This window comes from Streptomyces sp. NPDC025784, assembly GCF_055558435.1.
Map to the genome: position 1 here is coordinate 1 of NZ_JBVHMN010000008.1, position 229,029 is coordinate 229,029.

Genomic DNA, 229,029 nt, shown 5'->3' on the forward strand with positions numbered 1-229,029 from the left:
ATCTGGCGTTGATTTTTGGCACGCTGTTGAGTTCTCAAGGAACGGACGCTTCCTTTGTACTCACCCGAGAGACTCTCTCAGGCTTTCCTCCGGGCGCTTCCCTTCGGTCTTGCGTTTCAAACTCTATCAGTGTTTTTCCGTCTCCCTGACCACCGTCCCGCAGACATGCGGAAGGGACCCCGAGATAGGATCTGACAAGTTGGGTGCTGCCAGGCAAGGACGCTTGGTGGCGTCGCTCGGCCCCGGGCAGGTCTACGACTCTACATGCGGGCCTCGAGCGGGCGCAAATCGTTTCCGCTGTGTCCTTCGGTCTCCAAGCGGGATCACTCGCGCGGAACCGCCACTTCATCTGACATACCCTGCTCAACAGTGCGCCGTCCGGGACAGGCAGTGACGGCCCATATGAATCTCCACCCCTGGGAGGCTTCCCATGACCACCGTGACGTCCCCTATCGCAGGACGCGCCATCGCGCTCTCCGCGGTACCGGACCCCGTCTTCTCCGGGGCCATGGTCGGCCCTGGCATGGCGATCGAACCCGTCCGTGAACCCGCCGAGGCTGTCGCGCCCGTCGACGGAGTCATTGTCTCGCTTCACCCCCATGCTTTTGTCGTGGTCGACAGTGAGGGCCACGGCGTCCTCACTCACCTGGGTATCGACACGGTCCAGCTCAATGGCGAGGGCTTCGAGCTCCTCGTGAACAAGGGGGACACCGTGACGCGCGGCCAGGGCGTCGTGCGCTGGAACCCGGCCGCCGTCGAAGCGGCCGGCAAGTCCTCGGTGTGCCCGGTGGTGGCTCTCGAAGCCACGGCGGACTCCCTCTCCGACGTCCGCGAAGACGGCGACGTGAAGCCCGGCGACGCGCTCTTCAGCTGGCAGTGACTTCACCGCCGTTCAGCACGGCGGCTTGGACAACCACCGCGGCGGCGGAGCCCGCCGCACTATCGGAGACGGGTGAGATGGAGACAACGCTGCGAGGCGTCGGCGTGAGCCACGGTGTGGCGATCGGCGAGGTTCGGCACATGGGGACGGCGGTTCTCGAACCGCCTGCCAAGCAGATCCCGCCGGAGGACGCGGAGCGCGAACAGGGGCGTGCCCGCAAGGCCGTGGAGGCGGTGGCAGCCGATCTGATTGCGCGCGGCAATCTGGCGGGGGGCGAAGCCCAGGCGGTGCTCGAGGCGCAGGCCATGATGGCCCAGGACCCCGAGTTGATGGCGGACGTGGAGCGGCGGATCGCGGTCGGCAGCACGGCCGAGCGCGCGGTGTACGACGCGTTCGCCGCGTACCGGGCGCTGCTCGCCGGTGCCGGTGAGTACCTCGCCGGGCGCGTGGCCGACCTCGATGACGTGCGGAACCGTATCGTCGCCCGGCTCCTCGGCGTGCCGATGCCCGGTGTGCCGGACAGCGACGAGCCGTACGTTCTTATTGCGCGTGACCTCGCGCCCGCGGACACCGCGCTGCTCGACCCGACTCTGGTGCTCGGTTTCGTCACCGAGGAGGGTGGGCCCACCAGTCACAGCGCGATTCTGGCCCGTGCGCTCGGCGTCCCCGCCGTGGTCGCGCTGCCGGGTGCGGGCGAGCTCGCCGAGGGCACCGTGATCGCCGTGGACGGCAGCACCGGTGAGATCTTCGTGGAGCCGAGTGCCGAGAAGAAGGCACAGATGGAGGCCGCGGCGGCGGAGCGCAAGGCGGCGCTCTCCGCTGCGACGGGTCCGGGTGCCACGTCCGACGGTCACAAGGTGCCGCTGCTGGCGAACGTCGGTGGCCCGGCGGACGTGCCGGCGGCGGTCGAGGCCGGTGCCGAGGGCGTGGGTCTGTTCCGTACCGAGTTCCTCTTCCTCGACGACAGCAAGAAGGCGCCGTCCGAGGAGAAGCAGGTCGAGGCGTACCGCCAGGTGCTGGAGGCGTTTCCCGAGGGCCGTGTCGTGGTGCGGGTGCTGGACGCCGGTGCCGACAAACCGCTCGACTTCCTCACCCCGGCCGACGAGCCGAACCCGGCGCTGGGCGTGCGGGGTCTGCGGACGCTGCTCGACCACCCGGAGGTGCTGCGCACGCAGCTCAGTGCTCTCGCGAAGGCTGCCGAGGGGCTGCCGGTCTACCTCGAAGTGATGGCTCCGATGGTGGCGGACCGCATCGACGCCAAGGCGTTCGCGGACGCGTGCCGTGCGGCCGGCCTGCAGGCGAAGTTCGGTGCGATGGTGGAGATTCCGTCGGCCGCTCTGCGGGCGCGGTCGATTCTGCAGGAGGTCGAGTTCCTGTCGCTGGGGACCAATGACCTCGCGCAGTACACCTTCGCCGCCGACCGGCAGGTGGGTGCGGTGTCCCGTCTGCAGGACCCGTGGCAGCCGGCGCTGCTCGACCTGGTCGCGCTGTCGGCCGAGTCGGCGAAAGCCGAGGGCAAGAGCTGTGGTGTCTGTGGCGAGGCCGCCTCCGACCCGCTGCTCGCGTGTGTGCTGACCGGTCTCGGGGTCACCTCCCTGTCGATGGGTGCGGCGTCGCTTCCTTATGTACGGGCGACGCTGGCCAAGTACACGCTGGCCCAGTGCGAGCGTGCCGCCGCTGCCGCTCGTGCCGCGGACACGGCGGAAGAGGCGCGGGCTGCGGCGCAGGCGGTGCTGTCCGGCGAGTAGCCGGTCCGTGTCGTCGATGATCGTCGTCCTCGGGGCGCTCCACCTGCGGGTGGGGCGCCCCTTGGTGTTCAGTGCGTGTGGCCGGTGTCTTCTCCTGCGTCTCCGAGGTCGGGGGGTACGCAGTAGTCGACGCCGGACTCCGGGGAGACGAGGTCTCCGGTATCGGAGTCGGTGCAGTAGGCGTCGAAGACTTCGGCGGCGGTGAGGGGCTCCAGCCGTTCGCCGCGCAGGCGCCATCCGTAGACCCGGTCGGTGGTGCCCGCCGCGGTGGTGCGCATGACGAGTCCGCCGGAGCTGCGGGTGGCGATGCCGAGGGCGAGGACGGTGGTGAATTCGAGGGCTTCCGACTCGTCGACGCGGTTCGCGGTGTCGGGTTCGTCGACGGCCCGGAGCGCTGCCACGAGTGTTTCGGGGGTGGCCGAGACACTGCAGACGAGGTGGAGGTGGCCGGGGCTCGCTGTTTCGATGATGCGGGTGAGGAGTCGCGCGGCTCGGGCGAAGGCGGCGCGGCCGATGTCGACGCCGCAGGAGGCGCAGGCGCCGATGCGGGCCAGCAGTGTGGTCGCGTACTCCCAGGTGGCCTTGCGGACGGCCTCGTCGACGAGGGTCGGGACGAGTTCGTCGAGGGGCTGGCCTTCGTAGGGGACTGTGGCTCCGGTGGCGGCGAGTTCCGCGGTGAAGCGGGTGCGGCTGGCCGGGGTGTCGGGTTCGAGGCCGCTGGTCGCGCAGTACTCGGCGTACTCCTCGGGGTCGAAGAGGGCCACTGTGGTGTGGCTGCCCTGTGCGGAGAGGGTCCTGAGCAGGGACTCGATCTGCTGGAGATAGGTCGCGTGGTCGTCGAAGGCGAAGGTGCGGTACCGCCGCATCGCGGTGAAGTCCTCGTCGTCGGTCAGCAGGCCGATGGTGCCGGCGATTTCGCGGCGCAGGACGCGTCGCATGTGCTGGGCCTGGGTGTTGGTCATGTTTCCCCCTGTGCACAGTCGATCAATGCTCACTCACAGTAACCGGAGCCACTGACAATGCCGGTCGGGGAAGGCGTTCGCGCACGGTGCGGTGCTGGAACAGGCAGGTCACGGCGATGGTCGCGCCGAACGCCGTCCAGCCGAGGGGGCCGGCGGCGATGGCCGCGGTGACGGCGAGTGGTCCGACGCTGCGCTGCGCGGACTGCGCCAGCCCGTGCACGCCGAGGTAGGCGCCCTGGGCGGTGTCGGGGGCGAGGGCGACGGAGAGTTCCCAGGAGACTGTCGCGTGGAGCATCTCGGCCACGGTGAAGGCGATCGCGGCGCCGGTGAGGAACGAGGTCGTGGTGACGGCTCCTCCGGAGGCCGAGAGGGCCATGGCCGTGCCGCCGAGGGCGAAGACGGCGGACAGGGGGATCAGCAGGGCGCGTGCCGCGGCCGTGGTGGCGCCGAGGCGGGCCAGGGGGACCTGGAAGGCCACCACCATCACGTTGTTGAGGACCATGAGCAGGGGTGCGAGGCCGTGGGGTGCGTGGTCGGAGTGGGCGATCCACAGTGGCAGTCCGACCTTGAAGACCGCGTCGTCGAGGCAGAGAACGGTGTCGCTGGCGACGTAGGTGAGGTAGGCGCGGTCCCGCCAGGGGCTTCGCGGTCGTTCGGTGGGGGCCGGGTCCTTCGACGTGGTGACGGTGCGGGTGGCCGAAGGAGGTTCGCCGCAGCGTGTGGTGACGAGGGCGACGGCTGCGAACGAGAGGGCGTCGCCGAGGAGGAGCCATCGGTAGGCGGCGGTGGTGCCGACGGCGAGGGCTCCGGCGGCGGCGAGGCCGCCGAGGGCCCATCCGGCGTTGGCGACGGTGCGGTTGACGGCCTGATAGCGGACTCGGTCCGGTCCGGCGACGCGGGTGGCGTACAGCTTGGTGAGGACGTTGGCGGCGCGGTCGCCGAGGCTGCCGGTGGCCGAGAAGGCCATCAGCAGGAGGTAGTTGTCGGTGGTGAGCAGGGCGACGGAGGCGAGGGCCCGCAGGATCTGGAGGGCGGTCAGTACGCGGGTGAGTGGCAGTCGGTCGGCGATGCGACCGCCGAGGGGGCGCCGGCGATGCCGACCGCTCCGGAGACGGCGACGAGGGTGCCGACCTGGGCTACGGACAGGTCGCTGACGTAGGTGAAGTACAGGACGGAGACGGAGGCCCACAGACCGCTGCCGATCCGGTCGACCAGTGCGATCCAGAGCATTCTGCGGCCGTCGTGGCCTCCTGGGACGCGTGTCCACCATGCCGCGGTGCGGGGCATCGCACTCACTGCTCCCCCTTGCCAGAAATTATGTATTGATACATACTTAGCAACGTGGCAACACAATATGGGATCAGTGGCACGACGGCCAAGGCAATTGCGTCGTCCGTCGAACGAGGCGTGGCCGAGGGCGCGTTGGAGCCGGGGAGCGCGCTGCCTCCGGTGCGTCGCCTCGCCGACGACCTCGGCGTGAGTCCGGGCACGGTGGCGACGGCCTACAAGGAGCTGCGCAGCCGCGGCATCGTGACGACTCGCGGGCGGGGTGGCACCGTGGTCGCCGCTGCCCCCGCGGTCGCCTCGCGAAGGCCGCCCAAGGTGCCGGACGGCCTTCGCGACCTGGCCGGCGGGCATCCGGACCCCGAGCTCCTCCCCCATCTCGTGCCGCCGTCGCGGCTCTCCCCGGGCGCCCGTTCACACCGGGCCACCCCCCGGCTGGCGCGCCTGGAGGACGCGGTGCGGGAGTGGCTGGAGCCCGACGGAGTGCCCGCGGACCAGGTGACGTTCGCGCACGGCGCGCTCGACCTCATCGGGCGACTGCTGTCGGTGGAGCTGCGGCCGGGCGACGGCGTGGCCATGGAGGACCCGGGCTATCACCATCTGCTGGACCTGGTGACCGCGTTGGGGCTGCGCACGGTGCCGGTCGCGGTGGACGACCAGGGCATGCGACCCGAGGCGCTGCGCACCGCCCTGCGGGCCGGTGTCCGTGCGGTGGTGTACAGCCCGCGGGCGCAGAACCCGTACGGCGGATGCTTGTCGGCTCAGCGCCGGGACGCGCTGGTCGACGTCGTGCGGGAGCAGCCCGACCTGCTGATCGTGGAGAACGACCACGCCTCCGCCGTCGCGGACGCGCCTTTGCGCTCACTGACGTCGGGCGGCCTGACGCGGTGGGTTCATGTGCGGACCGTCAGCAAGTTCCTGGGGACCGATCTGCGGTGGGCGGCGGCGGCCTGCGATCCGACGACGCTCGCCCGGCACGACGGCCGGATGCTCCTGACCTCGGGGTGGGTCAGTCACCTGTTGCAGGAGACGGTGTACGGGCTGATGACGGACGACGGCACGCGCGCGTTGGTCACGCGCGCGCAGGAGGCGTACGGGCTCAGGCGAAGGGCGCTGGCGCGGGAGCTCGCCGAGCGCGGCGTGCAGGGCCACGGCGTCAGCGGAATGAACCTCTGGGTGCCGGTGCGGGACGAGTCGGCCGTCGTGAACGGTCTGCGGTCGCACGGCTGGTGGGTCGCGGCGGGTGCCCGCTTCCGGCTCGCCTCCGCGCCCGGCGTCCGGATCTCGGTCGCGGAGCTCGAGCCCACCGACGCGGCACGGCTGGCCTCGGACTTCGCCACCGTGCTGGGCGAGTCCGAGGCCACCTACGGGGGCTGATCAGGCGCGCTTGCGGGCCAGGTCCTCGTAGAAGCGCAGCAGTTCGACGTTGTCCACGGAGCCGACGTTGACCGCCTTCTCCAAAGTGGCGCCCTGGAGGAGGCGCTTGACGGGGACCTCGATGCGCTTGCCCGTGAGGGTGTGCGGCACTCCGGGGACCTCGATGACCTCGTCCGGGACGTGGCGCGGGGACAGCTGCTCGCGGATCGTCTGCTTGATGCGGCCCAGGAGGGCTTCGTCGAGCACGGCGCCGGGGGCGAGGTGGACGAAGAGGGGCATCCAGTAGCCGCCGTCGGGCTGCTCGATCCCGATGACGAGCGACTCCTTGATCTCGGGGAGGCGCTCGACGGCTTCGTAGATGTCGGCCGAGCCCATGCGCACGCCCTGCCGGTTGAGCGTGGAGTCGGAGCGGCCGTGGATGACGACGGAGCCGCGCGAGGTGACGGTGATCCAGTCACCGTGCCGCCACACTCCGGGGTACGTGTCGAAGTAGCTGTCGTGGTAGCGGCTGCCGTCGGGGTCGTTCCAGAAGCGGATGGGCATGGACGGCATCGGGTCGGTGACGACCAGCTCACCGACCTCGTCGACGAGGGGCTTGCCGCTGGGGTCCCAGGACTGGAGGTCGGTGCCGAGGCCCGGGGCCTGGAGCTCGCCGATGTGCACCGGCAGCGTGGGGACCGCTCCCGCGAAGCAGGAGCACACGTCGGTGCCACCGCTGACGGACGCGATCCACAGGTCCGCCCCGGCCTCGGCGAACTCGTCGTGGAGCCAGCGGAACCCGTCGGGCGGCAGGGGTGATCCGGTGGTGGCGACGCACTGCACGCGCGTGAGGTCGAAGTCCCGGGCGGGGTGGACGCCCGCCTTGCGGCAGGCCATGACGTAGGCCGCCGAGGTGCCGAAGAGGGTCGCCCCCGTACGTTCGGCGATGCGCCACTGGGCACCGGTGTCCGGGTATCCCGGGCTGCCGTCGTACAGGACGATGGTGGTGCCGGTGAGCAGGCCGGAGACGAGGAAGTTCCACATCATCCAGCCCGTGGACGTGTACCAGAAGAAGCGGTCCTCGGGGCCCAGGTCGCAGTGCAGACCGAGCTGCTTGAGGTGCTCGACCAGGATGCCTCCCTGCGACTGCACGATGGCCTTGGGCAGACCGGTCGTCCCGGAGGAGTAGAGCACCCACAGGGGGTGGTCGAAGGGCACCTGCTCGAAGACGGGGTCCACGTCGGCGGAGGTCAGCGCGGACCACTCCAGGGCGCCCTCGGGTGCCTGGGTGCCGAGCAGCGGGATGTGCACGACGGCACGCAGCGTGGGCAGCTCGCGGCGCAGTTCGGCGACGGTGTCACGGCGGTCGTGCTCCTTGCCGCCGTACCGGTAGCCGTCGACCGTGAACAGCACCACGGGTTCGACCTGCTGGAAACGGTCGAGGACGCTGCGGGCCCCGAAGTCGGGGGCGCAGGACGTCCAGACGCCGCCCACGGCGGCCGTGGCGAGCAGGGCGACGACAGCCTGCGGGATGTTCGGGAGGTAGCCGCTGACGCGGTCTCCGGGGCGTACGCCGAGGGCGCGCAGCTCCGCTGCCAGGGAACCGACCTGCCGGCGCAGCTCCGACCAGCTCACGGGGGTCGGTTCGTGCGTCTCGTCGACATGCAGGAGGGCCGGTTCGTCCGGACGGGTCTCCGCCGCGCGCAGCGCGTGCTCGGCGTAGTTGAGGGTCGCCCCCGGGAACCACTCGGCGCCGGGCATCGAGCGGTCGCCCAGCACGCGCGTGTAGGGGGTGGAGAACCGTACGTCGAACCATTCGGTGACGGATTTCCAGAAGGTGTCGAGCTCGTCCACCGACCAGCGGTGCAACGCCGCGTAACCGCCGTCGGCGGGCGCTCCGTGCTGCTCGGCCGCCCAGGCCTGGAACCTCGTGATCTGGGCTCGCGCGATGCCTTCCTCTGTGGGCTGCCAGAGCGGCGTGGCGTTCGCGGTGGACATGGGGCGGCTCCCGGTCTGTGCGCGTCGTGTGCGTCTGTCGCGCACGAGCGGGGGTGTGCGCGTCACGCGGCTGACACGGACGATGCCATGTGATCGACTTCAGCACCAGGGTGCGCCACACATAGTCAGCAACGTGAAGATGTGGCGTCGCCATGGGTGAACGGCAGTTGAACGAGTCACCCGTACGGCGCTGTCAATGGCAGGGTGAGCAGCATGGACGGTCGTGACCTGGTGCGTTCGGTGAAAGCGGTCGGTTCGGGGGGTACTGCCCAAGGGTGGCGCACGGTCCGGGCCGCATGGCGCAGGAGGCGTGCCGACGCCGCCGGGTTGCCGCAGCGGGGCGCCGAACGGGCGCGGGTGCCGGGCCCGGTACAAGGTGTGGAACCGGAGCCCGGCGGTGGTGTCGTCCGATTCACCAGGTCCGAACTGCGGATCACGGTCACGGCCGGCGGAGCGGTCTTCTGGGGCTGGGACGGGGCCGGTCCGGAGCCGTCCTACGCGCTCGCGGGCAGTTCCCCCGAACCCGACCCCCGCGCGATCCTGGAGCCGGACAAGGAGGGCGGCTGGCGGGTCGTCTCCGAGCGGGTGACCGTCGCGGTCTCGCTGCACGGCGCCGTCGAGGTCCGCACTCCCGGAGGCGTGGTCCTGCGCCGCGATCTGCCGCCCCGCTGGTGGGAGCCCATCGAGGGTGGCGCGGCCCGCTGGATGCAGCGCTCCGAAGTGGCGGCCGACGCTCGCTTCTTCGGTCTCGGCGGTCGGGCGGCGGGGCCCCGGCTCCGCGACGGCACGTACCGGTTGTGGAACACGGACCCGGGTCGGCCCTTCGGACCCGAGGACGACCCCCTGTACATCACCATGCCGGTGCAGATGGTGGTCGCCGACGCGGCCACCCACCTCGTGTTCCACGACACGACGTGGGACGGCACGGTGACGTTGCGCGAGGGCGAGGAGGGCGCCGGCTCCGGGCACGACCGGGCCGGGATGTGCGAGCTGCGCATGGACGGCGGCCCGCTGCGCTGCTGGGTCATGGTGGGCACCCCCGCGCGCGTGCTGCACGCCTGGGCCTCGCTCACCGGGGCCCCCGCGCTGCCCCCGGCGTGGGCACTCGGGCACCATCACGCGCGGTGGGGTTTCGGCGGCGAGCAAGAGGTACGACGGATCGTCGCCGGGTACGTGGAGCGCGGTCTTCCGCTCGACGCGGTCCACCTGGACATCGACCACTACGACGCGCACCAGGTGTTCACGGTCGACACTCAGCACTTCCCGAAGCTCCCGCTGCTCGCCGAGGAACTGCGCCGCGACGGCGTCCACCTGGTGTCGATCATCGATCCCGCGGTCAAGGCCGAGCCGGGCAACGCGGTGTACGACAGCGGGCTGGAGGCGGACGCCTTCGTCCGGGACGCGTCGGGGCAGCCGGTGCGCGGCGTCGCGTGGCCCGGGGAGTCGGTCCATCCCGACTTCACGCACGCGCGCGTGCGTGAGTGGTGGGGCGGACTCTACGAGGAGCGGCTCGCACTGGGGTTCGCCGGGTTCTGGCACGACATGAACGAACCGACGTCGTTCACGGCCTTCGGGGAGTCCACGCTGCCCCGTTCGGCGCGGCACTCCCTGGAGGGACGCGGCGGAGATCATCGCGAGGCGCACAACGTGTACGCGCTCGGCATGGCGAAGGCCGCCTACGAGGGACTGCGGGAGCTCGTGCCCCAGGAACGGCCGTTCCTCTTCTCCCGGTCCGGCTGGGCGGGGATGCAGCGCTACGGCGGGACCTGGTCGGGGGACGTGGCCACCGGCTGGCCGGGACTGCGGGCGTCGCTCTCCCTGGTGATGGGGCTCGGTCTGTGCGGGGTGCCCTACTCGGGACCCGACGTGGGCGGCTTCGACGGGAGCCCGTCGCCCGAGCTGTACCTGCGGTGGTTCCAGCTCGCCGCCTACCTGCCGCTCTTCCGCACCCATGCGAGCCTGCGCGCGGGCCGCAGGGAGCCCTGGGAGTTCGGTCCCGAAGTCCTGGAGCACGCGCGCGTGGCACTCGTCGAGCGGCGTCGCCTCGCGCCGTACTTCATGACGCTGGCGCACCTGGCGCGGCGCACGGGTGCGCCGTACGTGAGGCCCCTTTGGTGGGGCGCGCCCATGGACCGGGCGCTGCGCGACTGCGAGGACGCCTTCCTGCTGGGCGACTGCCTCCTGGTGGCGCCCGTGCTGCATCACGGTGCGGACCGGCGTGCGGTGCAGTTGCCCCGGGGTCGGTGGTACGACACGGTCACCGAGGAGGCGTACGAGGGTCCGGCCCAGGTGCTGGTCGACGCCCCGTTGTCACGTGTCCCGGTGCTGGCGCGGGCGGGCTCCGTCATCCCCGTGCGCGGTGCCGACGGCGGTCTGGAGCTGGAGGCGTGGGCTCCCGCGCGGGGCCGCACCGGCGGCGGGCTCGTCGTGGCGGACGCGGGCGACGGGTGGGACGAGCCGGAGATCGAACGCTACGTGACGCGATGGGAGGGGCGACGGGTGGTGGTGCTGCGGGACGGCGAGGACGGCCGGACCGAGCCGACCTGTCCGGTCCGGGTACGGGGGCTCGGTGTGTGACGGGTCCTGAGCGCGGCGCCGGCGGGCGCCCCCGCGCGACGTGCGGCACACGCACGTGGGGCGACGTGACCGCGCCCGCGTCCATCGCGATGTACCCGCGCGCGTGCGGCGGCCTGCCCTCGCCCGTCGGGCGACCTGTCCTCGCGCGCGACGCGCTCGTCGGGTGCAGTGGGCGGTCTCAGATGTACCGGCCTTCGAACCACGCCCGAGCCGCCAAGGTGTGCAGCGGGAAGGCGAGTTCGACCGGTCTGCGCAGGAGGTGCCAGCCCTCCGTCTCGTCCGTGGCGGCCGACGGGGGCAGCTCGGACGCCGGACGCTCCGGAAGGAGCCCGAAGAGCAGCAGATGGCCGGCCGGAGAGCTCATCGCGTCGGCGAGCCGGACGTCCCGGCTCGCCACGTCGATGCCCGTCTCCTCCTTGAGCTCGCGCGCGACCGCGTGCCGCCAGTCCTCCCGGTGGTCGATGAAGCCCCCGGGCAGGGCGATGCCTCCGCGCGCGGGGGCGATGGTCCGGGTGATGACGACCAGGGCCGTACCCCTGTCGTCGTAGACGGGCTGAAGGGCCACCGCGACGGGGAGCGGATTGCGGTACGCCACGGTCCCGCAGGCGGCGCAGGTGCGGGGCCAGCCGGAGATGCCCTCTTCGTAGGGGGCGCCACAGCTCGAACAGTGGGAGTCCGGCGCGAAGTCGGCGGGCGGATGCGGGGTTGCGGACACGCCGCGGACTGTATCCGATCATCGGAGGAACGTCTTCACCTGTGGCCGCCCGGGACTGCGAGCGCCTCCGACGGGGCGCCGGCGGTGGGGACGGCCGGGACCACCCCCGTGGGCCCCGGTCGTCCCCACGGTTACAGCGACGCCGTGGACGCCCGTGTGGTTCACCGTGACGGCCTGCCCAATTCTCGTTGCCCGTGGCACACTTCTGACGTTCCGTCAGATACGGCACCGGGGAGGGATCTTGTCGCGTACACGCACGCCTGTGGTGACCGGGTGGTTCGCAGGAGAGGGAGACGACTTCCGCCTCCTCGGCACACGCTGCTCCGCGTGCACCTCGGTCTTCTTCCCCCGCGAGGACACGTTCTGCCGCAATCCCGGCTGCCCGGGCGGCGAGCTCGTCGAGGTGCCGCTGTCCCCGCACGGCCGCGTCTGGTCGTACACGGACAGCCGGTACCGGCCTCCGTCACCCTATGTGACGGATCCGGAACTCTCGTGGGAGCCCTGCACGTTGATCGCTGTGGAGCTGGAATCCGAGCGCATCGTCGTACTCGGCCAGGCGGCTCCCGGGATCACCGTCGCCGATCTGACGGTGGGCATGGAGGTGGCGGTCGTCCCGGGTGTGCTCAATGAGGACACGGAGACGACCTGGACGACCTGGCACTGGCGGCCGACAGGGGTGGCCGCATGAGCGGTACACGGTTCAGGGGGGTGGCGGTATGACCGGCGAGGTGGCGGTGCTCGGCGTGGGCATGCACCCGTGGGGCAAGTGGGGCCGCGGATTCGTCGAGTACGGAGTGACGGCCGCGCGGACCGCGCTGGCCGACGCCGGGATCGACTGGCGCGACGTCGGCTCGATCGTCGGTGCCGACACCGTCCGCGGCGGCTATCCGGGGTATGTGGCGGGAGCGACGTTCGCCAAGGCACTGGGCTGGCAGGGAGCACGGGTCGCGAGCGTGTACGCGGCGTGCGCGTCGGGGGCACAGGCCCTGAACACGGCGCGGGCGCAGATCCTCGCCGGCCTCGCGGACGTCGTCCTCGTGGTCGGCGCCGACGCGGCCCCCAAGGGGTTCTTCCGGCCGGCCGGCGGGGATCGGCCCGATGATCCGGACTGGCTGCGGTTCCGCGTGCTGGGGGCGACGAATCCGACGTACTTCGGGCTGTACGCACGACGGCGCATGGCACTGCACGGAGACACACTGGAGGACTTCGCGCAGGTCAAGGTGAAGAACGCGGCGCTGGGGGCGCTCAACCCGCACGCGCGGTACCGCAAGAAGGTCACCGCGGAGGAGGTCGCGGGGTCCGCGGTCGTCGCCGATCCACTGCGGCTCCTCGACATCTGCGCGACCTCGGACGGCGGCGCGGCCGTGGTGCTCTCCAGCATGGAGTTCGCACGCAGGCACGGAGCGGCCGGTCCCGTGCGGATCCGCGCGGTGTCCACGGTGACCCCGAGCTATCCCAACACCGTGCTCGACCTTCCGGACATCGCCACGGACTCCGCGGCCGCCGTGCAGCCGGCCGACGGCACCTTCCGTGCGTCGATCGCGCGCGCGGCGTACGAGGAGGCGGGCATCGGGCCCGAGGACCTCTCGCTCGCCGAGGTGTACGACCTGTCCACAGCCCTGGAGTTGCAGTGGTACGAGGACCTCGGGCTGTGCGGCGAGGGCGAGGCGGCGAAGCTGCTGCGCGAGGGTGCCACCTCGCTCGGCGGGCGCATACCGGTGAACGTCAGCGGCGGCCTCGCCTCCTTCGGGGAGGCCGTTCCGGCGCAGGCGATCGCCCAGGTGTGCGAGCTGACCTGGCAGCTGCGCGGCAGCGCGGGCGACCGTCAGGTGGCCGGGGCCCGCGTGGGGATCACCGCGAACCAGGGACTGTTCGGACACGGCTCCTCGGTCGTCGCGGTGCGCTGAACCGTCAGACCCTGGGCGGCGGTTCCGCGGACCCGGCCCCGCCGTGCGCGCACCGCTGGGCTGCGCACGGTGGCCCGGTCGGCGGCAGCGGCCGTCCGGCGGAACCGGCCCGGCCGTCCGCACCCTGTGTGACGACCTCGGAATCCTGCGTGAACAGCTCATGAATCGCCCCCGGGCGCGGAACGGGCGGCGCCATCATGCTGCCGTGCCCTCCTGGACGGATACGGTCCGCTTCGCCTTCCAACCGGTCGTCAATCTGACGACCGGAGGGGTCTCAGCGCTGGAGATACTCGCCCGCCCCGAGGCAGGCGACATCCTGGCACAGGCCCGCCGCGACCCCGAACTGGACGGCCGGCTCGCCGCGTTGGCCGTCCGGGCCGCCGCGCGCAAGGAGACGCTGCTGCCGCTGCACGTCAATGTGTTCGCCGGAACCCTCGCCGACCTCGGCGCTCTGGCGGCGCTGCGCGAGGCGGTGCGCGAGGCCGGACGGCTTCCCTGGGAGGTGACCGTCGACATCGGCCCGCCGTACACGCACGTGCCGCAGCACGCCCTGCTGGAGGCGGTGACCGCGGTGCGTGCCGAGGGCTTCCGGATCTGCGCGGACGGGGTCGGCGACGGCGACGTACCGCTGCGGCTGCTCACGGACCTCGCTCCCGAGCTGATGAAGCTCGACGTGTCCCTGCTGACGCGGCCCGCGGCGGTACGGGCGATGCGGACGCTGTGCGAGCAGTTGGGCGCGCTGCTGTCCGTCGAGGGGGTGGAGACGGAGTCGCAGTGCGCGGCGGCGGTGTCGGCGGGCGCGCAGCTGGCGCAGGGCGACCTGTTCGCGCCGCCCGCACGGCTGCCCGCGGCGGACGTATACGTTCCGGCCCTCTCCCCCGCGCACTCCGCCGCGCCACGGTCGGGGCCCTCCGTACGGCAGTTCGTGCGACCCGCCGCGCTGCTGCCCGCGATGGCCTCGGCGGGACAGGTACGGGCGCTGCTCACCGGCTCGCCCGACGTGTCCGGTGTGCTGCTCGTGAACTCCTCCGGAGTCCCCGTACGGTCCGTGCACCGCTCACGGTTCCTGCTGTCGCTGTCCGCCCGCTACGGTCACGCGCTGTACGCGGACCGCCCGGCCGCCAAGCTCGGCGACCCGCCACGCACCGTCGGCGTCGACGCCACGGCCTGGGAGGTCCTGGACGTGGTGGCGGACGGGGACCGGGACCGTACGTCCGACGACGTCGCCGTCGTCGACCGGTACGGGCGGTGCGTGGGCGTGGTGCGCCTCGCCGACCTCGTGCGCGCCCTGGCGGAGAACCGTGTCGAGGAGGCCGCGGCGCTCAACCCGCTGACCCGGCTGCCTGGTTCGGACGCGATCACCGGCGAGGTGGACCGGCGGATCGCGGACGGCCGCCTGTTCGCGCTCAGCTGGCTGGACGTCGACCACTTCAAACAGGTCAACGACGGGGCGGGGTTCGCCGCGGGGGACGAACTGATCCGCTCGGTGGGGCGCGCCCTGCAGCACGCCGCGTCCGGGGCCACCCGCGTGGGGCACATCGGCGGGGACGACTTCCTGGTCCTCGCCGATCCGGACACCCTGGACCCCCTGGCCACGTCACTCCTCGACGCGTCCTGGTCCGCGGGCGGCCGGGCGATCACCCTCTCGCTGGCCACGGTGCTGTGCGCGCCCGGCAGCGTCACCGACCACCGGCAGGCCGCCGCCTGTCTCGCGCCGCTCAAGAAGGCCGCGAAGGCGCTGAACGGGGCCAGCTGGGTGCTCGGGCGAGCGGGGTTGCCCGGCCACGAGGTGCGGCGCGGCCAGGGAAGGGCGCCGGTGCGGCCGTCCGGACAGGCCGTGGCGGGCTGAGCGGCGGTGGCGGGCCGGGCCACCCGCCTTCGCGGTGCCGAGCCGGACGGCCGCCCCCTATGGACGGGCCACCACGGCAGTGTCGAGCCGGACGGCCCAGGCGCGCGGACAGGCCGCCGTCACTGTGCCGAGCCGGACGGCCGCCCTCCATCGACGGGCCACCACGGCAGTGTCGAGCCGCACGACTGCCCCCGTACGAACCGGCCACCGTCGCGGTGCCGAGCCGCACGGCTGCCCCGTACGAACCGGCCACCGTCGACGAACCGGACGCGTCCGGTGCCCTCCCGTCACGCCCCCTTTGCGGCCTTCGAACCGTTGCAGTCCGCTACCTTGACGCCCCCTGGGCACCGGTGAACACTTCCGGGTGTCAGTCGGCATCGCCGCATTCGGGCGTCTTCAGGCACCGCACCGCTCGGGTTTCGACCTGCACCCAGGCCGTCCCCCCCCACGGGCGATTCCGCTGCGACGGCACGCTCGTCACGGACGCCGGGCGGGGCGCGGGACATCCCTGCCTTCGGCTGAAGTGGCCATGGGAAACGCACCCTGCACGGTGGCCCGGGGCCAATCCCCCGGGCGAGGGCCTAGGAGCCGCCATGAGCAACGGAGACATCTTTGTCGGCGAGTTGATCGGCACCGCGATCCTGATCCTTTTCGGCGCCGGAGTGTGCGCCGCCGTCACCCTCAACAAGTCCAAGGCACAAGGCGCCGGCTGGGTGGTCATCGCGTTCGGATGGGGCTTCGGTGTCCTGGCCGGCGCGTACACCTCGGCACCGCTTTCCGGAGGCCAGATCAATCCGGCGGTCACGATCGGCTTCGCGATCGAAGGCTCCACGAAGTGGGAGGACGTGCCCTTCTACATCCTGGGCCAGTTCGCCGGAGCCATGATCGGGGCCACGCTCTGCTGGCTGCTCTACCTCGGGCAGTTCAACCTCAACTCCGAAGAGGACAAGGCCATCGAGACGCTGGGGATCTTCTCGACACGGCCCGAGATCAACAACCCCGTGCAGAACCTGATCACAGAGATCATCGCCACCATCGCGCTGATGCTGCCCATCCTCGGGCTGGTCGGCGGGAGCAAGCACGTCGCGGGCATCGGCGACGCGGGCCTGCCCGTCCTGCTCATCTCCCTCCTCGTCGTGGGCATCGGCCTCTCGCTGGGCGGCCCCACCGGGTACGCCATCAACCCGGCCCGCGACCTGGGACCGCGCCTCACCCACGCGCTGCTGCCGATCCCCAACAAGGGCACCTCGGAGTGGAGTTACTCCTGGATCCCGGTGGTCGGCCCGATCGTGGGCGCCGCCATCGGGGCCGCGATCTACAACGCAGCCTTCTGACGAAGGGGACGTCATGACGGACCATGCCGAGAAGTACGTCGCCGCAATCGACCAAGGCACCACCTCGAGCCGTTGCATCATCTTCAATCAGGCCGGCGCGATCGTCGCCGTCGACCAGCGCGAACACCGCCAGATCTTCCCCAAGCCGGGCTGGGTGGAGCACGACGCCACGGAGATCTGGTCCAAGGTGCAGGCCGTGGTCGCCGGCGCGCTCGCCAAGGCCGGACTGCGGGCCGACCAGCTGAGCGCGCTCGGCATCACCAACCAGCGCGAGACGACGGTCCTGTGGGACCGGGCCACGGGCAAACCCGTCCACAACGCCATCGTCTGGCAGGACACCCGTACGTCCGCGCTCTGCAACGAACTGGGCGGCACGGACGGACAGGACCGCTTCCGCGAGCAGACCGGTCTCCCCCTGGCCAGCTACTTCTCGGGCCCCAAGGCGGCCTGGCTGCTGGACAACGTGCCGGGACTGCGGGCCCGGGCCGAACGCGGTGAGATCGCCTTCGGCACGATCGACTCCTGGCTGATCTGGAATCTGACCGGCGGCACGGACGGCGGACAGCACGTCACCGACGTGACCAACGCCGGGCGCACCATGCTCATGAACCTGGACACGCTCCAGTGGGACTCGTCCATCCTGTCCGCGATGAACGTCCCCGAGGCGGTGCTCCCGGAGATCAGGTCCTCGTCCGAGGTGTACGGCAGCGCCGTGGGCCAGCTCTCCGGCGTGCCGGTCGCCTCCGCACTGGGCGACCAGCAGGCCGCGATCTTCGGGCAGGCCTGCTACGACGTCGGCACGGCGAAGAACACGTACGGAACCGGCAGCTTCCTGCTGCTGAACACCGGCAACCGGCCGGTCCCGTCGAAGAACGGGCTGCTGACGACGATGGGATACAAGATCGGCACGGAGGCGCCGGTCTACTGCCTCGAGGGGTCCATCGCGATCACGGGCGCACTGGTGCAGTGGTTCCGCGATCAGCTCGGCATCATCCGCAACGCCGACGAGATCGAGACACTGGCCGCGAGTGTCGAGGACAACGGCGGCGCGTACATCGTGCCCGCCTTCTCCGGTCTGTTCGCACCCTACTGGCGCGCCGACGCACGTGGCGTCGTCACCGGGCTCACGCGGTACGTCACCAAGGCGCACCTCGCCCGCGCGGTGCTGGAGGCGACCAGTTGGCAGACCCGCGAGGTCGTGGACGCCATGTACCAGGACTCCGGGGTGCAGATCACCACCCTCAAGGTCGACGGCGGCATGACCAAGAACCAGCTGCTGATGCAGCATCAGGCGGATGTGCTGGGCGTGCCGGTGATCCGCCCGAAGGTCTCCGAGACGACCTGCCTGGGCGCGGCCTACGCGGCCGGGCTCGCCACAGGGGTGTGGAACGACCTGGACGAGCTGAAGTCGCACTGGCAGAAGGACGTCGAGTGGACTCCGTCCATGGAGGCCTCGGTACGCGACCGCGAGTATCACAACTGGCGCAAGGCGGTGGAGAAGAGCTTCGGCTGGCACGAGGACGACGTCAGCTGAACAAGATCCACGCGCGCTGGCCTCTCGGACGCTCCACGCGCGCGTGCTCGACTGCGGCCCGTACCCCGGTCGGCGAGGGTACGGGCCGTACCTGCGCGCGGATCGTGGTGGCGAGAGCCGGGGCCGGTCCGGGTGCCGTCAGGTCGCGACGGTCTCGCGGCGGTCTGCGGCGTGGGCCATCGCGTGCTGGACGACCGAGATGAGGACTTCCTTGACGGATTCGCGATCGCGCGCGTCGCACAGGACGACCGGCACTCCGGGGTCGAGGTCGAGTGCCTGGCGGACGTCGTCGGTGGGATACCGTGCGGAGTCGTCGAAGCAGTTGACACCGACGACGAAGGGTATGGAACGCCGCTCGAAGTAGTCGACGGCGGCGAAGCAGTCCTCCAGCCGGCGGGTGTCCGCGAGGACGACGGCGCCGAGCGCGCCGGTGGCGAGTTCGTCCCACAGGAACCAGAAGCGGTCCTGGCCGGGTGTCCCGAAGAGGTACAGCACCAGGTCCTCGCGGAGCGTGATGCGGCCGAAGTCCATCGCCACGGTGGTGGTGTGCTTGCCTTCCACGCCACTGGTGTCGTCGACCGGCCGGCCCGCCTCCGTGAGGAGTTCCTCGGTGCGCAGCGGCTTGATCTCACTGACCGCGCCGACCAGAGTCGTCTTGCCCACGCCGAAGCCGCCCGCCACCAGGATCTTGAGCGTGACGGGCTCGACCGGAGGCTTGCCGCGCTCAGAACGCCCGAAGATCATCGATCTTTTCTCCTGCTTCATCATGGTCGCGCGGTGGAGGACCGTAGCCTCCGCCGCCGGGGGTTTCGATGACGAGTACGTCGCCGGGGCCGACGTCCGCCGAATCACTTCCGCCAAGTTCGGTGACCGTGCCGTCGGCACGTTCGACCCGGTTGGCACCGAGGGATCCCGGTTCGCCGCCCGCCATGCCGTAGGGGGCGACCCTGCGGTGCTGGGAGAGCGTCGAGACCGTCATGGGCTCCAGGAAGCGGAGGCGGCGCACACCGCCGTCCCCGCCCCGCCAGCGCCCCGCGCCACCGCTGCCGCGCCGGACCGCGAACTCGTCGAGCCGGACCGGAAGTCGCCACTCCAGGACCTCGGGGTCCGTCAGCCGCGAGTTGGTCATGTGGGTCTGCACGACGGGGGCGCCGGGGAAACCGTCGCCCGCGCCCGACCCGGAGGCCACGGTCTCGTAGTACTGGTGGCGCTCGTTGCCGAACGTCACGTTGTTCATGGTTCCGGAGCCCTCGGCCTGCACCCCCAGAGCAGCGTAGAGCGCGCCGGTGATCGCCTGGGACGTCTCCACGTTGCCCGCGACGACGGCGGCCGGGGGCTCGGGGGCGAGCATGGAGCCGCGCGGCACGACGATGTCCAGGGGCCGCAGGCAGCCGTCGTTGAGCGGGATGTCGTCGGCCACCAGAGTGCGGAAGACGTACAGGACGGCGGCGTTGACCACCGAGAAGGGCGCGTTGAAGTTCGTGGTGAGCTGTGCCGAGGTACCGGTGAAGTCCACCGTGGCGGTGCGTTGTTCCCGCCGCACGGACACGCGGACACGGATGACGGCACCGGAGTCGGTCTCGTAGCTGAACTCGCCGTCCTCCAGAGCGTCGATGACGCGGCGCACCGCCTCCTCGGCGTTGTCCTGGACGTGCTTCATGTAGGCCTGCACGACGTCGAGCCCGAAATTCGTGATCATACGGCCGACTTCGTCGACGCCCTTCTGGTTGGCGGCGATCTGGGCGCGCAGGTCGGCGAGGTTGGTCTGCGGGTTGCGTGAGGGGTAGCGCGCACCGGTGAGCAGGTCCAGGGTCTCGGCCTCGCGGAAGCGGCCGTCCTCGGCGAGCAGCCAGTTGTCGAAGAGGATGCCCTCCTCCTCGATGGTGCGACTGCCGGCCGGCATGGAGCCGGGCGCGATGCCGCCGATCTCGGCGTGGTGGCCGCGGGAGGCGACGTAGAAGAGGATCCGCTCACCCTCCGTGTCGAAGACCGGGGTGATCACGGTGACGTCGGGAAGGTGGGTGCCGCCGTGGTACGGGTCGTTGACCGCGTACGTGTCGCCCGGCCGCATGCTGTCGCCGCGCCGCCGGATGACCTCCTTCACGCTGGTGCCCATGGATCCCAGGTGGACGGGGATGTGCGGGGCGTTGGCGACGAGGCTGCCGTCGGGGTCGAAGAGGGCGCAGGAGAAGTCCAGGCGCTCCTTGATGTTGACGGACTGGGCGGTGGACTCCAGGCGGGCGCCCATCTGTTCGGCGATGGACATGAAGAGGTTGTTGAAGACCTCGAGGAGGACGGGGTCCGCTTCCGTGCCGAGATCGGAACTCTGCGTGACCGCCACCCGTTCCATGACCAGATGCCCGTCGTCCGTCGCCGCGGCCCGCCAGCCGTCGTCGACGACGGTCGTCGCGCCGGCCTCCGTGATGATCGCGGGTCCGGTCACGGCCTCGCCGGGCGGCAGTTCCTCACGGCGGTGCAGAGGCACGTCGTGCCAGGCCCCGCCCGTGTGCAGGCTGACCGACGCGGGCGCGGGAGCGGGGCTGTGCGGTGCGGAGCGGCCGGCGAAGGGGGCGAGCGCGGAGAGATCGGGGGGTTCGGTGAGACCGGTGGCTTCCACGGAGAGGGCTTCGACGACGACCGGGCGGTCGAGGGTGAAGGAGTAGGTGGCGCGATGACGTTCCTCGAAGGCTTCGATCATGGTGTCGGGCTCGGTGAGCTCGACGGTGAGGACCGTGTCGGTGCCGTCGTAGCGGAGTTGCGCGCGGCGTGTGACCCGGATGCGGTCCTCGGGCACGTCCTCGGCGAGCAGTTCCGAGCGGGCGGCGCTCTCCAGGTCGTCGGCGGTCTTCAGGACGCCCGGCATCGAGGAGGCTTCCACAGGTGCCTCCACGGACTGTTCGCGCATGGCCGTGGTGTCGGCGAGTCCGATGCCCAGGGCGGACAGGACGCCGGCCATGGGCGGGACGAGGACGGTGCGGATGCCCAGCGAATCGGCGACCATGCACGCGTGCTGGCCGCCCGCGCCGCCGAAGGTGGTGAGCGCGTAGCGGGTGACGTCGTGGCCCTTCTGGACCGAGATCCGCTTGACCGCGTTGGCGATGTTGGCCACGGCGATCTGGAGGTAGCCCTCGGCGACCTGCTCGGGGGTACGGTCGTCGCCGGTCCTGTCGCGGATCTCGCGGGAGAGCGCGGCGAACCGCTCGCGGACCAGCGCGTCGTCCAGGGGCTGGTCGCCGTCCGGTCCGAACACCGTGGGGAAGTACGCGGGCTGGATCCGCCCGAGCGCGACGTTGGCGTCCGTGACGGTGAGCGGGCCGCCGGCCCGGTAGCAGGCGGGGCCCGGGTCGGCGCCCGCCGAGTCGGGGCCCACCCGGTAGCGGGAGCCGTCGAAGTGGAGGACCGAGCCGCCGCCGGCGGCGACGGTGTGGATGTCGAGCATGGGCGCGCGCAGCCGGACCCCGGCGATCTGGGTGGTGAAGACGCGCTCGTACTCCCCCGCGAAGTGCGAGACGTCCGTGGAGGTGCCGCCCATGTCGAAGCCGATCACGCGGTCGAAGCCGGCGAGCTGCGACATCCGGGCCATGCCGACGATGCCGCCCGCGGGCCCGGACAGGATGGCGTCCTTGCCGCGGAACTGCCCGGCTTCGGCGAGCCCTCCGTTGGACTGCATGAACATCAGCCGGACGCCCTGGAGCTCGTCGGCGACATGCTGGACGTAGCGCCGCAGGACCGGCGAGAGGTAGGCGTCGACGACCGCCGTGTCCCCGCGCGGGACGATCTTCATCAGGGGGCTGACCTCGCTGGAGAGCGAGATCTGGGGGAAACCGGTGCGGGCCGCCAGCTCACCGACCGCCTGTTCGTGGGCGGGGTGGAGGTGGCTGTGCATGCAGACGACGGCGACGGCCCGGATGCCGGAGTCGTAGGCCTCCTGGAGGGGGCCGGCGAGCGCGTCCAGGTCGGGGGCGCGCAGGACCGTGCCGTCCGCGGCGATCCGCTCGTCGATCTCGACGACCTTCTCGTAGAGCAGCTCGGGCAGCTCGATGGCGCGGGCGAAGATGCGGGGGCGGTTCTGGTAGGCGATCCGCAGGGCGTCGCGGAAACCGCGTGTGATCACCAGGAGGGTGCGTTCGCCCTTGCGTTCCAGAAGGGCGTTGGTGGCGACGGTGGTGCCCATGCGGACGGCGTCGATGTGCGGGCCCGTGGCACCTCGGCCTTCGCGGTTGCCGTGGCGGTCGTGGTCACGGTCGCCGTCGCCGTCACCGTCGCTGTCGCTGTCGAGGAGTTCACGGACGCCGGCGACGGCCGCGTCCGCGTATCTCGCCGAGTTCTCGGAGAGCAGTTTGTGCGTGAGCAGGCGGCCGTCCGGGCGTCGCGCGACGATGTCGGTGAAGGTGCCGCCCCGGTCGACCCAGAATTGCCAGCCTGTCACGTCTGTTCCCCGCTTCCGCGCTGCTCAGAGCGCCCGGAGGCCGTTGATCACGTCGCGCAGAATACTCTCGTCCGGCAGCTCGGCGGGCGGTACGGGACGTGTCACGTGGACCATTTCCTCGTCCACGAGGTCCCCGATGAGGACCCGTACCACTCCGATCGGCAGGTCGAGTTCGGCGGCCAGCTCGGCGACCGACTGCGGCGCGTCGCGGCAGAGTTCGACGATGTCCACGTGCTCCGGGGACAGCGTGTGGTCCGCTTCGGGGTCGTCGGCGTGAGGTTCCGTGACGACCACCGCGATCAGATCGAGGCGGTGCTGGGCCGGACTGGTGGTGCGGCCACGCGTCATGGCGTACGGGCGGACCACCGGTCCGGCTTCGTCGTCGAACCAGTGGCGTGTTCCCTGACCGTCTCCGCTCATGTCATCCCACTACCCGCCCGCGGGCAGATCGGTGCGCGGAGTGGCGGCCAGATGTACGCCCACCCGCTTCACGAGGAGCGTCATCTCGTACGCGACCTGCCCGACGTCCGAGTCGGCGTCGGCGAGCACGGCCAGGCAGCTGCCGTCACCGGCCGCCGTGACGAACAGGAAGGCCTCGTCGAGCTCGACGACGGTCTGACGGACGCTGCCCGCCTCGAAGTGGCGGCCGACGCCCTTGGCGAGGCTGTGGAAGCCGGAGGCGACCGCGGCCAGGTGCTCGCTGTCCTCCCGGGTGAGGTCCTTGGAGGCCCCGGTGGGCAGGCCGTCGCCGGAGAGCACGATCGCCTTGCGGATGCTGGCGACGCGGTCCACCAGCTCGTCGAGCAGCCAGTTCAGCTCGCCGGATGCCGTGCTGGTCTCGGTGGGCCCTGCGGCCTTCGGTGCGGTCATCGACCGTCCCCCTTTGTCGTTCCTCTTGCTGAGCCGTCCTGGGCGTCGTCGCCCACGGCGTTCTCCTCGCGGCCGCGCTGCCAGCCCCGCTGGAGCGAGGCCATCCGGTTGCGTACCTCGTCGGCGTCGCGCTCGGCGACGTCCGGACCCGTGCCGGTGCCGGTCCGGTCGCGCTCGGCGCGCCGGTCGGGTCCTGCTTTCAACTGCGGGGCCAGATTGGCCTGGCGGACGCGGCGGGGCAGGCGCGCCGCGCCCGCTTCCGCCTCGCCGGTGGTGGCCTCGGGGCGCGCGGCGGTCGCGGAGCCTGACGGTGTCCCGCCGGTGTCCGCCGGCGTGGTGCCGCGTCGGGTGCGTCTCGGGAGGGCCGGGGCCTCCCCGGAGCCGGGAGTGCCGGGAAGGCCCGGTGTCCCCCGCAGGCTCGCGGACTCCCGGAGGCCTGACGTGTCACGCAGCCCGGGGGCCTCGCGAAGGCCGGGACCCTCCGACCGCTCGCCGCCACGCCGCATCGAGGCCTCGGAACGCGCGCCGCGCCGCGTGGGCAGCGGCTTCGCGCCGTCCGGTTCCCTCGTGCGCCGTTGCGACGGTTCCCGGTTCCCGGCCGACTCCCGGCTCGACACGGGCTCCGTGTACGGCACCGGCGCGAAGCTGTCGTCGGGCTCGTCCGTCTCGTCGCGCCGGGACCTCGTCCGGGTCACCGGACGGCCGTGCGAGCTGACGAGCTTGGGAGCTCCGCGCCGCGGCAGCGGGACGGCGGGGGCACCCGGACGGTCCTCGCCGACGAGCGCGGGCTCGTCCTCACCGTCGCGCTCCTGCTCTTCCTCGCCGACCGGTACGCCCGCGATGGAGCGACGTGGCCGGAACAGACCGCCCCGCTCGCTGTCCTCGTCGTCGAGGGCGCCGGGGAAGCCGGTGAGGGTGTCCAGATCGACGGGTGCGTCCAGCTCGACCGGGCCGTCCAGGATCGAGGCGGGCAGGCCGGGCAGACGCACGGGCGCCTCGGAGAGCGCCGCCTTGCGGCCCTCCGCCACCGCGGCCTCCTTCGAGGGGAGCGCGCGGTCGAGCCGGAATCCGATGCCGTTGGTGTCCGGGACGTCGTCGGTGAGGAGCATGTCGGGAATGAACACGACAGCGGTGGTTCCGCCGTACGGGGACGGCTGAAGGGAGACGCGCACGTTCTGGCGCTGGGCCAGTCGGCTGACGACGAAGAGACCGAGCCGGTCGGTGTCCGAGAGCTCGAACTCGGGCGTCTCGGCAAGCCTCAGGTTGGCGTCGAGGAGAGCCTCGGCGGCCATGCCGAGGCCACGGTCGTGGATCTCGAGGGTGAAGCCGTTGGCGACGCGTTCGCCGACGACGTGGACGGCCGTGTGCGGAGGCGAGAACACCGTGGCGTTCTCCAGGAGTTCGGCCACGAGATGGGTGACGTCGGCGACCGCGGGACCGGTGACGGCGACGCGCGGCAGGCGGCGCACCTCGATGCGCTCGTAGTCCTCGACCTCGGCGACGGCGGCACGGACGATGTCCATGAGCTGTACGGGTTTGCGCCACTGCCGGGAGGGTGCGGCGCCGGAGAGGATGACCAGGCCCTCCGCGTGCCGGCGCATACGCGTGGTCAGGTGGTCGAGGCGGAACAGGTCGGCCAGTTCGTCGGTGTCCTCGGTCCGGCGCTCCATGGTGTCGAGGAGCGTGAGCTGCTTGTGGAGCAGCACCTGGCTGCGGCGCGCGAGGTTGACGAACACCTCGGAGACGCCGTCGCGCAGTTCGGACTGCTTGACGGCGGCCTCGACGGCGGCGCGCTGGAGGGTGTTGAGGGCCTGACCGACTTCGCCCATCTCGTTCTTGTCGTATTCCAGCCGTGGCACTTCGGTCTCGACGTCGACCTCTTCGCCGGCGGAGAGTCGGCGCATGACGCTGGGCAGGCGGACGCCGGAGGCTTCGTGCGCCTCGAGCCGCAGTCGGCGCAGATCGCGGATGAGGCTCCGGCCGATGCGCACGGACATGACGAGCGACACCAGCACCGCGATGAGTCCGACGACACCGGCGACGATCGCCTTGACGATCACGCCCATCGCCACGGGCCCGACCCGGTCCTGGTAGCGGTCGCCCGCCTGGTCGTCCATTTCGCCGAGATCGTCGAGGACGTGTCGGGCCGCCCCGTCCCAGCTCTTCGCCGTGACGCCGCGCGGCGAACCGTCGGTGGCGGTGACGACCGACTGTTCGGCCACCCGCAGGGGCGCCGTGTCGGCGTTCTTCCAGTAGCGCTGGAAGCGTTCACGCTCCGAGGACGGCAGCAGCGGCAGGCTGGTGTCGTACAGCAGAGTGCGCTGGGCCACGAGGTCGGAGATGTCGCGGGCCTCGTCGCGGGTCAGCCGGCCCACGACCAGGGCGGAACCGAGCAGGGCGTCCTCGCGGGACAGCAGCTCACGGGCGCGGTCCACATTGACGAGGGCGCGGCCCTGCTTGTCCATCTCCACGTTGTCGAGCACGTGCAGGTTGGCCAGCAGGACGTAACAGGGGTCGACGAGACGGTTGTAGAGGTCGAGGGCCTGGGACCGGTTGACGGTGCCCTCCTCGACACTGCGGCGCAGCGAATCGATACCACCGACGGCGTCGAGGAGCGAGGTGAGTCGCTCGCTGGTGCCCCCGCCCATCTCGTCGCGCAGGTCCCCGTCCTTGGAGTTCTTTCGGACCTTCGCCACGACCCTGTCGGTGGCGGTCCTGCTGCGCTTGAGGGCGGCGAGCGCGTCCGAGGCGCGGGGATCGGCCAAGTAGACGAGTGTCTGTCTGCGTTCCTGCTGGAGGACGCGGACGGCGTCCTCCGTGGGGAAGCCGATCTTCTCCACGACATCGGCCACGTTGAACAGCTGTTTGGCGGCGCGGCCGGTGAGTACGGTCGCAAAGCCCCAGATCGCTGTCAGGGAAACCAGCGGCACGAGGAGCAGCGCCACGATCTTCCGGCGGATGGACTTCCCGCGAAAGCGCATGGCCTCCCCCAGCTCGACCCCCTCCCGGGGGTACACATGTGCGTCAACAAACGGCGTGAGCCTACTACCGACGCACAGGTAACTCGAAGACCCGTCCGGGTGCAGCCCGCGCGGGTCGGGAACGAGACATGGGCAGTTGTCCGTTCATTGGGGGAGATCGCCTCCCCCAATCCGGCACTTGGGGCCGGATCCCATCGGAGCGGTGAAGTTGGTCAGTTGGCCGGAAATCTTCGCTCCTTGGGAATCTTCGGGACACGTCGTTCGTCTGTCTGTACGGGAAATGGGGGCGGAATCGGTCACAGGGGCCGCATGCCGCGCTCAGGGGGCGTAAAAGAGCGCAAGCCGGGCAGCCAACTGGGGAGCGGGTGTCGCGTGACACCTGTGCGAGGAGCCTGCTGGGCGGTGGGGAGTGACGAGTTGATGGGCACGGCGGAGCGGAGCGGGGCGCTCGGGGAAGGTGTTGCGGCGCCCGAGACGGCGCAACTGGCCGTCCAGGCACCGGATCACGACATTCCGACGGACGAGTACGAGGTGTACGGGCGCGAAGCCCCCCCGTACTACCGCCCGTTGTGGATCGAGGAGCCCGCGCGCAGGCGGCGGTTGCCCGACCCGGTGCGCACGGCGGCGGTGCGGGCCGTCCTGATCATCGCCGTGACCCTGATACAGGCGGTCGTGGCCTTCTTGTGCACCCTCGCGGGGTCCTGGTTGGCGTTCCCCATGGTCCTCAGCAGCATCGCCGGCACCGTCGTGGCCACGTGGGCGGCGCTCGACGTCTGGGTGACCCGCCAGGTGTGGAACCAGCGCAACGGAGTGGTGTCGGTGCCGAGCAGCACCGCGCGGGCCCTGCGCCGGGAGCGACGCAAGGCCAGGCGGCAGGCTCGGGCGACGGAGCGGTCGCAGGAGCGCATACGCCGGCGCGGGGGTGCCGGGCAGCTCTCGCACTCCTAGCGAGACAGTGTGCGCAACCGCCGTCGGCGGGTGTACCTGTGACCGAGCGGTCCTCGTCACAGGCACACCCGGGACAGGACGGTCCGTCGCAGGCACACCCGGGACGGAGCCGTCCGCGACGGGCGCAGCCGGCATGGAGCTGCCCGTCGCCGGCGCCTCGACGGCGCCGCTTCAGAGGCGGGCCGTCGGCGCGACCGGCATTTCACTTCGGGCCAGTTCGCGGCGGACCCGTGTGAACGGACGGGGGCGGTCCACGGAGAGCACGGCCGTCGTCCGGCCGTCCCGTTCGTAGAGGGCGAGGAGTCCGCCCTCGGCGGGCCCTCCCTCCTCGATCCCGCCCTCGATGATCCGGACGGTGTCCGACTCGTGCCGGCGCCCTGCGAACTGGATCCGCGCCCCGTACTGGTCGGACCAGAAGTAGGGCAGGGGCCGACCGGTGGCGACGGTGCGTCCGGCCAGCAGGTTGCGTACGGCGACCCGGGGTTGCTCGGTGGCGGAGGTCCAGTGCTCGGCGCGGGTGCCACCGACACGGGCGACGTCACCGACGGCGACCACCTGCGGCAGCGCGGTCGCACAGCCGTCGTCGCACAGCACTCCGTCGTGCAGGGCGAGGGTCGAGCCGGCGAGCCAGCCGATGTTCGGTGTGGCCCCGATGCCCACGATCACGACGTCGGCGTCCAGCACCCTGCCGTCGGACAGCCGGACACCGGTGACAGCGGGCGGAGACGTACCTCCTCGTCCGCTCCCGCGCAGGCCGGCGACACCGGTGCCGGTGACCAGGGCGACGCCGCCGCGGCGGTGCAGTGCGGCACACACGGCGGCCATGCGGGGGCCGAGTTGGGGGACGAGGGGCAGTGCCGCCGCCTCGACGACGGTGACGTCGTGGCCGAGAGCGGCGCACGAGGAGGCCGTCTCGGCGCCGATGAAGCCGCCGCCGATGACGACGATCCGGCGCGGACCCCGGGTGAGTTCCGCACGCAGGGCGCGGGCGTCGTCGAGGGTGCGCAGCGTGTGCACCCCGGCGAGATCGTCGCCCGCCAGACGGCGGGCGCAGGCACCGGTGGCGATGACCACGCCGTCCGTGGAGATGGTGCGGCCGTCGTCGAGGAGGACGGTGCGCCCCCGGGCGTCGAGGCCGCGGGCGCATACGCCCAGGTGCCACTCGGCGTCGAGTTCCGTGCTCTCCTCGCCGTCGATGAGGGCGAGTTGGGCTTCGTTGGCGCGGCCGGCGAGGAAGTCCTTGGACAGGGGCGGACGGTCGTAGGGGCGGTGCCGCTCGTCGCCGATGAGCACGAGCCGTCCGTCGAAGCCCTGGGCTCGCAGCTCGCGGGCCGCGTACAGGCCGGCGAGGGAGGCGCCGACCACGGTCACGGTCCTCATGCGACCCGCGCCGCGTCGCGTACGGTCACGGCGTTCATGCGGCGGTGCCCTCCTCGGCGGCAAGGTGGACGTGGATCATTCCGTCGTCGACGGTGACGCGGTGGGTACGGACCGGGCGTCGCGCGGGAAGGCAGGTCGGCAGGCCGGTGCGGAGATCGAATGAGGCCGCGTGCAGCGGGCACTCGACGAGGCAGCCTTCGAGCCAGCCCTCGGAGAGCGACGCGTCCTGATGCGTGCAGGTGTCGTCGATGGCGTACAGCTCGCCCTCCGCGTGGAACACGGCGACGGGCGGCGTGGTGTCGACTCGTACGGATTCGCCCTCGGGGAGGTCTTCAAGGCGACAGACGGGAATCATGGGCCCCCCTCTCGGTCCGGACGGATTCGTCCGGGACCTCTCAGGTCCAGGTCGTCGGGAACCTTCCGGGTTCCGGACGCTTCGGTAACATGATGTTTCGTATGGCGCACGAGGGAGCGCTATGCGCAACAGAATCCGCGCGGGGGTCCCGTCACGTCAAGGGCTTCCCGCAGATGCGGCCCAAACAGGGCCGTCAGGTGGTGAGAGTTGAGCTATGACCCGCACTCAGAAGCAGGCTGAGCACGCCGAGGAGACGTCCGACAAGCCCGGCGGCAGGGGCGCGGGCAGCGCCGTTCAGTCGGTGGACCGTGCCGTGAGCGTCCTGGAGATCCTCGCCCGGCTCGGCGAGGCAGGAGTCACCGAGATCGCCGAAGAGCTGGACGTGCACAAGTCCACCGCGTTCCGGCTGCTGGGGGTGCTGGAGAACCGCGGCCTGGTGGCCCAGGCCAAGGACCGGGGGAAGTACTACCTGGGCGCCGCCGTGCTGCGCCTCGCCGGGGCGGCGGCCGTGCGTCTCGACATCTCCCAGGAGGGCGTCCCGGTCTGCCGCGAACTCGCCGACGAGCTGGGCGAGACGGTCAACATAGCGGTGCTGGACGACGACGCCGCCGTCAACATCATGCAGGCCCGCGGCACCGCCTCGGTCACGGCGCAGAACTGGCTCGGCAGGCGCACCCCGCTGCACGCCACCTCCAGCGGCAAGGTACTGGCCGCGCACATGCCGCCCACCCTGCGCGAGGGTCTGCTGGCGCGCCCGTTGCCCCGCTTCACCGAGCGCACGATCACGGGCCCCTCGTCGCTGCGCGCCGAGCTGGAGGCCGTGGTGGAGCAGGGCTACGGGATCACCATCGAGGAGCTCGAACTGGGACTCGCCGCGGTGGCGGCGCCCGTTCGGTCGCACGACGGCAAGGTGATCGCCGCGATCAGCGTGTCGGGTCCGGTGTACCGGCTGAACGCCGACCGGCTGCCGGAGCTGACCAAGCGGACGGTGGCCGCCGGCGCGGAGCTGTCGCGCCGCATGGGCTACGGCTTCTGAGCCCGAAGCCGGGCCGGCCGGCCCGGCTTCCGACCCGACGGCCGGGCCGACACCCGGCACCCCGATCCGCCCCCCTGAGCCGACCCGCCTGGACCGGCCGACCCGGATTCCGGCGACGACGGGGCCGGCCCCCTGCCCCTGGACCAATCCCTCCTCGGCCAGGCCCAACCGCCCCGCCCCACCCCTCTCCCACGGCAACTCCCGCGCCGTCCGCACCCCTGAGCCGCCCCACCACCCCTGACGCGGGGCCGGGACTCCCCCGGCCGCCCGTCCCGTGTATCCGCCAGGTTTCGGGCGCCCCGTTCCTTTTGCCAAGGGTTAACTCCCACCCCTTGACGGCCCCCTGAGGGCCTTCTCAGTATGTTCCTCATCGCGCAACCCATCGTGCATTGCGCAACAGCAGAGGAGCTTGTCGTGCCCCACGAGGTCCGTGCCGTAGTCGCTGTCGAGAAGGGCGCACCCGTCGAGGTGCAGACGATCGTCGTTCCCGATCCGGGACCGGGCGAGGTGCTCGTCGCGGTGCAGGCCTGCGGGGTCTGCCACACGGATCTGCACTATCGGGACGGCGCGATCAACGACGACTTCCCGTTCCTGTTGGGCCATGAGGCGGCCGGCACGATCGAGGCGGTCGGCGAAGGCGTCACCGACCTGGTCCCCGGCGACTACGTGGTCCTCGCCTGGCGCGCCCCCTGCGGCACCTGTCGCTCGTGCCGCCGCGGACGCCCCTGGTACTGCTTCGACTCCCGCAATGCCACCCAGCCGATGACGCTGCTCGACGGCACCCCGCTCAGCAACGCCCTCGGCATCGGAGCCTTCGCGGAGAAGACCCTGGTCGCCGCCGGGCAGGCGGTGAAGATCGACCCGGCCGCCCGGCCGGAGGCAGCGGGTCTGATCGGCTGCGGAGTGATGGCCGGATACGGCGCCGCGGTGAACACCGGGAACGTGGGGCGCGGGGACACGGTCGCCGTGATCGGCTGCGGCGGTGTCGGCAACGCGGCCATCGCGGGCGCCTGCCTCAACGGCGCCATGAAGGTCATCGCGATCGACATCGACGACAAGAAGCTCGACCAGGCGGAGAAGTTCGGCGCCACGCACACCGTCAACTCCCGCGGCACCGACCCCGTCGAGGCCGTGCGCGCGCTCACCGACGGCTTCGGGGTGGACATCGCCATCGACGCGGTGGGCCGTCCGGAGACGTACAAGCAGGCCTTCTACATGCGCGACCACGCCGGTGTGCTCGTCCAGGTCGGTGTCCCGGACCCGGAGATGAGGATCGACCTCCCGCTGATCGACCTGTTCTCGCGCGGCGGCGCCCTCAAGTCGTCCTGGTACGGCGACTGCCTGCCGAGCCGCGACTTCCCCTTCCTCATCGACCAGTACCTGTACGGCCTGCTCGACCTCAACGCCTTCGTCAGCGAGACCATCTCCCTCGACCAGGTCGAAGAGGCGTTCGGCAAGATGCACCGCGGTGAGGTGCTGCGGTCCGTGGTGGTCCTGTGAGTCACCAAGTCACCGTCCGGCGCGTCGTCACGTCCGGCACCTTCAGCCTCGACGGCGAGACCTTCGACGTCGACAACAACGTGTGGCTGATCGGCGACGACAAGGAAGTGCTGATCGTGGACGCGGCGCACGACGCGCGGGCGATCCACGCGGCCGTGGACGGCCGCAAGGTCACCGCCATCGTGTGCACGCACGCCCACGACGACCACATCGGCGCGGCGGCCGAGCTCTCCGTACTGACCGGCGCACCGGTCCTTCTCCATCCCGACGACAACGAGCTGTGGTCGTTCACGCATCCCGGCCGCAAGCCGGACGGCGAGCTGAGCGACGGCCGGGTCCTCACGGTCGCCGGAACCGAGCTCCAGGTGATCCACAACCCCGGCCACACCTGGGGCAGTTGCTCGCTGTACGCTCCGTTCCTCGAGACGGTCTTCACCGGGGACACCCTGTTCCGGGGCGGGCCCGGTGCCACCGGCCGCTCCTGTTCCGACCGGCCCACCATCGAGGCCTCCGTCCGCAACCGCCTGCTCACCCTGCCCGGCAGCACGGTCGTGCGCACCGGGCACGGCGAGGACACCACCGTCGAGGCCGAACGGCCCCACGTCCCCACCCCCTGAGCACGTCCGCTCCCGCACCCCGGCAAGGAGGGGCATGTCCAGCACGCCCGCAACCCGCCCGCGCGGTCCTCGGGTCGTCGTCATCGGCGCCGGCATCGTCGGCTGCTCGCTCGCCGACGAACTGACCGCACGCGGGTGGACCGACGTCACCGTTCTCGAACAGGGACCGCTGCCCGCGCCCGGCGGCTCCACCTCCCACGCACCGGGGCTGGTGTTCCGGACCAGCCCGTCCAAGACGCTCACGGAGTTCGCGCGGTACACCGTGGAGAAGTTCGGCTCCCTGCGGGTGGACGGCGTCTCCTGCTTCGACCAGGTCGGCGGTCTGGAGCTCGCGACCACGCCCGGGCGCCTGGCCGACCTGCACCGCAGGGCGGGATACGCCGCGTCCTGGGGAGTGCACGGCGAGATCGTCAGCGCCGCCCGCTGCAAGGAACTCTGGCCGCTGCTCGACGAGTCGGCCGTGCTCGGCGGCTTCCACACCCCGGACGACGGGCTGGCCCGCGCCCTGCTCGCGGCCCGCGCCCAGACGGAGCGCGCCGAGAGCAGGGGCGCCCGTTTCCTCGACCGCCACACGGTCACCGGCATCGAGCGGGAGGACGGCCGCGTCACTGCCGTCGTCACCGACCGCGGTTCCTTCCCCGCCGATCACGTCGTCTCCGCCGCCGGATTCTGGGGCCCGGTCATCGGGCGCATGGCCGGGGTCGACGTGCCCCTGCAACCGCTCGCGCACCAGTACGCGAAGACACGGCCGTTGCCCGAACTGGCCGGCGCCGTCGCCGAGGCGTCCCGGCCCATCCTCCGCTTCCAGGACCGCGACCTGTACTTCCGTGAGCACCACGACCGCATCGGCATCGGCAGCTACGCCCACCGGCCGCTGCCCGTCGACCCGTTCGCCGTCCTCGCCTACGACGAGGCGCGCGCGAAGGACATGCCGATGCCGTCGTCGTACCCGTTCACGGCCGAGGACTGGGCGCCGAGCTGGGACGACTGCCGCCGACTGCTGCCCGCCCTGCGCGGGTCGGAGGTCGAGGAGGGCTTCAACGGCGTGTTCTCCTTCACGCCGGACGGCATGCCCGTCCTCGGCGAGTCCCGTGAGCTGCGCGGTTTCTGGCTGGCCGAGGCCGTCTGGGTCACGCACTCCGCGGGTGTGGCGAAGGCGGTCGCCGAATGGATGGTCGACGGGCGCGCGTCCATCGACCTGCACGAGTGCGACCTCACGCGTTTCGAGGACGCGCAGCGTTCACCGTCGTACGTGCGTGAACGCGGTTCACAGCAGTTCGTCGAGGTGTACGACGTCCTGCACCCCCTCCAGCCGATGGAGCAGCCGCGTCCCTTGCGCGTCAGCCCCTTCCATGCCCGGCAGCAGGAGCTCGGCGCGTATTTCCTGGAGGGCGGCGGCTGGGAGCGCCCGCACTGGTATGAGGCGAACGCCCCGCTCGCGGACGGCCTGCGCCTGCCGGAGCGTGACGCGTGGTCGGCCCGCTACTGGTCCCCGATCGCGGCGGCCGAGGCGCAGGCGACCCGTGAGAAGGTCGCCCTGTACGACATGACGCCGCTGCGCAGGCTGGAGGTCACCGGCCCCGGCGCCCTCGGCTTCCTCCAGCGCATGACGACCAACAACCTGCGCAAGAAGCCCGGAGCGGTCACCTACACGCTGCTGCTCGACGAGACCGGCGGCGTGCGCTCCGACCTGACCGTCGCACGGCTCGCCCCCGACCGGTTCCAGGTGGGCGCCAACTCCCCCGCCGACCTGGACTGGCTGATCCGCCACGCACCCGACGACGTGCACCTCCGCGACATCACCTCCGGCACCTGCTGCATCGGCGTGTGGGGGCCGCTCGCCCGCGAGCTCGTCCAGCCGCTGACCCACGACGACTTCTCGCACGAGGGCTTCGGCTACTTCCGGGCCAAGCAGACCCACCTGGGCCATGTCCCGGTCACCGCCATGCGGTTGAGCTACGTCGGCGAGCTGGGCTGGGAGCTGTACACCACCGCCGACCTGGGATTGCGGCTCTGGGACACGCTGTGGGAGGCGGGGCAGCCGCACGGCGTGATCGCCGCGGGACGCTCGGCCTTCAACTCCTTGCGCCTGGAGAAGGGTTACCGCGCCTGGGGCGTCGACATGACGGACGAGCACAACCCGTACGAGGCGGGTGTGGGGTTCGCGGTCCGCATGGACAAGGACGGCTTCGTCGGCCAGGAGGAGCTGCAGGGCCTCGCCGGGACGGAACCCGCGCGCAGGCTCACCCCGCTGCTCCTCGACGATCCCTCCTCCGTCGTCCTCGGCAAGGAACCTGTCCACGTCGGCGGCACCCCCGCCGGCTACGTCACCAGCGCCTCCTACGGCTACACGCTCGGCCGCTGCGTCGCGTACGCCTGGCTGCCCTCCCTGGCGACGGGTACCGGCGTGCACATCGAGTACTTCGGCGAGAAGGTTCCCGCGACCGTCGCCGAAGAGCCCCTCTTCGACCCGAAGATGACCCGCATCCGCTGCTGACATGCCCTCAGGAGGCCTTCGTGTCCCCCACCTACGACGTGATCGTGATCGGTCTCGGCGGCATGGGCAGCGCCGCCGCCCACCACCTGTCCGCACGCGGTGCGCGTGTGCTCGGTCTGGAGAAGTTCGGCCCCGTGCACAACCGCGGCTCCAGCCACGGCGGTTCGCGCATCACCCGGCAGTCCTACTTCGAGGACCCGGCGTACGTGCCGCTGCTGCTGCGCGCGTACGAACTGTACGAGGACCTGGAGCGGGAGACGGGACGCGACATCGCCACCCTCTGCGGCGGCGTCATGGTCGGCCCCCCGGACTCGCGGACGGTCTCCGGCTCGCTGTTCTCGGCCCGGCAGTGGGACGTGCCGCACGAGATGCTGGACGCCGCCGAGATCCGCCGCCGTTTCCCGACGCTCGCCCCGCGCGACGACGAGGTCGCGCTCTACGAGGCGCGCGCCGGCCTGCTGCGCCCCGAGAACACCGTCGCCGCCCACCTCCAGCTCGCCACCCGGCAGGGCGCCGACCTGCACTTCGAAGAGCCGATGACGCGCTGGGAGCCGTACCGCGACGGTGTGCGCGTCCACACGGCCGAGAACACCTACACCGCGGGCCAGTTGGTGATCTGTCCCGGGGCATGGGCACCGCAGCTGCTCACCGACCTCGGTGCGCCGTTCCGGATCGAGCGGCAGGTCATGTACTGGTTCCAACCGCGCGGCGGAACCGGGCCGTTCGTCCCCGACGCCCATCCGATCTACATCTGGGAGGACGCGGCCGGCGTCCAGGTCTACGGCTTCCCCGCCATCGACGGCCCGGAGCTGGGCGCCAAGGTCGCCTTCTTCCGCAAGGGTGTCGAGTGCACCCCGGAGTCCATCGACCGGACCGTGCACGACGACGAGGTGCGGGCCATGGCCGGCCACATGTCCCGCTGCATCCCCGACCTGCCCGGCAGCTTCCTCAAGGCCGCTACCTGCATGTACTCCAACACTCCCGACGAACATTTCGTCATCGCCCGGCATCCCGCGCACCCGGAGTCCGTCACCGTGGCCTGCGGATTCTCCGGACACGGCTTCAAGTTCGTGCCGGTCGTCGGCGAGATCCTCGCCGACCTCGCGCTGAAGGGCACCACCGAGCACCCCATCGGCCTGTTCGACCCCAGCCGCCTCGCCGCCGCGCCCGCCTGAGGAGTCCGCACGTGTCGACGATCCCCGTCTCCCCGTCCCCCCTCTCGCCCAGCCTGATCGCCACCCTCCCCGGGCGCTACTACACCGATCCGGAGATCTTCCGGCAGGAACAGGAGCGACTCTTCGAGTCGATGTGGTTCTGCGCCGTCCGCTCCGCCGACCTGGCGAAGCCCGGCGCGTTCCGCACCGTGCAGGTCGGCCGCGAGAGCGTCCTCGTCACCCGTTCCCGCACGGGCGAGCTGCGCGCCTTCCTCAACATCTGCCGCCATCGCGGGGCCCGGTTGTGCACCGATGAGTCCGGGGAGGTCCGCCGGAGTCTCCAATGCCCTTACCACGCCTGGACGTACGACCTCGACGGCAGGCTCGTCGCCGCGCCGAACCTGACGAGAATGCCGGACGTCGACCGCGCCGAGTACGGCCTGGTCACGGTCGCCCTGCGCGAGTGGCTGGGGTACGCCTGGGTGTGCCTGGCCGACGAACCGCCCTCCTTCGAGGAGACCGTGACGGGCGCGGCCGTGGAACGGCTCGGCGACGCGGCGGCCATCGAGCACTACGGCACCGAGAACCTGGCGCTCGGCCGGCGCATCACGTACGACGTGAAGGCGAACTGGAAGCTGATCGTCGAGAACTTCATGGAGTGCTACCACTGCGCGACGATCCACCCCGAGCTCACCGACGTGCTGCCGGAGTTCGCCGACGGGTACGCGGCCCAGTACTACGTCGGCCACGGCGCCGAGTTCGGCGAGGGGATCAAGGGGTTCACGGTCGACGGCAGCGAGGGCTTCGCCCGGCTCCCCGAGGTCTCCGACGACCAGGACCGCCGCTACTACGCGATCACCGTGAAGCCGACGGTCTTCATCAACCTCGTCCCGGACCACGTCATCCTGCACCGCATGTTCCCGCTCGCCGAGGACCGTACGGTCGTCGAGTGCGACTGGCTGTACGCGCCGGAGGTCGTCGCGTCCGGCGCGGACGTGTCCAAGTCGGTGGAACTCTTCCACCGCGTGAACGAGCAGGACTTCGCGGCCTGCGAGCGGACCCAGCCGGCGATGGCCTCGCGGGCCTACCGCAGGGGCGGTGTGCTGGTCCCCACCGAGCACCACATCGGCATCTTCCACGAGTGGCTGACGACGCAGCTGGGAGGCCCGCATGCCTGACCTGTTCATCGACGGTTCCTGGCGGGGCGCGCTGGACGGGCGCACCCGGGAGATCCGCTGTCCCGCCGACGGCGCCCCGGTCGGCGTCGTCGACGAGGCGGGCGGCAAGGACACGGCCGACGCGATCGCCGCCGCGCGCCGCGCCTTCGACGACGGACCGTGGCCCGCGACAGCGCCCGCGGACCGCGGCGATCTGCTGCTGCGCGTCGCCGGCCTGCTCGTACGCGACAAGGACGCGCTCGCCCGCGCCGAGTCCCTCGACACCGGCAAGCGGCTCGTCGAGAGCGAGTACGACATCGACGACGTCGCGAACTGTTTCCGCTACTTCGGCCGGCTGGCCGCCGCCGAGGCCGGCCGGGTCGTCGACACGGGCTCGGCGGCCGTCGACAGCCGTGTCGTGTACGAGCCCGTCGGGGTCTGCGCGCTGATCACACCGTGGAACTATCCGCTGCTGCAGACCGCGTGGAAGGTCGCGCCGGCCCTGGCGGCGGGCAACACCTTCGTCCTCAAGCCGAGCGAGCTCACCCCGCACACGGCGATCCGTCTGATGCGCCTCCTGGACGAGGCGGGGCTCCCGCCGGGCGTCGCCAACCTGGTGCTGGGCGCGGGTCCTGAGGCGGGCGCACCCCTCGCCGACCATCCGGACGTGGACCTCGTCTCGTTCACCGGCGGCCTCGGGACCGGCCGTCGGCTGATGGCCGCGGCGGCCGGGACGGTCAAGAAGGTCGCCCTGGAACTCGGCGGCAAGAACCCCAACATCGTGTTCGCGGACGCCGACTTCGAGACGGCGGTCGACATGGCCCTGACGGCCGTCTTCCTGCATTCCGGGCAGGTCTGCTCGGCGGGAGCACGGCTCCTGGTCGAGGACGGGCTGCACGACCGGTTCGTCGACGAGGTGGTGCGGCGCGCCGGGCGGATCCGGCTCGGCGGGCCGTTCGACGAGCGGGCGCAGACCGGTCCGCTGATCTCCGAGGCACACCGCTCCAAGGTCGAGGCGTACGTCGCCGGGGGCCTCGCGGAGGGCGCGGTGCTGCGCTGCGGCGGAGCCCGTCCCGAAGGGCTCGACGAGGGGTTCTACTACCTGCCGACGGTCCTGGACGAGTGCACCGGCGGTATGTCGGTGGTCCAGGACGAGTCGTTCGGGCCCGTGCTCACCGTGGAGCGCTTCGGCAGCGAGGCCGAGGCGGTGCGGCTCGCGAACGACACGGTGTACGGTCTCGCGGGCGCGGTCTTCACGACCGACGAGGCCAAGGCCCGGCGGGTCGCGGCCCGGCTGCGCCTCGGCACGGTGTGGATCAACGACTATCACCCGTACGTCCCGCAGGCCGAGTGGGGCGGTTTCAAGCAGTCCGGCTCCGGACGCGAGCTCGGGCCGTCCGGCCTCGCCGAGTACCGCGAGGCCAAGCACATCTGGCGGAACACCGACCCGTCCCCGCAGGGGTGGTTCGCCTGAGGTCGCGCTGACGCCACCATGCGCACCACACACGCACGACACCGCGTACGACCATGCGCACCACAGCACGCAGCGCACCACACCGCACCGCGCACCACGCCGCACACCGCACCGCGCACCATCCCGCACCGCGCGCAGTCCCCGCACCGGTCCCGGCACCCGCAGGAGCCGCTCCCTCATCCCTCCCCCAGGCCCACCTGGAGTCCGCTCATGACGACAATCGAGCAACCGACAGGCCCACACGGTCACGACGACGCCGAACTCGCCGAGTTCGGCTACAAGCCCGAACTCAAACGCACCCTGGGCAACTTCCACACGTTCGCCGCCGGCATCAGCTACATCTCCATCCTCACCGGCACCTTCCAGCTGTTCTACTTCGGCTACGGCAGCGGCGGCGCCGCCTACTGGTGGTCCTGGCCGATGGTCTTCGTCGGCCAGTTCATGGTCGCGCTCTGTTTCGCGGAACTGGCGGCCCGCTATCCCGTCGCGGGCTCGGTCTACAACTGGTCGAAGAAAATAGGCAATCCGCACCTCGGCTGGCTCGCCGGCTGGATGATGCTGATCGCCTCCATCGTGTCGATCTCGGCCGTGGCGCTCGCCTATCAGCTCACGCTGCCCCAGATCTCCGACGTCTTCCAGTTCGTCGGGGACGGCACCGGCACGTACGACGTAGCCACCAACGCGGTCGTCCTGGCGACCGTGCTCATCCTGTTCACGACCCTGGTGAACGCCTTCGGTGTGAAGCTGATGGCCACCATCAACAGCGCCGGCGTCTTCATCGAGCTGATCGCCACCGTCGTCCTCATCGTGCTGTTCGCCGTCCACATCACGCGAGGACCGCAGGTCGTCACGGAGACCGCCGGCACGGGGGCCGGTCATTCCACGGGCTACCTGGGCGCGTTCCTCGTGGCCTCGCTGGCGTCCGCGTACGTGATGTACGGCTTCGACACGGCCGCCTCGCTCGGTGAGGAGTCCCTGGACCCGTCCCGCAACGCCCCGCGCGCCATCATCCGCGCCATCGTCGCCTCGTTCATCCTCGGCGGACTCGTGCTGCTGCTGGCGCTGATGAGCGTCTCCAGCCTCAAGGGCGACAAGCTGTCCACGGACGGCCTCCAGTACATCGTGCTCGACGTGCTCGGTCCGACAGCGGGCAAGGCGATGCTCTGGTGCGTGCTGATCGCGGTCACCGTCTGCGCGCTCGCCGTGCACACCGCGGCCATCCGGCTGGCCTTCGCGATGGCCCGGGACAACAACCTGCCCGCGTCCGCCCTGATGGCGCGGGTCAGTCCGCGGTTCAAGACCCCGGTGCTGCCCGCGGTGATCATCGGTGTCCTGGCGGTGGCGATCCTCGTCGTCAACATCCGCCAGCCGCAGATCTTCACCGTCGTCACCAGCATCGGCATCATCATGATCTACCTCGCCTATCTGGGCGTCACCGCGCCGATGCTGGTGGCCAGGCTGCGCGGCACCTGGCAGCCGGCCGGCGAGGGCCGGTTCAGCCTCGGCCGCTGGGGCCTGCTCGTCAACGTCGTCGCCGTGGTGTGGGGCGCCGCCATGACGCTCAACCTGATCTGGCCCCGCGCCTCGGTGTACAACGCCGCCGCACCCTTCCACTGGTACCTGCGCTGGGGCGCGGTGCTGTTCGTCGCCGTCATCGCGGGCGGCGGCTTCGCCTACTACTGGTTCGTCCAGCGGCACCGGACCGGTGTGCTCGCCGAGCACCGGTTGGAGTCACCGGCCGCCACGTCTCCCCTCGCCGCTCCCACGGCCGACTGAAGGAGGTCACCCGCTCATGAGCATCGACGAGTTCGACTACGTGGTGGTCGGCGGCGGCACCGCCGGGAACGTGGTCGCCGCCCGGCTCTCCGAGGACCCGTCCGTCACCGTGTGCGTCCTGGAGGCCGGTCCCAGCGACGTCGGCGACGACAGCGTCCTCAAACTGGAGCGCTGGATGGGCCTGTTGGAGTCCGGCTACGACTGGGACTATCCCGTCGAGCCGCAGGCGAGCGGCAACAGCTTCATGCGGCACGCCCGGGCGAAAGTGCTCGGCGGCTGTTCCTCCCACAATTCGTGCATCGCCTTCTGGGCCCCCGCGGAGGACCTCGACGACTGGGCGGCCGCCGGGTGTACGGGCTGGAGCGCCGCCGAACTCTTCCCGCTCTACCGGCGGCTGGAGTCGAACGACGCACCCGGTGACCACCACGGCCGCAACGGTCCGGTCAAGCTGCGCACGCTGAAGGGCGAAGACCCCTGTGGCGCGGCGCTGTTGGAGGCCTGCGCGCAGGCGGGCATCCCGACCACCGCTTTCAACACCGGAACGACCGTGATCCGCGGCGCCAACTGGTTCCAGATCAACTCCGACGAGAACAACATCCGCCAGTCCTCGTCGGTCGCCTACCTCCACCCGGTGATGGGCAAGCGCCCGAACCTGGAGGTACGCACCGGGGTGCGGGCCAAGAAGCTCGTGCTCGACGGCCGACGCTGCGTGGGCGCGGAGTATCTGGACCCGGACCTGGTCCACACGCGGACGGTGCGCGCCCGCCGCGAGGTGATCGTGTCCTGCGGGTCGATCGACACTCCCAAGCTGCTGATGCTGTCCGGCATCGGGCCGGCCTGGCATCTGCGCGAGGTGGGCGTGGAGGTGGTGGTGGACGCCGCCGGCGTGGGCGAGAACCTCCAGGACCACCCCGAGGGCGTCATCATGTGGGAGGCCCGGCGGCCGATGACCACCACGTCCAGCCAGTGGTGGGAGGCGGGCATCTTCTACGACACCGAACCGGGTCTGGACCGACCGGACCTGATGTTCCACTACGGCTCGGTGCCGTTCGACATGAACACGGCCCGGCACGGCTTTCCCACCTCGGAGAACGCCTTCTGCCTGACGCCCAACGTCACGCGCGCGAAGTCCCGCGGCACGGTGCGGCTGCGCACCCGTGACTACCGGGACAAGCCGATGGTCGATCCGCGCTACTTCACGCACGAGCACGACGTGCGGGTGATGACGTACGGCCTGAGGCTGGCCCGCCGGATCGCCGGGCAGCCCGCGCTGAGCGGCTGGACGGGCGCGGAGCTGGCGCCCGGTCCCGACGTGGGCACGGACGACGAACTGCTCGACTACATCCACAAGACCCACAACACCGTCTACCACCCGTCGTGCACGGTGAAGATGGGTGCGGACGACGACGCCTCGGCGCCGCTCGACGCGCGGCTGCGGGTCAAGGGGATCGCGGGTCTGCGGGTGGCGGACGGCTCCGTGATGCCGGACCTCATCTCCGTCAATCCGTGCATCACGACGATGATGATCGGCGAGAAGTGCGCCGACCTGCTGAAGGAAGACGCCTGACGGCACCTCCGCGAGCGGGGGTTCCTGTCGGAGGCATCGGGGAGTGGGGGGGCGGCCCCCCCCGCGGCCCCCCCCCCCCCGCGCGGGGGGGGGGGGGGGGGGGGGGGGGGGGCCGCCCCCCCCCCCCCCCCCCCCCCCCCCCCCCGCCACGGCTCAGGGCTGCGGAGTGCTCGGTGCGGGACGCTTGTACATCCGCGTCGCCGTGATCTCGCTGTGCACGGCCTCCCCCGCCTGTGCCTGCTGCGGCAGTCCCGGCCGCAGGTGCTCCTCCACGCTGATGTACTTCAGACCGGCACGCAGGTCGGCGTCGTTGCGCAGCCGGATCACCAGCGGGAACTCGGCGAGGGCCGTCGTGTCGAACAGGCCCGTGGTGTACAGGAGCTGGACGCCGAGCGCGTCCGAGACGGCCCGCTGGAGCTCCAGCAGGTACGTCGCGTTGGCGCGGCCGATGGGGTTGTCGAGGAAGAGCGTGCCGGCGTGGCGGTGCTTGTCGCGGCCCCGGTCGTTGCTGCGCAACGCGGCCATCGTGCAGTACAGGGCGATCGCCGCGGTGAGCAGCTGTCCGCCGGAGAAGACGTCGCCCATCTGCCCGACCGGGACGCGCTCGGCGCGCAGCACCGCGTCCGGCTTGAGGATCTCGACGGCGATGCCCTTCGGCTGGAGTGCCGCGCTGACGCCGCGCAGCAGCAGCGACATGCCGTCGCGGCGCATGTCCGAGTTCTTCCTGACCGCCGCGCGGGTCGCCTCGTCGACGACCTCGCCGAGCCGCTCGGTGAGCGTGGCCTGGTCGGGCTCCTCGAAGCGGATCCGCAGGAACTCCTGTCCGGACCACTCGCCGAGCCCTTCGGGGAGGCGGGACAGCCGCTGCGCGGACCGCAGGGTGGCGAGCGACGACTCCACGAGCCCGCGGAGCCGGTCCACGATCGAGTCGCGATTGCGCTCCAGCTGCGCCAGCTCGTCGGTCAGCACCCGCAGCCGGGGCGCGAACGCGTCCGCCCACTTCTGCGCGTGCTCCGGCAGCGCGGCGGCGGGAAGCTCGCGGATCTGCTGCCGCGCGGGCGTGCGCACCTGCTCGTACCGCGTGGAGTTGGCATGCCGTACGAGGACGTCACCGGCCTCGCGGACGGCGGACTCGGCGGCGGAGAGGTCGGCGGCGCAGCCACGCAGCGAGCGGCGGGTCTCGGCGGCGGAGTGGCGTGCCTCTTCGAGCGTGCCGGGGTAGGGCTCGGTCTCCTCCTGCTCCTCGTCGCCGTGCTCGCGCAGGAGGTCCCTGAGCAGGGCGGAGGTCTCGTCGAAGCCGCCGGCCGCGTCCTCGGCGGCGCGGTGGGCGGCGAGCAGTTCGGCATGGGCCTCGCGGGCCTGGTCCAACGCCTCGACACGGGAGGTCAGTTCGCCCGTGGCGGTGCGCAGCAGGCTCTGCGCGTGCTCGGCGTCGCGGGGCAGCAGTTCCTCGGGCAGCCGGGTGTGGGCCTCGCCGTCCTCGGGCGCGTGCCGCTCTGCCTCGCCGCGCAGTCGTCCGAGCTGCTCGCTCGCGGTCGACATGCGGGTCTCCAGGAGCTGCACGAGTTCCTCGGCACGGGCGGCGGCGGCCTGCCGGGAGGGCCCGTCGGAGCCGTCGGGCGATTCGAGGAGCTGTGCCGCGCGCGTGCGTACCTTGTTGCTGAGCCGGTCCAGTTCCGCGAGCGCGGCACTCTCGTCGCTCTCGGCGCGGGCCTGCTCGGCGCGGAGGTCGGCGCCGACGCCGACCTTCTCGTACAGCTGGGAGGCTGCGCGGTAGGCCTCGCGCAGCGCGGGCAGCGGGGACTGCGACGCCGCCGTCTCGTCCTCCGGCACGTCATCGGGGGCGCCGGCGATCTCCGCGCGCTCGGCGCGCAGCGCGCGGGCCGTGCGCCGGGCGTCGTCGGCCGCGCGCTGGGCGGCACGGCGGTCCTCGTCGGCGGCGCGGGCGCGCTCCAGGCAGACCTGGGCGCGAGCTTCCGACTCCGCGGCCTCGTCGGCGAGTTCACGGACCTTGACCTGCCAGCCGGCGCGCTCACGCAGCCGGAACGCCAGCCCGGCGAGCGCGTCGGCGGCACGCCGGGCACGCTGCGCGGCCTCCTGGCGTTCGTCGCGCACGTGGGCCGCTTCGGCCGCGGCCTCGTCTGCCTCCGCCCGGACGGTTCGCGCCTCGGCCAGCTCCGCCTCGGCCTCGTCGGCGAACGCGCGTGCTTCCCCCGCGGCCGTCGCGAGCTCGGTGAGCCGCCCGGCCGGGCACCCGGTGCGCCAGGACGCGAGGCGTGCCGCCAGCTCTCGGTCCTTGGCGAGCCGCCCGGCCAGGACGCGGATCTCCTCGTCCCGCTGGGTGGCGCGGCTGCGCAGCGTCTGCCGCTCCTCGTCGGCGGCGTGCTCGTCGTGCATGGCCGGGTTCGGCGGTACGAGGAAGACTCCGCCGTCTCCCCCGTCGGGGGCCGGGGTGGGGGCGAGCAGCGCGGCGGCGGTGCCGACGGCCACGGCCGAACGGGGCAGCAGCGCGGCGTCGCCGAGCACTTCGCGGGCGCGCGCGTGCGTGTCCGGGTCGGTGATGATCACGCCGTCGACCAGCTCCGGGCGGGCGGCGAGCACGCGCGCGTGGTCGGCGGGGTCGACGGCCTGGGCGAGATAGCGCCAGCCGGGCAGGGCGGGGATGCCGTGTTCGCCGAGGTACTCCACGGTGGCGAGCACGTCGGGGCCCGGCGGCAGCAGGCCGCCGTCACCGAGGGCGCCGAGGATGCGCGCGTCGTCCGCGGCGGCGGTCCGCAGCTCGAACAACTGGCGCTCGGCGGTGGCGACCCCGTCGTCGAGGAGCTCGCGGAGCTCGTCGGCGTAGTGGTCCAACTCGTGCGGGGCCAGGGGGCTTTCGGTCGTTCCCCAGTTCTCGTCCGCGCCGCTCTGCCTCGCCCCGGCACCGTCTTCCTTGCCGTGGCTGACACCGCCGCGGGCGCCTTCGGCCGGGCCGTCGCCGGTGCGGGGCACGGGCACGGTGCCGCGGACCGTGCGGGCGGCGCCCGGCAGACCGAGCAGCTCGGCCAGCCGCTCCTCCTGGGCCAGTGTCTCCGCCGTACGGCGCTCCGCCTCGTGGGACCGCTCGGCCGCCGTGGCGGCGTCCGCCGCGCGTGCGGCCGTCAGTTCCGCGCGGGACTCGGCGGAGGCCGCCTCGCGGGCGTGCTCGAAGGCGCGGCGCGCGGCCTCGCGTGCGGTGTCCCAGGAAGCGACGGCCGTCTTCTCGGCGTCGCTGGCGGCGAGCGCGGCGCGGGCCGGGTCGGCGTCCGGGGCGCTGTCGTCGAGCCAGCCGGCGCGCACCGCCTCGGCGGTCTCCTGCTCGACCTCGGCGAGGCGCTGGCGCAGATGCCCGACCTCGCTGCGGGCGCGCTGTGCCGCGGTCGCGGCGGCGGTCGAGTCCGCGTAGGCCGTCTCGCCGACCTCCTGAAGACCGGCCGAACGCTCCTCCTCCTCGTTGGCGAGGGTCTCGGCGCTCTCGGCGGCGCGGTGCAGGGCGCGGACCAGGTCGACGGCGGCCTTGGCGCGCGCGGCGAGCGCGGGCGCGGCGTCGCGTTCGGCCTCCCGGATCGCGGCGGCCACGCGCGCGGAGCGGTCGGCGGCCGCCCGGTGCCGCAGCACGGCCTCGGCGGCCTGCCACGCGGAGTGCAGGGTGCGCGCGTCGGCGAGCTCGCGCTTCTGTGCCGTCGCGGACTTCTCGGCTCCGGCCAGCGCCAACGAGGCGTGCCGGTAAGCGAGTTCGGCGGCGATCAGGGCGCTGCGCTCGCGGGCGCCCTCGGCGTGGGTGACGGCGTACGCGGCGGCGGTCACGCGCTGGGCGAGCTCCCCGGCCCGCACGCGCTCCTGCACGGCACGCGCGGACAGCCGGCGTGCCAGTGTCCGGGTGCGCCGCTCCGCGCCCGCGTGGATGTCACGCGCGCGTGCGCGCGCTTCGCTCGCCTCGACGATCCGCCCGAGGAGCTCGACGGAGCCGGCCGTGAAGTCGCGCTCGGCGATGAGTTCGGCGCGGCGCCCCAGCTTGTTGCCGAAGCCGCCCACCAGGTCGGCGAGTCCGTCGGTGTCCCGGGTGTCGGTGACCGCGCGGAGCAGCAGGTCGGTGAAGTCGGAGTCCTTCTTGACCGCGAAGAGGCCGGCGGCCTCACCCTCGTCGGCGTTCATCTCCCGCTGGTAGCGGAAGAGTTCGGGGTCCAGGCCCAGGTCGCCGAGGTGTTCGTTCCACCGGTCGTGGATGTCCTCCCAGTGCACTTCGAGGTGCGGGTAGGCCTTGCCGGCCTCGGTGATCGCGTCCCGGAAGCCCTTCATGGTGCGGCGTCGTCCTTGCGCCCCGGACGCGCCCTCCGCGGGCGGGCGCACGGCGGTGGATTCGGCGACGGGCAGATTGTCCAGGCTCAGTCCGGGGCCGGGCCGGAAGGAGTACCAGGCCTCGGCGAACTTCCGCGGGTCGTTGGAGACCTGCCGTCCGCGCCATTCGCTGGCCTTGCCGACCACGACGCACTCGCCGGTCAGCGTGTGCTGCCACTCCAGCGCGACGTGCCCGCAGTCGTCGGCGAGCAGGAACTTGCGCAGGACGCCGGAGCTGGCGCCGCCGAGGGTGTTGCGGTGGCCGGGGAGCATCACGGAGAAGATCAGCTTGAGCAGCACCGACTTGCCGCCGCCGTTCTCCAGGAAGAGCACGCCCGCGGGAGCGGGCCGGCGCGGCGGCCCGACCGGCTCCTCCTCGAAGAACTCCGCCTGGATGGGCGCGGGGTCGGGCACGGGCTCGCCGACGCCCCGCAGGTCCAGCACGGTGTCGGCGTAGCGCGCACCGGCAGGCCCGATGGAGTAGAGGCGGACCCGGGACAGCTCGTACATGGCGGCGGACTCTCGTAGTCGTGAGGGGGGTGAGTCGGTCAGGAGTGGAAGGGCAGTCCGGCGTCGGCGGCCAGCTCGAGGTCGTCGGTGTCCTCGGCGGGCATCAGGGTCGCGGTGCCGTCGGTCACCGGGACGACGCCCAGTTCCAGGAGCTCGGCCATGGCCGCGCTCCCCGCCATGTCGCGGACCTGGAGCTGATAGCGGGCCGTCGTGCGGTAGGTGCCTCCTGCGTCGTCCCCGGTGCGCTGGAGGAATCCCGAGTCGGTGAGGAAGGCGGCCGCCTTGCCGACGATGCCGGTGGTCGAGCCGGCCAGTCGTCTCGCGTCCTTGGTGGCGCCGGTGGAGCTGCGGCGCGCCCAGATCCGCCAGGCCGCCTCCAGACCCGGGGCGTCCGTCGCCGGGTCGGTGTTCTCGCCCTGGTCGCCCGCCCGCTCCTCCAGGCGCCGGCAGGCCTGTCGGACGAACGCGTCGACGCCGTTGACCGAGACGCGTCCGATGTATCCGTCGTCCGCGAGGTCCTCGGGGCGGGGGAAGGCGAGGGCGGCGATCGCGAGGTGGGCGAGCCCGTGCAGGAAGCGGTCGCCGGAGTCGGCCGACGCGCGGCGGGCGTAGTCGCCCATCCGGACGGCGAACACGGAGTCCTCGGCGGCGGTCACCGCCATCCCCGCGCGCGGGGAAACCTCCAGCACCACCAGCCCGAGTCCGGCGGCCACGGCGTCGGCGAGCCGTGCGAACGGCGGGTCCTCGCGGTAGCGGCGCAGCAGCTCGGTGTACTCCTGGTCGCGGGCGGGCTGGAGCTTGGGCTGGAGCCCGAAGGCGACGAGCCGCGCCGCGTCGGCGGCGTCGGCCGGGGTGACGGGGGCGTGCGCCGGAGCGGCGGTGGCCTCCGCTTCACTCCACTCGACGTGCTCGGTCACGGCTGGGGCTCCTTGGTCGGCTGGTGCTTCATCACGTACGTCAATGTCAGGGGGCTGTCGCCCGGTGTCTCGTGCGGCTTGCGCCGGGCCGCGTGTCCGATCCGGTCCTGGTCGCTCGCACGGCTCCCCACCGGCGTCACGCGGGCTCCGGCGCGGGGCCCGGCGCCACGTCCGGGCGGGGTCAGTCGGGCGTCGGTCCGGTCCCGCGTCCGGCTGCGGTCCGGCATCTCATGCGGCTTCCGCGCGGTCCGCCGCCATCCCCGCCGCGTCCAGCAGGGCGGTGCCGACGATGAGGTCGGCGCCACCGAACTCCGGGTCGTCCAGCTCCGTGCCGTCGTCCACCGCGAAGAGCAGCTTCTCCTCGCCCTGCCGATAGGCGGTGCCGACCGGCGGGCTGGCCGCGTGGACGGCCAGCAGCGCGACCAGGTAGGGCAGTTCGGGGTCGCGGCGGCGGGCTTCGGCGAGGAGTCCGGACAGGCGGCGCGGCGCGTCCGCGGGCAGGTCGAGCAGCTCCTTCGCACAGGCGAGCTGCTCCTCACTGAACCGGCTGTCGTCCGGGGTGGCGATCAGATCGGGCTCGGGCATCTCGGCGCCGAGGTGTTCCCGCTCCAGGGGCGGGGTCAGGAGCAGGTCGACGAGATCCCCGACGCGTACGGCGACGGGGGTGCGCAGTCCCGTCCCGCGGGCGAAGAAGGCGTCGGTGACGCGCAGTGCCTGCTCCACCGGCAGGGGCAGTACGGGGGCGACGAGATGTCCGTACAGGTCGATGCCGGACGTCGTCATGGGGGTCGCGAAGGCCTGCCGGTCCTGCTCCGCGCGGAACAGGGGGCCCGCCTCCAGCAGCCGGGACTGGAGCTGGGTGTGCCTGCGGATGCAGTCCTTGACGATGTCGACGAGTTCGGCGGCCCGCCGCTTCTGCTCCGGATCCTCGGACTCGTCCCGGGCCTTGCGGATGTTGGTGAGGATCGCGTTCTCGTGGCGGTACCGGTCGGCCACGTGGTCCAGCGCCTCGGCGATCATGTCCGGGACGGCCTGGAGCCAGTCGACGGCCCGCACATTGCGGCGGGTCGCGTCCAGCGCCCGGCGGAGCGTCTCGGAGTACTGCACGGTGCGGTAGCGGGCCTGCTCTGCGGCGAGCTGGGCGTCCGCGAGCCGGCCCCTGCTGATCAGCACCTCCAGCTTGACCTCGGCGGCGATCTGCGCGCTGGTGACGTCGGTGTCGAGGGCGCCGACGAGGACGTTGACCGCTTCGTCGGTCGTACGGAGGTAGACGCTGCCGCCGTACCCGGGCACCTCCTCGATCAGCTTGAAGTCGTAGTCGCGGCGGACGTAGGAGCCGTCGGGCGCGAAGGTGCCGTACACCGCGCGGAAGCCGCGGTCGACACTGCCGACGTTGATCAGGTTCTCCAGGACCCAGCGGGCCACGCGCTCGTGCTCGGCGACGGGCCGCCGCGGGGCCTGGGCGGCGATGCGCGGGATGAGCCTGGCCACTATCTGGTCGTGGTCGGCACCCGTGTCGAAGTCCATGTTGAGTGTGACGAGGTCGATCGCGGCGAGGGCGATCTCCGCCATTCCGTAGACCGTGTACTCACCCGCGAGATTCGCCTTGCGTGCGTCGAGGTCGTGCAGCGGCGCGGTGCAGGCGAGCGCGCGCAGGCGCCGCGCCAGGCCCTCGTCGGCGGCCGGGCCCGGCGCCGGGCGCGGCCCCGCGCTGAGCTGGGGCGGAACGCTGTCCGTCGATGCAGGCGAAGTCACGGTGCACAGACTAGGTCCTCGGTCCGACAACGGTCGAAACGACGCAGATGCGACCGGCGGTCACGACGGGCACGGTGGTGGCCCCCGGCCCGGTCAGGCGGTGCCCTGCGCCGCGTCCGCCACCCGCCGCCCGTACACCTCGACGAGGCCTCTGAGCGAGTCGTCGAGGTAGACCGAGAGCAGTTGCTCGGCGCCGTCCCGGTCGCCGTCCTGGAGGGTGCGGAGGATGTCACGGTTGCGGACGAGGTAGGGCTCGTGCAGCCGCCGGGGGTCGTCCACCACATGGAAGGCGAGGCGGAGTTCGGCGAAGACGCTGCGCATCAGCTCGTCGGTGCGGTCGCTCCCGGCGAGCGCCACGAGCTCCCGGTGGAAGTGGATGTTGGCGGTGGAGACGCCTTTCCAGTCGCCCTCGCGTGCCGCCCGCTGCCCGTCGGCGACGGCGTGGGCGAGGCCGTCCACGGCGTACGGCGGCTCGCCGAGACCGCGGACCACGGCGCACTCGACGAGGGAGCGGGTGCGGTAGATGTCCTCGACGTCGTCGACGGTCAGCACCCGCACGAAGACGCCGCGGTTGAGCTCGTGGACGAGCAGCCGCTCGTGCGTGAGCAGCCGGAAGGCCTCCCGCAGGGTGTTGCGGGAGACACCGAGCGCCCCGCCGATGCTGTCCTCGGACAGCCGTGTGCCGGGCGGGAAGAACCCGTCGGCGATACGGCTCCTGAGGATGTCCGAGACTCGCTCGGCGGTGCTGGTGCGGCCCAGCAGGGCGCGATCGTCGGCCAGTCCCGTCAGCTCTGCCATGCCCGGAATTCAATCGCAGATACAAGAACGAAACAACATGGGTATTGAGGGATCGTTCAACGATCCTCTACCTTGACGGTCAGGCGTCATCCGCTCGGTCGCACCGCACCACCGGAACAGTTGCGGGCAAATCGCCCATAAAACCGCATAGATGTTGCTCGCACGGCTGCCGGCGCACTGGCAGCGCAGCCACGAACCGCACATGCACGCACCTGCTCGCACCACCGCACACGCCAAGCCGCAGGACTCGCACCCGCACCGCCCGCACGACCGCGCACGGCAAGCCGCAGGACTCGCACCCGCACCGCTCCGGCGTCCGCCGCCGCGCGCCGCACCGCTCAGCCCAAAGCACCCTCCGTCCCCTCACTGTGAGGTGCCCATGAGCACAACCCCTCCGTCCCAGGCCCTGACCCCCGACGCCCGGCCGGGCGCACCCGAACCCGCCGATCAGGACGGCGCGTTCGGCTGGCTGCGGGCGCTCGGCCCGCGGGGCCGCCGCGCCTTCGGCGGCGCCTTCGGGGGCTACGCCCTCGACTCGTACGACTACTTCACACTGCCGCTCAGCATGGTCGCGCTCGCCGCGTACTTCGGCCTGGACAGCGGCCAGACCGGCCTGTTCACCACGGTCACGCTGGTCGTCTCGGCGATCGGCGGCGCGGTCGCCGGCGTCGTCGCGGACCGCATCGGACGCGTGAAGGCGCTGCTGCTCACCGTGGCCACCTACGCGGTGTTCACCGTGGCCTGCGGCTTCGCGCCCAACTACGAGACGCTGCTGGTGTTCCGGGCCCTTCAGGGCCTCGGCTTCGGCGGCGAGTGGGCGGTCGGCGCGATCCTGGTCGCCGAGTACGCGAGCCCGCGCCACCGCGGCCGTACGCTCGGCGCGGTCCAGAGCTCCTGGGCCGTCGGCTGGGGGCTCGCGGTCGTCGTCTACACGCTGGTCTTCCAGTACGTCGACGACGACCTCGCCTGGCGCGTGATGTTCTGGACCGGCGCACTGCCCGCACTGCTCGTCGTCTGGGTCCGCCGCAAGGTGCAGGACGCCCCCGAGGCGGCCGCCCAGCGCGAGAAGAGCGCCCGGAAGGGCTCGTTCACCGCCATCTTCAAGCCCGCCGGCGCCGACGGTCCCGGCCTGCTGCGCACCACGTTCTTCGCTGTCCTGCTCTCCACCGGAGTCCAGGGCGGCTACTACACGCTGGCCACCTGGGTGCCCACCTACCTGAAGACGGAACGCGGTCTGTCCGTCGTGGGCACCGGCAGCTACCTCACGTTCCTGATCTCCGGGGCCTTCATCGGCTACCTCACCGGCGGTCACCTCACCGACAAGCTCGGCCGCAAGCGCAACATCCTGCTCTTCGCGATCCTGTCGGCGGCCTGCATCCTCGCGTACGCGAACATCCCCAGCGGCGCCGACGACCTGCTCCTCGTGCTCGGTTTCCCGCTGGGCTTCTGCATGTCGGCCATCTTCAGCGGCTTCGGCTCGTTCCTGAGCGAGCTGTACCCGGCGGCGGTGCGCGGCACGGGGCAGGGCTTCACGTACAACACCGGGCGTGCCGTGGGCGCGGTCTTCCCCACCACCGTCGGTTTCCTGGCCGACAGTTGGGGCGTGGGCGGCGCGCTGGTGTTCGGCGCGATCGGCTACGCCCTCGCCGCGGTGGCCCTCGTCGGGCTCCCCGAGACGCGCGGGAAGGAGCTCCGGTGAAGGACACCCTCCAGGTGCACCCGTCGGGTCTCCCCGGCCGGCAACTCCGCGCAACGGGCGCGCCCGACCACGACGGCCACGCGCACGCGTGGACGCCCGGGCAGGCGCGGGCCCGCTTCCGTTCGGGCCTGTCCGCGCCCACCGCGGGGGTCGCCGCGGGCCACACGCAGGCGAACCTCGTCTCGGTCCCCGCCGACTGGGCGTACGAGATGCTGCTGTTCTGCCAGCGCAACCCCAAGCCCTGCCCGGTGCTGGACGTCACCGAGGCCGGCGCCTGGACCACCCCGCTCGCCGAGGGTGCCGACCTGCGCACCGACCTTCCGCGCTACCGGGTGTGGGAGCACGGCGAGTTGGTCGACGAGCCGACGGACGTGCTGGACCGCTGGCGTGGCGATCTGGTGTCCTTCCTCATCGGATGCAGCTTCACCTTCGAGTGGGCGCTGAGCGAGGCGGGGGTACCGATGCGCCACATCGAACAGGGCCGCAACGTCTCGATGTACGTGACGGCACGTCAGTGCCGGCCCGCGGGGCGGCTGCACGGCCCGATGGTGGTGTCGATGCGCCCGGTCCCTCCCGAGCACCTGGCAGCGGCGATCAGGGAGAGCAGTCTGCTGCCCGCCGTGCACGGCGGGCCGGTGCACTGCGGTGAACCGTCGGGGCTGGGCGTCGAGGACCTCGCACGCCCCGACTTCGGCGATCCCGTCGACTTCGCGCCGGACGACATCCCGGTGTTCTGGGCCTGCGGTGTGACGCCGCAGGCTGCCGTGATGGCCTCCCGACCCCCTTTCGCGATCACCCACGCACCCGGCCGGATGTTCGTCACGGACACCCGTGACGAGCAGTACCGCGTGGCGTGACGCGACCCACGACGACCGCAGAGGAGGGACCGCTCCCCATGACCCCGATCGATCTCAACGCCGACCTCGGCGAGGGCTTCGGCCGCTGGCGGCTGACCGACGACGAACAGCTGCTGTCCGTCGTCACCAGCGCCAACGTGGCCTGCGGCTTCCACGCCGGGGACGCCGCCACCATGCGGCGGGTGTGCGCGCTGGCGGCCGAGCGCGGCGTGCGGATCGGTGCCCAGGTCTCCTACCGGGACCTGGCGGGGTTCGGACGGCGCGCGATGGACGTGCCGTCGGACGAACTGGCCGCCGAAGTGGCGTACCAGATCGGCGCCTTGGAGGTCTTCGCGCGCGCGGCCGGGGCGCGTGTCGCGTATGTGAAGCCGCACGGCGCGCTCTACAACCGTGTGGTGCACGACGAGGAGCAGGCGGCGGCGGTCGTCGAGGGCGTCCGGCTCGCGGACGCCGCCCTGCCCGTCCTCGGCCTGCCGTCGTCCCGCTTCCTGAAACTCGCCGAACAGGCCGGACTGCCCACCGCCACCGAGGCGTTCGCGGACCGCGCGTACACCGAGGAGGGCACGCTGGTGCCGCGGGGCCAGGACGGCGCGGTCATCACGGACGCCGAGGCCGTGGTCGAGCGCTCGGTGGGGCTGGCCCGCCTCGGTGAGGTGAACGCCCTGTCCGGGACCCGCATCCCGGTCCGGGCACGCTCCCTGTGCCTGCACGGGGACACCCCGGGCGCGGTCGGCCTGGCCCGCCGCGTGCGCGAACGCCTGGAGTCCTCCGGCGTCCGCGTGGAGGCGTTCGCATGACGGCCGCACCCCTCGGGGAAAGCTCCGCCCCGTCCGCCGGGACCGGGATCGCGGCCCGGCCCCCGGGGGACGGCGTGCGGGCGCTGCCCGTCGGGGAGAGCGCCCTGCTCGTCGAGGTCTCCTCCGGCGACGCCGCCCAGGCTCTGCACGCGGAGCTGCTGCGCCGTCGCGCCGAGGGGTCCCTGTCCGTGCGGGAGATCGTGCCGGCGGCCCGCACCGTCCTCCTGGACGGTGTGGACGACCCCGTGGGACTGGCCGCACGGCTGCCCTCGTGGCACGTCCCGCCGCTGCCCGCGCGCGCGGACGGCGCCGTCGAGATCCCGGTGCGCTACGACGGCCCCGACCTGGCGGACGTCGCGACTCTGTGGGGTGTCGACGTGCGGGAGGTGCCCGCGATCCACGCGGCGGCCGAGTTCCGGGTCGCCTTCTGCGGGTTCGCCCCCGGCTTCGGCTATCTCACGGGGCTGCCGTCCCGGTACGACGTGCCCCGCCGGACGACCCCGCGCACGGCGGTCCCGGCGGGTTCCGTGGCGCTCGCCGGCCCGTACACGGGCGTGTACCCGCGTTCCTCGCCCGGCGGCTGGCAGCTGATCGGCACGACGGACGCGGTGTTGTGGGACCACGCGCGCGTGCCCGCGGCGCTGTTGACACCGGGTGCCCGCGTCCGCTTCGTCCCGGCGGAGCTCCCATGACGGACCGTGCCCTGTCGGTCGTCCGATCCGGAGCCCTCACCACCGTCCAGGACGAGGGCCGCCCCGGTCACGCGCATCTCGGCGTGCCGCGTTCCGGCGCGCTCGACCCACCCGCGGCGGCACTGGCCAACCGGCTCGTCGGCAATCCGGCGCAGGCGGCCGTCCTGGAGACGACGCTCGACGGCTGCGCCCTGCGGCCGCGTTCGGCGGTCGTCGTGGCGGTGACGGGAGCGCCGTGCCCGGTGACCGTGGACGGCCGTCCCGCCGCCTGGGGTGCGCCCGTGCAGGTGCCCGCCGGGGCACTCCTGGACGTCGGCTCCGCCCGCGCGGGGCTGCGCAGTTACGTGGCCGTCTCGGGAGGCGTGGCCGTGGAGCCGGTCCTCGGGAGCCGTTCCACCGACCTCCTCTCGGGCCTCGGCCCGGCGCCCCTCACGGACGGCACGGTGCTGCCCGTGGGCCGGCCCGGCGTGCTCCACGCGCGCGTGGACGCCGTCCCGCACGTCGCGCCGCCCTCCGAACTGGTGCTGCGCGTGACGCCCGGTCCGCGCGACGACTGGTTCACGGCGTCGGCGCTGCGCACCCTCACCACACGCCCGTACCGGGTGTCCTCCGCGAGCAACCGCATCGGCCTGCGGACGGACGGGCCCTCGCTGGACAGGGCCGTGTCCGGCGAACTCCCGAGCGAGGGCCTGGTCCTGGGCGCCGTCCAGGTACCGCCGGACGGCAGACCGGTGGTGTTCCTCGCCGACCATCCGACCACCGGCGGGTACCCGGTGATCGCGGTCGTCCGCGGCGCCGACCTGCCGGCAGCCGCTCAGGCGGTGCCGGGCACGCCGGTCCGCTTCACGCCCGTACGCCGCCGCTGAGCACGCGGCCGACGAGCGCGGGCACGCCGCCGAGGCGCGGCCGCACGCCGCCACCGAGCACCCTTACGCCGCTGCCGCGCGGTCGCGCACCGACGCCCGGCATCCCTACGCCGCTGCCGCGCGGTCGCGCACCGACGCCCGGCAGCCATGCTCCACCCCGGGAAGGTCGCGTCCCGCTCCTCATGCCAGGTCCGGCTGTTCGGCCGCCGAGAGGGCGGCTAGCGCGGACGCCACGGCGTGCGAGGCGCTCAGGTCGAGCCGGGCGCTGGTGCCCCGGGCCCGGTGCCGTACCTCGGCGGCGGCGAGGGTGAGGAGCTGCGGCAGCAGGTCCGTGCACCGGCGGGCCACCCACCCCGTGCCCGCGGTGGCCAGCCACCACAGGCCGGCCGACCGGGTGGGCGGCGGGAACTCGGGCTCGGCGCCGGGCGCCGTCCCCTCGGCGATGCCCTCGCGCGTGAGCAACGCATGGAAACGGAGGGCGAATTGCCGGTGCCCGCGCTCCCCCGGGTGCAGCCGGTCCGCGCTCCACATCGCGCGGTCCCGCAGCCACGCGCCCTCCGCGGCATGCAGGTGCACCGCCCCGTACCGCTCGGACAGCGCGTGCACGACGGTGTTGACGGCCCGCTGCCGCCGGGCCAGGGGGCGCGCCAGGGCGCCCGGCAGCCCGAGCATGGCGCCGGGGTCCGGCAGGCACGCGGTGAGCAGGACGGCGTCCTGGCCCCGGAAGGCCGCGTACACCTTGTCGAGCCGGGCGGCCACGGCATGGATGTCGAAGGTGCACCGCAGGGTGTCGTTGACGCCGATCACGACGGACACCACGTCCGGCCGCAGGGCCAGCGCCGCCGGTGTCTGCCGCTCCAGTACGTCCCGGGTCTGCGCCCCGCTCACGGCGAGGTTGGTGAAGTCGACGGACCGGGCGAGACCGCCGGCGAGCAGCGCGGCCCACCCCCGACGGCGCTCGCCCACGGGGTCGCCCACGCCTTCTGTGAGCGAGTCGCCGAGGGCCACGAACCGAAGCGGTCTCATCCCACGCCCTCCTGGAGACGCGGCCGCACCTGGAGCTCTGCGTCGTGCGCGGCTAGGAAGCCCGCCACGGCGTCGCCCCAGCCGAAGCACTCCGCACGCGCGCGTGCCGCTTCCCTGCGCTCGCGTTCGGGCCGGCCGAGCAGCAGCCGTACCGCGTCCGCGAAGGACTCCCCGCTGTCCGCCGCCGTGGCGCCGGCCGCGCCGACGATCTCCGGGAGGGCGGACACCGCGCTGGCCACCACGGGGGTCCCGCAGGCCATGGCCTCCAGCGCGGCGAGCCCGAACGTCTCGGCAGGACCGGGCGCCAGGCACACGTCGGCGGTGGCCTGGAGGGCGCCCAGAGCGGCACGGTCGGCGACGTGCCCGAGGAACGTGACGGGCAGGTTTCGCTCCCGTGCGCGCTGTTCGAGCCGGGTCCTGAGCGGCCCGTCTCCGGCGACGACGAGAACGGCCCGCTGTCCTCGTCGCAGCAGCGCCTCCAGCGCGTCGAGCGCCGTGCCCGGCCGCTTCTCGACCGACAGCCGCGAGCACATCACGAGCAACACCTCGCCCTCGCGCGCGTGGCGGGCCCGCAGCGCCTCGTCCCGCAGCGCGGGATGCCGTCCCACCAGGTCGACGCCCAGGGGGGCGCGTACGACGTTGCGGGCGCCGATCCGGACGAACTCGCGCTCGGCGAACTCGGTGGTGCACACCACGCGCGCGTAGGTGTGCGCGGTGCGGACGTTGAGGGCGTCGGCGGTCCGCCGGGCCAGGCCCTCCGGCAGCCCCCACGTCCGCAGCACCCCGTCGGCGGTCTCGTGGGAGACCATCACGGCGGGCACCCTGGCCCGCCGTGCCCACACCCCGGTCCAGCGCAGGGTGGTCCGGTCGGAGACCTCCAGACGGTCGGGCGCGAGGGACTCCAGGAGCCCGGCCACCCGCCGCTTGTCGGTGAGCACCCGATAGCCGCCCGTCCCGGGCAGCAGCGGTCCGGGCAGCGTGATCACCCGGCCCTGCTCGGTCTCCTCGTCGCTCGCGCGCTCGCCGGGGACGACCAGGACCGGTTCGTGCCCGGCCGCCCGGTAGCCGGCGCCCAGCTCGCGCAGCGCGGTGCGCAGGCCGCCGGAGGCGGGGGCGACGAAGTTGGCGAGCCGTACGATGCGCAGCTTCATGCCGCCACCGGCTTCCGTGCGAAGAGCACGTCCGTGTAGTGCCCGATGAGCTGGTCGCCCACGGCGGCCCAGGTGCGCCCCTCGACCATGTCCCGCGCCGCGCTGCCGTAGGCCCTGCGCAGACCGGCGTCGGCGGCCAGGGCGGCCACCGCGTCCCGTACGGCGCCGGCGTCGCGCGGCGGCACCAGCAGTCCCGTGCGGCCGTGGGCGACCAGGTCGAGCGGTCCGCCCGCGGCGGGGGCGACGACGGGCACGCCGCTGGCCATGGCCTCCTGCACGGTCTGGCAGAAGGTCTCGAAGGGGCCGGTGTGCACGAAGACGTCCAGGGAGGCGAAGATGCGGGCGAGTTCGTCGCCGGTGCGACGGCCGAGGAAGACGGCGCCGGGGAGCGCGCCCCTCAACGTCGTCTCGCTCGGGCCGTCGCCGACCACGACCACGCGCACGCCGTCGAGGCCGCAGGCGCCGGCCAGCAGTTCGACGTGCTTCTCGGGGGCGAGCCGGCCGACGTAGCCCACGATCAGTTCGCCGTCGGGCGCCAGTTGGCGGCGCAGCCTTTCGTCCCGGTGTCCGGGACGGAAGCGGACCGTGTCGACGCCGCGCGGCCACAGGCGCACCCGGGGCACGCCGTGCGCCTCCAGGTCGGCCAGGGCGGCGCTGGACGGGGCGAGGGTCCGGTCGGCGGCGGCGTGCACGGAGCGTATGCGCCGCCAGGCGGTGGCTTCGCCGGCGCCCATGTAGGTGCGGGCGTAGCCGGCGAGGTCGGTCTGGTAGACGGCGACGGCGGGGACGCCGAGCCGGGCGGCGGCGGCCATGCCGCGCACGCCGAGGACGAAGGGGCTGGCCAGGTGGACGATGTCGGCGCGGTGTTCGGTGATGGCGGCGGCGACGCGTCGGCTGGGGAGGGCGACGCGGACCTGGGGATAGCCCGGCAGCGGGAGGGAGGGGACACGGACGACGGGGCAGGGCGCCAAGGCGTCGGCCCCCGTCCCGGCGACGGGTTCTCCGCCCCGTCCGTGGGCGTCCCGCCACCCGTGCGGGGCGGAGAACGGGGAATCGGTCGGGGACGGGACGGACTTGGCGGGCGCCGCGGACTTGGCGGACGCGGCGGATTTGAGGGACGCCGAGGACTTGGGGGACGCCGGAGCGACGACGAGGGGAGCGTGACCGCGATCGACGAGGTGCCGGGCGGTCTGGAGCGCGCAGTGGGCCACGCCGTTCACATCGGGGGGAAAGGATTCGGTCACGATGACGACACGCATACCGGTGTTGTCGCCGTGCCGGACGTGGACGCGTCAAAGTGGATCTTTCCGCGCGGGGAACGTCCCATGAGCGTTGCGCTGCGCCCCTGTCCAGGTCAGCCCGCGTCCACGCCCCCCTGACTCACGGGTCACCGAACGTTCATACGGCGGGCATGTCGGGTCCGATCCGGCTGCGGACCGCTGTCTGGACATCGGCCTCCTCGGCCGGATCCGCTGCCAGCCGGCGCAATTGGTCCACCACGCGCGCGTCACCGGTCTCGGCGTGCCGCGCGGCGACCTCGCGGGTGGTCTCCTCGCAGTCCCACAGGCATTCGACGGCGAAGCCGGCGGGGAACGAGGGGTCGGTGGCGGCCAGGGCGCGTGCGGCGCGCCCGCGCAGATGGGACGACGCCGTCTCCCGGTAGATGTGCCGCAGCACGGGGGCGGCACAGACGATACCGAGCCGTCCGGCGCCGTCGACGAGGGTCCACAGGGTGGGCGCGTCGGGGCCTTCGCCGCGTACCGCCTCGCGCACTGCGTCGAGGACCAGTTCGCTGTCCTGGGCCCCGCCCCGGCAGGCGAGCATCCGCCCGGCGGCGGCCCCCAGGACGTCGGGCCGGTGCGCCCAGCCGCGCGCCCGGTCGACGGCGGCGACGCTGCGCATCCGCTCGAAGGCGTCGACGGCGGCGTCCACGACGGCCGTCGAACCGGTGGCGACGGCCGCCTCGATCAGGTCGAGGGCTTCGGGGTCGTTGCCGTCGGCGAGATAGCGCAGGGCGGTGCAGCGCGCGCCCTCCCCGCCGTCGCGTGCGGCCGCGACGATCTCCGCCCGGTCCTCAGGACCCGCGACGGCCATGAGGCAGCGGGCGGCGGGGACGTGCAGTGCCGCGCCGCGGTCGATGCCCTGCTGCGCCCAGTCGAAGACCGCCTGCACGCTCCAGCCGGGCCGGGGCCCGCTGGGTCGCATCTGGCGCTGCCAGCGATCGAAGGAGCCGGCCTCCTGGGCGCCGCGCACGCGCGTGCCGACGGATGCGCGGGGATCGTCGGCCCACAGCCGCCAGGGCCGGGGTTCGAAGGCGTCGCGCACTGCGGTGGCGAGGGCGGCCTCGCCCTCCGGATCGGCCGGGAACCGGGCGAGCACGGGCTCGGCCAGGGCTCGCAGTCCCGCGTCGTCGTCACGCAGCGCCAGCTCGTCGAGGGCCCAGGCCCAGTTGGTGCCCACGGCGGCGTACCTGCGCAGCAGTTCGAGCGCGTCGCGCCTGCCGTACGAAGCGAGGTGGCCGAGCACCGCCAGGGCGAGGCCGGTGCGTGACTCGCACTCGTCGAGGGTGTCCTCGACGTCGAAGAGGTGGCGCTCGATCTCGTCGAGCTCGCCGCTCAGGTCGAGGTAGAGGCGGGCGTAGTAGAGGGAGCGGTTCTCCACCTGCCAGTCGTGGCGGGGGTCCCGCAGCACACAGTGGTTCAGAGCCGCGAGCGCTTCGGCTCGCGGGGCGGTGAGCGCGTGCAGCGTGCCGTCGCCGCGGCCCCTCTGGAGCAGGCCGAGCAGCGTGGCGCTGGGCGCTATGACCGGATCGAACATGGGAAACAGCCTCACATCAAGCGTCGACGCAACCGGGAACCTGGATTACCTGGCCGCGTGACAACACGTCGGAGCGCCCGCCGTTTCTTGCTTGCTGTAGACCATCTTCCTCTGCCTCTCGTCGGTGGCCCATGCGGGCCGGATCACGGCCCGCGCGGTGCGGCAACACCTGCCCAGCCATCGCGTCCGTGAATCACGACGTCATGATGACTCGGCAGTTCTTCCTGCCGCGACCGTATTTCCGGCGGCCCCGTACCGCCTCCCCCGTTTTTTGCGTTTCGCCTGGTCAGGACATACGCGTCAGTGCGCGCCGAACAATTCGAGCAGTTCGGTCTTGGCGAACATGCGCGCGGTGTCGACGGCCGAGGGCGTCCCGGCGGCGGGATCGGCACCTGCGTCCAGGAGCACCCGGATCACGGCCTCCTCGCCCTTGAAGACGGCACCGGCGAGCGGTGTCTGGCCTCGGTCGTTCACGCGGTCGGCCTCGGCGCCGCGCTCCAGCAGGGCGCGGACGGCCTCGGCGTGGCCGTGGTAGGCGGCGAGCATCACGAGCGAGTCACCGCGGTCGTTGGTCAGGTTGGCCGGAACACCCGCGTCGACGTAGGCCACGAGCGTCTCGGTCTCGCCGCGGCGGGCCAGATCGAAGATCTTGGTCGCCAGCTCCACGACCTCGGGGTCGGGGGCTTCACTCATCGGCCGGACCGCCTCTCACAACGACTACAACGGGGACTGCGGGAGCTTACGACAGCGAGCGGAGCTGTCACTCCCGGACCTGCACGGGGCCGGGGATGCGCCCGTACGGGTGAATCGCCAGCGTACTGGCTCCGGCGGCACATGACCGGCCTCGCCGACGGCAAAGATCACAGCGGATCCACGGGCCGACGGCGGACGCATCAGGCCCGCCCGGGCGCCTCAGGACAGCTCTGCCACCTGGATGAAATCGCCAGAAAATCACCCAGTTGCACCTTTTATCGTATGGATACATCCTGTGATCCTGGAAGTACTCATGGTGACTGTCCCCACGAACCAGGAGAGCTCAAATGATCCTGTCCATCTCAGGTGTGGTCCTGCTCGGCGTCATCGTCTTTCTCTTCTTCCGCAAGGACGGCCTCAAGGCATCGCACTGCCTGGTGTCGACCCTGTTCGGCTTCTACCTGGCGAGCACGGCGATCGCACCGAGCATCAAGGCCGGCGGCGAGAGCCTGGCGAGCCTCCTCGGCGGGATCAAGTTCTGACGCCCCTCCCTCTCGCACGCACCACCAGGAGACAGCAGTGGCCCGGCGCCCCCTTCCCCGCATTCTCAGGCACGGCAGCGCGCAGATCGCCCGAAGCCGGGAGCTGGCCAGGACGGCGGCCGACAGTGCCACCGATGTCCTCCACCCGCTGATCACGATCACCCGTGGACTGCGCCGGCTGGCCGGGGCCGGACGGCGCAAGTGGGCCGACACCCCCAAGGACCGGCGCGGGCCACTGCTGTTCCTGGCAGCCTCCGCTGTCCTGGTCGTGGCGCTGCTGCCGTACGGACCGCTGCTCGCCGCCATCAGTCTGATGGCGGCGGCAGCGTGGACCGGACGCGAACGCGCGGCGCCCGAGCCCACGGGCCCCGACGAGTCCCAGATCCAGCGCCTCCAGTCGCTGTACGAGGCCCTGGTCCCGTACTTCTCGACGGCCGAGGACCCCGCTCCCCTGTACGCCCACGGCGGCGACTGGGAGAAGGCCTTCCCCTCGTTCGAGTTCGACGACGACGGGCGCGTGTCCCGTCTCCTCGTCCGCTATCCGGCGTACTTCACGGACGGCGAGGCGGAGGCCCGGGCCCGGATCGAGCAGTTGCTGCACGTGAAGTCGGGGCGCGGCCGCGAGTACCACTTCGCGTGGGACGAGGAGGGCAACGAACTCACGGTCGACGTGCTGCCTCCCCTCCCCACCGACATCGCCGCCCAGCGCTTCGTCACCGCGCCGGGCGAGACGGTCCTCGGCTTCACCGACCCCGCCGACGTCCAGCGCACGCTGCCCCTCACCCATGGCGAGGAACAGCGTGACGTCCCGCCCGTCGTCTGGCGCACGGGTGTCCGCTCGACCGAGCCGCACCTGCTGATCGCGGGGCAGCCCGGCAGCGGCACGACCACCCTGCTGCGCTCCATCGCCCTCCAGGCCCTCCAGCACGGCGACGTGGTCGTCGTCGAGGGTGCGGGCACCGGCGAGTACGCCTGCCTCACCGGCAGGGACGGTGTACTGGCCGTCGAGTGCGCGCCGGCCGGGGCTCTCGCGAGCCTCGAGTGGGTGGCCCACGAGACGGAGCGGCGGCTGATCGCCGCGAACCGCGCCCGGCAGGCGGGGCACCCCGCTCCCGACGACGTCAAGAACCCGTTGTGGATCCTGCTGGACCGGCCCAGCGCTCTGGGTCACCTCGCCGCCGCCGACGGGCGCAACGACCCGCAGGGGCTCCTCCAGGTCCCCCTCCGCCACGGCAGGGCGGCCGGCGTCATGGTCGTGGTGGCCGAGCACTTCGACAGCCTCGACTGCCTCAGCGACGCCGTGCGGCAGCACACCCGCGCGCGCGTGGTGCTCGGCGCGGCGTCCTCCGAGCAACTGGAAGCGGTGCTCGGGGCCCCGCCGCACACCACGCCGACCCGGGACGTCCCGCCCGGGCGCGGTTACGCCCGGCTCGGGAGCGGGCCCGTCCTACGGCTCCAGGTTCCGGCGACTCCGGACCCGTACGACGACACGACCAGCGAGGCGCAACGGCAGGCCGTGCTCGACCTGCTTCCCGGACGGACGACTCCGGGTGCGCCGGACACCCGGCCTGTCGAGGCGCTCCCCGTGGAGGCGCAGCCCGCGAAATCCGTCACCGCGGACGCCCAGCCCACGGCGTCCCTCCCGGTGGTGGCCGAGGGCTGAGACCCCCGTTTTCCGCTCCTTGTCATCAGGCCTGAGCCGAAGTCCCTCGGCTCAGGCCTGATGCTGTCGGAGCCCGGTGCGCGCGGCGGCGTGGGCCCGGCCGTACGGCTTCCGGGCCTCCGACGGCTTCGGAGGCTCCGGGGAATTCGGGGGCGTCGGGAGCCGCTACGCCACGAACGTGCGCGGCGCCTCGTTCCCGGTGCTCGCGCCGCTCTCGACCAGGCGGGCCGCCGCCGCCAGGCGCACCGCGGCCTCCTCGGCCACCGCACCGCCCACGGTGAACGGCAGGCGCACATAGCCCTCGAAGGCGCCGTCCACACCGAAGCGGGGGCCGGAGGGGACGCGTACGCCCACGCGTTCGCCCATCTCGGCCAGGCGGGAGCCGGACAGCCCGCCGGTCCGCACCCACAGCGTGAGGCCGCCCCGGGGCACCGAGAACTCCCATCCGGGCAGCTCACGCCGCACCGCGGCCACGAGGGCGTCGCGGTTCTCCCGGGCCTGCCCGCGCCGGATGTCCACGGCCTGCTCCCAGCCTCCGGTGCTGAGCAGCCAGTTCACGGCGAGCTGCTCCAGCACGGGTGTGCCGAGGTCGGCGTAGGCGCGGGCGGCGACCAGGCTGCGGATGACATCGGGAGCGGCGCGCACCCAGCCGATCCGCATCCCGGCCCAGAAGGCCTTGCTCGCGGAGCCGACGGTGACGACGGTCGATCCCGCGGGGTCGAAGCCGCACACCGGGCGCGGCATGTCCAGTCCGTCCTCCAGATGCAGCTCGCTCATCGTCTCGTCGACGACGAGCACGGTGCCCGCCGAGCGTGCCGCCTCCACGAGCCCCCGCCGCCGGCCCTCGTCCGCGAGGGCGCCGGTCGGGTTGTGGAAGTCGGCGACCACGTAGGCGAGGCGGGGGGCCGCGTCACGCAGGACCTGACGCCAGCGGTCCATGTCCCAGCCCGCGAGCCCCTCGGCCATGGCGACGGGCACCAGCCGGGCTCCGGCCTCGCGCATCAGCTGCAGGATGTTGGCGTAGGACGGGGACTCGACGGCGATGCGCTCGCCGCGTCCCGCGAACAGGTGGCAGATGGCGTCGATCGCACCCATCGCCCCGGTGGTCACCATGATCTGCTCGGGCATGGTCGGGATCCCGCGCGCGGTGTACCGCTCCGCGATCATCGAGCGCAGCGCGGGCAGCCCGGCGGGATAGTCGCCGTGCGTGTGCGCGTACGGCGGCAGCTCCTCCAGGGCGCCCTGCACGGCGCGGGTGAGCCACGGCTCGGGCGCGGGCAGCGCCGCGCAGCCGAGGTCGATCACGGACCCGAGGGCCTCGGGGGGCAACGGTTCCAGGCCGCGCGCGGGCAGCGGGTTGCCGGCCGGCACGGCGGTCCAGCTGCCCGCGCCGCGCCGGGACTCCAGGAATCCCTCGGCACGCAGCGCCTCGTAGGCCGCGGCGACAGTCGTACGGCTGACGGAGAGGGACAGTGCCAGTTCCCGCTCGGCGGGCAGCCGCGCGGCGACCGGCACCCGGCCCTCCAGCACCAGCAGCCGGATGCCGTCGGCGAGTGCGCGGTAGGCGGGCGGGCGACGGGTCCCGGGGCCCGCGGGCCGCTCCTGCTGGGAGTTGAGGAGCCGGGCGAGCTGCGCGGCGCCCACCGCCGAGGTCCACTGCGCCATGATTTCCAGTCCACCTTCCCCGAATTGGCCATGGATGGCTTTTCTTCTCAAGCCACAGAGTGTCACGAGCCAGGCCAGTCCGACCACAGGGGGCACCACTTGTCCATCCGCGCCGCGCGTTCGCACCCCGTCGAGAGCCCCTCGGGCCCCCGGTCCCGGCGGCTGCCCCGCCGCCTCGTCCAGCTGTACGTGGGCCTGGCCCTGTACGGCGCGAGTTCGGCGCTCCTCGTGGAGTCGGGGCTCGGCCTGGAGCCCTGGAACGTGCTGCACCAGGGGCTCGCCGAGCTGACCGGTCTGACGATCGGCGTGGTGTCGATCATCGTCGGGGCGGCCGTGCTGCTGCTGTGGATCCCGCTGCGCCAGCGCCCGGGCCTCGGCACCGTCTCCAACGTCTTCGTGGTCGGCATCGCCATGGACGGCACGCTGGCGCTGCTGCCGGCCGCGCACACACTGGCGGTGCGGATCCCGCTGCTGGTGGCGGGCGTCCTGCTGAACGGCGTGGCGACCGGCCTCTACATCTCGGCGCGCTTCGGCCCGGGCCCCCGCGACGGTCTGATGACGGGCCTGCACCGGCGCACCGGCCGCTCGATCCGCGTGGTGCGCACGGTCCTGGAACTGGCCGTCGTCGCCACCGGCTTCGCACTCGGCGGCACGGTCGGCGTCGGCACGGTGCTGTACGCGGTGGCGATCGGCCCCCTCGCCCAGCTCTTCCTGCGCGTGTTCGCCGTCCCCACGGCACCGCCCGGCAGCGCCGTCGTTGCCGCCGGGCAACCGGAGCGCGCGATACTGCCCGGGTGAGCACGCGCATACGCCATCCGTACCTCGACCATCCCGGCCCGATCGCGTTCGCGCACCGGGGCGGGGCGGCGGACGGCCTGGAGAACACCCTCGCCCAGTTCCGCCGCGCGGTGGAGACCGGCTACCGCTACATGGAGACCGATGTCCACGCGACGGCGGACGGCAGGCTCGTCGCCTTCCACGACGACACCCTGGACCGGGTGACGGACGCGGCGGGCCGGATCGCGGACCTCCCCTGGGACGACGTGCGCCACGCGCGCGTGGCGGGCGAGGAACCGGTGCCGCTGTTCGAGGAGCTGCTCGACGCCTTCCCCGGCGTTCGCTGGAACGTGGACGTGAAGGCCGAACCCGCGCTCCGGCCCTTCCTCGACCTGGTCGAGCGGACCGGGGCCTGGGACCGCGTGTGCCTCGGCTCCTTCTCCGAGGCACGGGTCGCGCGTGCCCAGCGCCTGGCCGGGCCTCGCCTCGCGACGTCGTACGGCACCCGCGGCGTGCTCGGCCTGCGGTTGCGCTCCTGGGGCGTACCCGCGCCGCTGCGCCGCTCCGCGGTCGCCGCCCAGGTGCCCGAGTCGCAGTCCGGGGTGCCGGTGGTCGACCGCCGCTTCGTACGGGCCGCGCACGCGCGCGGGCTCCAGGTGCACGTGTGGACCGTGAACGAACCGGAACGGATGCACCGGCTCCTGGACCTGGGAGTCGATGGCATCATGACCGATCACATCGACACGCTGCGCAAGGTCCTGGAAGACCGGGGCACCTGGTTCTGAGCCTCCTCGCGCGGTCCGTTCACGGGGAAGCGAGGGGCACGGGTGAGCACTGACACCGTGCGCACGGAGTCGGCCGGCGAGGCCGCCGAGCGGCGGCGCGAGCAGCGCGGCTGGTACTTCTACGACTGGGCGTGCTCCGTCTACTCGACGAGCGTGCTGACCGTCTTCCTCGGCCCCTATCTCACGTCGGTCGCGGAGCACGCGGCGGACGCGGACGGCTTCGTCCACCCCCTGGGCGTCCCGGTCCGCGCCGGCTCCTTCTTCGCCTACGCGGTCTCGGCGTCCGTCGTCCTGTCGATCCTCGTGATGCCGGTGGCGGGCGCGGCGGCGGACCGGACGGGCCGCAAGAAACCGCTGCTCGCGGCCGCCGCCTATCTCGGCGCCGCGGCCACCACCGGCATGTTCTTCCTGGACGGCGACCGCTATCTGCTGGGCGGGGCCCTGCTGGTCGTCGCCAACGCCTCGGTGGCCGTGTCGATGGTCCTCTACAACTCCTACCTGCCGCAGATCGCCCGGCCGGAGGAACGCGACGCCGTCTCGTCCCGGGGCTGGGCCTTCGGATACGCGGCCGGTTCCCTGGTGCTGGTCGCGAACCTGGTCCTGTTCACCGGTCACGACTCCTTCGGCGTCTCCGAGTCGACGGCCGTCCGCATCTGCCTGGCGTCGGCGGGCATCTGGTGGGGCGCCTTCACCCTCGTCCCCCTCAAACGGCTGCGCGACCGCCGCACGACCGCCGCGGAGGGGCCTTCGGTGCACGGCTGGCGGCAGCTGGCGGCCACGGTGCGGGACATGCGCGGCAAACCGCTCACCCTCGCGTTCCTGCTCGCGTACCTCGTCTACAACGACGGCATCCAGACCGTCATCTCGCAGGCCTCCGTCTACGGCTCCGAAGAGCTCGGGCTGAGCCAGTCCACCCTGATCGTGGCCGTCCTGCTGGTCCAGGTGCTCGCCGTCGGCGGCGCGCTGGGCATGGGGCGGCTGGCCCGCGTCTACGGCGCGAAACGGACGATTCTCGGCTCGCTCGTCGCCTGGACGGTGACCCTGGGGGCCGGGTACTTCCTCCCCGCGGGCAGGCCCGTCTGGTTCTTCGTTCTCGCCGCCGGCATCGGCCTGGTCCTGGGCGGCAGTCAGGCGTTGTCACGCTCCCTGTTCTCACATCTGGTCCCGCGCGGCAAGGAGGCGGAGTACTTCTCGGCGTACGAGATGAGCGACCGCGGGATGAGCTGGCTCGGGCCGCTTCTCTTCGGTCTGACGTACCAGCTCACCGGAAGTTATCGGGACGCGATCATCTCGCTGGTGGCCTTCTTCGTCATCGGGTTCGTGCTGCTCGCCCGGGTCTCGGTGGGGCGGGCGATCCGCGACGCGGGGAATCCCGTACCGGACAGGATTTAGCACCCGGCGCCAAAGAGCGGTAGTGTACGCGTTTGGCCTGCCAGGCGTACCGTTACTGCGCGTCAAAGATGCTGAAGCGTTGGGTGACATCTGATCCCAGATGTGACAAACCGGGCGGCTGTGGGTACAACAAGGGGCGGCTACGACGGCGACGCATGACCCGGAACGGGAATCTTTACCGCCGACCGGACGTTGACCGGATGACGACGACAGCGACACCTGTCCTGTGGGCGACAAGCCCGGGAGGCACGATTCATGAGTGAGCGAGCTCTTCGCGGCACGCGCCTCGTGGTGACCAGCTACGAGACGGACCGCGGCATCGACCTGGCCCCGCGCCAGGCCGTGGAGTACGCATGCGAGAAGGGGCACCGGTTCGAGATGCCCTTCTCGGTCGAGGCGGAGATCCCGCCGGAGTGGGAGTGCAAGGTCTGCGGGGCCCAGGCACTCCTCGTGGACGGCGACGGCCCTGAGGAAAAGAAGGCCAAGCCTGCGCGTACCCACTGGGACATGCTGATGGAGCGGCGTACCCGAGAGGAACTCGAAGAGGTCCTCGAAGAGCGCCTGGCCGTCCTGCGCTCCGGCGCGATGAACATCGCGGTGCATCCGCGGGACAGCCGCAAGTCCGCCTGACCCCACGGGGCCGGACGGCATACATGAAGCACGCCGAGACCGCGGGCACGTACGCCAGTCGTACGGGCCCGCGGTCTCGTGCTGCCTGGGGCCACGTCGCACGTGCAGCGCCGGGCACGTCCCGCGTGCAGCCCCGGGCACGTCCCGCGTGCAGCCCCGGGCCGTGTCGCGGCCGTCCCGGCCTCCGGGCGCCCCACAAAACGAGTCGTCCCGTGCCCCCAGTCCCGCACAGGCGCCCAGACACAGCCCCGACCACCCCGCGCCGCTCGCGCGTACCCCGGTCGCGCCACGCGGGCACCTCGCACGGCATACGCGGGCACCTCGCACCGCATACGCGAGGACCCCGCCCTCGGCTGGGCGGGGTCCTCGCGACGGATGTACGGCGCCCGCAGGTCAGCGGGTCAGCGGCGGGTACTCACCGGGCTGCGGGCTCGGCCGGTCCTCGTCCCTGATGACCTCGCCCGGCACCACCTTGCCGTCGGGGCGATGGATGCGGGCCTGCTGGAACGCGTCGCCGAAGGTGCCGGGGACGGCCTCCCGCATCTTGCGGTCGAGGGTGCGCTCCGCGTACCGGCCGACGGCCTTCTGGACGGCCGGGATCAGCAGGAGAAGACCCACGGCGTCGGAGATGAGCCCCGGGATCATCAGCAGCAGACCGCCGAGCATCATCAGGCCGTTGCCCCGGCCGCCCTGGCCGGCGGGCGCGACACCGCTCTGCTGCCGTTGCAGCGTCTCGCTGAGGTTGCGGAAGGCGCGGCGCCCGGCGCGCTTGATGACCACCCCGCCGAGCACGAACCCGGCGGCCAGCAGCAGGAACACGGCGAAGCCGCTCGCGGTCCCCGCGACCATGGTCAGCAGCCAGATCTCCAGCACCAGCCACGCCGCGATGCCGAGCGGCAGGAAGGTGCGCAGCCGCGATCGCCGCGGCCGGGCGGGGTAGGAGGAAGTCGGAGCGCCAGTCGTCATGGTCCCAGTGTGCCTGGACCCGGCTCAGTACGGGATAAGCGAATGATCGCCCCGCCGCACCCTCCACCGGCCGGCGCCCCCGCCTGGGCGAGGGGCACGATGGTGGGCGGCGGGGCGTCGCGCGGTGCCCCGCGGTGGCGCCCGGGGTGCGTCAGGAGGACTTCCGCCCGGTGATCCGTCCGACCCGCTCCCCCACACCCCAGGTGGTGACGCGCCACAGCGCCTCCACCAGGATGTCGCGGCTCATCTTGGAGTCGCCCAGTTCCCGCTCCACGAAGGTGATGGGGACCTCCACGACGTGGTAGCCCGCCTTCACCGCACGGCGCGCGAGGTCCACCTGGAAGCAGTAGCCCTGGGAGGCGACCTCGCCGAGCCCGAGGCCTTCGAGGGTCTCGCGCCGGAAGGCGCGGTAGCCGCCGGTGACGTCACGGATCGGCACGTCGAGCAGCACACGCGAGTAGAGGCTGCCGCCGCGGGAGATGAACTCGCGGGACTTGGGCCAGTTCACCACCCGGCCGCCCGGCACCCAGCGGGAGCCGAGCACGAGGTCCGCGCCCTTGAGGGCGGTCAGCAGCCTCGGCAGTTCCTCGGGCTGGTGCGAGCCGTCGGCGTCCATCTCGATGAGTACGCCGTAGCCGTGGTCGAGGCCCCAGCGGAAGCCCGCGAGGTACGCGGCGCCGAGCCCTTCCTTGCCCTTGCGGTGCATCACCTGGACGTTGTCGTCCTCGGCGGCCAGCTCGTCGGCGAGCTTGCCGGTGCCGTCCGGGCTGTTGTCGTCGGCCACCAGGACGTGGGCCTCGGGCACGGCGGCGCGTACGCGACCGACGATCCGCTTGATGTTCTCCGCCTCGTTGTAGGTCGGGATGATCACCAAGGCCGTGCCGAGCGGGCCGAACTGCCTCCCCTGGGCTTGTGCCGCGAGGGTCCCGTCGCCGTCGTTCACTGCTGCCCCTTCAAGTCCGTACGCAGAGGTCCACCATAGTGCGCCCAACCTGCACTGCTGCGCCGGCTCGTCACTACTGGGGGTCGAGTCGACAGGAGAGGGGTAGGACTGCGTTTTCCGGAGGCTGGAGTCGTGTGCTGCGGGATCGGGGCCCGGCGCCCTTCGGGCCGACCAGGGACTCGCTGGCTGCGAGTCGACCGAAAGCCGTTGTCTACTGAACGTCCGGGCCCCACCCGGGTCACACCTGCCGACTTGTCGGAACGTTCCCTCGCCTCGTGGCGCGGGCGCTGGGCCTGGCTCCCAGTGGTGGTGCGCCGGTGCGGCACATCACCCCTGACCCAGCGGCGCCTCGACGGCCGCGCGGAAGTTCCCCGGTCGGACGTCCGGTGGTGGACCCGGCCGAACCTACCGGCCCCCTGCGGCCCGGTGTCAACAGTCGTTTGAGCTGCGGTTTTCCACACAAACCCCTGGTCAGTGCCGAGGATGCGCAGGTCGCGCAACACGGCCGCGAACGACGACGGGGGCCACGCCACCCCCGGACATCACTCGTTAGGCCGTACGAATACCGTCCTACCGCCGACGACGGTGCGCAGGCAGACGGGCAGGTCGCCTCCCGGGGTCAGATCCGGCAGTCCGGGCGTGCCGGACCGGGGGTCCGTCGACCAGCGGGCGACGCGGTCGTCCGGGGCCTGTACGACGAGGTCGCCGGTGCGCCATACGGCGTAGTCGGCGGGTGCGCCGGGCACCAGGATGCCCGCGTCGTCACGTCCGACGGCCCGCCAGCCGCCCCGCGTATGCGCCGTGAACCCGGCGCGTACGGACACCCGGTGCTCGGGTGTGCGATGGAAGGCGGCGGCCCGTACGGTGCCCCACGGGTCGAGCGGGGTGACGGGGCTGTCGGAGCCGAACGCGAGCGGTACGCCGCTGCGCAGGAGGGCGGCGAAGGGGTTCAGCGCGCGGGCGCGTCCGGCGCCGAGACGCTGCGCGTACATGCCGTCCTCGCCGCCCCACAGCGCGTCGAAGGCGGGCTGCACGGAGGCGGTCAGGCCGAGCTCGGCGAAGCCCGCGATCGTCTCGGGGGTGAGCATCTCGGCGTGCTCGACGCGGTGCCGGGCGGCCCGGACCCGGGCCAGGCCGACCTTCTCGGCGGCGGCGCGCACGCCCTCGACCACAAAGGCCACGGCGGCGTCACCGATCGCGTGGAAGCCCGCCTGGAGGCCGGCCTCGGTGCAGGCCACCACGTGCGCGGCGACCGCTGCGGCGTCGAGGTAGGCGGTGCCGGTGTGCCCGGCGTCGGCGTAGGACTGGTGCAGGCAGGCGGTGTGCGAGCCGAGGGAGCCGTCGGCGAAGAGGTCGCCCGCCGCGCCCAGCGCACCGAGCGCGCGGGCCCTCTCGATGCCCTCCTCGCCCGCCTCGGCCCAGTAGCCGACGACCCGGGGGCCGGGTTCCTCGGCCGCGAGCCTCAGCAGGGCGGCGAAGTCGTCCTCGGAGGAGATGTCGGGGCCACCGCATTCGTGTACGGAGCCGATGCCGAGCGAGGCGGCGTGCGCGAGGGCGGCGCGCTGGGCCCGGGTGCGCTGCTCGCCGGTGACGGCGCCGAGGGCCGCGGCGCGCACGGCGTGGTGGGCGTCCCGGGTCAGGGGGCCGTCGGGCGAGTGACCGGGCTGGTCAGTGACGCCCGGGACCAGGTCGAGGAGTGCGGTGGTGACCACGGCCGAGTGCACGTCGATGCGGGAGAGGTAGAGCGGCCGGCCGCCGGTGGCCTCGTCGAGTGCCGCGCGCGTCGGGGGCTGCCCGCCGGGCCAGCGGGCCGCGTCCCAGCCGTGCCCGAGCAGCACCCGGTCGCCGGGGTGGGCGGCGGCGAAGTCGCGCACCAGGGCGAGGGCCGTGTCCAGGGAGCGGGCGCCGGACAGGTCGAGGCCGCCGAGCGCGAGACCGGTGGCGGTGGTGTGCACGTGTGCGTCCGTGAACGCCGGGGTGACCAGGGCGCCTTCGAGGTCCACGACCTCGTCGACGCCGTCCACGAAGGCGTCGGCCGCGCCTTCGGAGCCGACCCAGGCGACTTGCCCTCGCTCCACGACCATCGCGGTGGCGAAGGGGTCGGCGGGACTGTGGACCTCTCCACCGCGCAGCAGCACGGTGTCCGACGAGGCGGTGCTCTCACTCATGGAGACAGTCTCGCGCCTGCCGGCACGCTCTCCGCGCGCGGGGCCCGCAAAAGGGGGCGAACGACGTCAGATCCTGGGCGGTCGCGCCTCGTAGGGGGTGGACAGCACGACCGTCGTACGGGTCGACACACCCGCCAGGGTGCGCAGCCGGGCGAGGAGCTCCTCCAGCTCGTGCGGGGTGGAGACGCGCACCTTGAGGATGTAGTTCTCGTCGCCGGCGACGCTGTGGCAGGCCTCGATCTCCGGGACGCCGGCGAGACGCTCCGCGATGTCGTCCGGGGCGCTCAGGTCGAACGGTTTCACCGAGATGAAGGCGGTCATGGGCAGCCCGACGGCCTCCGGGTCCACGACCGCCGCATAGCCGCGGATGACGCCGCGCTGCTCCAGCCGGCGCACCCGCTGATGCACGGCGGACGTGGACAGGCCCGTGGCCTTGCCCAAGTCGGTGTAACTCATCCGCCCGTCTGCGACGAGCAGCTGCACAATCTGTCGGTCCAGCTCCTCCATGACGCAAGAACCTACAGTGCGCTTGATCCCCCGGATACCTCAGCAGCGCAGGTCATACCCGGTTTGTGATGTGTCTGTGCGTGAGCCGTGCGGCGCGTGGGGGACAAAACGACCGCGCCGGGCACCTGCACGCGGCATGTGACGAACACCACACGCATGCAACCGGGTCCGTGATGTTCTCGTGATTACCGCAGAGACCGGACGGGAAGTGCTTGCTGTGGTCGAGGCCGCAGCGCCTTGTCGGCCCACCCGAGGGGGAGAATCCCATGCAGAGTCTTAAGCGCCCTGGCCGTACGGCACCCAAGCGGCAGCTGCCGGTTGTCGAGCCCGAGCCGGAGGGCGTCGAACCGGACGCCCTGGACGGCGAGGAGTTCGACGCGTACGACACGTTCGAGATGTACCGGGTGATCTGCCCGGACTGTGCGCAGCCCATCGCGCTCCTGGCGGACGAGGAGTTCCTGCCGGAGCACGCGCTGTGCGCCTCGCCGTGGAACCCGTTCGGGCTCACGGTCTGCTCGGGTACCGGCCGCGCGGCGGCCGGCGCGCGGCCCGCGGACGAGTCCACGGAACCCCAACAGCAGGACATGGCCCTGCTGTTGACACTCCCTCAGGGGCTCGACTGGCGCATGCAGCCCTTCTCCCACGTGGGTGGCCCGGGCTCGCGCCCGATGCGCATCCCCGTGATGCCGCGCCAGGCCGCCTGACGCCGCGGACTCAGCTGCCGACGCCCGGTCCGTCCCAGTAACTGCCCTGCACCATGGCACGCAGGCTGCCGTGGTGCAGGATCAGTGTGTCCGGATCCGCCGGTACGGCGACCTCGCCGAAGTGCGCCTGGCGGTAGGCGACGCGCAGCATGACGATCGCGTGCCGCAGCGCGGCGTACAGGGTGTAGAAGTCCATGTCCCGCGGTACGTGGCCGGTGAGTTCGGCGTAGCGCCGTTCGACGCGGTCGCGGCGCAGGAAACCCGGCAGGCCGGCCTGACCGAAGCCCACGGTGAGGTCCTGGAAGAAGCGGTGCAGATAGACGGTCCAGCCGAGGTCGACCTCGCGCGGGGCCGGTGCCGCCATCTCCCAGTCGAGGACGGCGGCCGGTTCGAAGCCGTCGTACACGACGTTCCCGATGCGCGCGTCACCCCAGTTGAGCACCGACTCGCCCTCCTCGCGCGGCCAGAGGTCCTCAAGACGGTCGAAGGCGCTCTCGATGAGCGGCGAGGATGACAGGCCGTCAGTCACCCATGCGTAGTAGGCGCGTTGGGATGCGACATGCCGGCGCAGCGGACTGCCGTCGCCGGGCAGCGCCAGGAAGTCGGCCTCCTTCACGGGCACCTGGTCGTGCAGTCGGGCCAGGAGCCCGATCGACGCCGCCTCCAGGTGCGCGCGCTCGTCGTCGCTCGCCGCGTGCAACCAGTTCCCCTCGTACGTGTAGGGCATCACGTCCGGTGGCACGCGCCCGTCGATCCGTTCCATGACGAAGAAGGGCGCCCCGAGCGGCACCGGGTCCTCCTCGAGCCAGAGCACCCGCGGCACCGGCAGGTCGGTGCGCTCGCCGACCAGGCGCATGGTGCGGTACTGGCGCGGCATGTCGTACACGGGGAACACGGTGTACGCCGACGGGTCCGCGGCGAGTCTCAACGCGCAGCCACGCAGGGGTGGTTCGGGATGCTCGATGTCGAACAGGAGGGTCTCGCTGGACATTCCGTTGGACGCGGGGACCGTCACGTCGACGGCCTCGGCCCCGGGCAGTCTGGTCCGCAGCCAGGCGGTCAGCCGACGCGCCAGTTCCTCGGGTTCGCGGGTGGTCGTGCGGGGGCGTGGTGCGGTGGCCATCTGACCACTCCCATCAGGGCGCTACGGAGTCGAAGCCGGTGAAGCCGCTCGGGTCGTGGCGGCCGAACGAGCCGTGCTCGAAGATCCCGTGACCGACCTGCCCGGCGAGGGTGAAGCGGGCCGCGTGGTCGACGACTCCGTACGCGGCGAGCGGATGCGCGGCGGGGTCGGCGAGGTCGTAGACGCGGCGGTCGGTCCAGTCGCGACCGCGCCAGGTGCCGTGCTGCCAGTCGTCGGCGGGCGGATAGCCCGCGCCGACGGCGAGCGGTGACGAGGTCAGCACCTGCACGCCCAGTTCCAGGGGTTTGCGGTCGACGGGGTCCGCGAGGTGGACGACGGCCGAGGTGGGCTCGCGCGTACCGGACCGGTAGGTGATGTCGGCCTGGGGCCAGCCGAGTTGGAGATCGCGGCGGCCTTCGCGCACGAGGGTGGCGTCGTTGAGCGTGCGATGCCCGTCGGCGTCCTCCTGCACGACGACCATGAGGAAACGGTCGTCGAAGCGGACGGGGCACCAGATCCAGTGGAATCCCTCGGTGGGGTTCTCCTCCGCGAGCCGGCCGCCCTCCTCCCCCGGGGTCGGACGCACTCCCCAGCTGCGGTCGCGGGTGCCGGTCCACTCGCGCGCCGAGACGGGTATCTCCTCGCCGTCGACGCGGATGACCCCCTGGACGCCGCCCGCCTGCACGAAGCGGCGCCCCTCCAGCGTCAGACGGTCACCGCGGCGCTGGATGTGGTGCGGCTCCCACAGCGCCGGGAAGTCGGCGGTCCAGGTGATGTCGTAGGACAGGGAGTCGTCGTCCGACCGGAGGCGCAGGCGGCGCAGCGGCTCCTCGACGGTGATCCGCAGCGGGCCGACGGTGAGGTTCATGCGGTCGTCGCCGAGCGCGTCCGAGGCCCGTACCGCGTGCAGGCGGTCTCCGAGCCGCAAGGTGGCGTAGGCGTCGATCACACCGAGGTTCGGATAGACGCCGAGGCCGAGGATCAGCAGCGCTCGGCCCTGGTGGTCGAGGACGTGGAAGATGCAGCGGTCGTACGCGTTCCGGTCGCCGGTGGCGACGTGCCTCATGGACAGGGGCACCTGGTGCACCGGGTACTCGTCGAGGGCAACGGGACGGTCGTCGGGCACGGCAGGCCTCCCTGGACGCACGGCGGTCGACATCGCGCGACAGGATGCGGCCCGGGCACGACGGCGAATTGACGGTACGTCAGATGTCGCCGCACGGCCAGATCCCGCACGCCGGGCGGCACGACCCGCACCGACATGCCCTGTCCGGGCGACACGACGCACCACGCCGTGCATCGTCCGGGCGACCCGACGCGCCACCCCGTGGATCGTCCGGGCGATACGGCCCGCGACCGCATGCCGTGTCCAGGCGGAGCGCCTCGGCGTCGCGTGCCGTGCCCCGGCCCGGACGCCGGGCGTCACGCGCCGGACGGTGCCCGGTGAGGGCGGGACGCCCGGCTCCGCACGTCACGGGGCACCCTCCGGCGCCGGGAGCCTCACTCGGGCCCCGGGGCGGCGGAGCACCCCACACAGGGCCGCCGCGCCTCGGGCGAGGCCCCAGCCCGGCCGCACGCCGCAGCCGGCACCCTGACCGAGCACGACACCCGCCCGGGTCGGAGGGCCCGCGGGGCAACCGCGTGCGGCCGAGGGGGACGGCTCGGCGGACCGCCTCACCGGATGCGCGCGCCCCACGCACCCGATGCGAAAGCACCGGTCACGGGCGGGCCACGCCAGATGTGCGCCCCCACGGCGACCGTGAGCACGCCGACCACGCGGTGAGGCGCGCCGGACAGGGGCCCGCCCGTCGGCGTCCAGGCGCCGCGCCCGGCGGGCCCCCGTACGGGCTTCGAGTGAACTCACGGTCGATTCCGAGCACGGGTGACCTGCCCGGCCACCCGCGCGTTGCCCCGGTATGACCCCCACCTACTCCGCGACCGGTCGTCGGCGCCGGATCTTCGTCCCCGCTCCGACAGAACCGGTTCGGCAGGGGCCCCCGCCGAACCCGGATCCGCCCATCTACCGCGCTCTGATCCGCGCCTGGGCCGATCGCGGACGCACACTGCCGGGGCGGCACGACCCGGAGTGGGTCAGGCTGGCCGCCCCGTCGGCGATGTACGGGTACGCGCAGTTCAGCGCGAGTCGGGACCCGCGAGGTGACGGGCGATGACCATGCGCTGGATCTGATTGGTGCCCTCGACGATCTGGAGCACCTTGGCCTCGCGCATGTAGCGCTCGGCGGGGAAGTCGGCGGTGTAGCCGTAGCCGCCGAGCACCTGCACCGCGTCCGTGGTCACCTTCATCGCCGTGTCCGTGCACAGCAGCTTGGCCATGGCCGCCTGCTTGGAGAACGGCCGGCCCGCGTCGCGCAGCCGTGCCGCGGCCAGGTACAGCGCCCGGCCGGCCTCGATCTGCGTCGCCATGTCCGCGAGCATGAAGCGCAGACCCTGGAAGTCCGAGATGGGACGCCCGAACTGCTGACGGCCGGTCGCGTAGGCGACGGCCTCGTCGAGCGCCGCCTGGGCCAGGCCGATGGCGCAGGCCGCGATGCCGAGGCGTCCGGAGTCGAGCGCCGACAGGGCGATGGCGAACCCCTGGCCCTCGTCACCGAGCCGGCGGTCGTCGGAGACCCGCACTCCGTCCAGGTGGACCTGGGCGGTGGGCGAACCCTTCATGCCCATCTTCTTCTCCGGCGGCGCGGCACTCAGCCCCTCGGCGTCCCCCGGCACCAGGAAGGCCGTGATGCCGCGGGGCCCCTGCCCGCCGCTGCGGGCGAGCACGGTGTAGAAGTCGGCGACGCCGCCGTGCGTGATCCAGGCCTTGGTGCCGGTGATCACCCAGTCTCCCCCGCCCTCGGAGCCGCTCGCGCGGGAGGCGTCCCCTTCCTCGCGCACGGCCTTGGTGCGCAGTGAGGCGGCGTCCGACCCGGAGGACGGCTCGGAGAGGCAGTACGCGCCGAGGAGTCCGCCGCCGAGCATCGCGGGCAGGTGCTCGACCTGCTGCTCCTTGGTGCCGTAGTTCGCGAGGGCGTGGCAGGCGAGGGTGTGCACGCTGACGCCGAGGCCGACGGTGAGACGGGCCGCGGCGAGCTCTTCGAGCACCTGGAGGTAGACCTCGTACGGCTGGTCGCCTCCGCCGTACTCGGAGTCGTAGGGCAGACCGAGCAGACCCGATTCGGACAGCAGCCCGAAGACGTCACGCGGGAAGCGTCCGGCGTCCTCCTCCTCGGCCGCCTTCGGGGCGATCTCACGCTGCGCGATGTCGCGGACGAGCGAGATCAGATCCCGGGCCTCGTCCGTGGGCAGTTGACGGTCCACCGGCTGCGGGGCGCGGTCGGGCATGGCGACGCTCTCCTCCCTGTCGGGCACATCGGCGGACGCACACCTGGGTGGGGCTGCTCCGCCGGGTCTCACCTGGCCCAGCCGATGCTCCCGCTCCGGGTTGCGGAACGCGCTGATCAGCGGCTGTGGCGCTGTGAGTATGCCCGATCGGAGGCACCGAGTCACCAGTTAACGACCGCTTACTCAAAGAAAGGGAAATTGGTACGAACCATTGACGCACTGGTCTAGTCCTCCTAGGGTTCCCCCAACGCCTTAACGCGTTCATGCCAACCGGCATCGACAGGCCTCCGCGGCCTGGCATCCGACGGGTCGAGCGGCCCGCAACGGGCGGGCCCCGCGGCCGTCGGCAGGTCCAAGCACCATCGCCCCCACACGCTCCCCTCCCCCACGAGGAGACACGATGCTCAGACCGCACCGCCCCCGCGCCTCCTTCCGGGCGCTCCTGTCCGCCGCCTGTTGCGCCGTCCTGGGCGCCGGACTGCTCGCCGGTGCCGGCACCGCGACCGCCACGCCCGAGTCCCGCACCGCAGGCACCGCACAGGCCGGCACCGCGCAGGCGGCCGCGGCCGGATCCAAAGTCGTCGGCTACTTCACCGAATGGGGTGTCTACGACCGGAACTACCACGTCAAGAACATCGAGACCTCCGGCTCGGCCGCCAAGCTGACCCACATCAACTACGCCTTCGGCAACGTCACCGGTGGCAAGTGCGCCATGGGAGACGCGTACGCGGCGACGGACAAGGCCTATACGGCCGACCAGTCCGTCGACGGCGTCGCCGACACCTGGGACCAGCCCCTGCGCGGCAACTTCAACCAGCTGCGCAAGCTCAAGAAGAAGCACCCCGGCCTCAAGGTCCTGTGGTCCTTCGGCGGCTGGACCTGGTCGAGCGGGTTCGGCGAGGCCGCGCGCAATCCGGCCGCGTTCGCCCAGTCCTGCTACGACCTGGTCGAGAACTCCAAGTGGGCGGACGTCTTCGACGGCATCGACATCGACTGGGAGTACCCGAACGCCTGCGGCAACACCTGTGACACCAGCGGCAAGGCGGCGTTCAAGAACCTGATGTCGGCGCTGCGGACGAAGTTCGGCAGCGGCAACCTGGTCACCGCGGCGATCACCGCGGACGCCACCGCCGGCGGCAAGATCGACGCCGCCGACTACGCGGGCGCGGCGCAGTACGTCAACTGGTACAACCCGATGACGTACGACTTCTTCGGGGCCTGGGACACGGCGGGCCCGACGGCTCCGCACTCGCCGTTGAACTCGTACACCGGCATCCCGAAGGCGGGCTTCCACACGTCCGCGACCATCGCGAAGCTCAAGGGCCTCGGCATCCCGGCCTCGAAGCTGCTGCTCGGCATCGGCTTCTACGGCCGCGGCTGGACCGGAGTGACGCAGGCGGCGCCGGGCGGCACGGCGACGGGTCCCGCGGCCGGCACGTACGAGCAGGGCATCGACGACTACAAGGTGCTCAAGACCAAGTGCCCGGCGACCGGCACGGTCGGCGGCACCGCGTACGCCAAGTGCGGCAACAACTGGTGGAGTTACGACACCCCGTCGACCATCGCCGGCAAGATGAGCTACAAGAACGCGCAGGGCCTGGGCGGCACCTTCTTCTGGGAACTGAGCGGTGACACGTCGAACGGCGAACTGATCAAGTCGATCAACTAGCCGCGGCTGTACGGCGACAGGGGCGGGGACCCACGGCGGTCCCCGCCCCTGTCGCGTTCGCGCGGATGCCCGGGGATCCGGGCGCGGGAACGCTCAGACGTCGTCCCGGCGGGCGGCCTCGGGGGCCGGATAGGAGGGGTCGAGCTCCTCGACGGCACGCATCGCGCCGCCCAGCATCTTCACCAGCAGTTCGCGCATGGTGTCGCGTGGCAGCGCCGGATCGCCGATCCAGTCGAGGGTGGCCCCCTCGACGCTGTACAGCCACCCGAGCAGAGCCATGCGCGGCAACGGGGCGATGCCACGCCGCGCGCCCGTGCTCCCGCCCTCGCCGCCGAAACGGCGCGCACCCCACGCCCCTTCGGCGATGGTCTCGACGATGACCTCGCGCACGCCCTCCCGGATGGCCTGCACCTCGGTGTCGAAGCCGACGCCCCCGGTGATGATCGTGCGGTACGCGGCCTGGTTGTGCTCGGCGTACCGCAGATAGCCGTCGATCGTGCGGTGCACCCGTTCGTCGGGAGGCAGTTCGAGGCCGCTCGCCGCCCGGGAGATCAGATCCGCCACGGAGTCCTGGACGATGGCGAGGTAGTAGCCGCGCTTGGACTTGAAGTAGTAGTAGATCAGCCCCTTGGCGACATGCGCCTGCCGCGCGATGTCGTCCATCGACAGCGCGTCGTACGACGTGTCGGCGAAGAGCTTCCGTCCGATGGCGATGAGTTCGGCGCGGCGCGCCAGTGAGCGGTCGGTGCCGCGCGCCCGGGGACGGTCGACGTCGCGTTGTTGACTATTATTCAATTCCGGCCCAAGTCTCCACCTGCCGACAGGACATCGGAAGTATGGCAGACCTGGGCCACCTGCTCGTTCGACTCCCGTCGATCGCCCACGCGCTCGCCCGGCGCACGGGCCGGGAGCGGAGGTCAGCGGCACACGAGCGGTCCGAGGTGTGTGCTGCCCCCGAAGGGCGCGGAGGCGTCGGCGGGGATCGGAGCAGTGCGAGCCGAGTGATCAGAGAAGTCCGAGCTGGGTGATCAGCATCGCCACGACCACCACCAGGGTCCAGCCCAGGACGTGCTCGAGGATCTTGGGGCCGTCTTCCTGCGGCCCGCCGGTACGGGCACGGGCACGGGAGCTGGTGGCGGAGGTCGCGGTCATGGCATCTCGCTGACGTAGTGGTGCGGTGGCGTCCCCCCGCTTCGGCCGGCTCCCCACCGACTCGTCCACCTTGCCACCGGCAGGGGTCACGGCGGTAGAGACCTGGGTCACGCACACACTTCGACGTGGTTCGAATGGCCCGTGATTCCACAACGATGCGCGGGGACTGTGCGTCTCCTCACACGAAAGTGGTCAGCCAACCGAAAGGTCTTCGATGAGCACGTTCCGGACGCCCCGCCGCACAGCTCGCCTGGCCCTCGCGGCGGCGATCACCGTGGCGGCCGCCCTGACCGGTCCCGTCTCCCAGGCCGCGCCTGCCACGTCCGAGGCCCCCTCGCCCGGTGCGGCCGGGCTCGGCGACCCGATCTTCCCGCTCGACGGCAACGGCGGCTACGAGGTCGGCACCTACACCCTCGACTTCGACTGGCAGGCCCCGAGGACGCCCTTCGAGGCCTCCGCCACGATCAGGGCGACCGCGACGCAGGCCCTGTCCCGCTTCGACCTGGACTTCGCCGGCAACACCCTGCACGCGGTGACCGTGAACGGGAGGACGGCCACCGCCGTGCGCGACGGGGACGAGCTCGTGATCACCCCGAAGGCGGCCCTGCCCCGGGGCAGGGCCTTCACGGTCAAGGTCACCTACACGGCCGACCCGACCCGGATCCGGCACCGCGACGACGCCATCGAGGACTACGGCTGGATCCCCACACCGGACGGCACGGTGCTCTATCCGCAGCCCGACGGCGCCAAGATGATCTTCCCCTCGAACGACCATCCCAGCCGCCGCGCGCCCATCACCTTCCACATCACGACTCCGGCCGGGCTGTCCGCGGTTGCCAACGGCAAGCTCACCGGGCGCACCGAGCAGGCCGACGGGCGCGTGAAGTGGACATACGACTCCGAGCAGCCGCTGGCGACGCAGCTCGCGCAACTGGCGATCGGCCGGTTCACCTTCGTCGACGGCACCGGCCCGCACGGGCTGCCGATACGTGATGTGGTCCCGGACGACCTGGTGGCGCCGACCGAGGAGTACCGCGAGCTCACCGCCGACCACATCGCCTGGCTGGAGGAGCGCCTCGGCCCCTACCCGTTCGACCGCTACGGCGTCCTCGTCGGCGACACCGACCTGGGCGTGGCGCTGGAGACGCAGACGCTCTCCCTGGTACCGAAGGCCGATCTGCTGGGCACGCGGGTCGACGCCGAGCGCAATCTCGTGCACGAGCTGGCCCACCAGTGGACCGGTGACAGCGTGGGCATCAAGACCTGGTCCGACCTGTGGCTGAGCGAGGGCCACGCGCGGTTCTACGAGCGGCAGTACTCGCAGGAGCACGGCGGCGACACCTTCGAGGCCGCCATGAAGACCGCGTACACGAACCACGACCAGTGGCGCCACGACTACGGCGCCCCGGCCGAGCCGACCGAGCCGAACCTCTTCAAGCGGATGCGCTACGACGGTTCCGCGCTCGTCCTGTACGCGCTGCGCGAGAAGGTCGGCGAGGAGACCTTCGGGAAGATCGAGCGCGCCTGGGTGACGACGTACAAGGGGAAGACGGCGAGCACGCGGGACTACGTCGACCTGGCCTCGAAGGTGGCGGGCGAGGATCTCGACGGCTTCCTGCACCCGTGGCTGTACGGGGCGAAGACGCCGCCGATGCCGAACCACCCCGACTGGGTGGTCGCCCCGGTCCAGGGCTGACCGCCCCGGGCGGCCCCTCCACGGCGGGGAGGAGGGGCCGCCCTCCCTGGGTCAGCGGATGCCCACCGCCGCGAGCGCCTTGCGCTGCCGCGACGAGGGCTGCGCCGGGAAGTACAGGTAGCAGACGCCGCCCGTGCCGGAGACGACGTTGCCGGAGGCGTTGTACCGCTTGGTCCGCAGCCAGATGTTCTCCCACTCGCGCCGCTTGTAGACGCGGCGCACGGCCTGGTCGCTGGGCGACGCGGGGTCGTTGGCGATCACGTCGCCGTCGGCCGTGAACCCTATGACGGTCATGAGGTGGCCCGAGGTGCCGTAGCCCGCGCCCGTCAGTTCGGTCTTGAGGAACGACTGGGACGTTATGGCCGGGATGCCGGCGGCGATCAGCGTCTCCAGGTCGGTGAGCGAGCCGAGTCGGGTCACCACCCCCTGGAGGTCGGGGTACGTCGCCGCGTAGGCGGCGTTGAAGGGCCAGTTGCCGCAGCCGCCGTACTGGTAGTCGTACGTGAAGCGTGCCGCGTGGCACACCTGGGGGTCGGCGTACGCGGGGTCGACCCAGGACAGTTGCTCGGCGGTGGGCCGGCGGCCCCAGTACTCGATGATCATCTGCGAGGAGGTCGGACTGCACCAGGCCTCGCCGCCATTGTCGTACTCGGGGTACTGCCCGGCGTGGATCTCCTGGGACAGGCGCGGCACCGCGAGTTCCTGGGCGAGGCCCGGGGTCGAGGCCGGGACGGTGAAGCGGTCCGGCACGTCGGAGCCCATCGCGCCGAGCCGCCACACGACGGGTGTGATGCGGCTGCCCGGGGTCCGGTACAGGGTCAGGCGCAGCCGGTAGGAGACGAGGCGCAGGCCCGAGGCGGCGTCGTCGATGGAGAAGGTGTCCGTCCAGATGCTGCTCTTGCCGTCGCTCTGGTCGTCCAGGGACGTCCGCTTGATGTCCTGGTCGCCGGCCGCCCATCGGCCCATCACGTACCAGGGGGTGTTCGTGCCGTCGGAGTACGTGCCCGTCAGTTCGACCTGGAGCCAGGTGCCCGCCGGTGTGTCCGCGTTCCAGGAGGCGATGGCCTCGGTGGCGGGCACGGCGAGCTTGTGGACCGGCGAGGTCCAGGTGGCGTACTCCCAGGTGGAGGTCCTGCCGGTGTGCGGATCGGTGTAGTCCGTGGTGCCGGCCGGGGCCGCGATCACCACCCCGGGGCGGGCGCCGGACACGCTGCGCGTGCCCTTCGCGGTGCCGCCGCGCCAGTCGGAGTACGAGGTCCAGGCGCGGTTGTCCACGAGGCCGCCCGGTGCTCTCCCGTGGCGCGCCGGTGCGGCGGCGGCCGGCGGGCTCGCGGCGCCCACGGCCGCCGCGGCGACGGCGGCGGCCAGGACGGTTCTACGGGACGGCTGTTCGGCTCTGCTCATGGGTGGATGACCCCCAGGTGTCCGGAACGGGCGGGCCCAATGCACGGTGGTGGGCCAACTATGGACGCCGGACACCGAGTTCTGCCAGCACTTCGGCTCGCGTCGCGTCCACCAATATTGGTCGGGACCACTGGCATGACCTGCGGAGCCTCTCCCCGGACCGGCGGGGGCCGGGCCGGGGAGGGGACGTCGGACGCGCCGCGCGAAGGCCGTCGGACACCGAGAGGACGGCCGTCAGATGAGGTCCATCGCCGCGACCTCGTCGGGCCGGCCGTAGCTGACCGGACCCTGGAAGCGGCGGCGGGCCGTGGCGAACCACCAGACCGTGGCGACCACGAGCACCACGGCCAGGGCGATGGACGCGTAGTTGAAGGTGTCGCCGGTGATGGGCGAGACCTGCGGCAGCATGAACAGCACACTGCTGGCGAGGATCCAGATCACCGCCACCCAGCCGATGAGCCTGCTCCAGCGGCCCAGGTTCCAGGGGCCGGGCCGGAACTCGTCGCCCAGCCGCAGCCGAAGGAAGATGGGCACGGCGTAGGCGAGGAAGAGTCCGACGACGTTGACGCTGACGATGGCGGTGAAGGCGGTGTGCGACCACCAGCCCGGCAGGACGAGCGCCAGCGAGCAGCCGACCGCCAGCCAGACGGCCTTGACGGGGGTGCGGGTGCGCGGCGAGACCGAGTGCCACCAGCGCGAGCCGGGCATCGCGCCGTCCCGGGAGAAGGCGAAGATCTGCCGGGTGTTGCTGGTCAGATTGGCCAGGCCGCAGAAGAGCATGGCGCCGATGACGATGAGCAGGATGGCCTTTGCCGTGCCCATGCCAAGCCCGTCGATGAGAATCTGCACCGGCGGCGCCGAGGAGCCCGCCACCTGGTCATAATCATGAATGCTGTACACAAGGGCGAGCATGAGGACGAGCCCGGTGACCGCCGAATAGCCGATCGCGCGCGTGATCCCCTTGGGCGCGTTGACCGTGGCCCGAACCGTTTCCTCGGACATGTGGAAGCTGCCGTCGAAGCCCGTGAAGGTCCAACTGGTGACCAGCAGGCCGAGCATCCCCCCGTAAAGGCCGTTGGTGAAACCGGTGTTGTTCTCGAAATGCGTGACGAACGAAGCCGACTGGTGATGATCGGGCATCACGACGAGTGTGCTCACGATCACGACGAGCCCGATCAGCAGCCACCACACCGAGATCCGGTTGAGCACGGCGACCAGCTGCACCGTGTAGGTATTGGCCAGACCCTGGAGCACGATGATCACCATCGTGATCAGGACGGTCTGGTGCGCGGTCGGCTCGTACGAGTCCCACTGGAGCGCGACGAAGGCCTGGATGAACGTGGCGGCCGCGTACCCGGTGGCCGCGGTGCCGCCCACCTGACCCACGAAATTCAGCCATCCCGTGTACCACGACCATGCGCCCTTGTGCCGCTTGGCGAGCTTTCCCGCGGAGAAATAGAGCGCCCCGCTGGTCGGATAGGCGGATGCCACTTCCGCCATGGCGGCGCCGATGAAAAGCACCATCACGGACACGCCGATCCAGCCGAACACGAGAATGCGCGGACCACCGGCATTCATACCGAATCCGAAGGACGAGAAGATTCCCGAGATGATATTGATGATGGTGAAGGAGATCGCGAAATTGTCGAACGCCTGGAATCGGCGCGTCAGTTTTCGCGGATATCCCATCGCATGAAGTGTCGCGTCGTCGTCGAGCGCGGCGGATTCCTCACCCGTGCGCCCTCCGGTACGTGGGACCGATATCCGTTCTGACACAACTGACCTTTCTCTGGGGGGTTGGCCGGAAGACTGTGGGGGCCGGCCCGGGCAGCCGGTCGGTCAGGCGGCTCCCGGCACCGGCATGCCGCACGTCCGGCGGGCTCGGGAGAGTTGCTCCTCGGGCTCGCCGAACACGCTCCAGGGCATGCGGCAGGCGTACGGCCCCATCGCGGTGAAGACCGCGCGCGCCTCGAACTCGCGCTGGGACATGAACAGGGCGTGGGCCAGGTAGGACAGGTCGAGCACGGGGGTGAACCGGTAGCCCGGCACCTCGGGGAGCCAGTTCTGGTAGATCGCGAGCGCGGTGGAACGCCACTGGGGCTGCTCCCAGGTCCGGTCGACCAGGAGCTGCGAGGGGTTGTAGCTCTCCACCAGGGCCACCAGCGGAAGGAGTCGCAGCGGCGAGGAGGCGGGGGCACGCTGGCTCAGGAAGGCGGCCACGTCCCAGGCGGCGTTGACCGAACCGCCGTGGCGGGTGAAGAAGAAGGCCAGGAACCGATGGTGGCCCTCGCGGTGCCAGGGGTCGAGGCGGAGGATGTGCGAGAACAGCCGCCAGGGGCCGGGCGGCGCGGTGAGCAGCCCCTGCGGCGCGGGTTCGCGCAGATCGTGCAGCCGGGCCATGGACAGTTTGGCGGCCCAGGGCGTGGGATCGGCGGGGATCATGGCGGCGGCCCGCTCGCAGGCGGTCAGCGCGATCCGTTCCAGGGCCTCGGCGCGGCCGTCCTTGGTGTCGGCCGCGCGCAGTGCCCGCAGCACGGCCACACGTGCCCACAGGAGCGCCGCCTCGGGGGACGGCTCCTCGGCCAGCCAGCGTTCGGCGAGGTCGGAATCGGCGGCCTCGGAGGCCACCACCAGGGAACGGTGGGCACGCAGTCCGAAGTCGGAGCGTGTCTCCTCCAGGGCCTCACGGGCACTCAGATAGCGGCCGGCACGGACATCCACACAGACACTCGCGAGTCTGCGGTCGTCGGCCGCCGGATGCCACACATACTGCCCCTCGAATAACCCCGCGGCCATCTTCCCCTGTCCGTCCCCGTACGACACTTCGCAGTTGCGCAACAGGCACCCTACTCAGCATCAAGGGAAGCCGGAACGGGGTTTCCGAAATACCTGGTTCCGCTGTGTCGACATCTTATGGAGGAAGCGAAAGCGGATCCTGGGGATTGTTCAAAAGGTAGTTCAATGCGGCACTATTGTGCGGCCGCGCACCTGCCGCGAACAGCACTCGATAGAATGTTCCCCAGGAATATGCCCGACACCTCCTCCGCACCGCCGTGCACGCCCCTGCCGACCCCGCACCTCCCCCGGGAAACACCATTCACGACCTCGCCGCACAACTGCTCCGGCTGCCGCCGTCCTGCGGCCCGGTCCGCCTCGTCGGCATCGACGGGCACGCGGGCTCCGGAAAGACCACATTCGCCGGGCAGTTGGCGGTGGCACTGGACGGCGCCCCCGTGCTGCACCTGGACGACGTCGCCACGCACGAGGAGCTCTTCGCCTGGACCGGACGGCTGCTGCGCCAGGTGGTCGAGCCACTGCACCGCGGGGAGCCCGCCCGGTACACCCCCTACGACTGGACGGCCCGGACCTTCGGGCCGTCCCGCGAACTGCCGGCCGCGCCGGTGATCCTGCTGGAGGGCGTCGGCGCCGGCCGCCGGGCGTTGCGACCCTTCCTCGCGCGACTGCTGTGGATGGAGTTGCCGCACGAGGAGGCCTGGACGCGAGGGCAGCGACGGGACGGCGAGGCGCAGAGCGCGTTCTGGGACGGATGGGTCCGTGCCGAGCGCCGGCACTTCGCCGAGGACCCTTCGCGCCCCTTCGCCGACCTTCTGGTGCGGCAGTGTCCTGAGGGATACGAGGTACTGAAGGGACCTGTTGGGACCCCCGGGCCGGACTCCTCCATCACTCACGGTGACGGACCATCCGCAATGTGCTGAACTTGTGAAGATCCTTGCGAACGAACTTCCGTGAGTGCTCCAACTCGGCTTGACCGGGGGGCCGTACAGGACTTACGTTCTGAATGTGCGGCCTTTGGGAGCCGCCCGCATTCGCGAAGCCCCCGGTTGTTCCCCCGTGATCGGGGGCTTCGTTCTGCCCACACCACCCTTTTCGGACGCCGCGCGCCGTGATTCGTTCACCCTCGGTGACCGAGCACAGTGCGCCCCATCTGCTCCCACCTCGTGGAACGGGGTGTGCGGCACCCTTCGGCCCGCCCCTGTGCCGCAGGTACGATGCCCTCGGTGCGACCTTCGGACGGCTGCTCAGTGCACCGGCGCAACTCCCGTCCGCGGCACAGCAGTTCGGCCAAGTTGTCGACGGGTACCGGCCCGGCGGCGAGGGGGTGCGGGTCCACGAGGCACTCCCCGATCATCGGGGGCACGGTTTGTGGGGGGACGCGATGGAATTCGGCACGCAGGGCCCCGAGGCCCCGGCCGACCTCGCCTGGCTGCGAGGCGTGGACGCCTACACGATGGGCGCCTACCCGCAGGCGGAGGAGGAGTTCCGTACCGCGGTCCGGATCGACCCGGGCATGGCGGACGGCTGGCTCGGCCTGCACGCACTGCGGGTGGACACGACGACCGCGCTGCTGCGGATGTTCCGCCACCGCGACCGCTTCGGCGAGCAGCGCACCCGCCACCGGCGCACGCTCAACTCCTGGTACTGGCTCGGCTGGTGGGTCCAGCCGGTGCTGGAGAGCCCGCGCGACCTGCTGCTGGCGCACGCCTCGCACTGGCTCGACGGACGCCATGTCCCTGAACTGGACCGGGCGCTGGCCGGCCTGCCGCCCGTGGACGCCGATCATCAGGTGCGGTTCCTGCACGCCTGTCGCGCCTATCTGGTCAAGGACTGGGAGCAGCTGGTCCGGCACACCGACCCGCTGATCGACGATCCGATGCTCGGCATAGAGGCCGGGCTCTTCGGCGGTATGGCACGGGTGCGTCTGGAGATGTACGGGCAGGCGGAGCCGCTGCTCTCCTCCGCGCTGATGCGCTGCCGCAGCGAGCAGCCGCAGCGCAAGGAGCTGCGGTACTGGCTGGCCCGGGCGCACGAGGGCACCGGACGGTCCGCCGCGGCACTGCCGCTGTACCGGGCCGTGCACAGGGTCGACCCCTCCTTCATGGACACCTCGGCCCGGCTGGCGGCCATCGCCGAGGGCGACGGGTACGACGACGCCGCCGCCGACCTCGCGGCGATCAGCCTGGCCGGCATGGGACAGGACGTCATGGAGGGCCCGGACGGCGTGGACCCGCTGTTCGGCGCCGAAGGGCGGGACCTGAAGATCTCGGAGCCCGGACTGGCGCCACCGGGCGGGCTGCCGCCCGAGGCCGACTCGGTGCGGGAGAAGGTCGTGCTGCCGGTGCAGCCGCTGCCCACGGGCCCGACCGACCCCGCGTTACTCGAGGAGGCGCTCGCCGAGCTGGAGCGCATGGTGGGCCTGGAGCCCGTGAAACGCCAGGTCAAGGCGCTGTCCGCGCAGCTGAACATGGCGCGGCTGCGGGCCGGTCAGGGCCTGCCCGTGCAGCCGCCTAAGCGGCACTTCGTCTTCTCCGGCCCGTCCGGCACCGGCAAGACCACCGTGGCCCGCATCCTCGGCCGGGTCTTCTACGCTCTCGGGCTCCTCGGCGGCGACCATCTGGTGGAGGCCCAGCGCGCCGACCTGGTCGGCGAGTACCTGGGGCAGACCGCCGTGAAGGCCAACGAGCTGATCGACTCCGCGATCGGCGGCGTCCTCTTCGTGGACGAGGCGTACTCGCTGTCCAACTCCGGCTACGGCAAGGGCGACGCGTACGGCGACGAGGCCCTGCAGGTCCTGCTGAAGCGGGCCGAGGACAACCGCGACCACCTGGTCGTCATCCTCGCCGGCTACCCGGAGGGCATGGACCGCCTGCTGGCCGCCAACCCCGGTCTCTCCTCCCGGTTCACGACCCGCGTGGACTTCCCCTCCTACCGCCCCCTCGAACTCACCTCCATCGGCGAGGTGCTGGCCGCCGAGAACGGCGACGTCTGGGACGACGAGGCACTCGACGAGCTCCGCTCCATCAGCGGTCACGTCGTCGACCAGGGCTGGATCGACGAGCTCGGGAACGGCCGCTTCCTTCGCACGCTGTACGAGAAGAGCTGCGCGTACCGGGACCTGCGACTGTCGGGCTACCCGGGGACCCTGTCGCGCGACGACCTGTCCACCCTGCGGCTGCCGGATCTGATGCAGGCGTACGGGGAGGTGCTCTCCGGCCGGGGGCCCCAGGATCCGTCGGCGCTGTGAGCGCGCGCCGCACCTCGCTTCGGGGCGGCACCTCCGGTCCCGTCCATGAACGCGCGGTTCCCCGGACCCCTTCAGGGACCCGGGGAAGCGCGCGACAAGCCTCCGCCGGCCCGCGGCCGAGCGGGAGGCCGGAGACGGCTCAGCCGGCCAGCGCCTCCTCCGGTGCCTCGCTCGGGCGCGGCTCCGAGACACGCAGCGGCGTGGCTTCCCGGTGCGCCGGGTCGCGGACCTCGCCCACCAGCAGCTCCAGGACGTCCTCCAGCGCCACGAGCCCCAGGACCCTGCCGGACGCGTCGGCGACCTGAGCGAGGTGCGTGGCGGCGCGGCGCATCACCGTGAGGGCGTCGTCCAGGGGAAGTTCGGCCCGCAGGGTCGTCATCGGGCGCCACATGTGCTGCGGCACCGCCCGGTCGGATTCCTCCAGGTCGAGGACGTCCTTCACGTGCAGATAGCAGCCCATGAAGGCGCCGTTCTCGGCGACCACCGGGAAACGCGAGTACCCGGTGCGCGCGGTGAGCGCGACGACCTGGCCGGGAGTGACCGAGGGATCCACCGTGATCAGCAGATCGCGGTCCAGCAGGACGTCGGTGACCGGGCGGGAGCCCAGCTCCAGGGCGTCCTCCAGGCGCTCCTGCTCCTCGGGGTCGAGGAGACCGGCCTGGCCCGAGTCCTCGACGAGACGGTTGAGCTGTTCGCTGGTGAAGACCGCCTCGACCTCGTCCTTGGGCTCGACGCGGAACAGCTTGAGGATCACCCGCGCGCAGGCTCCCAGGGCGACGGTCACCGGACGGCACAGCCGTGCGAAGGCCACCAGACCGGGGCTGAGCCACAGCGCGGTCTTCTCGGGCGCGGCCATCGCCAGGTTCTTCGGCACCATCTCGCCGATGACGAGGTGGAAGAACACGACGAGGGCGAGCGCGATCACGTAGCCGAGCGGGTGGATCAGCCCGTCCGGCAGATGCGCCGCCTCGAAGACCGGCTCCAGCAGGTGGGCGACGGTCGGTTCGGCGACGGCGCCGAGCGTCAGCGAGCAGACGGTGATGCCGAACTGCGCGGCGGCCATCATCTGCGGGAGGCGCTCGAGGCCGTACAGGACCCGTCGGGCCCGTGCGGTCCCGAGCGGTTCGATCTGGCTGCGCCGCACGGAGACCAGGGCGAACTCGGCGCCGACGAAGAAGCCGTTGGCGAGCACCAGCAGGGCGGCGAAGAGAAGTTGGAGCACGCTCATCGGACGGCCTCCGGGACGGGCGCGGTCCGCACCAGGCGGACGCGTTCGGCGCGGTAGTGCCCGACCTGGCGTACCGACAGACGCCAGCCCGGCAGTTCGGCCCGGTCGCCGGGGGCCGGGATCCGGCCGAGCAGATCGGCGACCAGGCCGGCCACGGTCTCGTACGGTCCCTCGGGCACGTCGAGGCCTATGCGCTGGAGGACGTCGACGCGGCAGCTGCCGTCTGCGTCCCAGGCGGGCCGCCCGTCCTCGGGCGGGGCGGGGGCGAGCTCGGGGAGTTCGTTGAGGACGTCGTCGTGCTCGTCGTGGACCTCGCCGACGAGTTCCTCGACGATGTCCTCCAGGGTGACGACACCCGCCGTACCGCCGTACTCGTCGACGACGACGGCGATGGGCTGTTCGCTGCGCAGCTGTTCCAGCAGCGGCTGCACGGGCAGCGTCTCCGGGACGAGCAGCGGTGCCTGGGCGATCCGGCCCACCGGGGTGCGCAGCCGGTCGTGCGAGGGGATCGCCAGGGCGTCCTTGAGATGCACCATGCCGACGATCTCGTCGATCCGCTCCCGGTAGACGGGGAATCGGGACAGGCCGGTGGCGCGGGTGAGGTTGACGACGTCCTCGGCGGTCGCCGACGACTGGAGCGCGCTGACCTTCACGCGCGGCGTCATGACGTGCTGGGCCGTCAGGTCGGCGAGCGAGATGGTCCGCACGAACAGGTCCGCGGTGTCCTGCTCCAGGGCGCCGGCCTGTGCCGAGTGCCGGGCCAGGGAGACGAGTTCGCCGGGGGTGCGGGCGGAGGCCAGCTCCTCGGCGGGTTCGACGCCCAGTGCGCGCACCAGCCGGTTGGCGACGGTGTTGAGCGCGGCGATCACCGGCCGGAAGAGCCGGGAGAAGACGTGCTGGGGGCCCGCGACGAATCGGGCGACCTGGAGGGGCCTGGACACCGCCCAGTTCTTGGGCACCAGCTCACCGACCACCATCTGCACGGCTGAGGCGAGCAGCATGCCGACGACCACGGCGACACCGGGCACGGCGCCTTCGGGGAGGCCGATCGCGGTGAACGGGCCGTGCAGCAGCTCGGCGAGCGCCGGTTCGGCGAGCATGCCGACCACGAGCGAGGTGATGGTGATGCCGAGCTGGGTGCCGGAGAGCTGGAAGGACAGCTCCTTGAGGGAGTCGACCACGGTACCGGCCCGTCGGTCGCCTTCGGCCGCGGCCTTCTCGGCGTCGGGGCGCTCGACCGTGACGAGGCCGAACTCCGCCGCGACGAAGAAGCCGTTGGCGAGGATCAGCAGGAACGCCGCTCCCAGGAGCAGCAGGGGGATGGTCATGCCGCCGCCTCGGTATGTCGGGAGGGGGCGGCGCAGGTACTACAGGACGATCCGTCCATCGCTGGAGGGAGTCACTCCTCGGGTAGCAGGGGGCCTCGGAAACGCCGGGTGGCGGATCGAAGGCGGAGGCGCAACGAAAACGCCTCCGCCAACAGGTTAATCAAGACATGGGCCCTCGGGGCAGGGTGGAAGGGCGAGAGTCAGCCCAGATGTTCGTCACGTCGTCCGTGCGGCTCGCCGATGGCCCGGGCCTCGGCGAGGGCGCGCAGGGCGCGGGCGTCCTCGATCGCGCGCTGCTTGGCGATGCCCGGCTGGATGCCGAGCGCGGGCAGGCTGGTGCCGTCGCTCAGGTTGAGGAACACCCAGGGGTCGCCGGGGCGCAGGTTGACCTGGAGGATCTCGGCCCACTCCAGGTGCCTTCTGCTGGCGATGTTGACCACGGTGACGCCGGTCTCGTCGGCGACGACCTTGGGCCGGGCGAGCAGCAGGAGTACGCCGAAGAGCAGCGCCGCAGTGAAGACGAAGCTGGTCCGCTCCCCCGGGCTGAGCTGTTCGAGGAGCAGTGCGACCGTCGTGATGACCACGAAGATGGCGGCTCCGCCGATGAGCAGCACGGCCCGGGTGCGGGACGGCCGGAAGGTGACGGGGAGCGCGGGAGGCGCGGAGTTGTCCGACATGTTCTGCGTCCCGTCAGAGCCGGCAGGCGTGGATGGCCGTGGTCAGGATGGCCCGCGCGCCGAGGGCGTACAGGTCGTCCATGATCCGCTGGGCTTCCCTGGCGGGGACCATGGCCCGGACGGCCACCCAGCCCTCGTTGTGCAGCGGCGAGATGGTCGGCGACTCCAGCCCCGGGGTGAGCGCGACGGCCTTCTCCAGGTGCTCGGCGCGGCAGTCGTAGTCCATCATCACGTACGTCCGCGCGACCAGGACGCCCTGGAGGCGGCGCAGGAACTGCTGGACCTTGGGCTCGGCCTCCTCCGAGGTGTCGGCGCCGACGCGGCGGATGACGACGGCCTCGGACTTCATGATCGGGTCGCCGAAGACCTCCAGGCCCGCGTTGCGCAGCGAGGTGCCGGTCTCGACGACGTCCGCGATGACCTCGGCGACACCCAGCTCGATGGCCGTCTCGACGGCGCCGTCGAGGTGGACGACGGAGGCGTCGATGCCGTGGTCGGCGAGGTGCTTGGCGACGATGCCCTCGTAGGAGGTGGCGACCGTCATGCCGGACAGGTCCGCTACGCCGTTCGCGGTACCGGGCTTGGTGGCGAAGCGGAAGGTGGAGCGGGCGAAGCCGAGCGGGAGGATCTCCTCCGCGTTGGCGCCCGAGTCGATGAGCAGGTCCCGGCCGGTGATGCCGATGTCGAGGCGGCCGGAGGAGACGTAGATCGCGATGTCGCGGGGGCGGAGGTAGAAGAACTCGACCTCGTTCTCCGGGTCGACGATCCGCAGCTCCTTGGACTCCCGGCGCTGCTGGTAGCCGGCCTCATGCAGCATCTCCGCCGCAGGGCCTGACAGGGAACCCTTGTTGGGGACGGCGATGCGCAGCATGAGGTCGGCTTCCTTCGTTCGTGCGTCTGTGTGTGGATTGCTGGTGCGGCTCAGAGGTGGGCGTACACGTCGTCGAGGGAGATCCCGCGCGCGACCATCATCACCTGGACGTGGTAGAGCAGCTGCGAGATCTCCTCGGCGGCGGCGTCCTTGCCCTCGTACTCGGCGGCCATCCAGACCTCTGCGGCCTCTTCGACGACCTTCTTGCCGATGGCATGGACACCCTTGCCGACCAGCTCGGCGGTACGCGAAGTGGCGGGGTCGCCGTTGGCGGCCTTGTGCTGGAGCTCGGTGAAGAGCTCCTCGAACGTCTTCTTGGACATGGTGCTGCCCACCCTACGCGCTCGTGGCCGTACCTCAGCGCCAGGGTTCGGATACTGAACGGAGTGTGGCCGCCGTCGCCACGGCGGCGGTCACCGCCTCGTGACCCTTGTCCTCGTTCGAGCCCTCGATGCCCGCGCGGTCCAGGGCCTGTTCCTCGGTGTCACAGGTCAGCACGCCGAAGCCGACGGGGACGCCGGTGTCGATGGAGACCTGGGTGAGGCCCTGGGTGACCCCCTGGCACACGTAGTCGAAGTGGGGGGTCCCGCCGCGGATGACGACTCCGAGCGCGACGATCGCGTCGTAGCCGCGGCCCGCGAGGACCTTGGCGACGACCGGGAGCTCGAAGCTGCCGGGGACCCGCAGCAGGGTCGGCTCGTCGATCCCCAGCTCGTGCAGGGCGCGCAGCGCGCCGTCGACGAGGCCGTCCATCACCTTCTCGTGCCACTGTGCCGCGATGACCGCGACGCGCAGGTCGCCGCAGTTGCGTACGGACAGTTCGGGTGCACCCTTGCCGCTCACGTCTCTCCTCAGTGCCGCTGTGCTGTGTTGCCGTTGGTGCTGCTTGTTCGGTGGTGTTGCCGTGTTACTGGTTGCTGCAGGCCGACACGGTGGTCGTGTCGAGCCAGGGCAGATCGTGTCCCATCCGGTCCCGCTTGGTGCGCAGGTAGCGGAGGTTGTGTTCGCCCGCCAGGACGGGCATCGGTTCGCGTCCGGTGACCTGGAGGCCGTGCCGGACGAGCGCGTCGGTCTTGTCGGGGTTGTTGGTCATCAGGCGCAGGCTCCGCACGCCGAGATCCTCGAGGATCTGGGCGCTCGCGCCGTAGTCCCGGGCGTCGGCGGGCAGGCCCAGCTCCAGGTTGGCGTCGAGGGTGTCCCGGCCGCGTTCCTGGAGTTCGTACGCGCGGAGTTTGGAGAGCAGCCCGATGCCGCGTCCCTCGTGACCGCGCAGGTAGACCACGATGCCGCGGCCCTCGGCCTGGATGCGCTGCATGGACGTCTGGAGCTGGGGGCCGCAGTCGCAGCGCTGCGAGTGGAAGACGTCGCCGGTGAGGCACTCGGAGTGGACGCGGACGAGGACGTCCTCGCCTTCGCCGACGGTGCCGTGGACGAGGGCGACGTGCTCGACGCCGTCGACGGTGGAGCGGTAGCCGTAGGCCGTGAACTCGCCGAAGGCGGTGGGCAGGTGCACCTCGGCCTCACGGCGCACGGTGGGCTCGGCCGACGGTCCCCCCTGCTCGGGCGGGGCCGAGAGCTTGAGGGAGCGCCGGTAGGCGATCAGGTCCTCGATGGAGACGATCGTCAGGCCGTGCTTGCGGGCGAACGGGATCAGCTCGGGCAGCCGGAGCATCCGGCCGTCCTCGCCGGCGATCTCGACGATCGCGCCGGCGGGGCGCAGCCCGGCGAGCCGGGCCAGGTCGACGGCGGCCTCGGTGTGGCCGTTGCGGACCAGGACACCGCCGGGCCTGGCGCGCAGCGGGAAGATGTGCCCGGGGCGGACGAAGTCGTCGGCCCGGGCGGTCCCGTCGGCGAGGAGCTGGAGCGTGGTGGCCCGGTCGGACGCCGAGATGCCGGTGGTCACACCGTGGGCGGCGGAGGCGTCCACGGACACCGTGAACGCGGTCTTCATCGACTCGGTGTTGTCGTCGACCATCTGCGGGAGCCGGAGCCGGTCGAGTTCGTCGCCCTCCATGGGTGCGCAGATCAGGCCGCGGCACTCGCTCATCATGAAGGCGACGATCTCGGGGGTCGCCTTCTCGGCGGCGATGACGAGGTCGCCCTCGTTCTCCCGGTCCTCGTCGTCGACGACCACGACGGGGCGGCCGGCCGCGATGTCGGCGATGGCCTGCTCGATCGGGTCGAGAGCGAAGTCGGAGGCATCCTGGTCGTGCCCGATGCTGTACCGAACCGGCGCGGTTGTCATGCCGGGGCTCCTTCCATGACGGGCTGCCCGGCCTTTCGGGAGCGCAGCCACCAGTCGCGCATGCCCCACAGGACGAGCGCGCCGTACAGGACGTAGACGAATCCGGAGAAGGCGAAGCCGTTGGCGAAGTTCAGCGGTACGCCCACGACGTCGACGAGCAGCCAGGCGAACCAGAACTCGACCATGCCGCGCGCCTGGGCGTACATCGCCACGATCGTGCCGACGAAGATGTACGCGTCCGGCCAGGGGTCCCAGGACAGGGACGGGTAGGCGAGGAACAGGCCGGCGACGGCGACCGTGCCGACGGCGGCGGCACCGGCCATCGCCGCGCGCTCGCGCCAGGTGGCGAAGCGGACCGCGACGGAGCCGTCCTGGCCCTTGCCGCGGTTCCACTGCCACCAGCCGTACACGGCGACGACCATGACGACGACCTGCTTGCCCGCACTGCCGGAGTAATGGGCGGTCGCGAAGGCCGCGAAGAGGATGACGCCCGAGACGAACTGGGCGGGCCAGCTCCATATGGAGCGCCGCCAGCCGAGGGCGAGGGCGATCAGACCGATCACGTTGCCCGCCATGTCCGACCACTTGATGTGCTGGTCGAACAGGACGAAGGCCTCGGAGTTGAGCCAGTTCACCGGGTGGCTCCCTCGGTGCCGGGCACGCCGGCCGGCTGGTCGCCGCGCCCGCCGAGCAGCCGCTCGACGTACTTGGCGATCACGTCGACCTCGAGGTTGACCGGGTCGCCGGGCTGCTTGTGGCCGAGCGTGGTCAGGTCGAGGGTGGTGGGGATGAGGCTGACCGTGAAGTGGTCGGGGCCCGCGTCGACGACCGTGAGGCTGATGCCGTCCACGGTGATCGAACCCTTCTCGACCACGTAGCGGGAGAGGTCCGCGGGGAGCGAGATCTTGACGATCTCCCAGTTCTCGGACGGCTTGCGCTCGATGATCGAGCCGGTGCCGTCGACGTGCCCCTGCACGATGTGTCCGCCGAGGCGCTCGCCCACGGCCATGGGACGTTCCAGGTTGACGCGGGAGCCGACGGCCAGGGCACCGAGGCTGGAGCGGTTCAGGGTCTCCGCCATGACGTCGGCGGTGAACTCGTCGCCCTCGTGCTCGACCACCGTGAGACAGACGCCGTTCACGGCGATGGAGTCGCCGTGCTGCGCGCCCTGCGTGACGACGGGGCCGCGCAGACGAAAACGGGAGGCGTCGTCGAGGATCTCGACGGCGGTGACCTCACCCAGCTCTTCGACGATTCCGGTGAACACTTCCCGGGTCCTCCTGCCTCATGGGGCACGGACTCCGGGGCCTGTCGATGACGACAGAATGAGCGGACGAGAACACCGGGAACGTCGCCGACAGGGACACGTCCGACAGGACGTGTCGCAACATACGGCGGCGCGCACGAATGCCCGCCCGCCGCGCACTGCCTCCCATCCGGACTTTAACCGTCGGTCCAGGAATTTCACCTGGTCAACCGGCCGCTGGAAGCGACCGGGTCGCGGACTGTAACCGCCGGTTCGGAATTTCACCGACCCCGGAGTGCGCTGCTTCTGGTACAGGGCCAGTGTGCCACGCCTGATCGACGTCCATGGGGGCGAATCCCTGTGGGGTGCCTCACAGGCCAGGCGAATGGACTTTTGCGACAGACCTGTCGGCCCAACTCCCTTGCCACGAAACCATCTTGCTATTGGTCCATACCTATTGACCTTGCTGGTCTAGTCCACTTAGGGTCTGCGATCACTGCGCTGTGCCCCCAGATCGACCCGGCGGCGGTGACGAAGGCCCTTGCCCCGCCGCCGGGTCCCCCACCCCGGCCGACTCGGGTCTCCCGGCACGGGCGCGCCGGCCCGAAGACGCGTACGGGCCCGGGGAAATGGCATGAGGTGCCTCTGCCAGGCTGGGAGCGTGACGACAAGCCTCGCCGACGAGTTCGAGACGCACCGCCCGCAGCTGTTCGGGCTCGCCTACCGCATGCTCGGCTCCGCCGCGGACGCGGAGGACGTCGTGCAGGACGCCTATCTGCGTTTCAGCAGGACCGACCGGGCGACCGTCGAACAACCGCGCGCCTGGCTGGCGAAGGTCGTCACCAACCTCTGTCTCAACCTGCTCGCCTCGGCCCGCGCGCGGCGCGAGCGGTACACGGGGACATGGCTGCCCGAACCCGTCGTCACCTCGGACGGGACGCTCGGCCCCCTGGAGTCGGCCGAGCGGCGCGACGCCGTGTCCTTGGCCCTGCTCGTCCTCCTGGAGCGGCTCACCCCGACGGAACGCGCCGTGTACGTGCTGCGCGAGGCCTTCGCGTACGACCACCGGGAGATCGCCGGCGTACTCGCGCTGGGCGAGGCCAACTGCCGCCAGCTGTACCGGCGCGCGGTGCAGCGGCTCGCCGTGCCCGAGGCCCGCTTCGCGGCCCCCGTGGAACAGCAGGAGGGGCTCGTGGCCTCCTTCATCACGGCGGCGCGCGAGGGAGACCTCGCCGGCCTGGAGCGGCTGCTGGCGGCGGACGTGACCTGGTGGTCCGACGGCGGCGGCAAGGTCAGAGCGGCCCTGCGGCCGATCCGGGGCCGCGACAAGGTCCTGCGCTTCTTCGCGGGCGTCACGAACAGGATCGAGGCGGGAGCCGAGTTTACGACGGCCGAGGTCAACGGGAGTGCGGCGCTGGTCGGACTGCACGACGGCCAGGTCTTCGTCGTCGTCTCGTTCGAGGCGCACGACGGTGTGTTCACACAGATGCGCGGCGTGCTCAACCCGGACAAGCTGGCGTTCGTGGGACGCCAGCTGGCGGGGGCGTAGCGCGCCGTTGTCACATTGCACGGGCGCTGTCCGGTCTCAGTCGGTGAAGTGCGCTCCGCACGGGAGCGGCCGACGTCGAAAGGGCTGAGCAGCATGACCACGATCCTGGTGACCGGCGGTACCGGAACCCTCGGACGTCTCGTCACGGCGCGACTGCGGGCGGACGGCCACGACGTGCGGGTGCTGAGCCGGCACACCGAGCCGTACGCCGTCGACCTGCGCGAGGGCGGTGCCGGGCTGGACGCGGCGCTGGCCGGTGTGGACACCGTCGTGCACTGCGCGAGCTCTCCCCGCGGGGGTGACGAGCGGGCGGCGGCGCACCTGATCGCGGCCGCGCGGAAGGCCGCGGTGTCCCACCTGGTCTACATCTCCATCGTCGGCGTGGACGTGGTGCCGCTCGGGTACTACCGGGCCAAGCTGGCCGTGGAGAAGCAGATCGAGGAGTCGGGGCTCGGCTGGACGATCCTGCGCGCCACCCAGTTCCACGACCTCGTGGCCCAGGTTCTCGGGTCCCTGGCCAAGATGCCCGTGCTGCTGCTCCCCGCCGGCGTCCCGGACCAGCCGGTGGAGGTCGCCGAGGTCGCCGACCGGCTCGCCGCACTGTCGCTCGGGACACCCGCGGGCCGCGTCGACGACATGGGCGGCCCCGAGGTCCGCGGCTTCCGCTCCCTGGCCGCCGCCTACCTGCGCGCCACCGGCAGGCGACGCCCGCTCGTCGATGTGCGCCTGGCCGGAAAGACCTACCGGGCCTTCAGGAACGGCGGACACCTCGCTCCGGACCACGCGGTGGGCAAGGGAACGTTCGAGGAGTACCTCAAGGCGCACATCGGACGGACCGAGGCCTGAGGCGGACGGGGCGCCCCCGGCGTACGGGAGCCCGCGGGGAGGCGGGCCGTTCAGGCGTACGGGACGGAGCGGGGTGCCCGCCCGGCCGGCGTCCGGGAGGGCGCGGGACCACGCGGGCAGCATGCCTTCCCGGCGTGCGGGAGCGTGCGGGAGGCCTGCCCTCCGGCGTCGGGGAGTGCGCGGGCGGCCTGGCCGACCGGCGTGCGGGAGCGTGCGAAACCGCGCGGGCAGCCTGGCCTTCCCGGCCTACGGGAGTGTGCGGGAGGCGCCCCCTTCCGGCGTACGGGACGACGCGGTCGGCCTGCCCTCCCCTGCGCGGGCAGCTGCGCTTCGGGCGTCCGCGACCAGGGCCCGGTTCGTGGCCACGGTCTACAGGATGTTGTGCCCCCCGGCGCTCCCCGGCGCCGCGAAGAGCTCGTCCTGTGCGCCGTCGCGCGCGGTGAGCAGCGCTCCGCGCAGCACCGCACCCCCGCCGAGCGTGCTCGCGCGCACCTCGGTGGGCAGCGGCGACATCCCCCGCAGACGCTCCTCCACCCGTGCCGCGAGGGCGTCGCCGCCCGCCTGCCCGACCTCACCGCCGAGCACCACGCACCCCGGGTCGAGCACGGCGATCACGGACGCGGCGCCGATGGCGAGGCGGTCGGCGAGGGCGTCGAGGAAGCGGACCGCGCCGGAATCGCCCGGGGCAGCCACGGCCGCGCGCACCAGCGCCGCGGCGTGCGGTTCGTGCGCGGCGGACTCCGCCGCGAGGCCGTACTCCGCGGCGAGTGCCGCGACGGCCGCCGCGCCCGCCAGGGAGTGGAAGCCGCCCTCGCAGTCCGTCGCCGAGGGGAGCGTGCGGGTGCCGGGCACGGGCAGGAAGCCGATCTCCCCGGTGCCGCCGGAGGCACCGCGACGCAGGGCGCCGTCCAGGACGACGGCCGCGCCGGTGCCGTGGCCCAGCCACAGCAGCACGAAGGTGTCGCGGTCGCGTGCGGCGCCGTCTCGCTGTTCCGCGAGGGCGGCGAGGTTGGTCTCGTTCTCGACGAGGACGCGGGCGGGCAGGCGTTCCTGGAGGGCGGCGACGAGGCGGCGGTGCCAGGCGGGCAGACCGGAGGAGTCGCGCAGCTCGCCACCGGCGGGGTCGATCAGGCCGGGCGCGCCGATCCCCACCGTGTGCAGACGCTCGGCCCCGGCCTCCTTGGCGGTGCGTTCGACCAGGGTGACCGCCTGTTCGACGGCGGGCCCGGTGCCCGTGTCGTCGGCGATCGGCAGGGACGCCCGCGCGAGCTCCGCGCCGAGCAGATCGCTGACGACGACGGAGACGCTCTCGGTGCGGACGTCGAGGGCGGCCAGCTGGGCGCGGTCGGCGACGATCCCGTACAGGCGGGCGTTCGGTCCGCGCCGCTGCTCCCCGGACTCCCCCACCACGGAGACGAGACCGGCGGCGGTGAGCCGTTCCACGAGGTCGGCGACAGTGGGCCGGGACAGTCCGGTGAGCTGTTTCAACTGCCCTGCCGTCAACGGGCCTTCCTGCTGGAGGAGCCGCAGGGCGAGCCGGTCGTTGATGGCTCGGGCGGTGCTCGGGGATGCGGGCATGCCGGGATCCTCCCAGATCACGGAATCCTCCCGGGTCGGCAGGGCACACGGCCCGGACGGCCGGGGTACGGGCCCCGGTGTCCGGCGCCCGGTCCTGTCCTCCGGTACCGGTGTCCGAATCGTCGACTATTTATCAGGCAGGGTTCCTGATAGTTTACGGCAGCAGTATGGGGAGGACGTCCGGGAGGGGCAGCGGCACGATGGGTGAAGTGGTCTACGACATGAGCGACTTGAAGCGCGCCCGGTATGCCGTGGCCGCCGTGTTCGCGGTGCACGGAGCGGTCACCGGCTCCTTCGCGACTCGTGTCCCCTGGATCCAGGACCACGCCTCGCTCGGCGCGGGCCAGCTCGGCCTCGCGCTCGCCTTCCCGGCGATCGGCGCGTCGGTCGCGATGCCGCTGGCGGGCCGGATCAGCCACACCTTCGGCGCCCGCAACGCGCTGCGCGGTCTGATCTCGTTGTGGACACTGGCGCTGATCCTGCCGTCCCTCGCGCCGAACCTCTTCACCCTGTGCCTCGCGCTCTTCACGTACGGCGCCACGGCGGGCATGGCGGACGTCGCGATGAACGCGCTGGGCGTGGAGGTCGAGAACCGGCTCCACAAGTCGATCATGTCGGGCCTGCACGGGTGGTGGAGCGCCGGCGCGCTGATCGGCTCGGCGGCCGGCACACTGGCCGCACACCTGGGCTCGGACGCGCGTCTGCACCACGCGCTGGCCGCCGCCGTGCTGACCGTCCTGGGCCTGGCCGCATGCCAGTGGGTGCTCGACCTCAAGCCGACCGAGGACGAGGAGCCGCCGCCGCGCTTCACCCTGCCGCCCAGGTCGGCGCTGCTCATCGGGGCGGTCGGCTTCTGCGCGGTGTTCGCGGAGGGTGCGAGTCTCGACTGGTCGGCGGTCTACCTGAGGGACCAGCTGGGCACCTCGGCCGGTCTCGCGGCGGCATGCACGACCGGCTTCATGCTCACGATGGCGGTGGCCCGGCTCCTGGGCGACACGGTGGTGAACCGCTTCGGCGCCGTCCGCACGGTGCGGGCCGGCGGAGTCCTGGCCGTGCTCGGCGGACTGCTGGTCGTCGTGGCCGGCCATCCGGCCGTGGCGATGGGGGGCTTCGGACTGCTCGGCCTCGGCATCGCGGTCGTGGTGCCGCTCTGCTTCGCGGCGGCCGGGCGCAGCGGCCCGAACCCGAGCCAGGCCATCGCGGGCGTCGCCACCATCACGTACACCTCGGGCCTGGTCGCGCCGAGCGCGATCGGCACCCTGGCGCAGGCGACGAGCCTGGTGGTGTCGTTCGGGCTGGTGACGGTTCTGGCGTGCGGCCTGGCCGTGCTGGCGGGTGTGCTGCGCGCGGGCGACCGGGACCGCCCGACGGTCACCCCTGTGGACGCAGCAGTTCCCGACCCAAGGCCCTGAACCGGTCGCTCCACGCGGTCGGACGCAGCGTCCCGGCGTCGAGCCGGACCAGGACACGGGTGCCGTGCGCGTACGTCACCGCGCCGTCGGCCGAGCAGAAGCGGAAGCCGTAGGTGAGCCCGGTGTTGCCTAGCCGTTCCAGCCAGATGTGGACGGCGTAGCCGCCGGGCCTGCTGACCGGGGCCTCGTAGCTGACGCGCAGTTCCCGCACGGCGTTGCAGAAGTCGCCCGCCGCTTCCCAGTCGCCCTCGAAGCCGAAGCCGAGTTCGCTCCACAGCGCGGTCCAGGCGCGCTCCACCATGACCGGGTAGCGGGCGTTGTGGAGCAGTCCGAGGGCGTCCAGGTCGTCGAAGTGGACGGTGACGGGCAGCAGCCGCCCGTACGGCAGGGCGGGGGCGACGGGGGCTTCGGCGGTCACGGGCGGGGCTCCTGAGACGTACGGGACGAACGGGACATGGCCGAAAACGGCACCCTCTCATCCTAAGCAAACGCTCAGAAGCCTCGGCGGGGCGGGTTCAGCCCGCGATGGAGTCGAGCTGCTCGGCGGCGGGCCGCAGCGCCCACAGGTCACCGCCGGGAGGCGCCTCCATCCTGGGCAGCGCGGCCCGGGCGGCCCGGTCCCCCGCGTCCGCGGCCGCGTGCACGACGTCGCTCGCCGCGAAGCGGTGGAACTCGAGCTCGGGATGCCCCCAGGGCTCGGCACCGGTGGCCGCGGGCAGCAGGTAGTCGACCGCCTCGAAAAGGCTCTGGCCGTCCGGCCCCCGGTACGACCACAGGTTCACCCCGACGTGCCGGCCGATGGCCGCGAGCCGCGTGTAGGCGACCAGGTCGAAGGTCGAGTAGTGCCAGCTGCGGGTGCGGGCCAGCTCCTGGGGCTGGCTGCCGTCACCGGCGATCTGCGGACCGATGCGCCGGGCGCGGGCGTCGAGGACGGTCCGCCGGGCGAGCTCCCGGTCGCCGGTCGCGTAGGCCAGGGCGGCGAGCTGCATGTCGTAGAAGGTGCCGTGGTTGTTCTGGGCGGCGCCCTCCTCCTTGCCGAAGGCGCTGTCGGCCAGCCAGTCACGGAACGCGGTGTTCCAGGCCCGCATCGCACCGCGGTCCCCTTCGGACCAGCCAGGGGCGCCCGTGTCCAGGATGGCGACGGCGTCCAGGACGCTGGTGTAGGACTGCGAGAAGTCGATGACGCCGATGGCCCGGCCGTCGTACTTGCAGGGGATGAACTGCCCGTGGTCCAGGTTCGGGTTCATCCGGCTGTCCGGGGCGAGGAACCAGGTGCGCAGGACCTGTCCGGCCTTCTCGGAGTACCGCTTGTCGCCGGTGTAGTACCAGGCGAGCGCCAGGTCGTACGTCGAGTCGAAGACCTTCTCGACGTCCTGGCGGTCGGTGCCGGTGTCGACCTCGGGGTTGCGCTGGCCGTCGCGCTGCACGTAGGGGCATCCCCAGGGGTTCTCGGCGGTCCTGGGCTGGGACGGCCACCAGTAGGGCGCCTGGCTGAGGTAGTCGTGGACGTCACCGCCGGGGGCGGGCTTCGGCTTGTCGACGACCGTCCAGGGGCCCTGGCCCAGCCAGTTGTCGGCGCGGGCCGTCAAGTCCTTCAGGGTTCGGGCGAGTTGTGGATCTCCGTGGTCCAGGCGGACCTTCGTCCGCTGGAGTGCGGCGCCGTCGAGGACGGCCGTCCGGGGAACCCTGGGCCCCGCGTGGGCCGTGGCCGAGGGGACGACGGTGGCCGCCAGGGCGATCACGGCGGCCACGACCACGCCCAGTCGGGATCGTGCACTCATTGACCACTCCGATCAGACATATGAACGAGGTTCATGAGTAAGACCGTGCGAGCGTAGGGCGGCTGGTTACCCCTGACAATGGTCCGGACAGATTCACGTACAGAGAAAGCGAAGCCACACCATGGACCTCGGCGTGCGCTGGAAACCGCACGGCGACGGGCGCAGGCCCGAACCCGGAGCAGTCGTCCGCCCCGATGAACGCCTCTCCTGGCCCCGCACGATCGGGCTGGGGGCACAGCATGTGGTGGCCATGTTCGGGGCGTCCTTCGTCGCGCCCGTCCTCATGGGCCTCGACCCCAACCTCGCGATCATGATGTCCGGCGTCGCGACCGCCATCTTCCTGCTCGCGACACGCGGCCATGTGCCCAGCTACCTGGGCTGCTCCCTGTCCTTCGTCGGCGTCGCCGCCGTGATCCGCGCCCAGGGCGGCACCAGTGCGACGGTGACCGGTGCCGTGTTCGTCGTCGGTGTCGCGCTGTTCCTGGTGGGCCTCGCCGTGCGGCGGTTCGGGGCACGGATCATCCACGCGGCGATGCCGCCGATCGTGACCGGCGCGGTCGTCATGCTCATCGGCTTCAACCTCGCTCCGGTCACCGCCTCCACGTACTGGCCGCAGGACCAGTGGACGGCGCTGCTGGTCATGCTGTTCACCGGCCTGGCCGTGGTGTGCCTGCGCGGCTTCTGGTCACGGATCGCGATCTTCCTGGGGCTGCTCTTCGGATACGGCATCTCCTGGGCCTTCGACCGGATCTTCGGCAAGATCCGGTCGGTGGACGCGAGCGGAAAGCTCACGGACCACTGGCGGCTGGACCTCTCCGCCGTCGGCAAGGCCGACTGGGTCGGACTGCCGTCCTTCCACGGCCCGTCCTTCCAGTGGTCCGCGATCCTCGTCGCGCTGCCGGTGGTGATCGCGCTGGTCGCCGAGAACGCGGGCCATGTGAAGGCGGTCGGCGAGATGACCGGGGAGAGCCTGGACGACAAGCTGGGCACCGCGATCTCCGCGGACGGCGTCGCCTCGATGCTCTCCACCGCGGTCGGCGGCCCGCCCAACACCACCTACTCCGAGAACATCGGCGTGATGGCCGCGACCCGCGTCTACTCCACGGCCGCGTACTGGGCCGCCGCCGGCTTCGCCCTCCTCTTCGGCCTCTGCCCCAAGTTCGGCGCGGTCGTCGCGGCGATCCCGGGCGGTGTCCTCGGCGGCATCACCGTCATCCTGTACGGCATGATCGGCCTGCTCGGCGCGCAGATCTGGCTCAACGCCCGGGTCGACCTGCGCAACCCGCTGAACCTGGTGCCGGCCGCCGCGGGCATCATCATCGGCGTCGGCGGCGTCACGCTGAAGTTCACGGACAACTTCTCGCTGAACGGCATCGCGCTGGGCACCCTCGTCGTCATCACCGGCTACCACGCGCTGCGCGCGATGGCACCGGCGCACCTCAAGCCGCAGGAACCGCTGCTGGACGAGGGCACCTCCTCGTACGACGCGGACGGCGAGCCGGAGTCGAGCGCGCCGGGCAGGGATCAGCGCGCCAGTTCATAGGCGTACTCCGCCGAGAAGCTGCCGGGCGAACCCTTGCAGCCGTCGGACTCGCCCGGCAGCTTCACCCACAGATAGGCGTCGATCCTGGACTCGTGCGTGTTCAGGGTCGGCGCCTGTCCGATCTTCCGGCCCGCCGGATCGCACCACTCTCCGTCGGGCGGCGCGCCGTTGCCGTTCCTGCTGGTGTCGACGACCGCGCCCAGGCTCGCGGGGCCACCGAGGGCGGAGAGCACCTGCCTGGCGTACCCGATCTCGTCGGCCGTCCGGTGGAAGTTGGACACGTTCGTGAAGATGCCGTCGGAGGAGCGGGGCGACGCGGCCCCCGCCTGATCGAGCAGCGAGGCCTGCTCGGCGGCCGGGTTCCAGTCGGAGTGTCCCGCGTCGTAGTAGACCCGGGCCTTGGGGTCCGCGTCCTTGAGGACACGCCCCGCGCGGGCCAGCGAGGCGAACCGGTCGGCCTGCTCGCCCTCCGAGAGGCAGTCGGACTGGGCGATCGCGTCCGGCTCCAGGATCACGACGACCTCGCCGGAGCCCAGCCCCGCCGCGAACCTGTCGATCCAGCCGTCGTAGGCCGCCAGGTCCGGCGCCCCGCCGTCCGAGGCGCCGCCGCAGTCGCGCTGCGGGACGGCGTACGGCACGACGACCGCGACCCGGCCCTGCGCGGCGGCGGCCGACGTCACCGCCCCGACCCGCGCGGTGATGGTCGACGGGGTGAAGTCCGCGAACCACACCGCCGCCGGGCGATCGGCGATCCGGGACTCGATGACCGCCCGCCGGGAGTCGCCGGGGTGGGCCCGGACCCAGTCGAGGACCTGCGAGTCGGGATGCCGGTAGAGCAGGGGCGCGGCCGCGACGGTCTTCGTCCGCTTCCTCGTCGGGGTGGGCTCGGGGCGCGGCTTCGGGGACGCGGACGCCGACGGGGAGGGCGAGGCAGGGGCGGTCGTCGGCGTCGGTACGGCCGGCAGGGGCAGCAGGCGAGGTGAGCTCGTCACCGTCGGCCCTGCCTCGCCGGAGGGGCGATGACCGTCGAGCGCGGACAGGACTCCCGTCGCACTGCCCACCGCGACCACGACCGAGGCCGCCGCGACCATCGCACCGCGCCGGGCGGTGCGCCTGGGCTCGGCCTTCCGCGCGGCCAGCCGCTGGGCACGCAAGCCTGACACGTACTGCTCCCCCCCCCACTCCCGCCACGGACGGTTCCCCCGTTCTGGGGAAGCGTCCGGCCCGGCGGCACTGCGGCCAGCCTAGGACTGGGACGCTGCCCCCATGGCGCAGTCGGCACAGTTCAGCGATCCCGTCGGCACGGTGGGCACCGTCGTCTCCCGCATGCGCGCCCTCGACGCGAGGCTGCCCGGGCGGGACGGCGTCGCCGTCTTCAACCGCGTCTACCTCGCCGTCACCGAGGAGGTCGGCCGGCGCCTGGAGGCCGGTGCCTTCCCGGACCGGCGGGCCACGACAGCGCTGGACGTACGGTTCGCGGAGCGTTATCTGACGGTGGCCGAGGAGGGGCTCGCGCCCGCCTGCTGGCGGCCCCTGCTCCAGTTCCGCCGCCATCCGGGCGTACGTCCGCTGCAGTTCGCGCTCGCGGGCATCAACGCGCACATCGGGCACGATCTGGCGCTCGCCGTCGTGGACACCTGTCGTACGCTCGGCTGCGAACCGGCCGATCTGGAGGACGAGTTCGACCGCGTGGGCGACCTCCTCGTCTCGTTGGAGGAACGCGTCCGCGAAGATCTGATGCCGGGCCCCGACCTCCTCCAGATCGCCGACCCGCTCACTCATCTGCTCGGCTCGTGGAGCCTGGAGCGGGCGCGCGACGCCACCTGGGCGGCGGCACGGGCCCTCTGGGCGCTGCGCGAACTGGCCGACCTGGCCGATGAGCTCGCCGAGCGCCTCGACGCGGCGGTCGGGTTCGCCGGACGGATGCTGCTCACGCCGCTGCCCGACTGATCCGGCCACGCCGCGCCCGGATCGCCGGAACTCCCCCGAGATCGCTGTACGTTGATCGACGGGCACACCCGGATGCGAAGGAGCAAAGGTATGGCGACTCGGCTCGGCCTCGGTCTCCCCCAGATGAAGCAGTACGACCTCGGGCGGGACGTGCCCGACGTCGCTCGCACGGCCGAGCGGATCGGGTACGACAGCCTGTGGGTCTTCGAGCGGGCCCTGTTCCCTGATCCCCCGACCCAGGGGCTGTACGGCATCGAGGGGATGCCCTGGCCCGAGTCGTACCGCGGGGTCGCCGAACCCCTCGTCTCACTGACCCTCGCGGCCGCCGCCACCGAGCGCGCCCGGCTCGGCACCAGCGTGCTGATCGCCCCGCTGCACGTGCCGTTCCAGCTCGCCAAGTCCCTCGCCACGCTCGACGCGGCGAGCGGCGGACGGGTCGTCGCGGGCCTGGGCACGGGCTGGTCGCACGACGAATACGCGGCGGCGTCCGTACGGCCCTTCGCCGAGCGCGGCCAGGCCCTCGACGAGATCATCGCCGTGTGCCGCGCCGTATGGGGCCCGGACCCGGTGGTCTACGACGGCAAGGTCACCAGGATCGCGTCGGCCGCGGTCGGGCCCAAGCCGGCCCGTCCCATCCCGATCCTGCTGGCCGCGGGCTCGCCCAAGGCACGGCGCCGCCTCGTCGACGTGGCGGACGGCTGGATGCCCGTGGGTCTCGGTGTCGGGCAACTGACCGAACAGTGGGGTCAGTTGCAGGAGCTGGCCGCCGAGCGCGGTCGCACCCGGCCGATCGAGACGGTGCTGCGCACCAACGCCCGGTACTCGGCGAAGCCGTACGAGGGCGAGCACCGCCGCCCCTTCCAGGGCAGCGTCGACCAGATCGTGGAGGACCTGGCGGCGCACGCGGAGCTGGGCTTCGACGAGATCTTCCTCGACCTCCAGAGCTCGGTGCGGGACGCCGAGGAGCTCAAGGACGTGGCCGCCGAGGTGTACACCGCGGCGCGGGCGGCCGGTATCTGACGTCGGCCGCGGGCGGACGGAGTCCGGCTCCGGCGCGGGCGGACCGAATCCGACTCCGGCGCGGGCGGGCGGGATCAGCCCGGCCCGCCCGCGCCGGACGTTCTCAGTCCTCCGGCAGTTCCACCGGCGCGATCTCGTCGTAGACGTCGCCGGGACCGGGGTTGGTCGCGTCGGTCTCGCCGCCCAGCTGGTGCATGACGCCCCACACCGCGTTCAGCGCGGTCTGCACGGCACCCTCGGCCCAGCCGGCCGTCCAGGAGATGTCGTCTCCGGCCAGGAAGATGCCCCGCTTGTCCTCGGGCAGCCCGTCCTGCATGAAGTGGGTGAACAGGCGCCGCTGGTAGCGGTAGTGACCGGGCAGGTTGGCCTTGAACGCGCCCATGAAGTAGGGCTCGTTCTCCCAGGACACGGTCACCGGGTTGCCGATGACGTGCTTGCGGATGTCGACCTTCGGGTAGATCTCGCCGAGCGACTTCAGCATGACCTCCATGCGCTCGTTCGCGGACAGCGGCAGCCACTTCAGGCTGTCGTCGCACCACGTGTACGAGAGGCAGATGACGGCGGGCTTGTCCGGGCCGTCGTCGAGGAGGTAGGTCCCGCGGGTCATACGGTCGGTGAGCGTCATCGACATGACGTCCCGGCCCGTCGGGTTTCCCCTGTCGTCGACGGCCTTGTCGAGCCAGAACGGCCGGTCGACCGGCACGAAGAGCTTCGAGGACTCCATGTAGTGGGTCCGCTCGATCGCCGTCCAGTGGTCGATCGGGAAGAGCGAGTCGTCGCAGGCGATCTTGGAGAGCAGCATCCAGGACTGCGCGGTGAACACGGCGGCCTTGAAGGTGCGGATGTCGCCGTCCGCGTCGGTCACGGTGATCGCGTTGCCCGCGGTGCGGTGCAGCCGGGTCACGGCCGGGCGCGGCGCGCCGTTCTCGTGCAGGCTCGCCAGCGAGGTGCCGTACGCCCAGTGGACGATCTTCTCCGGCTCGCGCTCCCACAGGCGCAGCGGCAACTGCTGGGAGCCGCCGACGATGCCACGGTGGTGGTCGTCGGCCTCGGTGTAGACGACGCGCAGGATCTCCAGGATGGAGTTCGGGAAGTCGGTGTCCCAGCCGCCGGTGCCGAAGCCGACCTGGCCGAAGATCTCCCGGTGCCGGAAGGACTTGAAGGACTCGGAGTCGCAGAGGAAGCCGTAGAAGGTCTGGTTGTCGAGCTTCTCGACGAGCTTCGCCCAGATCTCGCGGATGCGCGGCACGTCGCGCTCCCGCATGGCCTGGTTCATGTCGGAGAAGTCGGCGCCCTCTTCCAGGCACTTGTTCCAGGCCTCGGCGACGTCGCGGTAGACCTGCGGCAGGTCGTCGATCGTCTCGGCGTAGTGCGACTCGCCCTTGAGGTCGACGACCGTGGAAGGCGTCGACTCGGCCAGCGGGTTGGGGAACGGCCGGGTCTCGAGGCCCACCAGGTCGATGTAGTGCTGGAGTGCGGTGGAGGAGGGCGGGAAGCGCATCGCGCCCATCTCCGCGCTCAGCGACGGGTCGCAGCCGTCGAAGCCCACGGTGCGCAGCCGGCCGCCGATCTGGTCGGCCTCGTACACGACGGGCTTGAGACCCATCTTCATCAGCTCGTAGGCGGCCACGATGCCGGAGAGACCACCGCCGATGATCGCTACCTCGGTGCCGTGCTCGGTCGCGGGTATCTGGCCGAGCCCCGCGGGGTGCGCGAGGAAGTCGTCGTACGCGTAGGGGAAGTCCGGGCCGAACATGGTGATCGGCGGCTGCTGCACGTCGGCGTGCTGGACGGCGTTGGGCACCGTGGACGTCATGGGGTACGGACTCCTTGCGGGAAAAACGTGCGGGGCGGGCCGGTGGGGCGGGGGCGGGGCGCCGGGGCGGCGGGGTGTCAGATCAAGGACCCGTAGAGGCCGGGGCGGCGGTCCTTCAGGTACGGGTTCGTCTCGCGCGAGTCCGCGAGCAGGACGGGGTCGGCGTCGGCGAGGACCAGTTCCTCGCCACGGCCGGCCCGGGTGCGGGCGATCCCGTCGGGCCCGGCCAGCGTGGAGAGCCCGACGAACTCGAACTCGCCCTCGGGACCCGTGCGGTTGACGTACGCGACGTACATCTGGTTCTCGAAGGCCCGCACCGGGACGACGGACTCGGCGACGAACTGGAACGGATGCATCTGCGCGGTCGGCACGACCAGCAGGTCGGTGCCGGCCAGCGCGTGCGCGCGCACGTTCTCCGGGAACTCGACGTCGTAGCAGATCATCAGGCCGACGCGCAGTCCGCCGAGCTCGGCCTGTACGACGGGCTGCTCGCCGGGCGTGAAGTGGTCGCGCTCGAAGCAGCCGAAGAGATGCGTCTTGCGGTAGTTCGCGAGGCGGGTGCCGTCGGCGGAGATCAGCTGCGCGGAGTTGAAGACCCGCTCGCCGTCGCGCTCCGGATAGCCGTAGACGACTGCCACGCCGTGCCGGGTGGCGATCTCTGCGATCGCGTCGGCGGAGTCGCCGTCCGCGGGCTCGGCGAGGCGGGCGACGTCGTCGCCGATCGCGTACCCGGTGAGGAACATCTCCGGCGTGGCCAGCAGCCCGGCGCCCGCTTCGGCGGCACGGCCCGCGGCCTCGTCGAGCACCTTGAGGTTCTCGACGACCGAGCCGGGGCGGCCGGAGCTCTGGAGCAGGGCTGTGCGCATGCGTGTTCCTCACCGGTACGGAGGGGTTTGGGGGCCAGATAGACGGTACGGTCGGCGGGCTCGGCCGGACAAGAAGGACCCGTTGCGCGGCACTGGACGAATCGTTGCGTGCCCATGGCCCTCGGCGGTGATTCGTTGCGCGCCCCCGGAAGGGGCTCAGTCGCCCTTGAGGCGCAGGTCACAGGCGTGTGACCGGCCCGCGATCCCACGGCCGCGCCCTGGCGGCCCCCGCTCCGGACCCGACACCCGTGTCCCGCCCGCCGGCCGCCGCCGGCCGACTCCCCCGGCGGGGCCCGCACCGGCCCCGGAGACCGGGCTGGGACCGGCGCCGACGCCAGGGCTCGCCGTCGCCCCGATACCCCGGCTGATCTTCGTGCCGACGCCCGGGCCGGCACCGGTCCCGGCACCCGGACCAGGTCAGCTCCCGGTGGCCTGCCACGGCTCCCGAGGCCAGGCACACACCGGCACCGACGCCAGGACCCGCATCGGCGCTGACGCCCGGATGACGTCAGCCCGGTGGCCGGGCCAGCCGGTCACGGCACCGCACACGTCGGGTCCTCAGAGCTCGCGCAGGCGCTCGACGATCTCGCGCAGCAGCTCCGGGTCGGCCACCGGTCCGCCCGGGGCGTGACGCGGCGGGTCGTCGACGCGCACCAGACCGGCCTCGGCCAGGTCGTCGAGCAGGACGCGCACGACGGTCAGCGGCAGATCGGCGTCCGCGGCGAGCTCGACCACGGGCCGGGGACCGCGGCGCACGAGCTCCAGCAGGGCGGCCCGGGCGTGGTCCACACCCGGGAGCCCCGCGTCCGTGTCCAGGGCGGTGACCCGCGACATCAGATCGATCGCGTGCCGGTCCGAGGGCCGGGTCCGCCCCCGCGTCATCGTGTACGGCCGCACCATCGACCCGGTCTCGTCCTCGTACCAGTGGTCGTCGGACACGGCGGGCTCAGGGACCCGCGGGTTCGGCGGCCGACCGTACGGCGGCAGCCATGTGCCGGCCTACGCGGCGGACGAGCAGCGTCATCTCGTGGGCGAGCTGTCCGACATCGGTCTGCACGTCGCTCAGTACGGCGAGCCGACTTCCGTCCCCGGCCGGGGTGATGAAGAGATACGCGTCGTCGAGCATCACCATGGTCTGGCGCACCTCCCCCGCGGCGAAACGTTCCCCGGCCGAGCGGGCGAGGCTGTGGAAGCCGGCGCAGACGGCGGCGAGGTGCTCGACGTCCGCGCGCCGCATGCCGTCCGAGCGGCTCAGCGGGAGCCCGTCGGCGGTCAGCAGCACGGCCTGGCGGACGTGGTCCGTCCGGGCCACGAGGTCGTCGAGCAGCCAGCCGAGGTCCGCTCCGGGCGGTTCGGCGGCGGTATCCGGAGGCCCGGAGACCTCGGTGGGGCCGTCGGTGGTCTGGTCACGGCGCATCGTCGGCGTCCGTCCCTTCCTCGGTGTCGGTTCGCGGCGCGGATACGGGGTCCGCGGGCAGGCCCCTGCGGCCCCGGTCGAGGCCACGCTGGAAGGAGCCGAAGACCGCGCGCATCTCCTCGGGCGTGACCTCGCGTTCCGGTGTCTCCTCGGACGCCGGCTCCTCGGTGCGCAGCCCGGGGGCGAGGGAGGCCTGGCGCACGCGGGTCGGCAGGGCGGGGGCGCCCGCAGCCGCACCGGCTTCCGGCCCGTGTCCCGCCTCCTGCCGTCGGTCCGGCTCACGACCGGCGCCACGCCGCCACTCGGGTTCCCGACCCGCGCCGCGCGACCGCTCCCGCTCAGGTACTCCGCCCCGTCCGGGCTCCCGCTCACGGGCTCCGTCCCAGCCGGACTTCCGCTCACGGGCTCCGTACCGCGGGGGATCCTCACCGGCTCCCTCCCGTCCGGGCTCCCGCTCACGGCCTGCGTCCTGCCACCGCTCCCGCTCGCGGACCGTGTCCTGCCCGTCCTCCGGCGCCGTGTCCGTCGCCGCGCCCGGCTCCCCTGTCCGTTGCTGGGGCAGGACCGTCGTCCGGGTCCGGGAGGGCAGGGCCCGGCGATCCGGGTCCGGCGTCCGGTCCGGCCGGCCGGACCCGTTCGCCGATCGCTCGGTCGCCCGGCCCTCCGGTGCCGTCGTCGGCCGCGCGAGCTCCCGTGGTGCGAGCTCGGGTCGGTCCGGCTCGGGCCGTTCGGGCTCCACCGACGCGAGGACCGTGCGGGGCAGCAGTACGACCGCCGTGGTGCCGCCGTAGGGCGAGCGGCACAGCGTGACCTCGATGCCGTGCCGTGCGGCAAGCCGCCCCACCACGTACAGCCCGAGCCGGTCGTGCCGGGTCGGATCGAAGTCGTCCGGCGTGGTGAGGGTGCGGTGGGCCTCCTCCATCTGTTCGGGGTCGAGGCCGAGGCCCCGGTCGTCGATCTCCAGGACGAAGCCGCCGCCGGCCCGGCTCGTGCGCAGGGTGACCTGGGTGTGCGGGGGCGAGAACACCGTGGCGTTCTCGACGAGTTCGGCGACGAGGTGGACGACGTCGGCGACCGCGTCCGCGGCGATGCCCGTGTCCGGCATCGGCGGGACCACCACGCGCGCGTACTCCTCGATCTCGCTCACCGCGGAGGACACCACGTCGGCGACGGGCACGGGCGCCCGCCATCGGCGGCCGGGTACCGCGCCGGAGAGGATGATCAGGCTCTCCGCGTGGCGGCGCATGCGCGTGGTGAGATGGTCGATCCGGAACAGGTCGTCCAGCACGTCCGGATCGTCGGTGCGCCGCTCCAGCGTGTCGACGAGTTTGAGCTGCCGGTGGACGAGCGCCTGGTTGCGGCGCGCGATGTTGAGGAGCACGGCGAACAGTCCGCGGCGCAGAGTGGCCTGCCGTACGGCGGCCTCCACGGCGGCGAGGCGCGCCGTGTTGAAGGACCGGCCCACCTGGCCGATCTCGTCGGCTCCCGCCTCCCCGTCGGCCAGGGGCGGTGCCTCGGCGGCGGCGTCCACCTCCTCGCCCGAGCTCAATCGCCGCATGACATCGGGGAGTTGGCGGGTGGTCAGGCGGTCGGCGGCGTCCCGCAGCGCTTCCAGGCGACGCGAGATGCGGCGGGCACCGCGCACGGCGAACCACAGGGAAAGGCCCACCGCGGCGAGACCGAGCGCGCCGACGATCGCGGCCTTGGCGAGCTCCCGGTAGGCGAACGCCCGCCCGCGTTCCGCGGAGTTGACGGCCGCCCGGGTGCACAACTGCATGTAGCGCTTGACGGCGCGGTCGGTCGTGGTGCGCCAGGAGCCGGCCGCGACGGCCTCCCCGGCGCGCTGCGCACCGGCCCGCAGCAGGAAGTCCTCGCCCCGCGTCAGCTCCCGGTGCACGTCTGCCCGCTGGAACCCCTCGAAGAGTGCGCGCGAGTCGGCGGGGAGGTCGGCCACATAGGTCCGCTCGAAGACGCGGCGGTCCTCGATGGTCGCGGCGAGTGTGTCGTACTGCGGGTCGGTGAGCGATCCGGCGGCCCGCGCCCCGGCGACGAGGGCGTCCTCGCGCGACACGAACTCCCGTACCCGCACCAGCTCGATCACGACCTGGGCCTCGCGCGCGAGCTGTCCGGCCTGGAGCGCGGTGAGCGCCGACTGGACGTCGAAGCCCGGTTCCACGAGGGCGCTGTACTCGGTGACGGCGCGGTCCCAGGAGATGTCGCGGGACAGCACGCGCTGCCGCAGGCCGTCGAGGCCGTCCACGGAGTCGAGCATGGCGTCGAGGACTTGGCGCTGCCGGTCGGAGAGCGCGCCCCGGTCGCCGCCCCGGATCGCCTCGCGCATGGCCGTCACGGCACGGTCGGTCCGGTGCTGCTGCTCCATCAGGTCCAGGGCCGCGGCCGTGCGGGGCTCCCCGCCCAGGTACGCGGCGGCGAACCGACGTTCGATCTGGATCTGCCCGATCGCCGTGTCGACGGGGGTGCCGAAGGACTCGTACACCCCCTGGACCCGGACGAGCGCGCGGAGTTCGCCGGTCACGGAGACCATGGCGAAGCTCCACAGCGCCATGAGGGCGACGACCGGGGCGAGCGCGAGCGCCACGATGCGGGTACGGACCGTGGAGGGACGGCCGAAGGGCCAGCGCATGGACTCCCCAGGACGGCAGGACGGTCGGGTGGCCGGGCGACTGGTCGTTACCCATCGGTGTTACTCGCTGGTAGCGAGTGCGCGGATCAACCTAGGGGATGGCGTGCTCGAAGCGCAATGGCTGTCCGCGCCGGCTACCGGCTCACCCGCCTGCCGTCCGGCCGGCCGACCCGGCGGTGCCCGGACCGGCGGGGCGGGGCAGCGCGAAGGTCGTGACGACCGCCGCGTGGTCCGACGGCCAGTCGTTGCCCGCGACGTCGGGCCAGCGTCGCGGGGTGCCGCTGACGACCGTGCGCGAGTCGAGCACGCGCAGACCGCGGTGCAGGACGAAGTCGATGCGGTCCTGGGGTTCGGGCCGCCCGCTGCCGTCCTCGTGCAGCACATGGACCGGCGACCAGGTGTGGCCCGGTTCCCGCGCCGGGTCGGGGTGGGCCTCGCGGTACGAGTCGCGCAGGCCGGCCTCCTCGGCGGCCCTCGTCACGGGCCACTCGACGTCCTGTCGGTCCAGGTGCGAGGGCGCGTTGAAGTCGCCGGTCAGTACCACCGGCACGGCGTCGTCCGCCGAGTCCGCGACCCGCCGGAGGATCTCCCGCATCTGTGCCAGGCGTACGCCTTCGTGGGCGATCAGCTCGTCCGCCGCGAGCCCGTCGAAGCCGGCCTCGTACGGGCCGTACGGGGTGTAGTCGAGGTGCGCGGTCCACACGTCCAGCTGCTGTCCGTCGTCCAGCCGGATCCGCACTCCCGTCCCTCCGTAGAAGCCGACGTCCGGGTCGCCCAGGCGGGCCGTCACGGGGTACCGGCTGATGACGCCGAGGTTGTCGCCGGCGCGATGGTGGTGCCAGCCGAGCGCGTCGGCGAGTTCCCGGGCCGAGTCCCCGTACGTCTCCTGGAGCCCGACGACGTCCGCGCCCGTCTCCGTGATGACCTTGAGCTGCTTGGCCCGGTGGTCGTCCACCTTGGTGCCGCCGCACCAGAGGTTCCAGCTCATCACCCGCAGCTCGCGCGGCGCGACCATCGCCCGCAGTCCGTCCGGGGTCACCTCCTCCAGGCTGGCGAGGACGGTACGTCCGGCGGCGGGGGCGATCGGCGCGAGGGAGGGCACGGCGAGCACGGCGCAGCCGGCCGCCTCGGCGGAGGTGACCCCGGTCGGGGTGTCCTCCACGGCGACGCAGGCGGCGGGCTCGACACCGAGGGCGCGGCAGGCGGCGAGGTAGGGGTCGGGGGCCGGCTTGGTGCGTTCGGTGTCGTCGGCGGTGACCGAGACGGCGAAGCGTTCGGCTCCGAGAGCCCTGAGGACCGTGTCCGCCACGGCCCGGGGCGAGGCGGTGACCAGGGCGGTCGGCACGCCGTCACGCGCCAGGGCGTCCAGCAGCCGCGTCGCCCCGGGACGGGGCACGATGCCGGTGCGGACGCGGTGCGCGAACTCCCCGTGCAGTTCCTCGGCGATCTCCCGCACCGGGGCTCCGGTGATCCCGCCGAGCCATGCGGCGGTGTGCTCGACGGGCCGTCCGAGCACCTCGGGCTGGTCGGCGCCGGTCAGCCCGTGCCCGAGCCCGTCGGCCACCTGCTCCACCGCCTCCCACCACAGCCGCTCGGTGTCCACGAGCGTGCCGTCCATGTCGAACAGGACGGCCTGGAGGGTGGGCCGCGGGGTGGTGCGGTGGGTCACGGGGCTCTCTTTCGTCGGTGGGGGCGCCGGGGGGACGCGTGCAGGTGTCTGTGTGGGGGCGCCGGAGCTCGCCGGCGCGTGCCCCGCGCCGTTCAGACGGAGCGCTCGGCGACCAGGACGGGCCTGTCGGGCAGGCTCACCGTGACCGCGCCACCCGGGCCGAGTGCCGCGGCCTCGTGCGTGGGCAGGTCGGCCTTGACCTCGGTCCCGTCGGCGAGCCGCACGGTGACACGGGTGGCCGCGCCGAGGAACGCGGTGGCCACGACCTGGGCGGCACCGCCGTCGTCGACCCGGACCCGGACCGCCTCGGGTCGTACGAGGACGTCGACCTCGCGTGCGACCGGGGCGTCGCCGTCCACCGGCAGCCGCAGACCGAGGACCTCGACGGTCCCGTCGTCCAGCTGCCCGGGGATCCGGCTCATCGTGCCCACGAACTCGGCGACGAAGGCGGTGGCCGGGCGCCCGTACAGCTCGGCGGGTGCGGCGCACTGTTCGAGCCGCCCGGCACGCATGACCGCGACCCGGTCCGCCATGGAGAGCGCCTCCTCCTGATCGTGCGTCACGAACACCGTGGTGATGCCGAGTTCCTGCTGGAGCCGGCGGATCTCGTCGCGGAGGGTGAGCCGCACCTTGGCGTCCAGCGCGGAGAGCGGCTCGTCCAGCAGCAGGACGCGGGGCCGCAGCGCGAGCGCCCGGGCGAGCGCGACCCGCTGCTGCTGTCCGCCGGACAGCTGGTGAGGGAAGCGTTCGCCCTTGTCCGCCAGTCCCACGAGGTCGAGCAACTCGGCCGCGCGGGCACGCCGTTGCGCCGCACGCACCTTGCGCATGCGCAGCCCGAAGGCCACGTTGTCGAGGGCGCTCAGGTGCGGGAAGAGGCTGTAGGACTGGAAGACCATCCCGGCGTCACGGCGGTGCGCCGGGACTCCCGTGACGTCCTCGCCGTCGACCAGCACCTCGCCGGAGTCGGGGTGTTCGAATCCGGCCAGCATGCGCAGCGCCGTGGTCTTGCCGCAGCCGGACGGGCCGAGGAGGGCGAGGAGTTCACCCGGCCGCACGGTCAGGTCGAGGCCGTCGAGGGCGACTGTCGGACCGAACTCCCTTCGTAGGGACCGAAATTCGACGGTGGCGGCCTTTTCTGACGTGGCGACGGTCATTGGTTCATCCCCGGTCTGCCGAAGCGGTTGCGGTACGGGAGCGCCCGCCGAGGACGGCGAGCGTGAGGAGCAGTGCCCAGGTGACGAGCAGGCTGAGCACGGAGACGGCGACGGACAGCTGGGCCTGCGAACCGCCGACGCTGTAGATCCACACGGCGAACGGCTGGAAGCCGAGCAGCTGGGCCACCGTGAACTCGCCGAGGACGAGGGCCAGTGTGAGGAAGGAGGCGTTCAGCAAGGCCCCGCGCAGATTGGGCAGGACGACCCGGACCAGCGCCTGCGGCCAGCCGGCGCCGCAGCTGCGGGCGGCCTCGACGAGGGTGCGTACGTCGACGGCACGCAACCCCGCGTCCAGGGCACGGTGCACGAACGGCAGCGCCATCACGACGTACGCGAGGACGAGCACGAACGGGAAGTCGGGGTTCTGGAGGGCCACGAACGTCTGGAACAGCGGGGTGCGGGAGAGGTGTTCGGGGCCCCACTTCAGCACGGTGGAGATCCCGGCGACGAACGCGATCGGCGGGACGACCAGCGGCAGCGAGCAGACCACCTCCACGACCGGCCGCAGCCGGGGCGCGCCGAGCCGCAGGGCGACCATGGCGGGCACCATCAGCAGCAGGACGACGGCGATGGTCGCGGCGGCCAGTTCCAGCGAGAGCAGCAGGCTGGAGGCGAAGCCGTCGGTGGAGACGATCTCGCTGTACGCGTCGAGGGTGACACCCCGGCCGGGCACGTCCACCGTGAAGATCACCGACGCCGCCAGGGGCACCAGGAAGTACAGCCCGGCGAGGGCCAGGACGGCCCAGCGCCACAGGTTCAGGCGAGCCATCGCGCGCTCCGTCGTTGCAGGGGCAGGTACACGGCCATGACCAGTCCTGCGACGAGGACCATGTCGAGGCTGAGGGCGAGCGCCACGTTCTCCTGGCCGACCAGGACGTTGCCGGAGATGGCGTCGGCGATCTGGAGGGTGACCAGCGGGACCGCGCTGCCCACCATGGCCGCGGCGGTCGCGTACGCGGCGAAGGCACTGCCGAACAGCAGCACCAGGCCGCCGAGGAGCGAGGGCGCGAGGACGGGCAGGGCCACGTGCCGCCAGTACTGGAAGGCGGTCGCGCCGTTGTTCTGCGCGGCCTCGCGCCACTGGGAGCGCAGTCCGTCGAGGGCGGGCGTGATGGTGAGCACCATCAGCGGGACGAGGAAGTACAGGTAGACGACGACCAGGCCCCAGAAGCTGTACAGGTTCCAGCCCTTGCCGGTCAGGCCCAGGTGCCGGGTGAGCACACCGGAGTTGCCGAGGGTGGCGACGAAGGCGAAGGCCAGCGGGACACCGCCGAAGTTGGCGAGGACGCCGGACGCGGTGAGCACGGCCTCGCGCAGGGTACGCGAGCGGGAGGTCACCACCGCCTGGGCGAGCGGCAGTCCGAGGACGGTCGCGATGGCCGCGGAGACCGCCGACAGCTTGACGCTGCCGACCAGCGCGGTCAGATAGGCACCCTGGAGCGAGGCGGTCAGGTTGGCCGCGGTGTACGACGTGGCGCCGGTGGCCTGGTCCTTGACGGTGAACGCGCCGTTCAGCATGGCCAGGGCGGGGATGCCGAACGCGATCGCGACGAAGACGAGCAGCGGGACGACGGCGAGCCGGCCGGAGGCGCGGCGCCGCCGCTGCTGCTTGTCTGCAGCGGCGGGCGCCGTGTCGGTCTCGGTGAGGACGGCGGTCATCCGGAGACGGCCTTGCCCCAGCCCTGGGCGAGGACCGTCTTGGCCTTGCTCTGCTGGGCCTCGCTGGGGAAGCTCGGCGTGCCGGACACTGCGGGGAGCTTGCCGGCCGCGGTCTTGTCGAGCGTGCCGGCCTTGTCCATGGCGGCCATCAGGGCCGGGCGGGCGTACCCCTTGAGCCAGAGGTTCTGGCCTTCGGCGCTGTACAGGTACTCCTGCCACAGGCGTGCGGCCGCGGGGTGCGGGGCGCCCTTGTTGACGGCCTGCGAGTAGTACTGGGAGAACTGGCCGTCCGACGGGACGGCGACCTTCCAGTCGACGCCCTTGGACTTGAACTCGTCGGCGTAACCGGCGTTGAGGTAGTCCCAGTCGATGCTGATCGGTGTCTCGCCCTTCTCGACGGTGGCCGGGGTCGACTCGACGGGCGTGTAGTTGCCGTTCTTCTTCAGCTCGGCGAAGAAGTCCAGGCCGGGCTGGATGTCGTCGAAGGAGCCACCGTTCGCGAGCGAGGCCGCGTAGACGCCGCCGAAGGCCGAACCGGACTTGGTGGGATTGCCGTTGAGCGCGACCTTGCCCTTGTACTGAGGCTTGAGGAGGTCCTTGAAGGTCGTCGGGCACTCCTTGACCTTCTTGGCGTCGCAGCCGATGGAGATGTAGCCGCCGTAGTCGTTGTACCAGCGGCCCTCCGCGTCCTTCTGGCCCTCGGGGATGTCACCGAACCCGGCCACCTTGTAGGGGGCGAGCAGCCCCTGCTGCGCCGCGCTCAGCGCGAAGGAGCTGCCGAGGTCGAGGACGTCGGGGGCGCGGTCCTGGCCCTTGCGGGACGTGACGGCGTTGATCTCGTCCTGGCTGGAGCCGTCCGGGTTCTCCACCTCGACCCGGATGCCGTACTTCTTCTTGAAACCGTCGATGAGGGCGCCGTAGTTCGCCCAGTCGCGGGGCAGCGCTATCGCATGCAGCGTGCCCTCCTTCTTGGCGGCCCGGACGAGGGCGTCGAGGCCGCCGAGGTCCGCGGCGGAGGTCGCGGTGGCCGCGCTCTTGCCGTCGGCGGTGGTCGCCTTGTCGTCGGGGGCGGCGCCGCAGGCGCTCAGGGCGAGTGCGGCGGCGACGGCGAGGCCGCCGGTGAGGAGGGCGGTCCTCGGCAGGAACACGGTCACGGTCTCTCCAGGAGTACGCACGAGGGTGTGATGGAGCGGAGAACTTGTCTGAACAAGTTGGCCTCAGTAGGCCCGCCGGTGGTGTCCTGTCCGTAAACTTTGGCGAAACCGTGACCCCCGATTCCCTGCACAATCCCGGGCATGCCCGTACACGTCCCGATCTCGATTAGGCTGATCACGCTGTGCACAGCAGTCGGATCCGAGGGGAAGCATGGCGGCGCGACACGAGGAGATCGCCGACGAACTGCGGCGGGCGATCGACCGCGAGCAGTACACGGTGGGCAGCCTGCTGCCCGCGGAGACGGAGCTCGCGGCCCGGTACGGCGTGTCGCGCGGCACGGTCCGCCAGGCGGTGGCGGCGCTGACCGCCGAGGGGCTCATCGGCTCACGGCAGGGCGCCCGGCGCGTGGTCCTGGCCAGCCGGCGCAGCCAGAGTTTCGCCGAGCTGCGCAGCTTCGCGCAGTGGGCGCGCGCGATGGGGCGCGAGGCGACCGGGCACGTGGTGGCTCAGGAGTACCACCCGGCGACGACGGAGGACGCCGTGCGCCTTCAACTCCGCGAGGGGACAAGGGTGTTGCATGTGCTGCGGGTCCGCGGCCTGGACGGCGAGCCGGTGCTGCTGGAGCGGACGGTGTACGCGGACTGGGTCGCCCCCGCCGTCGAGGTCATCGAACCGGACTGCCCGTCGGTCACCCAGCGGCTCTTCGAGGACACCGGCGTGGTCTTCGCCTACGGCGAGCACGTCATCGACGCGGTCGCGGCGGGCGCCCAGGACTCCGAACTGCTCGGCGTGCGCCGCACCAGCCCGCTGCTGCGGGTCCGCCGGGTCACCACGACACGCGAAGGGCGCCCGGTGGAGTGGTCCGACGACCGATACCGCTCGGACGCCGTGAGCTTCAGCGTGCACAACTCGACGGGAAACAACGCCCTGGCCCGCAAGACGGCGCAACAGCCCCGCTAGGGGCGCGAGGAACGGCGCGCCGAGCCCCCGTCCACCCGCACCGAACCGCCCCGGAGCACCCCACCGAAGGGGCGCGAGGAACGACGCGCCCAACCCCCACAGACCCCGCACCCGCGCACGACCCGACCCCCACCCCGAGGGCGCACAAGGTCACTTGCGGGGGCCGCCGACTACGTGGGCGACCCCGAGGAGAACCGACGCAGCAGAGGCGACAGCACCAGCACCGACTTCGTCCGCTCCACGAACGACTCGCCGGCGATCCGCTCGAGGACCCGCTCGAAGTGCCGCATGTCGGAGGCGAAGACCTGCACGACCGCGTCCGCCTCCCCGGTGACGGTGGAGGCGGCCACGACCTCCTGATAGCGCTCCAGCCCCCGCTGGATGGTCTCCGGCGAGGTGTTGCGCCGGCAGTAGATCTCGACGAACCCCTCGGTCTCCCAGCCGAGCGCCGCCGGGTCCACCCGTACGGTGAATCCGGTGATGGCGCCGGTCGCGCGCAGCCGGTCCACGCGCCGCTTCACGGCGGGCGCGGAGAGGCCGACGAGTTGCCCGATGTCGGCGTAGGAGCGGCGGGCGTCCTCGGCGAGGGCGTGCACGATGCGTTCGTCGAGATCGTTCAGCACTGCGGGTGGTTCACTTTTCTACGGTGGCGATACGGGAGCGGCGATAGCCGTAACTGAAGTAGAACACGAGCCCGACGGCCATCCAGACTCCGAAGACCACCCAGGTGACGGCCGAGAGGCTGCCCATCATCCACACGCACAGCACGAAGCCGATCGCGGGCAGCACGGGCGACAGCGGCACCCGGAAGGTACGCCGCATGTCCGGGCGGGTCCGGCGCAGCACCACCACGGCGACATTGACCAGCGCGAAGGCGAAGAGCGTGCCGATGCTGGTGGCGTCGGCCAGCTGGCCGAGCGGGATGCAGGCGGCGAGGACGCCGCAGAAGAGCGAGACGATCACCGTGTTCGCGCGGGGCGCGCCGGTCTTCGGGTGGACCTTGGAGAAGACCTTCGGCACCAGGCCGTCGCGGGACATGGCGAACAGGATGCGGGTCTGGCCGTACAGGACGGTCAGGACGACGCTCGCGATGGCGATGACGGCGCAGGCGGCCAGCAAGGTGCCCCAGAAGGTCTGACCGGTGACGTCCTTCATGATCTCGGCGAGCGCGGCCTCCGAGTCGCCGAACCGCCGCCAGGGCTTGGCACCGACGGCGACGGCCGCGACGAGGACGTACAGGGCCGTCACGATGACCAGCGACAGCATGATCGCGCGGGGCAGGTCGCGCTGCGCGTCCTTCGCCTCCTCACCGGCCGTGGAGGCGGCGTCGAAACCGATGTAGGAGAAGAAGAGGGTCGCGCCCGCGGCGCTGACGCCCCCCATGCCGAGCGGCATGAAGTGCTCGTAGTTGCCGGAGCGGAAGCCCTGGACACCGATGGCGCAGAACAGCACGAGCGCGGCGATCTTCACGACCACCATGATCGTGTTGGCGCGCGCCGACTCCTTCGCCCCGCCCAGCAGGAAGGCCATCGCGAGCAGCACCACGATGAGGGCGGGCAGGTTGAAGACGCCGCCGTCGCCGGGCGGCGCGGAGAGCGCGTCCGGGATGGTGACACCGATGGTGCCGTCGAGGAGCTCGTTCAGGTACTCGCCCCAGCCGACCGCGACGGCCGCGACCGAGACGCCGTACTCCAGGACCAGACACCAGCCGCAGATCCAGGCGATCAGTTCGCCCATGGTTGCGTACGCGTAGGAGTACGAGGACCCGGCGACCGGGATCGTGCCCGCCAGCTCGGCGTAGGAGAGCGCGGAGAAGAGCGCGGTGAGTCCGGCGATCACGAAGGACAGGGTGACCGCGGGCCCGGCCTTGGGGACGGCCTCGCCGAGGACGACGAAGATGCCGGTGCCGAGCGTGGCGCCGATGCTGATCATGGTGAGCTGCCACAGCCCGAGGGAGCGCCGCAGCGTTCCTCCCTCGCCCTGTCCGCCCTCGGCGACCAGGCGTTCCACCGGCTTGCGGCGCATGAGGCGCGTGCCGACGCCGGGGGACGGTGGGGAGGATGTGGTGCGGGACTGCGGGGGTGCGCCTTGGTCGAGCACGCGCTGGCTCCTTGATCGCTGCCGGTCGGAACAGCGGGGACCGGCGGCACCCCTGCGAGCAGGAACCCACCGAGCGGGGTCCCCGCCACGCCTATGTACAGCGCCTGACCCTACGAGTCCTGCCTTCGCGGGCGTAATGCAGCAACCTTGCGCATCTCCGCAAGATCGTTGCGTTCATCGCATCCCGGCGCGTGTTCGTTGCGCGACCCCTTTCGATGGTTGCGTGAGGCGCCTTTCCGCACGTCGCGCGGGGGTTCGCGACGACCCCTCGACGTCGGGCACGGACCGCTCCGCGCCCACCCGCGGACACCGCTCCACGCCCCCGAACTGTCGTCGCCCGAAAGCGATCTCACGCCCCGTCAACATCCGGCGCGGGTCCGCTCCGGCCACCGCGAGCCATACGTCGGCAGCCGCGCGCCGGCGTGCGTAGCCACCGGGCACCGCGTGCACGCCATCGCCGTTCGCGGGCCCCGGTCGGTGCCGGCCGGTGTGCGCCCGGCCGGGCCCGCCGCCGGTCTCAGCTGTCGTCCGGATCCCCGGCCAGCGCCCGCGCCCGTGCCGTGTCGTCCGCGTCGAAGCCCATGAGTCCGGGCTGCCCGTAGGCCGCCGCCTGCGCGTCGATCCAGCGCGTATGGGCCTCCCAGGCGGCCTGCTTGCTGGTGCCCAGGGCCGCGCCGATCTGCGACCAGGAGGCACCGCTCTCGCGGGCGGCACGGACGGTGAGCTGACGGCCGTGGGCCGCCTTGCGGGCGACCACCTCGCTCAGCGCGAGGAGTTCGAGGAGCTCGGCCCGGTCGAGGGACTCGGCGTCGCTCCCCGCCCCGGCCAGCGAATCCCGCGCCCGCAGGTCGTCGAGGCGGGCCACGGCGGTCAGCAGGGTGTGCTGCGGTTCGATGCTCTGTGGCGTCGTCATGTCTCCAGAGTCACGTCAAGCGAGCTTGACGTCAAGAGAACCTGACGACCGTCGGTCCGCCCCTCCCCGAACGCCCGCCAAGGCGTTCCTCGGCACCCGCCGGCCCCGTCCGGGGCACGACATGCGTACGGCCCCTCTCCCCCCGCAGCAGGGAAAGGGGCCGTACGCCGGGTGCGCGCGTCAGCTCCAGCTGGCGTGCAGCGGCTTGCCCTCGGCGTAGCCGGCCGCGCTCTGGATACCGACGACGGCCTTCTCGGCGAACTCGTCCAGGGAGTTGGCACCGGCGTAGGTGCAGGAGGAGCGGACACCCGCAATGACCGAGTCGATCAGGTCCTCGACGCCCGGACGGGCCGGGTCGAGGAACATGCGCGAGGTCGAGATGCCCTCCTCGAACAGCGCCTTGCGGGCCCGGTCGTACGCCGATTCGTCGCTGGTGCGGTTCCGGACGGCACGGGCGGACGCCATGCCGAAGGACTCCTTGTAGAGACGGCCGTCGGCGTCCTGCTGGAGGTCGCCCGGGGACTCGAACGTCCCGGCGAACCAGGAGCCGATCATCACGTTCGACGCGCCGGCGGCCAGCGCCATGGCCACGTCGCGCGGGTGCCGGACACCACCGTCGGCCCACACGTGCTTGCCGTACTTCCTCGCCTCCGCGGCGCACTCCAGGACAGCGGAGAACTGCGGCCGCCCGACGCCGGTCATCATGCGGGTGGTGCACATGGCGCCCGGCCCGACACCGACCTTGATGATGTCCGCGCCCGCCTCGACGAGGTCTTTCACGCCCTCGGCGGCGACGATGTTGCCCGCGACGATCGGCACCTGCGGGTCGAGCCCGCGCACCGTCCGGATCGCGCTGATCATCGACTCCTGGTGACCGTGCGCGGTGTCGATGACGAGCGTGTCGACGCCCGCGTCGAGGAGCTGCTTGGCCTTGCCCGCGACGTCGCCGTTGATGCCGACGGCGGCGGCGATGCGCAGCCTGCCGCCCGCGTCGGTGGCCGGCGTGTACAGCGTGGCGCGCAGGGCGCCCTTGCGGGTGAGGATGCCGGCGAGCCTGCCGTCGCCGTCCACCGCGGGGGCGTAACGGCGGTTGGCGGTGTCGAGCCTGTTGAAGGCCTCGCGCGGCTCGATCTCCGCGTCGAGCAGCAGCAGGTCCCGAGACATGACCTCGGACAGCTGTGTGAAGCGGTCCACGCCGGAGAGGTCGGCGTCGGTGACCACGCCGACCGGGCGGCCGTCCTCGTCCACCACGACACCCGCGTTGTGCGCACGCTTGGGCAGCAGTGCCAGCGCGTCGGCGACGGTCTGGTGGGGCGCGAGGACGATGGGGGTGTCGAGCACCAGGTGGCGTCCCTTGACCCAGCTGATGACCTCGGTGACGACCTCGATCGGAATGTCCTGCGGGATGACGACGAGGCCGCCGCGGCGGGCGACGGTCTCGGCCATCCGGCGGCCCGCGATCGCCGTCATGTTGGCGACGACGAGCGGGATCGTGGTGCCCGTGCCGTCCGGAGAGGTGAGGTCCACGCCCTGACGCGATCCGACCGCGGAGCGGCTCGGCACCATGAAGACGTCGTCGTACGTCAGGTCGTAAGGGGGCTGGATGTCGTTGAGGAAACGCACGTGCTGCACATCCCAGTCGATCAGAGGTGGCCCCCGGACAGGTCAGCCAGGGGGAAGAGCACGTACTTCATTGTCCCATGCCGTCCCGTATGCGGTGCCCGCACAGATCATCCAGGCTGGTCAGGGAGTAGTTCGTCGGATCCTCCGAGAGAGAGGACGACGGAGAGTGACGCGTCGAACCCTTCGTAGTGCCCGGCGGCCGACTCCAGCACCTGCTGCGCGACCTCCCACTCGTCGGGCCGCGCCTTCGCGTACGGCCGCCAGCCGCTCACCACGAGCAGTCTGCCCGGACTCGCGGGCCCCCAGTCCGGGTCGCCGAGGACGTCCGCGAGCGCGTCCCAGTTCCGTCCGAACCAGTCCGGCAGGTCGAGGGCGCGCACGCAGCGCGCCATGAAGCCCGCCTTGTCGGTGATCCCCGTCAGGTCGAGCACGGTGACCTGCCAGCCGGCCGCGTGGCACACCTCCGCGAGGGGGCCTCGGGTCATCTCAGCACCGCCCTGAACGACTCGTAGTGGTCATCGGTGTAGTACACCTCGCCGTGCAGCCCGGTGACCAGCCGCCGGGCGCCCCGGTCGCTCTCGCCCGGCGTCCGGACCGTGTACTCGTGGTAGTACCCGCGCTCGTGCCGCGGAAGCAGTCGTTCGAAGTTGCCGAAGACGGTTCCGTCCTTGGCGTACGGGAAGGGGCCGCCCCGGTCGATGAGTGCCAGGGTCCGGCGTGCCTCGGCCGGGAGCCGGGACTCGGTGACGGTGGGTATGCCGGCGGCCCAGGAGGGGGTCGCCGTCGGCCTGTCCGCGCCCGTCGGTTCAGGCGTGCCGGAGGACGCCCGCGTGCCGGTCGAATCTGGCGTGACCGTCGGGGTGTCCGTCGACGTCGTGTCCGTCGAGGGGTTCGTGTCCGTCGACGCGCAGCCCGTCAGGAGAACCGCGAGGCACAGCAGGAGGCCGGAGAGCGCACGGGGGACGGACCGCAGCAGCATGCCGCCGATGCTGCCACGGCCGCCCCGGGCGGGCGCGCTGTCAGGGACCGTCCGGGTCCGCCCGGTTGAGCGCGGGACGCGGCGTCGGTCCGGCCGTCATCAGATAGTCCGCCGCGGAGGTGTCCGTCACCAGGCTGGTGACCAGCCCGGAACGCAGCACCGCGTCGATCGCGGCGGCCTTGCGCTGCCCGCCCGCGATGGCGACGACCTCGGGGATGCGCCGCAGCCGGTCGGCCTCGACCGTGATGCAGCGCTCGCCCAGATCGCGCCCGATCCGGCGCCCCTCCGCGTCGAAGAGGTGCGCGGACATCTCGGCGGCGACGCCGAGGGACGCGTAGTGCGCGCGCTCCTCGTCACTGAGCATGTCGTGCACCGTGGAGATGCCGGGCTCCCAGGAACCGATGGAGACGCACGCCACCGTGACCTTGTCGAAGTACTCGAAGGCGCGGGCGATCCCCGTCTGGTGGCGCAGCGCGGCCGCGGTGGCCGCGTCGGGCAGCAGCATCGGCGCGTAGATGGGGTGCGCGTCGCCGCCCGAGACCTGGGCAGCGCGGCGCACGGCCTCCACCGAACCGCGCTCGGCGGTCCCGGCGTCGTACACGCCCGTCAGCTGCACCACGGTGCACGGCGGCAGCCGGTCGAGCGCGGCCGCCATGTGGATGGTGGAGCGGCCCCAGGCCAGACCCAGCACATCGCCCTCGTTGACCAGCTCGCCGAGCAGGTCTGCGGCGACCTCGCCGAGGTTCTCGGGGTCGGGCGACTCCTCGGCCTCGGCCGGGGACTCGACGACGACGGCGTGCCGCAGCCCGTAGCGGGCGCGCAGCGCGTCGGAGCGCTCCGCGTCCAGCTCTGCGGGCACACGGATCTCGATCCTCACGAGATCCCGTTCGAGAGCGGTCTCCAGGACCCGGGCCACCTTGAAGCGGCTGACGCCGAACTCCTCCGCGATCTGGATCTTGGATTTGCCCTCGAGGTAGAAGCGGCGGGCCATGGCCGCCGCCTGCACCAGCTCAGCGGGTCCCATCCGCATGGCTGACCGGCCCGCCGACATACCCGACACGGCGATCTCCTCACTGCTGTTCACATTCTGGATTCGCCGTTCATCCTTGCAGATCCGGCGTACTTGATCAGCCCGGATGGGCGCCGTTCACGTTCCCTTGGCTCAGTGGTCGCACGCCCATGCCGCCTGGGCCGTGGCGTCCCGGGCCTGGGTGCGCAATGCACGTACCGCCTGCGCCGGGTCCGCCGCCCCGTACACCGCCGAGCCCGCGACGAACACGTCGGCTCCCGCCTCCGCGCACCGCTCGATGGTGGAGGCCGACACGCCGCCGTCCACCTGGAGCCACAGTTCGAGGCCGTGCTTGCTGATCAGCTCACGGGTGCGACGGATCTTCGGGAGCATGATGTCGAGGAAGGCCTGGCCGCCGAAGCCCGGCTCGACCGTCATGATCAGCAGCATGTCCAGCTCGGGCAGCAGATCCTCGTACGGCTCGATGGGGGTCGCGGGCTTCAGCGCCATCGAGGCGCGGGCGCCCTTCGCGCGGATCTCCCGGGCCAGCCGCACCGGGGCCGCGGCGGCCTCGGCGTGGAAGGTGACGGAACCGGCCCCCGCTTCGACGTACTGCGGTGCCCACCGATCTGCGTCCTCGATCATCAGATGACAGTCCAGGGGCGTCTCCGTCGCGCGGGCCAGGGACTCTACGACCGGCACTCCGAGCGTGAGATTCGGTACGAAATGGTTGTCCATGACGTCGACATGGAGCCAGTCCGCCCCTTCCACCGCTTTTGCCTCCTCGGCAAGACGGGTGAAGTCGGCGGACAGGATGCTGGGGTTGATCTGCACGGCCATGCCCCAAGCCTGCCATGCCCCGGGCCGGTTGCTCTCCCCGGTCCGTACCTGGACCCTCAGGCGGATGTTGCGGGGCCCTCCTCATGCCATGCTGGCCGCCGACCGGATCCAGAAGGGGCTACGGGGGTGGCCATGACGGACGGACAGGGGCGCCATGTGCGCCAGGGACTCATCGGCTTCGTGTGCGGTCGCCGCAGCAAGTGGCTGATCGTCGGACTGTGGCTGGTGGTGCTCGTGGTCGCGGCGCCGCTCGCCTCGAAGCTCACCGACGCGCAGGACAACGACGCGGCCTCCTGGCTGCCCGGCTCCGCCGAGTCCACCCAAGTCCTGGACGCGTCCAACCGGTTCAGGCCCGAGCAGATCCCCGCGGTCGTCGTCTACGCCCACGACGGCGGGCTCACCGACCGGGACCGGCAGCGGATCACCGAGGACGTCCGGGAGATCAAGGCGCTCACGGCCCACGGCGTACGCGGCGCCGAGACCCGCGGTCCCGTCTACGACACGCCGACCGCCCCCGAGGCCGCCCAGATCTTCGTCCCGATCACGATGGACGAGAAGGGCTGGGAGGAGATCGCGCCCGCGGTCGACTCGCTGCGCGACCGGGTCGGCCGGAGCGGCGCCGGGCTCAGCGTGCACATCACGGGCCCGGGCGGCACCTCCGCCGACTTCTCCCAGGCCTTCGAGGGCATCGATTCGACGCTGCTGTTCTCCGCGATGGCCGTCGTGATCGTGATGCTGCTGCTCACCTACCGCAGCCCGACCCTGATCTTCGTACCGCTGATCGGTGTGGTCGCGGCGCTCTTCGCGGCCCAGGCGCTGATCTACCTCCTCGCGAAACACGCCGGACTGACCGTCAACGGCCAGAGCGCGGGCATCCTCACCGTCCTCGTCTTCGGCGCGGGCACCGACTACGCACTGCTGCTGGTCGCCCGCTACCGCGAGGAACTTCGCCGCCACGAGGACCGCCACGAGGCCATGGCCCTCGCCCTGCACCGCGCGGGCCCCGCCGTGCTCGCCTCCGGCGCCACGGTCGTCCTCAGCATGCTCGTGCTCCTGGCCGCCGAGATGAACTCGACGCGCGGCCTCGGTCCGGTGGCCGCGATCGGTGTGGCGATCGCCCTGCTCGCCATGCTGACCCTCTTCCCGGCCCTGCTGCTCGTCTTCGGCCGCTGGATCTTCTGGCCGGTGATCCCGCACCTCGGCTCGGCCGACCCGACCGCGAGCGGCCTGTGGGCCCGCATGGGCGGGCGCATCGCGCGCGGTCCGCGCATGGTGTGGGTCGCCACCGCGCTCGCCCTCGCCGTCCTCTCGCTCGGTCTGCTCCAGCTCCGCGCCGGTGGGATCGGCAACGCGGACGCGTTCACCGGCAAACCGGACTCGATCACCGGCCAGGAGGTCTCGGCGCGGTACTTCCCGGCCGGCAGCGGCGACCCCTTGGTCGTCATCTCCGACCAGGCACGTGCGGACCAGGTGCGGGCCGCGGTGGCCGGCACGAAGGGCGTGGTGCCGGACAGCAACGCCGTGCCCGAAGGCACGAAACCCTCGTACGACGGCAAGGTGCTGTTCGAGGCGACGATGACCGACCCGGCCGACGGCGACGCCGCGAAACGGACCGTCGAGCGGGTGCGCGACGGGGTGCACGCGGTGCCCGGCGCCCACGCCGAGGTCGGCGGCGGCACCGCGTCCCTCCTCGACATGAACGAGGCGACCACCCACGACAACATGCTGGTCATCCCGGCGGTCCTGGTGGTCGTGCTGTTGATCCTGGGGGTCCTGCTGCGTGCCCTGGTGGCTCCGCTGCTGCTGATCGGCACCGTCGTGCTGTCCTTCGCGGCGGCACTCGGCGCGAGCGCGCTGTTCTTCCGGCACGTCTTCGACTACGCGGGCGAGCAGACCGACTTCCCGCTCTTCGTGTTCGTGTTCCTGGTGGCCCTGGGCATCGACTACAACATCTTCCTGACCACCCGGATCCGCGAAGAGGCCGCCCGTGAGGGCACCCGCACGGGTGTGGTGACGGGCCTGGCCGCGACCGGCGCCGTCATCACGTCCGCGGGCCTCGTCCTGGCCGGCACGTTCGCCGCCCTCGGCACCCTGCCGATGGTCGCCTTCGCGGAGATCGGTTTCGCCGTGGCGCTGGGCGTGCTGCTGGACACCTTCGTCGTGCGTTCGGTCCTGGTGACGTCCCTGTTCCTGGACGCGGGAGAGAAGGTGTGGTGGCCGCACCGCCTCGCCCACGAGGAGCGTTCCGCGCGGACCGAGCCGGACTCCCCCGCGGCCCCCGAACCGGCGGCACGGCAGGAGTAGGCCGCCCGGCAGCGTCCCGGGGGCCGGCGTCCGGCCCGCCCGGGCGCCGTGGCGACGACGGCCGGGTCCCCGCCGGGCAGGGATCCGCCGCCACTGTCCCGCGCGGGGCCGGAGCCACCGTCCGGCGGTGGACCGGACCAGCTGTCCTGCGGTGAACCGGCGTCAGCGTCCGCCGGCGTTCACCCGGTCCGGCGGATCAGGGCGAGGTACATCGCGTCCGTGCCGTGCAGATGCGGCCACAGCTGAACGTCGGGGCCGTCGCCGAGGGCCGGTACGCCGGGCAGGAACGGGCGGGCGTCGAGCAGTTCGGCGGAGCCGCCGTCATAGTGCTTGAGCACGTCGTCGACGACCGCGCGGGTCTCGGCGAGGTGCGGCGAGCACGTCGCGTACCCGACGACACCGCCGACCCGCACCGAGTCGAGCGCCGTCCGCAGCAGCCCGCGCTGAAGGGGGGCGAAACCGTCGAGGTCGTCGGGGCGACGCCGCCAGCGGGCCTCGGGACGGCGGCGCAACGCACCCAGGCCCGTGCACGGGACGTCCATGAGCACACGGTCGAAGGTGCCGGGGCGCCACGGCGGCCGGGTGCCGTCGGCGGCGATGACCTGGTAGGGCCCGGGGTTTCCGGCGAGTGCCTTCGCCACCAGACCCGCGCGGTGCGGCTGCTTCTCGGAGGCCAGCAGCACCGCGCCCCGTTCGGCGGCGAGCCCCGCCAGCAGGGCTGCCTTGCCACCGGGGCCGGCGCAGCCGTCCAGCCAGGTCCGGTCGGGCCCGTCCAGCGGCGCGTTCGCGAGGGCGAGCGCGACCAGCTGGCTGCCCTCGTCCTGGACGCCCGCGCGCCCCTCCCGCACTGCGTCGATGGCGCCCGGCTCGCCGCCCTCAGTGAGCCGCACCGCGTACGGCGACCAGCGGCCCGGCAGCGCGGACTCCTCGCCGAGCGCGTCGAGCAGTTCGTCGGCGCCGAGACGGCCGGGGCGGGCGACGAGCGTCACCTCGGGCCGTTCGTTGTCCGCTTCGAGCAGGTCCTCGATTCCGGCACGGCCGCCGCCGAGCGAGTCCCACAGCGCGGAGACGACCCAGCGCGGGTGCGAGTGCACGACGGCGAGATGGTCCTCGGGGTCCTCGTCGTAGGGCGGTGCGACCTGCTCCAGCCAGCCGTCGAGATCCTGCTGCGCGACCTTGCGCAGCACGGCGTTCACGAACTTGGCGCGCCCGTCGCCGAGTACGACCCGGGCCAGTTCGACGGCGGAGGAGACGGCGGCGTGCGTCGGGATCCGCGTCCCGAGCAGCTGGTGCACGCCCAGGCTGAGCACGTCGAGCACGGGCGGGTCGACCTCACGCAGCGGCCGGTCGACGCAGGCCGCGATGACGGCGTCGTAGGTGCCCTGTCTGCGCAGCGTTCCGTAGACCAGCTCGGTGGCCAGTGCCGCGTCCCGCCCGTCGAAGTCGCCCTTCTCGCGGGCCTTGCGCAGCAGCGGCGGCAGGACGAGGTTCGCGTACGCGTCACGCTCGTCCACGGCCCGCAGCGCTTCGAAGGCGAGCATGCGGACCGGGTCCTTCTGGGGACGGCGGTAGGGCTTGCCGGGCTTGCGCGGCCCTCGGGACTGCTCACTCACGAAAAAGGTGCTCCGGATCCTGGATGGTTCGACCCGTCCAGCCTACGTCCGTACGGGCACCGCCGACCCCGCGGGCCGGGTGCGCCCGCCTGTGCGCACCCGGTCCCCGGGGACGTCGTCGTCACACGCCGAGCCGCTCCCCGGAGGGGATGCGCACGCCGCGCGCCCAGTCCGCGGCGCGCATCGGCTTCTTGCCCTGGGCCTGGACCCAGAGCAGCTCCACGGCGTACGAACCCGTCCCCGCGTACACGTTGTTCTTGCCGACGGCCAGCTCGCCCGGGGCGAGGTCGGTGTGGTCCGGGAGCGGAGCGACCTGGATGAGCTTGAGCCGCTCGCCGCGGAAGACGGTCCACGCGCCCGGCGCGGGGGTGCAGCCCCGCACCAGCCGGTCGACGCGGAGCGCCGGGGCGGACCAGTCGACGTGGGCGAGCTCGACGGTGATCTTCGGCGCCGTGGTGACGCCCTCGGCGGGCTGCGGCACGGCCTTGAGGGTGCCGTCCTCGATGCCGTCCATCGTCGCGGAGAGCAGCCCCGCCCCGGCGAAGGCGAGCCGCGTGAGCAGGTCCCCGCTGGTGTCCGTGTGCCGGATCTCCTCGGTGACGGTGCCGTACACCGGCCCCGAGTCGAGGCCCTCCTCGATCAGGAAGGTGGAGGCGCCGGTGATCTCGTCACCCGCCATGATCGCGTGCTGCACGGGGGCCGCGCCGCGCCAGGCGGGGAGCAGGGAGAAGTGCAGGTTGACCCAGCCGTGCGCGGGGACGTCCAGCGCGACCCGGGGCAGCAGCGCGCCGTAGGCGACGACGGGGCAGCAGTCCGGAGCGATCTCCCGCAGCCGGGCCAGGAAGTCCTCGTCGCGCGGCTTGGCCGGCTTCAGCACCTCGATCCCGGCCTCCTCCGCGCGCTGGGCGACCGGGCTGGCGACGAGCCGGCGGCCCCGTCCGGCCGGGGCGTCGGGCCGCGTGACGACGGCGGCCACCTCGTGGCGCCCGGAGGCGATCAGGGCGTCCAGGGCGGGAACGGCGACCTCGGGGGTACCTGCGAAGACGAGCTTCATGGGTGGCGGCTGGCCTCTCGGGCGGGAGTTCGTATCGGCTCGCGCGACAGCCGGCGAACCGGGTCGTGCGGGGCAACGCACCAGTCTATGCGGCACGGGGGCCCGCGGCTCGGGAGTATCCGGGCGAGGCGCGTGCGCCCTCAGGAGGCGGGCCGGACGGCGTGCCGCCCCATCCACCTCCTGGGGGCGTACGCGTCAAGACGCGCCCCGTGCATATGCCCTTACGCGCCCGCAGCGTGACCACTCACCCGGAAACGCGTTGGTCAAGAAAGAGTTGACCACAAGGGCCGCATTCGCGGCCCGATCCTTTTCAACGCCGGTTTCGAGAGGCTTGTTCATGGCCGACCACGCAACCCACGACGCCCAGGCTCGGGCCAGCCTGCACTTGCTGGTGCGGGACATCGAGCGGGTCCGCCGGCAGGTGGACGCACTGCGCACGCTCACCGCCCAGTTGGGCAACGTCTACCGCCCGCGCCGTTCCGGCCCCTCCACGGGCTTCGTCGTCTACGGGCGCGCCCCCGCCCCGACCGTCCGTCTCGCGCAGGAGCTGCGGGACAGCGTCGAGACCCTGGTCACGGCAGCCGTGGACTTCGACCGCTCACTCGGCTTCTCGTGGGACGCGGTCGGCTCGGCCCTCGGGGTCACCAAGCAGGCCGTGCACCGCCGTTACGGCGCCCGCCGCGCCGCCGCACAGGCCGCCGCGGAGGCGGAGCGGGCCACGGAGACGGCGGGCACCCGGGCGGTGACCGTCAACACCGGCATCCCCACGGTGCCGACGGTCCCCGCGGCCCGCTCCATGCCGACTCAGCCGACGGGAAGTCCCACCCTCCGCGAAGAGGTCAGGCCCACGGCGTTCCCGGGGCCGCGCAACGGCTGATCCGCCCGTCTCTGCCTCCCGGTGTCCACAGCCGACCTGGGAGGCAGACGCATGCATGCGCCCGTGCCGAGTCCTGCCGGGCCCCACCCGTAGTCGGCTCGCTGTATGCGAACCGGGCCGCGGGCCGTTCGGCCACACACCTGAAGTCGGCCTGCGGCAGCAACCGATGCCCACCTCGTGCCGAGCGGAACCCTCGTTGCGAGCGCCCCCACCATGCCGAGCGGAACCCTCGTTGCGAGCACGCACACGACACCGAGCCGGACGACCGGCACGAGCATCCACCCCACCCTGACCCGGACGGCCGCTGCGACCGCCGACGCGTCGCGCCGAGCGGCACTCACCCGATGTCGAGCGGATCGATGCGGATCCGTATCGGCTCGCTCCCGCCACGCGCCAACCGCGCCGCCTGCGCGGTCTTCAGCGCGGCCGCCAGCGCGGCTCCGCTCCCTGGGGGCACCCGCACGAGGGCTCGCTCCCAGTGCTCCCCGGGCGGCGGCCCACCGGCCCGCCGAGGCCGCCCCGCCTCCGTACCCGGCGCCGGGACAGGCCCCAACACCTCTGCATCATGGGGCAGTTGGGCGGCCGTGAGGAACTCCGTCAGCGCCTCCGGTGCACCGGACACCGCGGCCATCCGCGACACCGGCGGGAAACCCAGCTCGGCCCGCTCGGCGAGCTCACGCACGGCGTGCCCGACGGGATCCCAGCGGACCAGCGCCTGCACCGGACGCAGCGTCGGCTCGGCGACGACCACCACGGTCCCGCCGGCGCCCTGCGGGCGGACGAGCGCCGCCGCTGTCAGCCAGCGCCGCAACGCGTCCTCGCCGGCCCGCAGATCGGGCCGCCCGAGCATGGCCCAGCCGTCCAGGAGCAGCGCGGCCGCGTATCCGCCCTCGGCCACCGGTTCGGCGCCCGGAGTGCTCACGACCAGGGCGGGCGCCTCGGAGACCGTGTCCAGCACCTGCTCCCGCCCGGACGTACGGACCGGGACGGCCGGGAAGGCCCGTCCCAGTTCCTCGGCGGTGCGCCGCGCCCCCACGACCTGCGCCCGCAGCCGGAAGCCACCGCATTCGGGACAGTGCCAGGCGGGCTCGCCGCGCCCGCACCAGTCGCACCGCAGTTCGCCCGCGTCCTGCGCCTGGAGCGGTCCCGCGCAGTGGCGGCAGCGCGCGGGGGCCCGGCAGTGCGCGCAGGCCATCCGGGGGACGTAGCCGCGACGCGGCACCTGCACCAGCACGGGGCCGTGCCGCAGGCCCTCCCTGACGGTCTGCCAGGCGAGTGTGGGCAGCCGGGCCGCGCGGGCCGCCTCGTCCCGGGCGAGGTCCCCGTCGCCGACGGTCCGCACGAGGGGTGCCGCCGCACGGACCTGGTCGCGGTCCGCGACCAGCGGCAGCGCCCATCCGCTCTCGACGAGCTGTGCGGCCTCCACCGTGCAGCTCCAGCCGCCCAGCAGGAAGCCGCACCGGTCGCGCGAGGCCCGCAGCTCCAGCACCTCCCGGACGTGCGGGAAGGGGGCGTTGTCGTCGCTGTGCCCGGCGTCGCCGTCGTCCCAGACGACGACGAGCCCCAGGTTCCTCACGGGCGCGAACATGGCGGCGCGGGTGCCGACGACGGCTCGCACGGCCCCGCGCCGTACGGCGAGCCATTCGCGGTAGCGCCGCTCCTGCCCGGCATCGGCCGTCAGCACGGCGTGCTGCCCTTCCCCCAGCAGTGCCGTCAGGGCGGCGTCGACGCGGGCGGCGGGCCGGCCCGCCGGTACGACGACCAGTGCCCCGCGCCCGGAGGCCAGCGTCGCCTGCACGGCCCGGGCGACCTCCTCGGCCCACTGGGGCCCGGGCAGCGCGGTCCACACGGCCCGTGGCGCACCGCCGGAGGCGAGCGAGGCGAGGAAGTCCGCCCCCCGGCCGTACCGCTGCCAGGTGCCCGGAGCGGGCGCCGGGGGCGGAGGCGGTGCGGGGGTGGACTCCCGGGCCTCGGCCCGCGCGTGCCGGGGCGGGACGGCGAGTTGCAGCACATCGGCGAGGGAGCCGGCGTAGCGGTCGGCGACGGCCCGGGCGAGGCCGAGCAGTTCGGGGTCCAGGACGGGTTCGGACGACACGACCTGCGCGAGCGCGGCCAGCGGCCCGCTGTAGTCGGACTCGGCGATCCGCTCGACGACGAACCCGTCGATGAGTCCGCCGCCCTCGCGGCGCCCGTCGCGCACAGTGCGGCCGCCGGCGCCGAACCTGACCCGGACCCGCACGCCCGGCTGCGCGGCCTCGTCGAGCTCCTCGGGCACCGCGTAGTCGAAGTACCGGTCGAGATGCAGCACGCCCTTGTCGACCAGCACCCGCGCCACCGGCAGCTCCTTGGCCAGCGCGGCCCCCCGCCAGGTACGCGGCTTGGCCTTCGGCGCCTTGGCCTTGCGCACGGCCTCCCGGATCAGCGCGAGCTGCTCGGGCGGCGCACTCTCCGCGCCGCCTTCCCCCTGACCGTTCTCGCTGCTCACAGCAGCATTCCTACCAGACCCCACTGACACGGGACGGCCGTCCCGGCCCCCACCGGCACGGGCCGGTCGTGCCACACCTCACCGGCAAGGGCCGGGCGTCCGAGCCCCGCGGCCCCGGCCGGCCGGAGAGCGGCCCCCTCGCACACACCGAGGCTCGGCTCCCCGAAGGGCAGCCGAGCCTCGTGACAGTACCGGTCGGGCCTTACAGACCCGCGGCCCGGCGCAGCGCGTCCACGCGGTCCGTGCGCTCCCAGGTGAAGTCGGGGAGCTCGCGGCCGAAGTGGCCGTACGCGGCCGTCTGCGAGTAGATCGGGCGCAGCAGGTCGAGGTCGCGGATGATGGCCGCCGGGCGGAGGTCGAAGACCTCGCTGATGGCGGTCTCGATCTTCTCGGCCTCGACCTTGGCGGTGCCGAAGGTCTCGACGAAGAGGCCGACGGGCTCGGCCTTGCCGATGGCGTAGGCGACCTGGACCTCGCAGCGGGAGGCGAGACCCGCGGCGACGACGTTCTTCGCGACCCAGCGCATGGCGTAGGCGGCGGAGCGGTCGACCTTGGACGGGTCCTTGCCGGAGAAGGCGCCGCCGCCGTGGCGGGCCATGCCGCCGTACGTGTCGATGATGATCTTGCGGCCGGTGAGGCCGGCGTCACCCATCGGGCCGCCGATCTCGAAGCGGCCGGTCGGGTTGACCAGCAGGCGGTAGCCCTCGGTCTCCAGCTTGATGCCGTCGTCCAGCAGCGCCTTCAGCTCCGGCTCGACCACGAACTCGCGGATGTCGGGGGCCAGCAGCGAGTCCAGGTCGATGTCGCTCGCGTGCTGCGAGGAGACGACGACCGTGTCCAGGCGGACCGCCTTGTCGCCGTCGTACTCGATGGTGACCTGGGTCTTGCCGTCGGGGCGGAGGTAGGGGATGGTGCCGTTCTTGCGGACCTCGGACAGGCGCCGCGAGAGCCGGTGCGCCAGGTGGATCGGCAGCGGCATCAGGTTCGGCGTCTCGTCGGTCGCGTAACCGAACATCAGGCCCTGGTCGCCGGCGCCCTGCTTGTCCAGCTCGTCCTCGTCGCCCTCGACCCGGGACTCGTACGCCGTGTCGACACCCTGCGCGATGTCCGGGGACTGCGAGCCGATCGACACCGAGACACCGCAGGAGGCTCCGTCGAAGCCCTTCTTGGACGAGTCGTAGCCGATCTCGAGGATCTTGTCGCGCACCAGCTGCGCGATCGGCGCGTACGCCTTGGTCGTGACCTCGCCGGCCACGTGCACCAGGCCGGTGGTGATCAACGTCTCCACGGCGACGCGGGACGTGGGGTCCTCGCGCAGGAGCGCATCGAGAATGGTGTCACTGATCTGGTCAGCGATCTTGTCGGGGTGACCTTCGGTCACGGACTCCGAGGTGAACAGGCGACGGGACACAACGCTCCCTGTGGTTGCAGCGGCTGCTGGCTGATCATTGGTGGACGGGACGGGGGCTGCGCCCGGCGTCGTCCGAGAACAGTTTATCTGTCGTGCCCACCGGCAGGTCCCCCTGTCTCGCTTGTCGGAAGCGCTGTGACCTGCGGCACGGGCATTCTGCGCCATGGCGATCCGCCTCCGCCAGGGCCACCGCACCTGTTTTTGCGCGCCGGGAGGCATCTGCCGGGACGGGTGAGAAAGCTACTCCGATCGGCGCGTCACGAGGTCCCACACGGTATCGGCCAGCGCTTCCTTGGGCCCGTGGGCCACCGGAGTCTCGCTGCCGTCGGCTCCGAGCACGACGGCCTCGTTCTCCTCGGAGCCGAAGGTCTTGCGCTCGCCCACCTCGTTCACCACGAGGAAGTCGCAGCCCTTGCGCTCCAGCTTCTTCCGGCCGTTGGCGAGGACGTCGTCCGTCTCGGCGGCGAAGCCGACCACGACCTGGCCGGGGCGTGCCCGCGTGGCCGAGATCTCCGCGAGGATGTCGGGGTTGCGGACCAGGGCGACGGGCTCGGGCTCCTCGCCGTCCTTCTTCTTGATCTTCCCCGCCGCGTACGCCGCGGGGCGGAAGTCGGCGACCGCCGCCGCCATCACGACGACATCGGCGTCCGGGGCCGCCTTGAGCACGGCCTCGCGCAGCTGTACGGCGGTGCCGACCTGGACGACGTCCACGCCCGCGGGGTCCGGCATGCCGGTGTTCGCGGCGATCAGCGTGACCCGGGCTCCGCGCGCGGCGGCGGTGCGGGCGAGGGCGTACCCCTGCTTGCCGGAGGAGCGGTTGCCGAGGAAGCGGACCGGGTCGAGGGGTTCGCGGGTGCCGCCCGCGCTGACCACGACATGCCGGCCGGCGAGGTCGGGCTCGGTCACGCCGCGGGCCAGCACCCGGCGGCAGACCTCGAAGATCTCCGCGGGCTCGGGCAGCCGCCCCTTGCCGGTGTCGACGCCGGTCAGCCGCCCGACTGCGGGCTCGACGACGACGGCGCCGCGGCGGCGGAGCGTCGCCACGTTCTCCTGGGTGGCGGGGTGTTCCCACATCTCCGTGTGCATGGCGGGCGCGAAGACGACCGGGCAGCGGGCGGTGAGCAGGGTGTTGGTCAGGAGGTCGTCGGCCAGGCCGTGGGCAGCCTTGGCGAGCGTGTCGGCCGTCGCGGGGGCCACCACGACGAGATCGGCCTGCTGTCCGATGCGGACGTGCGGGACCTCGTGGACGTCCGACCAGACCTCGGTGGACACGGGGTGGCCGGAGAGGGCGGACCAGGTGGCGGCGCCGACGAAGTGCAGCGCGGACGCGGTGGGCACGACGCGTACGTCATGGCCGGACTCCGTCAGCCGTCGCAGCAGCTCACATGCCTTGTAGGCGGCGATGCCGCCGCTCACCCCCAGAACGACCTTCGGCTTGTCCACCGGGCCTCCCCACACTCGACTGCGTACAACCCCATGACACACCACAGGCCCGACAGTCGCGCTGCCGGGCCTGTGGAAAAGACTTCTGCGATCTGCAGATCTTGCTTACGGTGTGAGATTGCCGACTACGCCGGGCCCTCGATGGCCTCGGAGGTCAGCAGACCCGCGTTGATCTCGCGCAGGGAGATCGAGAGCGGCTTCTCGTGGACGTGGGTGTCGACGAGCGGACCGACGTACTCGAGGAGGCCCTCGCCGAGCTGCGAGTAGTACGCGTTGATCTGGCGGGCACGCTTGGCCGCGTAGATCACGAGGCTGTACTTCGAGTCGGTGGCCTCAAGGAGCTCGTCGATCGGAGGGTTGATGATGCCCTCGGGCGCGGTGATGGAAGAGGACACGCTCTGCCTTCCGAAAGGTGGGATTGATCAGTGAAGATCACACAACGTCCATCAAGGCTAGCAGCTCGCGCGCCACGTCCTCGACGGAGGTGTTGACCAGGGTGACATCGAACTCCGGCTCGGCCGCCAGCTCGATCTTGGCCGCTTCCAGGCGGCGCTCGATCACCTCGGGCGGTTCCGTGCCCCGCCCGGTGAGCCTGCGCACCAGCTCCTCCCAGGAGGGCGGAGCCAGGAACACGAGCAGAGCCTCCGGCATGGACTCGCGAACCTGACGTGCGCCCTGGAGGTCGATCTCCAGGAGGACCGGCACGCCGGCCTCCAGGTGCTCCAGGACGGCCGCGCGGGGCGTCCCGTAGCGATTGCCGGCGAATTCCGCCCACTCCAGCAGCTCACCGTTGGCGATGAGCTTGTCCATCTCCTCGTCGGAGACGAAGAAGTAGTGGACTCCGTGCTTCTCACCGGGGCGCGGCTTGCGCGTCGTCGCCGACACGGAGAGCCAGACCTCGGGGTGTTCCTTGCGCATATGGGCGACGACCGTGCTCTTGCCGACCCCGGAGGGGCCGGAGAGCACGGTCAGCCGCGGACGTTCACTCATGCAGCGATTATTCCAGCAATCCCGGAGTGCCCAGGACTCAGGCGCCGGAGCCGCCGAACTCGCGCTCCAGGGAGGCGATCTGGTTCGAGCCGAGGCCACGCACGCGGCGGCTCTCGGAGATCCCGAGTCGCTCCATGATCTGCTTGGCGCGGACCTTGCCCACGCCCGGCAGGGACTCAAGGAGGGCGGAGACCTTCATCTTGCCGATGACGTCGTTCTCCTGGCCCTGCTTGATGACCTCGTGAAGGGAGGCGCCGGAGTGCTTGAGTCGATTCTTGACCTCGGCCCGCTCCCGGCGAGCCGCGGCGGCCTTTTCGAGCGCGGCTGCGCGCTGTTCAGGGGTAAGGGGCGGAAGAGCCACGCCTACGTCACCTCGGATGTCGAACTGTCGGATACGGACCGGTGAGGAACCTAGTCGCCCCACACCTGGGGAGCTACGAGCAACACGCTCCCCCACTGCCTTGAAGCGTGGGAGGTGCCCCCACTCGACGGAGACTAGCGGGCAAGTGCGCCAGAGTCAGCGAGAACAGCGGAAAAGTCCTGGTCAGCCTCCCTGGAGCCAGACATTTCCGACATACTGCCCCGGATTTGAGAATGTATTCAGACTCAAGGCGCCCCTCGGACACTCATCGGAGGACTGCCGATCGAGCATCCGAGTGCTCGCCGGACCGTCCCGGCGGTCCGGCGAGCGGCGGGCGAAGGCCCTCAGGCGGCCTCGACGGCGGCCCTGATCTCCTCCGCGAAACGCTCCGCGGCCTCCCGCAGCGCGACGACGTCGGGACCGTGACGCAGAACACCCCGGCTCACGTTCGGGACGACGTTGCGCACGGCCGCTCCGAAGACACCCGCCAGATCGCCCGCCGTCGCCCCCTGGGCGCCGATCCCGGGCGCGAGGAGGGGGCCGTTGATGTCGAGGTCGTAGGAGGACAGATCACCGAGCGTGGCACCGACCACGGCGCCGAAGGAGCCGAGCGGCGACTCCCCCGCGTTCTCGGCGGCCAGGTGCCCGAGCACGGTCGCGCCGACGTTCCGGCCGTCGGCACGGACGGCGTGCTGGACCTCGCCGCCCTCCGGGTTGGACGTCAGCGCGAGCACGAAGAGTCCGGCGCCGCTCTCGCGGGCCAGTTCCACGGCCGGCTTCAGCGAGCCGTAGCCGAGGTACGGCGAGACGGTCAGCGCGTCCGAGAAGAGCGGGGCGTCCTTGCGCAGGAAGGTCTCCGCGTACGCGGCCATGGTCGAGCCGATGTCGCCGCGCTTGGCGTCCATGACGACCAGGGCACCGGCCGCGCGGGCCTCCTCGACCGACTTCTCCAGCACCGCGATCCCACGTGAGCCGAAGCGCTCGAAGAACGCGCTCTGCGGCTTGAGGACCGCCACCCGGTCGGCCAGCGCCTCCACCACGGTGCGGCTGAAGCGCTCCAGGCCCGCGATGTCGTCGCCGAGGCCCCAGTCGGTGAGCAGGGACGCGTGCGGGTCGATGCCCACGCACAGGGGCCCGCGCTCGTCCATCGCGCGGCGCAGTCGTGCGCCGAAGGGTTCCAGGCTCATGCGGACTTCCTCACGTCGGCGCCGACCGCGTCGGCGAGGGTGGCGTACGGGCTCGTGCGAAGGCGCGCGGCGAGCCCCTTGTGGATGGCGCGTCCCCAGAAGGGACCCTCGTAGATGAAGGCGCTGTAGCCCTGGACCAGCGTGGCGCCGGCCAGGATGCGCTGCCAGGCGTCCTCGGCGTTCTCGATGCCGCCGACGCCCACCAGGGTGATCCGGTCGCCCACGCGCGCGTAGAGGCGGCGCAGGACCTCCAGGGAGCGCGCCTTCAGGGGCGCGCCGGAGAGGCCCCCGGTCTCCTTGACCAGGGAGGCGTCGGACTTCAGACCGAGGCCCTCGCGCGCGATGGTGGTGTTGGTCGCGATGATGCCGTCCAGACCGAGCTCCACGGCGAGGTCGGCGACCGCGTCGACGTCCTCGTCGGCGAGGTCGGGAGCGATCTTGACCAGAAGCGGCACACGGCGGCCGGTGACCGAGCGGTCGGCGGCCTCGCGCACGGCGCTCAGCAGCGGGCGCAGCGCCTCGGTCGCCTGGAGATTGCGCAGACCGGGTGTGTTCGGGGAGCTGACGTTGACGACGAGGTAGTCGGCGTGCCGGGCGAGTCGCTCGGTCGACTTCACGTAGTCGCCGACGGCCTCCTCCTCGGGGACGACCTTGGTCTTGCCGATGTTGACGCCGACGACCGTCCTGAAGACGGGCGTCCGGGCGGCCAGGCGCTCGGAGACGGCCGCGGAACCCTCGTTGTTGAACCCCATGCGGTTGATCAGTGCCCGGTCCTCGACGAGGCGGAACAGCCGCTTCTTCGGGTTGCCGGGCTGCGGCTCCCCCGTCACGGTGCCGATCTCGATGTGGTCGAAGCCCAGCATCGACATGCCGTCGATGGCGACGGCGTTCTTGTCGAAGCCGGCCGCCAGCCCGAAGGGGCCGTGCATGCGCAGGCCGAACGCCTCCGTGCGCAGTTCCTCGTAACGGGGCGCCAGCGCCGCCGCGGCGAACGTCCGCAGCACGGGGACGCGCGCGGCCAGACGGATCCAGCGGAAGGCGAGGTGGTGGGCCTGCTCGGGGTCCATCCGTTTGAAAACCAGACGGAAGAAAAGCTTGTACATCTCTGTGTCCTCGTCAGACGTGTCCTCGTGAGACCCGTTGACCGGGACGTCATGAGGAGCCTCATGAAGAGGGGGACACCGTTTCCGGTGTCCCCCTCGGGGCTGCTAGTCGCGGGCCGCGGTCAGATGCTCGGCGTGTTCCTGGAGCGAGCGCACGCCCACGTCGCCGTGGTTGAGCGCGTCGATCCCCTGGACGGCGGCGGCGAGCGCCTGGACCGTGGTGAGGCAGGGCACGGAGCGGGCCACCGCGGCCGTACGGATGTCGTAGCCGTCGAGGCGGCCGCCGGTGCCGTACGGCGTGTTGACGATGAGGTCGACCTGGCCGTCGTGGATCAGCTGGACGATGGTCTTCTCGCCGTTCGGGCCCTCGCCCTCGCTCTGCTTGCGCACGATCGTGGCGTTGATGCCGTTGCGCTTGAGGACCTCGGCGGTGCCGGACGTCGCGAGCAGCTCGAAGCCGTGGGCGACGAGTTCACGCGCCGGGAAGATCATCGAGCGCTTGTCGCGGTTGGCGACCGAGATGAAGGCACGGCCCTTGGTCGGCAGCGGACCGTACGCGCCCGCCTGCGACTTGGCGTAGGCCGTGCCGAACACCGAGTCGATGCCCATGACTTCGCCGGTGGAGCGCATCTCCGGGCCGAGCACCGTGTCGACGCCGCGCCCGTGGATGTCGCGGAAGCGCGACCACGGCATGACGGCCTCCTTGACGGAGATCGGCGCGTCGAGCGGCAGCGTGCCGCCGTCGCCGTTGGCCGGCAGCAGGCCCTCGGCCCGCAGCTCGGCGACGGTCGCGCCCAGCGAGATGCGGGCGGCGGCCTTCGCGAGCGGCACCGCGGTCGCCTTCGAGGTGAACGGGACGGTGCGCGAGGCGCGCGGGTTGGCCTCGAGGACGTAGAGGATGTCGCCGGCCATCGCGAACTGGATGTTGATCAGACCGCGGACGCCGACGCCCTTCGCGATGGCCTCCGTGGAGGCCCGCAGGCGCTTGATGTCGAACCCGCCGAGCGTGATCGGAGGCAGGGCGCACGCCGAGTCGCCGGAGTGGATGCCGGCCTCCTCGATGTGCTCCATGACGCCGCCGAGGTAGAGCTCCTCGCCGTCGTAGAGCGCGTCGACGTCGATCTCGATCGCGTCGTCGAGGAAGCGGTCGACCAGGACCGGCCGGGAGGGGCTGATCTCGGTGGACTCGGCGATGTAGGACGACAGCCGGGTCTCGTCGTAGACGATCTCCATGCCGCGCCCGCCGAGGACGTACGAGGGGCGCACCAGGACCGGGTAGCCGATCTCGTCGGCGATGGCCTTGGCCTCGGCGAAGGTGGTGGCCGTGCCGTGCTTGGGGGCCGGCAGGCCCGCCTCGGCGAGGACGCGGCCGAAGGCGCCGCGGTCCTCGGCGGCGTGGATCGCCTCGGGGGACGTGCCGACGACCGGCACGCCGTTGTCCTTGAGCGCCTGCGAAAGGCCCAGCGGGGTCTGGCCGCCGAGCTGCACGACCACACCCGCGATCGGGCCTGCCAGGGACTCCGCGTGGACGATCTCCAGGACGTCCTCGAGGGTCAGCGGCTCGAAGTACAGCCGGTCGGAGGTGTCGTAGTCGGTCGACACGGTCTCCGGGTTGCAGTTGACCATCACGGTCTCGTAGCCGGCGTCGCTGAGCGCGAAGGAGGCGTGGACGCAGGAGTAGTCGAACTCGATGCCCTGGCCGATGCGGTTCGGGCCGGAGCCCAGGATGATCACCGCGGGCTTCTCGCGCGGGGCGACCTCGGTCTCCTCGTCGTAGGAGGAGTAGAAGTACGGCGTCTTCGCGGCGAACTCGGCGGCGCAGGTGTCCACCGTCTTGTACACCGGGCGCACGCCGAGCGCGTGCCGCACCTCACGGACGACGTCCTCGCGCAGCCCGCGGATCTCGGCGATCTGGGCGTCGGAGAAGCCGTGCCGCTTGGCCTCGGCGAGCAGCTCCGGGTCCAGCTTCTCGGCGGCGGCCAGCTCGTCCGCGAGCTCCTTGATCAGGAAGAGCTGGTCGACGAACCACGGGTCGATCTTCGTCGCCTCGAAGACCTCCTCGGGCGTGGCGCCCGCGCGGATCGCCTGCATGACGGAGTTGATGCGCCCGTCGGTGGGCCGGACGGCCTCGCGCAGCAGCTCGGCCTTGTCGCCGGGCTCGCCGACGAAGGTGAACTGGCTGCCCTTCTTCTCCAGGGAGCGCAGCGCCTTCTGGAGCGCCTCGGTGAAGTTGCGGCCGATCGCCATGGCCTCGCCGACCGACTTCATGGTCGTGGTCAGCGTGGAGTCGGCGGAGGGGAACTTCTCGAAGGCGAAACGCGGGGCCTTCACGACGACGTAGTCGAGGGTCGGCTCGAAGGACGCCGGGGTCTTCTCGGTGATGTCGTTCGGGATCTCGTCGAGCGTGTAGCCGACGGCGAGCTTGGCCGCGATCTTGGCGATCGGGAAGCCGGTCGCCTTGGAGGCGAGCGCCGAGGAGCGCGAGACGCGCGGGTTCATCTCGATGACGATGATGCGGCCGTCGTCGGGGTCGACCGCGAACTGGATGTTGCAGCCGCCGGTGTCGACGCCGACCTCGCGGATGATCGCGATACCGATGTCGCGCAGCCGCTGGTACTCGCGGTCGGTGAGCGTCATGGCCGGCGCGACGGTGATGGAGTCGCCGGTGTGGACGCCCATCGGGTCGAAGTTCTCGATGGAGCAGACGACCACGACGTTGTCGTTCTTGTCGCGCATCAACTCCAGCTCGTACTCCTTCCAGCCGAGGATGGACTCCTCCAGGAGCACCTCGGTGGTCGGGGAGAGCGTGAGGCCCTGGCCGGCGATGCGGCGCAGTTCCTCCTCGTCGTGGGCGAAGCCGGAGCCGGCGCCGCCCATCGTGAAGGAGGGGCGGACGACGACGGGGTAGCCGCCGAGCGTCTCGACGCCCTTGAGGACGTCGTCCATGGAGTGGCAGATGACGGACCGGGCGGACTCGCCGTGCCCGATCTTCTCGCGCACGGCCTCCACGACACCCTTGAAGAGGTCGCGGTCCTCGCCCTTGTTGATCGCCTCGACGTTGGCGCCGATGAGCTCGACGCCGTACTTCGCGAGCACACCCTGCTCGTGCATGGAGATCGCGGTGTTGAGCGCCGTCTGGCCGCCGAGGGTGGGCAGCAGCGCGTCGGGACGCTCCTTGGCGATGATCTTCTCGACGAACTCCGGGGTGATCGGCTCGACGTAGGTGGCGTCGGCGATCTCCGGGTCGGTCATGATCGTCGCCGGGTTGGAGTTCACGAGGATGACCCGCAGGCCCTCGGACTTCAGGACCCGGCACGCCTGGGTGCCGGAGTAGTCGAACTCGGCGGCCTGGCCGATGACGATCGGGCCGGAGCCGATGACCAGGACGGACTGGATATCGGTGCGCTTAGGCACGCTGGCCCTCCATCAGGGATACGAAGCGGTCGAACAGGTAGGCGGCGTCGTGCGGGCCGGCTGCCGCTTCGGGGTGGTACTGGACGCTGAAGGCCGGCTGGTCGAGCAGCTGGAGGCCCTCCACCACGTTGTCGTTCAGGCAGACGTGGGAGACCTCGGCGCGGCCGTAGGGGGTGTCGGACACCTTGTCGAGCGGGGCGTCGACGGCGAAGCCGTGGTTGTGCGCGGTGACCTCGACCTTGCCCGTCGTACGGTCCTGCACCGGCTGGTTGATGCCGCGGTGGCCGTACTTCAGCTTGTAGGTGCCGAAGCCGAGCGCGCGGCCGAGGATCTGGTTGCCGAAGCAGATGCCGAAGAGCGGGGTCCTGCGCTCCAGCACCGCCTGCATGACCGCGACCGGGCCGTCGGCGGTGGCCGGGTCGCCCGGACCGTTGGAGAAGAACACGCCGTCGGGGTTCACGGCGAAGACGTCCTCGGCCGTGGCCGTCGCGGGCAGGACGTGCACCTCGATGCCCCGCTCGGCCATCCGCTGCGGGGTCATGCCCTTGATGCCCAGGTCGACCGCGGCGACGGTGAACTTCTTCTCGCCGATCGCGGGGACGACGTACGTCTCCTTGGTGGCGACCTCGGCGGAGAGGTTCGCGCCCTTCATCTCGGGCGCCTGGCGCACCTCGGCGAGCATGGTGCCCTCGTCGGGCAGGGCGTTGCCGGAGAAGATGCCGACGCGCATGGCGCCACGCTCGCGCAGGTGGCGGGTGAGGGCGCGGGTGTCGATCCCGCTGATGCCGACAACGCCCTGGTGGCGCAGCTCCTCGTCCAGCGAGCGCTTGGCCCGCCAGTTGGAGGGCACGCGCGCGGGGTCGCGTACGACATAGCCGGAGACCCAGATGCGCTGCGACTCGGGGTCCTCGTCGTTGACGCCGGTGTTGCCGACGTGCGGGGCGGTCATCACCACGACCTGGCGGTGGTACGACGGATCGGTGAGCGTCTCCTGGTAGCCGGTCATGCCGGTGGAGAACACCGCTTCGCCGAAGGTCTCCCCCACGGCCCCGTAGGCACGGCCGCGGAAGATCCGGCCGTCCTCCAGGACGAGTACCGCGGGAACCTTCGAGGCTCCCCTTGTGGAGGTCGTCATCGTGCGCCTTCCGTTTCCGTCTTGTTGATCATGGAGTTGATTGCGTCGGCCCAGTCGCCGTGCTCGGCCGAGCGGTCCGAGCGGAAGCCGGAGTCGATCAGCCTCTCGCCGTGCGCCCAGGTGACGACCAGCAGCCCGCCCTCGGTGAGGACCTTGCCCGCGATGCCCTTGTCGAGCCGGGCCTCGCGCAGCGCGGCGGCCGGGACGAAGAAGTCGGTGGCGCCGGGGCGCACGACGTCCAGTCCCTCGTCCGTCAGGGTGAGCTCGACCCGGCTGCGGGTGCCCAGGCCGTGCGCCACGATCCGGTCGAGCCACTGCCCGGCGGTGGTGGAGCCGTGGTAGCGGCCGCTCATGCTCAGTCTCGCCGGGCCGGGGTGTTCCGGCACTCCAGGCGCCTGCGGCTCGCCGGCCGCGTCGAGGGTGCCGGCCGACGGGCGGGTGGGCAGCTCGGGCAGGTCTCCCTGGAGGGTGCCGCGCCACTTCCAGCCCTCGCGCATCAGCCAGTAGACGAGTGCGACGAACAGGGCGAGGCCCACGAGCCAGCCGATCCGGGCGGCCCAGTCGGTCACTTCCGCCGACTTCTGTTCGGCGGCCATCGAGATGAGAGGTGTCACGCGAGCTTCCCGTCGACGAGGGTGGCCTTGCCCCGCAGCCAGGTGTGCGTGACCCGGCCCGGCAGCTCGCGGCCCGCGTAGGGGGTGTTGCGGCTGCGCGAGGCGAAGCCCGCGGGGTCCACGGCCCCACGGTATGCCGTGTCCACCAGCGTGAGGTTCGCGGGCTCACCAGCCGAGACGGGACGTCCGTGACCGGCGGCCCGGCCGATCCGCGCGGGCTTGACGGACATGCGGTCGGCGACACCGGCCCAGTCGAGCAGTCCGGTCTCCACCATCGTCTGCTGGACGACGGACAGGGCGGTCTCCAGGCCGACCATGCCCATGGCCGCCGCGGCCCACTCGCAGTCCTTGTCCTCGTGCGGGTGCGGCGCGTGGTCGGTGGCGACGATGTCGATCGTGCCGTCGGCGAGGGCCTCGCGCAGGGCCATGACGTCGCGCTCGGTGCGCAGCGGCGGGTTCACCTTGTAGACCGGGTTGTAGGTACGCACCATCTCGTCGGTGAGCAGGAGGTGGTGCGGGGTGACCTCGGCGGTGACGTCGATGCCGCGGGACTTGGCCCAGCGGACGATCTCGACGGAGCCGGCGGTCGAGAGGTGGCAGATGTGGACGCGCGAGCCGACGTGCTCGGCGAGCAGGACGTCCCGGGCGATGATCGACTCCTCGGCCACCGCCGGCCATCCGCCGAGGCCGAGCTCGGCCGAGACGACGCCCTCGTTCATCTGGGCGCCCTCGGTGAGGCGGGGCTCCTGGGCGTGCTGGGCGACGACGCCGCCGAAGGCCTTCACGTACTCCAGCGCCCGGCGCATGATCACCGCGTCGTCCACGCACTTGCCGTCGTCGGAGAACACGGTGACGCCGGCCGCGGACTCGTGCATGGCGCCCAGCTCGGCGAGCTTCTTGCCCTCCAGGCCGACGGTGACGGCGCCGATGGGCTGCACGTCGCAGTAGCCGTGCTCCTGCCCGAGCCGGTAGACCTGCTCGACGACGCCGGCGGTGTCGGCGACGGGGAAGGTGTTGGCCATGGCGAAGACGGCGGTGTAGCCACCACAGGCCGCGGCGCGGGTGCCGGTGAGCACGGTCTCGGAATCCTCGCGGCCCGGCTCGCGCAGGTGGGTGTGCAGGTCGACGAGTCCCGGAAGGAGCACCTTGCCGTCGGCCTCGACGACCTCGGCGCCCTCGGCGGACAGTCCGGTGCCCACGGCCTCGACGACCTCGCCGTCGATCAGGACGTCCTGCGGCTCGCCGCCGAGCACCCTCGCACCACGGATCAGGATCTTGCTCATCTGTCTTACTTCTCCTCGATGGTGCGGGCGTGGGTGACGGCGGGCTCGTTGCCGCCGAGCAGCAGGTACAGGACGGCCATCCGGATGGAGACGCCGTTGGCGACCTGCTCGACGACGGTGCAGCGGTCGGAGTCGGCGACCTCGGCGGTGATCTCCATGCCGCGGACCATCGGGCCGGGGTGCATCACGATGGCGTGCTCGGGCATCCGCGCCATGCGGTCGCCGTCGAGGCCGTAGCGCCGCGAGTATTCGCGCTCGGTCGGGAAGAACGCCGCGTTCATCCGCTCGCGCTGGACGCGCAGCATCATCACGGCGTCGGACTTGGACAGGGTGCTGTCGAGGTCGTACGAGATCTCGCACGGCCACGACTCGACTCCGACGGGCACCAGGGTCGGCGGGGCGACGAGGGTGACCTCGGCGCCGAGGGTGTGCAGCAGGTCGACGTTGGAGCGGGCGACGCGGCTGTGCAGGACGTCGCCGACGATCGTGATGCGCTTGCCGGACAGGTCCTGGCCGATGCCGGCGTCACGGCCGACGAGGCGGCGCCGCATGGTGAAGGCGTCGAGCAGGGCCTGGGTGGGGTGCTGGTGGGTGCCGTCGCCGGCGTTGATCACGGCGGCGTCGATCCAGCCGGAGGTGGCCAGCCGGTAGGGGGCTCCGGAGGCGCCGTGCCGGATGACGACGGCGTCCACACCCATGGCTTCGAGGGTCTGGGCGGTGTCCTTGAGGGACTCGCCCTTGGAGACGCTCGACCCCTTGGCGGTGAAGTTGATGACGTCCGCCGAGAGGCGCTTCTCGGCGGCCTCGAAGGAGATCCGGGTCCGGGTCGAGTCCTCGAAGAAGAGGTTCACGACGGTGCGGCCGCGCAGGGTCGGCAGCTTCTTGATCGGCCGGTCGGCGACCCGGGCCATCTCCTCGGCGGTGTCGAGGATCAGGACGGCGTCGTCGCGGGTGAGGTCGGCGGCCGAGATGAGATGACGCTGCATCTGTCAGGCTCCGTAAGGCAGTTCAGGAGGATTCGGGCATGCGGGGGCGCGCAGGGCACTCGTCGGGCGTACGGCGGTGCCGTACGGCGGAGTGCTACTGCCGCTCGCCCGGGGAGGTCCGCTTCGCGCCGAGCAGCACGGTGTCGCGACCGTCCTCCTCGGCGAGCTGGACCCTGACCGCCTCCCGCAACGACGTGGGGAGGTTCTTGCCGACGTAGTCGGCACGGATGGGCAGTTCGCGGTGGCCGCGGTCGACGAGGACGGCGAGCTGCACCGCACGCGGACGGCCGATGTCGTTCAGCGCGTCGAGGGCGGCGCGGATGGTGCGGCCGGAGAAGAGCACGTCGTCGACGAGGACGACCAGGCGGCCGTCGATGCCGTCACCGGGGATCTCGGTGCGGGCCAGCGCGCGCGGCGGGTGCATGCGCAGGTCGTCGCGGTACATGGTGATGTCGAGGGAGCCGACCGGGATCTTCCGTCCGGTGATCTCTTCGAGCTTGGCCGCGAGCCTGCGGGCCAGGAAGACGCCTCGGGTCGGAATGCCGAGGAGCACCACGTCGTCGGCGCCCTTGGCGCGCTCGACGATCTCGTGGGCGATACGGGTCAGCACCCGCGCGATGTCGGGGCCTTCGAGAACGGGCCGGGCATCGGACTCGTGCTGCTGCTTGTCGTGCTCTGTGTCCATACGAAACGGACCCCCTTCTCCGCCTCACGGGACGGATCATTAAAGGACGTCGGAATTGCGCCATCGACCTTACCAGCCCGGCAACGCCCCTGATCACATCCCTTTGAGCCACCGCGCGTGACTCCCACGGAAGGGTCGGTGCGAACCGTTCGGCTTGACGGGGAAGAGTAACGCTGCGTAACCTCACAGTGAGTCACCAGAGTCACCAGCCGCGCGGCGGAGCCGCACGTTGATACAGCGTCCGGGGAGCTATATGTCCAGCGAATACGCCAAACAGCTCGGGGCCAAGCTCCGCGCCATCCGCACCCAGCAGGGCCTTTCCCTCCACGGCGTCGAGGAGAAGTCCCAGGGTCGCTGGAAGGCGGTCGTGGTCGGATCGTACGAGCGCGGAGACCGCGCGGTCACCGTGCAGCGCCTCGCGGAGCTGGCGGACTTCTACGGAGTGCCGGTGCAGGAGCTGCTGCCGGGCACCACCCCGGGCGGAGCCGCCGAGCCGCCGCCGAAGCTCGTCCTCGACCTGGAGCGTCTTGCCCACGTCCCGGCGGAGAAGGCAGGTCCTCTCCAGCGGTACGCGGCCACGATCCAGTCGCAGCGCGGCGACTACAACGGCAAGGTGCTGTCGATCCGCCAGGACGACCTGCGCACCCTCGCCGTCATCTACGACCAGTCGCCCTCGGTCCTCACCGAGCAGCTGATCAGCTGGGGTGTCCTGGACGCGGACGCGCGTCGCGCCGTCACCCACGAAGAGGCCTGAGCCCTTCGCACCACTCAGCAGAAACGTGCCGCCGGGGTGGCCGGAACCATGGTGTTCCGGCCACCCCGGCGGCTTTCTGAGCGCCTCAGGAGCCTCCCGGGTACCAGAACGCCGGAGGGCCCGCAGCGTGATCTGCTGCGGGCCCTCCGGCGTTTCGTACCTCTGCGCGCGGGGCGTGCGCGGTACCGCGCCTGAGCCTGCGCCACGCACCCGGCGGCGCACCCGCGGGCACGGCCCTTGCGGGCGCACGCCCGGGTGCGTGTCGTGCGGCTAGGCCTCGTCGCGGCGGAGCGACGGCTTCAGGTCCTTGAGCCGGCCCAGCAGGCCGTTCACGAACGAGGGCGAGTCGTCCGTGGAGAACTCCTTGGCCAGTTGCACCGCCTCGTCGAGCACCACGGCGTCCGGGGTCTCGTCGACCCAGATCAGCTCGTAGGCGCCGAGACGGAGGATGTTGCGGTCGACGACCGGCATCCTGTCCAGCGTCCAGCCGACGGCGTACTGCGCGATGAGCTCGTCGATCCGCGACGCCTTCTCGGCGTAGCCCTCGACCAGCTCCATCGTGTACTCGCTCACCGGAGGCTGCCGGGTGTCGGTCCGGGAGTGCCGGATCCAGTCCGCGAGGACCGTCAGGACGTCCACGCCGCGCTGGTCGCCCTCGAAGAGGATCTGGAAGGCGCGCTTGCGTGCCGTGTTGCGGGCAGCCACGGTTAGCTGTTCACCCGGCCGAGGTAGTCGCTCGTGCGGGTGTCGACCTTGATCTTCTCGCCGGTGGTGATGAAGAGCGGCACGTTGATCTGGTGGCCGGTCTCCAGGATGGCGGGCTTGGTGCCACCGGTGGAGCGGTCGCCCTGGACGCCCGGCTCGGTCTCCTGGATGACGAGCTCGACAGCGGCCGGCAGCTCGACGAAGAGCACCTCGCCCTCGTGCTGCGCGACGGTGGCGGTGAAGCCCTCGATCAGGAAGTTCGCGGCGTCGCCGACGGCCTTCTTGTCGATGTGCAGCTGGTCGTAGGTCTCCATGTCCATGAAGACGAAGTACTCGCCGTCCATGTACGAGAACTGCATGTCGCGCTTGTCGACAGTGGCCGTCTCGACCTTGACACCGGCGTTGAACGTCTTGTCGACGACCTTGCCGGAGAGCACGTTCTTGAGCTTGGTGCGCACGAAGGCCGGGCCCTTGCCGGGCTTGACGTGCTGGAACTCGACGACGGACCAGAGCTGGCCGCCTTCGAGCTTGAGCACCATGCCGTTCTTGAGGTCGTTCGTGGAAGCCACGGTTGCGGAATCTCCTGGACTGACGTGGACGACCCCGGAACACGCGCACAGCTCGAAGCTAGAGCGCGAGCAGCTCCTTGGTCGTGATGGTGAGTAGCTCGGGTCCGCCGTCCGCCTCGGGGCGGACGACGAGCGTGTCATCGATCCGGACACCGCCCCGGCCCGGGAGGTGGACCCCCGGTTCGACGGTGACCGGCACACAAGCGTCCAGTTTACCCATGGCCGCGGGGGCCAGCTGCGGGTCCTCGTCGATTTCGAGCCCGACACCGTGCCCGGTCAGCGGAGGAAGTGCCTCCGCGTACCCCGCGGAGTCCAGTACCTGACGGGCGGCCCGGTCCACGTCACGGAAGGCGGCGCCGGGTGTCAGCGCCTCCCGCCCGGCTCGCTGGGCGGCGAAGACCAGGTCGTAGAGCTCGATCTGCCAGTCCGCGGGCGAGGTGCCGATGACGAAGGTACGGCCGATCTCGCAGCGGTAGCCGTGGTAGGTCGCGCCGAGACAGACGGAGAGGAAGTCGCCCTCCTCGACACGCCGGTCGGTGGGCCGGTGGCCGCGCCGCCCGGAGTTCGGGCCGGTGCCGACGGCGGTCGGGAAGGCCGGGCCGTCGGCACCGTGGTCGACGAGGCGGCGCTCCAGTTCCAGGGCGAGGTGCCGCTCCGTGCGGCCGACGAGGATGGACTCCAGGAGCTCCCCCAGCGCCTGGTCGACGATCTCGGCGCCGATCCGCAGCGCGGAGATCTCCTCCTCGTCCTTGATCACCCGCAGCTGCTCCACCGCTCCGCCCAGGTCTCCTAGGCGCAGCTGCGGCGCGACGGAGAGGATGGCGCGGTGCCGTGCCACGGTCAGATGGTGCTCCTCGACGGCGACGGACTCGGCGCCCTGGGCCGCGGCGACATCGGCGGCGGCGACGGCGGCATCACCACCGGCGGTCGGCAGCACCCGTACGAGCAGGGTCTCGTCGGGGCGTCCTTCCCCGGCCTCGCCGCTCGGCGGACTGCCGCACAGCAGGACGTCCTCGGCCACTCCGAGCAGGAGCACGGCACCGGCCGGGGCCGCGCCGGCGAGGTACCTCACATTGGCCGGGCGGGTGACGAGCGCCGTCTCGCTCCCGCCGGCCGCACAGCGCTCCCGGAGCCGCTCTCTGCGGGCCGCGTACACCTCTGGCATGAATTGAGCGTACGAGCGGTGGCCGAATGTCGCCGGTCCAGAGAGGCCGGACGGGTCCAGAAGGGCCGTTCCGGTGAACCTGTGGGAGTGCGCGGGGGCCTGCCGACGGGAGTGCGGAGGGCCGGGCTTCTCGCCGCCACGGGCCTGGTTGCCGGGCCGGCCAGTGCCCGCAGGAGCCGTCGCGGCGGCTGCCCACCACTGCCGTCGGGTAGCCGCCCGTCATCACGGTGGCGGTCCGGGGGCCTGCACCGCGGCGGCCGCCGCGGCAGACCCGCACACCTCACCCGTGCTGCGGGGAGGTGCGCGTCACCACTGCGGCGGGCTGGCGATCGAGCGGGCGAGCACGTCGTCCAGGACGCGGGCCGTGGTCGGCACGTCGAGCTGGGAGTTGTCGATGATGGGCAGCCCGGAGCCGTACCACCCGGCCATGCGGCCGTGGATGCGGGCGACCTCCTCGTCGGACAGACGGCGGTTTCCGGAGCGCTCGGCATTGCGCTCCAGGACTATCTCCAGACCGGGCAGCAGGACGACCGGCATCAGGCCGGGTCCCACGTGCCGCTTCCAGCCGCCGAGGCCGACGACCGGGCGGTCCGGGAAGACGGCGTCGTCCAGGATGCAGGAGATGCCGTTGGCCAGGAAGTTCCGTGCGGCGAAACCGCAGGTGCGGCGGGCGAGACGGTACTGCGCCTCCGAGTTGTCGTTCCACCCGGACTGCGGGTCGGCGAAGCCCGAGCGCACCCACTCGCGTACGTCGTCGAGGCTGATGTGCGCGGTGGGGACCCGGCGGTGGTCCGCCCAGTACTTGGCGACGCTGGTCTTGCCGGCGCCCGCGGGGCCGATGAGCAGGACCGCGAGCGTGGTGGCCGCGGGGTCGGGCGCTTCCGCGGCGGGCGACGGCGCGGGCACCGGCACCGGAGCACCGGACGGCAGCTGCACATGCCCGGTGGTGTCCGGCGTCGGCGGGACCGGTGCGTGGTGCGCATGCTGCGGCGCGCCCTGGTGGGGCGGCTGCGCGTGAGCGTGGTGCGGGGGCACGTGCTGCGGAGCCGGGGCGGGCGGCACCCCGGGAGGTACGGGCGCTCCGGCGAAACCCGGGGCGGGTGCGGGACCCGGGTGTCCCGGGTGGTGTCCGGCCGACGACCAGCCGGCGGCCGGTCCGTGCCCCGGCTGATGGGGCGGCGGCAGCGGAGCCCCCACTGCGTCCTGCATCCGGTGCCACTCCGTCTCGTTCTTCTCGGGCTCGGTTCACGTCCGGTCGCCGGAGCCGGTGTCGGAAGTCCGGCCGTGCGCGACCCCTCGGGCCCTCGCACGCTCGTCCCCTCCGCACCGGTGCGACCCTTCGGCTCACTCGCCGCAGGCAATGCGCGCTGGCAGCGGGGCGCGAACCCCGCTTCGCTACCGAACGGTACCGTCCCCGGCCGTCGTTTGGTGAACGGCCGGGGTCGGCCCGAAGTGCCCGTGCCGCAAGGCGAATCGGACGGACGGTGCCTCGGCGGGACTTACTCGCCCACTTCGCCGTACGCGGCGAGCAGTACGGCGGGGTCCGGGCCCTCCATGACGGTGGGCTTGGCCAGCCCGTCGAGGACGATGAAGCGCAGCAGGTCGCCGCGGGACTTCTTGTCGACCTTCATGTTCTCCAGGAGCTTGGGCCACTGGTCGTAGCGGTAGCTCAGCGGGAGGCCGACGGACTCCAGGATGGTGCGGTGGCGGTCCGCGGTCGCGTCGTCCAGGCGGCCCGCCAGGCGGCCGAGTTCGGCGGCGAAGTGCATGCCGACGGAGACGGCCGCGCCGTGCCGCCACTTGTAGCGCTCGTTCTTCTCGATGGCGTGCGCGAGCGTGTGCCCGTAGTTGAGGATCTCGCGCAGCCCCGACTCCTTGAGGTCTCCGGAGACGACCTCGGCCTTGACCTTGATGGAGCGCTCGATGAGCTCGGCGGTGTGCGGACCCGCGGGGGTGCGCGCCGCCTGGGGGTCGGCCTCGATGAGCTCCAGGATCACGGGGTCGGCGATGAAGCCGGCCTTGATGATCTCCGCGAGCCCGGAGACGAAGTCGTTGACGGGCAGGGAGTCGAGCGCGGCCAGGTCGCACAGCACGCCGGCGGGCGGGTGGAAGGAGCCGACGAGGTTCTTGCCCTCGGCCGTGTTGATGCCGGTCTTGCCGCCCACCGCCGCGTCCACCATGCCGAGCACGGTGGTCGGAACGGCGATCCAGCGCACACCGCGCAGCCAGGTCGCCGCGACGAAGCCCGCCAGGTCGGTGGTGGCGCCGCCGCCGACGCCGACGATGACGTCGGTGCGGGTGAAGCCGGACTGGCCGAGGGCCTTCCAGCAGTACGCGGCGACCTCCGCGGTCTTGGCCTCCTCCGCGTTGGGCACCTGGATGGCGACCGCTTCGAAGCCCTGCTCGGCCAGATCCGCGCGGAGCGCCTCACCGGTCTCGGCGAGCGCCTCGGGGTGGATGACCGCGACGCGCTTGGCACGGTCGCCGATCAGTGTGCCCAGTTCACCGAGGAGCTGACGGCCGACCAGGACCTCGTAGGGGTCGGTGCCCGCCGTGCCGCCGACCTGGATACGGGTCACTGCCTCGCTCATGCTTCCTTCAACTCCAGTGCGTCGAGGACCGCTTGGGCGACCTCTTCGGGGGTACGGCCGTCGGTGGCCACGACGGCTCCGGCGACCTCGGTGTACAGGTGGCGGCGTGCGTCCATCAACTCGCGCCACTGGCGGCGCGGGTTGACGGCGAGCAGCGGCCGGGCGGTGTTGAGGCCGGTGCGCTTGACCGCCTCCTCGACGTCCATCGAGAGATAGACGACCAGGTGCGCGGCGAGCAGCGTGCGGGTGTCCTCGTCGAGGATCGCGCCGCCGCCGAGCGCGAGGACTCCCTCGTGCTCGGCGAGGGCCTTGTGCACGGCCTGCTTCTCGATCGCGCGGAAGGCCGGCTCGCCCTCGTCGACGAAGATGTCGGCGATGGTGCGGCCCTGCGCGGCCACGATGTCGTCGTCCGTGTCACGGTAGACGCAGCCGAGCCGCTCGGCGACGAGCGCGCCCACCGTGGACTTGCCGACGCCCATGGGCCCGACGAGGACAACGCGGGGGGCGGTCACCGGATGGCCAGGTTCTCAAGGTACGACTGCACGTTCCGGCGGGTCTCCGGGACGCTGTCGCCGCCGAACTTCTCGGCGACGGCGTCGGCCAGGACGAGCGCGACCATCGCCTCGGCGACGATGCCGGCGGCCGGGACCGCGCAGACGTCGGAGCGCTGATGGTGGGCCTTGGCGGCCTCGCCGGTGGCGACGTCGATGGTGGCGAGCGCGCGGGGCACGGTGGCGATCGGCTTCATCGCGGCGCGGACGCGCAGCAGCTCGCCGGTGGTGAGACCGCCCTCGGTACCGCCGGAGCGGCCGGAGCTGCGCCGGATGCCGTCCTCGGTGTGGACGATCTCGTCGTGGGCCTTCGAGCCGGGCACGCGGGCGAGGTCGAAGCCGTCGCCGACCTCGACGCCCTTGATGGCCTGGATGCCCATGAGCGCGGCGGCGAGCCGGGCGTCGAGGCGCCGGTCCCAGTGGACGTGGGAACCGAGTCCGACGGGCACGCCGTACGCCAGGACCTCGACGACGCCGCCGAGGGTGTCGCCGTCCTTGTGGGCCTGGTCGATCTCCGCGACCATCGCCTTCGACGTGTCGGCGTCGAGGCAGCGCACCGGGTCGGCGTCGAGGCGCTCGACGTCCGAGGGCTTCGGGTAGACGCCGTAGGGGGCCTTCGCCTGGGCCAGTTCGACGACGTGCGAGACGATCTCGATCCCGGCCGTCTCCTTCAGGTAGGAGCGGGCCACCGCGCCGAGTGCCACGCGGGCCGCGGTCTCGCGGGCGGAGGCACGCTCCAGGATCGGCCGGGCCTCGTCGAAGCCGTACTTCTGCATGCCGGCGAGGTCGGCGTGACCGGGGCGCGGCCGGGTCAGCGGGGCGTTGCGGGCCAGTTCGGCGAGGACCTCGGGGTCGACCGGGTCGGCGGCCATGACCTGTTCCCACTTGGGCCACTCGGTGTTGCCGACCATGACGGCCACCGGCGAGCCGAGCGTGAGGCCGTGGCGCACGCCGCCCAGGAAGGTGACCTCGTCGCGCTCGAACTTCATGCGGGCACCGCGTCCATAGCCCAGGCGCCGCCGGGCGAGGTGGTCGGCCACCATCTCCGTGGTGATCGGCACGCCGGCGGGAAGGCCCTCCAGCGTCGCGACAAGTGCGGGACCGTGGGACTCCCCCGCGGTCAGCCAGCGCAACCTGCTCAACGGTGCTCCTCATGCTCGCGCCCTGGTACTGCTGCTGCGTACGCACGTCCTCGCGTACGGCGACGGCGCGACCGGGTGCGCGGCCCTGGCCCGCCACCTCCGATCCTCCCACGTCCGGGGCTCGGACCCGGTCGCAGGTCCATCAGGCGGACGCACATCGTCACGTGCGCGCGACCGGACGTCACCTGTGCGCGACCGGCGAATTCCGGCCAGATTCCGGGAAACCCGCCCCTTTCCTCCCGCATTCCCCTGACGGAAAAGACGGCCACATGCACGCGAAAGGATTCCCGAGTCGGGCCCGAGGGAGAATGCGGGTCGCTCGTCGAGGGCAGCGGTCCTCCGGACCGCGAGCCCCTTCGGGCCTAATCTGTGGGACGTGAATGCGAGACGTTTCCTGCGATCGGTCGGCGGCCAGTTCCTCCTCGCGACGCTGGCGGTGCTGCTTCTCTTCCTGCTGGTCGGAGCCGGGGTCTCGTACCTGCTCACAAGCGCCTTCGGGGGCGGCTGGTTCGTCTTTTGACCTGCGCGGCCGGGGTGCGCGCCCATGGTGCGGGCGACACCCCGGCCGGCTGCCGTCAGTGCAGGGTGCCGTTCAGTGCGTCCTCCAGCACCTGCGCATAAGCGGTGGTGCCGAGATCATTGGGATGAATGGACCCACGACTGGGCATCGCGGCCTCCTGGAAATCTCCCGGACCGTTCGGACTCATCTGAATGGGATTGATGTAGTGGGGCCCGTCACAGAAGGCGTGGCCCTCGAACTTGTACTGCGGGTTCGTGTAGACGATCTTCGGGTCGCCGAAACTCGTCGCCGACTGCTTCATCACCGTGGCGAGCTTGTCCGCCCAGGAGTTGAAGATCGCGACCTCACGGTCGTTGTACTCGACCGCGCACGCCGTGGGGCTGAACAGCCGCGGGTACCCCATGAGCACGATCTTGGCGGTCGGCGCCTGCGCGCGGATCTCGGCCAGGGTCTCCGAGACCCAGGGGCCGACACTGTTGGCGATGAACTCCGGCTCGTACTCCGTGAGCGGCTTGGGGTCGCTCTTGTACGTGTATCCGCTGTCGGAGCAGTCCGTGGCCGCGCAGGCCGCGGCCAGGGGCGAGAACCGCGCGTCGTTGCCGCCGATGGAGATCGTGACCAGGGTCGTGTCCGCGCTGAGCACACCGGAGCCCAGCTGCGGGACCTCCCCGAACTCTCCGTCGTTCCCCCAGCCCCAAGGGGCCGTCTGGTCGTCGCGGCCCGACGAGTACTTGCCGAGCGCGTTGTCCGTGTACGCGCCCGAGCAGGCGACGAACTGGTAGTCGAGGGTCGGGTCGTTCGCGTCGGCGAGCGCACCGATGGAGGACGAACGGCCCGGCAGGACGGCCTTGCGGCTCCACGCGTTGGCGCTGCGATGGCAGGCGTTCCACGTGCGCTTGCCGTAGTCCATGTCCGACTCGGGGGCGTACGATCCCGCGCCCTCACCGGACGAGAACGAGTCGCCCATCGCGACGACGAAGTCCTTCGGCTTCGCGGACAGCGGTACGAAGGCCACCGCGTCCCAGGCCACGTCGTCGTCGGCCGTGCCGTCGCCCGCGGCGTTGCTCAGCGAGACGCTCTGCGGCTTGGAGCCGTCGACGAAGCGGTACGTGCCGAGCGGGTACCACTCGTTCTTCGACGTGACCTGGTTGATCGTGCGGTGCCGCGTCGTGCCGTCGCCGAGGGTGATGTCGTACCTGGCCTGCTGCGACTCGGATCCGGTGGACGGGAGGTGCACCATCACCCGTGTCCACTGGTCGAGCCGCTGGGTCAGCGTCCAGGTGCCGGTGACCTTCATCTGCGTGATGCGGTTGGCGGTGTTGCGTGTGTGCGCGAACCAGAAGTGGGCGCCGAAGCCACCGCCGACCTGGTGGAAGTCCTCCTTGCCCTCGTACGTGGTGACGGTCCCCGGGCTGTCGGCGAAGTCCCAGGACATGGTGCCGGCGTTGCTCCAGGTCTTGGAGCAGTCGGTGCGCATGGTCGGCACCCCGGCGGCCACGTCGTCGACGATCCGGGCGCCCGACGGAAGTCCGCTCGTGGAGCAGTTGGGCTGGCCGCTGTTGCCCCGGCCGAGCTCGGCACGCAGCGTCTTGTAGGTGAGGGTCTCGTTGCCGCACTCGAGGGAACAGGTCGTCTTCCAGCTGGCGTTGGCGTGGTACCAGTACTGCTTGTAGCAGTCCTCCGTGGTGCACTGCGGCGGGTTGCCCGAGTCACAGCCGTTGCTGCCGTTGCAGAAGGTGTCCAGGGACGGCTTGACCCGCGTGCGGGCTCCCGCGTTGCCCCACCACGCCGCCTGGAAGCCGTGGGTGTTGCCGCTGTCCTGCACGCCGGCGTCGCTGTAGGAGCGGCCGGTGTCGATCGGGAAGGCGGCCCAGCCCATCACCTTCTCCGGGTAGGGCCACTTCTGCGGCTGCGCGGCGTCCGCGTAGTGGTTGTTGTCGAGGAAGGCGAACCGGTCGGCCGGGTACTTGGGGTTGGCCGGGTTGTTCAGCCAGCCGAGGCCCCATTTGCCGCTGGAGTCGGGCGTGTTGTAGCCGAGGTTGTAGTTCCAGGCGGCGGCGAACCAGTTCTCGATGTATTTGGGATCGTCGTCGTTGATCTTGATCGTCTGACCGTCGGTGTGCAGCTCGTTCCACTTCTTCGCGAGCGTCTGCGCGGCGACGGCGATGTTCGCGGCGTAGTCGAGCGCGATGGCCCGTTGCTGGTCCGCGGGGAGGGCGCCCGGCTTGCCGGGCTGCTGACGGGTGGCGACACTCATGCCGTCGGTCTGCTGGCCGATGCCGTAACCGCAGTCGGCCTTGGCCCAGTCGATCGACCAGATCTTGGTCGGGTCGTAACCGGTGGTGCCCGGGTAGATGTTCGTGCCGTAGAAGTTGCCGATCAGCGCGTTGCCCGTCTGGCCCGGCAGCGCGTGGTACGACGCCTGCCACAGGTTGGACTCCTGCGCCAGGATGCCCAGCAGCACCTGCGCCGGGATCCGCGAACCCGAGGCGGCTCCCTTCAGCGCGGGCACCGGGAACATCGTCGACGGCGAGACCGAGGAACCGAGGCCGTCGGCCGAACGCCAGCCGCCCTGGGTGATGTAGCCGCTGGTGAGGTTTCCGCGGATCGCCATGTCCACGGCCCACTCGACCTGGTTCGGCGTGGGCTGGAGGGCCTGCTGCGACTCGTCGTTGCGCGGGACGGCGCAGGTCCGCTCGGGGTCGGACGTCGTGTTGGACGAGGCCGCGGCGGTGGCGGCGAGGGCCTGCTTGGTGCTGCCGCCCGCGGTGGCGGTCCGCAGCGCGGGCGAGTGCTGCCCGGCCCCGGCGGTGGTGTCCGGCGGGACGGTGAAGTCCACCTTCTTGCCGGTGGCGGGCACCCGGGCCTCGACGGTGAACGGCAGCGGGATGTCGTCACCGGTGGCCGCGAGCGGGCTGGTCACATGGGAGCGCAGCCCCTTGGAGACGGCCCGCTCGATGACCAGACGGCCGCGCGAGGAGACCTCCGTGCCGGCGTCGGCCTCCAGCCGCCGTATTCCGCTGGGCAGTTGGGCGACGCCTTGCGGCTTCCCGGTGAGGAACAGCCGCCCGCCGGTGCCGGCGGACAGCCCCACCTTGCCGAGGGCTCCGTGCGCGAGCTCCGTGACCTTGCCGCCCGCGGCCCGGCGGACCGCGACATCGTTGCCGTGCCGGTCCAGGAAGCCGACACCGCCGTCCGCGTCGGGGTGCAGACGGAACGCGGGACCCGACGTCCGGCCGATCAGCTCGGTGGAACCGCTGCCCGTGATGCGGGTGAGCCGGTTGCCGAGGGCCGCGACCGTCGCGTCCCCGACCGGGACGGCGGACGTCGCCTCGCCGCGCACGGTGACCGTTCGGCTCACCTTGCCGGTGGCGGTGTTCAGCCGCAGCAGCCGCGTCTTGCCGACCTCCTCGTCGGCGGACTGGGTCAGCACCGCCGTCTCCCCCGTGCCGCAGCCCGGGTTGAAGTAGGCGAGCGAGACCTGCTGCGGCAGCTTGGTCACCTTGTGGGTGCCGAGGTCGACCACCGCGGCGAAGGCCCCGCGGTCGAACAGCGCGGGAGTGTTGGTGAAGGTCCGCGGGGCGTAGGCCACCACGGCCCGCTTTCCGGATCCCGTGACGCACACGTTGCCGATCCAGGCGTCCGCGTCGAACCCGTCCTCCCGCAGCGTGGCCGCCTCCTGCCACCGGTAGGCGTCGGCACTGTCCGCGACCAGGACGTGCAGTCCGCGCGCGTCGCCCGCCACGGTGACGGCCCGGTCGTCCGACGTCCGCCAGCCCTTCGGCAGCGTACGGTCCGGATCGGCGACCTTGGACGGACCCGACGGATCAGCCTCCGCCCCGGCCGTCCGGGCGGCCGTGTTCGGCGCCCTGCCCACCGGGGCCCCGCCGTCGCCCGACGCCTGGGGTGCGGCGAGGGCGTACGCCGAGGGCAGCATGCCCACGGTCAGGGCCGACGTCAGCACGACGGCCCATCTCTTTCTTGCCGTTCGGAGTTTCACTTGTCAGCCGTCCTGCTCCCTGTCGGCCCGCGGGTCACGCGGGAAACGGATGGTCCATGCAACATCCGCTGGGAACAGTAGGAGGCCGTCGCGGTGACGGTTCCGCGATCACGGGCACTGGCGCAATGCCGCCAGCCGTTGTGCGCGTTACCCCCTAGCGGGCGGCGAGCGCGTGCTCGCCCGCCTTGCGCATCGCGTCGAGCGGAGCGGGCGACCGCCCGGTCATCTGCTCGACCTGAAGGACCGCCTGGTGAAGCAGCAGGTCGAGTCCGCTGACCACGGCCCCGCCGTAGGCGGACCAGCGCGCCGCGAGGTCCGTGGGCCACGGGTCGTAGAGCACGTCGAAGAGGGTCGCGGGCCGTTCCGGGACCGCGGCGGCCAGCGCGTCGGTGGTCCCGGCCGGAGTCGTGGCGATCACCAGCGGCGCGCGCAGCGCCTGCTCGGCGTCCGCCCAGTCCCCGGTCCGCACCTCGACGTCGAGCCGCTCGCCCCACTGCCGCATCTGAGCGGCGCGCCCCTCGCTGCGGACATAGGCGACGACTTCACCGGTGCAGATGCGGGCCAGCGCGGCCAGCGCGGAGGACGCGGTGGCGCCCGCGCCGAGGATGGCGGCGGAGTCCACCTCCTCGATGCCCCGCTCACGCAGGGCGGCGACCATGCCCGGGATGTCCGTGTTGTCGCCGACGCTGCGCCCGTCCTCGGTGAACACCACGGTGTTGACGGCCTCGACGGAGGCGGCCGTGTCGCTGATCTCGTCGAGCAGCGGCATGACGGCCCGCTTGAGCGGCATGGTCAGTGACAGCCCGGCCCACTCCGGGCCGAGCTCCGCGAAGAACCCGGGCAGCGCCTCCTCGTCGACCTCGAAGCGGTCGTACGACCAGTCGCCGAGCCCCAGTTCCGTGTACGCGGCCCGGTGGAGCACCGGGGACAGCGAGTGCGCGATGGGGGAACCGAGGACGGCGGCCCGACGGGCGTCAGTTCTTGCCCGAGCTGTCATTGAATTTTTCCTTGAGCTTCTGGAAGTCGGCGTAGGTCTTGGCGAACTCGGTGTTGCTCTGGCCGTCGGTCGCCACGAAGTAGATCCAGCCGTCGTCCGTCGGGTTGAGCGCGGCCCGCAGCGCCTCGTCGCCCGGGTTTCCGATCGGGCCGGGCGGCAACCCCTTGCGCGTGTACGTGTTGTACGGGTCCTGGTTGCTGTTGATCTCCGACTCGCTGATGTCGATGTTGCTCTGCTTCTTCAGGTAGTTGAAGGTCGAGTCGAACTGCAGCAGCTGGTTGGTCTCGGTGTTGGTCGGCTTGAGGCGGTTGTAGACGACCTCGGCCATCTTGCGGAAGTCGTCGTGCGTCTTGCCCTCGGCCTGGACCAGGCTCGCGACCGTGACGAGCTGGTACGGGCTCTCCAGGCCGAGACTCTTGGCCTTCCCCTTGAGGTCGAGCTCGTTGTACCTCTGGTTGGCCTGGGCGACCATCTTCTTCAGGACGTCCTCGGGCTTCATGCCCTTGGCGGCCGGATACGTGGCCGGATAGAGGAACCCTTCCAGCGGGTCCTTGACATCCTTGCCGGCCTTCGCCCAGTCCGGCAGCCCGAAGCTCTTGTACTCCTTCTGGGCCACCTTGCCGGTGGTGCCGCCCTTGAGGGCGAGCTTCTTGTCGATGGCCTCGTAGACCGCGGAGTTCCGCTGGCCCTCGGCGATGGTGAGGTTGTTCTGGCTCTTGGGGTCGAGCATCCATTTCACGGCACTCGCGGCGGACATCTGCTTCTTCATGGTGTACGCGCCGGCCTGGATGGAGCCCGATTCGGAGTTCTGGGTGAACGCCGACACGAACGCGTCGACGCTCTTGACGACGCCGGCGTCCCTCATGAGGCGCCCGATCTCCGCGCCGCCCGCGCCCTTGGGCACCTGGACGTTCACGCTCTCGCCGGTGCCTTCTCCCGCATAGTCCGGCGCCGGGCCAAAACGATTCTGGTAGAACTGGTACCCGTAATATCCGACTCCGCCGAGTCCTCCGCCGAAGACCAGGACGACCACGAGGCAGGCGCAGCCGCTGCGACGTTTCTTCCCTTTGCTCCCGCCCTTGCCACGGCGGTCGCCGCGGCCCCGGCGGCCCGGCGGGTCGTCGTCGAAGTCGTCGTCGTCTCCGCCACCGGCGAAGAAGGCGTGTTCGCCTTGGTCGGGACCCGGGTCCCAGTCCGTTTTCGGCTCGGGTTCGGCGCGTCGACGGGCCGGCGGCTCCGGCGGCGGATAGGCGTCCGGAGTGTTGTAGTAGTCGGGCTGCCCGCCGCTGTACTGGCCGCCGTACGGGTCGGCCGGATCGGCGGCGTACGGGACCTGGGTGTGCGACCCGGTGTTCCAGCTGCCGTCGCTGTACTGCTGCTGCCCCTGACCGGCGTACTGCTGCTGCCCGTGGTCGACGTACTGTTGCCCCTGGCCCGCGTACTGCTGGTCCTGACCCGCGTACTGCTGGTCCGGGTACTGCTGCTGGCCCTGGTGCGGGTACTGCTGCTGCCCCTGGCCGTACGTGTCCTGGTGACCCGTGCCCCAGCCGCCGTACTGCGCCTGCTGCTGCGGCTCCTGTGGGTAGTGCTGTGGCTGGCCGCCGTAGGGGGACTGGCCGTCGGCGGCCTGTCCTCCCCATCCGCCGTCCCCGTACAACGGGTCCTCCGGATGCCACGGTTCGGAGCCTGCGCCCCGGCCATACTCAGTCATCGATCCCCTACGAGCCGCGAGACGGCGGCTGCTGGTGCGGTGAGCCCGGCTCCCGTCCGCCTCTTTGCTGTGCGGCGGCTGTTCGAAGACCACCGCATCGCGCGGAACGTTACCGTATCGCGATCAGATGACCACTTCGACGCCCTCGCCGGGAGATTTACCTGACACCCGTTCGGATTCCAAGGCCTGCTGCAGGATGATGACAGCTGCCGCCTGATCGATGACCGACCGGCCCTTCTTGGATTTCACGCCCGAGGCGCGCAGGCCCTGACTCGCCGTCACCGTGGTCATCCGTTCGTCCACGAGCCGCACCGGGACGGGTGCGATCCCCCGGGCGAGTTCCTGGGCGAAGGCGCGGACCTTCACCGCGGCCGGGCCCTCGCCCCCCTTGAGGGAGCGAGGCAGCCCCACGACCACCTCGATCGGCTCGTACTCCTCGACGAGCTGCTTCAGCCGACGGTGGGCGGCGGGGATGTCACGCCCCGGGACCGTCTCCACCGGAGTGGCGAGGATCCCGTCGGGGTCGCACGAGGCGACCCCGATGCGGGCGTCCCCGACGTCGATCGCAAGTCGACGTCCTCTGCGCATGGTCCTGACCGTTCTCTACTTGGCGGTCTCGGCGACGAGGCGCTCGACCGAGTCGATGGCCTCGCCGATCGCGGCCGCGTTCTGGCCGCCGCCCTGGGCGACGTCCGGCTTGCCGCCACCGCCGCCGCCGAGGGTCTTGGCGGCCGTGCGGACGAGGTCACCGGCCTTGAGGCCGCGCTCGCGGGCGGCCTCGTTGGTGGCGATGACCGTCAGCGGCTTGCCGTTGACCGTGGTGAACAGGGCGACCACCGCGGCCCGTCCGCCCTGGATACGGCCGCGCACGTCGAGGACCAGCTTGCGCAGGTCGTCGGCGGTCGTGCCGTCCGGCACCTGGCCGGTGACGAGGGCGACGCCGTGCACGTCCTTGGCGGAGTCGACGAGACCGCCGGCGGCCTGGAGGACCTTCTCCGCGCGGAACTTCTCGATCTCCTTCTCGGCGTCCTTCAGCTTGCCGAGCATGGCGGAGACCTTCTCCGGGAGCTCCTCCGAACGGCCCTTGATCAGCTCCTGGAGCTGGGCGACGACCGTGTGCTCGCGGGCGAGGAAGTTGTAGGCGTCGACGCCGACCAGGGCCTCGATGCGGCGCACGCCGGAGCCGATCGACGACTCGCCGAGCAGCTTGACCAGGCCGAGCTGGGCGGTGTTGTGGACGTGCGTACCGCCGCACAGCTCCTTGGAGAAGTCACCGATGGTGACGACGCGGACGCGCTCGCCGTACTTCTCGCCGAACTCGGCGATGGCGCCCTGCTTCTTGGCCTCGTCGATGCTCATGATCTCGGCCTGGACGTCCAGGTCGCGGGCCAGCACCTCGTTGATCTGCTGCTCGACGTCGGTCATCACGGCCGTCGGTACGGCGGACGGGGAGCCGAAGTCGAAGCGGAAGCGACCGGGCTGGTTCTCCGAACCGGCCTGGGCGGCCGTCGGGCCGAGGGCGTCGCGCAGGGCCTGGTGCGTGAGGTGCGTGGCCGAGTGGGCGCGGGCGATGGCCTTGCGGCGGCGGACGTCGATGGAGGCCTGGGCCTTGGCGCCGACGGTGACCTCGCCCACCTGGACGACACCCTTGTGGACGTACACGCCCGGCACGGGCTTCTGGCAGTCGCGGATCTCGATGACGGCGCCGGAGTCGACCTTGATGCGGCCCGTGTCGCCGATCTGACCGCCGCCCTCGGCGTAGAAGGGGGTGCGGTCGAGGACGATCTCGACCTCGTCGCCCTCCGTGGCGGCCGGCGAGGACGCGCCGTCGACGAGGATGCCGACGATCGTCGACTCGCCCTCGGTGCGGTCGTAGCCGATGAAGTCGGTCTCGCCGGCGGCGTCGGCGATCTGCCGGTAGGCACCGAGGTCGGCGTGGCCGGTCTTCTTGGCCTGGGCGTCGGCCTTGGCGCGCTCCCGCTGCTCCTTCATCAGGCGGCGGAAGCCGTCCTCGTCCACGGAGAGGCCCTGCTCGGCGGCCATCTCCAGGGTGAGGTCGATCGGGAAGCCCCAGGTGTCGTGGAGCAGGAACGCCTTGTCGCCCGCGAGGACCGTGCCACCGGACTGCTTGGTCTCGGTGACGGCGGTGTCGAGGATGTTGGTGCCGGCCTTCAGGGTCTTGAGGAAGGCGGCCTCCTCCGCGAGGGCGACCTTCTCGATGCGCTCGCGGTCGGTGGTGAGCTCGGGGTACTGCTGGCCCATCATCGCGATCACGGTGTCGATCAGGTCCTTGACGACCGGACCGGTGGCACCGAGCAGGCGCATGTTGCGGATGGCACGGCGCATGATGCGGCGCAGCACATAGCCGCGGCCCTCGTTGCCCGGGGTCACGCCGTCACCGATGAGCATCACGGACGTCCGCATGTGGTCGGTGACCACGCGCAGGGAGACGTCGGAGTCGTGGGCGGCGCCGTACTCCACGCCGGTCAGCTCGGTGGCCTTCTTGATGACGGCCATGGAGGTGTCGATCTCGTACATGTTCTGCACGCCCTGCAGAATCATGGCGAGGCGTTCCATGCCGAGACCGGTGTCGATGTTCTTGCTGGGCAGCTCGCCGAGGATCTCGAAGTCCTCCTTCGAGGTGCCCTCGCCACGCTCGTACTGCATGAAGACCAGGTTCCAGATCTCCACGTACCGCTCGTCGTTGACGGCCGGGCCGCCCTCGACGCCGAACTCGGGGCCGCGGTCGTAGTTGATCTCGGAGCACGGGCCGCAGGGGCCCGGGACGCCCATGGACCAGTAGTTGTCCTTCTTGCCCAGACGCTGGATGCGCTCGGCCGGGACGCCGATCTTGTCGCGCCAGATGGTCTCGGCCTCGTCGTCGTCGAGGTAGACCGTGATCCACAGACGCTCGGGGTCGAGTCCGTAACCACCCTTGTCCTGGGGCGTGGTGAGCAGCTCCCAGGCGTAGGTGATGGCGCCTTCCTTGAAGTAGTCGCCGAAGGAGAAGTTGCCGCACATCTGGAAGAACGTGCCGTGGCGCGTGGTCTTGCCGACCTCTTCGATGTCGGGTGTGCGCACGCACTTCTGCACGCTGGTGGCGCGCGACCACGGCGCCTTGACCTCACCGAGGAAGTACGGCTTGAAGGGCACCATGCCGGCGGGGACGAGGAGCAGAGTCGGGTCGTCCGCGATGAGCGACGCCGAAGGGACGACGGTGTGACCGCGCTCCTCGTAGAAGCTCAACCAGCGGCGGCGGATTTCAGCCGACTCCATCAGTGGTCCTCATTCCGGTTGTACGAGTACGTCGTGTTCTCGATGTACTTGATCTGCTTGTCGTTGCCGATGGCGGCGATGCCCCGCTGCGCGGGGAGCTCGGCGTCGGTGCGGTGGTTCAGTCCGAGGGCGTCGCCGAGTTCGGCCTCTCGCTGGGCCATGCCGTCGCGGACGTCGAGCGCGAACTCCTTGAGCCGGTGGCCCGCGTCGATCGCCTTGTTCGCGGCCTGCGCCGCGAGGCTCTCCGGGGTCAGCTGCCTGAGTTTGCGGTTGACCTTGGTGGTGGCCCACACACCCGCGGCTGCGCCGGCGGTGAACCAGAACGTACGGCGGAACATCGCTGCGTCAGTCCTTCTTCCGCTTGCTCCGTCGCGCGGACGGGACGGTGCGGCCCACGATCACGGTACGTCGGGGGGCCTTCTCGGGCACATTCTCACGACGGCCTCCGATGGCACGCCGCACGCCGTAGCCGAACGCCGCGACCTTCACCAGGGGGCCGCCGAAGGTGGAGGCGACGGTGGTCGACAGCGCCGACGCGTTCGACGTGACCTCCTGGACGTCCGACGCGATGGCGTCGACGCGGTCGATCTGCGTCTGCGCGGACCGCACCGCGGCGGACGCGTCGGCCAGGAGCGGGACTGCCTGTTCGGTCACGTCCGCGACGAGCTTGGTCGTCGCCCTGAGCGTCTGGGCCAGCCTCGCCAGGGCGACGGCGAGAAAGGAGACCAGGATCGCCCAGAAGACGGCCACGAGGATCCCGGCCACCTCTCCACCGGACACTGTGCACCCGCTCCCTGACTGCATGCCTGAACATCGAAAAGTCGTCCCCCGAGCCTATCGCGCCGGGGCCGCCGCTCCGTACCGCATTACCGCCCGCCCCGTGCGGAGTTGCGGGAAGTGATTGTACGGAACGCTTACGGATCAGTACTCTCCGTGTCCCATGCAGCGCTCTCACCGTCCTCGGGGCGCCGGTGGTCCGGTGCCCGGCAATCTGCCCCTGGAACTCGACGCGTTCGTGGGGCGCTCGGCCGAACTGGCCGGGCTGGCCGGGGCCCTGGGTGTAGCGCGGCTGGTGACCGTCACCGGCATGGGAGGCGTCGGCAAGTCGAGACTGGCGGCGCGTGCCGCGGCCCGGGCCGAGTGGCGCGACGGGGTGTGGCGCGTGGACCTCTCCGCGATCCGCGACCCGGGCCTCGTCGAGTACGCGGTCGTCGAGGGCCTCGGCCTGACGGACCAGACATCACGACCGCCGCGCGAGACGCTCCTCGACCACCTCGCCGACCGTCAACTCCTCCTGGTTCTCGATGGGTTCGAGCATCTGGTGGAGGCGAGCGCCTCGCTGGTGGGCGGGCTGCTGCGCGGGGCGCCGGCACTACGGGTACTGGCCGTGGGGCGCAGACCGCTGGGTGTCGCGGGCGAGCGGCTGTTCCCGCTGGCGCCGCTGCCCGGGCCCGACGCCGCCGAGCTGTTCGCGGACCGGGCAGCGGCCCGGCTGCCCGGCTTCGCGGTGCACGACGGCAACCGGTCGGAGGTGGCGGAGCTGTGCCGGCGCCTCGACGGGATCCCGCTCGCCGTCGAACTGGCGGCGGGACGTCTGAACGCCCTCTCCCCCGCACAGCTGCTCTCCCGGCTGGAGGACCGCTTCCGGCTGCTGACCGGGGGTGCGCGCGACGCCGCGGCGCGGCACCGGACGCTGCGCACGGCGATCGGCTGGAGCCACGAGCTGTGCACGCCCGAGGAGCGGCTGCTGTGGTCACGGCTGTCGGTGTTCGCCGGGCAGTTCGACCTGGAGGCCGCGGAGTACGTGTGCAGTGGCGAGGGACTGGCCGCCGACTCCGTCCTCGACGTGCTGGGAGAGCTGCTCGCGCAGTCCGTGCTGTCGCGCGAGGAGACGGTGGCGGGTGTGCGCTACCGCATGCTGGAGACGGTCCGGGCGTACGGGGCGGACTGGCTGGAGGCGACGGGCGACGCCGACCGGCTCCGCCGCCGCCATCGCGACTGGTACATGGGCCTGGCCACCTGGTGCGAGCTGGACTGGTTCTCCCCCCGGCAGGGCGAGGTCGCCGCGCGCGTCGAGTCGGAGCTGCCGAATCTGCGCCGCGCCCTGGAGCACTGTCTGACCGAGCCGGGCGACGCGCATCTGGGCCAGTATCTGGCGGGCACCCTGTGGTTCTACTGGGTCGGCTGCGGGCGGCTCTCGGAGGGCCGGCACTGGCTCGAGCGCAGCGTGGACCTGGACGGCGACCGCGACCGGTCGCGGCTGAAGGCGCTGTGGGTGCTCGGCTACATCGCGGTCCTCCAGGGCGACACGGTGCCCGCGCTGTCCGCGCTCCAGGAGTGCCGGGAGGAGGCGGAGCGCACCGGGAACGCCACGGCGGTGGCCTACGCAGAGCATCGCACCGGCTGTCTGGCCCTGGTGACGGACGACATGGCGCGCGCGGAGACCCTGCTGCGCTCGGCGCTGGACAGGTATCACGAGATCGGCGAGCTGAACAGCAATGTGCTGATGGGACAGGTCGAACTCGCGATGACGCTGGCCTTCCAGGGTGATCTGCCGGGCGCGGTGAGGCTGTGCGAGGACGTCCGGCGGGTCTGCGAGGACCATGGGGAGCGCTGGGCCCTGGCCTATGCGCTGTTCGTCCTCGCGTACCAGTCGCTGGCCGAGGGCGACGCGGCGCGGACCCGGCAGCTGCTGCGGGAGTGCCTGGCCATCGCGCACACGTTCCACGATCTGCTCGGCACCGTCCTCGCGGTGGAGGTGCTCGCCCTGGTCACGGCGGTGGAGGGCGATCCGGCCGAGGCGGCGGTGCTCCAGGGGGCGGCGTCGCGGATGTGGCCGTCGGTGGGTCTGCCGCTCTTCGGCTCGACGTACTACAACGCGCCGCACGAGCGGTGCGAGGCGCTGGCCCGGCAGCACCTGGGGGACGCGCGGTACGCGGAGTACGTCCGGGAGGGTGCGCTGCTCGGGCGGGAGGCGGCGGTGGTCCGCGCGCTGGGCCGGACGGGGCCGCCGCCGCTCGGTGCGGTCCCGTCGCCGCCCCGGCTGCCCCCGGACATGCGCGAGCCCGCCGTCTCGCCCACCTCCAAGGGCGGGGAGACGACGGGCTGACGCGCAGGTGGTGCTACGTCCGCAGGTGGATCAGCGGGCGTAGTACTCGACGACGAGCTGCTCGTCGCAGATCACCGGGATCTCCTTGCGGTTCGGCTCACGGTCCAGGCGGAAGGCCAGGGCGCGGAGGTTCACCTGGAGGTAGCGCGGGGTCTCGCCGTCGGGGGCGAAGCCACCCTCACGCGCGACCTGGAACAGCGGCTTCTCGCGGCTGCGCTCGCGGACCATCACGACGTCGTCGGGACGGACACGGAACGAGGGCTTGTCGACCTTCTGGCCGTTGACCTCGATGTGGCCGTGGACGACCATCTGGCGGGCCTGGTAGATCGTGCGGGCGATGCCCGAACGCAGGACCAGCGCGTCGAGACGGCGCTCGAGCTCGATGACCAGAGCCTCACCGGTCTTGCCCTGAGTCTTGGCGGCACGCTCGTAGGCGCGGACGAGCTGGCGCTCGGACACGTCGTACTGCGCGCGCAGACGCTGCTTCTCGAGCAGACGGACCTTGTAGTCCGAGTTCTGCTTGCGGCCGCGGCCGTGCTCACCCGGCGGGTAGGGACGGGCCTCGAAGTACTTGACGGCCTTCGGGGTCAGCGCGATGCCGAGGGCACGCGACTTCTTGACCTTGGGGCGGGACTGGTTCGCCATGAACCAAACACCTCATGTTTCTGATCTGAATACGGCTTCACCAGGGTTAGGGGAGGTCGCATCCGCAGCCTGGGAAACCCTGCGGGTCCTTGCGGACCTGCCGGGCAGCCGCTCCCTGGTCTGGGCACATACGTGCAGCACGCGAGTGGCCCACCGACCGTCCCGGTGACCGGGTGGTGGTGGGCTGCCCGCGACACCTTCGACGGTGCGCGACGCTCCTGGAATCCCCCCGTGAAGGCGGGGGCTCCGGCTTGATGTCCCGTTCTGGTGGTGCCGACCGGAGTCGGACACGGGACGCAGCGCTGCGGGTCATCCTACAGGGGGTTCCGGGCCCCTCTCGACCGGCGGGTGCGCCGGGCCGGTGTCAGGGTCTGCCCCGCCCGAGATGCTTGCGGGTCCACTCCACCGCGTCCGCGTACCGCGCCTCGGCGCCGTGCCGGGTCGGGGTGTAGTACTCGCGGTCCTTGAGCTCCTCCGGCGCGTACTGCTGAGCCGCGATGCCTTCGGGCAGGTCGTGCGGATACACGTAACCCTGGGCGTGGCCCAGCTTGGCCGCGCCCTTGTAGTGGCCGTCGCGCAGGTGCGGCGGCACCGGGCCCGCGTGCCCCTTGCGCACGTCCTCCATCGCGGCGCCGATCGCTGTGGTCGCGGAGTTGGACTTGGGGGCCAGGGCGAGGGCGATGGTGGCGTGGCTGAGGGTGAGCGCGGCCTCGGGGAAGCCGATCATGGCGACCGCCTGGGCGGCGGCGACGGCTATGGGCAGCGCGTTCGGGTCGGCGAGGCCGATGTCCTCGCTGGCGGAGATCATCAGGCGCCGGGCGATGAAGCGGGGGTCCTCACCGGCCTCGATCATCCGGGCCAGGTAGTGCAGCGCCGCGTCGACGTCGGAGCCGCGGATGGATTTGATCAGGGCGCTCGCCACGTCGTAGTGCTGGTCGCCGTCGCGGTCGTACTTCACGGCGGCGCGGTCGACGGTCTCCTCCAAGGTCTGGAGACCGATCTCCGTCTCGCCCTTGTCGAGCGCCGCGCCCGCGGCGGCCTCCAGGGCGGTCAGGGCGCGGCGGGCGTCACCGCCGGCGATCCGCAGCAGGTGGTCCTCGGTGTCCTCGGGGAGGGTGACCGTCTCCTTGAGGCCACGCTCGTCGGCGAGGGCGCGGCGCAGCAGGCCGCGCAGGTCGTCGTCGGTGAGGGGTTCGAGGGTGAGGAGCAGGGAGCGGGAGAGCAGGGGGGAGATCACCGAGAAGTACGGGTTCTCGGTGGTGGCGGCGATCAGCGTGACCCAGCGGTTCTCCACGGCCGGGAGCAGGGAGTCCTGCTGCGCCTTGCTGAAGCGGTGGATCTCGTCGAGGAAGAGGACGGTCTCCTTGCCGAAGCCGCCGGTGGCGCGGCGTGCCCCGTCGATGACGGCGCGTACCTCCTTCACGCCCGCGGTGATCGCCGACAGCTCCACGAAGCGCTTGTTCGTGGCCTTGGACACGACGTACGCGAGGGTGGTCTTGCCGGTGCCGGGCGGACCCCAGAGGATCACCGAGGAGGGACCGGCCGGCCCGCCGTTCCCCTCGCCGACGAGTCTGCGCAGGGGGGAGCCCGGCTTCAGCAGGTGCTGCTGGCCCACGACTTCGTCGAGGGTGCGCGGGCGCATCCGGACGGCCAGGGGGCTGCTGGACGGGTCCTTCTCCTGGCGTTCTTCGGCTGCGGCGGTGAACAGGTCGGGCTCCACGGGGAAAACCCTATGTCACGCCACTGACAATGCCGTCAGGCCCGGGTCTCGGGGACCGGGGCGGGGTCAGCTGGTCCAGAAGTCCCACCAGCGGGTCAGGATCAGCATGCCGATGATGCCGACGTGCAGCGTCGGCAGGACCCAGGTGAACTCGTCGAGGAAGCTCTTCAGCCAGCGGGGGGCGGGCAGGAAGTCGTTGCGTACGTTGGACGAGGTCACGTACCAGAACATGATGATCGTGGCGACCCAGGCGAGGCTGCACCACAGGCAGAGCGAGTTGATGCGGTAGAGCGACTGGAACTGCAGCCAGGTGCAGAATCCGACGCCGAAGAGCGTGCCGGCGTTGAAGGTCAGCCAGTACCAGCGCGGGAAGGTCGCGCGGGCCAGCAGGCTCATGCCGACGCAGATGACGATGCCGTAGGCCACCAGTCCGAGCATCGGGTTGGGGAAGCCGAAGGCGGAGGCCTGGTCGCTCTTCATGATGTTGCCGCAGGAGACCACCGGGTTCAGGCTGCACCCGGGCACGAAGTTCGGGTTCTCCAGCAGTTTGAACTTGTCGATCGTGATGACCCAGGCGGCGAGCAGCCCGGCGGCTCCGGTGATCACCAGCATCAGGGCGAACGCGCGGCTGCCGCCCGCCGTGCGGGGGGCGACGCTGTCTTCCCGGCCGGTCGAGACGTCCTTCACTGTCGTCTTGCTCATCACGCCGTTTCCGTAGTTTGAAGGGGGCCTGCGGGCACGGTCATTGTGCCGCACCCTCCCCCGTGTCCACCGTTCGCTGGACATAAGGAGGTACGCGCGGAGGTCCCGGAACGTTCGGTTCGGGGGGAGGCTCGTCGGCATGACGGCACACGCGAAGCAACTCGCGGTGGACGTACGAAGGCTGCGCGAGCGGTACGGGGACGTGCCCGCCGTCGACGGCATCGATCTCGGCATACGGCAGGGCGAGGTGTCCGGCCTGCTCGGGCCGAACGGCGCCGACACGAGCACCACGGTGGAGATCCTCCAGGGCAACCGCGGGCGGGACGCGGGCGAGGTGCCGGCGCTCCTTCGGACCCCTCGACGGGCACGCGCGCGTGGCGCTCGCGGGCCGGGATCGTCCGGCAGGACGAATCGGCGCCCGCCGAGTTGACGGTGCGCGAATCAATGCGGCATTTCACCCGATATCGACCGAATATCCGTGATCCGGAGGAGATCATCGTGCTGGTCGGCCTCCCGACGAAGGCCGCCAGCCGGATCACGTCACTCCCGGGCAGCCGGCGCAGGCGGCTCGACGTCCCTCCCACGGGGTGCTCCTGCCCGAGTCGGCGAGGGTCCTGGAACAGGCGGGTGACCGGGAGTTCGGGCGGATCGCAGACCGGGAGCGCTCGTTCCGGCTCCGGGACGTCCACCCCGCGCTGCCGCCCGGCACGAGTCCGCGCTCGACGTGACCGGGACGGCGCGACCGCTGCCCGCAGGTCCCGAGGCCGTCGTCCCGCGCTCCCGCCGGCTCCCGAACGCCGGAGGGGCCGGTGCTCGGCCCCTCCGGCGTTCCCGGAGCGGGGTCCGGGGCCGGGGCCCCGGGTGGCGGTTCAGCCCAGCCGGGACGTCAGCTCGGCGACCAGGTCGTCGAGGCCCACCGCGACCTGCTCGCCGGACTCCATGTCCTTGAGCTGCACGACACCCTCGGCGAGATCGCGCTCACCGGCCACGACCGTGTAACGGGCCCCGGACCGGTTGGCGTTCTTCATCGCGCCCTTCAGCCCCTTGCCGCCGTACGAGAAGTCGGCGGCGACGCCACTCCTGCGCAGCTCCGTCACCTTGGCGAAGAGCGCCCGGCGGGCCTCCTCGCCGAGCGGCACCGCGAACACACTGGTCGACGCGGGGAGTTCGAGCGAGACGCCCTCGGCCTCCAGGGCGAGGACCGTGCGGTCGACGCCCAGCGCCCAGCCCACCGACGGCAGCGCGGGACCGCCGATCATCTCGGAGAGACCGTCGTAACGCCCGCCTCCGCCGACCGCGGACTGGGAGCCCAGGCCGTCGTGGACGAACTCGAAGGTCGTCCGGGTGTAGTAGTCGAGCCCGCGCACCAGCTTCGGGTCGTCCTCGAAGGAGACGCCCGCGGCGGTGATCAGCTCGCGCACCTCCTCGTGGTACGCCTTGCACGCGTCGCACAGGTAGTCCCGCAGCAGCGGCGCGCCGACCAGCTGCTTCTGCACGTCGTCCCGCTTGTCGTCGAGGACGCGCAGCGGGTTGATCTCCGCGCGGCGCAGGGTGTCCTCGTCCAGGTCGAGGCCGCGCAGGAAGTCCTGCAGGGCCGCCCGGTACACGGGGCGGCACTCCTTGTCGCCGAGCGAGTTCAGCAGGATCCGGAAGTTGCGCAGTCCGAGCGACCGGTAGGCCTGGTCCGCCAGGATGATGAGCTCGGCGTCCAGAGCCGGGTCCTCGGCACCGATCGCCTCGGCACCGACCTGCGAGAAGTGCCTGTAACGGCCCTTCTGCGGGCGCTCGTAGCGGTAGTAGGAGCCCGAGTACCAGAGCTTGACGGGGAGGTTGCCCGCCTTGTGCAGGTTCGCCTCCAGCGCCGCGCGCAGTACGGAGGCGGTGCCCTCCGGACGCAGGGCCAGCCGGTCGCCGCCCTTGGTCTCGAAGGCGTACATCTCCTTGGTCACGATGTCGGTGGACTCGCCGACGCCGCGCGCGAACAGTTCGACGTTCTCGAAGCCGGGCGTCTCGATGTAGCCGTAGCCGGAGTTGCGCAGCGGTGCGGCGATGGCCTCGCGGACGGCCAGATACGTCGCGGACTCCGGCGGGATCAGGTCGTACGTGCCCTTGGGGGCCTTGAAGGTGCTCACGGAAAGTCTCTCGTCACATTCCTCGTCGGGGAGCGTCCACGCTCCCTTGGCCGGCGGCCACCTGCCGCAGATACGGATTGGTGGCGCGCTCCTGGCCGATGGTCGTCTGGGGGCCGTGGCCGGACAGCACCACGGTCGAGTCGTCGAGCGGCAGGCACACACGGGCCAGCGAGTCGAGCATGTCGGCCATGTCGCCGCCGGGCAGGTCGGTGCGTCCGATGGAGCCGGCGAAGAGCAGATCCCCGGAGAAGAACACGGACGGGATGTCCGCGGCCTCCGGCATCCGGAACGTCACCGACCCCTTGGTATGGCCGGGCGCGTGCGCGACGGAGAGGTCGAGGCCCGCCAGCTCCAGCCGCGCGCCGTCGGAGAGCTCCTTGACGTCGTCGGGCTCCCCCACGGTCAGCTCGCCCATCAGCGGCATGCCGATGGAACGGCCGAGCGCCTTCTCCGGGTCGCTCATCATGTACCGGTCCTCGGGGTGGATCCAGGCCGGTACGTCGTGCGCTCCGCAGACCGGGACGACCGAGGCGACGTGGTCGATGTGGCCATGGGTCAGGATGACCGCGACGGGCTTGAGCCGATGTTTCTTGAGTGCGTCCTCGACTCCCTGGGCGGCCTGATGGCCCGGGTCGATGATCACGCACTCCTCACCCGCGGCGGGGGCGACCAGGTAACAGTTGGTCCCCCAGGCCCCGGCGGGGAACCCGGCAATGAGCACGATCGTCCTTCGTGGTGGCGTACGCGCTGGTGTCGTACGGGGTGGGCGGCTGTGGTCAGAGCCTACCGGCGCTGCCGATTCCTCAGCGAACCCATATACGGTACGGGGCACACGCAGGCGGTCGGCTCACAAGACGCACGCGTCCCACTTGACGTACGAGACGCATGAGGAGAAAACCCGGTGGTCAGCCAGGAACAGCGGCGGCGTCAGCTCGCCCGGGAGAAGTTCTTGCGACAGCAGCAGCGGCGTACGGCCGCACGGCGCAAGACGCACACGCGCAACGCGATCGTCGCCTCGGTGCTCGGCGTGGTCGTGGTGGGCAGTGTCGTGTCGTACGCGACCGGGGTCTTCAAGAACGACGACAAGAAGGCCAACGCGGGCGCGGAGGTGACGCCGACCCCCTCGGCGACGAGCAAGGCGCCCGACCCGTGCGAGAAGGCCGCGGAGGGCAAGGTGAAGCAGCTGAGCTGGAAGAAGGAGCCGGGGCTCACCATCGACAAGTCCGCGGACTACACGATGAAGATGGCGACGACCTGCGGTGACATAGACATCGCGCTGAAGGCCTCGGCGGCCCCGCACACGGTCAACTCGTTCGACTTCCTCGCCGGCAAGGGCTACTTCGACCACACCAAGTGCCACCGGCTCACCACCGACGGCATCTACGTGCTCCAGTGCGGCGATCCGCAGGGCACCGGCGCCGGCGGTCCCGGGTACACCATCCCGGACGAGAACCTGAAGGACAAAAGCCTGAAGGGCAACGTGTATCCGGCGGGCACCGTCGCGATGGCCAACCAGTACAACCCCCAGACGCAGAAGGGCCGCAACACCGGTGGCAGCCAGTTCTTCCTGGTCTACCAGGACAGTCAGCTGTCGCCCGACTACACACCGTTCGGCACGGTGTCCGAGGCGGGGATGAAGGTCCTCAAGAAGATCGCCGCCGCCGGTGCGCAGCCCGCCGATCCTCAGACCGGCAACACCGCACCGAACGCGACCGTGGTGATCGACAAGGCGACCATCACCAAATCCTGACCGTCAACAGGGGAACTTCGGTCGCGCGGGATGCGGACAGGCAACCCGCTGGTCGCCTATGTTGGCGGTGACGAAACTGTGGACGATGCCAGGGGGCTACGACGCCCCTCGCAGGCATCATGTGGAGGAGGCGCTGTGAGCAGCGACCCGTGGGGCCGCGTCGACGAGACGGGGACCGTGTACGTGCGTACGGCCGACGGCGAGCAGGTCGTCGGTTCCTGGCAGGCCGGCTCCCCCGAGGAGGCGTTGGCCTACTTCGAGCGCAAGTACGAGGGCCTGGTTGTCGAGATCGGCCTCCTCGAGAAGCGAGTGAAGACCACCGACCTGTCGGCGAAGGACGCCCAGACCGCCATCGATCACATCCGCGAGCAGGTGGACGCCCACCACGCGGTCGGTGATCTGGACGCGCTGCGCGGACGGCTGGACAAGCTCGTCGAGACGGTCGAGTCGCGCCGCGAGGAGCGCAAGGCCCAGCGGGCCAAACAGTCCGACGAGGCGCGGCACGCCAAAGAGGCGCTGGTCGTCGAGGCCGAGGAGCTCGCGCAGAGCGACCAGTGGCGGGCGGCCGGCGAACGGCTGCGCGCGCTGGTGGACACCTGGAAGGGCCTGCCGCGGCTCGACCGCAAGTCGGACGACGAGCTGTGGCACCGCTTCTCGCACGCGCGCTCGGCGTTCTCCAAGCGCCGCAAGGCGCACTTCGCGTCGCTGGACGCGCAGCGCGAGGAGGCCCGCAAGACCAAGGAGAAGCTGGTCGCCGAGGCCGAGGCGCTGTCCGGTTCGACGGACTGGGGTCCGACGGCCGCCCGCTACCGCGAGCTGATGGCGGACTGGAAGGCCGCGGGCCGGGCGCAGCGCGAGCACGAGGACGACCTGTGGAACCGCTTCCGCGGCGCCCAGGACGTGTTCTTCGCGGCCCGCAGCTCCGTCTTCGCCGAGCGCGACGCGGAGCAGTCGGAGAACCTGAAGCTCAAGGAGGAGCTGGCCGAGGAGGCCGAGAAGCTCGTCCCGGTGACCGACCTGAAGGCGGCCCGCGCCGCCTTCCGCTCGATCAACGAGCGCTGGGAGGCCATCGGTCACGTGCCGCGCGACGCCCGCCCGAAGGTCGAGGGCCGGATGCACGCGGTGGAGCGGGCTCTCCAGGAGTCCGAGGAGGCCGAGTGGCGCCGGACCAACCCGGAGGCACGCGCGCGTGCCGAGGGTCTGACCGGACAGCTCCAGGCCGCCGTGGACAAGCTGCAGGGCCAGATCGAGGCGGCGCGCTCCGCGGGCAACACCGCGAAGGCCGACAAGCTCCAGAAGGAGCTCGACGGCCGTCAGGCGCTGCTCGACCAGGCCCTGAAGGGTCTGCAGGAGTTCGGCGGCTGACCCATCGGCGACACGAGAGGGGCTCCCGTACGGTGCGTACGGGAGCCCCTCTCGTGTGCCGTCCGGGCGCGGCCCGCCGTTACGGCCTGCGGGCCGAGGTCACGCGGTAGACGTCGTACACGCCCTCGACGCCCCTGACCGCCTTCAGGACGTGCCCCAGGTGCTTGGGGTCGCCCATCTCGAAGGTGAAGCGCGAGGTGGCGACCCGGTCGCGGGACGTCTGCACGGCCGCGGACAGGATGTTCACGTGCTGGTCCGACAGGACACGTGTGACGTCCGACAGGAGCCGCGAGCGGTCCAGGGCCTCGACCTGTATGGCCACCAGGAAGACCGAGGACTGCGTGGGCGCCCACTCGACGTCGAGGATGCGCTCCGGCTCACGGGACAGCGAGTCGACGTTGACGCAGTCGCTGCGGTGCACCGAGACGCCGCTGCCGCGCGTGACGAACCCGATGATCGGGTCGCCCGGCACCGGCGTACAACAGCGGGCGAGCTTGACCCACACGTCCTCGACGCCCTTGACGACCACACCCGGATCGGCGTTGGAGCGGCGCTTGCGGCCACGTCCGCGAGCCGGCGGAACGGCCTCGTCGATCTCCTCGGTGGCCGCCTCCTCGCCGCCGAGTGCCTGCACCAGCTTCTGCACGACGCTCTGCGCGGTGACGTGGCCCTCGCCGATCGCCGCGTACAGGGACGAGATGTCCGGGTAGCGCATCTCGTGCGCGAGGGTGACCAGGGAGTCGCCGGTGAGGATGCGCTGGATCGGCAGGTTCTGCTTGCGCATCGCACGGGCGATGGCGTCCTTGCCGTGCTCGATCGCCTCGTCGCGGCGCTCCTTGGAGAACCAGGCGCGGATCTTGTTGCGCGCGCGCGGCGACTTCACGAAGCCAAGCCAGTCGCGGGAGGGGCCCGCGCCGGTGGCCTTGGAGGTGAACACCTCCACCAAGTCGCCGTTGTCCAGGGTGGATTCGAGCGGGACCAGGCGTCCGTTGACGCGTGCGCCTATCGTCCGGTGGCCGACCTCCGTGTGGACCGCGTACGCGAAGTCGACCGGTGTGGCACCTGCCGGAAGCGCTATGACGTCGCCCTTGGGGGTGAAGACGAACACCTCGTTGCGGGACAGGTCGAAGCGCAGGGACTCCAGGAACTCGCTCGGGTCCTCCGTCTCCTTCTGCCAGTCGAGCAACTGGCGCAGCCACGCCATGTCGTTGACCGTGTCCTGGCCGGCGCTGCCCTTCGCGGCCCGGGGCACGTCGGTGCGGATCTTGGAGGTGCCGGCGACGGTCTCCTGCTTGTACTTCCAGTGCGCGGCGATGCCGTACTCGGCGCGGCGGTGCATGTCGAAGGTGCGGATCTGCAGTTCGACCGGCTTGCCGTTGGGGCCGATCACCGTCGTGTGCAGCGACTGGTACATGTTGAACTTGGGCATCGCGATGTAGTCCTTGAACCGGCCGGGGACCGGGTTCCATCGCGCGTGCACGGTGCCGAGAGCGGCGTAGCAGTCCCGGACGGTGTCGACCAGGACGCGGATGCCCACCAGGTCGTAGATCTCCGCGAAGTCACGGCCGCGGACGATCATCTTCTGGTAGACGGAGTAGTAGTGCTTCGGGCGTCCGGTGACCGTCGCCTTGATCCGGGCCGCCCGCAGGTCGGACTGGACCTCGTCGGTCACTATGGCGAGGTACTCGTCGCGCTTGGGGGCGCGCTCGGCGACCAGGCGCACGATCTCGTCGTACATCTTGGGATAGAGGATCGCGAAGGCGAGGTCCTCCAGCTCCCACTTGATGGTGTTCATGCCCAGGCGGTGGGCGAGCGGCGCGTAGATCTCCAGGGTCTCGCGCGCCTTCTTCTCCTGCTTCTCGCGCTTGAGGTAGCGCATGGTGCGCATGTTGTGCAGGCGGTCGGCGAGCTTGATGACCAGGACGCGGGGGTCCTTGGCCATGGCGACGACCATCTTGCGTACGGTCTCGGCCTGCGCGGCCTCGCCGAACTTGACCTTGTCGAGCTTTGTGACGCCGTCGACGAGAAGGGCGACCTGGTCGCCGAAGTCGCGGCGCAGGGTGTCCAGGCCGTACTCGGTGTCCTCGACGGTGTCGTGCAGCAGGCCCGCCATCAGCGTCGCCGGGTCCATGCCGAGCTCGGCGAGGATGGTGGTCACGGCGAGCGGATGCGTGATGTACGGGTCGCCACTCTTGCGCTTCTGGCCGCGGTGCCAGCGCTCGGCGACCTGGTAGGCCTTCTCGATCTGCCGGAGGGTGGCCGTCTCGATCTTCGGGTCGTTGCTGCGCACTATCCGCAGCAGGGGCTCCAGAACCGGGTTGTACGGGTTGGAGCGCTGGACGCCGAGACGGGCGAGGCGGGCGCGTACGCGGTTGGAGGAACCGCCGCTGCGCGCGGGCTGGCCCGGCGCGGGGCGGACCGCCGACGTGCCGGAGGGGCGCTCGGGAGGGGCGGGCTTGGGACGTGGCTGCTCGGCCGTCTTGCGGTCGGGCGCCGCCTGGGCATGCTCGACCGGCCCGCCGGTGGTGTTCTTGGCGGGCCTGTCCGCGGGCGCCGAGGCACGCTCGGGCTTCGCGGACGGGGTGACTCCCAGGCGTTCGGCGCTGGGGGCGAGTGGCTGGGCCTCGTCTGGCAAGAGGGCTCCTCGTGCGCGTTCCGGGTCCCCCGGTCAGGCTCCGGAGATCCCATGGTAGCGATCCTGGGCGTCGGACTCGCTGTCGGCCGTTGGGACGGCCTCATACAGAAGCAACGCAAGAGGCGGGCGCCGGATTCCTCCGGGGCCCGCCTCCGCGGTGTCCTACGGGTGCCTCAGGGCTTTCCAGGGCCTTTCCCGGACCTTTCCCGGGGGTTTTCCCACGGGGCGGCCGGACTCGGCGTCCTGGCTCCGCTCACACCTTGAGGAGCGCCTCCAGCGGAGCTCCCTGGAGCGCCTGCTCCAGACGGCCCCGGCCGCCCAGGAAGCCGAGCTCCATCAGCACGGCGACACCCGCGGTCTCGGCGCCCGCCCGGCGGATCAGCCGGAGGGAGGCCTCGGCGGTGCCGCCGGTGGCCAGGACGTCGTCGACGACGAGCACACGGTCGCCCGCGCTCAGGTCCTCGGCGTGCACCTCGATCTCGGCGGAGCCGTACTCCAGGTCGTACGCCTGCGACAGCGTCGCACCGGGCAGCTTGCCCGCCTTGCGGACCGGGATGAAGCCGAGCCCGGCACGGATCGCGACCGGAGCACCGAGGATGAAGCCCCGGGCCTCCAGGCCGACGATCTTCGTCGCGCCGTTGCGCACGGCGATGTCGGCGAGGGCGTCGGTGAGTGCCCCGAAAGCGGCCGGGTCCGCCAGAAGCGGGGTGATGTCCTTGAACATCACACCCGGCTCCGGGTAGTCGGCCACATCGCGGATGCGGCTGAGCAACAGTTCCTCGATGCCCGTCATCGGCGCTTCCCCGAGGGACGGCCGCGGCCGCGGTTGCGGGACGCGGGCTGGTTGCGCGGGCCGACGACCGCCGGGGCGACGTCGTCCGGCTCGTCGTCCAGCGGCGCTCCGGCGGCCTGGGGCTCCAGGGACTCGCCCTTGGCGGCGGCCTGGGCCCGCTTGGCGAGGACCCGCTTGCGCAGGGCCTTCATCTGCGGCTCGCGCTCCTTGAGGTCGGCGACGAGCGGCGTGGCGATGAAGATCGACGAGTACGCACCGGCGGCGAGGCCGACGAACAGCGACAGCGAGATGTCGTTGAGCATGCCCGCGCCGAGGACACCGCCACCGATGAACAGCAGGCCCGCGACCGGGAGCAGCGCGACCACCGTGGTGTTGATCGACCGGACCAGAGTGCCGTTGATCGAGCGGTCGGCGATCTCGCTGTAGGTGAAGCGGGTCTGCTTGGTGATGTCCTTCGTCTGCTCCTTGAGGCTGTCGAAGACGACGACCGTGTCGTAGAGCGAGTAACCGAGGATCGTCAGCAGACCGATCACGGTGCCCGGGGTGACCTCGAAGCCCACCAGGGCGTAGATGCCGACCGTGATGGTGATGTCGTGGATCAGGGCGACCAGCGCGGCGACGGCCATGCGCCATTCGAAGGCGATGGCCAGGTAGATCACCACGAGGACCATGAAGATCGCCAGGCCCTGCCAGGCCTTGTTGGCGATCTGGTCACCCCAGCTGGGGCCGACCAGGTCGGCGTTGATCTTCTCGGCGTTGACGTTCAGGTCCTTGGCCAGCGTGTCCTTGATCTGGTCGGACTTGTCGGTGTCGATGCCGGCGATCTGGATGCGCAGACCGCCGTTGCCGAGCTTCTGGACGATCGCGTCGTGGCCGGAGGCCTCCTCGGCGAACGTCTCCGCCTGCGTGACCGAGACGCTGGTCTTCTCGGTGGTGAAGACGGCTCCGCCCTGGAACTCGATGCCCATGTTCAGGCCGCGCACCGTCAGGCCGAGGATGGCCGTGATGGTGATCAGGATCGAGATGCCGTACCAGATCTTGCGCTTGCCGACGAAGTCGTAGCCGATCTCGCCGCGGTGGAGCCGGGCGCCGAGGGTGCCGAGTTTCGACATCTCACGCCTCCTTCGTGTCGACGGGGGCGGACGCGCGACGGGTGCGGCGCAGCGGCGGCTGGGCGCCCAGTCGCTTCGGGTCGAGACCGGACCAGCTGTGGCCGCTCGCGAAGAACTTCCTGCGGGCGAGGATCGTCATCAGCGGCTTGGTGAAGAAGAAGACGACGACCACGTCGAGCAGGGTGGTCAGGCCGAGCGTGAACGCGAAGCCCTGGACCTTGCCGACCGTGACGATGAAGAGCACCGCGGCGGCGAGGAACGACACGAAGTCGGAGACCAGGATGGTGCGCCGCGCGCGCGGCCAGGCGCGCTCGACGGCGGGCCGCAGGGTGCGGCCCTCGCGGATCTCGTCACGGATACGTTCGAAGAACACGATGAACGAGTCCGCCGTGATACCGATCGCGACGATCGCACCGCAGACGGCCGGGAGGTTCAGCGCGAAGCCGATGGTCGGACCGAGCAGCGACATGATCACGTAGGTGAGGACCGCCGACACCAGCAGGGACGCGATCGCGATGAGCGACAGGCCCCGGTAGTAGACCACCAGGTAGATGACGACCAGGCCGAGGCCGATCGCACCGGCGATCAGGCCGGCGTGCAGCTGCTCACCACCGAGCGCGGCGGTCACGGTGGTGACGCTCGCCTCCTTGAAGGTGAGCGGCAGGGCGCCGTACTTCAGCATGTTGGCCAGGTCCTGGGCCTCGGTCTGGCTGAAGCTTCCGGAGATCTCCGCGTTGCCGCCGGTCAGCGCCTGGTTGACGTACGGGTCGGAGACGACCTCGCCGTCGAGCACGATGGCGAACTGGTTCTGCGGGGACTGGTTCTGGGCGAGCTTGCCGGTGATGCTGGCGAACTTCTTGGAGCCACCGGACGTGAAGTCCATGGTGACCTTCCAGCCCGCGGCGCTCTGCGTGTCGTAGACCGCGGCGGCCTTCTTGATGTCCGTGCCGGACACCTCGGCCGGGCCGAGGATGTACTTCTGCCACTGGCCCGACGAGTTCTGGCCGCAGGCCACGGTGGGGTCGGACGGCTTGACGCCGTCACCGGCCGTGGCGCGGACCGCCTTGTCGGTGCAGTCGAGGGCGGCGTACTGGGCCTGGAGCTTGGCCGTGCCCGGGTCCACGCTGCTGCTCGCCGACGGCGACGCGCTGGAGGAGGGCGACGTGCTCGCGGAGCCGCTCGCGGACGGCGTGGTGTCGGCCTTCAGGGCGTCGCTGACCGCGCGGCCCTGGGAGGTGGCACTGGCCGACGGCGTCGCGGAGCTCGACGACGTCGCCTTGTCCGTCGCCTTGTCGGTGGCCTTGTTCGACGAGCTGGTGCTCGGCGACGGGCTGGCCGACGCGTCGGTTCCGGAGACCTCGGTGGTCAGGACCGGACGGAAGTAGAGCTTTGCGGTGGTGCCGACCTGCTCCCGGGCCTGCTTGGAATTCGTGCCCTTGGGAATGTTGACGATGATGTTCCTGTCGCCCTGCGTCTGGACCTCCGCCTCGGACACGCCGAGACCATTGACACGGCGGTTCATGATGTCGACCGCTGTGTCCATGTTGGTCTTGTTGATCGCGTTGGGCTGACCGGGCTCGTTCTTCGCCTCGAGCGTGATGCTGGTGCCGCCGGCGAGGTCGATGCCGAGACGCGGGGTGGGGTGCCCGGAGAGGAACATCCCCCCGGTGAGCGCCGCGATGGCGATCAGGATGAGGGCCAGCGAGCGCCCCGGCCTGCTCTGGGCGCTCGCGCTCCGGCCCTTCTTCGGTGCTGCCACCTTCTCGTACTCCCTCTCGGGCCACCGTGCGCCGGGTCAGCGCGCGGGCGGCCATGACATGGTGTCGGGACTCCGTGCGAGAACAGCACGTCCCGGGTGCGCGGGGCGCGAGCGGGTCGCGCCGCGCACCCGGGTCGTGACTACTTCGCGTCGGCCTCGCCGTCGGTCTTCTTCAGCTCCGCTGCGCCGGCGTCGTCGGCCTTCGCCTCGGCGGGCTCGTCGGCCGGCTCGTCCGCCGCGTCCTTCTTGCCGAGGTCGAGGGGCTTGTCGTCGGAGGCGTCGGAAGAGGCGTCGGCGGCGGGCTCGTCGGTCTCGGTGAGGGAGGAGGCGTCGTCCGGGACGACGGCACCGTCGGCCTTCAGGTCGTGCTCGATGCCGTGGACGATGCGGTTGTACTCGTCGTCCGTGAGGACGGCGCCGATCGCGTTCTTCGCGAAGAGCAGGTCGACCCCCGGGGCGGCGTCAAGGAGGACCGTGTCCTCGTTGACCTCCTTGACGGTTGCGTACATGCCACCAATCGTGCGGACACCGGAGCCGGGCTGCATGTCGTTGCGCATCTGCGCAGCCTGCTGCTGCTTCTTCTTGGCCGACCGGGTCATCAGGAACATGGCCCCGATGAGCACGATGAACGGGAGGAGGGTCACGAGACTCACGGGTCGGAACTTCCTTCTACGACCGCAATGGGGGGCGGCCTGATGGTTGGGGGTATGTATGCCGTCGACAAGGGCGGCATCGGCGGAGTCTAAGCGAGTCCGCACTCAGTGAACAACGCTCAGCATGGCACCGGGGTTCCTGCCCCGACACATCCCCGCGCCGTCACGCCCCGAACAGGTCCTGTTGTCCGTTTCCACCGGTGGCCTGGCGGGGCGGGGTGAGCCCGAGATGCGCCCATGCCGCCGGTGTGGCCACCCGGCCACGGGGCGTACGGGCGAGCAGTCCTTCCCGGACGAGGAAGGGTTCGGCCACCTCTTCCACGGTCTCACGCTCCTCCCCCACCGCGACGGCGAGCGTCGACAGGCCCACCGGGCCGCCGCCGAAGAGCTTGAGCAGTGCTTCGAGGACACCGCGGTCCAGGCGGTCCAGGCCGCGGGCGTCCACCTCGTACACCTGGAGGGCCGCCGCCGCGATCTCCCTGGTGATCGCTCCGTCCGCCTTGACCTGCGCGTAGTCGCGCACGCGGCGCAGCAGGCGGTTGGCGATGCGGGGCGTGCCCCGGGAACGTCCGGCGATCTCCGCGGCGCCGTCCGGGTCGATCTCGACGTCGAGGAGGCTCGCGGAACGGTGGACGACCCGCTCCAGCTCGGCGGGCTCGTAGAACTCCATGTGGGCGGTGAAGCCGAAGCGGTCGCGCAGCGGTGGCGGCAGCAGGCCCGCGCGCGTGGTGGCGCCGACCAGGGTGAACGGCGGCAGTTCCAGCGGGATGGCCGTGGCGCCGGGGCCCTTGCCGACGATGACGTCGACCCGGAAGTCCTCCATCGCCATGTAGAGCATCTCTTCGGCGGGCCTGGACATGCGGTGGATCTCGTCGAGGAAGAGCACCTCGCCCTCCTGGAGGGAGGAGAGGATCGCGGCGAGGTCCCCGGCGTGCTGGATGGCGGGGCCGCTGGTGATGCGGATCGGGGCGCCCATCTCGGCCGCGATGATCATCGACAGGGTGGTCTTGCCGAGTCCCGGGGCCCCCGAGAGGAGCACGTGGTCGGCGGTGGCGCCACGCGCGCGTGCGGCCCGCAGGACCAGGTCGAGCTGCTCACGGACCTTCTCCTGGCCGATGAACTCGTCCAGGTCCTTCGGGCGCAGCGCCGCCTCGACCGCCTGGTCCTCGCGGTCGGCGACCGAGTCCACCAGCCGCTCCTCGGCGGGGCCGACGAGCCGCTCGGCGGCGGTCGCGTCGGTCGTGTCGTCCCAGTTCATGTGAAGTGCCTCGGGGTGTGGTGGGGGTGCCGGCGGTTCAGCGGGCGCGGTTCAGGGTCTGCAGGGCGGCCTTGAGGAGCTGGCCCACCTGCGGGGCGCCCTCGGCGGCCGCTGCCTGCGGAGCGACGGCGTTGACCGCCTCGTCGGCCTCCCGGGTCGCGTACCCGAGACCGATGAGCGCGGCGTGCAGTTGGTCGCGCCACCCGGTGGTCACCGCCGTCCCGATGGCGGGGCCGCCCGTGCCGAGCGGCTCACCGAGCCGGTCCTTCAGCTCCAGGAGGAGCTTCTGGGCGCCCTTCTTCCCGATGCCGGGGACGGCGGTGAGCGCCTTCTCGTCCCCGGTGGACACCGCGCGGCGCAGGGCGTCGGGGCTGTGCACGGCGAGCATCGCCTGGGCCAGCCGGGGTCCGACGCCGCTGGCGGTCTGCAGCAGTTCGAAGGTCTGCCGCTCGTCGTCGTCCGCGAAGCCGTAGAGCGTGAGGGAGTCCTCGCGGACGACGAGGGAGGTGGCGAGCTTGGCCTGCCGGCCGGTCCGCAGCGTCGAGAGGGTGTTGGGCGTGCACTGGACGGCGATGCCGATCCCGCCGACTTCGACCACCGCGGAGTCGGGGGCGAGGGCGGCCACCGGGCCGCTGACGAAGGCGATCATGCGGTACGGCCTTTCGATGCGTGGGGCTGTGCGGGGGGCGGCTGCCGGCGCTCGGCGGCGGCCTGCTGGAGCCGGTTGCGTGCGGCGGCCTGCTGGAGCCTGTTCTCGGTGACCGCCTGCTGGAGCCTGTTCTGGGCGGGGGCGCGCCAGATGTGACAGATGGCGAGAGCGAGGGCGTCGGCGGCGTCGGCGGGCTTCGGTGGCGCGTCGAGGCGGAGCAGGCGCGTGACCATCGCGCCCACCTGGGCCTTGTCGGCCCGTCCGTTGCCGGTGACGGCGGCCTTGACCTCGCTCGGGGTGTGCAGGGCGACGGGGATGCCCCGGCGGGACGCGCACAGCATGGCGACCGCGCTGGCCTGGGCGGTGCCCATCACCGTGCGTACGTTGTGCTGGCTGAAGACGCGCTCCACGGCGACGAACTCGGGCTCGTGCTCGTCGAGCCACTGTTCGATGCCCTGCTCGATCGCGACGAGGCGCAGTCCCAGTTCGGCGTCGGCCGGGGTGCGCACGACACCGACGCCGCGCAGGGCCAGGGGCCGGCCCGCGACTCCTTCGACCACTCCCACACCGCACCGGGTCAATCCGGGATCGACGCCCAGTACCCGCACCCAGCCCCCTCCTTCGATCCGGCCCGGCATTCGCCGGGCTCCGCCCCCAGTTCCCGCAGGCTATCGGGTGCCGCTGACAAAGCGACGGGCCGACGGGGTGTGTTCCCGTCGGCCCGTGGCCCAGCCGGTGCGATCAGGCGTCGACCTTCTCCATGACGTCGTCGCTCACGTCGAAGTTGGCGAAGACGTTCTGCACGTCGTCGCTGTCCTCCAGGGCGTCGATCAGCTTGAAGATCTTCCGGGCGCCCTCCTCGTCCAGTTCGATCTGCATCGTCGGGACGAAGTTGGCGTCGGCGGAGTCGTAGTCGATGCCGGCCTCCTGGAGCGCGGTGCGCACCGCGACCAGGTCGGTGGCCTCGGAGATGACCTCGAAGGACTCGCCGAGGTCGTTGACCTCTTCGGCGCCCGCGTCGAGCACGGCACCCAGGACGTCGTCCTCGGCCAGCTCGCCCTTGGGGACGATCACGACGCCCTTGCGGTTGAACAGGTACGAGACGGAGCCCGGGTCGGCCATCGAGCCGCCGTTGCGGGTCATCGCGACGCGGACGTCCGAGGCGGCACGGTTGCGGTTGTCCGTGAGGCACTCGATGAGCACGGCGACACCGTTCGGGCCGTAGCCCTCGTACATGATCGTCTCGTAGTCGGCGCCACCGGCTTCGAGACCGCCGCCGCGCTTGATCGCGGAGTCGATGTTCTTGTTCGGGACCGACGACTTCTTCGCCTTCTGCACGGCGTCGTACAGCGTCGGATTTCCGTCGAGGTCCACGCCGCCCATGCGCGCCGCGACCTCGATGTTCTTGATCAGCTTCGCGAAGAGCTTGCCGCGCTTGGCGTCGATCACGGCCTTCTTGTGCTTCGTCGTGGCCCATTTAGAGTGGCCGGACATCTGCCTGTCTCCTTCGCGTAACCCATCCCGTACGAACTCCCCCAGACCTTAAGGATCTGGGGGACCCCCAGATCCTACAAGGACTCCGGTGTCCGGTTCGCGCGCACCATGTCGACGAACAGCCCGTGCACGCGGTGGTCGCCGGTCAGTTCCGGGTGGAACGACGTGGCCAGCGCGTTGCCCTGGCGTACGGCGACGATGTGGCCGCCGTGCTCGGCGAGCACCTCGACCTCGGCGCCCACGGACTCGACCCAGGGGGCGCGGATGAAGACGCCCTCTACAGGATCGCCCTCGACACCGCGGACGTCGACCGCCGCTTCGAAGGACTCGTTCTGACGCCCGAAGGCGTTGCGGCGCACGATCATGTCGATGCCGCCGAAGGTCTCCTGCCCGGACCGCGGGTCGAGGATCTTGTCGGCGAGCATGATCATGCCGGCGCAGGTGCCGTAGACGGGCATGCCGTCGCGCACGCGCGCGCGGAGGGGCTCCATCACTCCGAAGAGGACGGCCAGTTTGGAGATGGTGGTGGACTCGCCGCCGGGAATGACGAGGCCGTCCACCTCCACGATCTCTTCGGGGCGCCGCACCGGCCTGGCCACGGCGTCGGCCGCGGCCAGGGCGATGAGGTGCTCCCGTACGTCGCCCTGGAGAGCCAGGACGCCAATGACAGGAGTGTTCATGAGGTGATTACCAGCCGCGGTTGGCGTAGCGCTCGGTCTCGGGGAGGGTGTCGCAGTTGATGCCGACCATGGCCTCGCCCAGGTTGCGGGACGCGTCCGCGATGATCTTCGGGTCGTCGTAGAAGGTGGTGGCCTTCACGATGGCGGCGGCGCGCTTGGCCGGGTCGCCCGACTTGAAGATGCCGGAGCCGACGAAGACGCCCTCGGCGCCGAGCTGACGCATCAGAGCGGCGTCGGCCGGGGTGGCGACGCCACCGGCGGAGAACAGCACGACCGGGAGCTTGCCGAGCTCGGCGACCTCCTTGACGAGCTCGTACGGAGCGCGCAGCTCCTTGGCGGCGGCGTACAGCTCGTTGTTGTCGAAGCCGCGCAGCTTGGCGATCTCGTTCTTGATCTGGCGCAGGTGGCGGACGGCCTCGACGACGTTGCCGGTGCCGGCCTCGCCCTTGGAGCGGATCATGGCGGCACCCTCGGCGATGCGGCGCAGGGCCTCGCCGAGGTTGGTGGCGCCGCAGACGAAGGGGGTGGTGAACGCCCACTTGTCGGAGTGGTTGACCTCGTCGGCCGGGGTGAGGACCTCGGACTCGTCGATGTAGTCGACGCCGAGGGACTGGAGCACCTGGGCCTCGACGAAGTGGCCGATGCGGGACTTCGCCATGACCGGGATCGAGACGGCGTCGATGATGCCTTCGATCATGTCCGGGTCGGACATGCGGGCCACTCCGCCGTCCTTGCGGATGTCGGCGGGGACCCGCTCCAGGGCCATGACGGCGACGGCGCCCGCGTCCTCGGCGATCTTCGCCTGCTCCGGCGTGACGACGTCCATGATCACGCCGCCCTTGAGCTGCTCGGCCATGCCGCGCTTCACGCGGGCGGTGCCGGTCTCGGGGGTCTGGGCGGGGTTGGAGAGCGTGCTGGACACGGGTTGACCTCACTCGGTGAAAGAGGGTTTGTGCTGCACCGAGGAAACGTGAGGCGACCAGGCCACTGCAAGGGCCAATGGAGAGGCGGTGGATTTTTTTCGCCCGTGCCACGGGGTGACCGGACCGTCGCGGCCCGTCCCGGGTCAGGCCGCCTGGCGCTCGGCCAGTGCCGCCGGGGGCTCGTCGTCCATCTCGAAGGCCATGGGGAACGGCGCGTGGCCCGCCAGGCGGAACCAGCGCACCTTGCGGTGACGACGCAGGGCCCTGGCGGCGCGTACGGCGTCGTTGTGGAACCGCCGGGCCATCGGCACCCGGCGCACCGCCTGCGCCAGCTCGTGGGCGGCCTCCTCGCCGCCCGGCGCCTCGCGTACCGCGTCGACCTGCTGCGCCTCCCCGAACACGGCGCGCAGGGCCTGGCTCAGCTCGCTCTCGGCCACCTCGCGCTGGTCCTCCTCGGCCTGCCGGGCCTCGTGGGCCGCCTCGTACAGCACGATGGAGGCGGCCGGATCGAGCACCCCGGACGTGGCCAGTTCCTGTGCCACGGAGGCGCGGCGCAGCAGCTGCGCGTCGAGGGCCGCGCGGGCGGCGTCGATGCGGGCGTGCAGCCGGTCGAGCCGGCCGGCGGTCCAGCTCAGGTACAGGCCGATCGCGACGAGGCCGACGACGATCCAGATCAGGGTTCCGGTCACGGGCGGCAAGGCTACCTCTGCGCGGTGACGGCTCCCGACGGGCCCGGATCACCGGACGGGTTCAGCAGGCTCACCGGTCCCGTCCGGCACGCCCACCGGACACCTGCGGCACCTTCGACGCTCCCGTCCGGCACGCCCACCGGACGCGGCCGGCGCGGGTCAGTCCCGGGCGAGTCCGAAGCGCGCCCGGAGTCCCGTGCGTTCGTCGGCGGCCACCGCCGCCGCCCCGTCCGTCACGGTCTCGTACACGGACAGGATGTCCGCGCCGACGGTCGACCAGTCGAAGCGCCGTACGTGGCTGCTCCCCCGCTCGCGCAGTTCGGCGCGGCGCGCGGGGTCGCCCAGGAGCCGGACCGCGGCGGCGGCCAGCGCGTCCGCGTCCTCGTTGGCGAACAGTTCGCCCGCGGCGCCCTGGTCGAGGACCTGGGCGAACGCGTCGAGATCCGACGCGAGCACCGGTGCCCCCGCCGACATCGCCTCGACCAGGATGATCCCGAAGCTCTCGCCACCGGTGTTGGGCGCGACGTACACGTCGACGCTGCGCAGGAAGCGGGCCTTGTCCTCGTCGCTGACCATGCCCAGGAACTCGACGCGCGAGCGCATCTCGGCGGGCAGGGACTCCACGGCCTCCTCCTCGTCGCCGCGCCCGGCGACCAGCAACCGGGTCTGCGGACGCTCGGCGAGGATCTTCGGGAGGGCCTTCATGAGGACGGGCAGGCCCTTGCGGGGCTCGTCGATGCGGCCGATGAAGCCGAGGGTGTCGCCCTGCCACTCGGGCTTGGGCTTGGCCCGTGCGAAGAAGTCGACGTCGACGCCGTTCGGGATGACGACGGCGTCGCCGCCCAGGTGCTCGACGAGGGTGCGCCGCGCGTACTCGCTCACCGCGATCCGCGCGCTGATCTTCTCCAGTGCCGCCTGGAGGATGGAGTACGCGGCGACCATCGCCCTGGAGCGCGGGTTCGAGGTGTGGAAGGTCGCGACGATGGGGCCCTGCGCGGCCCAGCACGCCAGCAGACCCAGCGACGGGGAGGCCGGCTCATGGATGTGGATCACGTCGAAGGTGCCGTCGTGCAGCCAGCGCCGCACCCGGGCCGCCGACAGGAAGCCGAAGTTCAGACGGGCCACGGAGCCGTTGTAGGGCACCGGGACCGCGCGGCCGGCCGAGACGACGTAGGGCGGCAGGGGCGTCTCGTCGTCCGCCGGGGCGAGGACGGAGACCTCGTGCCCGAGACCGATGAGGTGCTCGGCGAGGTCGCGGATGTGGAACTGGACGCCGCCCGGCACGTCCCAGGAGTACGGGCAGACGATGCCGATCTTCACGGGGTCACCTCCCCGGGCTCCCGGCCGGCGCCCTCGCTCCGGATCGCCGCGGGGTCCTTGGCGGGATCCAGGTCCTTCAGCCACAGCCGTTGCAGCATGTGCCAGTCCTCCGGGTGGTCGGCGATCCCCGAGGCGAAGGCGTCGGCCAGCGCCTGTGTCATGACAGACGTCTTTTCGGCGCGGGTGCCTGTCTCGGGAATCTCGACGGGGGGATGCACACGGCCCTTCATCACGGGCGAGTCGTCGTACCAGAGTGTCACGGGCAGGAGCAGGGCGCCGGTCTGCTGCGCGAGCAGTGCCGGTCCCGCGGGCATCCGGGTGGCCTCGCCGAAGAACTGCACCTCGACACCGGACGAGGACAGGTCCCGCTCGGCGACCAGGCAGATCAGCCCGCCGTCGCGGAGCCGCCGGGCCAGCGTGCCGAAGGCGCTGCCGCCGCTGTGCGGCAGGACCTCCATGCCCAGGCCCTCGCGGTAGGCGACGAAGCGGTCGTACAGCGATTCCGGCCTGAGGCGCTCGGCGACCGTCGTGAAGGGCGTACGGAGCTTCGTGGTGACCCAGGCACCGGCGAGGTCCCAGTTGCCCATGTGCGGGAGGGCGAGGATCACGCCCTTGTCGGAGGCGAGCGCGTCGGTGAGGTGGTGCACGTCCTTCGGGTCGAAGCCCGTCTTCACCCGCTCCTCGCTCCAGGCGGGCAGCCGGAAGGACTCCATCCAGTAGCGCAGGTAGGAGCGCATGCCGGCCTTGGACAGCTCGGCCAGCCGCTCGGGCGTCGCGTCGGGCACCACGCGCGCGTAGTTGCTCTCCAGACGCTGTATGCCCTTGCCCCGGCGCTTCCAGGCGATGTCGGCGATCGTGCGGCCGAGGCGCTCGGCGACCGGCTCGGGGAGCTTCTTGACCGTGCTCCAGCCGAGTGCGTAGGCGGCGTCGACCACCCTGTCCTGAAACCTGGTCACGAGGTGGCCTCGCTGTTGTGGGCCGCGGCCTCGGCGTCCGCCTCGGCGGACTCGCGGCGCACCGTGACGACGCGCTGGATCAGCGTGACGAGGCTGCCGACGGCGACGATCCACAGGGCGACGGGCAGGAGCACCTGGATACCGGGCACGCCGAACTTGTGCAGGCCCGCGAAACCGGCCGCGACCAGCGAGATCACGAGCCGCTCGGCCCGCTCGACCAGGCCGTTGACCGCCACCGGCAGGCCGATCGACTCGCCGCGCGCCTTGGTGTACGAGACCACCTGGCCGCTGGCCAGGCAGAAGATCGAGACGGCGCACAGGATGTTGTCGTCGCCGTTGCCCGCGTACCAGAGGGCGAAGCCGCCGAAGATCGCGCCGTCGGCCACCCGGTCGAGGGTCGAGTCCAGGAAGGCGCCCCAGCGGCTGGAGCGGCCGAGCTGGCGCGCCATGTTGCCGTCGACGAGGTCGGAGAACACGAAGAGCGTGATGACGACCGTGCCCCAGAAGAACTCTCCGCGGGGGTAGAAGACCAGCGCGCCCGCCATGACCCCTGCCGTGCCCAGGAGGGTCACCGTGTCGGGGCTTACCCCCCGACGGATGAGAAACGCGGCGAACGGTGTGAGGACACGCGTGAAGAATGCACGCGCGTACTTGTTCAGCATGGCCTTCCCGAGGGTCGGTGTCGCCGCGCGGCCCCTGCTGGCCGCCGGCTGGCCCATCGTAGCCACGCGCGCGCGTGTGCGACGTTCGGGCACCCGCACGCCCCGTGTCATGACGGGATGCCGTCGGTGGCACGGCGGGATCGCGTCCGCCGTATGGACGCACCGTGACACGAGTGCAAAGCTCGAAGACACCGCGGGCGTCATCGGAGCCGCCACCGCACGCGGATCCGTCACGCCCGCGCCCACAGAGACCTCACCGTGCACGGGAGGCAAGACCATGGGCGACAAGGCGAATGCACATCCCGGAGCCGCCGGCAGGGCTACGGCGGCCGACCACCCCGCGTCCGTACGGAATGTGGTGCTGGTCGGCCACAGCGGATCGGGCAAGACGACTCTGGTGGAAGCTCTCGCGCTGACGGCGGGAGCAGTGAACCGGGCGGGCCGCGTCGAGGACGGCGGCACCGTCTCGGACTACGACGAGATCGAGCACCGACAGCAACGCTCGGTGCAGCTCTCGCTGGTCCCCGTCGAATGGGACGGGTACAAGATCAACATTCTGGACACCCCCGGATACGCCGACTTCGTCGGGGAGCTGCGGGCCGGTCTGCGAGCTGCGGACGCGGCCCTTTTCGTCGTCTCGGCCTCGGACGGCGTGGACGGCTCGACCCGCATGGTGTGGGAGGAGTGCGCGGCCGTGGGGATGCCACGGGCCATCGTGGTCACCCACCTCGAATCGGCGCGGGCGGACTTCGAGGAGATGACGCGGATCTGCGCGGAGGCCTTCGGCGCGGACGACCCCGACGCCGTCCTGCCCCTGTATCTGCCGCTGCGCGGCGCGGAGGCACCCGACGGGCACGCGCCCGTGACCGGACTGATCGGGCTGCTGTCGCAGCGGCTGTTCGACTACGCGTCCGGGGAGCGCAAGGAGGCGGAGCCCGGTCCTGAGCAGCTGCCGCTGATCGAGGAGGCCCGCAACCGGCTGATCGAGGGGATCATCGCCGAGAGCGAGGACGAGACCCTCATGGACCGCTATCTCGGCGGCGAGGAGATCGACCTCAAGACCCTGATCGAGGACCTGGAGCGGGCCGTGGCCCGCGGGACCTTCTTCCCGGTGCTGGCCGCGGCTCCGGCCGCCGACGGCGCCCGTCAGGGGCTCGGCACGGTCGAACTGCTCGAACTCGTCACGGGCGGCTTCCCCACCCCGCTGGAACGCACGGCGCCCGTCGTGACCACACCGGACGGCGCGGCGCGCGAGGTGTCGGCCTGCGACCCGACCGGGCCGCTCGTCGCGGAGGTAGTGAAGACCGCGTCCGACCCGTACGTGGGCCGGGTCTCCCTGGTCCGTGTCTTCTCGGGCACGCTGCGTCCCGACGAGACGGTGCACGTCTCCGGGCACGGGCTGTCCGACCGCGGTCACGAGGACCACGACGTCGACGAACGCATCGGCGCCCTGTCCACGCCGTTCGGCAAGCAGCAGCGCGTCCTGTCGCACTGCATCGCGGGCGATCTCGCGTGCGTGGCGAAACTGAACCGCGCGGAGACCGGGGACACCCTCTCCGCCAAGGACGATCCGCTGCTCATGGAGCCGTGGCAGATGCCCGACCCGCTGCTGCCGCTCGCCATCCAGGCGCACAGCAAGGCCGACGAGGACAAGCTGTCGCAGGGGCTCGCCAGGCTGGTCGCCGAGGATCCCACGATGCGCCTGGAGCAGAACCAGAACACGCATCAGGTCGTCCTGTGGTGCCTGGGCGAGGCCCACGCGGACGTCGCCCTGGAGCGGCTGCGCAGCCGGTACGGCGTCCAGGTCGACGTCGTCCCGCACAAGGTGTCGCTCCGGGAGACGTTCGCGGGCAGGTCCGGCGGGCGCGGGCGCCATGTGAAGCAGTCCGGCGGGCACGGCCAGTACGCGATCTGCGAGATCGAGGTCGAGCCGCTGCCGAACGGCTCGGGCATCGAGTTCGTGGACAAGGTCGTCGGCGGGGCCGTGCCGCGTCAGTTCATCCCGTCCGTCGAGAAGGGCGTGCGGGCCCAGGCCGCCAAGGGTGTGGCCGCCGGCTATCCACTCATCGACGTGCGGGTCACGCTGCTCGACGGCAAGGCCCACTCCGTGGACTCCTCCGACGCCGCGTTCCAGACCGCGGGCGCGCTCGCCCTGCGCGAGGCCGCGGCCGACGCCAAGATCCACCTGCTGGAGCCGGTGGCCGAGGTGACGGTCCTGGTCGGCGACGACTACGTGGGGCCCGTCATGAGCGACCTGTCGGGCCGCCGCGGCCGGGTCGTGGGCACCGAGCAGGCGGGCGGCGGGCGCACCCTCGTACGGGCCGAGGTCCCGGAGATCGAGATCGGGCGGTACGCCGTCGATCTGCGCTCCCTTTCGCACGGCACCGCGCGCTTCAACCGCAGCTACGCACGGCACGAGCCGATGCCGCCTCAGGTCGCCGAGAGGATTCGCGAACAGGCCCGCGACACCTGAGGGTTCGCCGGGTCACACGTCGGCGGACGGCTTCGGCCGTCCGCCGACGAATGTCGGTCGGGGCCGATACTCTGAGAACCTGATCAAGGCAATGACCTGATCAACAGGTGTGCGAGGGGCGGAAGTCGGGAAAAGCCGCAGCAGCGGACGGCGGCGATGGGGGCGGAAGTGGCATTCGACGGTTTCGATTTCACTCCCGGGGCGCAAGTGCCGCTCACGGGCTCCGCGGGCCAGACGGCGGCGACCTTCGCCCTGGCCTCCGCGGCCTACCGGGACAATGGCATCGAGGAGATCCTCAAGGCCGACAACGAATGGCACAAGTCCACCGTCAAGACGGGCAAGGTCAAGCTGTTCGCGCCGAATCTGGGCGAGGCCTTCGCCCGGGCCGTGGTGGACCGGATGCTGGGCGCCGGCCGCAAGCCGCTCATCCAGTCCTTCGGCACCGAGCCGCAGGTCGTGGTGGAGCACTGCCTGGCGGCGAACAACATCCGCCGCGAGCGGGACAACTGGCTGGCGGCCGTGATGGTGCTGTGCGGGCTGCTCTTCCTGCCCGGACTCGTCGTCTGGCTGCTCGTCTTCCAGATCCGCACCCAGATAGCCAAGCGCGAGGACAAGCGTGCCTCCGCCCTCGGCACCACGCTCCTCGTCGCCGTCGGCGCCCTCGCGGTGCTCTTCCTCCTCCGTATGCCCTTCTCCGGCTTCTGGGCCTGGTACGCGCGCGCTTCGGTCGTCCTGCCGGTCGTCGGCTGGCTGTGGGCCCGGCAGATCTGCGAGCGCACGGCCAAGGACCTGCGCGACCGCTGGGACGGGCTGCTGTCCGGCGGCGGCATCGGCGCGAGGATCCCCGAGGCGGTGCCCGGCAGCCCCGGTGAGACCGCGGCGGAGCGGCTGCGCCAGTCCCTCGCACGGCTCAGCGCGGAGCAGCAGTCCAACTCGGTCTTCTACGCGGGCCCCAAGGGCATACTCGGCATGGGCACCCGGTGGGGCAGCTGGCAGCTCGCCGAGGAGCTGGTACCGCGCGACGCGGACAAGGAGATCCACCCGTTCCGCAGCTGGGACGTCATCCGCTCCATCCACGACCAGCTGCGCATGCTGGAGCGCGGTCCGCTCAACACCGGTGGTTTCCCCGCCCCTTCGATCAAGCACTGGATCGTCACGCCGATCGGTGAGAACGCGAAGGCGGTGTCCCGGCCGGCCGGGACGGACGTGGACGCGTACACGGTCAAGACCCACGCGATACAGGACATCTGCAACAAGCAGCAGTTCGGCAGCGGTGACCGGCACTACCTCGGGGTCCAGTGGACGCTCTGGGACGGCCAGTTGGTCATCACGATGCTGATCACGGTGACCGTGCTGCACCAGACGCTGCGCATCGAGGTCACGGGGCATGCGCTGGGTCCGGTGAATCCGCTGTTCACCACCAAGCCGGAGGCGCCCACCAAGGAGGTCGCCAAGGCGGTGAAGTTCTGGGAGACCCGCAAGGTGAACCTGCCGCTGGTCACCACGGACGAGGTCGTACGGCTCGCGGCGCGGGCCCCCTTCACCTGGTACCCGCCCTTCCTGAACTGGCTCGGCGGCACCGTGGTGCTGCCCGAGCCGTTCGGCCTGCGGCACGCCTGGGCCGACCAGCCGTGGCGGCACCGGTTCATGGCCGACGACGCCCTGCGCGCCGCGACCCCGGTGCTGCGCGTGGTGCACGCGGCGGCGATCAAGGTCCTCGACGAGAACGGCGTCGACACGGAGAAGTTCGGCAACCGCTCGGCCTTCCTCAGCACGGCGGTCCAGGACCCGATGCCGCGGAAGGCGGACGTGTACGACGCGTAGCCCCGGCGGGGAGAGCGACGCGCCGCTCTCCCCCGGACCGGCCCCTGCTCCGGAGTCCGACGGCGCACCGGTGCCGAGCGGGGGCACCGCGGGTGTGGCGACGGGCCGGCCTTGCCGGAGCCGGGCGGCCCGTACGAAACGTCAGACGGTCGGCCAGGCCTCCGCCAGCATCTTGCGGGTGTCGGCGAGCAGCTGCGGAAGCACCTTGGTGTGCCCCACGACCGGCATGAAGTTCGTGTCGCCGCCCCACCGGGGCACGATGTGCTGGTGGAGGTGGGCGGCGATGCCGGCGCCCGCGACGGTGCCCTGGTTCATGCCGATGTTGAAGCCGTGGGCGCCCGAGGCGGTGCGCAGTGCGGTCATGGCCTGCTTGGTCAGCTCACCGAGCTCGACGGTCTCCGGGCCGGTCAGGTCCGTGTAGTCCGCGACGTGACGGTAGGGCACCACCATGAGGTGGCCGCCGTTGTACGGGTAGAGATTGAGCACGGCGTAGACCTGCTCGCCACGCTTCACGATCAGCCCGTCCTCGTCGGACTTGGCCGGAATCGAGCAGAACGGACAGCCGTCGTCGGCCCCCGGGCCGGTGGGCTTGTTCTCGCCCTGGATGTAGGCCATCCGGTGGGGTGTCCACAGGCGCTGGAACGCGTCCTGCGTTCCCACTCCGATCTGCTGCTCCGGCTCACTCGTCATGATGTGCAGCATATGGCTTCGCCCGTTCGCGGCGTGTCGGCGGGGCGGCACGAGGGCGCTCAGCGGCCAAGCTGGGCCGGTGGACGAAGACAGCCCTGAGGCCCGCTGGGCGGAACGCACCGAGGTCGCTCTCTTCACGGCGTCGCTGGTGTTCATGGCCGCGTACGCGACGCGCGTCCTGGCGACCGGCCTCCCGCCCGCCTGGCAAGATCTGTGCGGTCTGGTGCTGCTGGTCCTCTGGTTGCTGTTCGCCGCGGACTATGTGGTGCGCTGGCGGCTCAGCGGGCAGCACTGGTGGCGGTACGTCCTCACCCACGTGGTGACCACGGTCTCGGTCGTCCTGCCCCTGCTGCGCCCGCTGCGGATGGTGCCGCTGTACGAGGTCCTCCAGAAGAAGCGCGGGGAGCCCAGGCTGGCGCTGTACGCGCGGGTGATCTCCTACGCGGGTCTGTCCACCCTGTTGCTCGGATTCGCCGGATCCCTCGCGGTCTACCAGCAGGAGCGGGGGGCACCCGGAGCGACCATGCGGACCTTCGGCGATGCCGTGTGGTGGGCCTGCTCGACCCTGAGCACGGTCGGCTACGGCGACATCACCCCGGTGACCCCGCTGGGCAGGACGATCGCGGTCGTGATGATGGCCGGCGGGCTGGCACTGCTCGGTGCGGTGACGGGGTCGTTCTCGTCCTGGCTGCTGCAGACCTTCGCCCGGGAGGGCGACGAGAAGCCGCCGGGACGCTGAAGGTCCCGGCGGCGTGCGCGTGCGCGGTGCCCCGGATCAGACCTGGGCCCGCTCCTCGACGATCTTCGCGATCTTGGCGATCGCCTCGTCGACCGGGATGCCGTTCTCCTGCGAGCCGTCGCGGTAGCGGAAGGACACCGCGCCGTTGGCCATGTCCTCGTCGCCCGCGATGACCATGAAGGGCACCTTCTGCTTCTGGGCGTTGCGGATCTTCTTCTGCATGCGGTCCGAGGAGGAGTCCACCTCGACGCGCAGACCCCGCTTCTTCGCCTCGGCGGCGAAGGTGTGCAGGTAGTCCACGTGGGCGTCGCCGATCGGGATGCCGACCGCCTGGACGGGAGCGAGCCAGGCCGGGAAGGCGCCCGCGTAGTGCTCCAGGAGCACGGCGAAGAAGCGCTCGATGGAGCCGAACAGGGCGCGGTGGATCATGACCGGGCGCTGCTTGGAGCCGTCGGGGCCGGTGTACTCCAGGTCGAAGCGCTCCGGCAGGTTGAAGTCGAGCTGCACCGTCGACATCTGCCAGGTGCGGCCGATGGCGTCCTTGGCCTGCACGGAGATCTTCGGGCCGTAGAACGCGGCGCCGCCCGGGTCCGGGACCAGCGGGAGACCCTGCTTCTCGGCGACCTGCCGCAGCGTCTCGGTGGCCTCCTCCCAGACGTCGTCGGAGCCGACGAACTTCTCCGGGTCCTTGGTGGACAGCTCAAGGTAGAAGTCGGTCAGACCGTAGTCGCGCAGCAGGTTCAGGACGAAGGTGAGCGTCTTGTCGAGCTCCTCCGCCATCTGCTCCTTGGTGCAGTAGATGTGCGCGTCGTCCTGGGTGAAGCCGCGGGCACGGGTCAGACCGTGCACGACGCCGGACTTCTCGTACCGGTACACGGTGCCGAACTCGAACAGGCGCAGCGGCAGCTCACGGTAGGAGCGCCCGCGCGCGTCGAAGATCAGGTTGTGCATCGGGCAGTTCATGGGCTTGAGGTAGTAGTCCACGCCCTCGTCGAGCTGCATGGGCGGGTACATGCCGTCGGCGTACCAGTCCAGGTGGCCCGAGGTCTCGAAGAGCTTCCCCTTCGTCGCGTGCGGGGTGTAGACGAACTCGTAGCCCTCTTCCTCGTGACGGCGCCGCGAGTAGTCCTCCATGACCCGGCGGATGATGCCGCCCTTGGGGTGGAAGACGGCGAGGCCGGAGCCGATCTGGTCCGGGACGGAGAAGAGGTCCAGCTCGTTGCCCAGCTTGCGGTGGTCGCGCTTCTCGGCCTCGGCGAGGAAGTCGAGGTGCGCCTTCAGCTCGTCCTTCGAGGGCCAGGCGGTGCCGTAGATGCGCTGGAGCATGGGGTTCTTCTCGCTGCCGCGCCAGTACGCGGCGGCGTTGCGCATCAGCTTGAACGCCGGGATGTTGCGGGTGGTGGGCAGGTGGGGACCGCGGCAGAGGTCCTTCCAGCACAGGTCACCGGTCTTGGCGTCCAGGTTGTCGTAGATGGTGAGCTCGCCCGCGCCCACCTCGACGTCGGCGCCGTCGTCCGAGGACGCGGAGCCCTTGAGGCCGATGAGCTCCAGCTTGTACGGCTCGTCGGCGAGCTCCTCGCGGGCGGCCTCGTCGGTGACGACGCGGCGCGAGAAACGCTGACCGCGCTTCTGGATCTCCTGCATCTTCTTCTCGACGGCCTTGAGATCCTCGGGCGTGAAGGGGCGCTCCACGTCGAAGTCGTAGTAGAAACCGTCCTTGACCGGCGGGCCGATGCCGAGCTTGGCCTCGGGGAAGAGCTCCTGCACGGCCTGGGCCATGACGTGCGCGGTGGAGTGGCGCAGGATGTTGAGGCCGTCCTCGGAGGAGATCTCGACGGGCTCGACCTCCTCGCCGTCCCGCACCTGGTACGCGAGGTCCTTCAGCTCGCCGCCCACGCGGGCCGCGACGATGGTGCGCTCGCCTGCGAAGAGGTCGGCGGCCGTAGTGCCCGTCGTCACCACGCGCTCTTCCCGCTCGGAATCGCGTTGGATGATCACACGGACGTCTGACACCGGACTCTCCTGCCTGAAGGGGACGTGCGCATCGTGGGTCGCGCACGCAATACAGGCGATCGTACCGAGCCGGGGGTGCCCTCCGCGAAACGGTTCCGGTCGGTGCCGCCGGGAAAGTGCCGCACCGGCCGTGGCCCGCCGTGACGCCGGTCGGTGTCCTCGCTCCCCCGCGCCCCGTCAGTCCGCGCTGCACGCCTCCTCGAAGAAGTCCAGGTTCTCCTGGAGCGACTTCATCAGCCGGTCCCGTTCGGCCTCGTCGACCTGCACGGGCACGACCCCGGAGGCATCGGTGAGCCTGCGGAAGCCGCCACGGCTCTCCAGCCGTCCGTGCACCCGCACCGGCAGTCCGACCAGATGGGCGTGGCCCGCTATCCGGTAGGCCTCCTCGTCGAGCGTCATACGGACGTGCGGCACCTCGGCGCCCGCGAGGACGCGCAGCCGCACGGTGCCCTCCCCGCGCGGCCCGGAGCGGCGCATCCGCACCACCGCACCGGTGAGGCGCACCGGGACGGACGGCTCCTCGCGCAGGTAGCGCGCGCCGGCCTCACGCAGCACGGGCAGGTCGCCGGGCGAGAACTCGACGGGTTCGGCGGGAACCGCACCGCCCTCGGGGGCGCCTGCGGAGGGCGCCCACTCGACGGCGATCCTGGCGCCCTCGGTGCCCCGGACGAGGGCGACCAGAGCCTCCATGAGCTCATGGCTGACGCCCGCCTCGACGGCGGCGTCGAAGGCGTCCATGCCTCCGGTGGCCCGCTGGTAGTCGATGGCCTCGCGGGCGGCGTACAGCGCCTGGTGCAGCCGTACGGCGAGCGGCCGGCCCGTGGTGACGGGCACGAAGGCGGTGAGCCGGCGTCCGCCCGGTTCGGCACCGACCAGGACGTTCTCCAGGGAGGCCGCGGCGGACCTGCGGTGGCGGGCGCCGTAGTAGCCCGCACGCGCGCGGGTGGCGAGCGCGCCGGCGAGGAGCATCTGGCGGGCCGCGGCGCGCAGCTGTTCCTCGACGGTCCACGGCGCCGCGCCCACGGGACCGGTCGGCACGTCGCGCCACCAGCGGATCTCGTCACTGGGGACGGCGAGCGCGACCAGCACGTCACGGGCGGACGGGGAGCCGCTGCGGGAGAGCGCGACCAGGGCTTCGCCGAGCAGGTCGTCGCTGTCGGGAAAGGCCCGGCTCTCCGGCACCAGCAGGCTGGTGCCGCCGCCACCGGGCCCGGGTGGGGTCCATCGGCCGTACCGTCCCGCCGCTCCGCCGCGCCGCTGCCAGCCGTGCCGGTGCAGCAGCGCGCTGAGGACCGCCGGGTCGACCTGGTCGGGGGTCGGCGGGTCGTTCCAGACGGGGTCGACGGGATGCGGCCTGACCGGGCGCAGCGACTCGTCGAGGGGGCGGTGGGTCATGGTCTGCCTCCCGTCCCGACCCGGGTCATGATCTCGCAGAGCGCCCGGTCGTCGAAGATGCGGGCCGTCGGTATCCGGACGGTGGTCCTGCGGCGGCCGGTGACGGCGTGCCCGGCGAGGTTGATCCAGTAGCAGCAGTGGCGCAGGTCGAGGCGGTCGTGGCTGGCGCGCAGCCAGTCGTCCTGGGAGCGCGGCACGAGCATCACGACCAGGATCTTGTGCACCGAGACCGGCGTGCGGGCGAGCTTCGCCAGGTGCTCGTTGTCGAGGGTGAAGGAGAAGGCGGGCCCGGGCGGGTTCGGCGGGATCTGGTACGTGCACTTGAGCTGCACCTTGATGGTGACTTCGTCGTCGACCGTGTGCCCGGGGGCGCTGTGGCTGACGTGCCAGTCGATGCCGTTGTCCGGGAAGGGCTGGGACAGCGAGCAGCCCGCCGCCGCGGCGACCGCGTGCAGATAGCCGACCTGCAATGTCTCCATGCAGGCGGTGGTGGCGAGTGAGCCGCGATGGGGTGCCGTCCGCTGGGGCAGCAGCCCGCCCCGTTCGGGCTGGGCGAGTGCCATGAGTCCAACAGCCTTCCAGACCAAGAGATTCCCCGTGACGGGCCGCTGAACTGCAAAGACCCGTACCTCTGTTGTCTCCTTCCGGCGTACGTCGCAAACAGCCCGGGTATCACCAAACGGGCAGAAGACGGTGCGTCAGCTGCCGTGGGTGAACGAGGAGTTGTGTAGGTATGACGTGCTGGTACGAGGGCCCTTTGGCCGCGTTCGACACGGAGACCACGGGCGTGGACGTCGAGACCGACCGGATCGTGTCGGCCGCCGTCGTGGTCCAGGACGCCCCGGGTTCCCGTCCGCGGGTGTCCCGGTGGCTGGTGAATCCGGGGGTGCCGGTGCCCCCGGGGGCGACGGAGGTGCACGGTCTGACCGACGAGCATCTGCAGCACAACGGCCGCTGGCCGTCGCCGGTGATGGAGGAGATAGCCCGGGAGCTGGGCGAACACGCGGCGGCCGGGCGCCCGCTCGTCGTGATGAACGCTCCGTTCGATCTGACGCTCCTGGACCGGGAGTTGCGTCGTCACCGGGCCTCGTCGCTGGACCGTTGGTTCGGGTCGACGCCGCTGACGGTGCTCGACCCCCGGGTGCTGGACAAGCATCTGGACCGCTACCGCAAGGGCCGCCGCACCCTCACCGATCTGTGCGCGCACTACGGCGTGGCACTGGAGGGCGCACACGACGCGGCGGCCGACGCGCAGGCCGCGCTGGACGTCGTACGGGCGGTGGGGCGCCGTTTCGCGGCGCGTCTGGAGCGGCTCTCGCCGGCCGAACTGCACACGCTCCAGGCGGTGTGGCACGCGGCACAGGCCCGCGGGCTCCAGGCATGGTTCGCGCGCAGCGGCTCGGAGGAGGCGGTGGACCCGGCGTGGCCGCTGCGTCCGGAGCTGCCCGCGGCGGCGTGAGGACGGACCGCCGGCCGGGAACGGGCGGCACGGAAGGACCGGGAATGCGGAAAGGCCGGTCCGTCTGTGACGGACCGGCCTTCTCCCGGTGGGCGATACTGGGTTCGAACCAGTGACCTCTTCGGTGTGAACGAAGCGCTCTCCCACTGAGCTAATCGCCCGGGAACGGACTGAACCATACAGGTCCCGGCGGGTGTGGTTCAAACCGCTTGGAGACAAGCCGTCAGTCCCCGGCGTCCGGCGCGCATCATCAGGGCGTGGTTGGCCCGGAACAGCGGCCGTCCGGGCACCGCGAGCCGGCGCAGCAGCGGCTTGCGCACGTCGACCTCCTGGTCGTACCGGGCGCGCGTGCCGGTGCCGTGCGCGGTGAGCGTCCAGCGCGCCCAGCCCTCCATGTCGCCGGACAGCGCGATCTCCAGGACGCCGCCCGCCGGATCACGGCGCACCTCGCGCGCGGTGAAGGTCATGCCGTACGGGAGGAGCGAGCGGACCCGGATGACGCCGCTGCGGTCGTCGATGCGGGTGACCTCGCGCACCTGGGGCCACCAGTGCGGGTAGTTCTCGGCGTGCTCCAGCACGACGTAGACGGCGGCGGGGGGCGCGGGCAGCTCCCACTCGCTGCGGAAGCGGTAGTGGCTCCAGTCCATGGGGGGAGTGTGCCCGCTCGGGGATCTGAGTACGTCGTGAGTACGCGCACTCATGCCGTGAAGGGTGACCGGGACCACACTCCCAGGCATGACCTCGATCCCGCCCCCGGCACAGGAGCTGCGGCTCCTAGACGCCGAGCTGCGGCAACTCGACGCCCGCCGGGCTCTGTTGCTGACGCGCCGTGCCTGGCTGATCAGCGCCCTCCGGACGGCTCCGGCGCCGTCCGGCCCGCCGTCGGCCGCCGCTCCCGGACCGTTCGCCGCCCCCGCGCACCGGCCGGAGGCCACGGCCCCCGGCGTACAGAACGTGCTCCTGCTGCTCGGCGGCATCCTGCTGACCGTGGCCGCCGTCGCGTTCACGGTCGTCAGCTGGGGACACCTGGGGATCGCCGGCCGGGCGCTGGTGCTCGCCGCGCTGACGCTGACCGCGCTCGGCGCACCGCTGCCCCTGCTGCGGCGCGGGCTGCGCTCGACGGCCGAGGCGGTGGCAGGGCTCGGTCTGGCGCTGACGGTGCTGGACGCCTACGCACTGCACGAGGTCGCCGTCCCGGACGCCGACGGGCTCGGGTACACCGCTGTCACGTCGGCGGTGCTGGCCGCGGTGTGGGCCGCGTACGGTCTGGCCGTGGGCCTGCTTCCCCTGCCGGCGGGACCTTCGGCGGTCACCACCCCGGGCGAGAAGCCCGTGGGCGCCGGCGAGGGACCGGCCGGCACCCGGGTCCGGCTCCCGCTGCGGCTGCCTCTGCCGGCGGCGCTGGCCACGGCCCAGTTGCCGCTGCTGCTGTGGGTGGCGGCGGCCGACGGGGGTGCCCATGCCGTCACCGCCGCGCTGCTGGCGACGGCCGCGTTCGACACGACTGTCGCGCTCCTCGTCCCCGTGAAGCCGGTCCGTGCGGTCGCCGCCGTCGGCGCGTACGGACTGGGCGGGTGGGGCGCCTTTGCCGCCGGCTGGCTGTCCTGGACGGCCTCCGGCCCGAGCGCCGCCGCCCGTGCGGCGGCGCTCCTCCTCCTCGCCGCGTCGATCGCTCTCGTGGCGGCGTGGCGCACCCCGAAGCCGGGCGTCGCGGCCGGCGGCGCGCTGACGGGAGGCCTGCTCACGGTCGCCGCGGTCGGCGGCGTGCTGCGTGCATCGCTGCCGTCGGACTGGATGGTCGTGGCTCATCTCGTGTGTGCCGTCGCCCTGTTGGGCGCCGTGCGCACGCCACTCGCCGAGCCGATGAAGCGGGGCCTCGCGTGGGCTTCGGGTGCGGTGCAGGCCGTCGCGGTGGTGTGGGCACTGCCTCCGGTCGGCCTCGTCCTGCTGGGCCCGGCCGACTGGGCCGGCCGGATCTGGTCCGGTGCCCCGGCGACCGCCAGGGAAGCGGTCACGGCGGACGTCCCGTGGCCCGCGCACGCGATCACGGCGCCCCTCGTGCTCGCGCTGGTGGCCGGTGTCCTGGTGACGGCGGTCCGCGCGACGGACTGGCGTCCGCAGGCCCTGGCCGCCGCGACGGCGCTGGTGTGGGCCGCGGTGTCCGTCGTCCCGGCCTCACTCGAACTCCCCTACGAGGCGGGGCTGTCGGTGCACGGTCTGACGGCGGTGGCGGCCCTGGCCCTGGCCACCCGTGCGCGGCCCGCGGTGACGCCTCTCGTGCTCGCCGTCCTCACGTCCGCGAGCCTCGCCTTCCTCTCCCTGGCCTCCGAGGGCGCGACCCTCACCGTCCTCGGGGCGCTGGTCCTGTTGTTCGCGGCCGCCGCCCTGCGGCCGGTCCTCGGTCCGGTCGCCGCGCCGGTCTCGCTCGTGTACGCGACCGCGCTGGCCTGCGCCGCGGGCGCCTCCCTGGACCTTCCCGCACATCAGGTCGCCCTGCTGGTGCTCGTGGTGCCGGTGGCCGCCGCCGTGTCGGCGGCGCGTACGGACGACGTGGCGACGACCGTGTCGTCCGAGGTGGCGGGGGCCGCCGCCGGACTGCTCGCCATCGGGCTCGCGGTGACCGATCCGCCGACGCTGGCCCTGGTCCTGGCCCTCTGCGGGGTGATCGCCGCGGGCACGGCGGTACGGGAGGACCGGCGCCCGGTGGGGTACGCGGCCGCGGCGCTGTTCGTACTCGCCGCCTGGGTCCGCCTGGCGTCCTGGGACGTCGGCTCACCGGAGGCGTACACGGTCGTGGTGAGTGTTCCGGCGCTGGTCGTCGGTGTGGTCCGGCGCCGCCGGGACGGGACGGTCTCGTCGTGGACGGCGTACGGGCCGGGCCTGACCGCGACGCTGGTGCCGAGTCTCTTCGCGGCATGGGGCGACACGCACTGGCTCCGCCCGCTGCTTCTCGGCACGGCGGCCCTGCTGGTCACCCTGGCGGGTGCCCGGCACCGTCTCCAGGCGCCGCTCGTGGTGGGCGGCGCGGTCCTGGCGCTGGACGCGCTGCACGAACTCGCCCCGTATCTGGTGCAGGTGGTCGGCGCGCTCCCCCGTTGGGCGCCTCCCGCACTCGCCGGTCTGCTGCTGCTCGCGCTGGGTGCCACGTACGAGCAGCGGATCCGCGACGCGCGGCGAGTGCGGGAGGTGCTGGGGAGGATGCGCTGACGGCCGGGGGCCTACGGCATCCTGTCGCCGAGCAGCGCCAGGTTCTCGATGGCGGCGAGCCCGTAGAGCGCGGTGTCGTTCGTGTACACCCAGTCGGCCTCGCTGCCCGGCACCAGGGTGACCGGACCGCTCAGCTTCGTGGTCTTCCAGGGCGATGACTCGGTGTAGCCGTCGGAGCTGTAGAACTTCGTCCACGCGCGCGTGGCGAGCTTCGCGTCACCGGTCTGCACGGCGGCGTACGCGTCCAGGCGCGAGTGGCCCTGGAAGAGCAGCAGGGAACCGAAGTCCGAGCCGTAGCGCGCCGCCTGTTCGGCCTTGGTGGCGTTGAAGTAGCGGCAGTAGTCGAGGTAGGCCTCCTTGAAGGCGGGCATGTCGACGAGGTCGATGAGCTCGGAGCACAGTTCGTTGAGGCCGAAGACCGCGGAGAGGTGCGAGACGCCGACCGCGGGCGCCGCGGCGACGGCGAACCTGCCCGTGTCGAGGTCGTACAGCCCGGTGCCCTGGACGAAGCCGTTCGGCTGGGCCGCGATGGTCTCCATCGTCGACAGCACGCGTGCCTTGGCCTTCTCCCACTTCGGGCCCTTGCGCTCCCACTCCGTCAGCCAGGCGGACACGAGTCCGCTCCAGTCCGTGCCGAAGCCGATGGACAGCGCGTGCCGGTCGGGTGTGTAGGGCTCGGTGCGGATCTTGCGGATCGGGTCGAGGACCAGGAACGTCTCGTCGGAGTCGACGTTGGCGTGCATGAGGTCGCCGACGCGTTCGTCCGCGGTGAGGAAGTAGTAGTAGCGCCGGTACGTGGTGTTGGCGATGCGCTGCTGTTTGGCGCTGTCGGCGTAGTGCTGGACGCCGTGCCGGGTGCCGAGGCCCGCCCACTGGCCGAGGTGGTAGACGTCGACCTCGCCGGTGTGCCGGGTCATCGCCTCGGCGAAGCGGAAGATGTCCGCGCGGCCGCTGCGGAGGTAGGCGAACCAGAGCCAGAGGTCCGGCGACAGCTCGGAGTTGTCCCAGGCGTAGCCGCCGACGTCGTAGCGCCACTGGTGCCTGACCGGGTCGTAGGAGTGCATGACGTCGCCGTAGTCCCAGAAGCCGTACCACCTGCGCATCTCCACCTGGTCCCGGTAGTAGGTGAAGAGGAAGTCGAGGTGGTCCTCGATCTTCGCCTTGGCGGGCGTGGAGCGGTCGGGCTCGGAGTAGAGGCCGGGGCCGAAGACCTTCGCCCCGATGAGCTGCTTGGGCGGTGCGGCCAGTTGCGGCAGCACCCGGACGGCCGCGACCTGTTCGGCGAGCCTGTCCGGCGCGGGTGTCGACCCGTTGGCCCAGAAGAGGAGTTCGGAGGTGCGGGCGATGCCGTACGGGGTGCCGAAGCCCGGCTCGTAGTCCTCGTAGGTGATGTTGAGGCCTTCGAGCTGTTCGGCGTACGTGTCCTGGCCCATGCCGTCGTGGTAGAAGCGCAGGTCCATGGGCTGTGCCTCGGGCGACCAGAGCCACAGGGTGACCTCGGCCTCGTCGGTGTGGGCGTCGCGGATGTCGAGCTGCGCGGGGTACTTCTCCCAGAAGTCCCTGAGGCCGAAGGAGAGTCCGCCGGTGGGTCCGCCGACGTAGCCGAAGCCGGAGGCACGCCGGCCGCCGCCCGCGCCGATCCAGCCGTGCCCCTTCTTCGTGCGCTTGCGCAGGGTGAAGCCGTCGGCGGACAGCTGGGCGAGGGTGTAGTCGCCCCATTCGGGGATGTACTGGAGCCGGGTCGTCACCCGCTGGTCCCAGGTGGAGGGGTCGGGCAGCTTCTGTCCCGCGAACTGGGCGGCCTGCACGGCGGCGCCCGGGTCGCGCCGCAGTCCCGTGACGCCCTTGACGGCCTCGCGCAGCAGACCGCTGTCGTCGCCGCCGATCCTGATGTGCCGGTCGTAGGCCGCGTCGCGCATCGGTACGCCGAAGCACACGCCCAGGCCGCGGATGAAGTCGCCGCTCGACTTCCCCGGTTCCTGCTTCCCGTCGAAGGTGACGGTGTGCACCATGCGGAAGGAGTCGGCGCCCGCGTAGAAGTACAGCCGGATCGAGAAGGGCAGCCAGCTCCGGTCGCCCTTGCGGTGCTTGCCGTCGATGCGGATCACGGCGCGCACCGGGCCGTCCTGCTCGACCTCGGTCCGCGAGATGGCGCTCTCGAAGCGCTCGTACTTCTCCGCGCCCTGGTCCTCGTCCTCGATCTCCGGCTGGCGGACGAGGACCAGGCGGCCGTTCCTGGCGATCTCCGTGGAGCCCCGGGTCACGGACCTGACCAGGACCGAGCCGCTCTTGCCGATCTTCGCGGCGATGACGCCGGTGGACACGTCGACGGTGGCGCCGTTCCTGTCGACGGTCACCTTGTTGTCGGGGGCGGCCGGTGCGCCGGCGGTGAGCGTGTACTTCCCGGCGTCGGAACTCACCGCGTGCGCGGTCCACTTGAGGGAGCCGTCCGGCCAGTAGGCGAGCGGCCAGGTCTGCACGGGGACGGCTTTGCCGTCGGCGTCCGTGAGCGCGAAGGTCTGGTCCTCCCGGTGGACTCCCTTCGGCCAGGGAACGCCGACGGTGGAGCCGGGGGCGGCGCCGAGGCCGCCGTCCTCCAGCCACTCCAGGGTGACGGGGTCCGTGCCGGTGGCCGCGGCCGCGGGCGCGGCCTGGGCGCCCTGGGTGCCCAGCGCCCAGCTGAACTGCGCGGCGGCGCCGGCGACGGCGGCCGCCTTGAGGAGGGATCTGCGGGGAAGGGGAGACATGGCCTTTCCTTTCCGAGCGGGGAAGTCAGGGGCATGACAGAGAGGCGCGGCGCCCTGGGCGCCGGCCTTGCGTGGGTTGCCCGGTGCCGTCGCGAGGCGCGGCACGGGGCGTCGGGCTTGCGTGACGTTCCCGGCGCCGTGGCGGGGCGCCGGCCTTGCGTGAGGTTCTCCGCGCCGTCGCGGGGTACCGGCGCTGCGTGCTGTTCCCGGCGCCGTGGCGGGGCGCCGGCCGTGCGTGCGGTTGTTCTCAGGGCCGTCGGTCAGCGGCGGAGCCGGTGTCGCTGCTCCACCGCGACGGCCGCCGCCGCGACGAACCCGAGCACGGGCACCGCGAGCGGCGCGACGAACCAGGCGGAGCAGGCCACCACGGCCAGTCCGCCGACGAGCAGGAAGGAACCGGCGGGATCGAGTACGGTGCGGCGGCCGGCGGCCGCGAGCAGCTCGCGCCAGGACGCCCCCGGTTCCCAGGACGCCGCCGCGCGCAGTCCGGCGACGGCACCCGCGATCAGGGCGAAGAGGCCGACGGCCCCGACGACCGGTCCGCCGGGCAGCCCGGCGCGCACGGCCTGGACGTCCACCCAGACCGCGGCCGCCCCGGCCCATCCGGCCAGACCGGCGATCCAGCCGCCCCGGACGGCAGCCCGGAAGTCGGCGGCGAACTCCCTCCATCCGCCGGCTCGGTGGGTCGTTCGCCGCCGCAGGTGCCGGGCCGCGGCCGCGAAGGCGGCGGGGTACGTCACCAGGGGCAGCGCGGCCACCGCGATCCACACTCCGGTGAGCAGGCACTCCGCGAAGACGGCGAAGCGTTCGGCGAGGACGGACTCCTTGGGCGTGCGCCCCGCGCGGGCCCCGGCCCGCGCCCGTGGCTGGGTGGTGGCCATGTCAGCCCTTCAGTCCGGACGTCGCCATGCCGTCGATCAGATACCGCTGGAAGGCCAGGAAGAAGAGGAGCACCGGCAGCAGCGCCACCAGCGACATCGCGATCATCCCGCCGTAGTTGGCGACGCCCTCCTGGTCGCGGAACATCATCATGCCCAGCGAGACCGTGTACTTGCTCGGTTCGTTGAGGTAGATCAGCGGGCCCATGAAGTCGTTCCAGGCGTTGATGAAGGTGAAGATCGCGCTGGTGATGAGCGCCGGGCGGCACAGCGGCAGCACGATCGACCAGTAGATCCGCAGGTGCCCGCAGCCGTCGAGCCGGGCCGCCTCGTCCAGTTCCCGGGGCAGGTTCCGCATGAACTGCACCATGAGGAAGACGAAGAACGCCTCGGTGGCCAGGTACTTGCCGATCAGCAGCGGCACGTAGGTGTTGACCAGCTCCATCTTCTGGAACATCACGTACTGCGGGATGAGCAGCACGTGGTACGGCAGCAGGAGCGTGCCGATCATCAGGGAGAACAGCAGGTTCCGGCCGGCGAACCGGATCTTGGCGAAGGCGTACGCCGTCAGCGAGCAGGAGATCAGGATGCCGACGACGGAACCGAGCGCGTAGAAGAGGGAGTTCTGGAAGAAGGTCGCGATGGAGATGTCGGCGATGCCGTCGGCCAGTCCCTTGAAATTGGTGAGGATGGGCCGGGTCGGGAGCAGGTCGAGGCTGCCGATGATCTCCCGGCCGGGCTTGAACGAGGCCCCGACGACCCAGACGACGGGATAGAGGACCACGGCGAGGACCAGCAGGGCACCGAGGTGCCAGGCGAGCGATCCGCCGTGCTTGCGTCCCGACCGCAGGGGCCCGCGCGCGGTGGTCGTGGTGGTGCTCATCGGGCGTCCTCCTCGTAGTGCACCCACCGTTTCTGCGACCAGAAGAGGACGGCCGTCACCAGCGCCACGGCCAGCAGCAGCATCCAGGCCATGGCGGACGCGAAGCCCATCTGGGACTCCTTGAAGCCCTTCTGGTACAGGTAGCAGGTGTAGACGAGCGTGGCGTCGGCCGGTCCGCAGGTGGCGTTGGAGACCACGTACGCCGAACCGAAGATCTGGAAGGAGTGGATGGTCTCCAGGAGCACGTTGAAGAACAGCACCGGCGAGATCATCGGCAGGGTGATGTTCCAGAAGCGGCGCAGCGGTCCCGCCCCGTCCACCTCGGCCGCCTCGTACAGTTCCTTCGGGACCTGCTTGAGCCCGGCGAGGAAGATCACCATGGGCGCGCCGAACTGCCAGACGGTCAGGGCGACCAGGCTGTAGAGGACCCAGTTCGGGTCACCGACCCAGCCGCCCGTGTGAAACCCGAGGAAGGACTGCGTGCGGTCCACGACGGCGTCGTCGGAGAACAGCGCGCGCCAGACGAAGCCGACGGAGACGCTCGCGCCGATCAGCGACGGGGCGTAGAACGCGGCGCGGTAGAAGGCCTGGCCGCGGCGGCTCTGCGCGAGCAGCAGGGCGACCCCGAGCGCGAGGAGCAGTTTGAGCGGGGTGCCGATGACGACGTACTTGGCCGTCACCTCCACGGACTTCTGCCACCGCGGGTCGTCGAACATCTTGGTGAAGTTGTCGAAGCCGATCCACCGCGGCGAATTGAAGAGGTTGTAGTCGGTGAACGCGAAGTAGAGGGACGCGGCCATCGGGCCGGCCGTCAGCAGCAGGAAGCCGGCGATCCACGGGGACATGAAGAGATAGCCGGCGAGGTTCTCCCGGCGGCCCCGCCGTTTTCCGGCGGCGGGGGCCGCGGGGCGCCTCTCCGGGGCGTCGGGCGGAGAGTCCTTGACGAGCGTCACGGCGGTTCCCATCAGGCGGCGAGGGCGGTCTTCGCCTCAGAGAAGAACTGCTTCACCGCGTCGGAGACCTTGGTCGTCCCCTGGGACATGTCGCCGCCGATGCGCAGGAACGCGGCCTCGACGGTGTCGGCCCCGGCCGGGTGCGGGGTGATGGCGCCGAGGACTCCGGCGCCGGCCACATCGGTCTCGTACTGCGCGATCGCCTTGTTGGGCGCGTCGGTCGGCTTGTACGCCTCGAACTGCTCGGTGGTGGCGAGGATGCCGCGGTCGTAGCCCATGATCCTGCCGACCTCGGGGTCGTGGACCATGAAGTCGATGAACTGTGCGACTTCCTTGGGGTGCTCGGTGCGCGCGGACGCGCTCAGCATCAGGGAGGCGAGGTACTGCCCGGTCTGCTTGCCGTCGGTCGTCGGGATCGGGGCGAGACCGTAGCTGCTGTCGCCCTCCGCCGTGTAACGGACCGTGAAGTTGTCCCAGGTGAACTCGGAGGCGGCGTGGCCCGCCGAGAGCGACGACTTCGGCTTGTCCTGCTCCACGCGCTTGGGGTCGGTGACGATGCCGGCCTTGACGCGGTTGTAGCCGTCCGTCCACCACTCCGTCAGATCGGCCTCGTCGAAACCGAGTCCGTCCTTGGTGAAGAACGCCTTGCCGTTCTGCCGGAGGTAGAGGTCGTAGAGGTACATGATGCTGAAGTAGCCGGTGTCGCCCGGCACTTTCTGGGTGTCGTGGATCTTCTTGAGCGCGGCGAAGTACTCGTCCCAGGTCCAGCCCTGCTTCGGCTTGATTCCCGCCTTCTCAAAAACCTTCTCGTCGACGACAAGTGACATGGTGTTGGATCCGACGGGAATGCCGAGCTGCTTTCCGTCGACCTGCCCGACCTTCTCGACTCCGGCACGGAAGTTGTCGAGGCTCAGATTTCCCGCGTCGATCTGCGACCTGAGGTCGAGCAGTACGCCCCTCTTGTCGTACTTCCGAAGAAATCCGACGGCGTTCTGGAAAACGTCCGGCGGATTCCCGCCCGCGGCCTGGGTCTGGAACTTCTCCCAGAACGCCACATAATCCTGGAAGTCCGTCTTCACCTTGATCTTCGGGTACTTCTTCTCGAAGAGCTTGATGGACTCGTTGATCCTCTTCGCCCGCTCGTCGGCGCCCCACCAGGCGTAGCGGATGGTGACCGTCCCGTCCCCGGCGCTGCCGCCGTCCCCGCCACAGCCCGTCGTGGCGGCCAGCCCCAGCGTGGCCAGCGAAGCTCCGGCCGCCTTGAGGACGGTCCGCCTCTCAACACTCCCGTTGTTTCCCACAGTCGGGCCTCCCCGCAGCGTCGTCTCCGCCTGCCTGAATCGTTTCAAGTAAGCGCTTGCTGGCACAAGGTACGGAGGGCTTCGGGGCGCGTCAATGATTCGGACAGGAATTGATGTGCCGCGGCCCTCCGGCTCGACGGCGGGCGTACCGGATCGGAGCACGAAGGGACACCTGGCCTCGCTGGTCGCACGCCCGCGGCCGACCCGTCGAACGCGACGGGACCGTGCGGCGGGTTGCGAACAACGCGTCGGGACCCGTGCGCCGGGTGGTGAACGGTGCCGAGCCCGGGGTAGGTCACGGAGGGGACTCACCGCCGCCGGAGGCGAGGAGGATGCCCGCCGCCCGAGGCGAGGAGGATGCTCAGCGTCGCCGGAGGCGAGTTCGTGCGGGGGCTCCCGCCGCCGCGGGGCGCTTCCCACGGAGCGGCGCGCTCGGATTCACCGAGGGGCGCCCACCGGCGCCGGACGTTTCACGGGCACTTCACCGGCTTCGGCAGCACGCCATCGGCAGGTCACTCGCAGACGCAGCCGGCGCTCCCGGCCGCGCCTCCCGCGGCTGCCTGCGGGCTGGGGGTACCGGCGAGCTCCTCACCGGCGCTCCGAAGGCACGTCCCGGTCACGTCGCTCCCGGCCGTCGGGCGCGGCCCTGAGGGGCGCACAGCGCCGCCGCGAGAACCCGGCCCGGCCCTGTCGGCGACCGGACCCCGAAGGGCGGCTCGGACAGACACTCGGCGGCGTCAGGGCCACGGAGAGCGACCCCAACCGCCCGGTGGCTGGATCCGAGCGGCCACGGCGCCCGCCCCGTCGAGCCCTCGGGTGCCGAGGCCGTCCGGCGACGGCCGACATGTCACTCCCCGTATGCCGATCAGGTGACGCGAAGGACTCCATGGAGGTGCCGGCAGGCGCGCTCATGAACCGGTCGGGCCGGCGCGCCGGCACCGCGGCGCGCACCTCGCCCCCCACCCCCGCCGACCGCCGACCATCTCCCCGCCGACTGCCCGCCCGTCCGCGTGAACGCCCAGGTGGCGAGGGACGCGCCCGGCGCGACGCAGGCGCACGGAAACGACGAAGGCGGCCGGGTCCACGTCGTGCGTGGACCCGGCCGCCTGTCGTACTGGTGGGCGATACTGGGTTCGAACCAGTGACCTCTTCGGTGTGAACGAAGCGCTCTCCCACTGAGCTAATCGCCCGGGCGCAGAGAGAACATTACCCCATGTCAGGGGGTGCCCCGACCAACGGCGAGGCGCCGGAACGACGTCCGGGCGGGCCTCGTCACTCCTTGATGTTCCAGGGCATCTCGATGCCGAACTTCCACACGTAGACGCCGACGAGCACGGCCACGATCACGAGCCCGACGGTCGTCAGGGTGATGTTGCGGCGCCGCACCTTCGGGTCGAGCGCGCGCTGTGTCGCCTCCGTGACCTTGCGCTTCGTCCAGCGGAGCACCAGCTGCGCCCAGACGAACTCGGTCGCCCAGATCGCCATGCCGCCGAAGATCACCAGCCAGCCCGGACCCGGCAGCGGAAGCATGATCACGCCCGCGACGACCACCGCGAGCCCGACCACGAAAACGCCGACCTGCCAGCTCAGGTGCAGTGCACGGCGCGCCTTGATGAATTCCGGCGCCCGCGAACCGAGCGGTCGCTCGGAGTTCTCCCCGTCGTCGGCCATGGCGATCCCGCCCGGCCCGTCACTCCCCGTATTCATACGGCCAAACCCTACCGGAGGGAAACCGGTCACCGGAATGGCCCTATCCGACGAACGCACTCTCGGCCGGATGAGTTACGTAAAGACACGCAAAACACTCAGAGGGGTTTACAACGGCACCGTAGGTGGCATGTCGATTTCGCCGACGTGCGAATCCCCGAGCGCACACTGAGCGAAAGGCCCTGGCGCTTATGAACACCACGGTCAGCTGCGAGCTGCACCTGCGCCTCGTTGTGTCGAGCGAGTCCTCACTGCCTGTACCCGCAGGACTGCGGTATGACACGGCCGATCCCTACGCCGTGCACGCAACCTTCCACACCGGAGCCGAGGAAACCGTCGAGTGGGTGTTCGCCCGCGACCTCCTCGCCGAGGGCCTGCACCGGCCCACCGGTACCGGCGACGTCCGAGTCTGGCCGTCCCGGAGCCATGGTCAGGGCGTCGTATGCATCGCCCTGAGCTCCCCGGAGGGCGAGGCCCTGCTCGAAGCCCCGGCGCGGGCCCTGGAGTCGTTCCTGAAGCGGACGGACGCCGCCGTGCCCCCGGGCACGGAGCACCGGCACTTCGATCTCGACACCGAGCTCTCCCACATCCTGGCGGAGAGCTGAGGAGGCCCCACAGAGCCGCCCGGCGCCGTCCACTCGGGGAGACGGCTCGGGCCTAGACAACCGCATAGGGCACACACCGGCGCCGTCGCCGTGGGACCACCACGGAGGCGGCGCCGGCGCGCGTCCACAGCCCTGCGTACCAGGCCCTCGCCACCCATCACCGCGCCGCACCACGCCGTGACACAGCGCGATCCGGGCTCCCGGCCGCACGACGCCCCCGCTTCCGGCCGATTCCCCCGCCCCCGACGCCCCGCGCCGACTCTCCCGCGCCGGAACGCACTACCATCGGCCTGCATCGGGCGGGCGCCAGCCCGACCCCCAGGCCAGGGAGCGAAACGTGCTGATCACCCACGACACCCGGTGCGCGCTCGACGCCGTGGTGGATCTGGTGAACTCCGCGCCGGACGACGAGACGACGGACACGCTCGCGGATGTCGCGTCCCTCACCGATTTCGTACGAAAGCACGAAATCAGTGATGTCGGGGTGTTGTCGGAGCACGACCTGACGGCCGTGCACAAGATCCGCGGCCGGTTCGCGGGGATCTTCGCCGCCGACGATCCGCGGACCGCCGCCGCGCTGATCAACGAACTGGTCGCCGCGGCAGGCACCACGCCCCGGCTGACCGATCACGACGGCTACGACTGGCATGTGCACTACTTCGCACCGGGCGCCTCGGTCGCCGACCATCTCGCGGCGGACTGCGGCATGGCGCTGGCCTTCTTCGTGGTCGCCGGGGAGCAGGAGCGGCTCCGCCGCTGCGAGGCCCCGGACTGCCGGCGCGCCTTCGTGGATCTCTCCCGCAACCGTTCGCGCCGCTACTGCGACAGCCGCACCTGCGGAAACCGTCTGCATGTGGCCGCCTACCGGGCGCGTCGCAAGGAAGCGGCGAGCTGACCGGCTGCTCACGCGCCACAGGTTCGTACGCAAGGGCGCGACGGCCCGTTTCGGACATGAGCGCGCCCCTGACAGCCGGGCTGCGGCAGGGATGGACTGACGGAGCCCTCGGCGGGTGGCGCCAGGGGCTCCGTGTACGGCTCAGAGCAGCAGCAGGTCGTGCAGCGAAGCCATGAGCAGCAAACAGCCGATCACCGCAAGGAAGATCATCAGCGGCGGCTGAGAGAGCGCGAAGAGACAACCGCGCCGCTCCTCGGGAGGAGCGACGGTGTCGCTCTGTGTTGTGTCCAGCATCTCGCGGCGATGATGACCCAGGCGGCACCCCTCGCGCGATCAACACGCCCGGAATGTACGGGAGTTCGCTGGATCATGTTACGAGCGGATCCGAACGTGATCGGTTCCGCGCCGGACGCGTGCCCCCTTGTGTCGTTTCAGTCGGTCATATGCCGTGCTTCTTGAGGATGGCTTCGATGTCGCTGAAGTCGTCCGACGAGGAGCCGGCGGCGGGTTTCGTCGCGGGACGGGAGGCCGGGCGGGTGCTCGGCGCCAGCGACGGCGCGGACGCCGCGGGGGCCACCGCGTCGCGCTGGGCTGCCTTGGCCGCCTTGCGCTCCTTCCGGGTCCCGCCGCCGCGCCGCTCCACGGCACGCGTGGTCATGAAGAGCAGCCACGAGACACCGAGCACGGCGAAGCCGGCCCACGCGGTCGGGCTGAACGCGGTGTCGGCCAGCCAGCCGACGACGCCCGTCATCACGAGCCCGAGCGGCACCAGCGAGTACGCGGCGATACGGGCGGCGGACAGGAAGCGCTTGCGATAGGCCGTGACCGCGGCGATGCCCAGGCCGGCCGCGGCGACGGCGGAACAGACGGTCTCGGCAATCATCCGGGCCTCCAGCTGGGCATGCGTGTCGGGCAATGCGGTTCGTCCCTTCCATCCTGCACCGCCCGGTGCCCGATATGCCATGGTCCGGGTACACCTCAGGGACATCTCCGGGTCGCGGTCCTCCCCAGGTCCCGGTCGGGGAGCCGTACGGGTGCGCGGGGTCCCGGTTGGGGCGACCCCGGCGGGGCTGGGAGACTGGCCGTCATGAACGACTCCTCCTCCGCGCGCCCCGTCGTCCTGGACGTCTGGTGCGAACTCCAGTGCCCCGACTGCCGCGGTGCCCTCGCCGACCTGCGCGCGCTGCGCGACCGCTACGGCGACCGCCTGGAGCTGCGGCTGCGGCACTTCCCCCTGGAGAAGCACAAGCACGCCTTCGCCGCGGCCCAGGCCGTCGAGGAGGCGACGGAGCAGGGCCGCTCCTGGGCGTACGTCGAGGCGGTGCTCGGCCGCGTCGAGGAGCTGGACCGCAAGGGAGAGCCCCTCCTGATCGAGGTCGCCCGGGAACTCGGCCTGGACGCCGAGGAGTTCGACACGGCGCTGATCGACGGCCGGCACATCCTGATCGTCGACGCCGACCAGGCCGAGGGCAAGGCGATCGGTGTCACGGGCACTCCCACGTACGTCATCGGCGGTGAGCGTCTCGACGGCGGCAAGAGCCAGGAGGGCCTGCGCGAACGCATCGAGGAGATCGCCGACCGTCTGCTGGCCGAGGAGCAGGCCTGACGCCGAAGGCCCGGCGAGGGCCCTGCCGGAGACCCCGACCGGGCGGGACACCGGGCCGGGCGGGTCCAAGCCCGTGGACGTGACGCGTCCACAGCCGGCCCTTGTGTCTACTGCGGGCCCCTGCACCTACAGCAGCCTCTTGTAGAGGTAGTGCGTCGTCGTCCCGTAGCCGAGTGACGCGTACAACCGCTCGGCCGGGGCGTTCCCCGCGAACACGTTGAGGGCGATCCGGCGGTCCCCCGCGGCCACCGCCTGGGCCTCGGCGAGAAGCATGAGCGTACGGCCGTGCCCCTGGCCGCGACGGGCCTCGTCGACCTCGACGTCGTAGACGAACGCGTTCCCGGCACGCCGGCCCAGCCAGAGGTTTCCGACCGGCTCGCCGTCGTGCTCCAGGACGCTGAGCCGCATGCCGTCGGTGGCGGTCCCCCGCGGCAGCAGCAGGTCGTGGTCCCGGTGGGCCTTGGCGTACGCCTCGCCCTCCGGCATGCCCCGCCGGATCCAGTCCTGCGCGTAGGCCTCCCGGCGTTCCCGGTCGCGGACCTCGTACTCGGCGGCCGTCATGGGGCGGCCGGCGCTCCCCGCGGGCAGTTCGGGCGGAGTGTCGCCGAGCGCCTTCTCCATGGTGCGATTGCGCGTGACGTACCCGAGCGCCCCGGCGAGCCGGAGCGCCGCCGCGGCGTCGCCGGGAACGGCCACCTCGATCTGCTCGCAGCCCCAGCCGCGCAGCACTTCCTCGGCGGCCAGCGCCGCCACGGTCCCCCGGCCGCGGCCACGGTCCGGCTCCTCGATGCGGAGGTCCTGGATCACGGCGACGGACGGCACGAGGGGGTCGGTCGCGAGGTGGATCGCCCCGACGGGACGACTGTTCACACACACGTTGTAGTGACGTGAACGCGTCCCGTCGGCGGAGCGCTGAAGCGGCTCGGTCGGCCGCAGGGTGGTCGTCATCACGGGTGTTCTACCCGTTGCCGCGACCGGGAGCAGCCGAATTTCCTCAGGCGGGGTCGAGGTCGTGCCCGGCCCGCTCGTCGAAGATCCGCATGGCCTTCGCGGTCACCGGCCCGGGGGCGCCCTGGAGTTCACGGCCGTCGACCCGGTGCACGCCCTGCACGTCGCGCAGGGTGGAGGTCAGGAAGACCTCGTCGGCGCGCTCCAGGACGTCCAGCGGCAGATCGGTCTCCTTGGCGCCGGTCCATTCGACGGTGAGCGCGCGGGTGATGCCGGCGAGGCAGCCGGAGGCGATCGGCGGGGTGTGGAGCTCACCGTCGAGGACGACGAAGACGTTCGAGCCGGTGCCCTCGCACAGCTGCCCCACCGTGTTGCCGAACAGCGCCTCGGTGGCGCCGTGTTCGCGGGCGCGGGCCAGCGCGACGACGTTCTCGGCGTAGGAGGTCGTCTTCAGGCCGGTGAGCGCGCCGCGCTCGTTACGGGTCCAGGGGACCGTGACGACGGCGGTGGTGTCGGGGCGCCGGGTGGACTCCCCCACGGCGACGACGAGGGTCGGGCCGTGCTCGCCCCGGTCCGAGCCGAGGGGGCCGTGCCCGCCGGTGTAGGTGATGCGCAGCCGGCCGAGCGGCATCGGGTTCGCGTCGAGGACCGCTTCGCAGGCGCGGCGCACCTCGTCGCGGTCGGGCTCGGGCAGGCCGAGGCCGTGTGCCGAACGGGCGAGCCGGTCGAGGTGGCGCGTGAGCGCGAACGGCCGCCCGTGGACCGCCTTCACGGTCTCGAAGATGCCGTCACCCACGGTCAGTCCGTGGTCGAAGACGGAGACGCGGGCGGACTCGGTGTCCTGCAGCCCGCCGTCGAGCCAGATCTTCACGAAAGGGTCCCTCCACTTGCCTCGTACTCACCCGACGCTACCGCGAGCAGGCGGGCGGCCTTCAGTTCGGTCTCCCGCCACTCCCCGTCGGGATCGGAGCCCCAGGTGATGCCCGCGCCGGTGCCGAACCGCAGGACACCTTCCTCCCGGTCGATCCAGAAGGTGCGGATGCCCACGGCGAGCTCGCCGGTGCCGCGGTCGGCGTCGACCCAGCCGATACCGCCGCAGTAGGGGCCCCGGGGCGCGGTCTCCAGGGAGTCGATGATCCGCAGGGCGCTCGACTTGGGGGCACCGGTGACCGAGCCGGGCGGGAACGCGGCGTCGAGGAGCTCCGGCCAGCCCGCGTCGTCGCGCAACTCGCCGTGCACGGTGGACACGAGGTGGACCAGCCCCGGGTGCTTCTCCACGACGCAGAGGTCGGGGACGCTCACGGTGCCGGTGGCGCAGACCCGGCCGATGTCGTTGCGGACGAGGTCCACGATCATCACGTTCTCGGCGTAGTCCTTCTCCAGGAGGTCCGCCTCGGTACGGCCGGTCCCCTTGATCGGGCCCGACTCGACGCTCCGGCCGCGGCGGCGCAGGAAGAGCTCGGGGGACGCCGTGGCGATCTCCACGCCGTGCGCGGGCAACCGGATCGTCCCGGCGTACGGGGCCGGGTTGCCGCGGGCCAGCAGTGCGGTGAGCGCGTCGACGTCGGCGTCGGGCGCGACGGGCGCGGTGAGCACCCGGCAGAGGTTCGCCTGATAGACCTCGCCGGCCGCTATGTGCTCGCGGATGCGGCGCACGCCCGCCGTGTACGCGGCGCGGTCGAGGGACGACGTCCAGTCACCGGCGGCGGGTCCCCGCCAGCGGCCCGGCACCGGGGCGGGTACCGGCTCCTCCCGTACGTCCCGGAAGCGGGCGCAGGTCAGGCGGCCTTCGAAGTCGGCCGAGACGGCCCAGAAACCGGTGGAGTCCAGGGCGGCGGGGTCGCTGGTGACGTCGATGAGACCGGTCGCGACGAGGCCGCCGAAGCGGGCGAGAGGAGGGAGGTCGAGCACGCTGACGAGTCTAGGGCGGGTGACCTGCGGGTGCCCTGACCATGTCCTCGGGCGGTCGGACCGCAGCACGCTGCACAAACGCGTTTTTGTGCTGGCCCGGGAATCCGCTAGAGTTCAACACGTCGCCGGGACGCGCAAGCGAAACGGAAACGACAAGCGGACGTAGCTCAGTTGGTAGAGCGCAACCTTGCCAAGGTTGAGGTCGCCAGTTCGAACCTGGTCGTCCGCTCGCAGGAAGTGGGGGATCGTCCCGAACCCCCGCACTCCTGGTGGAGTGGCCGAGAGGCGAGGCAACGGCCTGCAAAGCCGTCTACACGGGTTCAAATCCCGTCTCCACCTCCAAGGACGATTAGCTCAGCGGGAGAGCGCTTCCCTGACACGGAAGAGGTCACTGGTTCAATCCCAGTATCGTCCACTGGTCCGCAAGGATCCCCCGCGCGATTAGCTCAGCGGGAGAGCGCTTCCCTGACACGGAAGAGGTCACTGGTTCAATCCCAGTATCGCGCACGCAGTACCAGCAGCAAGCGTGGCTCCGGCCGCGTGACCTGCGCGATTAGCTCAGCGGGAGAGCGCTTCCCTGACACGGAAGAGGTCACTGGTTCAATCCCAGTATCGCGCACCAGCCGAAGCCCCCGGCCGTCTCGTACGGTCGGGGGCTTCGTCGTGCACGCACGGGGAGGGGCCCCTCGGCTCAGGGAGAGGGGCCCCTCCGCCGGCAGGTCTCCCGCGGCCCCGCGCGCGTCCCGGACGGGAGAGGCTCTCTCGTCCGGGGCGTGCGGGGCTCAGGAGACGGCAGGGGTTCAGGACGAGAAGAGCATGTGCCCGAAGCTCTTGTGGCGGTGGTGGCCGCCGTAGTGACCGCCGTGGCCGCCGTGCTGCGGGGCGCCCCAGGCGGGCGCGGGCGCGGACGGGTAGGCCTGTGGCGCGGCCGGCGGCGGTGCGGGCTGCGACCACTGCGCCTCCACGCGGGTCAGCGCCTCCAGCTCGCCGTAGTCGAGAAATATCCCGCGGCAACCGCTGCACTGCTCGATCTGGACGCCGTTGCGGTTGTACGTGTGCATCGGCGCGTGGCACTTCGGACACTGCATGCTCGGCTCAACTCCTCGCCGCTCGGTACTGCTTTCGCCAGGACAGACACCACCTGGCCTCGGTCGGTTGCACCTTACGACGCGAAACCGCATGCCAACTCGGGCGGGACGGTGCCCATTCGGTCACAGGCGTCGATCACCGCCTGCTGCACCTCGTCCAACGGCTGCCCCGCGGCCACCGATTTGGCGATCGCCAGGGCCGCCGTCTGCACGGTGAGCGCGCGGGCCGCGACGTCCAGGGCGGGCCACGGATCGCCGTCCGCGGGGACGGCCGGGCCGCCGTGCCGCCGGTAGGCGGCCAGGAAGCGGAGCCACTCGTCGGGCGGCAGCAGGCCGCAGGCGTACCAGGCGGCCGGTCGGGCCAGATCCCAGGCCGGGACGCCCACGCCCAGGTCGTCGACGTCGATGAGCAGCCAGGGTCCGGCGGGCGCGGGCCCGCGCACGAGCTGGCCCAGGTGCAGGTCTCCGTGGCACAGGGTCGTCGTGTCCGGCATGGGGGCCTCGGCGCGGGCCCAGCCGGGCAGGGTGGCCCAGGCCCGCAGGACCGTCGCGGCGGCCGGGTGCGGGCCGGCCGCCGCGAGCCGCGCGAGCGCGCGGGCCGCCTTCGCGGGGCCCCGCATCGGCGGCAGCCCCGCGGGGGCCGCGGCCCGGTGCAGGCGTGCCAGGAGGGCACCCACCGCCTCCCAGGGGGCGGCTTCGGGCGTCTCGGGGTCCACCGGGGTGCCGTACGGCCAGAGGGTCACCGCGCGGTCGTGCACGCGGGCCGGCGCCGGCGACAGCGGGGGGAGGAGGACGTCCGGGAGTGCGCCGGCCACGGAGACGCGGAGGGCGAGCTCTTCGGGGTCGGTCCCCGGGGCGTGGGCCTTGGCCACGGTGTCGCCGTGCCGGACGACGGTGCCGTCGTCACGGTCCGCGAGAACCGTGTCGGTGACCTCGCAGGAGCAGTCCTGGGCACCAGGGTGTGCCGCACGGCGCGCGTGTGCGGCGAGCCCGGTGGGCAGAGCGTCTGTGGTCACGGATCCCCCCTGGCTGGTGCGACTCCGCCGCCGAGCGTACGCAGTCGTCGTGCGGGCGGTCGCACCGCACCGGTCGCACGGCCCGTCCGGTGGGCCGGCGCGAGCGCCACGCGCTCCGCTCAGGCCGGTCCCCCCGGCGGAGGAGCGTTCGTCGGTGAGCAGGGCGGCGGGCCGGGTGAGGGCCAGGGGATGTCGTTCGGCTCAGGCCTCGGCGTCCGGCGCGGAAGGGACTCGTCGCGCACCGCCCGGGCGCTGGGCGAAGAACGCACCGGCCGGGCGCTGGGAAAGAACGCGCCGCCCGGGCGCAGGGAAAGAAAATGCCCGCGCAGCTCCCCAGCTGCGCGGGCATTTGTGCCGTCCGCCGCACCCCCGTCCCCACGGGGTTTCATGGCCGGATGTCCCCGCCCGGACCGCTCTTCCGGGCCTGGGGCGCCGCTCAGCGCCCCAGCATCACGCCCACGGACGACGCCTGTGTGACCACTGCGTCCCAGCCGCCGAAGACGACCACGAGCAGGGCCGCCAGAGGAAGGACCATCGCTGTCGCCACCAGCGGGTGGCGGCGGCCCTGGCGGCTGTCGCCGAACGCCGCGGCGTACGCCTTGCGTCCCTGCGTGCGGATCGCTGTCCGCGG

At 71.6% G+C, this 229,029-nt stretch carries 192 protein-coding genes, 7 tRNA genes, 1 pseudogene and 1 riboswitch (1 of these 201 only partly in view); of the genes and pseudogenes, 63 read left to right on the plus strand and 137 right to left on the minus strand.

Annotation, left to right across the window (positions count from 1 at the left end; all coding sequences use genetic code 11):
• Nucleotides 1–430: 430 nt before the first annotated feature.
• Together ACZ4IF_RS19140 and ptsP are read left to right on the plus strand one after the other, a co-directional pair.
• Nucleotides 431–880 (plus strand): PTS sugar transporter subunit IIA, encoded by a 450-nt coding sequence (locus tag ACZ4IF_RS19140; protein ID WP_359503516.1) that lies wholly within the window; start codon nt 431–433, stop codon nt 878–880.
• A gap of 77 nt (nt 881–957) precedes the next feature.
• Complete coding sequence (ptsP, locus tag ACZ4IF_RS19145; protein ID WP_467564306.1) at nt 958–2,628, plus strand: phosphoenolpyruvate--protein phosphotransferase; 1,671 nt, start codon at nt 958–960, stop codon at nt 2,626–2,628.
• 68 nt (nt 2,629–2,696) lie between these two features.
• Here ptsP and ACZ4IF_RS19150 read toward each other — a convergent pair whose 3' ends face one another.
• The 3 genes from ACZ4IF_RS19150 to ACZ4IF_RS19160 are packed head-to-tail and all read right to left on the minus strand — an operon-like array spanning nt 2,697 to nt 4,820.
• Nucleotides 2,697–3,590, minus strand: coding sequence for a hypothetical protein (locus tag ACZ4IF_RS19150; protein WP_467564308.1), 894 nt, complete (start codon nt 3,588–3,590; stop codon nt 2,697–2,699).
• A gap of 22 nt (nt 3,591–3,612) precedes the next feature.
• On the minus strand, nt 3,613–4,659 hold the full coding sequence (locus ACZ4IF_RS19155) for an MFS transporter (RefSeq protein WP_467564798.1): 1,047 nt from the start codon (nt 4,657–4,659) through the stop codon (nt 3,613–3,615).
• On the minus strand, nt 4,626–4,820 hold the full coding sequence (locus tag ACZ4IF_RS19160; protein ID WP_467564822.1) for a hypothetical protein: 195 nt from the start codon (nt 4,818–4,820) through the stop codon (nt 4,626–4,628). Before ACZ4IF_RS19160 ends, ACZ4IF_RS19155 begins: the two co-directional genes overlap by 34 nt.
• A 111-nt stretch (nt 4,821–4,931) precedes the next feature.
• On the opposite strand from ACZ4IF_RS19160, the gene ACZ4IF_RS19165 reads away from it, so the two are divergent.
• A complete protein-coding gene (locus ACZ4IF_RS19165; RefSeq protein ID WP_467564310.1) occupies nt 4,932–6,251 on the plus strand; it encodes an aminotransferase class I/II-fold pyridoxal phosphate-dependent enzyme in 1,320 nt (439 codons plus the stop codon).
• Here the strand turns inward: ACZ4IF_RS19165 and ACZ4IF_RS19170 are convergent, their stop codons facing one another.
• Entirely contained in the window at nt 6,252–8,228 is a 1,977-nt protein-coding gene (locus tag ACZ4IF_RS19170; RefSeq protein WP_467564312.1) for an acetoacetate--CoA ligase, read from the minus strand. It abuts the gene before it with no gap.
• Between the two features lie 213 nt (nt 8,229–8,441).
• Between ACZ4IF_RS19170 and ACZ4IF_RS19175 the strand changes: the two genes are divergently transcribed.
• Entirely contained in the window at nt 8,442–10,805 is a 2,364-nt protein-coding gene (locus ACZ4IF_RS19175; RefSeq protein WP_467564314.1) for a glycoside hydrolase family 31 protein, read from the plus strand.
• A 178-nt stretch (nt 10,806–10,983) separates the two neighbouring features.
• Here the strand turns inward: ACZ4IF_RS19175 and ACZ4IF_RS19180 are convergent, their stop codons facing one another.
• A complete protein-coding gene (locus ACZ4IF_RS19180; protein WP_467564316.1) occupies nt 10,984–11,520 on the minus strand; it encodes an NUDIX domain-containing protein in 537 nt (178 codons plus the stop codon).
• Between the two features lie 262 nt (nt 11,521–11,782).
• Between ACZ4IF_RS19180 and ACZ4IF_RS19185 the strand changes: the two genes are divergently transcribed.
• The 5 genes from ACZ4IF_RS19185 to glpK all read left to right on the plus strand — a co-directional run bounded on the left by ACZ4IF_RS19185 (nt 11,783) and on the right by glpK (nt 18,144).
• Complete coding sequence (locus tag ACZ4IF_RS19185) at nt 11,783–12,208, plus strand: Zn-ribbon domain-containing OB-fold protein (protein ID WP_467564800.1); 426 nt, start codon at nt 11,783–11,785, stop codon at nt 12,206–12,208.
• Between the two features lie 28 nt (nt 12,209–12,236).
• Nucleotides 12,237–13,427 (plus strand): lipid-transfer protein, encoded by a 1,191-nt coding sequence (locus ACZ4IF_RS19190; protein WP_467564318.1) that lies wholly within the window; start codon nt 12,237–12,239, stop codon nt 13,425–13,427.
• A gap of 205 nt (nt 13,428–13,632) precedes the next feature.
• Nucleotides 13,633–15,276 (plus strand): EAL domain-containing protein, encoded by a 1,644-nt coding sequence (locus ACZ4IF_RS19195; protein WP_467564320.1) that lies wholly within the window; start codon nt 13,633–13,635, stop codon nt 15,274–15,276.
• A 593-nt stretch (nt 15,277–15,869) separates the two neighbouring features.
• Nucleotides 15,870–16,610: an MIP/aquaporin family protein gene (locus tag ACZ4IF_RS19200; RefSeq protein WP_467564322.1), complete on the plus strand. Its 741-nt coding sequence runs from the start codon at nt 15,870–15,872 to the stop codon at nt 16,608–16,610.
• 13 nt (nt 16,611–16,623) lie between these two features.
• Nucleotides 16,624–18,144 carry a glycerol kinase GlpK gene (gene glpK, locus ACZ4IF_RS19205; protein ID WP_467564324.1) on the plus strand — a complete coding sequence of 507 codons (1,521 nt, stop codon included), beginning with the start codon at nt 16,624–16,626 and terminating at the stop codon, nt 18,142–18,144.
• 138 nt (nt 18,145–18,282) lie between these two features.
• Here the strand turns inward: glpK and ACZ4IF_RS19210 are convergent, their stop codons facing one another.
• Genes ACZ4IF_RS19210 through ACZ4IF_RS19230 form a run of 5 tightly spaced genes read right to left on the minus strand, consistent with a single transcriptional unit; the run spans nt 18,283 to nt 26,424 of the window.
• Complete coding sequence (locus ACZ4IF_RS19210) at nt 18,283–18,888, minus strand: GTP-binding protein (RefSeq protein WP_359503536.1); 606 nt, start codon at nt 18,886–18,888, stop codon at nt 18,283–18,285.
• Nucleotides 18,869–22,573, minus strand: a complete 3,705-nt coding sequence (locus tag ACZ4IF_RS19215; protein ID WP_467564327.1) for a hydantoinase B/oxoprolinase family protein — start codon at nt 22,571–22,573, stop codon at nt 18,869–18,871. The genes ACZ4IF_RS19210 and ACZ4IF_RS19215 overlap by 20 nt, the downstream gene beginning before the upstream one ends.
• 24 nt (nt 22,574–22,597) lie before the next feature.
• Entirely contained in the window at nt 22,598–22,993 is a 396-nt protein-coding gene (locus tag ACZ4IF_RS19220; protein ID WP_095932942.1) for a DUF742 domain-containing protein, read from the minus strand.
• A 9-nt stretch (nt 22,994–23,002) separates the two neighbouring features.
• Nucleotides 23,003–23,443, minus strand: coding sequence for a roadblock/LC7 domain-containing protein (locus ACZ4IF_RS19225; protein ID WP_359503540.1), 441 nt, complete (start codon nt 23,441–23,443; stop codon nt 23,003–23,005).
• Nucleotides 23,440–26,424, minus strand: coding sequence for a nitrate- and nitrite sensing domain-containing protein (locus ACZ4IF_RS19230; protein WP_467564330.1), 2,985 nt, complete (start codon nt 26,422–26,424; stop codon nt 23,440–23,442). The genes ACZ4IF_RS19225 and ACZ4IF_RS19230 overlap by 4 nt, the downstream gene beginning before the upstream one ends.
• Nucleotides 26,425–26,844: 420 nt before the next feature.
• Here ACZ4IF_RS19230 and ACZ4IF_RS19235 point away from each other — a divergent pair, with 420 nt between their 5' ends.
• The gene (locus ACZ4IF_RS19235; RefSeq protein ID WP_467564802.1) at nt 26,845–27,372 is read left to right on the plus strand and encodes a hypothetical protein; all 528 of its coding nucleotides are present in this window, start codon (nt 26,845–26,847) and stop codon (nt 27,370–27,372) included.
• Between the two features lie 171 nt (nt 27,373–27,543).
• Here the strand turns inward: ACZ4IF_RS19235 and ACZ4IF_RS19240 are convergent, their stop codons facing one another.
• Complete coding sequence (locus tag ACZ4IF_RS19240) at nt 27,544–28,752, minus strand: NAD(P)/FAD-dependent oxidoreductase (RefSeq protein ID WP_467564332.1); 1,209 nt, start codon at nt 28,750–28,752, stop codon at nt 27,544–27,546.
• Between the two features lie 34 nt (nt 28,753–28,786).
• Complete coding sequence (locus ACZ4IF_RS19245; RefSeq protein WP_095932944.1) at nt 28,787–29,107, minus strand: bifunctional 3-phenylpropionate/cinnamic acid dioxygenase ferredoxin subunit; 321 nt, start codon at nt 29,105–29,107, stop codon at nt 28,787–28,789.
• A 214-nt stretch (nt 29,108–29,321) separates the two neighbouring features.
• Between ACZ4IF_RS19245 and ACZ4IF_RS19250 the strand changes: the two genes are divergently transcribed.
• From ACZ4IF_RS19250 to ACZ4IF_RS19290, 9 genes are all read left to right on the plus strand, one after another.
• The gene (locus ACZ4IF_RS19250; RefSeq protein ID WP_028803597.1) at nt 29,322–30,143 is read left to right on the plus strand and encodes an IclR family transcriptional regulator; all 822 of its coding nucleotides are present in this window, start codon (nt 29,322–29,324) and stop codon (nt 30,141–30,143) included.
• 414 nt (nt 30,144–30,557) lie between these two features.
• Entirely contained in the window at nt 30,558–31,643 is a 1,086-nt protein-coding gene (locus ACZ4IF_RS19255; RefSeq protein WP_467564335.1) for an S-(hydroxymethyl)mycothiol dehydrogenase, read from the plus strand.
• Nucleotides 31,640–32,260, plus strand: coding sequence for an MBL fold metallo-hydrolase (locus ACZ4IF_RS19260; protein WP_467564337.1), 621 nt, complete (start codon nt 31,640–31,642; stop codon nt 32,258–32,260). Before ACZ4IF_RS19255 ends, ACZ4IF_RS19260 begins: the two co-directional genes overlap by 4 nt.
• 34 nt (nt 32,261–32,294) lie before the next feature.
• Nucleotides 32,295–34,757 carry a GcvT family protein gene (locus tag ACZ4IF_RS19265; protein ID WP_467564339.1) on the plus strand — a complete coding sequence of 821 codons (2,463 nt, stop codon included), beginning with the start codon at nt 32,295–32,297 and terminating at the stop codon, nt 34,755–34,757.
• Nucleotides 34,758–34,777: 20 nt separating this feature from the next.
• Nucleotides 34,778–35,932 carry an N-methyl-L-tryptophan oxidase gene (gene solA / locus ACZ4IF_RS19270; RefSeq protein ID WP_467564341.1) on the plus strand — a complete coding sequence of 385 codons (1,155 nt, stop codon included), beginning with the start codon at nt 34,778–34,780 and terminating at the stop codon, nt 35,930–35,932.
• An 11-nt stretch (nt 35,933–35,943) separates the two neighbouring features.
• Nucleotides 35,944–37,089 carry an aromatic ring-hydroxylating oxygenase subunit alpha gene (locus ACZ4IF_RS19275; RefSeq protein WP_467564343.1) on the plus strand — a complete coding sequence of 382 codons (1,146 nt, stop codon included), beginning with the start codon at nt 35,944–35,946 and terminating at the stop codon, nt 37,087–37,089.
• Nucleotides 37,082–38,542 (plus strand): aldehyde dehydrogenase family protein, encoded by a 1,461-nt coding sequence (locus ACZ4IF_RS19280; protein ID WP_467564345.1) that lies wholly within the window; start codon nt 37,082–37,084, stop codon nt 38,540–38,542. The genes ACZ4IF_RS19275 and ACZ4IF_RS19280 overlap by 8 nt, the downstream gene beginning before the upstream one ends.
• Nucleotides 38,543–38,752: 210 nt before the next feature.
• Complete coding sequence (locus ACZ4IF_RS19285; RefSeq protein ID WP_467564347.1) at nt 38,753–40,318, plus strand: APC family permease; 1,566 nt, start codon at nt 38,753–38,755, stop codon at nt 40,316–40,318.
• A 16-nt stretch (nt 40,319–40,334) separates the two neighbouring features.
• Nucleotides 40,335–41,885: a GMC family oxidoreductase gene (locus tag ACZ4IF_RS19290; RefSeq protein WP_467564349.1), complete on the plus strand. Its 1,551-nt coding sequence runs from the start codon at nt 40,335–40,337 to the stop codon at nt 41,883–41,885.
• Nucleotides 41,886–42,038: 153 nt separating this feature from the next.
• Here ACZ4IF_RS19290 and ACZ4IF_RS19295 read toward each other — a convergent pair whose 3' ends face one another.
• The 5 genes from ACZ4IF_RS19295 to ACZ4IF_RS19315 form a co-directional block, all read right to left on the minus strand.
• Nucleotides 42,039–46,751 carry a hypothetical protein gene (locus ACZ4IF_RS19295; RefSeq protein WP_467564351.1) on the minus strand — a complete coding sequence of 1,571 codons (4,713 nt, stop codon included), beginning with the start codon at nt 46,749–46,751 and terminating at the stop codon, nt 42,039–42,041.
• A gap of 38 nt (nt 46,752–46,789) precedes the next feature.
• Nucleotides 46,790–47,668 carry a hypothetical protein gene (locus ACZ4IF_RS19300; protein ID WP_426681752.1) on the minus strand — a complete coding sequence of 293 codons (879 nt, stop codon included), beginning with the start codon at nt 47,666–47,668 and terminating at the stop codon, nt 46,790–46,792.
• Nucleotides 47,665–47,808 carry a hypothetical protein gene (locus tag ACZ4IF_RS19305; RefSeq protein WP_467564354.1) on the minus strand — a complete coding sequence of 48 codons (144 nt, stop codon included), beginning with the start codon at nt 47,806–47,808 and terminating at the stop codon, nt 47,665–47,667. The genes ACZ4IF_RS19300 and ACZ4IF_RS19305 overlap by 4 nt, the downstream gene beginning before the upstream one ends.
• 88 nt (nt 47,809–47,896) lie before the next feature.
• Nucleotides 47,897–49,423: a hypothetical protein gene (locus ACZ4IF_RS19310; RefSeq protein ID WP_467564356.1), complete on the minus strand. Its 1,527-nt coding sequence runs from the start codon at nt 49,421–49,423 to the stop codon at nt 47,897–47,899.
• A 93-nt stretch (nt 49,424–49,516) separates the two neighbouring features.
• A complete protein-coding gene (locus tag ACZ4IF_RS19315) occupies nt 49,517–50,221 on the minus strand; it encodes a GntR family transcriptional regulator (protein WP_359503442.1) in 705 nt (234 codons plus the stop codon).
• Nucleotides 50,222–50,600: 379 nt separating this feature from the next.
• Between ACZ4IF_RS19315 and ACZ4IF_RS19320 the strand changes: the two genes are divergently transcribed.
• The 5 genes from ACZ4IF_RS19320 (at nt 50,601) to ACZ4IF_RS19340 (ending at nt 55,132) form a co-directional block, all read left to right on the plus strand.
• Entirely contained in the window at nt 50,601–51,920 is a 1,320-nt protein-coding gene (locus tag ACZ4IF_RS19320; RefSeq protein ID WP_467564358.1) for an MFS transporter, read from the plus strand.
• A 14-nt stretch (nt 51,921–51,934) separates the two neighbouring features.
• Nucleotides 51,935–52,777 (plus strand): putative hydro-lyase, encoded by an 843-nt coding sequence (locus ACZ4IF_RS19325; RefSeq protein WP_467564804.1) that lies wholly within the window; start codon nt 51,935–51,937, stop codon nt 52,775–52,777.
• A 38-nt stretch (nt 52,778–52,815) separates the two neighbouring features.
• Entirely contained in the window at nt 52,816–53,574 is a 759-nt protein-coding gene (locus ACZ4IF_RS19330; protein ID WP_467564360.1) for a LamB/YcsF family protein, read from the plus strand.
• A gap of 74 nt (nt 53,575–53,648) precedes the next feature.
• Entirely contained in the window at nt 53,649–54,266 is a 618-nt protein-coding gene (locus ACZ4IF_RS19335; protein WP_467564806.1) for a 5-oxoprolinase subunit B family protein, read from the plus strand.
• On the plus strand, nt 54,263–55,132 hold the full coding sequence (locus ACZ4IF_RS19340; protein ID WP_467564362.1) for a 5-oxoprolinase subunit C family protein: 870 nt from the start codon (nt 54,263–54,265) through the stop codon (nt 55,130–55,132). The genes ACZ4IF_RS19335 and ACZ4IF_RS19340 overlap by 4 nt, the downstream gene beginning before the upstream one ends.
• Nucleotides 55,133–55,312: 180 nt before the next feature.
• On the opposite strand, the gene ACZ4IF_RS19345 is transcribed toward ACZ4IF_RS19340, so the two are convergent.
• The 5 genes from ACZ4IF_RS19345 to ACZ4IF_RS19365 all read right to left on the minus strand — a co-directional run bounded on the left by ACZ4IF_RS19345 (nt 55,313) and on the right by ACZ4IF_RS19365 (nt 60,819).
• Nucleotides 55,313–56,158 (minus strand): SGNH/GDSL hydrolase family protein, encoded by an 846-nt coding sequence (locus tag ACZ4IF_RS19345; RefSeq protein ID WP_467564364.1) that lies wholly within the window; start codon nt 56,156–56,158, stop codon nt 55,313–55,315.
• Nucleotides 56,155–57,309: a glycosyltransferase gene (locus tag ACZ4IF_RS19350; protein WP_467564366.1), complete on the minus strand. Its 1,155-nt coding sequence runs from the start codon at nt 57,307–57,309 to the stop codon at nt 56,155–56,157. Before ACZ4IF_RS19350 ends, ACZ4IF_RS19345 begins: the two co-directional genes overlap by 4 nt.
• Nucleotides 57,306–58,568: a glycosyltransferase family 4 protein gene (locus ACZ4IF_RS19355; RefSeq protein ID WP_467564368.1), complete on the minus strand. Its 1,263-nt coding sequence runs from the start codon at nt 58,566–58,568 to the stop codon at nt 57,306–57,308. The genes ACZ4IF_RS19350 and ACZ4IF_RS19355 overlap by 4 nt, the downstream gene beginning before the upstream one ends.
• Before the next feature lie 139 nt (nt 58,569–58,707).
• Nucleotides 58,708–60,126, minus strand: coding sequence for a HEAT repeat domain-containing protein (locus ACZ4IF_RS19360; protein ID WP_467564370.1), 1,419 nt, complete (start codon nt 60,124–60,126; stop codon nt 58,708–58,710).
• 300 nt (nt 60,127–60,426) lie between these two features.
• Nucleotides 60,427–60,819, minus strand: coding sequence for an ankyrin repeat domain-containing protein (locus ACZ4IF_RS19365; RefSeq protein WP_467564372.1), 393 nt, complete (start codon nt 60,817–60,819; stop codon nt 60,427–60,429).
• A 347-nt stretch (nt 60,820–61,166) separates the two neighbouring features.
• Between ACZ4IF_RS19365 and ACZ4IF_RS19370 the strand changes: the two genes are divergently transcribed.
• Together ACZ4IF_RS19370 and ACZ4IF_RS19375 are read left to right on the plus strand one after the other, a co-directional pair.
• Nucleotides 61,167–61,361 carry a hypothetical protein gene (locus ACZ4IF_RS19370; protein WP_028803620.1) on the plus strand — a complete coding sequence of 65 codons (195 nt, stop codon included), beginning with the start codon at nt 61,167–61,169 and terminating at the stop codon, nt 61,359–61,361.
• Between the two features lie 37 nt (nt 61,362–61,398).
• Nucleotides 61,399–63,024, plus strand: a complete 1,626-nt coding sequence (locus ACZ4IF_RS19375; protein ID WP_467564374.1) for a P-loop NTPase family protein — start codon at nt 61,399–61,401, stop codon at nt 63,022–63,024.
• A 165-nt stretch (nt 63,025–63,189) separates the two neighbouring features.
• Here the strand turns inward: ACZ4IF_RS19375 and ACZ4IF_RS19380 are convergent, their stop codons facing one another.
• Complete coding sequence (locus ACZ4IF_RS19380; protein WP_467564376.1) at nt 63,190–64,689, minus strand: SCO1417 family PLP biosynthesis transcription factor; 1,500 nt, start codon at nt 64,687–64,689, stop codon at nt 63,190–63,192.
• 99 nt (nt 64,690–64,788) lie between these two features.
• Between ACZ4IF_RS19380 and yczE the strand changes: the two genes are divergently transcribed.
• The 4 genes from yczE to ACZ4IF_RS19400 all read left to right on the plus strand — a co-directional run bounded on the left by yczE (nt 64,789) and on the right by ACZ4IF_RS19400 (nt 68,273).
• Nucleotides 64,789–65,487, plus strand: a complete 699-nt coding sequence (gene yczE / locus ACZ4IF_RS19385) for a membrane protein YczE (RefSeq protein WP_467564378.1) — start codon at nt 64,789–64,791, stop codon at nt 65,485–65,487.
• On the plus strand, nt 65,484–66,251 hold the full coding sequence (locus ACZ4IF_RS19390) for a glycerophosphodiester phosphodiesterase (RefSeq protein ID WP_467564380.1): 768 nt from the start codon (nt 65,484–65,486) through the stop codon (nt 66,249–66,251). Before yczE ends, ACZ4IF_RS19390 begins: the two co-directional genes overlap by 4 nt.
• Before the next feature lie 42 nt (nt 66,252–66,293).
• Nucleotides 66,294–67,643 (plus strand): MFS transporter, encoded by a 1,350-nt coding sequence (locus ACZ4IF_RS19395; protein WP_467564383.1) that lies wholly within the window; start codon nt 66,294–66,296, stop codon nt 67,641–67,643.
• A gap of 255 nt (nt 67,644–67,898) precedes the next feature.
• The gene (locus ACZ4IF_RS19400) at nt 67,899–68,273 is read left to right on the plus strand and encodes an RNA polymerase-binding protein RbpA (protein ID WP_003977404.1); all 375 of its coding nucleotides are present in this window, start codon (nt 67,899–67,901) and stop codon (nt 68,271–68,273) included.
• A gap of 393 nt (nt 68,274–68,666) precedes the next feature.
• On the opposite strand, the gene fxsA is transcribed toward ACZ4IF_RS19400, so the two are convergent.
• From fxsA to ACZ4IF_RS19420, 4 genes are all read right to left on the minus strand, one after another.
• The gene (gene fxsA / locus ACZ4IF_RS19405) at nt 68,667–69,239 is read right to left on the minus strand and encodes an FxsA family membrane protein (protein WP_467564385.1); all 573 of its coding nucleotides are present in this window, start codon (nt 69,237–69,239) and stop codon (nt 68,667–68,669) included.
• A gap of 151 nt (nt 69,240–69,390) precedes the next feature.
• Nucleotides 69,391–70,182, minus strand: coding sequence for a polyprenol monophosphomannose synthase (locus ACZ4IF_RS19410; protein ID WP_345657762.1), 792 nt, complete (start codon nt 70,180–70,182; stop codon nt 69,391–69,393).
• A 542-nt stretch (nt 70,183–70,724) separates the two neighbouring features.
• Nucleotides 70,725–72,350 carry an amidohydrolase gene (locus ACZ4IF_RS19415; protein ID WP_467564387.1) on the minus strand — a complete coding sequence of 542 codons (1,626 nt, stop codon included), beginning with the start codon at nt 72,348–72,350 and terminating at the stop codon, nt 70,725–70,727.
• A 66-nt stretch (nt 72,351–72,416) separates the two neighbouring features.
• Entirely contained in the window at nt 72,417–72,857 is a 441-nt protein-coding gene (locus ACZ4IF_RS19420) for an Lrp/AsnC family transcriptional regulator (protein WP_467564389.1), read from the minus strand.
• Nucleotides 72,858–73,123: 266 nt separating this feature from the next.
• Between ACZ4IF_RS19420 and ACZ4IF_RS19425 the strand changes: the two genes are divergently transcribed.
• Nucleotides 73,124–73,561, plus strand: coding sequence for a hypothetical protein (locus ACZ4IF_RS19425; RefSeq protein ID WP_467564391.1), 438 nt, complete (start codon nt 73,124–73,126; stop codon nt 73,559–73,561).
• A gap of 10 nt (nt 73,562–73,571) precedes the next feature.
• Here ACZ4IF_RS19425 and ACZ4IF_RS19430 read toward each other — a convergent pair whose 3' ends face one another.
• The 3 genes from ACZ4IF_RS19430 to ACZ4IF_RS19440 all read right to left on the minus strand — a co-directional run bounded on the left by ACZ4IF_RS19430 (nt 73,572) and on the right by ACZ4IF_RS19440 (nt 78,026).
• A complete protein-coding gene (locus ACZ4IF_RS19430; protein WP_467564393.1) occupies nt 73,572–74,684 on the minus strand; it encodes a phosphotransferase family protein in 1,113 nt (370 codons plus the stop codon).
• 13 nt (nt 74,685–74,697) lie between these two features.
• Nucleotides 74,698–75,810, minus strand: coding sequence for an Rv3169 family protein (locus tag ACZ4IF_RS19435; RefSeq protein WP_467564395.1), 1,113 nt, complete (start codon nt 75,808–75,810; stop codon nt 74,698–74,700).
• A 1,007-nt stretch (nt 75,811–76,817) separates the two neighbouring features.
• Entirely contained in the window at nt 76,818–78,026 is a 1,209-nt protein-coding gene (locus tag ACZ4IF_RS19440) for an acyl-CoA dehydrogenase family protein (protein WP_467564396.1), read from the minus strand.
• 400 nt (nt 78,027–78,426) lie between these two features.
• Here ACZ4IF_RS19440 and ACZ4IF_RS19445 point away from each other — a divergent pair, with 400 nt between their 5' ends.
• Nucleotides 78,427–79,695 carry a glycoside hydrolase family 18 protein gene (locus ACZ4IF_RS19445; RefSeq protein WP_467564398.1) on the plus strand — a complete coding sequence of 423 codons (1,269 nt, stop codon included), beginning with the start codon at nt 78,427–78,429 and terminating at the stop codon, nt 79,693–79,695.
• Between the two features lie 93 nt (nt 79,696–79,788).
• Here the strand turns inward: ACZ4IF_RS19445 and ACZ4IF_RS19450 are convergent, their stop codons facing one another.
• Nucleotides 79,789–80,490 carry a TetR/AcrR family transcriptional regulator gene (locus ACZ4IF_RS19450; RefSeq protein WP_467564400.1) on the minus strand — a complete coding sequence of 234 codons (702 nt, stop codon included), beginning with the start codon at nt 80,488–80,490 and terminating at the stop codon, nt 79,789–79,791.
• Nucleotides 80,491–80,700: 210 nt separating this feature from the next.
• Entirely contained in the window at nt 80,701–80,847 is a 147-nt protein-coding gene (locus ACZ4IF_RS19455) for an SCO1431 family membrane protein (RefSeq protein ID WP_107469320.1), read from the minus strand.
• Between the two features lie 214 nt (nt 80,848–81,061).
• Here ACZ4IF_RS19455 and ACZ4IF_RS19460 point away from each other — a divergent pair, with 214 nt between their 5' ends.
• Nucleotides 81,062–82,543: a M1 family metallopeptidase gene (locus ACZ4IF_RS19460; protein ID WP_467564403.1), complete on the plus strand. Its 1,482-nt coding sequence runs from the start codon at nt 81,062–81,064 to the stop codon at nt 82,541–82,543.
• Nucleotides 82,544–82,594: 51 nt separating this feature from the next.
• Here the strand turns inward: ACZ4IF_RS19460 and ACZ4IF_RS19465 are convergent, their stop codons facing one another.
• The 3 genes from ACZ4IF_RS19465 to ACZ4IF_RS19475 form a co-directional block, all read right to left on the minus strand.
• On the minus strand, nt 82,595–83,947 hold the full coding sequence (locus ACZ4IF_RS19465) for a peptidase C39 family protein (protein ID WP_467564405.1): 1,353 nt from the start codon (nt 83,945–83,947) through the stop codon (nt 82,595–82,597).
• 234 nt (nt 83,948–84,181) lie between these two features.
• A complete protein-coding gene (locus ACZ4IF_RS19470) occupies nt 84,182–85,723 on the minus strand; it encodes an amino acid permease (protein WP_467564407.1) in 1,542 nt (513 codons plus the stop codon).
• Between the two features lie 63 nt (nt 85,724–85,786).
• Entirely contained in the window at nt 85,787–86,743 is a 957-nt protein-coding gene (locus tag ACZ4IF_RS19475) for a hypothetical protein (RefSeq protein WP_467564409.1), read from the minus strand.
• Between the two features lie 257 nt (nt 86,744–87,000).
• Between ACZ4IF_RS19475 and ACZ4IF_RS19480 the strand changes: the two genes are divergently transcribed.
• Both ACZ4IF_RS19480 and ACZ4IF_RS19485 read left to right on the plus strand, forming a co-directional pair.
• On the plus strand, nt 87,001–87,663 hold the full coding sequence (locus ACZ4IF_RS19480; protein WP_467564411.1) for a uridine kinase family protein: 663 nt from the start codon (nt 87,001–87,003) through the stop codon (nt 87,661–87,663).
• 461 nt (nt 87,664–88,124) lie between these two features.
• The gene (locus tag ACZ4IF_RS19485; RefSeq protein ID WP_467564413.1) at nt 88,125–89,990 is read left to right on the plus strand and encodes an AAA family ATPase; all 1,866 of its coding nucleotides are present in this window, start codon (nt 88,125–88,127) and stop codon (nt 89,988–89,990) included.
• 139 nt (nt 89,991–90,129) lie between these two features.
• Here the strand turns inward: ACZ4IF_RS19485 and ACZ4IF_RS19490 are convergent, their stop codons facing one another.
• The 9 genes from ACZ4IF_RS19490 to ACZ4IF_RS19530 all read right to left on the minus strand — a co-directional run bounded on the left by ACZ4IF_RS19490 (nt 90,130) and on the right by ACZ4IF_RS19530 (nt 97,606).
• The gene (locus tag ACZ4IF_RS19490) at nt 90,130–91,218 is read right to left on the minus strand and encodes a hemolysin family protein (RefSeq protein WP_467564415.1); all 1,089 of its coding nucleotides are present in this window, start codon (nt 91,216–91,218) and stop codon (nt 90,130–90,132) included.
• Nucleotides 91,215–92,546, minus strand: a complete 1,332-nt coding sequence (locus ACZ4IF_RS19495) for a hemolysin family protein (protein WP_467564416.1) — start codon at nt 92,544–92,546, stop codon at nt 91,215–91,217. The genes ACZ4IF_RS19490 and ACZ4IF_RS19495 overlap by 4 nt, the downstream gene beginning before the upstream one ends.
• Before the next feature lie 200 nt (nt 92,547–92,746).
• Nucleotides 92,747–93,223: a PH domain-containing protein gene (locus tag ACZ4IF_RS19500; RefSeq protein WP_467564418.1), complete on the minus strand. Its 477-nt coding sequence runs from the start codon at nt 93,221–93,223 to the stop codon at nt 92,747–92,749.
• Between the two features lie 13 nt (nt 93,224–93,236).
• On the minus strand, nt 93,237–94,094 hold the full coding sequence (gene hisG / locus ACZ4IF_RS19505; RefSeq protein WP_467564420.1) for an ATP phosphoribosyltransferase: 858 nt from the start codon (nt 94,092–94,094) through the stop codon (nt 93,237–93,239).
• Between the two features lie 50 nt (nt 94,095–94,144).
• On the minus strand, nt 94,145–94,417 hold the full coding sequence (locus ACZ4IF_RS19510) for a phosphoribosyl-ATP diphosphatase (protein WP_028803646.1): 273 nt from the start codon (nt 94,415–94,417) through the stop codon (nt 94,145–94,147).
• Between the two features lie 34 nt (nt 94,418–94,451).
• On the minus strand, nt 94,452–94,937 hold the full coding sequence (gene ribH, locus ACZ4IF_RS19515; RefSeq protein ID WP_095932990.1) for a 6,7-dimethyl-8-ribityllumazine synthase: 486 nt from the start codon (nt 94,935–94,937) through the stop codon (nt 94,452–94,454).
• A 64-nt stretch (nt 94,938–95,001) separates the two neighbouring features.
• Complete coding sequence (locus ACZ4IF_RS19520) at nt 95,002–96,339, minus strand: bifunctional 3,4-dihydroxy-2-butanone-4-phosphate synthase/GTP cyclohydrolase II (RefSeq protein WP_467564423.1); 1,338 nt, start codon at nt 96,337–96,339, stop codon at nt 95,002–95,004.
• Nucleotides 96,336–96,974, minus strand: a complete 639-nt coding sequence (locus tag ACZ4IF_RS19525) for a nicotinamide mononucleotide transporter family protein (RefSeq protein ID WP_345657782.1) — start codon at nt 96,972–96,974, stop codon at nt 96,336–96,338. Before ACZ4IF_RS19525 ends, ACZ4IF_RS19520 begins: the two co-directional genes overlap by 4 nt.
• The gene (locus ACZ4IF_RS19530) at nt 96,971–97,606 is read right to left on the minus strand and encodes a riboflavin synthase (protein ID WP_467564425.1); all 636 of its coding nucleotides are present in this window, start codon (nt 97,604–97,606) and stop codon (nt 96,971–96,973) included. Before ACZ4IF_RS19530 ends, ACZ4IF_RS19525 begins: the two co-directional genes overlap by 4 nt.
• A gap of 151 nt (nt 97,607–97,757) precedes the next feature.
• A riboswitch (FMN riboswitch) is annotated at nt 97,758–97,888 on the minus strand.
• A 358-nt stretch (nt 97,889–98,246) separates the two neighbouring features.
• Between ACZ4IF_RS19530 and ACZ4IF_RS19535 the strand changes: the two genes are divergently transcribed.
• Together ACZ4IF_RS19535 and ACZ4IF_RS19540 are read left to right on the plus strand one after the other, a co-directional pair.
• Entirely contained in the window at nt 98,247–99,134 is an 888-nt protein-coding gene (locus ACZ4IF_RS19535) for an RNA polymerase sigma-70 factor (RefSeq protein ID WP_467564427.1), read from the plus strand.
• A gap of 93 nt (nt 99,135–99,227) precedes the next feature.
• Nucleotides 99,228–99,980: an SDR family oxidoreductase gene (locus ACZ4IF_RS19540; protein WP_467564429.1), complete on the plus strand. Its 753-nt coding sequence runs from the start codon at nt 99,228–99,230 to the stop codon at nt 99,978–99,980.
• A gap of 369 nt (nt 99,981–100,349) precedes the next feature.
• Here ACZ4IF_RS19540 and ACZ4IF_RS19545 read toward each other — a convergent pair whose 3' ends face one another.
• Complete coding sequence (locus tag ACZ4IF_RS19545; RefSeq protein WP_359497989.1) at nt 100,350–101,558, minus strand: ROK family transcriptional regulator; 1,209 nt, start codon at nt 101,556–101,558, stop codon at nt 100,350–100,352.
• 200 nt (nt 101,559–101,758) lie between these two features.
• Here ACZ4IF_RS19545 and ACZ4IF_RS19550 point away from each other — a divergent pair, with 200 nt between their 5' ends.
• Nucleotides 101,759–102,970, plus strand: a complete 1,212-nt coding sequence (locus tag ACZ4IF_RS19550) for an MFS transporter (RefSeq protein ID WP_467564432.1) — start codon at nt 101,759–101,761, stop codon at nt 102,968–102,970.
• Here the strand turns inward: ACZ4IF_RS19550 and ACZ4IF_RS19555 are convergent.
• Together ACZ4IF_RS19555 and ACZ4IF_RS19560 are read right to left on the minus strand one after the other, a co-directional pair.
• Nucleotides 102,930–103,388, minus strand: coding sequence for an acyl-CoA thioesterase (locus ACZ4IF_RS19555; protein ID WP_467564434.1), 459 nt, complete (start codon nt 103,386–103,388; stop codon nt 102,930–102,932). The genes ACZ4IF_RS19550 and ACZ4IF_RS19555 overlap by 41 nt on opposite strands.
• Nucleotides 103,389–103,485: 97 nt before the next feature.
• Nucleotides 103,486–104,751, minus strand: a complete 1,266-nt coding sequence (locus tag ACZ4IF_RS19560) for an alginate lyase family protein (RefSeq protein ID WP_467564436.1) — start codon at nt 104,749–104,751, stop codon at nt 103,486–103,488.
• A 121-nt stretch (nt 104,752–104,872) separates the two neighbouring features.
• On the opposite strand from ACZ4IF_RS19560, the gene ACZ4IF_RS19565 reads away from it, so the two are divergent.
• On the plus strand, nt 104,873–106,294 hold the full coding sequence (locus tag ACZ4IF_RS19565; protein ID WP_467564438.1) for a uracil-xanthine permease family protein: 1,422 nt from the start codon (nt 104,873–104,875) through the stop codon (nt 106,292–106,294).
• Here ACZ4IF_RS19565 and ACZ4IF_RS19570 read toward each other — a convergent pair.
• Nucleotides 106,276–107,385 (minus strand): glycoside hydrolase family 6 protein, encoded by a 1,110-nt coding sequence (locus ACZ4IF_RS19570; protein ID WP_467564808.1) that lies wholly within the window; start codon nt 107,383–107,385, stop codon nt 106,276–106,278. The two genes, ACZ4IF_RS19565 and ACZ4IF_RS19570, sit on opposite strands and share 19 nt — an antisense overlap.
• A 175-nt stretch (nt 107,386–107,560) precedes the next feature.
• Here ACZ4IF_RS19570 and ACZ4IF_RS19575 point away from each other — a divergent pair, with 175 nt between their 5' ends.
• The gene (locus tag ACZ4IF_RS19575) at nt 107,561–108,244 is read left to right on the plus strand and encodes a DUF5995 family protein (protein ID WP_467564441.1); all 684 of its coding nucleotides are present in this window, start codon (nt 107,561–107,563) and stop codon (nt 108,242–108,244) included.
• Nucleotides 108,245–108,334: 90 nt separating this feature from the next.
• A complete protein-coding gene (locus ACZ4IF_RS19580; protein ID WP_467564443.1) occupies nt 108,335–109,264 on the plus strand; it encodes an LLM class F420-dependent oxidoreductase in 930 nt (309 codons plus the stop codon).
• A gap of 103 nt (nt 109,265–109,367) precedes the next feature.
• On the opposite strand, the gene ACZ4IF_RS19585 is transcribed toward ACZ4IF_RS19580, so the two are convergent.
• From ACZ4IF_RS19585 to ACZ4IF_RS19630, 10 genes are all read right to left on the minus strand, one after another.
• Complete coding sequence (locus ACZ4IF_RS19585; protein WP_467564445.1) at nt 109,368–111,080, minus strand: flavin monoamine oxidase family protein; 1,713 nt, start codon at nt 111,078–111,080, stop codon at nt 109,368–109,370.
• 77 nt (nt 111,081–111,157) lie between these two features.
• Nucleotides 111,158–111,946 carry a carbon-nitrogen hydrolase family protein gene (locus ACZ4IF_RS19590; protein ID WP_467564447.1) on the minus strand — a complete coding sequence of 263 codons (789 nt, stop codon included), beginning with the start codon at nt 111,944–111,946 and terminating at the stop codon, nt 111,158–111,160.
• A 558-nt stretch (nt 111,947–112,504) separates the two neighbouring features.
• Complete coding sequence (locus ACZ4IF_RS19595; RefSeq protein WP_467564449.1) at nt 112,505–112,885, minus strand: DUF742 domain-containing protein; 381 nt, start codon at nt 112,883–112,885, stop codon at nt 112,505–112,507.
• 7 nt (nt 112,886–112,892) lie between these two features.
• On the minus strand, nt 112,893–113,363 hold the full coding sequence (locus tag ACZ4IF_RS19600) for a roadblock/LC7 domain-containing protein (protein WP_359497775.1): 471 nt from the start codon (nt 113,361–113,363) through the stop codon (nt 112,893–112,895).
• Nucleotides 113,353–116,007: a sensor histidine kinase gene (locus tag ACZ4IF_RS19605; protein WP_467564451.1), complete on the minus strand. Its 2,655-nt coding sequence runs from the start codon at nt 116,005–116,007 to the stop codon at nt 113,353–113,355. The genes ACZ4IF_RS19600 and ACZ4IF_RS19605 overlap by 11 nt, the downstream gene beginning before the upstream one ends.
• Before the next feature lie 142 nt (nt 116,008–116,149).
• The gene (locus tag ACZ4IF_RS19610; RefSeq protein WP_467564453.1) at nt 116,150–117,676 is read right to left on the minus strand and encodes an HAD-IA family hydrolase; all 1,527 of its coding nucleotides are present in this window, start codon (nt 117,674–117,676) and stop codon (nt 116,150–116,152) included.
• A gap of 92 nt (nt 117,677–117,768) precedes the next feature.
• Nucleotides 117,769–118,830, minus strand: coding sequence for an ABC transporter ATP-binding protein (locus ACZ4IF_RS19615; RefSeq protein ID WP_467564455.1), 1,062 nt, complete (start codon nt 118,828–118,830; stop codon nt 117,769–117,771).
• Between the two features lie 4 nt (nt 118,831–118,834).
• Nucleotides 118,835–119,659 carry an ABC transporter permease gene (locus ACZ4IF_RS19620; protein ID WP_095933007.1) on the minus strand — a complete coding sequence of 275 codons (825 nt, stop codon included), beginning with the start codon at nt 119,657–119,659 and terminating at the stop codon, nt 118,835–118,837.
• A complete protein-coding gene (locus tag ACZ4IF_RS19625; RefSeq protein ID WP_467564458.1) occupies nt 119,647–120,549 on the minus strand; it encodes an ABC transporter permease in 903 nt (300 codons plus the stop codon). The genes ACZ4IF_RS19620 and ACZ4IF_RS19625 overlap by 13 nt, the downstream gene beginning before the upstream one ends.
• Entirely contained in the window at nt 120,546–121,703 is a 1,158-nt protein-coding gene (locus ACZ4IF_RS19630; protein WP_467564460.1) for an ABC transporter substrate-binding protein, read from the minus strand. Before ACZ4IF_RS19630 ends, ACZ4IF_RS19625 begins: the two co-directional genes overlap by 4 nt.
• Before the next feature lie 211 nt (nt 121,704–121,914).
• Between ACZ4IF_RS19630 and ACZ4IF_RS19635 the strand changes: the two genes are divergently transcribed.
• Entirely contained in the window at nt 121,915–122,664 is a 750-nt protein-coding gene (locus tag ACZ4IF_RS19635; protein WP_467564462.1) for a GntR family transcriptional regulator, read from the plus strand.
• A gap of 170 nt (nt 122,665–122,834) precedes the next feature.
• Here ACZ4IF_RS19635 and ACZ4IF_RS19640 read toward each other — a convergent pair whose 3' ends face one another.
• The 8 genes from ACZ4IF_RS19640 to rpe form a co-directional block, all read right to left on the minus strand.
• The gene (locus ACZ4IF_RS19640) at nt 122,835–123,287 is read right to left on the minus strand and encodes an Lrp/AsnC family transcriptional regulator (RefSeq protein ID WP_037621108.1); all 453 of its coding nucleotides are present in this window, start codon (nt 123,285–123,287) and stop codon (nt 122,835–122,837) included.
• Between the two features lie 10 nt (nt 123,288–123,297).
• Entirely contained in the window at nt 123,298–124,764 is a 1,467-nt protein-coding gene (locus ACZ4IF_RS19645) for an amino acid permease (protein ID WP_467564464.1), read from the minus strand.
• Between the two features lie 517 nt (nt 124,765–125,281).
• On the minus strand, nt 125,282–125,677 hold the full coding sequence (locus tag ACZ4IF_RS19650) for a hypothetical protein (RefSeq protein ID WP_467564466.1): 396 nt from the start codon (nt 125,675–125,677) through the stop codon (nt 125,282–125,284).
• A 180-nt stretch (nt 125,678–125,857) separates the two neighbouring features.
• A complete protein-coding gene (locus tag ACZ4IF_RS19655) occupies nt 125,858–127,300 on the minus strand; it encodes a GuaB1 family IMP dehydrogenase-related protein (RefSeq protein ID WP_467564810.1) in 1,443 nt (480 codons plus the stop codon).
• A 107-nt stretch (nt 127,301–127,407) separates the two neighbouring features.
• On the minus strand, nt 127,408–127,785 hold the full coding sequence (locus tag ACZ4IF_RS19660) for a barstar family protein (RefSeq protein WP_467564468.1): 378 nt from the start codon (nt 127,783–127,785) through the stop codon (nt 127,408–127,410).
• Nucleotides 127,782–128,279, minus strand: coding sequence for a guanyl-specific ribonuclease (locus ACZ4IF_RS19665; protein WP_467564470.1), 498 nt, complete (start codon nt 128,277–128,279; stop codon nt 127,782–127,784). Before ACZ4IF_RS19665 ends, ACZ4IF_RS19660 begins: the two co-directional genes overlap by 4 nt.
• A 40-nt stretch (nt 128,280–128,319) precedes the next feature.
• Nucleotides 128,320–129,363 carry a sugar-binding transcriptional regulator gene (locus tag ACZ4IF_RS19670; RefSeq protein ID WP_467564472.1) on the minus strand — a complete coding sequence of 348 codons (1,044 nt, stop codon included), beginning with the start codon at nt 129,361–129,363 and terminating at the stop codon, nt 128,320–128,322.
• A 78-nt stretch (nt 129,364–129,441) separates the two neighbouring features.
• On the minus strand, nt 129,442–130,128 hold the full coding sequence (gene rpe / locus ACZ4IF_RS19675; protein WP_467564474.1) for a ribulose-phosphate 3-epimerase: 687 nt from the start codon (nt 130,126–130,128) through the stop codon (nt 129,442–129,444).
• 132 nt (nt 130,129–130,260) lie between these two features.
• On the opposite strand from rpe, the gene ACZ4IF_RS19680 reads away from it, so the two are divergent.
• Nucleotides 130,261–132,432 carry an MMPL family transporter gene (locus ACZ4IF_RS19680; protein ID WP_467564476.1) on the plus strand — a complete coding sequence of 724 codons (2,172 nt, stop codon included), beginning with the start codon at nt 130,261–130,263 and terminating at the stop codon, nt 132,430–132,432.
• 179 nt (nt 132,433–132,611) lie between these two features.
• On the opposite strand, the gene ACZ4IF_RS19685 is transcribed toward ACZ4IF_RS19680, so the two are convergent.
• Both ACZ4IF_RS19685 and fmt read right to left on the minus strand, forming a co-directional pair.
• Complete coding sequence (locus ACZ4IF_RS19685; protein WP_467564479.1) at nt 132,612–134,045, minus strand: RsmB/NOP family class I SAM-dependent RNA methyltransferase; 1,434 nt, start codon at nt 134,043–134,045, stop codon at nt 132,612–132,614.
• Between the two features lie 121 nt (nt 134,046–134,166).
• Entirely contained in the window at nt 134,167–135,099 is a 933-nt protein-coding gene (gene fmt / locus ACZ4IF_RS19690) for a methionyl-tRNA formyltransferase (RefSeq protein ID WP_467564481.1), read from the minus strand.
• A gap of 337 nt (nt 135,100–135,436) precedes the next feature.
• Here fmt and ACZ4IF_RS19695 point away from each other — a divergent pair, with 337 nt between their 5' ends.
• On the plus strand, nt 135,437–135,976 hold the full coding sequence (locus ACZ4IF_RS19695) for a hypothetical protein (RefSeq protein WP_359497734.1): 540 nt from the start codon (nt 135,437–135,439) through the stop codon (nt 135,974–135,976).
• 337 nt (nt 135,977–136,313) lie between these two features.
• Here the strand turns inward: ACZ4IF_RS19695 and ACZ4IF_RS19700 are convergent, their stop codons facing one another.
• The 14 genes from ACZ4IF_RS19700 to pyrR all read right to left on the minus strand — a co-directional run bounded on the left by ACZ4IF_RS19700 (nt 136,314) and on the right by pyrR (nt 153,073).
• A complete protein-coding gene (locus tag ACZ4IF_RS19700; protein WP_467564483.1) occupies nt 136,314–138,461 on the minus strand; it encodes a primosomal protein N' in 2,148 nt (715 codons plus the stop codon).
• Nucleotides 138,462–138,663: 202 nt separating this feature from the next.
• Nucleotides 138,664–139,872: a methionine adenosyltransferase gene (metK, locus tag ACZ4IF_RS19705; protein WP_095933021.1), complete on the minus strand. Its 1,209-nt coding sequence runs from the start codon at nt 139,870–139,872 to the stop codon at nt 138,664–138,666.
• A gap of 240 nt (nt 139,873–140,112) precedes the next feature.
• Nucleotides 140,113–141,315: a bifunctional phosphopantothenoylcysteine decarboxylase/phosphopantothenate--cysteine ligase CoaBC gene (gene coaBC / locus ACZ4IF_RS19710; RefSeq protein ID WP_467564485.1), complete on the minus strand. Its 1,203-nt coding sequence runs from the start codon at nt 141,313–141,315 to the stop codon at nt 140,113–140,115.
• Between the two features lie 125 nt (nt 141,316–141,440).
• Complete coding sequence (rpoZ, locus tag ACZ4IF_RS19715) at nt 141,441–141,710, minus strand: DNA-directed RNA polymerase subunit omega (RefSeq protein WP_028803682.1); 270 nt, start codon at nt 141,708–141,710, stop codon at nt 141,441–141,443.
• Between the two features lie 37 nt (nt 141,711–141,747).
• The gene (gene gmk, locus ACZ4IF_RS19720; RefSeq protein WP_028803683.1) at nt 141,748–142,305 is read right to left on the minus strand and encodes a guanylate kinase; all 558 of its coding nucleotides are present in this window, start codon (nt 142,303–142,305) and stop codon (nt 141,748–141,750) included.
• A gap of 37 nt (nt 142,306–142,342) precedes the next feature.
• Complete coding sequence (locus tag ACZ4IF_RS19725; protein ID WP_016638838.1) at nt 142,343–142,666, minus strand: integration host factor; 324 nt, start codon at nt 142,664–142,666, stop codon at nt 142,343–142,345.
• A gap of 344 nt (nt 142,667–143,010) precedes the next feature.
• Complete coding sequence (gene pyrF / locus ACZ4IF_RS19730; RefSeq protein ID WP_095933023.1) at nt 143,011–143,853, minus strand: orotidine-5'-phosphate decarboxylase; 843 nt, start codon at nt 143,851–143,853, stop codon at nt 143,011–143,013.
• Nucleotides 143,850–144,956, minus strand: coding sequence for a quinone-dependent dihydroorotate dehydrogenase (locus ACZ4IF_RS19735; protein ID WP_467564489.1), 1,107 nt, complete (start codon nt 144,954–144,956; stop codon nt 143,850–143,852). The genes pyrF and ACZ4IF_RS19735 overlap by 4 nt, the downstream gene beginning before the upstream one ends.
• 105 nt (nt 144,957–145,061) lie before the next feature.
• Nucleotides 145,062–148,370 (minus strand): carbamoyl-phosphate synthase large subunit, encoded by a 3,309-nt coding sequence (carB, locus tag ACZ4IF_RS19740; RefSeq protein ID WP_467564491.1) that lies wholly within the window; start codon nt 148,368–148,370, stop codon nt 145,062–145,064.
• Nucleotides 148,363–149,505 (minus strand): glutamine-hydrolyzing carbamoyl-phosphate synthase small subunit, encoded by a 1,143-nt coding sequence (gene carA / locus ACZ4IF_RS19745; protein ID WP_095933026.1) that lies wholly within the window; start codon nt 149,503–149,505, stop codon nt 148,363–148,365. Before carA ends, carB begins: the two co-directional genes overlap by 8 nt.
• Nucleotides 149,502–150,119: a PH-like domain-containing protein gene (locus ACZ4IF_RS19750; RefSeq protein ID WP_467564493.1), complete on the minus strand. Its 618-nt coding sequence runs from the start codon at nt 150,117–150,119 to the stop codon at nt 149,502–149,504. Before ACZ4IF_RS19750 ends, carA begins: the two co-directional genes overlap by 4 nt.
• Entirely contained in the window at nt 150,116–151,402 is a 1,287-nt protein-coding gene (locus tag ACZ4IF_RS19755; protein ID WP_467564495.1) for a dihydroorotase, read from the minus strand. Before ACZ4IF_RS19755 ends, ACZ4IF_RS19750 begins: the two co-directional genes overlap by 4 nt.
• Nucleotides 151,403–151,407: 5 nt before the next feature.
• A complete protein-coding gene (locus tag ACZ4IF_RS19760) occupies nt 151,408–152,388 on the minus strand; it encodes an aspartate carbamoyltransferase catalytic subunit (protein ID WP_359497712.1) in 981 nt (326 codons plus the stop codon).
• 94 nt (nt 152,389–152,482) lie between these two features.
• Entirely contained in the window at nt 152,483–153,073 is a 591-nt protein-coding gene (gene pyrR, locus ACZ4IF_RS19765; protein ID WP_467564497.1) for a bifunctional pyr operon transcriptional regulator/uracil phosphoribosyltransferase PyrR, read from the minus strand.
• A gap of 253 nt (nt 153,074–153,326) precedes the next feature.
• Between pyrR and bldD the strand changes: the two genes are divergently transcribed.
• The gene (bldD, locus tag ACZ4IF_RS19770) at nt 153,327–153,827 is read left to right on the plus strand and encodes a transcriptional regulator BldD (RefSeq protein WP_028803692.1); all 501 of its coding nucleotides are present in this window, start codon (nt 153,327–153,329) and stop codon (nt 153,825–153,827) included.
• A 270-nt stretch (nt 153,828–154,097) separates the two neighbouring features.
• On the opposite strand, the gene nusB is transcribed toward bldD, so the two are convergent.
• The 7 genes from nusB to aroC form a co-directional block, all read right to left on the minus strand.
• Nucleotides 154,098–154,532: a transcription antitermination factor NusB gene (gene nusB, locus ACZ4IF_RS19775; protein ID WP_345647315.1), complete on the minus strand. Its 435-nt coding sequence runs from the start codon at nt 154,530–154,532 to the stop codon at nt 154,098–154,100.
• A 2-nt stretch (nt 154,533–154,534) separates the two neighbouring features.
• A complete protein-coding gene (gene efp / locus ACZ4IF_RS19780; protein ID WP_345647318.1) occupies nt 154,535–155,101 on the minus strand; it encodes an elongation factor P in 567 nt (188 codons plus the stop codon).
• Nucleotides 155,102–155,159: 58 nt separating this feature from the next.
• Nucleotides 155,160–156,266: a M24 family metallopeptidase gene (locus tag ACZ4IF_RS19785; RefSeq protein ID WP_467564501.1), complete on the minus strand. Its 1,107-nt coding sequence runs from the start codon at nt 156,264–156,266 to the stop codon at nt 155,160–155,162.
• A 306-nt stretch (nt 156,267–156,572) separates the two neighbouring features.
• Complete coding sequence (locus ACZ4IF_RS19790) at nt 156,573–157,475, minus strand: Pro-rich N-terminal domain-containing protein (RefSeq protein ID WP_467564503.1); 903 nt, start codon at nt 157,473–157,475, stop codon at nt 156,573–156,575.
• 290 nt (nt 157,476–157,765) lie between these two features.
• Nucleotides 157,766–158,857 (minus strand): 3-dehydroquinate synthase, encoded by a 1,092-nt coding sequence (aroB, locus tag ACZ4IF_RS19795; RefSeq protein ID WP_467564505.1) that lies wholly within the window; start codon nt 158,855–158,857, stop codon nt 157,766–157,768.
• Nucleotides 158,854–159,369, minus strand: coding sequence for a shikimate kinase (locus ACZ4IF_RS19800; protein WP_095933035.1), 516 nt, complete (start codon nt 159,367–159,369; stop codon nt 158,854–158,856). Before ACZ4IF_RS19800 ends, aroB begins: the two co-directional genes overlap by 4 nt.
• On the minus strand, nt 159,366–160,550 hold the full coding sequence (gene aroC, locus ACZ4IF_RS19805; protein WP_467564507.1) for a chorismate synthase: 1,185 nt from the start codon (nt 160,548–160,550) through the stop codon (nt 159,366–159,368). Before aroC ends, ACZ4IF_RS19800 begins: the two co-directional genes overlap by 4 nt.
• A gap of 376 nt (nt 160,551–160,926) precedes the next feature.
• Between aroC and ACZ4IF_RS19810 the strand changes: the two genes are divergently transcribed.
• A complete protein-coding gene (locus ACZ4IF_RS19810) occupies nt 160,927–161,070 on the plus strand; it encodes a hypothetical protein (RefSeq protein ID WP_467564509.1) in 144 nt (47 codons plus the stop codon).
• Nucleotides 161,071–161,125: 55 nt separating this feature from the next.
• Here the strand turns inward: ACZ4IF_RS19810 and ACZ4IF_RS19815 are convergent, their stop codons facing one another.
• From ACZ4IF_RS19815 to ACZ4IF_RS19845, 7 genes are all read right to left on the minus strand, one after another.
• Nucleotides 161,126–165,034: a GDSL-type esterase/lipase family protein gene (locus ACZ4IF_RS19815; protein ID WP_467564511.1), complete on the minus strand. Its 3,909-nt coding sequence runs from the start codon at nt 165,032–165,034 to the stop codon at nt 161,126–161,128.
• Nucleotides 165,035–165,224: 190 nt separating this feature from the next.
• Nucleotides 165,225–166,067, minus strand: coding sequence for a shikimate dehydrogenase (locus ACZ4IF_RS19820; RefSeq protein ID WP_467564513.1), 843 nt, complete (start codon nt 166,065–166,067; stop codon nt 165,225–165,227).
• On the minus strand, nt 166,045–167,778 hold the full coding sequence (gene mltG / locus ACZ4IF_RS19825) for an endolytic transglycosylase MltG (protein WP_467564515.1): 1,734 nt from the start codon (nt 167,776–167,778) through the stop codon (nt 166,045–166,047). The genes ACZ4IF_RS19820 and mltG overlap by 23 nt, the downstream gene beginning before the upstream one ends.
• Before the next feature lie 123 nt (nt 167,779–167,901).
• The gene (gene ruvX / locus ACZ4IF_RS19830) at nt 167,902–168,366 is read right to left on the minus strand and encodes a Holliday junction resolvase RuvX (RefSeq protein WP_028803703.1); all 465 of its coding nucleotides are present in this window, start codon (nt 168,364–168,366) and stop codon (nt 167,902–167,904) included.
• A gap of 15 nt (nt 168,367–168,381) precedes the next feature.
• Entirely contained in the window at nt 168,382–171,054 is a 2,673-nt protein-coding gene (gene alaS, locus ACZ4IF_RS19835) for an alanine--tRNA ligase (protein ID WP_467564517.1), read from the minus strand.
• Nucleotides 171,054–171,392: a DUF6167 family protein gene (locus tag ACZ4IF_RS19840; RefSeq protein ID WP_345647352.1), complete on the minus strand. Its 339-nt coding sequence runs from the start codon at nt 171,390–171,392 to the stop codon at nt 171,054–171,056. Before ACZ4IF_RS19840 ends, alaS begins: the two co-directional genes overlap by 1 nt.
• A 7-nt stretch (nt 171,393–171,399) precedes the next feature.
• A complete protein-coding gene (locus tag ACZ4IF_RS19845; RefSeq protein ID WP_095933040.1) occupies nt 171,400–171,858 on the minus strand; it encodes a DUF948 domain-containing protein in 459 nt (152 codons plus the stop codon).
• A 136-nt stretch (nt 171,859–171,994) separates the two neighbouring features.
• On the opposite strand from ACZ4IF_RS19845, the gene ACZ4IF_RS19850 reads away from it, so the two are divergent.
• Nucleotides 171,995–174,163 carry an ATP-binding protein gene (locus ACZ4IF_RS19850; protein ID WP_467564520.1) on the plus strand — a complete coding sequence of 723 codons (2,169 nt, stop codon included), beginning with the start codon at nt 171,995–171,997 and terminating at the stop codon, nt 174,161–174,163.
• A 30-nt stretch (nt 174,164–174,193) separates the two neighbouring features.
• Here the strand turns inward: ACZ4IF_RS19850 and rpsD are convergent, their stop codons facing one another.
• The 3 genes from rpsD to ACZ4IF_RS19865 form a co-directional block, all read right to left on the minus strand.
• The gene (rpsD, locus tag ACZ4IF_RS19855; RefSeq protein ID WP_028803708.1) at nt 174,194–174,808 is read right to left on the minus strand and encodes a 30S ribosomal protein S4; all 615 of its coding nucleotides are present in this window, start codon (nt 174,806–174,808) and stop codon (nt 174,194–174,196) included.
• Nucleotides 174,809–175,172: 364 nt separating this feature from the next.
• Complete coding sequence (locus ACZ4IF_RS19860; protein ID WP_345647361.1) at nt 175,173–176,528, minus strand: replication-associated recombination protein A; 1,356 nt, start codon at nt 176,526–176,528, stop codon at nt 175,173–175,175.
• Nucleotides 176,529–176,594: 66 nt separating this feature from the next.
• A complete protein-coding gene (locus ACZ4IF_RS19865; RefSeq protein ID WP_467564523.1) occupies nt 176,595–177,230 on the minus strand; it encodes a vitamin K epoxide reductase family protein in 636 nt (211 codons plus the stop codon).
• A 139-nt stretch (nt 177,231–177,369) separates the two neighbouring features.
• On the opposite strand from ACZ4IF_RS19865, the pseudogene ACZ4IF_RS19870 reads away from it, so the two are divergent.
• Nucleotides 177,370–177,851, plus strand: a pseudogene (locus tag ACZ4IF_RS19870) (ATP-binding cassette domain-containing protein); the annotation flags it as partial.
• A 248-nt stretch (nt 177,852–178,099) separates the two neighbouring features.
• Here the strand turns inward: ACZ4IF_RS19870 and hisS are convergent.
• Nucleotides 178,100–179,362, minus strand: coding sequence for a histidine--tRNA ligase (gene hisS, locus ACZ4IF_RS19875; RefSeq protein ID WP_467564525.1), 1,263 nt, complete (start codon nt 179,360–179,362; stop codon nt 178,100–178,102).
• A gap of 13 nt (nt 179,363–179,375) precedes the next feature.
• Nucleotides 179,376–180,083 carry an MBL fold metallo-hydrolase gene (locus ACZ4IF_RS19880; RefSeq protein ID WP_359502444.1) on the minus strand — a complete coding sequence of 236 codons (708 nt, stop codon included), beginning with the start codon at nt 180,081–180,083 and terminating at the stop codon, nt 179,376–179,378.
• A 180-nt stretch (nt 180,084–180,263) separates the two neighbouring features.
• Here ACZ4IF_RS19880 and ACZ4IF_RS19885 point away from each other — a divergent pair, with 180 nt between their 5' ends.
• A complete protein-coding gene (locus ACZ4IF_RS19885; protein ID WP_467564527.1) occupies nt 180,264–181,112 on the plus strand; it encodes a peptidylprolyl isomerase in 849 nt (282 codons plus the stop codon).
• 135 nt (nt 181,113–181,247) lie between these two features.
• Nucleotides 181,248–182,477, plus strand: a complete 1,230-nt coding sequence (locus ACZ4IF_RS19890) for a DUF349 domain-containing protein (protein ID WP_359502448.1) — start codon at nt 181,248–181,250, stop codon at nt 182,475–182,477.
• Nucleotides 182,478–182,556: 79 nt separating this feature from the next.
• On the opposite strand, the gene ACZ4IF_RS19895 is transcribed toward ACZ4IF_RS19890, so the two are convergent.
• From ACZ4IF_RS19895 to pgsA, 15 genes are all read right to left on the minus strand, one after another.
• Nucleotides 182,557–185,112, minus strand: coding sequence for a RelA/SpoT family protein (locus ACZ4IF_RS19895; RefSeq protein ID WP_467564530.1), 2,556 nt, complete (start codon nt 185,110–185,112; stop codon nt 182,557–182,559).
• 253 nt (nt 185,113–185,365) lie between these two features.
• Entirely contained in the window at nt 185,366–185,905 is a 540-nt protein-coding gene (locus tag ACZ4IF_RS19900; RefSeq protein WP_467564532.1) for an adenine phosphoribosyltransferase, read from the minus strand.
• Nucleotides 185,902–187,017, minus strand: a complete 1,116-nt coding sequence (secF, locus tag ACZ4IF_RS19905) for a protein translocase subunit SecF (RefSeq protein WP_467564534.1) — start codon at nt 187,015–187,017, stop codon at nt 185,902–185,904. Before secF ends, ACZ4IF_RS19900 begins: the two co-directional genes overlap by 4 nt.
• A 1-nt stretch (nt 187,018) precedes the next feature.
• On the minus strand, nt 187,019–188,776 hold the full coding sequence (secD, locus tag ACZ4IF_RS19910) for a protein translocase subunit SecD (RefSeq protein WP_467564536.1): 1,758 nt from the start codon (nt 188,774–188,776) through the stop codon (nt 187,019–187,021).
• Nucleotides 188,777–188,916: 140 nt separating this feature from the next.
• Nucleotides 188,917–189,429: a preprotein translocase subunit YajC gene (gene yajC / locus ACZ4IF_RS19915; protein ID WP_359502456.1), complete on the minus strand. Its 513-nt coding sequence runs from the start codon at nt 189,427–189,429 to the stop codon at nt 188,917–188,919.
• 163 nt (nt 189,430–189,592) lie between these two features.
• Nucleotides 189,593–190,687, minus strand: a complete 1,095-nt coding sequence (gene ruvB / locus ACZ4IF_RS19920; protein WP_467564539.1) for a Holliday junction branch migration DNA helicase RuvB — start codon at nt 190,685–190,687, stop codon at nt 189,593–189,595.
• A gap of 37 nt (nt 190,688–190,724) precedes the next feature.
• Nucleotides 190,725–191,336, minus strand: a complete 612-nt coding sequence (gene ruvA / locus ACZ4IF_RS19925; RefSeq protein ID WP_467564540.1) for a Holliday junction branch migration protein RuvA — start codon at nt 191,334–191,336, stop codon at nt 190,725–190,727.
• Complete coding sequence (gene ruvC / locus ACZ4IF_RS19930) at nt 191,333–191,944, minus strand: crossover junction endodeoxyribonuclease RuvC (protein ID WP_467564542.1); 612 nt, start codon at nt 191,942–191,944, stop codon at nt 191,333–191,335. The genes ruvA and ruvC overlap by 4 nt, the downstream gene beginning before the upstream one ends.
• Nucleotides 191,945–192,077: 133 nt before the next feature.
• The gene (locus tag ACZ4IF_RS19935; RefSeq protein ID WP_028801488.1) at nt 192,078–192,830 is read right to left on the minus strand and encodes a YebC/PmpR family DNA-binding transcriptional regulator; all 753 of its coding nucleotides are present in this window, start codon (nt 192,828–192,830) and stop codon (nt 192,078–192,080) included.
• Nucleotides 192,831–192,904: 74 nt separating this feature from the next.
• Complete coding sequence (gene pdxT, locus ACZ4IF_RS19940) at nt 192,905–193,510, minus strand: pyridoxal 5'-phosphate synthase glutaminase subunit PdxT (protein WP_345647408.1); 606 nt, start codon at nt 193,508–193,510, stop codon at nt 192,905–192,907.
• Nucleotides 193,511–193,517: 7 nt separating this feature from the next.
• Nucleotides 193,518–194,432, minus strand: coding sequence for a pyridoxal 5'-phosphate synthase lyase subunit PdxS (gene pdxS, locus ACZ4IF_RS19945; protein WP_028801490.1), 915 nt, complete (start codon nt 194,430–194,432; stop codon nt 193,518–193,520).
• A gap of 144 nt (nt 194,433–194,576) precedes the next feature.
• On the minus strand, nt 194,577–195,122 hold the full coding sequence (locus tag ACZ4IF_RS19950; RefSeq protein ID WP_467564545.1) for a LemA family protein: 546 nt from the start codon (nt 195,120–195,122) through the stop codon (nt 194,577–194,579).
• A gap of 159 nt (nt 195,123–195,281) precedes the next feature.
• A complete protein-coding gene (locus ACZ4IF_RS19955; RefSeq protein WP_467564548.1) occupies nt 195,282–196,442 on the minus strand; it encodes a glycosyltransferase family 4 protein in 1,161 nt (386 codons plus the stop codon).
• Nucleotides 196,439–197,398, minus strand: coding sequence for a phosphatidylinositol mannoside acyltransferase (locus ACZ4IF_RS19960; protein WP_467564550.1), 960 nt, complete (start codon nt 197,396–197,398; stop codon nt 196,439–196,441). Before ACZ4IF_RS19960 ends, ACZ4IF_RS19955 begins: the two co-directional genes overlap by 4 nt.
• Nucleotides 197,395–198,117 (minus strand): phosphatidylinositol phosphate synthase, encoded by a 723-nt coding sequence (gene pgsA / locus ACZ4IF_RS19965; protein ID WP_095933061.1) that lies wholly within the window; start codon nt 198,115–198,117, stop codon nt 197,395–197,397. The genes ACZ4IF_RS19960 and pgsA overlap by 4 nt, the downstream gene beginning before the upstream one ends.
• 220 nt (nt 198,118–198,337) lie before the next feature.
• Between pgsA and ACZ4IF_RS19970 the strand changes: the two genes are divergently transcribed.
• Nucleotides 198,338–200,533, plus strand: coding sequence for an elongation factor G-like protein EF-G2 (locus ACZ4IF_RS19970; protein ID WP_467564552.1), 2,196 nt, complete (start codon nt 198,338–198,340; stop codon nt 200,531–200,533).
• A gap of 156 nt (nt 200,534–200,689) precedes the next feature.
• Nucleotides 200,690–202,357, plus strand: a complete 1,668-nt coding sequence (locus tag ACZ4IF_RS19975) for a hypothetical protein (protein WP_467564554.1) — start codon at nt 200,690–200,692, stop codon at nt 202,355–202,357.
• Nucleotides 202,358–202,498: 141 nt separating this feature from the next.
• On the opposite strand, the gene ACZ4IF_RS19980 is transcribed toward ACZ4IF_RS19975, so the two are convergent.
• Complete coding sequence (locus tag ACZ4IF_RS19980; protein WP_359502474.1) at nt 202,499–203,059, minus strand: HIT family protein; 561 nt, start codon at nt 203,057–203,059, stop codon at nt 202,499–202,501.
• Nucleotides 203,060–203,126: 67 nt separating this feature from the next.
• Between ACZ4IF_RS19980 and ACZ4IF_RS19985 the strand changes: the two genes are divergently transcribed.
• Entirely contained in the window at nt 203,127–203,786 is a 660-nt protein-coding gene (locus ACZ4IF_RS19985) for a potassium channel family protein (protein WP_467564556.1), read from the plus strand.
• A gap of 36 nt (nt 203,787–203,822) precedes the next feature.
• Here the strand turns inward: ACZ4IF_RS19985 and thrS are convergent, their stop codons facing one another.
• The 3 genes from thrS to ACZ4IF_RS20000 all read right to left on the minus strand — a co-directional run bounded on the left by thrS (nt 203,823) and on the right by ACZ4IF_RS20000 (nt 207,757).
• Nucleotides 203,823–205,799: a threonine--tRNA ligase gene (gene thrS / locus ACZ4IF_RS19990; RefSeq protein WP_467564558.1), complete on the minus strand. Its 1,977-nt coding sequence runs from the start codon at nt 205,797–205,799 to the stop codon at nt 203,823–203,825.
• A 177-nt stretch (nt 205,800–205,976) separates the two neighbouring features.
• A complete protein-coding gene (locus ACZ4IF_RS19995; RefSeq protein WP_467564560.1) occupies nt 205,977–207,194 on the minus strand; it encodes a hypothetical protein in 1,218 nt (405 codons plus the stop codon).
• Nucleotides 207,191–207,757 (minus strand): DUF4365 domain-containing protein, encoded by a 567-nt coding sequence (locus ACZ4IF_RS20000; protein WP_028801501.1) that lies wholly within the window; start codon nt 207,755–207,757, stop codon nt 207,191–207,193. The genes ACZ4IF_RS19995 and ACZ4IF_RS20000 overlap by 4 nt, the downstream gene beginning before the upstream one ends.
• Nucleotides 207,758–207,927: 170 nt before the next feature.
• Here ACZ4IF_RS20000 and ACZ4IF_RS20005 point away from each other — a divergent pair, with 170 nt between their 5' ends.
• Nucleotides 207,928–208,653 (plus strand): exonuclease domain-containing protein, encoded by a 726-nt coding sequence (locus ACZ4IF_RS20005; protein WP_467564562.1) that lies wholly within the window; start codon nt 207,928–207,930, stop codon nt 208,651–208,653.
• A gap of 89 nt (nt 208,654–208,742) precedes the next feature.
• Here the strand turns inward: ACZ4IF_RS20005 and ACZ4IF_RS20010 are convergent.
• Both ACZ4IF_RS20010 and ACZ4IF_RS20015 read right to left on the minus strand, forming a co-directional pair.
• Nucleotides 208,743–208,814, minus strand: a tRNA-Val gene (locus ACZ4IF_RS20010).
• Between the two features lie 39 nt (nt 208,815–208,853).
• Nucleotides 208,854–209,300 carry an SRPBCC family protein gene (locus tag ACZ4IF_RS20015; RefSeq protein ID WP_095933069.1) on the minus strand — a complete coding sequence of 149 codons (447 nt, stop codon included), beginning with the start codon at nt 209,298–209,300 and terminating at the stop codon, nt 208,854–208,856.
• Nucleotides 209,301–209,388: 88 nt separating this feature from the next.
• Here ACZ4IF_RS20015 and ACZ4IF_RS20020 point away from each other — a divergent pair, with 88 nt between their 5' ends.
• On the plus strand, nt 209,389–211,860 hold the full coding sequence (locus ACZ4IF_RS20020) for an SCO7613 C-terminal domain-containing membrane protein (RefSeq protein WP_467564564.1): 2,472 nt from the start codon (nt 209,389–209,391) through the stop codon (nt 211,858–211,860).
• A gap of 11 nt (nt 211,861–211,871) precedes the next feature.
• Here the strand turns inward: ACZ4IF_RS20020 and ACZ4IF_RS20025 are convergent, their stop codons facing one another.
• From ACZ4IF_RS20025 to ACZ4IF_RS20055, 7 genes are all read right to left on the minus strand, one after another.
• Entirely contained in the window at nt 211,872–214,607 is a 2,736-nt protein-coding gene (locus ACZ4IF_RS20025; RefSeq protein WP_467564566.1) for an exo-rhamnogalacturonan lyase family protein, read from the minus strand.
• Between the two features lie 260 nt (nt 214,608–214,867).
• Complete coding sequence (locus ACZ4IF_RS20030) at nt 214,868–215,488, minus strand: hypothetical protein (protein ID WP_467564568.1); 621 nt, start codon at nt 215,486–215,488, stop codon at nt 214,868–214,870.
• Between the two features lies 1 nt (nt 215,489).
• A complete protein-coding gene (locus ACZ4IF_RS20035; protein WP_467564570.1) occupies nt 215,490–216,368 on the minus strand; it encodes a carbohydrate ABC transporter permease in 879 nt (292 codons plus the stop codon).
• Nucleotides 216,365–217,333: a carbohydrate ABC transporter permease gene (locus tag ACZ4IF_RS20040; RefSeq protein WP_467564572.1), complete on the minus strand. Its 969-nt coding sequence runs from the start codon at nt 217,331–217,333 to the stop codon at nt 216,365–216,367. The genes ACZ4IF_RS20035 and ACZ4IF_RS20040 overlap by 4 nt, the downstream gene beginning before the upstream one ends.
• Entirely contained in the window at nt 217,333–218,622 is a 1,290-nt protein-coding gene (locus ACZ4IF_RS20045) for an ABC transporter substrate-binding protein (protein WP_467564574.1), read from the minus strand. The genes ACZ4IF_RS20040 and ACZ4IF_RS20045 overlap by 1 nt, the downstream gene beginning before the upstream one ends.
• 1,115 nt (nt 218,623–219,737) lie before the next feature.
• Nucleotides 219,738–219,812: transfer RNA gene (locus ACZ4IF_RS20050), tRNA-Val, on the minus strand.
• Between the two features lie 82 nt (nt 219,813–219,894).
• The gene (locus tag ACZ4IF_RS20055) at nt 219,895–220,329 is read right to left on the minus strand and encodes a TIGR02611 family protein (protein WP_467564576.1); all 435 of its coding nucleotides are present in this window, start codon (nt 220,327–220,329) and stop codon (nt 219,895–219,897) included.
• A 191-nt stretch (nt 220,330–220,520) separates the two neighbouring features.
• Here ACZ4IF_RS20055 and ACZ4IF_RS20060 point away from each other — a divergent pair, with 191 nt between their 5' ends.
• On the plus strand, nt 220,521–220,934 hold the full coding sequence (locus tag ACZ4IF_RS20060; protein ID WP_003959770.1) for an SsgA family sporulation/cell division regulator: 414 nt from the start codon (nt 220,521–220,523) through the stop codon (nt 220,932–220,934).
• 337 nt (nt 220,935–221,271) lie between these two features.
• Nucleotides 221,272–221,829 carry a CGNR zinc finger domain-containing protein gene (locus tag ACZ4IF_RS20065; RefSeq protein ID WP_467564578.1) on the plus strand — a complete coding sequence of 186 codons (558 nt, stop codon included), beginning with the start codon at nt 221,272–221,274 and terminating at the stop codon, nt 221,827–221,829.
• A gap of 141 nt (nt 221,830–221,970) precedes the next feature.
• Here the strand turns inward: ACZ4IF_RS20065 and ACZ4IF_RS20070 are convergent, their stop codons facing one another.
• Nucleotides 221,971–222,123 carry a hypothetical protein gene (locus ACZ4IF_RS20070; protein WP_190034526.1) on the minus strand — a complete coding sequence of 51 codons (153 nt, stop codon included), beginning with the start codon at nt 222,121–222,123 and terminating at the stop codon, nt 221,971–221,973.
• A 145-nt stretch (nt 222,124–222,268) separates the two neighbouring features.
• On the minus strand, nt 222,269–222,712 hold the full coding sequence (locus tag ACZ4IF_RS20075; RefSeq protein WP_467564813.1) for a hypothetical protein: 444 nt from the start codon (nt 222,710–222,712) through the stop codon (nt 222,269–222,271).
• Nucleotides 222,713–222,916: 204 nt separating this feature from the next.
• Here ACZ4IF_RS20075 and ACZ4IF_RS20080 point away from each other — a divergent pair, with 204 nt between their 5' ends.
• On the plus strand, nt 222,917–223,435 hold the full coding sequence (locus ACZ4IF_RS20080) for a DsbA family protein (RefSeq protein WP_467564581.1): 519 nt from the start codon (nt 222,917–222,919) through the stop codon (nt 223,433–223,435).
• A gap of 126 nt (nt 223,436–223,561) precedes the next feature.
• Here ACZ4IF_RS20080 and ACZ4IF_RS20085 read toward each other — a convergent pair whose 3' ends face one another.
• Genes ACZ4IF_RS20085 through ACZ4IF_RS20095 form a run of 3 tightly spaced genes read right to left on the minus strand, consistent with a single transcriptional unit; the run spans nt 223,562 to nt 226,294 of the window.
• Nucleotides 223,562–224,383, minus strand: a complete 822-nt coding sequence (locus tag ACZ4IF_RS20085; protein ID WP_467564583.1) for a GNAT family N-acetyltransferase — start codon at nt 224,381–224,383, stop codon at nt 223,562–223,564.
• A gap of 46 nt (nt 224,384–224,429) precedes the next feature.
• Nucleotides 224,430–225,254 (minus strand): aminotransferase class IV, encoded by an 825-nt coding sequence (locus ACZ4IF_RS20090; RefSeq protein ID WP_467564585.1) that lies wholly within the window; start codon nt 225,252–225,254, stop codon nt 224,430–224,432.
• A complete protein-coding gene (locus tag ACZ4IF_RS20095; protein WP_467564587.1) occupies nt 225,251–226,294 on the minus strand; it encodes a chorismate-binding protein in 1,044 nt (347 codons plus the stop codon). The genes ACZ4IF_RS20090 and ACZ4IF_RS20095 overlap by 4 nt, the downstream gene beginning before the upstream one ends.
• Before the next feature lie 156 nt (nt 226,295–226,450).
• Here ACZ4IF_RS20095 and ACZ4IF_RS20100 point away from each other — a divergent pair.
• From ACZ4IF_RS20100 to ACZ4IF_RS20120, 5 genes are all read left to right on the plus strand, one after another.
• A tRNA-Gly gene (locus ACZ4IF_RS20100) sits at nt 226,451–226,523 on the plus strand.
• 39 nt (nt 226,524–226,562) lie between these two features.
• A tRNA-Cys gene (locus ACZ4IF_RS20105) sits at nt 226,563–226,636 on the plus strand.
• A gap of 1 nt (nt 226,637) precedes the next feature.
• Nucleotides 226,638–226,709: transfer RNA gene (locus ACZ4IF_RS20110), tRNA-Val, on the plus strand.
• Nucleotides 226,710–226,729: 20 nt separating this feature from the next.
• Nucleotides 226,730–226,801 (plus strand) — tRNA-Val (locus tag ACZ4IF_RS20115).
• A gap of 40 nt (nt 226,802–226,841) precedes the next feature.
• Nucleotides 226,842–226,916: transfer RNA gene (locus ACZ4IF_RS20120), tRNA-Val, on the plus strand.
• Between the two features lie 178 nt (nt 226,917–227,094).
• On the opposite strand, the gene ACZ4IF_RS20125 is transcribed toward ACZ4IF_RS20120, so the two are convergent.
• The 3 genes from ACZ4IF_RS20125 to ACZ4IF_RS20135 all read right to left on the minus strand — a co-directional run.
• The gene (locus ACZ4IF_RS20125) at nt 227,095–227,382 is read right to left on the minus strand and encodes a TFIIB-type zinc ribbon-containing protein (protein WP_028801517.1); all 288 of its coding nucleotides are present in this window, start codon (nt 227,380–227,382) and stop codon (nt 227,095–227,097) included.
• A 74-nt stretch (nt 227,383–227,456) separates the two neighbouring features.
• Entirely contained in the window at nt 227,457–228,398 is a 942-nt protein-coding gene (locus ACZ4IF_RS20130) for a phosphotransferase enzyme family protein (protein ID WP_467564589.1), read from the minus strand.
• 436 nt (nt 228,399–228,834) lie between these two features.
• Nucleotides 228,835–229,029: the 3' portion of a hypothetical protein gene (locus ACZ4IF_RS20135; RefSeq protein ID WP_028801519.1), read on the minus strand. 15 nt of this gene lie beyond the right edge of the window; 195 of the gene's 210 nt are visible here — the last part of the coding sequence; the start codon falls outside the window, past its right edge; the stop codon is at nt 228,835–228,837.

Coding starts and splice junctions, on each gene's coding strand:
- ACZ4IF_RS19465 (WP_467564405.1), bottom strand. CDS start 83,947: ATGAGCAGAGCCGAACAGCCGTCCCGTAGAACCGTCCTGGCCGCCGCC.
- ACZ4IF_RS19225 (WP_359503540.1), bottom strand. CDS start 23,443: ATGACCGCACCGAAGGCCGCAGGGCCCACCGAGACCAGCACGGCATCC.
- ACZ4IF_RS19850 (WP_467564520.1), top strand. CDS start 171,995: ATGCAGCGCTCTCACCGTCCTCGGGGCGCCGGTGGTCCGGTGCCCGGC.
- ACZ4IF_RS19210 (WP_359503536.1), bottom strand. CDS start 18,888: ATGATCTTCGGGCGTTCTGAGCGCGGCAAGCCTCCGGTCGAGCCCGTC.
- ACZ4IF_RS20085 (WP_467564583.1), bottom strand. CDS start 224,383: ATGACGACCACCCTGCGGCCGACCGAGCCGCTTCAGCGCTCCGCCGAC.
- ACZ4IF_RS19330 (WP_467564360.1), top strand. CDS start 52,816: ATGACCCCGATCGATCTCAACGCCGACCTCGGCGAGGGCTTCGGCCGC.
- ACZ4IF_RS19565 (WP_467564438.1), top strand. CDS start 104,873: ATGGACCTCGGCGTGCGCTGGAAACCGCACGGCGACGGGCGCAGGCCC.
- ACZ4IF_RS19970 (WP_467564552.1), top strand. CDS start 198,338: ATGGGCGACAAGGCGAATGCACATCCCGGAGCCGCCGGCAGGGCTACG.
- ruvX (WP_028803703.1), bottom strand. CDS start 168,366: ATGCGCAGAGGACGTCGACTTGCGATCGACGTCGGGGACGCCCGCATC.
- ACZ4IF_RS19615 (WP_467564455.1), bottom strand. CDS start 118,830: ATGACCGTCGCCACGTCAGAAAAGGCCGCCACCGTCGAATTTCGGTCC.
- ACZ4IF_RS19660 (WP_467564468.1), bottom strand. CDS start 127,785: ATGACCCGAGGCCCCCTCGCGGAGGTGTGCCACGCGGCCGGCTGGCAG.
- ACZ4IF_RS19560 (WP_467564436.1), bottom strand. CDS start 104,751: ATGAGTGCACGATCCCGACTGGGCGTGGTCGTGGCCGCCGTGATCGCC.
- ACZ4IF_RS19590 (WP_467564447.1), bottom strand. CDS start 111,946: ATGCGCACAGCCCTGCTCCAGAGCTCCGGCCGCCCCGGCTCGGTCGTC.
- gmk (WP_028803683.1), bottom strand. CDS start 142,305: ATGAGTGAACGTCCGCGGCTGACCGTGCTCTCCGGCCCCTCCGGGGTC.
- ACZ4IF_RS19425 (WP_467564391.1), top strand. CDS start 73,124: ATGCAGAGTCTTAAGCGCCCTGGCCGTACGGCACCCAAGCGGCAGCTG.
- ACZ4IF_RS19290 (WP_467564349.1), top strand. CDS start 40,335: ATGAGCATCGACGAGTTCGACTACGTGGTGGTCGGCGGCGGCACCGCC.
- ACZ4IF_RS19370 (WP_028803620.1), top strand. CDS start 61,167: ATGATCCTGTCCATCTCAGGTGTGGTCCTGCTCGGCGTCATCGTCTTT.
- ACZ4IF_RS20055 (WP_467564576.1), bottom strand. CDS start 220,329: ATGAATACGGGGAGTGACGGGCCGGGCGGGATCGCCATGGCCGACGAC.
- ACZ4IF_RS19235 (WP_467564802.1), top strand. CDS start 26,845: ATGGGCACGGCGGAGCGGAGCGGGGCGCTCGGGGAAGGTGTTGCGGCG.
- ACZ4IF_RS19230 (WP_467564330.1), bottom strand. CDS start 26,424: ATGCGCTTTCGCGGGAAGTCCATCCGCCGGAAGATCGTGGCGCTGCTC.
- rpe (WP_467564474.1), bottom strand. CDS start 130,128: ATGGCCGTGCAGATCAACCCCAGCATCCTGTCCGCCGACTTCACCCGT.
- ACZ4IF_RS19575 (WP_467564441.1), top strand. CDS start 107,561: ATGGCGCAGTCGGCACAGTTCAGCGATCCCGTCGGCACGGTGGGCACC.
- ACZ4IF_RS20075 (WP_467564813.1), bottom strand. CDS start 222,712: ATGATTGCCGAGACCGTCTGTTCCGCCGTCGCCGCGGCCGGCCTGGGC.
- ruvA (WP_467564540.1), bottom strand. CDS start 191,336: ATGATCGCCTTCGTCAGCGGCCCGGTGGCCGCCCTCGCCCCCGACTCC.
- ACZ4IF_RS19265 (WP_467564339.1), top strand. CDS start 32,295: ATGTCCAGCACGCCCGCAACCCGCCCGCGCGGTCCTCGGGTCGTCGTC.
- ACZ4IF_RS20035 (WP_467564570.1), bottom strand. CDS start 216,368: ATGAGCACCACCACGACCACCGCGCGCGGGCCCCTGCGGTCGGGACGC.
- ACZ4IF_RS19460 (WP_467564403.1), top strand. CDS start 81,062: ATGAGCACGTTCCGGACGCCCCGCCGCACAGCTCGCCTGGCCCTCGCG.
- ACZ4IF_RS19785 (WP_467564501.1), bottom strand. CDS start 156,266: ATGCCAGAGGTGTACGCGGCCCGCAGAGAGCGGCTCCGGGAGCGCTGT.
- fxsA (WP_467564385.1), bottom strand. CDS start 69,239: ATGACGACTGGCGCTCCGACTTCCTCCTACCCCGCCCGGCCGCGGCGA.
- ACZ4IF_RS19455 (WP_107469320.1), bottom strand. CDS start 80,847: ATGACCGCGACCTCCGCCACCAGCTCCCGTGCCCGTGCCCGTACCGGC.
- ACZ4IF_RS19695 (WP_359497734.1), top strand. CDS start 135,437: ATGGCCGACCACGCAACCCACGACGCCCAGGCTCGGGCCAGCCTGCAC.
- ACZ4IF_RS20025 (WP_467564566.1), bottom strand. CDS start 214,607: ATGTCTCCCCTTCCCCGCAGATCCCTCCTCAAGGCGGCCGCCGTCGCC.
- ruvB (WP_467564539.1), bottom strand. CDS start 190,687: ATGAACTGGGACGACACGACCGACGCGACCGCCGCCGAGCGGCTCGTC.
- pyrR (WP_467564497.1), bottom strand. CDS start 153,073: ATGGACACAGAGCACGACAAGCAGCAGCACGAGTCCGATGCCCGGCCC.
- ACZ4IF_RS19585 (WP_467564445.1), bottom strand. CDS start 111,080: ATGACGTCCACGGTGCCCAACGCCGTCCAGCACGCCGACGTGCAGCAG.
- ACZ4IF_RS20125 (WP_028801517.1), bottom strand. CDS start 227,382: ATGCAGTGTCCGAAGTGCCACGCGCCGATGCACACGTACAACCGCAAC.
- pyrF (WP_095933023.1), bottom strand. CDS start 143,853: ATGAGCCTGGAACCCTTCGGCGCACGACTGCGCCGCGCGATGGACGAG.
- ACZ4IF_RS20000 (WP_028801501.1), bottom strand. CDS start 207,757: ATGGCACTCGCCCAGCCCGAACGGGGCGGGCTGCTGCCCCAGCGGACG.
- ACZ4IF_RS19865 (WP_467564523.1), bottom strand. CDS start 177,230: ATGAGCAAGACGACAGTGAAGGACGTCTCGACCGGCCGGGAAGACAGC.
- ACZ4IF_RS19580 (WP_467564443.1), top strand. CDS start 108,335: ATGGCGACTCGGCTCGGCCTCGGTCTCCCCCAGATGAAGCAGTACGAC.
- ACZ4IF_RS19175 (WP_467564314.1), top strand. CDS start 8,442: ATGGACGGTCGTGACCTGGTGCGTTCGGTGAAAGCGGTCGGTTCGGGG.
- ACZ4IF_RS19315 (WP_359503442.1), bottom strand. CDS start 50,221: ATGGCAGAGCTGACGGGACTGGCCGACGATCGCGCCCTGCTGGGCCGC.
- ACZ4IF_RS19355 (WP_467564368.1), bottom strand. CDS start 58,568: ATGCGTGTCGTCATCGTGACCGAATCCTTTCCCCCCGATGTGAACGGC.
- ACZ4IF_RS19380 (WP_467564376.1), bottom strand. CDS start 64,689: ATGGCGCAGTGGACCTCGGCGGTGGGCGCCGCGCAGCTCGCCCGGCTC.
- ACZ4IF_RS19755 (WP_467564495.1), bottom strand. CDS start 151,402: ATGAGCAAGATCCTGATCCGTGGTGCGAGGGTGCTCGGCGGCGAGCCG.
- ACZ4IF_RS19240 (WP_467564332.1), bottom strand. CDS start 28,752: ATGAGGACCGTGACCGTGGTCGGCGCCTCCCTCGCCGGCCTGTACGCG.
- ACZ4IF_RS19490 (WP_467564415.1), bottom strand. CDS start 91,218: ATGAGCGTGCTCCAACTTCTCTTCGCCGCCCTGCTGGTGCTCGCCAAC.
- aroB (WP_467564505.1), bottom strand. CDS start 158,857: ATGAGCGAGGCAGTGACCCGTATCCAGGTCGGCGGCACGGCGGGCACC.
- alaS (WP_467564517.1), bottom strand. CDS start 171,054: ATGGAGTCGGCTGAAATCCGCCGCCGCTGGTTGAGCTTCTACGAGGAG.
- bldD (WP_028803692.1), top strand. CDS start 153,327: ATGTCCAGCGAATACGCCAAACAGCTCGGGGCCAAGCTCCGCGCCATC.
- ACZ4IF_RS20005 (WP_467564562.1), top strand. CDS start 207,928: ATGACGTGCTGGTACGAGGGCCCTTTGGCCGCGTTCGACACGGAGACC.
- ACZ4IF_RS19445 (WP_467564398.1), top strand. CDS start 78,427: ATGCTCAGACCGCACCGCCCCCGCGCCTCCTTCCGGGCGCTCCTGTCC.
- ACZ4IF_RS19600 (WP_359497775.1), bottom strand. CDS start 113,363: ATGCGCCGTGACCAGACCACCGACGGCCCCACCGAGGTCTCCGGGCCT.
- ACZ4IF_RS19995 (WP_467564560.1), bottom strand. CDS start 207,194: ATGACCCACCGCCCCCTCGACGAGTCGCTGCGCCCGGTCAGGCCGCAT.
- ACZ4IF_RS19665 (WP_467564470.1), bottom strand. CDS start 128,279: ATGCTGCTGCGGTCCGTCCCCCGTGCGCTCTCCGGCCTCCTGCTGTGC.
- ACZ4IF_RS19160 (WP_467564822.1), bottom strand. CDS start 4,820: ATGCTCTGGATCGCACTGGTCGACCGGATCGGCAGCGGTCTGTGGGCC.
- ACZ4IF_RS19605 (WP_467564451.1), bottom strand. CDS start 116,007: ATGCGCTGGCCCTTCGGCCGTCCCTCCACGGTCCGTACCCGCATCGTG.
- ACZ4IF_RS19540 (WP_467564429.1), top strand. CDS start 99,228: ATGACCACGATCCTGGTGACCGGCGGTACCGGAACCCTCGGACGTCTC.
- hisG (WP_467564420.1), bottom strand. CDS start 94,094: ATGCTGCGCATCGCCGTCCCCAACAAGGGTTCCCTGTCAGGCCCTGCG.
- ACZ4IF_RS20015 (WP_095933069.1), bottom strand. CDS start 209,300: ATGGACTGGAGCCACTACCGCTTCCGCAGCGAGTGGGAGCTGCCCGCG.
- ACZ4IF_RS19840 (WP_345647352.1), bottom strand. CDS start 171,392: ATGTTCCGCCGTACGTTCTGGTTCACCGCCGGCGCAGCCGCGGGTGTG.
- ACZ4IF_RS19790 (WP_467564503.1), bottom strand. CDS start 157,475: ATGCAGGACGCAGTGGGGGCTCCGCTGCCGCCGCCCCATCAGCCGGGG.
- ACZ4IF_RS19190 (WP_467564318.1), top strand. CDS start 12,237: ATGACCGGCGAGGTGGCGGTGCTCGGCGTGGGCATGCACCCGTGGGGC.
- pgsA (WP_095933061.1), bottom strand. CDS start 198,117: ATGGGCCAGCCGGCGGCCAGCAGGGGCCGCGCGGCGACACCGACCCTC.
- ACZ4IF_RS19625 (WP_467564458.1), bottom strand. CDS start 120,549: ATGACCGCCGTCCTCACCGAGACCGACACGGCGCCCGCCGCTGCAGAC.
- ACZ4IF_RS19400 (WP_003977404.1), top strand. CDS start 67,899: ATGAGTGAGCGAGCTCTTCGCGGCACGCGCCTCGTGGTGACCAGCTAC.
- ACZ4IF_RS19550 (WP_467564432.1), top strand. CDS start 101,759: ATGGGTGAAGTGGTCTACGACATGAGCGACTTGAAGCGCGCCCGGTAT.
- mltG (WP_467564515.1), bottom strand. CDS start 167,778: ATGACTGAGTATGGCCGGGGCGCAGGCTCCGAACCGTGGCATCCGGAG.
- ACZ4IF_RS19170 (WP_467564312.1), bottom strand. CDS start 8,228: ATGTCCACCGCGAACGCCACGCCGCTCTGGCAGCCCACAGAGGAAGGC.
- ACZ4IF_RS20070 (WP_190034526.1), bottom strand. CDS start 222,123: ATGCTGGACACAACACAGAGCGACACCGTCGCTCCTCCCGAGGAGCGG.
- ACZ4IF_RS19900 (WP_467564532.1), bottom strand. CDS start 185,905: ATGACGGGCATCGAGGAACTGTTGCTCAGCCGCATCCGCGATGTGGCC.
- ACZ4IF_RS19500 (WP_467564418.1), bottom strand. CDS start 93,223: ATGTCGGACAACTCCGCGCCTCCCGCGCTCCCCGTCACCTTCCGGCCG.
- ACZ4IF_RS19980 (WP_359502474.1), bottom strand. CDS start 203,059: ATGCTGCACATCATGACGAGTGAGCCGGAGCAGCAGATCGGAGTGGGA.
- fmt (WP_467564481.1), bottom strand. CDS start 135,099: ATGAAGCTCGTCTTCGCAGGTACCCCCGAGGTCGCCGTTCCCGCCCTG.
- ACZ4IF_RS19735 (WP_467564489.1), bottom strand. CDS start 144,956: ATGTACAAGCTTTTCTTCCGTCTGGTTTTCAAACGGATGGACCCCGAG.
- ACZ4IF_RS19345 (WP_467564364.1), bottom strand. CDS start 56,158: ATGAGACCGCTTCGGTTCGTGGCCCTCGGCGACTCGCTCACAGAAGGC.
- carA (WP_095933026.1), bottom strand. CDS start 149,505: ATGACGACCTCCACAAGGGGAGCCTCGAAGGTTCCCGCGGTACTCGTC.
- ACZ4IF_RS19935 (WP_028801488.1), bottom strand. CDS start 192,830: ATGTCCGGCCACTCTAAATGGGCCACGACGAAGCACAAGAAGGCCGTG.
- ACZ4IF_RS19295 (WP_467564351.1), bottom strand. CDS start 46,751: ATGTACGAGCTGTCCCGGGTCCGCCTCTACTCCATCGGGCCTGCCGGT.
- ACZ4IF_RS19820 (WP_467564513.1), bottom strand. CDS start 166,067: ATGACAGCTCGGGCAAGAACTGACGCCCGTCGGGCCGCCGTCCTCGGT.
- ACZ4IF_RS20060 (WP_003959770.1), top strand. CDS start 220,521: ATGAACACCACGGTCAGCTGCGAGCTGCACCTGCGCCTCGTTGTGTCG.
- ACZ4IF_RS19545 (WP_359497989.1), bottom strand. CDS start 101,558: ATGCCCGCATCCCCGAGCACCGCCCGAGCCATCAACGACCGGCTCGCC.
- ACZ4IF_RS20030 (WP_467564568.1), bottom strand. CDS start 215,488: ATGGCCACCACCCAGCCACGGGCGCGGGCCGGGGCCCGCGCGGGGCGC.
- ACZ4IF_RS19520 (WP_467564423.1), bottom strand. CDS start 96,339: ATGACAACCGCGCCGGTTCGGTACAGCATCGGGCACGACCAGGATGCC.
- ACZ4IF_RS19285 (WP_467564347.1), top strand. CDS start 38,753: ATGACGACAATCGAGCAACCGACAGGCCCACACGGTCACGACGACGCC.
- ACZ4IF_RS19150 (WP_467564308.1), bottom strand. CDS start 3,590: ATGACCAACACCCAGGCCCAGCACATGCGACGCGTCCTGCGCCGCGAA.
- ACZ4IF_RS19650 (WP_467564466.1), bottom strand. CDS start 125,677: ATGACGACGCCACAGAGCATCGAACCGCAGCACACCCTGCTGACCGCC.
- ptsP (WP_467564306.1), top strand. CDS start 958: ATGGAGACAACGCTGCGAGGCGTCGGCGTGAGCCACGGTGTGGCGATC.
- ACZ4IF_RS19140 (WP_359503516.1), top strand. CDS start 431: ATGACCACCGTGACGTCCCCTATCGCAGGACGCGCCATCGCGCTCTCC.
- ACZ4IF_RS19280 (WP_467564345.1), top strand. CDS start 37,082: ATGCCTGACCTGTTCATCGACGGTTCCTGGCGGGGCGCGCTGGACGGG.
- ACZ4IF_RS19680 (WP_467564476.1), top strand. CDS start 130,261: ATGACGGACGGACAGGGGCGCCATGTGCGCCAGGGACTCATCGGCTTC.
- ACZ4IF_RS19760 (WP_359497712.1), bottom strand. CDS start 152,388: ATGCAGCGTCATCTCATCTCGGCCGCCGACCTCACCCGCGACGACGCC.
- ACZ4IF_RS19975 (WP_467564554.1), top strand. CDS start 200,690: ATGGGGGCGGAAGTGGCATTCGACGGTTTCGATTTCACTCCCGGGGCG.
- ACZ4IF_RS19570 (WP_467564808.1), bottom strand. CDS start 107,385: ATGGTCGCGGCGGCCTCGGTCGTGGTCGCGGTGGGCAGTGCGACGGGA.
- ACZ4IF_RS19320 (WP_467564358.1), top strand. CDS start 50,601: ATGAGCACAACCCCTCCGTCCCAGGCCCTGACCCCCGACGCCCGGCCG.
- ACZ4IF_RS19360 (WP_467564370.1), bottom strand. CDS start 60,126: ATGTTCGATCCGGTCATAGCGCCCAGCGCCACGCTGCTCGGCCTGCTC.
- ACZ4IF_RS19620 (WP_095933007.1), bottom strand. CDS start 119,659: ATGGCTCGCCTGAACCTGTGGCGCTGGGCCGTCCTGGCCCTCGCCGGG.
- ACZ4IF_RS19245 (WP_095932944.1), bottom strand. CDS start 29,107: ATGATTCCCGTCTGTCGCCTTGAAGACCTCCCCGAGGGCGAATCCGTA.
- ACZ4IF_RS19510 (WP_028803646.1), bottom strand. CDS start 94,417: ATGTCCAAGAAGACGTTCGAGGAGCTCTTCACCGAGCTCCAGCACAAG.
- ACZ4IF_RS19250 (WP_028803597.1), top strand. CDS start 29,322: ATGACCCGCACTCAGAAGCAGGCTGAGCACGCCGAGGAGACGTCCGAC.
- rpsD (WP_028803708.1), bottom strand. CDS start 174,808: ATGGCGAACCAGTCCCGCCCCAAGGTCAAGAAGTCGCGTGCCCTCGGC.
- ACZ4IF_RS19485 (WP_467564413.1), top strand. CDS start 88,125: ATGGAATTCGGCACGCAGGGCCCCGAGGCCCCGGCCGACCTCGCCTGG.
- ACZ4IF_RS19340 (WP_467564362.1), top strand. CDS start 54,263: ATGACGGACCGTGCCCTGTCGGTCGTCCGATCCGGAGCCCTCACCACC.
- ACZ4IF_RS19415 (WP_467564387.1), bottom strand. CDS start 72,350: ATGAGTGAGAGCACCGCCTCGTCGGACACCGTGCTGCTGCGCGGTGGA.
- ACZ4IF_RS19350 (WP_467564366.1), bottom strand. CDS start 57,309: ATGAAGCTGCGCATCGTACGGCTCGCCAACTTCGTCGCCCCCGCCTCC.
- ACZ4IF_RS20040 (WP_467564572.1), bottom strand. CDS start 217,333: ATGGGAACCGCCGTGACGCTCGTCAAGGACTCTCCGCCCGACGCCCCG.
- ACZ4IF_RS19845 (WP_095933040.1), bottom strand. CDS start 171,858: ATGCAGTCAGGGAGCGGGTGCACAGTGTCCGGTGGAGAGGTGGCCGGG.
- ACZ4IF_RS19200 (WP_467564322.1), top strand. CDS start 15,870: ATGAGCAACGGAGACATCTTTGTCGGCGAGTTGATCGGCACCGCGATC.
- ACZ4IF_RS19635 (WP_467564462.1), top strand. CDS start 121,915: ATGGCGGCGCGACACGAGGAGATCGCCGACGAACTGCGGCGGGCGATC.
- secF (WP_467564534.1), bottom strand. CDS start 187,017: ATGTCGAAACTCGGCACCCTCGGCGCCCGGCTCCACCGCGGCGAGATC.
- ACZ4IF_RS19430 (WP_467564393.1), bottom strand. CDS start 74,684: ATGGCCACCGCACCACGCCCCCGCACGACCACCCGCGAACCCGAGGAA.
- ACZ4IF_RS19220 (WP_095932942.1), bottom strand. CDS start 22,993: ATGAGCGGAGACGGTCAGGGAACACGCCACTGGTTCGACGACGAAGCC.
- ACZ4IF_RS19420 (WP_467564389.1), bottom strand. CDS start 72,857: ATGGAGGAGCTGGACCGACAGATTGTGCAGCTGCTCGTCGCAGACGGG.
- ACZ4IF_RS19495 (WP_467564416.1), bottom strand. CDS start 92,546: ATGACCATCCCCCTGCTGCTCCTGGGAGCGGCGTTCCTGCTGATCCTC.
- pdxT (WP_345647408.1), bottom strand. CDS start 193,510: ATGAACACTCCTGTCATTGGCGTCCTGGCTCTCCAGGGCGACGTACGG.
- glpK (WP_467564324.1), top strand. CDS start 16,624: ATGACGGACCATGCCGAGAAGTACGTCGCCGCAATCGACCAAGGCACC.
- ACZ4IF_RS20020 (WP_467564564.1), top strand. CDS start 209,389: ATGACCTCGATCCCGCCCCCGGCACAGGAGCTGCGGCTCCTAGACGCC.
- ACZ4IF_RS19440 (WP_467564396.1), bottom strand. CDS start 78,026: ATGCCCGACCGCGCCCCGCAGCCGGTGGACCGTCAACTGCCCACGGAC.
- ACZ4IF_RS20080 (WP_467564581.1), top strand. CDS start 222,917: ATGAACGACTCCTCCTCCGCGCGCCCCGTCGTCCTGGACGTCTGGTGC.
- ACZ4IF_RS19475 (WP_467564409.1), bottom strand. CDS start 86,743: ATGGCCGCGGGGTTATTCGAGGGGCAGTATGTGTGGCATCCGGCGGCC.
- ACZ4IF_RS19365 (WP_467564372.1), bottom strand. CDS start 60,819: ATGAGTGAAGCCCCCGACCCCGAGGTCGTGGAGCTGGCGACCAAGATC.